Genomic DNA, 208,007 nt, shown 5'->3' with positions numbered 1-208,007 from the left:
GCTGGTCAGCGTCGAGGCCTTCCTTGTCGAGAGCCTCGTTGATGACGAGCTTCGTGTTCTCCCAGATTTCCATCGGGTCGTGCTCGACCCAGCCGGGCTCCGGATAGATCTGTTCGTGTTTTTCGTAAGCTTGCGATACGACGTTCCCGTCATGGTCAAAGACCATGAAACGAGTTCCAGTCGTCCCTTGGTCAATTGAACCAACGTATGTTTCTGACATGTGTATTCACCACACTCCTTGTGGGGGCCGTTCCCCCGTCGGCGGCGAACCGTTCTTTACGACCGGTTCCACCACCACGGGTAAACACTATGGAAGAACGTGATAAATGTTACTCCCGTGCCCAAACTTGACTATAGTTCCCCGCTGCTTCGGGTAGTTTGCGAGAGACTCACATGCATGAACAGAACGTCAGACGCCGGTGTTTCCTCCAGATTCATTGACGGGTGTCATCGTTAGGGGGTAAACTAAAGTCATTATAGTTCAAACGGAAATTGAACGGATGAGTAGCAAACCACATGTCATCGTCATCGGCGGCGGCTCGACCGGGTGCGGCATCGCGCGCGACCTCGCGATGCGCGGCGTCGAGGTCACGCTCGTCGAACAAGGGAATCTCACCCACGGAACGACAGGGCGGATGCACGGCCTCCTCCACAGCGGTGGCCGGTACGCGGTTGCTGACCAGGCCAGCGCGAAGGAGTGTATGATCGAAAACCGGATTCTGCGGGATATCGCCAGCCACTGTGTTGAGGAAACCGGCGGGCTGTTCGTCAAACGCCCGGAGGACTCCGAGGAGTACTTCCAGAAGAAACTGGAGGGCTGCAAGGAGTGCGACATCCCGGTCGAGGTACTGTCGGCCGAGGAGGCCCGCAAAGAGGAGCCCTACCTCGCCAAGGATATCGACAAGGCCATTCGGGTGCCGGATGGCGCGGTCGACCCCTTCCGGCTCTGTGTGGCCAACGCCGCCAGCGCGGAGGAACACGGCGCGCGCATCGAGACACACGCGCCCGTGGTGGATGTCCTCAAAGAGGGCGACGAAGTTGTCGGCGTCGAAGTCGAACACGAATCGGGCCCCGGCAAGCGCGTCCACCGCGAGCCCGGCACCCGCGAGGAGATCCGCGGCGACTACGTCGTCAACGCCACCGGCGCGTGGGCCGGACAGATCGGTGAGATGGCCGGCCTCGAAAAGGAGATCGAGGTTCGCCCCGGCAAAGGCGTCATGACGATCATGAACACCCGCCAGGTCGACACCGTCGTCAACCGCTGTAAGCCGAAGGGTGACGCCGACATCGTCGTCCCCCACGAGACGACCTGCATCCTCGGCACCACAGATGTCGAGGTCGACGACCCCGAGGACTACCCCGAAGAGCAGTGGGAGGTCGACCTGATGATCGACACGCTCAAAGAGCTGGTGCCGATCATCGAGGAGGCCCGCACGATCCGCTCCTTCTGGGGCGTTCGGCCGCTCTACGAGCCGCCGGGAACCGGCACGAGCGATTCGACCGACATCACGCGGGACTTCTTCCTGCTCGATCACTCCGACCGCGACAGTGTCGAGAACTTCACCTCCATCGTCGGCGGGAAGTTCACGACCTACCGGATGATGGGCGAGGATATCTCCGATCACGTCTGCGACAAGCTCGGCGTCGACGCCGAGTGCCGCACCGACGAGGTGCCGCTGCCCGGCAGCGAGGACTTCTCGGTGCTGCGGGACTACATGGACGAGTTCGGCATCCGCTCGCCGATCGGCCGCCGCAGTGCCCAGCGGCTCGGCTCCCGCACCGACGAGGTACTCGACTACGACGGCCCGAACCCGGTCGTCTGTGAGTGCGAGGCCGTCACGCGCGCAGAGGTACAAGATGGAATCGAGGGATCCGGCTCAGATCTCAACGCCGTGCGCCTTCGCACGCGTGCGTCAATGGGTAACTGTCAGGGCGCGTTCTGTTGTCACCGGATGGCCGCCGAGCTCTACGACGAGTACGACGAGGAGACGGCCTACGACGCGTGGGACGAGCTCTACCAGGAACGCTGGAAGGGCGAACGCCACGCGATGTGGGGCCGCCAGCTCTCACAGGCCGCCCTCAAATACTCGCTGCACGGCACCACGATGAACCGCGATAAGGATGCCGCGACGACCGACACCGTCATCAGCGACTTCACCGCCTTCGACACCGGTGTTGGGGCATCACCGAGCGACGGAACGGCGGAGACGGCAGCAACCGACGGCGGCCGGCGGGGAGGCGACTGATGGCAATCCGCGAGGATGTGATCGTCATCGGCGGCGGCCTCGCCGGCTCGATGGCCGCCCTCGAAGCGGCCGACAGCGACGCATCGGTGCGACTCATCACCCACAAAAAGTCCACGCTGCGACACGCCAGCGGCCTGATCGACGTGCTCGGCTATCTCGACGAAGAAGAGCCGGTCGCCGACCCCTTCGCCGCGATCAGCGAACTGCCGGACGATCACCCCTACTCGATCGCCGGCGAGGCGGCGATCCGCGATGGGCTCGCCCGCTTCGACGAGGCGGTCGGCGACACCTATCAGGGCGACCACACCGACACCAACGCGTTGCTGCCGACGTTCGGCGGCGCGATCAAACCGACCGCCCGGTATCCCGACGCGGCCGCGGCCGGCCTCGCCAGCGACAGCCGCGATATGCTGGTCGTCGGCTTCGAGGAGCTTACCGAGTACAACGCCGACATGTTGGCCGATCATCTTGCGGCTGCCGACGTGCCGTTCGCTGTCGACGGCGTCGAGCTCAACTTCCCCGGAACGTACGCCAACGACTCCCGAGTAACCCGGTTCGCCAAGCGGCTTGACAACGACGAGGATGTCGAGTACGAGGGGAAAACGATGGGTGCCCGTGAGGCCCTCGCCGAGTCGGTGAAACCCCACATCGGTGACGCCGAGCGCGTCGGCTTCCCGGCCTTCCTCGGCGACGACCACGCGGCCGACGTGCGGGCCGATCTCGAACGCGAGCTCGGCGTCGATGTCTTCGAGATCCCGATGGGGCCGCCGAGCTTCCCCGGGATGCGGCTGGCCGACCGGCTGAAAGAGGCCGTCGACGACGCCGGGATCCACATCTCGGCGGGCAACCCGGTCATCGACTACGAGGCCGACGGCGACGAGATCGAGGCGGTCATCGTCGACAGCAAGGGCCGAGAGGTGCCGTACCACGCCGAGGAGTTCATTCTCGCCACCGGCGGGCTCGTCGGCAAGGGTATCGACTCCGACCGTGACGGCACCGTCGAGGAGCCGATCTTTGACTGTCATATCCCGCATTCCGACGACCGGTATGACTGGTTCGACGAGGAAGCCTTTGGCAACCAGCCGTTTGCCCACTTTGGCGTCCGGATCGACGAGGGGATGCGCCCGCTGGACGCCGACGGCTCCCCGGAGTTCAGCAATCTCCGGGCGGCTGGCGGCGTCGTCGGCGGGACGGATCCGGTCGCCGAGAAATCCCAAAGCGGGATCTCGCTGACGACCGCCGCGGTTGCGGGGCAACGAGCGCGTGAACGAGCTGCGAAACGAGAGGTGAGTCAATGAGCGACGCACAACAACCCAGTGATTTTGATGCCACGACGGCGGTAGATGAGTTTGAGCCGGTCGATGTGTTCCCGTCCAGCGAGGATATGGATCTCCGGCCGGGAGCCGACAACTGTTACAAATGCACCAGCTGTGACACCTCCTGTCCGGTCGCCGAGGTCAACGAGAATTTCCCCGGACCGAAGTTCCAAGGGCCGGAACAGTGGCGGCTGAAACGCCACGAGGATGTCGACATCGACGACTCGATCCTCTCGTGTTCGAACTGTATGCGGTGTGACGACGCCTGTCCGTCGAGCGTCCCGCTGAGCCAGATGCACAACACCGCCCGCGGGGAGTACGTCGAGGAGCACATGGACAAGCTCTCGATGGAGTATCTCCGCAACCGGATGCTCTCGAACTACCGGACGATGGCTACCATCGGCAGCAAGGTGCCACGCCTGGCCAACTTCGTGATGGGCCTCGGGATCACGAGCGTCCTCGGCGAGAAGATCATGGGCATCCCGAGCGAACGGGACGTGCCGGAGTTCGCCACCGAAACCTTCCGGCAGTGGTGGAAAAAGCGGGGCGGCTCGAAAGTCAGCAATCCGGACAAACAGGTCGCGTACTTCCACGGCTGTTACTCCAACTACAACACCGTCGAGGTCGGCAAGGCGATGGTGCGTGTCTTCGAGGAGTTCGGCTACGAAGTCCTCGTCCCGAAACAGCAGTGTTCCGGCACGCCGATGTTTGCTAACGGGATGCTGAAAGACGCCCGCCGTGAGGCCGAGGTCAACGTTCGTGAGCTCGGCGAGGCCATCGACAACGGCGCGGAGGTCATCGCTTCCTGTACGTCCTGTTCGATGGCACTCCGCCAGGAGTATCCTGAACTGTTCGACATCGAAGGGATCGAAGAACTCTCCGAGCACACGTGGGAAGCTCTTGAGTTCCTGCGTGTCAACGAGGATCTCGGCCAGGCGATCCAGGAAAGCGAGGTCGACCCGCAGGCGTTTGCCTACCACGCGCCGTGTCACGCCCGCAACCAGGGGCTCGACCGGCAGGCGGTCGAACTCTTCCGCGACCTCGATGGCGCGACCATCGAGGACGTTGGCGAGTCCTGTTCAGGGATCTCGGGCACCTACGGCTGGAAGTCCGAGAAGTACGAGACCTCGATGAAGATCGGCGCGGAGATGTTCGATCATATGGAACACGCGGAGGGCGACGTGGGGATGACCGAGTGTCCGACCTGTGCGATGCAGATGAACCACGGGACTGGCTACGAGATCCGCCACCCCCTGGAGCTGCTCGAAGAAGCACTGGTCTAACGACCGCTCATCCATCCGTTCTGTTTTCGTTGTCGTTGCTGGTTTTTTGTCTCCTACCGAGGATAGTGAAATAGTCTTCCCAGAGTTCTATTGCGAACTGCTGTGCGAGATGTAGAGCATTTATCTTGCTATCAGATTTTGGTGGGTGGTGAGGCAACCAGAAGATGAATTCTCAACTTCTCATTAACCGTTCCATCAGTATGGATTTATGATTGTGGATTGAAACAACTAAACATGAAGCACCACACATTCGTCTGCGGAAGTTCAAAAAGCAAGCAACAAGATGCGTACTATATTTACCACAATAATCGCTTTTGGGGTACCCTCGAAGAAGCGGGAATCACCGATACTCAGTTAGATCCGCCAGAATATCGCAGACTTGGACGCGAGTACGGAATTTACCTTACCGAGATCGTCGATCCAAGTAGTTACCGAGTTCCCAAAGATAGCGACATAGAACCTCATCAAGTACGGGAGGGTGTCGAAACTCTGGTAGAGCGTGTTGAGACACATGGAGCAAAACGCATTGCATTTGTTGGTAAAAATGCAGCAACATGGTTCTACCGCCATATGGAAAATAAGGAAATCACCCATTCACAAGCCAGTGGACACAAGAACGATAGGCGCAGGCTGGAGGGATTATCGCTTGATTGGGACTACTTTGGAATTGATTACTACCTGCTAAGCAACACACACCGTCATTGGGACAAGGATGTCTGGATGGACTTTTGGAAAGTATGTGTTGACGACGTTCGTGAGTTTCGGTGAAATTGTATATAGTATAGCCACTGGGTGATTCGTACCTTCTATCTTGCACGTCAACCAGTAAAACCTCGATAATCTGATTGTTGTTTCGCTCAGTTAGCGAAGGCGGTTATTTTCATCGCCACTGACCGCTCGCCGCCACCGACCGAGACAGGTTTTTGCCCGTGGGAACCGTACACATATCATCTCCGGTTTTCGTGCGCAGACGGCGACCCGTCCCTCCGGAGTCATCCTATGACACACAGCACAACAGTTCTCGTGATCGGCGGCGGCGGCACAGGCGTCGGAACCGCACGCGACCTCGCAGCCCGCGGCGTCGACGTGACGCTCGTCGACCGCGGCGGACTCGGCAGCGGCACCTCCGGCCGCTCCCACGGCCTGCTGCACAGCGGCGCGCGCTACGCCGAGGCCGACCCCGAGGGCGCGGCCGAATGTATCGCGGAAAACGAGATCTTGCGGGACATTGCCGGCCACGCGATCGGCGATACGGGCGGGATCTTCGTCCAACTCGCGGACGACGACCCCGACTACTTTGACGCCAAGCTTGCGGGCTGCCGCGAGCACGGCATCGACGCCGAGGTGATCGACGGCGACGAGGCCCGCGAGCGCGTGCCCGAGTTGAGCGACTCGGTTGAGCGGGCGATGGTTGTCCCCGACGGTGTGATCTACCCCTCGCGGCTGGTCGCGGCTAACGCCCAGAGCGCGGCCGACCATGGCGCGCGCGTACTTACGCACGCGCCCGTAGAAGGAATGAGCGTCGCCGACGGCGAGATCGCCACCGTCGAGGTCGGCGGCAAGGCCAACGAGACGATCCAACCCGAGTACGTCGTCAACGCCACGGGCGCGTGGGCCGGCGAGTGCGCCGCCATGGCCGGCGTCGATGTCGAGATGAAACCCACGAAGGGCGTGATGGTCGGCGTCGACTACGAGGGTCTCGGGCCTGTGCTCAACCGCTGTCGGGAGCCCGACGACGGCGACATCGTCATCCCACACAAGACGCAGGTCGTCCTCGGAACCACGAGCGTCGCCGTCGACGACCCCGACGAGTACGACGAAGAGCAGTGGGAAATCGAGAAGATGTTCGAGGAGTGTGCGGCGATGATGCCGACCCTGGAGGGCCGCGAGGCCGCCCGCACCTACTGGGGTGTTCGGCCGCTGTACGCCCCCGACGAGGCCGGTCGCGGGAGCAAGGATTCCGGCAAGGGCAACGAGCGCGGCATCTCGCGTGGCTTTTTCCTGCTCGACCACGCCGAGGAGGGCGTCGACAACTTCGCCAGCGTCGTTGGCGGGAAGCTGACGACCTACCGCATGATGGCCGAAGCGACCGCCGACCACGTCGCCGAGATCCTCGGCGTCGACGCCGAGTCGATCACGGCCGAGGAGCGGCTGCCCGGCGTCGACGACCCCGAGGAACTCGACGGCCTCGTTGCCAAATACAGCGCGCGCCAGCCCGCCGACGAGGATGTCGTCGTCGACCGCTCGGATGCGGCCGCGGCGGACGACTGAACGGCTCCCTCATGCCCACCGATCCCGCTGCCGACAATGATAACGTCGATGCCGCCGAAGCCGACGATGCGGTACGGGATCGGCTGATCGAAGGGTCGACACCGACCGACAGCGACGACTCAACGCCCGACGCGATCCGCGACGCGCCGGCCGGCGTCACCCATCCCGCACACAAGGGTGGTCGCGTCACCGACACCCCCGCGGTCGCCGCGCGGCTGACGATGACCGACGAGACGCTGCTGGTTCGTGAGGCCGACGGCGATCTCGCTGACTTCGAGATCCGGTTCGCCGATATCACCTATCTCAGAGACGGCCAACAGGAGATCAACGGGGAGGCCGTCGAGAGCCTTGTTGTCCGGCATATCGATCCACCCGCCAACGCCGTGACGACGAAGCTGAGCCTCTGGGATGCCGATGCCCACGACCGGCTCACCACGGTTGTCACCGACTACTACCGACAGCACCGGGAGGCTGTTGCCGAGCTGGAGCTGTCGACCCAACAGCTGGAGATCCTTGTCACCGCCTACTCCGCCGGCCGTGAGTTCGATCCCGCGACCGTGCTTCCGAAGACGGCCGACGATATCGCCGAGCTTTTCGAGCCGCTTCGCCGCGCCGATCTGCTTCGAACCGGCGACACCGGCGTCTTCCTCACCGGGCGGGGCCACATGGTTGTCAACGAACGGGTTGACGACAAAACGATGTAACCGCCCTCGGTTGCAGCTGTTGTCCTCAGCCACTACTAGCGGTTGCGTCGCTCGATCGCCCGATCCGAGTGTTCTTATTCTCCGATCGACTCCATCAGGCTATGTTCCGTGATCGGTCGGCCGCGATCGCCGACAACAGGCCGATCACCGGGGCCGGCGCGGCGGTCACCACCGGTTCCGCCGGGCCGCTTCTCCTGATCACAGGGGTCGGCTGCCCGAATCAGCTCCGCTCGTGGGCCGACGGCCGCCTGCGGGATCGCGCCTGTGGGATCATCGCCGACGGGAACCGCCGGGCGATCGGCGTCGCCGCGGCGGATCTCGACGCCGACGGTGAGGAGGAGCTCTACGTTCACAACGCCGACGCCGGCGGCTCCTGTGGGACGACCGATCTCCTGCTCGATCGCATCGACCACAAGGGCCGGCAGGTCTGGTGTGACGCCTTCGCCCACGCTGTCAACGCCGACCGTGGAAATCTCACCGCCGGCCGGTCGGTCGCCGCCCTCGACCGGTTTGGCACCGGTCGCTACGGGATGGTTGTCGCCAGCTCCGCGGCAACGACCCGCTGTTATGAGCTCGGCGACGACGGCGAGATCACCGATATGGCCGACGTGGTTGGGTTGGATATCAGCTGTGAGGCGCGCTCGCTGCTCGCCGCCCCGCTTGTCACCGATCGCATGGATCTGTTCGTCGGCGTCGATGGCGGCCCGAACCGCCTGTTCCGCAACGACGAAGGCCACTTTATCGATGTTGCTGCCGAGCAGGGCGTGGCTGCCCCCGAGGCTGACGCCCGTGGCGCGACACTCGTCGACACCGGCGACGGGAATTTCGCCATCGCGGTCGCCAGTTGGGAGGCTGACAACCATCTTTTCGTGCCGAGCAATGGAGGGTTCACCGACCGCTCGCCGGCGGCGTTCACCGCGCCGACACGAGCCCGCACGCTGCTGGCGGCGGATTTCGACAACGATGGCCGCCAGGAGCTGTTCGTCAACGTCTGTGGCGACTCCAACCGACTTCTCGCACCGATCGTCGACACCGAATCCAGCGGCGAAACAGCTGACCAAACGGCCGCGAACCACCCGGCACCCGACTGGGAGAGTCGGCCGCTCGGTGCGGCCTCGGAGCCGGCGGGACGCGGTACCGGTGCCGTCGTCGCCGACCTCGACGGCGACGGTCGGCTGGAGCTCCTGATTGTTCACGGCGATGGCGACGCCCGGCCGCTCTCGTTGTACGACGCCCCGACCGACAACGACTGGCTCCGCGCCCGACCGATGACCCAGTACGGCGCGCCGGCCCGCGGCGCGGTCGTCACCCTCGATACCGATCACGGCCGCCAGCGACGCGTGATCGACGCCGGCAGCGGCTATCTCTGCCAGTCGGAGCCGATCGCCCACTTCGGCCTCGGTGGGGCGACCGCCCCCGAACAGACCCCTCGCCGGCTCACGGTTCGCTGGCTCGACGGCCGGGAGCGAACGATCGAGGAGCCGGCCACACTAACGACCCACGAGATCGCCCACCCGGCCAGCGAGTAGCGGGTGCGGCGGTCGGTACTGTTCAGAGTAGTGCGATTGGATTGCGAATACCTCGAAAGCCCCCGGCGTCTCGACTCCCGGGACTCTCACGGCTCTCTTCGGTCGCCGTTCGAGCGACCGCGGTCTCCCTGCGGTCGACCGCGCGCTCGCTGCGCTCCTCGTCGTTCACGTTGTTCACTCCTGCGGTGCTTGCATCGTCCGGGCACGCCGAGCCGCCGGCCCCTTTCAGTCCCACCCCGTTGGCAGGCCAAGCAGCCGCAATCGGGCGGGACTGAAAGGGGCGACTCGCTGGCGGAAGGCGGGCGACGCAAGCACTGCAGGGCCGCAGGCCCGAAGCGCGCAGCGAGCCCCCCGACGCCAGCGAGTCGGGGCTTTCGAGATGGTTCCAGTTTCACCGACTTCTCTGAACACGATCCGGTGGTCGCCCCGACGTTTTTTCGTCCGTCCACCACAGTTGTCTGACAGTGATCCGGAACCGCGACCACCTGCCAGCTACCCCCGCTCACGAGGTTGCCCTCGATGCTCTCACCGCCGGGATCGAGGCCGCCGACCCGGCCCGACTGACTCGTGAGGCCGTGTCACTGACTGACGGAACGCTGACTATCGGCGACGACGCGGACGATCTCGCTGACTACGACGAGGTGATCGTCCTCGGCGGCGGGAAGGCCGCGGCCGTCGTCGCCGCGGAGCTGGAGGCGAGCCTCGGCGACGCCGTTGACGGTGGGCTCGTTATCACCGATCTACCGGACGCCTCGCCTGCGGGTATCGATCCCGCGCCCGTCGACACCGACCGCATCGAGGTGCTCGCTGGCGACCACCCGATCCCCAGCGAACGCGGCGTCGAGAGTACCCGTCGGCTGTTGGACGCCGCCGAGGTAGCCGACGAGTCGACGCTGATCCTCGGTGTCATCACCGGCGGCGGCAGCGCGCTCATGGCAGCCCCCGCCGGGGAACTCTCGCTGGCCGACCTCCAGGCGACGACCGACGCGCTGTTGGCGTCAGGTGCGACGATCGATGAGATCAACGCGGTGCGCAAACACTGCTCGGCGATCAAGGGCGGCCGGCTCGCGGCGGCGGCCCAGCCAGCCGCTATCCGTTCGCTCGTCATCAGCGATGTCGTCGGCAACGATCCCGCGACGATCGCCAGCGGCCCCCTCGTTGGCGATCCGACGACCTACGCCGACGCCCGCGAGGTGCTCGACCGCTACGACTGCGACGTGCCGGCGGCGGTCGCCGCTCATCTCGACAGCGGTGCGGCCGGCGAGATCGCTGAGACGCCGACGCCGGGCGACCCGATCTTTGGGTCGGTGACGACGACGATCATCGGCGACGGGCTGACCGCGGTTCGGGCCGCCGCCGACCGGGCGCGCGAGGCTGGCTTCGACCCGCTCGTCCTCTCCTCGCGGGTTCGGGGCGAGGCACGCGAGGCGGCGAAAACACAGGTCGCTATCGCCGAGGAGATCCGGGCCAGCGGACAGCCGCTCGCGCCGCCGGCGGTCGTCGTCTCCGGCGGCGAGACAACTGTCACCGTCGACGGCGACGGAGTTGGCGGCCCGAATCAGGAGTTCGTGTTGTCGGCCGCGGTTGAACTTGCTGCAGCTGCGGCCGCGGTCGACGACAGCAGCGACGCTGGCAACGTGGGTAGCGACACTGTCGTTGCCGCTGTCGACACCGATGGGATCGATGGCCCGACCGACGCTGCCGGCGGGATCGTCGACAGCGAGACGGTCGCCCCGCGGGTTGGACGGCGCGCGCTCGCCGAAAACGACGCGGCCGCGGCCCTCGATGCGGCCGGCGCGCGCATCGAGACCGGGTCGACCGGGACGAACGTCAACGATCTGCGGGTCGTTGTCGTCGACGAGCCGTCGTAACCGGCAACATCCGTCACGACGAGTAGACAGCTTAACGTACCGAGGCCAACCTGTTCCGATATGGTCGATCCGACATCCGATATCGGGGAGGACGTCGACGAGGCTGACGCCCCCGAGTGTGCGGTCTGCGGCGAACGTATCATCGAACTGCCAACCCATCGCGTCGTTGCGACTGTCGAGGACGGACAGATCGAACACACCCACTTTTGTTCCGACGACTGCCGGGCGACGTACCTTGAGTAAGGGGTACGCAACCGACTCGCGGGGAGAGTTTTTACCACCCGCGGCGTAACGCCTTGGTATGATCTCCCTTGAGGACGCAGTCACCGCGCGGCTGGAATCCCACGGCGCGCGCTTTGAGGTACTGATCGATCCCGACGCCGCCCTCGAAATCAAACGCGACGAGTTCGACGGCGAGCTTGAGGACGTGATCGCCGCCGAGGATGTGTTTGAGGACGCCTCCCGCGGTGATCGGCCCGCCGAAACCGATCTGGAGGATGTGTTTGGAACCACTGAGCCACTGGAGATCATCCCGGAGGTGATCAAGCGCGGCGAGATCCAGATCACCGCCGAGCAGCGACGCGAGATGCAGGAACAGAAGCGCAAACAGCTTATCAACCAGATCGCGCGCAACGCGGTCAACCCCCAGATGGATGACGCCCCGCACCCGCCGGAACGGATCGAACGCGCCCTAGAAGAAGCCGGCTTCCGCATCGATCCGATGGAGCCCGTCTCCGAGCAGGTCGATGAAGCCCTCGAAGACCTCCGCCCGGTCATCCCGATCCGGTTTGATGAGGTAACGATCGCGGTACAGCTCCCGGCTGACTACGCCGGCAGCGGCCAGGCTGAGGTGCGGCAGTACGGCGAGTTAGAGCGCGAGGAGTGGCAAAGCGACGGCTCGTGGGTCGGCGTCGTCACCTTCCCCGCCGGCCTCCAGAACGACTTCTACGACATGGTCAACGAGCTCACCAGCGGCAAGGCCGAAACGCGGGTGATCAAAGACGAAGACGACATCAAAACCCGGTGATCCGCCGAGCCATTCTTCATGCTTCCGGCCCATCGTTCGGTATGGACGTGGTTCGCACTGGCCGTTAGTAATCCTCGGTTCGACCGGTCGGTACCCCACCGGCGTGGAGGCCCCAGATGAAAGCTGTCCTCGCCAAGCGCGTCGACAGCGGCACGGCTGATCTGTCTGAGCTCCGTGATCTCGCGGCGGCAGCCGGCTACGAGGTCGTCGGCGAGCTCACCCAGACCAGAAAAGAGGATTCGGCCCACCACTTCGGTGAGGGGAAGGTAACTGAGCTCGCCGAGCTGGTCGTCCGTACCGACGCCGAGACGGTCATCATCGACAACGAGGTTGGCCCCTACCAGATGTTCAATATCGGGCGCATCCTCCCCGAGGAGACCGAGGTGCTCGACCGGTTTACGCTGATCCTCACGATCTTCGGGCAGCGGGCCCAGACCCGGAAAGCCCAACTCCAGGTCGAACTCGCCGAGCTTCGCTACGAGCTGCCGCGGGCGTCGGTAAAAGCGAGCCTTGCCAAACGCGACGAGCGGCCGGGGTTCATGGGGCTCGGCGAGTACGACGAGAGCCGCGAACAGGATATCAAATCCCAGATCGCCTCGATCAAAGACGAGCTGGATTCGATCGCCGAGAAGGAAGCCCAGCGACGCGCCGAGCGTCGTGACTCCGGGTTTGATCTGGTTGCCCTCGCGGGGTACACCAATGCCGGCAAGTCGACGCTGCTCCGCCAGCTGGCGGCCGAGCTCGATGTCGACGAAAACGCCGAGAAACATCCCGATCTCGACGAGGTTGCCGAATCCCAGGATATGTTGTTTACGACGCTTGGGACGACAACCCGGCGGGCCGAACTGGAGCGACGGGAGGTGTTGTTGACCGACACTGTCGGCTTCATCTCGGATCTCCCCCACTGGCTTGTCGAATCCTTCGAGTCGACGCTGGATTCGGTGTATCGGGCGGATCTGGTGTTGCTCGTCGTCGACGCCAGCGAGCCGGTTGCCGAGATGCGCGAGAAGCTTGTCACCTCCCACGATACGCTTCACGAGCGCAACGAGGCACCGATTCTCACCGTCTTCAACAAGACCGACCTGCTCTCGGCGGAGGAACTGGCCGACAAACAGGCCGCGCTATCCGCGCTTGCGCCGAACCCGATCACCGTCTCGGGGAAGACCGGCGAGAACATCGACACGCTCCGGGCGCGCGTCGAAGCCGAACTCCCCGACTGGGAACACGAACGCTTGCTGGTGCCGATGGCCGATGACACGATGAGCTTTGTTTCGTGGCTCTACGATCACGCCCACGTCGAGACCGAATCCTACGAGGGCGACCAGGTGCTGTTGGAGTTCGATGCCCGACCGGCGATCGTCGAGCAGGCCAGATCGAAGGCGGCCGCGCTCACCCCCGTCGAATCGGCCTAACGCCGTTGTGCCGTCCGACAGCCGGTGTCGCAGCGATCGCCCTTACAGCGGGAGAAACGACCGCCCGATCGTGTAGGAGGCGACGATATCGAGCCCAAACAGCACGAAGGTTCCGGCAGCTAGCCGGTGCAACCACGTTCGGTCGAGCCGGTGGGCTGTTTTGCTGAAAAACAGCGCGGTCGCCAGACTCACCGGGATGATCGCCAACATCTCCCCGATCCAGATCGCCGGTGTCGCGCCGTACTGGACGGCCAACCCAATCGTGACCAACTGTGTTTTGTCGCCGAACTCGCCGAAGACCATGAACCAAAACGAGGGCAGAAACCCATGGAGTCGCTCCGGAAGCCGTGATTGGATCGCGGCCAGCCGGCTGCCTTCGGGGGCAACTTTTGGTGTCTCGACGCTGTCGACGGTCGTATACAACAGCCAGCCCCCGAAGATGAAAAACAGCCCCGCGGTGATGGCGTCGAGATACACCGCCGGCAGCGCGCCCTTCAGCGCGTTGCCCAGCAGAATCTCGATGACCGTCCAGCCACCGAAGGCTGTCGACGCGCCGGCAACGACCATGTAGGGGTTGTAGCGTGTCGCCAATCCGGCGATGACGAGCTGTCCCTTTTCGCCGGGCAGCGCGGTGAGCTGCAGCAGAAACGCGGTGCCAACGATGCTGATAAACGACTCCATTCAGTACGCGAAAATTAGCTAAGTCTAATCATTATATTTGTCGTTTCGAACAGTAGCTAACGCATTTGTCACTTCGAACTACTGGTCGTCGCGCCGATACCGCTCAGGGACGTATTCGTCGACCGGATCGGGGACAAACTCGGCGAGCGCCGGTGCGAGCGCGGCGAGCCACCGCCGAAGCAGCCCGTAGCCAATGGCGACGATGATGGCGACGACGACGAGCCAGCGGAACGTCTGGGGTACCACGGCGGCAAGCGGGAGGCCGACCAGCAGCGAGAGCCCCACGTCCTCGGGCGCGCCGTCGTACCGCACCCACCGTTTGGGCGCGCGCCACTCGCCGGCGACGTGGTCGTAGACCGCTCGTTCAGAGGTGTTCTCCCACGGTCGGAGTTCGAGGCCGCCGCCGTAGCGATCCATCCGGCAGTGGGCGGCGGCGGCGACGACAGCAACAGCGAGCCCGATCGCAAGCGGAGACCCAACAACGGCCGCGACGATCACCGCTGGGATCGCCGCTAGCGAATAACCCGTCGGGTAGTGGAGCGTCCGCCGGTGGCCGACGTACAGATCCAGATCCGGCCAGATCCCCCCGCAGAGCCCGCCGATCAGCGCGGCGGTCGCGGACTCGGGGGCCAGCCACAGCAGCGGCGCGCCGATCGCAAGTCCGACCAGCGCGTGGGTTGGCAGCATCATAGGCTTCCGGAGGTGTCGGCGTGGAATAAACACGTCGCTGGCCCCGCGTCGCTGGCTTTATCGCCGTCTCGCCGCTTTGGCTGGACATGACGCCCCCTCAACCGCCTGATCCGCAGATTGCCGACAGCGTCCCCGACGCGCTCGAACGGCTGTTCCGCGATGGCCGCGGCAACGCGGTACTCGCGTGGCTCCTGGTCGCCGTCCTCATCGTCGTGTTCGTCGAGAGCCTCCTGAGTGTCGACTACCGGTGGATCCTGTTTGTCGCTGTCGTCGGTGCTGTCGTCTGTCTTCCGCCGCTTGCCTATCGGGAGTGGCGCGTCATGTTGCCCTGGGAGCTGTTGGTCGTCGCGTTGTTACCGATCCTTGTTCGGGGCCTCGTCGGCGGCACCGTTGGCACGGTTGCGACCTACATCTCGCTGGCCGCGCTCGCGTTGCTCGTTGTCGTCGAACTCCACATGTTCACGTCGCTGACGGTGACCCACTGGTTTGCGATCGCTCTTGTCGTGTTGACGACGCTTGCGGTCGTCGGGGTGTGGACGATCTTCCGGTGGAGTGCCGACCTGTATCTCGGCACCGCCTACCTCGTTGACAACGAGACGCTGATGATCGAGTGGCTCTATGTGACCGTCGCCGGCGTCGTCGCCGGGATCCTGTTCGACGGCTACTTCAGCCGCCGGGATCGCCAGCTGTGGCGCGTGCTTCGGCGGGTGATCGGCCGATGATCTTGCCCCGCCCATCGCCGTCGACCCAGCGGCGACTCACGATTGTGATGCAGCTACTGCTGTTTGCTATCGTTGTATACGGTTTATATGCTGGCCAGCCGAAGGCGATCACCAACGGGGGAATCGGGTTGGCGGTGACGCTGTTGCCCGCGATCGTCCGGCGGAACTACCAGCTGTCGCTCGATCCGTGGCTCGGGCTGTGGATCACGACGGCGGTCTTCCTGCATACGCTGGGGTCGGCTGGGCTCTATGTGCAGTTCTCGTGGTGGGATAGCGTGACCCACGCGCTGTCGGCCTCGCTTGTCGCCGGCGTCGGCTACACGGCCGCGCGCGTGGTCGACCTCCACAGCGACAAGATCCACATCCCCACGCAGTTCGTGTTCGTCTACCTGTTCATCGTGGTGTTGGCCTTCGGGGTGATCTGGGAGCTCTTTGAGTTTGCCCTTGATCTGATCAGTGCCGAAACGGGGCTCACGATGCCGCTGGCCCAACACGGGCTGGATGATACGGTCGTTGACATGTTGTACAACTCGCTGGGCGCGCTGCTGGTCGCGCTGTTCGGCCAGGTGCATCTCACCGGGGTTGCCGAGTCGCTGCGCGACCGGATGTGGTCGCCGGAGACGTAGCTCGGCCAAATAAACTGCTGTACGCTATATTGATTCTTTTCGCTTCGTGACAACACAGATCCCATTGATCCGCGTGTCGGGATACCCCCCGTCGCCGTCCTTTTCGGCGGCCTTACACATATCCCAGACGACGTTCAGGCCGGTCGTCACCCCCTCCAACGCCTCCATCTCACAGCCGGTTTTGCCCGTTGTCTCGACGGCGACGGTCAGCTCGATCCGGTCGTCGTCGACCGAAAACTCGGTGTCGACGTTCGTGATCGGGATCTGGTGGCACATCGGGATCGACTCCCAGGTGTGTTTGACCGCCTGAATCGCGCCGATCCGGGCGGTGGCGAGCACGTCGCCCTTCCCGATGTCGTTGGCTTCGACCGCCTCGATCGTCGATGGCTGGAGGTGGATAGCCCCCTCGGCGACGGCCCGGCGGTCGCTGTCGGGTTTGTCGCCGACATCGACCATCTGGGCTGTCCCCGAGTCGTCGGTGTGGGTTAGCTCGGCGGCCTCGTCGGTCGTCGACTGCGTTGGCTCCTCTGTTGGCTCACTCATCGGTTGTCAACGCCTCCGGGAGCCGGTCGAGTAGATCTGTCGCTACGAGGCTGTCGCCGACGGCGTCGGCCGCCAGATCGCCGGCGTGGCCGGTCACGTAGGCACCGACCGACGCGGCCGCCCGTGGTGCCTCGGTCGCCAGAAGTGCGCCGACCACCCCCGCCAGCACGTCGCCGGTGCCGCCGACGGTCATCCCGGGGTTGCCGGTGCGGTTGATCCGGGTTGTCTCACCGTCGCTGATGATGTCGTGGGTTCCTTTCACCAGCACCGTGTGCCCGAGCTCGGCCGCGAAATCGCTAACCTGGTCGGCCAACTGCTCGCGGTCGTCGGCACTCGGCCCGCCCATCCCGACCAACTCGCCTTGGTGTGGCGTACAGACCAACGTTGCGTCGGTGTCGACATCGGGGACGACGCTCAGGGCGTCGGCGTCGACGACGACTCGACCGTCGTAGGCGTCGAGAAATGCGGCGACCGCCGACCGTGTCGACTCGCTGTCGCCGAGCCCCGGGCCACAGACGACCGCGTCGACACCGGCGGCTCGTGCCAGCAGATCGTCGACCACACTTGGTGTCACTTCCTCGCCGGCGAGGGGGTGGACGATCAGGTTCTCGCTGTACCCCTGTACCTGCGGCGCGACCGACTCGGGGCAGGCGACATTAACGAGATCGGCACCGGCTCGGAGAACGGCCTGGCCGGCCAACGCCGGCGCGCCGGTGTAGGGGCCACCACCGATCACCAACAGCTCGCCGTTGTCGCCCTTGTGGCTCTCGGCGACCCGATCGCGGCCCAGGAGATCGCCCGGGCCAACGAACCGCTCGGCGGCTGCCGGGATCCCGATGTCGGCGACGGTCACCTCGGCATCGAGGGCGTCGAGACCGGGCTTGGTGTCGTGGAATGTGACGACGTGATCGGCCGCGACCGCATTGCCGGCGGCGCGCCCGGTGTCGGCATCGACGCCGGAGGGAACGTCGACGGCGACGACCGGTGTGTCGGCGGCGGTGATCCCCCGTGCTGCTGTCGCCGCCGGCTCTCGGAGCGCGCCGGTAACGCCGGTGCCGAGCATCGCGTCGACGATGCAGTCGACCCCTGAGAGATCGAGGTCGCCGATGGCGGTCGAATCGGTGATCGTTGTCGTTGGTATCTCGGCAGCTTGGAGGGCGGCCCAGTTCTCGCGGGCGATGTCGGTGCCGATGCGATCCGGATGGCCGAGCAGAGCGACTTGGACATCGTAATCGGAGAGAAACCGTGCGGCGACGAAGGCGTCGCCCCCGTTGTTGCCACGACCACAGACGAGGATCACGCGGTCGCCGGGATCGACGTACTGTCGGACGACACGGGCGACGGCGTTGCCGCTTGACTCCATCAACTGCTTGCGTGGGACACCGAGGGCCGCCGCGTTCGCGTCGACGGCCGCCATGCGGTCGGCGGTGAGCATACCCTCGCTCGGTGGTCGAGGGAGTTAATCGTCGGGGTCGGTACTAGGGCGGTGTTCAGATAAGGATTGAAAAGTGAGGCGTCACGCTTTCTGAGTGCCTATGCCAGAATTCGGACGCCTCAGCGGTAGTATCGGCCAAATCGAGTTAGACTTTGTGGAACGAGAAGCGACACCGGCGTTTCTGATGAAACTCAGTATTCAGCTCCATCTGTCTGGACTTTCACTTTCGAATACTGTTCGAGTTCTTGAAATATTCGGTGTCAAACGTGCTCGATCAACTGTGCATAACTGGATTCATAAGGCCGATCTACAGCCCGCCTCTGGAAAGAACCCGGATCACGTTGCGGTTGATGAGACCGTGATCCAGCTCAACGACGAACAGTACTGGCTGTATGCCGCAGTTGATGCTGAAACGAACGAATTACTCCACACAACGCTTGAACCAACCAGAACCACGATGATAGCGCAGACGTTTCTCGCTGAAGTCAGTGAGAAACACGACGTTTCCGAGGCAGTGTTTCTGGTTGATGGAGCCCAGTCGTTGCAAACTGCGTGTCGTCGAAAGGGCTACGATTTCAGATATGAAAAACATGGAAATCGGAATGCCGTCGAACGTGTCTTCAGAGAAATAAAACGACGAACTATCTGTTTCTCGAATTGTTTTAGCAATGCTTCAGCAGAGACAGCCGACGACTGGATCAGATCGCTTAGTTTCGCATGGAACCAGCTTATCTGAACACTATCGGTACTAGATCGCACATTTTTCAGGAGAATCGGTGTAGAAAGCCCTCGACTCTCTCGGCTCCCGGGACTCTCACGGCTCGCTTCGCTCGCCGTTCGAGCGTGTCGCGGTCTCCCTGCGGTCGACCGCGCGCTCGCTGCGCTCCTCGTCGTTCGCGTTGCTCACTCCTGCGGTGCTTACGTCGTCCGGGTTCGCCGGGAGAGCCTCGCCCTTTCATTCCGCCAGGCCGTGGTTTGATCGGCTGGTCGACCCGCTTTCTTGACTGCTCGTTTCTAAAATCGGATTACTGGTCAGCGTCAGAAGAAGGATTCCTGCAGGAAGCCGATGTAGTCCCGCACCGACAGCGCGAGCGTGATCGCAAGCACGATCGGCACCACGTAGCGCAGCGTCGTCAGCCAGACCGCCTCGATCCGGCCGTCGCTGGTTCGGCCCTTGCCGAGCTCTTCGATCGCCTCGCCGGCGTACACCCAGCCGATGAAGATCGACAACAGCAGCCCGCTGAGAATCAGGAGGATGTTGTTGGCAAAGAGATCGTAGGCGTCGAGATAGGTCAGATCGAGAGCGGTCGGAATCCCGACGACGAACAACACCGCCGCCATCCCGAGGGCTGTCGGCACGCGGTCGACATCGAAGGTGTCGGTGACGTAGGAGACGACGACCTCGAAGATGCTGAACGCGCTGGTCAGCGCGGCGACCAACAACATGAGGAAAAAGACGCCGCCGAGGAGCGTCCCGCCGGGCAACTGTTGGAACGCACCCGCGAGGCTGATGAAGATCGAGCCGGCTCCGCCCTCGCCGGGCTCGATCCCCTGGGTAAACAGGAACGGGAAGACGACCAGCCCAGCCAGTAGCGCGATCGCCGTATCGAGGACGACGATGATACCCGCGTCCTGCAGGAGATTGCGATCCTCGCCGATGTAGGAGGCGTAGGTGATCATGATCCCCATCCCCAGCGACAGGGTGTAGAACGCTTGGCCGGCCGCTGCCGGCAGGATCGAGACGGCGTCACCGACGATCGTGCTGAGATCCGGCGCGAGATAGTAGCTGTAGGCGGCTCCCGCGCCGTCGAGTGTCGCGCCGTAGCCCGCCAGCCCGACGAGCAGGACAACGACCGTCGGCACCATCACCGTAGCAGCCTTTTCGAGCCCGTTGCGGATCCCGAGGGCGACGATACCGGCGACCGTCGCCATGAACAGCCCGTGGTAGGCGATAGCGTTGGTTCCGGACGCCGTACTCAGGAAGAACGCCTCGGCGTCAGCCCCATAGCCGCCGGTGAAGCTAGCGACGACATACTGGATCACCCAGCCGCCAACGACGCTGTAGTACGAAAAGATGATGAACGCGGCGATCGCGCCGACCGCGCCGGCGGCCTTCCAGCCGGGGTGGCCGAGTCGCTCGAAGGCCCCGATCGGGTTGCGGTTCGATCGCCGGCCGATAACGAACTCGACGAGCAACACCGGAACGCCGACGCCCACGACCAACAGCAGGTAGACGACGAGAAACGCCGCCCCACCCGACTCACCGGTGAGGAAGGGAAACCGCCAGATGTTGCCCAGTCCGACCGCGCTGCCGGCCGCGGCGAGGATGAAGCCGATGCGTGTCGCCCACGTTGCGCGTTCGTCCATTGTTCGCCCGTTGTGTGAACGCCCAGATAAGAGCGTTTGTTGCCGCCGACAATCGGTTGCGGAACCCTTTTTGCGCCCGTCGCTGTCGGAGATAGCAATGACTGGTGGTCGCCGATGACGATGGACGACCGCATCGAGGAGCTGCGGGCCAAGCGCGAGGAGGCCCGGCAAGGCGGCGGCGAAGACCGCATCGCCAAACAGCACGACAAGGGCAAAAAGACCGCCCGCGAGCGCATCGAATACTTCCTTGATGACGGCAGCTTCCATGAGTTCGACCAGTTCCGCACCCACCGAAACCACACCTTCGGGATGGAGGAACAACAGCTTCTCACCGACGGGGTTGTCACCGGCTACGGCGAGGTCAACGGCCGCACCGTCTTCGTCTTCGCCCACGATTTCACCGTTTTTGGTGGCTCGCTGGGCGAGGTGTTTGCCGAAAAGATCTGTAAGGTGATGGATAAGGCGATGGAGGTCGGCGCGCCGGTCGTCGGGCTCAACGATTCGGCCGGTGCCAGAATCCAGGAGGGCGTCGGCTCGCTTGGCGGGTTCGGTGAGATCTTCCAGCGCAACGTCGACGCCAGCGGTGTCATCCCCCAGATCTCGGGCATCTTCGGGCCGTGTGCCGGCGGCGCGGTCTACTCGCCGGCGATCACGGATTTCGTCTTCATGGTCAAGGAGACCAGCCACATGTTCATTACCGGCCCCGATGTGGTCGAGACGGTCACCGGCGAGGAGGTCAGCTTCGAGGAGCTCGGCGGCGCGGTCACCCACGCCTCAACGTCGGGAGCGGCTCACTTCGCCGAAGGCGGTGAGGAGGAGGCCCTCGACAACATCGCTCGTCTGCTGTCGTACCTCCCGCAGAACAACGTCGAAGATCCACCACGCGTCGACCCCTGGGATGATCCCGACCGCGATACCACGACCGCCGGCGAGATCGTCCCCGACGCACCCAAGAAACCCTACGACGCAACCGAGGTCGTCGCCGACGTTGTCGACGAGGGCTCGTTTTTCGAGGTGCACGAGGACTTTGCGAAAAACCTCGTCGTCGGCTTCGCCCGCCTCGACGGTCGGTCGGTCGGCGTCGTCGCCAACCAGCCGCGGGTCAACGCCGGCACCCTCGATATCGAAGCCAGTGAGAAGGGTGCGCGGTTCGTCCGGTTCTGTGATGCGTTCAACATCCCGATCGTCACCTTCGAGGACGTCCCCGGCTTCATGCCCGGCACTGATCAAGAGCACGGCGGGATTATCCGCCACGGCGCGAAGTTGCTGTATGCCTACGCCGAGGCGACCGTCCCGCTGCTCACCGTCATCACGCGCAAGGCCTACGGCGGCGCGTACTGCGTGATGGCCTCGAAACACATCGGCGGCGACGTGAACTACGCGTGGCCGACCGCCGAGATCGCCGTCATGGGGCCGAAAGGCGCGGTCAACATCCTCTACTCCGAGGAACTCGCCGCGGCCGACGACACCGAGGCTCGCCGCCAAGAGCTGATCGACGAATACCGCGAGGAGTTTGCCAACCCCTACACGGCGGCCGACCGCGGCTTTATCGATGCGGTGATCGAACCCGGCGAGACACGCCAGCGACTGATCGACGACCTGGAGATGCTGCTGTCGAAACGCGAGGACAAGCCCTCGAAAAAACACGGCAACATCCCGATCTAACGCCATGTCGCCGCCAGCCATCGATGCCGAGGCCCTCGACGGACTTGACGATGCTAACGACGCGGAGGCCGCCGCGATCGCTGTCGCCATCGCGGCCCACCTACGAGACCGGGAAGCCGCTGCGGCCGCAGCCGCGGCTGCCGCAGCCGGTGACGAGGAAACGGGCCGGCGATCATGGGGGTTCGCCGGCCGGCTTTCCGGGATCGCGGTTTCGGCCAAGCGGCCGCCGGCATCGACGCCGGCTGATGACTGGACGGCCGCCGATCGCGCCGATCGCTTCTGACGCTGACTGTACCAATCGGTTCTGACACCGACAGGCGTACCGCGGTCGCCGGAGTAGTTCTATCAGATTCGATATCATTACCCCGAGCTATATTACCATCGCCGACATGCATCCGTCAATGACAGCAAACCAGCCTGATATCGATGCCGAGGGGGCCTTTGAGTTTGGCGCGGACACCAACGGATCCAGCGACGCAGCCGTCAGCGGCGATCTTGACGATACGATCGCCGATGTGTACACCGCATCCGAAGACGTTGCCGCCGGCATCGAAGAGATCTCCGATCGTGCACACAAACAGTCGAACAACATGCGGGAGGTCTCCGCGGAGGTCTCGGATCTCAGTGCGGCCGTCGAGGAGATCGCCTCCTCGGCCGAGGAGGTTGCCACCGCCGCCGAGGAAGCCGACGATCGCGCCGAGGAGGGCGAGGCAGCGACCCAGGAGGTCGTCGAGGCGATGACCGAGATCCAGTCGGCGACCGAGGAGGCCGTCGAGGAGATCCGGACGATCCGGGAGGGCGTCGAGGAGATTACCGCACTGGCCGACGTGATCGACGAGATCGCCGACCAGACGAACCTGCTCGCGCTCAACGCCTCGATCGAGGCCGCCCGTGTCGGCGAGGAGGGCGAAGGCTTTGCGGTCGTCGCCGACGAGATCAAATCCCTCGCTCAGGAGTCACGCGAACAAGCCGAGGATATCGATGCCACCGTCCAGCGGGTCACCGAGGACGCCGCCGGTGCGGTCGACACGCTTGAATCCAGCGTCGATGAGGTCGAAACCGGGATGAACCGCGCCAACAAGGCGAAATCCAGTCTCGACGAGATCACCGACGCTGTCGGCGAGGTCTCAGCCGGAGTCGACGAGATCGCCGCCGCGACCGACCAGCAGGCCCAAAGTGCGAGCACCGTCGCCTCGATGGTTGATGAGACCGCGAGCAACGCCGACGAGATCGATAGCTCAACTGAGGAGATCAGTGACCGCATCGAGGAACAGATCGCCATGCTCGATCGACTTCGGTAACGGATCGCTGTCGGCGCGTCGTGGGTTTTTCTGGTCGTTGTGATCCGTGGGAGCGATGCCGCAGGCCACGGTAGGGCGTTCGTTCGTGATCGACCGATAGAATCAGGTGACCCTTCGGTCAATGGGGCCACAAGAATGTTCAGGAAGGTTCTGGTTGCCAACCGCGGTGAGATCGCGGTTCGGGTAATGCGCGCCTGCGAGGAGTTGGGCGTCCGAACCGTGGCTGTCTACAGCGAGGCCGACAAACACGCGGGCCACGTGCGCTACGCCGACGAGGCCTACAACATCGGCCCCGCACGCGCCGCCGACTCCTATCTCGATCAGGAGGCCGTCTTGGAGGCCGCCGCGAAAGCCGGCGCGGACGCGATCCATCCAGGCTACGGGTTTCTGGCCGAAAACGCTGAGTTCGCCCAAAACGTCGTCGACAGCGGGTTCATCTGGGTTGGGCCCGACCCCGACGCGATGGAAGCCCTCGGCGAAAAAACGAACGCCCGTGCGCTCATGCAGGAGGCCGACGTGCCGGTCGTCCCCGGGACGACCGATCCTGTCTCCTCGGTTGATGAGATCACCGCCGTTGCCGACGACTACGGCTATCCCGTCGCCATCAAAGCGGAGGGTGGCGGCGGCGGCCGCGGGCTGAAAGTCGTCCACAGCGAGGACGAGGTCGAAGAGCAGTTCGAAACCGCCCAACGCGAGGGCGAAGCCTACTTCGATAACAGCTCAGTGTACGTCGAAAAATACCTCGAAGCACCGCACCACATCGAAGTCCAGATCCTCGCCGACGAACACGGCAACGTCCGGCATCTCGGCGAGCGTGACTGCTCGCTGCAGCGTCGTCACCAGAAGGTTATCGAGGAAGCTCCGTCGTCGATTCTTGACGACGAACTGCGCGAAGAGATCGGCGAGGCAGCCAAACGCGGCGTCGACGCGGCGGGGTACACCAACGCCGGCACCGTCGAGTTCCTCGTTGAAGACGGCGAGTTCTACTTCATGGAGGTCAACACGCGGATTCAGGTCGAACACACCGTCACCGAGGAGATCACCGGCCTCGATATCGTCAAATGGCAGCTCCGGGTCGCCGCCGGGCAGGAACTCGATTTCACACAGGACGACGTTGAGTTCGACGGTCACGCCATGGAGTTCCGGATCAACGCCGAGAACGCCGCCGCGGATTTCGAGCCGGCGACCGGCACCCTTGAGACGTACGACCCCGCCGGCGGCATCGGCGTCCGCATCGACGACGCCGTCCGGCAGGGCGATGAGATCGGCGGCGACTACGACTCGATGATCGCCAAGCTGATCGTCTCGGCGTCAGATCGGGAAGAATGTCTCACCCGCTCGGAGCGCGCCCTTGCGGAGTTCGAGATCGACGGCTTCCACACGATCATCCCGTTCCACCGGCTCATGCTGACCGACGAGGCCTTCTCGAACAGCGAGCATACGACGAAATACCTCGACGAGGAGTTAGATCACAGCCGGATCGAGGAAGCCGTCTCCCAGTGGGGGCCGAGCGATATCGGCGACGGCGAGAACGAAGACGCGGACGACGACACCGAATCGAGCGAACGCGAGTTCACCGTCGAGGTCAACGGCAAGCGGTTCGAGGTCAACCTCGAAGAACACGACGCGCCCGCGATCGACCTCGGTGCGGTCGACGCCGGCAGCGACGACGGGATGTCGCGGCCACCACAAGCCGAAAGCGACGACGAGAGCGAGGCGGTCAGCGTTGAGGGCGGCGACACCGTCACCGCCGAGATGCAGGGGACGATCCTCTCGGTCGATATCGAGGAAGGCGACGAGATCGCCGCTGGCGACGTGGTCTGTGTACTGGAGGCGATGAAGATGGAAAACGACGTGGTGACCGAACGCGGCGGTACCGTTACCGAGATCATGGTCGAGGAAGGCGACAGCGTCGATATGGGTGACGTGTTGGTCGTCTTGGAATAATCACACCCCGAGACGGCGACTACTCGTCGGTCGCCAGCGGCTCGACGCGGAATATGTAGTCTGCATCGGCAGCATCGAGGTTCGCCGGACGCTCCTCGGCGGCGTGGTCGGCACACAGCTCCGCTCGCGCTTCGACGAGCCCGTGACCGGTTTCTTCCTGGTAGCGTTCGACGACGACAAACGCTGCTGGCTCCTCGCAGTTCCGCCGATAACAGCCCTCGGGCTCGCCCGCCTGTGGTGGTTCGGTCTCGTCGGCGCGTGCTTGGGCGTCTCGTATCTCCCGTTCCTGTTGTCGCTTGGTCTCGTCGTGGGCCTGCTTGTCGCGGCCTTGTTTCGTGTCGGCCATACCTCTCTGAGGTTCGTGACGGGGATAACGCTGTGGCCGAGCCTCGGTTGGCTAGCGGGTGCGTCGCTCGACGAGCAGTAACGCCGCCAAGCCGAGAATGATGAGCGTGTAGGCACCGGCAGCCATGAGCGCGGCGGCCTCGTCGGCGTACTCGCCGGTGCGGAAGATGATCGCTTTCCGAACCATGGCGATGACGCCGGTGTAGATCACCAGCCGGACGATCTGCCGGGTGTCGCTTTCCTCCGTGTAGGCGATGACGGTGTGGTAGACCTCGACGATGATGAACAGCAACAGCGCGGTGTCGATGAAGCCGACGACGACGAGCGGGTCGGTGATGCTGCCGTTGGCCGCGCTCTGGAAGATCTGCAAGCCGAGATCGAAGACGCCGATGGCGAACAACACGACGAGGACGAGCGCGGCAACCACCTCGACGTACCGCAGGAGCGTGCCGCTGTAGGCGAGCACCCGGTCGTCGGGCGACTCGATCCGCGACTGCGGGCCGCCGTCGACCTCGCCCGGTTCCTCGTCCATGTGGTTCCGTGGGGCTCGACACCTATCAGTTCGTGGCTGACACCCGGCAACGGTTTTGGGGCTGGCAGCGAAACCCGACCCATGGCGACGATCAAGGATAGCGTCCACGACCACATCGAGATCACGGGTGTCGCCGAGGCCCTGCTCGATACGCCGACCGTCCAACGGCTGCGCCACATCAGCCAGCTCGGGACGGTGCAACTCGTCTACCCTTCAGCGAACCACACCCGCTTCGAACACAGTCTCGGCGTCTACCATCTCGCCGACCGCGCGCTCGACGAACTGGGGATTGAAGGCCGGCAGGCCGAGCGCATCCGGGCGGCCGCGCTGCTCCACGATGTCGGTCACGGCCCCTTTAGCCACAACATCGAGGAGCTCACCCATCGCAAGACCGGGAAATACCACGACGACGTGGACGAACTCCTCGCGGCGGGCGAGGTCGGCGAGATCCTCCGCGAACACGATCTCGATCCCGGCCATATCGCCGGACTGGTCGCCGGCGACGGCCAGTTCGGCCAGCTGGTCTCCGGCGAACTCGATGTCGACCGGATGGATTACCTCGTGCGGGATGCCCACCACACCGGCGTCCCCTACGGAACGATTGACACCGAGCGACTGCTCCGCGAACTCACGTTCGTTGACGGCGAGTTGGTGCTCGCGGCGGGCAACGTCCAGACCGCCGAGAGCCTGTTGTTGGCGCGCGCATTGATGAATCCGACCGTCTACATGCATCCCGTCGCCCGCATCAGCAAGGCCATGTTGCGCCGCGCCAGCGAGCGGCTGTTGGCGACGACCGATCTCGACGCCGACGAGCTCCGACGGATGGACGACCACGACCTGCTGGTCGCGTTGCGGCAGACCGACGCCACCGCCGCATTCGCCGAGCGGTACGACGATCGCCGGCTGTTCAAACGCGCTGTCTGGGCGGAACTCCAGCACGTCCCCGACGATCTCCTTTCGCTCGATCACGACGAGATCCGGGAGTTGGAGGCGACCGTCGCCGACCGCGCCGACATTGCCGAGGGTGAGGTAATCATCGAAATTCCGGAAAAACCGTCGATGCGGGAGTCCTCGACGCGCGTCGTCGTCAACGGCGAGATCCGGAACCTCGGCGCGCAGTCGCCGCTGGTGAGCGCGCTCCGAACCGCCCAGCGCGGCCAGTGGCGACTCGGCGTCTACACCACGCCGTCGGCCGCCGAACGGGTCGGCCGGCTCGCGGCTGAGGAACTCGGGCTCGAAATCCCCGGCGGGCTTGTCACCGAATCCCGACAGGGACTGCATGCGACGCTCGACGAGTTCGAGTAGCCAGCACAGGCGACGCCGACTAGTAACTATCATACCGGCTCCAGCCCCTACAGTTAGGTGTGACTACATGGGTAGAGACGCCGGCCGACGGTCGGGGTCGTGGGCCTCGCGGGATCGCTCGCGCGTGGGCCGAGGTGCTTGTTCGGCCGCGGCGGTTCTTCACGAACGGTGTCGCCCCCGGCGATCAGGCTCCCGGCCTCGCCTTCGCCGTCGTCGTCGCCGTGATCTACGTGAGCGGCCTGTTGGCCGTCCAGCCCGAGACGATCCTTGATACGTCGGTCGTCCCGATCCTCGGCGACAGCCCCGGGGTGACGATGGTGTTGGTCGTCCTCGTGACGGCCGTCGTCGCCGCCCCGGCCGGGCTGCATCTGACGGCGGCGATCCAGACGGTGTTGTTGATGCTGACAGTGAAAGATCGCGCTGGCGTCAGCGAGACGGTACAGGTCGTCGCCTACGCGACCGCGCCCTGTGCGCTGGCGTGGCTGCCGGTGCCGGCAGTGGCGGCGGTCTGCACGCTGTATGGGGCCGGATTGCTGATCCTCGGGCTCGCGGTTGTCCACGAGACATCGCTCCTGCGGGCGATTGTTGCGGGTCTGATTCCGGCAACCTTGGTTTTCGGTATCGGATTTCGTGGGCTCTGGGTTCTGGCGTCAGTCGTGGGGTAGCTGACAGCCGCGTTTCGACAACCGTTAAAGGGAGGCCCCCTAGTTGCAGCACAAATGGGTACCTGTATCATCTGTGGCACGCCCGTCGACGGCGGCCACGTTTGCGAGAGCCATCAAGAAGATGTCCTTTTCGAGTTCCGTGGCAACAACGCCGCGCAGCTCGTTCCGAACCGCTTCTATGCAGGAACGGTCGACGGCTACGCCGACTTCGGCGTCTTCGTCGATATCGCCTCCGGTGTGACCGGCCTGCTGCACCGCAGCGAACTCGATCGCCGACTCGACAGTCTCGATTGGGAGCCCGGCGACACCGTCTGTGTCAAGGTGACCAACGTCCGGGATAACGGCAACATCGATCTCGCCAAATCGATCCGCCAGTCCGAACGCGAGTTCCGCGGAAAGATCATCCTCGATGGCGACGGCGAAACCCTTCCCGACGCCGATGCGGAGGCACCAGACCCGGAGTCGACACCGGCTGAGTCAACCGCCGACGGCGGCTCAGCCACCTCCACGACGACCGGGGGCGATGACGATGCTCCTATCAGCCCGACGACTGACAGCGAAACACCGTCGACACCTGACACCTCCGAGGAACCGTCGATCGAGGCGACGAACGATCCGACACCAGCCGAAACCGACGGTGATGCAGCAGCCGTGACCGAGGCCGACAGCAACGACGTGGAAGCTGAATCCGTTGCTGACGACGCTGGTGCTGATACAGATACTGCCGACACTGAGTCAGTCACCGACACTGACGCCGAGACGAACGGTACGGCGGCCGTCGCTGTTGCCGAGTCCGACGACGATGCCGCCAGCCCGGATTCCGAATCAGCCGCCGTCGACACCGACACAACTGTCGGGGAACTTACTGACAAGGTCGGCGACTCGGTTCGGCTCGCGGGCGAGATCGTCAGCGTTCGCCAAACCGGCGGGCCGACGATCTTCGAGCTCCGCGATGAGACCGGCGTTGTCGACTGTGCGGCGTTCGTCGAGGCCGGCGTTCGCGCCTACCCCGACATCGAGGTCGGCGATATCGTCCGCCTCGATGGCGAGGTCGAACAGCGGCGTGGCGAGCTCCAGGTCGAAACCGAGGAGCTTGTCGCCCTGGAAGGGTCGGATCGTGAGGCTGTGACCGATCGGCTGGCCGACGCGCTGACCGACCGTGCCCGGCCCGACGAGCTCGATCCGATCGGCGACCACGAGACGGTCACCGAGATGAGCGAGTCGCTGCTGGACGTTGCCGAGGCGATCCGGCGGGCTGTGCTGGAATCGCGGCCGGTCGTGATCCGTCACCCAGCGACCGCCGCGGGCTACGTTGCCGGCGCGGCCATCGAGCGCGCTGTGTTGCCCCTCGTCCGTGAGGAACACGCCCGCTCCGATGCCGAATACCACTACATCGTCCGCCGGCCGCTGGAGAACGCGGTCTACGACATGGACGATGCGACCAACGACGCGACCCAGATGCTGCAGGATCGGGATCGCCACGACGAGAAGCTCCCGCTGTTTTGTTTCGTGGGTGCGGGCTCGACAGCCGATTCCGTCGACGGCCTCGGGCTGCTCGGCGTTTACGGTGCCGAACGGATCGTCCTTGATGCGATCGCGGCCGACCCCGAGGTCGGCGATGTTGCCGAACAGGTCGTCACCGGCGACGCGCCTGATCTCTCGATCGGCGCGCTGGCGGCGACGCTTGCGGCCGCGCTCAACCCCGACGTGAGCGAGGAGATGCAGCACCTTCCCGCCGTAAGCTACTGGGAGGAAACCCCCGAGGCCTACACCGCGGCCGCCGAAGCCGCCGGCTACGACGCCGAGCAGGTGCGACATCTCCGAGAGGCGATCGCCCTTGAGGCGTACTACCAGTCCTACCAGGACAAACGCGAGCTGATCACGGATCTCTTGTTCGACGACGCCGGCGGGCTGGCCGGCCACATCGCCGAACAGTTCCGCGAAAAGCTCGACGATGAGCTCCAAACCGCCCAGGCCAACCTTGATCGCCGTGAGCAGGATGGCGTCGGGGTTGCGGTGCTCGATACCGATCAGTACACCCACCGCTTTGATTTCCCGCCGACAACGCTTCTCCTTGATGAGCTTCACTACGTCGAACGCGACGACGATGCGTTCCTCACGGTCGGCGTCGGGATGGACGAGCTGTATCTCCGGAGCAGCCAGCCGATCGATCTTCGGGCGGTCGCCGATGCGGCCGCCGAGGCTGCCCCCGAGGCCGACGTGACCGCCCGCGGGATCCGAGATGGCCGGATCGAGTTCCTTTCGGGGCGACGCGAGGCCGCACAGGAAGCCGTTATCGACGCGGCTGTCGGCCAGTTTGAGTAGCGGACGCGCCGCCGGCCGGCTGTCGATGGTATGGTGATCGACGCCGGTATTCGCATTGATCAACGCCGGTGTGTCACGGTGTCGCAAACGTATCGTATCCTTGGCAGGTACATGAAATGTTTTATACCGCCGTGAGCATAGTTAGTACCAAGGCACTGGTGTCGTATCACCTGCGGCGACCGAACCTTACCACCATGTTCACCAATACTGAACGCGGTCAGGTCGGGATTGGAACCCTTATTGTGTTCATAGCCATGGTGCTCGTCGCCGCGATCGCCTCCGGTGTGTTGATTACGACCGCCGGACAGCTCCAGTCGCAGGCCTCCCAGACCGGCGAGGAGACGACATCGCAGGTCAGCGATATTCTCCGGATCACGGACGTTATCGGCGTCGCCAACGAGAGCGGCGGGACGACAGAGATCGAAGAGCTTGAAATAAAGATCCGCCTCGCCTCGGGGGCCGATGCTGTTGAGATGAACGAAACCTCCTACACGATCGCCACAATGGGCGACAGCAACGCTGCGACCGTCGTTTCAGGCAACGAGACCACCACCGGGCTGAGCTACAACCAGTCCCAAGGGTTGGAGGATGGCGAAACAACACTCTCCGACCAGGATCAGGTTATTATCGCAAAGCTGGATCTCACAGAGATCGATGAAATAAACACGCTCGCGGCTGACGACAGTGTCTCGATCAGTATCGAGGCTCCGGCCGGCGGCCGAACGGTCACGGAAAAACAGGCTCCCGGCCAGCTGGAGGACGGCAGCTCCTACGTGCTCTCATAATCGCCTCGCCGCGGGCTGTTTTGCTTGTCGATGGTTGTCTGAGATTATCCTGTCGGCTGATTTGGGTTGATAGCGGTCGCTCTGTCACCACTGTGGTCTGATCTCGCTTGTGGGCACCGAGTGTCAAACAGGGATATCTTTTTGCGTCCAGACCATAATATACTATCATGAATAATTCTCAGACCACCCGTCGGGTAACAGGGACTGTCACAACCGAATTAAACCGGTACGGCGCGATGACTCTCCGGTCTGAGGCTAACGAGACGTTTCAGATCGTCGACTGCGCATCCTCGGGGCTCGCAGCCGCACTCGACGAGCTGGGGGTCGGTGAGACGGTGACCGTGACGCTCACCGAAGCCCCCTGCCGCGGCAACGGCTGGCAGGTGATCGATACCGACGCCGAAACCGACACCCGCCTCGTCGCCTGAGCTGATCTCCCGGAGACGGTGTCCGCCACAACCTTCGGAGCACTGAGCGCAGCGGCGGGAACGACACCCCTTTTTCGCGTCGTCGTGAGGGATCTGTATGAACGCCAAGCGGGAGCTTTCTAGCATCGACCTTGCCGCCCTCGTCACCGAGATGGGTCGCTACGAGGGCGCGAAGGTCGACAAGGCGTATCTCTACGGCGACGATCTGCTCCGGCTCAAGATGCGGGATTTCGACCGCGGCCGGGTCGAACTCATGCTCGAAGTCGGCGCGGTCAAACGCGCCCACATGGCCGACCCCGACCACGTTGCTGACGCACCTGGCCGGCCGCCGAACTTCGCCAAGATGCTTCGCAACCGACTCGGCGGCGCGGATTTCGCCGGCGTCACCCAGTACGAGTTCGACCGCATCCTCGTCTTCGAGTTCGAACGCCCCGATGCCAACACCACGCTCGTCGTCGAACTGTTCGGCGAGGGCAACATCGCCGCCCTCGACGAGACCGGCGAAGTCATTCAGAGCCTCCAGACCGTCCGGCTGAAATCCCGCACTATCGCCCCCGGCTCCCAGTACGAGTACCCCGACTCTCGGATCGACCCGCTGTCGGTCGGCTTCGACGCGTTCGTCCGCGAGATGGACGACTCCACCAGCGACGTGGTGCGGACGCTGGCCACCCAGCTCAACCTCGGCGGGCTGTACGCAGAGGAGGTCTGTACCCGCGCCGGCGTCGAGAAAGAAACCCAGATCGAGGACGCCACCGACGAGGAGTACCGCGCCATCTACGACGCCCTCGACGAGCTGGCGAGCCGCGTCGACACCGGCGATTTCGAGCCCCGCATCTATCTCGATGACGACCGCGTTGTTGACGTGACGCCGTTCCCCCTGGCCGAACGCGAGGCCGCAGGGCTCGACGAGGAACACTACGACGATTTTACCACTGCTGTCGACGACTACTTCTACCGGTTTGACCGCTCCGACGACGACAGCGATAGCTCCGAGCCAGACGATGGCAAACCGGATTTCGAGGCCGAGATCGCCAAACAGCAGCGCATCATCGACCAGCAGGAAGGCGCTATCGAAGGCTTCGAGCAACAGGCCGCCGACGAGCGCGCCAAAGCCGAGGCTCTCTACGAGCAGTACGACCGTGTCGACGAGATCCTGACCACGATCCAAGAGGCCCGCGAGGACGGCGTCCCGTGGGACGACATTGATGCGACCCTACAGGAGGCCGCCGACGAGGGGTTGCCAGCGGCCGAGGCTGTCGTCGGGGTCGACGGCTCGGAGGGGACGGTCACGGTCGATATCGGCGACACGCGGGCGACACTCGATGCGACTATCGGCGTCGAGAAAAATGCCGACCAACTGTATCAGGAGGCCAAACGCATCGAGGAAAAGAAGGACGGCGCGAAGGAAGCCATCGAGCAGACCCGCGAGGAGTTAGCGGCTGTCAAAGCTCGCCGCGATGCGTGGGAAGCCGACGACGGCGACAGCGATGGCGAGAGCGACGACGATGACGACAGCGACGCGGACAGCGAGTTCGCCGACACCGACTGGCTCTCGCGGTCGTCGATCCCGATCAAACGCGATGAGGGGTGGTACGAGCGGTTCCGGTGGTTCCATACGACCGACGGCTTTCTCGTCATCGGCGGCCGCAACGCCGATCAGAACGAAGAATTGGTGAAGAAATATATGAGCGGCGGCGACCGCTTCTTCCACGCCCAAGCCCACGGCGGCCCGGTGACGATCCTAAAAGCGACCGGGCCGAGCGAGGCATCCAAGGAGATCGACTTTCCCGAATCAACGCTTCGGCAGGCCGCACAGTTTGCCGTCTCGCACTCGTCGGTCTGGAAGGCCGGCCAACACGCGGGCGACGTGTATATGGTTGAGCCCGATCAGGTGTCGAAAACGCCGGAAAGCGGTGAGTACATCGAGAAAGGGAGTTTCGTGATTCGCGGTGACCGCACCTACTTCAACGATCTCGCTGTCGATCTCGCGGTCGGCATTCAGTGTACCCCACAGACCCGTGTTGTCGGCGGGCCGACCGCCGCGGTCGCCGAGGCCGCCGCGACCCACCTCCAACTCCAGCCCGGCAAGTACGCCCAAAACGATATGGCGAAACGCTGCTACCGCGAGCTCAAGGGTCGTTTTGCTGATGAGAGCTTCGTCCGGTCGGTCGCCAGCGCCGATCTGATCCAGGAGCATCTGCCGGCCGGCGGCAGCGAGATCATCGACTGACCACACTGTCGCCACAACACGCAGCTATAAATCTCGGGAGCCTCTGGATATAGGTGATGCTGAGTGAGGCCCTCCGCGTCCCGTCCCGTGCCGCCGATGCGACAGGGACGCTCCTGGTCGGGACAGTGCTTACCGGGGCGACGGCGATCGCTGCCGTCGGCTGGATCGCGTTGCTGACCGTCGATCCTCGCATCGGGATCGCCGTGACCCCGATCGTCTTCCTGTTGAGCCTGGTGGTGCGGGGGTATCTGGTTGGCGTCGTCGCCGCCGGCATCGACGATCGCCCCGTGGCACCCTCGTTCGTGCGCTGGGGATCACTGCTTCGGGATGGTGTGCGATCGACCGCCGTCTCGGTGGTGTATGCCCTACCGGCAGCGGTGTGTCTCGGTCTTGCTGCCGGAGCCGGTGTGGCGACGGTGCTCGATCCGCCGGGATTTGGGGGGGCTCCGCAGGTGCTCGCGGCGGTCGCCATCCTGATCGGCGGTTTTGGCCTGCTGTGTTATCTGCTCGTCTACCTGTATCTCCGCCCCGCTGCGCGGGCGGTGTTGGCTGCGACCGGATCGGTACAGGCGGCGATCGATCCCCGCCGGATTCTGGCTGTCTCGCTGTCCGGGCCCTATCTCAACGGCTGGCTGATCGCTATGGGGTTGTTGACCGTCGGCCCGCTGTTGGTAACGCCGCTTTTCGTCGTTTCGGGGCTTGCCGGGATATACGATGTGGCGTTGGCTGCCATCGGTGGGTTGCTGACGCTGGCCGTCAGCGTCGTCCTCGTGTTTTGGCTGCGGATGTCGGCTGCCTGGGCAACCGGCCGGGGGGCCGCATCCGCGTTGGCAACCGAGACCGGCTCGGCGGTTTCTGCTGACGACGCGCCGGGCTCACCCGTCACGATCGCGGATCGCCCCACGGAGGCACCGGCGGCGGTACAGGTCGGTCGCGGGGTCGAGACGCCCGGCCCGACACAGCAAACCGACGGCGGTGCCGATCAGTCGATCGATTTCGGGATGCCGGAGCCGTCGCCCGAGTCGAGCGAAGCGTTGTCGGCTGAGTTGACCACGGAGCCGTCAACCGACTCGACCACAGATGCAGAGTCGATGACGGACGCTGCGATCGATGACGCTGCTGACGACGTTGCGTCGACGACGCTGGCCGAGGGCGACGATGCGTCTGATGAGTTCATCTGGGATGTTGTTGAGGAGTAGTGGGCTCAGGAAAACTGGGCGGCGATATCGGCTTCGGTGATGATCCCCACTGTTTCGCCGCCGCGGGTGACCATCACGGCCTTGTAGTGTTCTAGGAGATTGCGGATCTCATCGACGGTGGCATCCTCGCTGACCGTCGGGAACGACTCGCTCATCACCTCGCTGACCGGGTAGTCGCTGACATCCTCGCCGGCCTGGATCACATCGTGTTGGCTGATCGAGCCGACCGGAACGCCGTTCTGTAACACCGGGAGTTGGGAGTAGGCTTCGGACTCCATCGTCTCGACGGCGTCGCCGACGGCGTCGTCGGGGGCGACGCTGATGACGGTCTCGTTCATCAGGTCGGCGGCGCGGACGACCTCGCCTTCGGCCTCGTCTAAGGCGTTGACGATCCGCCGGAGTGTCGAGAGCCGTGGGTCGACATCGCCACCCTCGATGCGGGCGATCAGCGGCTGTGAGACGCCGGCGGCCTCGGCGAGCGCGCTTTGGGTGAGTTCCAAGGCGGTGCGGCGTTCCTTGAGATCCTGTGGCGTCGGCAGCTCCATACAGACCTATTACCCCAGGTTATTGAAAAGCTTTCGTCGGTGACAGAGGTACAGTTCAGAGTAGTGCGATTGGATTGAGAACATCTTGAAAGCCCCGACGCGCTGGAGTCGGGGGGCTCGCTGCGCGCTTCGGGCCTCCGGCCCTGCAGTGCTTGCGTCGCCCGCCTTCCTCCAGCGCGTCGCCCCTTTCAGTCCCGCCCCGGCTGCAGCTGCCTGACCCACTGACGCGGGTGGGACTGAAAGGGGCCGGTGTCTCGGCGAACCCGGACGACGCAAGCACCACAGCGAACGCAGTGAGGAGCGCAGCGAGTCCCGGGAGCCGAGACGCCGGGGGCTTTCAAGATGGTTCCAGTTTCCTCGGCTTATCTGAACACAACCGTGACGATTGACCGAGAATCAGGTTTCGCGCTCCTCGTCGTCGGGCTCCTCGATCACGTCGATCACGGTCAGCGGCACGTCCCGCAGCGCGCCGCCGACCTCGCTTTTGGCGATCCGGGAGGCGTGTTCGACGCTGTCGGCGTTGAACACATCGATCTCAAGCAGCAGGCCGACGAGTGCGGTGTCGGCGGCGATAAACGCCGAGTCGAAGGGCTCGCCGCAGGCCGGACAGCCGGTGACGCCGACCTCGACGTCGACGTACTCCTTGTCGGCCTCGTTCAACCGCTTGCCGGCGGAGCTGACGGCGACGCCGATCGCGTCGTCAACATCTTCAACATCACGAACCAACCAAGCCGCTTCCATCGCAACGAGATAATTACTCATACCCACCTCTTGGGCCCGAGGGTTTCGTGTCTTGTGATTCGTTCCTGCCGTGACAGCAGCGCGGTCGCGGGTCGCCGACTCCGGTCTCTCACACTCGCTTGGATAGGCGCACGAACGCCGTTGGTTTCTCATAAGTTATGCCGATCAGGCCGGTTTGTCACACGGTTTACGCGGGGTGATCGGCGGCTCGTCGATCACACGGCTCCGTTTGCGGTGACAAACCAAAAACGCATGACTGCGTCGACATTAGCGTTTCCCTCGCCTCCAAAAGCTTATATAGGGCTACTCGCCAGGGGTGAGTACGGACATGATCGAAACAGTGTCGCGGTTCACCGCGTTCGCGCTGTATCAGCTCACGGTGCTGCTCGGGATTGTGCTGCTGCCGGTCGCGCTGGCCACCCGGCGTGTCGGCTTCCAGCTCCCGGTCGCATCGCTGCTCGACAGCTTGGAAGCTACCTACGAGTCGATCTGATCTTGCTCGCTCATCGCCGCTAGCTCTCATCCTGCCAGTAGTCGACACCAGCATCCTGCTCGAAGTAGCCCTCTAATGTGCGTTCCTCGCGGCCGCCGGGCGGGGAGCCGACATAGACGCCAAACTTCTCGGAGTCGGGGTAGACGGTTACGTCGGGCTCGACCATCGTCGAGACCGCCAGATATCGGAGCGGGCCCTCGGAGTTGTTGATGACGCGATGGCCGCCGCTGGCGTTGGCCGGGAAGTTGAGATAGTCGCCTTCGCTGATGGCGGCTTTCTCCCCGTCACACCGGACAGTTCCCTCACCGGCGAGCACATAGATGGCCTCCTCGTTGGCCGTGTGGTAGTGGTAGGGCCACGATCGCTTGCCGGCCGGGAGCTCATAGAGGCTACAGCCGAGTTGGTCGCCGCCGGCGGCCTCGCCCAACTGCTTGCGTTTGAACTCCGTCTCGCCGTTGGCGGTCGTCGTCCACTCCATCTCGTCGGCGGTGGCGCGTCGCATACGCCGAGTTGACGGCGGGGCCGGATGGCTTCCGGCGGTTGCGGCGAGGGTTGCCGAATGGTTGCATTTATCCGCGCGCCGACCCAACCGCTTATAATGCGAACTCCGACACGCGATGCTGCAAGTGAGTTGGGTCAGCTCGACGGCGACGACAGCAACGTCTTCGGCCCGGAACTCGGCGAGTTCAGCGGCAACGCCGCCCGCGAGGGGTCGGCTGCTGACGACGCCGGCATGAAAACCGGGACGACGACGGTCGGCCTCAAAACCGAGGACGGCGTCGTCCTCGCCACCGACATGCGAGCGAGCCTGGGCAACATGGTCTCCAGCAAAGATGTCCAAAAGGTCGAGGAGATCCACCCGACGGGCGCGCTCACGATCGCGGGCTCGGTGTCGGCCGCCCAGAACCTTATCAGCTCGCTGCAAGCCGAGGTACGGCTCTACGAGGCCCGCCGCGGCGAGGATATGAGTATGCAGGCACTCTCGACGCTCACCGGCAACTTCCTCCGATCGGGTGCGTTCCTCATCGTCAGCCCGATCCTCGGCGGTGTCGACAGCGAGGGCAGCCACATCTACTCCATCGACGCCCTCGGTGGCACCACCGAAGAAGAATACACCGTCACCGGCTCGGGTAGCCAGTTCGCCCTCGGTGTGCTCGAACAGCACTACGAGGACGACCTCTCGCTGGACGAAGCAGAGACGGTCGCCGCCCGCGCGATCAAGAGCGCGGTCGAGCGCGATCTGGCCTCCGGCAACGGGATCAACGTCGCCGTCGTCACCGAGGACGGCGTCGAGGTCAGCAAGTACAAGGATATCGACCAGCTGCTGTAGGCGACGCCCGCGATCCGTTTTCTGCTGTTCAGTATCGCTCTCGATGCGGTGCCATCGGTTTCGGTTGCATCCGCACACAGCGTAACCGTATTCTTTAGTGATCGCGGTCGCCAGTTTCCGCCAATGGCTGTCTTCGATCGACTGCGACAGGCTGGACAGGGCGTGTTTACGCGAGCTCCGCACCAGCGGATGTCGCGCGCGCTCGCCAAGACGCTCGGCTACCGTGTGCTGATGGTAATCATTACAGTGGTCGTCGCGTTCTCGATCACGGGCAACACGGCGGAAGCCCTCAGCATCGGTCTCGTTGCCAACGTCGTCAAAACTGGGACGTACTACGGCTATGAACGCCTCTGGGATCGGATCTCGTGGGGCGTGAATTCGGGCGAATAGCGGAGACTGTTTACGTATTGAGGGGCGATCCAATGAAAGATATAGAGTCAGACTCTTGTAGAACTGGGGATTGAGTGTACATTGAATTGATGAGAGAGCTTATTGGGATGATCATCTATGTCTCAGGAGCATTTATTATTGCATCTCCAGGCATCGTCTATTTCGAGAAGTACCACAGACCGGGAAGATTGCTCAGAGCACTTGAGGAATTAGAGGCTAATGAGATAGAAACCGATCATTGCGGATTTACAGACTTGAAAGAGGTGATCAATTCGATGGTCGATAAGGAAGATCGACTCACCGAGGACGTTTACAAACTTGATGTACATGCTGGCACTCTCACAACAGGGAAAGGAGCACTATTCAAACTAAGAGTATCCACAGGAGAAGGTGAAACTAGGAAAATCCAAGAGCCACTATTCATTAAGATTAGATACAAAATAGATCGTACTATTCGCCGAGGGAAAACAAAAATTAGAACTGTTGGAATCTGTCTAATGTTGGTTGGATTCACACTTCAGATGTTGCCCGAATTGATGAGTATATTTCCAATAGAAGTATAATGCAATTCTATTTTTACCAATCAAAGAATCAACCGTCGGTCAACGTATCTGATCCTACAGACCAATGATCGCTGGAAAATAGGAACCAGTAGCCTGTTCTGTTTGACGACTATCTCAGTTATACATGAGCGACGACGGCGGCACCGAGACAAGCGGGATCACACTCGCCTTTTCGCTTGCGGCCATCGAGCGACTCGATGATCCGGCAGCGGTCTTCGAGGACGCCCAGGACTGGAGCCGGTGGCTCGGCATCATCGACGACGACACCGACCGGATCGCGCAGATCGTCACCGAACACGATCTCCGACAGGATTTTGAGCCGGAGGGCCGCGACAAGTGGTTCCTGCTCGAAGAGCTCTGTGAGACGAAACAGACGCCACGCCACGTCTACGTCGGCGCGAGCGACGCGGATATGCGGGTGTCCACACTATTTTGTTGGGAGTACGTGCGCGTCGCTGAGGCCGCCGAGCAATCCGGCTGGACGCTCTCGGAGCCCGAATCGAACCGCGGTATCGTCGGCCGGCTGCTGGCCCCTGTTCGCACGCTGCTCGGCTGACGGCGTCGGCGGTCGCTACCACTCCCGGAAATCGCCGTCGATCAGCGTTTCTGATTGCTTGTCGATATACTCCCGCTGCATCCCGTGGATCGCCTCGTCGAAGGCGGCCCCCTCGTCGAGTCGCTGTCGCACCTGCTCGCGTTTCCAGCCCGCCGGCGTCAGCTCGTTGTCGACGCGCCACATCAGCGGCTGGAGGTAGGCATCGACCGCCTCGTCGTCGAGGCCGACCGCGCGCAGGCCCTCGGCGGCGTGATCCAGGAAATCGGTGATCGCGGCGGTGCTGTCGGTCGTCTCGGTGCCGTCGGCGAGAATCCACTCGATGTCGGCCTCAAGGCCGTTGTGCATCGCGGCGTAGAAGTTGTCGCGGGCCGCCTCCCACGGAAGGTCGCCGACCGGGTGTTCGGTGCGGGTGAGCCCTTCCATCGCGCCGGCGAAAGCGACCGTCAGTGCCATCGAATCCCGGACGGTTGGCTGGGCGGGCAGCGGGCGGAACTCGATTCTGGCGTTGGCCGCCGATCGGGAGGGGCCGCCGAACACCGGTCGCACCCACCGCCAGAAGGTGCCGTGTTTGCGGCGCAGCGTGGCGAAGTTGTCGTGGAACCGGTCGCCGCGGTCGACATCCATCGGGACGATCACTTCGTCGTCGACGACGCGGTGGATCGCCGTTTCCAGGCTGTCGATATCCTCGGGGAAGGCCACCTTGTCGGTCTCGGTGGCGGTGTTGAGCACCGACTCGAAGATGGCGATCCGGTTTTCGTGCCAGCCCTCCGCGAGGATCGTCTCGGGGTCGACACCCTCCTCGTAGAGATCCGGCGGGAAGAACGGCGCGTTGACACCGAGGGCGAGCAGCGGGCCGGCGAGTCGGAGCGCGTAGGTGAAACACCGCGGGAGATCCATCGCCTGCTGCATCTGGTAATGTGGCTGAATGGAGGTAATCAGGCTCTCGGGCATCAGCGTCTCGGCGGCGATATCGACGTGGGGGGCCTCAACGCGGAACGTGTCCGCGAGATTCCCGTTGGCCATCGCGTGATACCGGACGGCGTCGGTCATGTTGGTGGCGATCCGGACGCCATCGTCGTCGACGCTGTCGGTCAGATACTCCCGGGCAGTTTCGCCGGTCGGCGGGATCGTCCACAGCCCGTCGCTGACGAGTCGCAGCCCCTCGGGGGCCGTACAGTCGAGGGCGGCCGTGAGCTGGCTGCGAACCTCCGATTCGATGGCGCGGACGCCGTCGGCGTTGAACGGCTGGGGGGTGGCGGTCATCTCGGCGTTATGGAGGCCGAGTTCCTTCTCGAAGCCGATCAGCTCCAAGAGGCGGCGCGGGACGCGGGCCAGTCCGTAGGCTCCGTCGTCGCCAGGGTTCCAGCGGTTCTCGGAGACGGCGTAGAACTCGTATTCGAGGCCGAGGATCGATTGGTGGTTGTCGAAGGTGCCGTCGCTCAGCTCCGACAGCACGAAATCCGCGTCGGTCGCGGCGTCCGTCCGGTACGACTCGGGGTCGACTGCCAGTACGTCGCGGACGGCGGCGGCCAGCGAGGACTCTGTCATCGGGCGGGTGTGTGTTTTCAAGCCTCTTGAAGCCACCTAGCTTGGACAGATATAGGATCGATGGCCGCAGCGTCTCTCTCATCGCTGATCCCGCTGCCCTGCCGGAGCACCCACGTATTAGTGAACAGCACAATATAGCCGCTCCGATAGATCCGCCACTCCCCCTGTTTATTTGGGATCTGCCAGCGGTAATGTGATCTCAATTACTTTTTGCTCTGTGCTATTTTCTTTGAGCTTCAGCATTCCTCGATGGCGATTGACGATTGTTTGCACTTCCCACAACCCGATCTTGTCACCATGTTTCAGCTGATCAGGCTCCTCGCTATTTAACAGGGGTGTGATCTCAATATCCGGAATCGGTTGGCCCGTATCACTGACCTGAATATCTATCTGTTGATCGGCCATGTTTTCGCTTGCAGACACCGTGATGGCTAACCCTTCGTGGGAGTTGTGTCTCACCGCATTATCAATAAGTTCGTGAAACGCCTTCCGTAGCAAGGGGTTCGCATCGATATACACGTTTTCGCTCCTGATCTCCCAATCGATCTCAGGATAGTTGGATCTGTATTTGTCTACCTCTTCTTCCAACATCGTACGGACGTTGATCCTGTCTGTGTTTTCCTCTGCCCCGTTGAGTGATGTGATCTTGTTAACCCAACTCGTTAGCTTGACCAACTCAGCGATGGCGCGTCGCATCTGATCGAAGACCTTTGCTCCGTCGTACTGTCTGTCTATCTGGGAAAATCCACCACTCACGATTTGGAGCTTATTACGGAAATTGTGGCGGATGATCCGATTCAGGAGGTGAAAATGACGAAGCTTCATCTTGTAGTCGTCGATATTACGAACGATCCCGATCACGTACGACTGTCCCTCGACCGTGAGTTCCGAGAGGCACATCTCGATCCACAGGACTTCGCCCGATGGGCGTGTAATCCGCCATTCAAACTGTTGGGAGTGGCCCTCTGCGGCAGCACGGATCCGTTTGATAAATCCGGATCTCGAAAGCGAATCGGTGCTTACCTCAACGAGATCGATTGTGCTGAGCTTCTCCTTCGGATATCCGTACACGTCTTCGGCGTACTCGTTGGCATAGCAGATGTCCCCTGTCTTCGAATCGTGAACCGTGACACCGACCTCTAGACTGCTGTAGAACTGGTCGGCCTCGTCGTTAAATTCAAATGATGAGTTCGTCATCTGAGCCTGCATCCTGGGTTACTTACCCGAGGTCTGTGTAAATAATTAATGATAGCTAACTGACTATATGGGGTGACCACCCCCGGAGTCGCCACCGGCTGCGCGCGTGGCTGCGGGAGCACGGCTCCGACGGTAGCGACGCGCTGCGATCCAGACATTAACGGGCGTGGTATGTACTAAAACGGCTCTTCGTAACGACAGCAACCCGGATCGATCAGGGTAGCCGATTATTGAGGATCTGCCAGCGGTAATGTAAGTTCGATTATTTTTCGTTCCGGGTTGTTTTCCTTGAGTCGGAGGATGCCCTGATGCTGATTGATGATCGTTTGCACTTCCCACAACCCGACGTTTTCGCCGTGTTTCAGTTGATCAGGCTCATCGCCGCCTAACAGCGGGGTGATTTCGATGTCCGGAATCGGCTGGCCTGTATCGATAATCTGAACGTCGATCTGTTGATCCGCGATGTTTTCGCTTGCAGAAACCGTGATGTCCAAGTTCTCGTGTGAGTTGTGTTTCACCGCATTATCAATGAGTTCGTGAAATGCCCGCTGCAGCAATGGGTTCGCGTTTATATAGACACTCTCGCTGTCAAGCGTCCAGTTTATCTCGGGATATCTGTTCTTGTACTTTTCTACCTCCTCTTCCAACATGGTACGGATGTTGATCCTGTCCCTGTTCTTTTCTTCTGCGTCTAGTGAGGTGAGTCTGTTAGCCCAACTGGTCAGATTCACTAACTCGCCGATGGCGCGTCGTATTTGGTCGAAAATTTGGTTATCGTCGTACTGGTCGTCGATTTGAGTGAATCGGCCACTGACGATCTGAAGTTTGTTACGGAAATTGTGGCGGACAATACGATTGAGAAGGTGGAAATGTCGGAGCTTCATCTTGTAGTCATCGATGTCGCGGGTGACTGCGATAACGTACGATTGATCCTCAACGGAGAGTTGCGAGAGGCGCATTTCGATCCACTGTATCTCGCCCGAGGGTCGTTGAATCTGCCATTCGAACTGTTGTGATTGACCCTGGGCCGCAGCCTGTATTCGTTTGATAAATTCCGATTTGGAAGGAGAATCCGAGCTTACATCAATGATATCTATTGTATCGAGCTTGTCTTTCGCGTATCCGTACACATCTTCAGCATAGTCGTTAGCGTAGTATATGTCTCCGTTCTGAGAATTGTGAACCGTCACACCGACCTCTAAGCAACTGTAGAACCGATCGATTTCGTCGTCGAATTCAAACGATGATTTCGTCATCTGAATCCTTGTGTTACCTCAGGAATCTAGCGGTATATGTAAATATTTAATGATAGCTAAATAATACTTCTGATCGCGGAAGATGTCATGCGATGCCACCTGTACCGCACAACATACCCGAAGCTGACTATATACCGGCAAAGAATGAAGGCCACAGCAACAGTACGCTACACCATGTCGAAGCAGATGAACACCGTCGTCTCCGGTGACGAGTCGGAGATCCACGACGAGCCCCATATTCGAGACCGGCGAATCACCGTGAGCCACATCCACGCGCTGGTCGAGGAGCGCGGGCTCGACGCGCAGACGGTTGCGGAGCGGTTCGACCTCACGGCCGCAGCAGTTTATCACGCCCTGGCGTACTATCACGACCATCCCGAAGAGATGCGAGCGGTCGAAGAAGCCCGTCGAGAGCGGCACGACGCCGCAGCGGACGACCCGAGAATCGTTACCGGACCCGAGGATCTGCCGGACTCGTAGGCATGCAGGTGTCGTTGCTGCTCGACGAGAACATCGCGGCGTCGCTGGCTACGAAACTGGACAAGGCAGGCCACGACGTAGAGCGTGTCGTCGAGGTGAGCGAGTTGGGCGAAGGGGTTGACGACACCGCTATTTGTCAGTACGCCGTCGAAGAACACCGGATAATCGTCACCAGCGACGACGAGTTTGTCGAACTGCCACTCGACGCACACGCTGGCGTATTCTACATCCCGGATCAGTCACTGCCGGCCCACGAATGCTACCACATCATCCAGCGCGTGATCGAGGCGTTCCCTAATCGGGAGACAATGGAGACGGTGACGTACATCACAACTGACTGGCTGTGAAACGTGTGTGAGCGGCAAGTCGGTCGCCGCAGCGACGTGCTCCGATCCAGGAACCTGACTCAATCACTGCGACCGACTTTTCATCTCAGGATATGAATACGGAGATATAATGAACTCGGATTTTGAACCTTCCCACGAACCGTACGACTGCGGGGACATTGTCCACATTTACGCCCCAGAATCCGAGTTCGAGCACCGATATGGATGCAAAGTAGTCGAAGTACACGGCGCCTACGAACCAACCATAACGGTCGAAGACCACTCATACACGCTCTACGCGTATGGTATCGAGCGCGAGTTAGATTCGAAGTATCCTCATAATCACCTAATCCCCTCACCACGCGGGTACCCGAACATCAACGACCTGCTTGGTGAAAACCAAATTGACGGAGAAGAGCTCTTGGGGAAGTTCAAGCGACCGGATCTACAACTCATAAACAAGCACCTCACCGCAGTGAACATTGAATCAGACCCCACCTTGGATTGGTTAAACGAAATCAGGCAGAATAACGTGGATCGAATTAATTCCGTATTCGCCGAACTGTACCTACTATACTACCTGCGCGAAGTGTACGGTGCAGAAAAGGTATCGATGAACGCGGCACTTTCTGACGGCGATGACTCGAAGGATTTTGACCTTCGGCTCACTGCTGACGATCAGGATATCTGGATTGAAGTCACGAAACCTGATTATGCGACGAAATTAAAAAACGGGTTCGGGTTCGGAATGGGAACGCGAACGACGAACTCGATTGATAGGAAACTCAAAAACAAATTCGGATCTGCCCGCGACACAGTTGACGACGACGTGGTCTTGGTGCTCGCAGTGTATCAGGAGGAGAGGATGACCCAAGGCTTTGAAATCGGACGGTGGCTTGACGAAGATTACTACGACGTGGGTGATTTCTCAGACGGGTGGATGATGTTTACCTATCTTGGCGATCCGGACTTTGAGTACCACGCATTCACTGAAGACGGTGAGCGTTGCAACGACGTATTCGAGGCGTTGACTGGGATTGAGAACCCTCGATAAGAAAACGAAAACCGCGATTCAACCGATTAGTCTGCCGTCGGCACCGGCTCTTCGAGGTCGATCTCGCCGCTGTCGAGTTCGGCTTCGACCTGGCGGGTCGCCTCGACCATGTTCTCCATTTTGCCGTAGGCGACATCGCGCGGGAGGAGTTTCACGCCGCAGTCGGGGCTGATCGTGAGCCGTTCCGGCGGCACGATCTTCAGGCCCTGTTTGATGTTCTCCTTGATTTCGTCGACTGGCTCAACCTCGGCGGTGTGGACGTCGACGACGCCGAGTGCGAGATCCGGGACGAACTCCGGCTCGCTGAACACGTCGATCTGCTCGTAGTTGCCGTTGCAGAGTTCGAGATCGACCTCATCGACTGGGTAGTCGTTGAGTTCGGGGTAGATCCGCGAGTAGTCGCCGTAACAGACGTGCAGCCCGATCCGCACGTCCTCGTCGATCCCGCTGACGATCCGGTCGAGAGCTTCGCCGACGATGGCGTGATCGTCCGGCGTCGTCGCAAGGGCGGGCTCGTCGATCTGGATGTACTGCGCGCCGGCGTCGACGAGGCGTTCGATCTCGATGTTGACGAGGTCGGCGAGTTCGTAGACGAGTTCCTCCTCGGTATCGTAGGCCTCGTTGAACGCCCAGTTGCCCAAGGTGTAGGGCCCGGTGATCGGCACCTTGACCGGCTTGCTGGCGACGTTGTTCGTAAACTCGAACTCGTCGACGAGCCACGGTTCGTCGTAGGCGACCTCCGCGGAGACGGAGGGTTTGTCGAAGTAGTTGTGGCCCCAGACCTTGACCGGCCCGTTGAACTCGTAGCCGTCGATCCGCTCGGCGAAGTACTCCACCATTTCATTCCTCCTGACTTCGCCGTCGACGACGGTGTCGAGCCCACAGCGTTCGTGTTCGTGGGTGATGACGCGGGCGGCGTCGTCGTGGGCCTCCTTGAGGTTCTCCTCACTGAACTTCGAGTCGGGGTCGTCAACAAGGTCGTCGGCCCGGTTCAGCCACTTCGGCTTGGGGTAGGAGCCGACGACGGTCGTCAGCAGGAAACTGTCGTTCGGATGATCCTCGGGGCGGAACTGCGCGCGGTTGTCGGCGGGGCGGCTCATGCTGTCACCTCCTGGTCGACGTTGCCAGCGGCGGCGGCAATCGCCTCCAGTTTGGCGAGGTGTTTGTTCACCGGCAGGTAGAACGGCTCCGTGTTGGTCGACAGATACAGGCGGTCGAACTCCTGGACCGGAATCTGATCCTCGAACCACTCGACGCGCTCGTTGAGCGTGTCGGCGGACTCGACGAGGGTGTTCTGGCCGTCGGCGATGCCGAGGGCGGCGGCGTCCTTCGTGCCGAACTCGGTGATGTTCGACAGCGTGTCCTCGCGGTCGCCGGCGACGAGATCGAAGCCGAGTGCCTCCACGTCGGCGTCCATCAGGTGCGCGTAGGTCGTCTCATCGAGCGCGCCGAAGTAGGTGTGAACGACCACGTCGGAGTCGGTCTCGCTTGCGACGGTGTCGACGGCGTCGGCGAGCCGTTCGACGAGATCCTCGTTCGGCGGATTCTCGACGAGCGACGGTTCGTGCAGCGTGAGCGTCTTGTGGGCCGGGAAGGCCTCGACTTCGCCCGCGAGGAAGTCGGCGATAGCCCCGAAGAACTCGGCGTCGTCGCCGTAGTGTTCGTCGGTGGCGAGATCGAACAGCGAGTACGGGCCCGGCAGGACAGCCTGCAACGACGCGGCCGGGTCGTCGATGGTCTCGCTGGCGGTCTCCAGTTCCTCGGCCACATCGCCCGAGAAATCGAGGTCGCCGCGAACCTGCGGATCACGATAGAAATTGTTGTTGTCGTAGTAGCGGACGATCCCGTTGGGATCGACGTTCTCGTGGGTCGTCAGCGGGTGGGCGAGCATGTCGTCCCAGCGGAGCTGCCCCTCAGTGATTCGGTCGAGGCCAGCAGCCTGCTGGTCGTCGATTACCTCGCGGCGATACTCGGCGTAGGCGGAGGCGATCTCCTCGCTTTCGGTGCCGGAGATCAGATCGCCTTTCTGGTGGCCTTTGAGGTCGGAGAGCTCCTCTTTGGCTGGATCGGGAAGGGGGAGTAGCCCCGTCGTCGTGGCAACGCGTTCAGTCATCTGTTCAAAGTTGGTGATTCGGCTGCTTAATATTTACTAAGTCAAAATATGTCTGAAAGTAATTTATCGCCTCTCACCGTGTCAGCCGCAGCACCGAGAGCACCTCGAATGGGTACGACTCCTGTGCAACTTCGGCTGTCTCGAAGCCGGCCTCTTCCGCGAGGTCGACGACGATCTCGTAGCCGGTGAGGCTACTGACAAGCAGATAGACCGCGCCATCGGCGGTCAACACCCGTCCCACGTCGTCGAGGAACGGTACGATGAGCCGGCGGCCGTCGGTGCCGCCCGAAAGCGCGTGTTCCATCCAGTCGTCCCACTCATTGTCCGGTTCGGTCGGGAGATAGGGTGGATTGAACAGCACTGCGTCGAACCCGTCAGCGGCGAACGGCGCGACCAGATCGGCGCGGACGGCCTCGACGCCGCGCTCGCGGGCCTGCCGGCAGGCGTGGGGGTTGAGATCGCTGCCGACGACGCGGGCGTCGGTCTCGCTTGCGACCTGTTCGGCGACCCACCCCGAACCCGTGCCGACTTCGAGGACGCGGCCGGGTGCGGTCATATCGCCAATCGCTGCCTTCGCCAGCAGCGCGGAGTCCTCAGCAGGCTGGTAGACGTGGCCGTCGACGCCGCGCTGCTCGGCGAGCGACGGGCGGTCGTTGTCGCTGTCGCTGTTGTCGTCGCTATCGACGTTATCCATCGTCGGATGCATCGAAGCCGTGGTCGACCGCTGTCTGTGCGAGCCCGGCGAACTCGGCTGGTGCGACGTTGCCGGCCCGCCGGCCGAGCAGTTCCTTGTCGGCCGCCTCAACCACGGCGTCGGCGTCGTCCAGCCCGGAGATGTGGGCCGTGTTGCGGATCGCGTTGCGGATCGTTTTCCGCCGCTGGGTAAAGATCGCCTTCACGAATCGGAGGAAGAATTCCTCGTCGGCGACGCTGTACTCGGGATCGCGCGGCGTCAACCGGACGAGCGCGCTCTGGACGGCTGGCTGGGGATCGAAGGCGGTGTTCGGCACCGATTCGACGATCTCGCAGTCGGCGTAGTGTTGGGCACTCACCGACAGCCGGCCGTAGTCGTCCTCGCCGACGGCGGCGACCATCCGCTCGGCGAACTCCTGTTGGAACATCAACACCAGCGGGATACCGAGCGGCAACAGCCGAAACGCGATCTCGCTGGACGCGCTGTACGGGAGATTTGACACGCAGGCGGTCGCAGCCGGGAGATCGACCTCAAGCGCGTCGCCTTCGATGACGGTCAGCCGATCGTTGTCGATGGCGTCGGTGAACTCCTCGCGGAGGTGGGCGGCGAACGTGGGGTCGCGCTCGATAACGGTCACGCGGTCGGCGACCGCGAGCAGCCGGTCGGTGAGGACGCCCGGCCCGCCGCCGATTTCGAGGATGTGACCCCGGTCGGCGTCAGCCGGTAGATAATCCGGAATCCGGTCGACGACGCGGTCGTCGACGAGAAAATGCTGGTCGAAATCCGGGTTGCCGCGGTCGCCGGCCCGACGAATCAGCGCGTCGGGATCGCGGCTCCCGGGCGGTTCGGAGCGAGTCATGCCACAGAGTTTGCTGCGGGCTGCCTAAACGTCCCGTTTTGCTGTCGCCGCGAGCGGTGTATGCGACTGTCGTCGTTGTCGGCGCGTGGCTGTCGTCCTTGTCGTTGGTGCTGGGAACTGCTACGCGTCGTCGTTGCGGACGAAGATCTTGTATTTCAGATCCTCATCGCGGAGCTCTTCCATGATCCGTTCGGCGATCACCTCCCTCGGGTTGTGGAGGCCGCCGACGCGGTCGGAGAGATCCTCGAAGCTCTCGAATGGCTGGCGTTTCCGCTTATCGATGATCTTGTTACGGAGCTTTTTGCCGATCCCGGGCAGCAGATTCAGCTGGTGGAGCCGGAGACTGATCGGCTGGGCGTCGTTGTAGAAATCGACGAACCGCTGTTCGTCGGCGTCGATGATGGCTTCGATGGCGTATTCGAGCTCCGAGACCGCGGAGTTCGAGAGATCGTCGTACTTGATGGTGGTGACCTCCTCGATCACCGAGTCCTCGGCCCCGTCGTCGATGGGGATCCGGTCGACGATGTTCACGTCGGCGTCCTCGGTGAGGGTCAACTCCAACAGCTCGAAGCTCCCGGTTTCGAGGGCGTAGGCCAGCGACGCCTTCTGGTACTGCGGGCGGGTATCGTCGGGCCGGCCGTGGGGGAGGTAATCGACGATCACGGCCTCGCGGCTCGAAGCCTCGGGCTCGCTAGCATCGTCCTCGGTGTTGGACATAGCGATACGTACGCAAACGAGCTATTTAAAAAATCGCCTCCGCGGTGCGGTCGGTGCCTGCGGTGAGTGACTCAGACGTATTTGGCGACAACGTCGAGGATGTCGTCGAGCTCCTCGCCGTCGAGCGAAAACCGCTCGTTGGCGTAGATCGCCCGCAGCTCGGTGCGATCCTCGGGCAGCAGGTCGGCGATCCGGTGGGCGATCTCCTCGGAGACCTTATCCAGCTCACGGAGATCGTCGACGAGTTCGCGGGACTCCTCGGCCTCCAAAACCGCGTGTCGGTTGACGTGTTCGATGGCGCGGGCGAGCTCATACCGCAGGTCGCGCTCCTCGTCATCGGCACGCTCGTCTTCGACCTCGTTGAGGAGCGACTTCGCCTCGGAGATGGTGATATACTCCTCGTCGAGCTTCTCCTTGAAGATCGTCATTCCTCTTGGGCGCGCAGGTGGGCCGGGCGGGCGATGATCGTCTTCTCTTTGCCGCCGTCGGTGATCGACACGGTGTAGGCACTGCCCTGGGTGCCGGTGACCTTCCCGGTGTGGCCGTTAAATCGCGGGTGGAAGCGACCCTCCGGCACGCTCGGATCGAGCGTCAGATGGACGCTTTGGCCGACATCGAACTCTTCGATCGCTCGCTGTGGCGGGGAAGTACCGCTCTCTCGGGGTGGATTTGAGAGTTTGCCGCGTGTCGTGTTGAGGGGCCCGTTTGAACTTGGCATAGTAGTACCGGCGGTTGTCCGCGTCGGGGTATAAATGGTGCGTTCCGTCGCCCCCACGTGAGGATATCACATGGGCGGTCGCAAAACCCCCGGTGTCGACGGGGTCGACAGCCACCCTATCGCCGCAAAAACTCCGAGAGTCGCTTGCGGATCCCGTCTTGCTCGCCGAGCTTGAGATAGTAGGCGTCGCCGTTGTCCTCGTAGTAGCCGTCGATCCGGCGGTCGATCTCGAAGCCGAGATGCTGATAGAACCCCAACGCCGATTCGTTGCTCGTGCGGGCATGACAGGTGATCGTTGTGTGCTCCTCGGCGATCTCGGCGACCAGCCGTTCGCCGTACCCCTGTCCGCGAGCTTCGGGGGCGACAGCCAAAAACAGGATGTAGCCGTCACGCCGCACCGAGCCAAAGGCGACGAGTGTCTCATCCTCGAAATACAGCAGCGTTGCCGCCCGCCGGTAGGCATCGGTGAAGAAGCCGCGTCGCTGTTTGAGAACACCCTCCTGGCGGTGGATGCGCTCTTTGAGTTGCCACGCGCGGTCGACGTGATCTGTCTCACCCGGCCCGTCACGCCGCCGTTCGATATTGACACTCACTACCTGTGGTATGCACTACGAGAGTATTAATTCCACCGTCCCGGCAGTCAGTAGGGGAGTCGGTTCGACAGTCGGTGAGGGGTTGCTCTTCCGGTGGTGTCGAAACGGGTCGTGACGCTGTGCGATGGAGAGGAACCCAACGATGCTGATCGATGCTTGTGAGACCCCCCAGCGTGCCGGGAACCATCCATCTAACGACACGCATCGATGCGCAGTCACGGCGTAGCCCACGCTCTCGACCGGTGGTATTAGGAGGTTCACGTCCATATATACGGTATGCACTACCGCTTTCGTCGCGTGGTTGGAGCCCTGACCGCCCTCCTTGTCGCCGCCCACTTCCTTGTTGGGTCGGCGGCCGCCCACATCGAGTACGTCACGCCCGGCGGCGAGCCACAGGATGTTGTCGCCTTCCTGACCGACGCGCTGACGACGCCGTTCATCGTCGCCGTGTTACTCGGCGGCTTTCTCGCCATCGTCGCCGGCTTGGCCGTCTATCTCTACGTCCGGCCGTTTCCGGCTGACATCGCCGCCTTTCGGGCGATCATGGACGACTACAGGGATCTCCTTCCGTGGCTGTTCCGGCTGAGCATGGGGATGCCGATGATCGGCGCGGGCTTCGGCGGCTACTTCTTCAGCCCGGCTGTCGAGCTGCCGTATCCGACCGCCCTCCGGCTGTTCGGGATCAGCGTCGGCTTTCTCCTGCTGTTCGGGTTGGCGACACGGGTCGTCGCCGTCGGCACCCTGCTGATCTATCTGGCCGTGTTGCCATCGGAGCCAGGGCTGTTGTTGGCCTTCGAGTATATCCCTGGCTTGCTGGCGATCGCCTTACTCGGCGGTGGCCGGCCGAGTGCTGACGCGATGATCGCTCGGATGGCTGACGACGATCGCACCGTCTACTCCGATTTCGATCCCTTCTACCGCCGGGTTGCGGTGCCGTTTGCCGAGCGGATCGAACCCTACACCGCGTTGGTGCCGACGCTGCTGCGGGGTGGGATCGGCGTTGCGTTCATCTACCTTGGGATCAGCCAGAAGCTCCTGCGGCCTGGTGCATCGCTGGCAGTCGTCGAGAAATACAATCTGACGGCCGTCGTCCCCGTCGAGCCGGAACTTTGGGTGATCGGTGCCGGGCTGACCGAAGCCCTCGTCGGCGTGATGTTCATCTTTGGGGCGTTCACGCGGGGGTTCTCGCTTGTCGCCTTCGGGCTGTTCGTGACGACGCTGTTCGGGCTGCCGGACGATCCGGTCGTCGCCCACATCTCGCTGTTCGGGCTGGTCTCCGCGCTGTTGATCACCGGGGCTGGCCCGTACTCGGTTGACGGGTGGCTCAAATCGAAGTTCGGGGCTGCCGCCGATGTCGTTGGCAGCGACGACAGCGAGCAGCGTGAGTCACCGACAGCAGAGGAATCAGTCGGCGGCGACTGAGGCGAGACACGATATCTCGGTTGCGGGAACCGTGGTGTACTCAGTCGCGGCTGGGATGTGTTTTGCTTGGTCGAAGCGGATTACAGCAGCGCGAACAACGCGATCCCACCGAGGATCGACACCACGAACAGGGCTGCGAGGATCCCCCAGAGGATCTTCGCTCCTTTCCGCCCGCCGAGTTCGACCGCGGCGATCCCAAGGATGCCGGTGAGGATCACCGTCCAGATCTCCAGCGCGCTCTGGGATTTTCCTTCGCCTCTGTCAGCCTTGATGTAGAAGTATGCTGGCACGAGAAGGCCGATCGGGAGGGTTAACAATCCGACGAGGATCGCGGCTAGCCATACGAGAGTCGAATACTGATCAGTAAGGGAATCAGTGTCCATACGTCAGCACGCACGTCTCATCGGGAAAAACCCACGCTCTTGTGACTGTTCAGAAATAACCTGGTAATAACTCAGTGGAGGGCAACTTTCACCGTAGTTCTATACACCAGCTGAGGTATCACCGACGTATTTTGCGTCGCTGAACCCGAGCAGCGGCCAAAACAGGAAAGGCAATATCGTCAGCCCAATACCGTACCCCGGCCCTTTTTTGAAGTTTTTGGCGACATCGATGAAGACGACGGCTGCTGCCACGAAATTGATCACAGGGATCACAAACAAGATGATGAACCACGTCGGTTTGTCGGCGATGTCGAGGAGATAAAAGATGTTGAGAAACGGAATAAAGGCTCCCCATCCGGGTTTATCTGCTTTCTCAAACGCCTTCCACATCCCAACTGCGGGGATGAGAAACACGGCGAAAAACAGCAGTAGTCCTACTATGAGTCCGATACCACCGAGTAGTCCTCCACTTTCTTGGAGCGGTACCGCTCCTGTGATGGCTAATGCTAAGCTCATTGGAACTCCATCTCGACTGATCTGTAGGAGTTACTAAAAAAGAGTGATCGTAACAAAAATAGACAGTAAATATCTACTATCTTAGATATAATATTTGGATAAAATGAATTCACCCTCTCTTCATTAATTCTGGTCGCTCCGTTCCCGCGACGATCAGCCCGAAGGCGATCAGTGTCAACACCGCCGTCAGGAGGATCGCCACGGTGTAGCCGTCGGTGGCGGCGATGGTCGCGGTGCCGAGCGGCGGCATCACCAGCGAGCCGACCCCGGCAGCAACGTTGAACACGCCGATGACGGCGGTATCTTTCTCCGGCGGGTAGACCGTCAGCAACACCGGAATGTACAGCGTCGCACAGCCACCCAACCCGAGACCGATGAGGCCGACGCTGCCGATCAACAGCCCCGGCGACGGCGCGGCCAGCAGCGTGAGCCCGGCGGTGGCACAGCCAAGCGAGAGTAAAAACGCCCGCCGCGAGCCCAGCCGATCGCCGAGGTAGCCGCCGCCGATCCGGGAGATGATGCTCACGCCGCCGATCAGCCCGAAGGCGGTCGACGCCGCGGTCTCGCTCAGCCCGCGGGACGCAAAGAGGTCGACGGCGAACGCCGCCAGCAGCTGATACCACGCGAAGGCCAACCCGATGCCGACAAAGAGATACTGGAACTGGCGGGTTCGGGCCAGCCCGCCGACCCAGCCGACCAGATCGCCGATCGTCGTCGACGCTTCCTCGACCCACGGCGGGCGTCGACACAGCAGGCCGGCGGCCAGAAATGTGAGCGTCGTCACCGACATGATCGCCAGAAACCCCTGTCGGACACCGAAGTCGGCGATGGCGATCTGCCAGATCGGCGGCAACACGAACAGCCCCAGCCCGTTGCCGACGAAGATCAGCCCGGTCGCCGCGCCGCGTCGCCGTTCGAACCACCGGGGGACAACCGAGGCGACGACGACGAACTGCGTGCCGAGTGCCAACCCTAACACCGCAAAGACGACGAGCAGGCCAAGATACGAATCAAGGACGTACAGCGCGGGGGCGGTCAGCCCGGTCGCGGCCGCCGCGGCCAGCAGCACCGCCCGCGCGGGCCACCGTACCGACAGCACGCCGACGATTCCCGAGCCGATAAAGAAGGTGAACAACATGACCGAAAACACCGTCGACAGCGCGACCGGCGCGATCCCGAAGGCGTTGCTGAAGGGCTCCCGAAAGATGCCATACGAGAGCGGCGTCCCGAAGGTGAACACCATCGCCACCGCGCCGACGGTAGCGATCAGCCAGCCGTGGCGACTGTCAGGGCCTGCGTCGAGCGACACACAGACGCTATCCATCGCCGAGCAAAAGGGCCCGCGATCGCTGTCGAACGGTAGTTCTTTTGCCGAACCGACCCACCCTCACCCATGACCAGTTTGGGACTGGTGGTCGCCCAATTCAACAGCGCGGTCACCACGGAGATGCGAGCCGCCGCCGAGGATGCGGCCGCCGAGCGTGACGCCGAACTCAGCGATGTACTGGAAGTACCCGGAGCCTACGACGCGCCGCTGGCGGCCGACCGCCTCGCCCGCCGCGAGGGCATCGACGCTGTCGCCGTCATCGGCGCGATCGTCACCGGTGACACCGACCACGATCAGGTGATCGCCGACGCCGCCGCACAGGGACTGACCGACGTGAGCCTCGATCGGGATACGCCGGTGACCTTCGGCGTCAGCGGGCCGGGGATGAGCGGGGCGGAGGCCCGCGAGCGCGCCGACAAGGGAGCGGAAGCGGTAAACGCCGCCGTGGACATGGTCGAGGTACTACCATGAACATGGAGTTCGCAGACCGCGTCCAGCGGGTCGAACCGAGCGCGACGCTGGCGATCAGCAACCTCTCCAGTGAACTCGAAGCCGAGGGGATCGATGTCGTCGATCTCTCGGTCGGCGAGCCTGACTTCCCGACGCCCGACAACATCATCGAGGCCGGCAAGGAAGCGATGGACGCCGGGCACACGGGCTACACGTCCTCGAACGGGATTCTCGAACTCCGGGAGGCTCTCGCCGAGAAACTCACCGGACAGGGGATCGACGCCGACGCCGACGAGATCATCGTCACCCCCGGCGGGAAACAGGGTCTCTATGAGGCGATCAATACGCTGATCGATGACGGCGACGAGGTCGTCCTCCTTGATCCGGCGTGGGTCTCCTACGAGGCGATGGTCAAACTGTCGGGTGGCTCGCTCAACCGCGTTGATCTCTCGCCGTACGGCTTCCAACTCGAACCCGGTCTTGACGACCTCGCCGACGCTGTCTCCGACGAGACCGAACTCCTCGTCGTCAACTCGCCGTCGAACCCAACCGGCGCGGTCTACTCCGACGAAGCCCTCGAAGGCGTCCGCGATCTCGCGGTCGAACACGACTTCGCCGTCATCTCGGATGAGATCTACGAGCGGATCACCTACGGCGTCGAGCCGACCTCGCTGGGCTCCCTTGAGGGGATGGAAGACCGGACAATCACGCTCAACGGCTTCTCGAAGGCGTTTTCGATGACCGGCTGGCGGCTCGGCTACATCCACGCCCCCCAAGACCTCATCGATCAGGCCGGCAAGCTTCACTCCCACTCTGTTTCCTGTGCGGTCAACTTCGTCCAACACGCCGGCCTCGAAGCCCTCTCGGAGCGCACCGACGACTCGGTCGTCGAGATGCGCGAGGCGTTCCGCGAGCGACGCGATATGCTGGCCGACCTCTTCGCCGAGCACGGCGTCGATGTCCCGGTCGGCGACGGCGCGTTCTACATGATGATCCCTGTCGACGATGACGATCAGACGTGGTGTGAGGAGGCGATTCAGGAGGCTCACGTCGCCACGGTTCCGGGCAGTGCTTTCGGCGCGCCCGGCTACGCGCGAATCTCCTACGCTGCCAGCGAAGAGCGACTCCGCGAAGCGGTCGATCGCCTCGTTGAGGGCGGCTTCCTGTAAGCCGGGTTCGTACCACGATCGCCGCACCGGTTGTCGCTTCTTTCTGCTCGCTACGCTTCTCGCCTCGAAAAAATCGAAAAACGGGAGCCGCGTTACTCGTCGCTGAGCTTGCTGTAGGAGCCGACGAGGCTGTCGGTGAGGTCGATTCCCTTGATGGTCGCCTTCTCGTCGAAGACGGTGTCGGTCAGTTCGGCGTCCTCGACGTGAGCGTCGGGGAAGATGAGGGAATCCGTGATTCTCGAATCCTTGACTGTTGCGCCGGACATGACGTGAGTCGACCCGCTCAGGTTGCTGTTTTCGACGGTCGCATCGTCGGCAATCTTCGGCTCGCCGCCGAGCTTCCAGTCGACGGCGTCGAGATAGGCGGCGGCCTCGCCGATGTCGAACCAGACGTCCTCGAAGGTGAAGGCGTGGACGGACTGGCGGTTCTGGAGCCACTGGAGGAACCAGCCGGGCTCGTCGGGGTTCTCGTCGTTGGCGAGGTAGGTGTCGAACTTCGGCAGGACGTTCGCCGGGAACGCGTAGCAGGCGATCGATGCGAGGGTGGTGTTGGGGTTATCGGGCTTCTCTTGGAAGTTGATAACCTCGTCGCCGTCGAGTTCGACGAGGCCGTAGGATTTGGCGCGTTCGAGATCGCCGACGTCGTAGGCCGCCAGCACCGGCGACTGTTTGTCCCCGAAGAAGTCGACGAAGTCCTCGATGTCGAAGCCGACCATGTTGTCGCCGGCGATGATGAGCAGGTCGTCGTCGAGGCCTTCGCGGTCGATGAGCTGGGCGAGCGCGCCGACGACGCCGAACTTCTCGTCCTCGTCGCTGGTGTCCTCAACGGAGAGCTGGGGCTTCTCGTAGCCCTGCTCGTCGACGTAGTTCTCGAAGTCGGCGGCGAACCGCTCGTTGGTGCTGATATACACGTCCTCGACGTCATCGTTGTCGTCGAGTTGGGCGAGCGTTTTGTCGATCACCGTGGTGTCGCCGACCGGCAAGAGCATCTTCGGTCGGTTCCGCGTGATCGGCCACATTCGCGTTGCGTAGCCACCGGCAAGAACAATTGCGTCCATGGACGGACAAGCTACCGCCGGTGACTTATACTCTGTTATTGGGATGGTATGCCGTAACACTCCCAGCCGCTGCCGGCTGTTCGGCTCAGGAACCGAGCCGATCGGCGACCGGTCGGCGATCGTCGCCCGCGGCCGTGATCGATCGCAGCGTCGCGGTCGCCTCGGCGTCGAACCACAGCTGCCGTCGCCACCACGGGCCGTTCCCGGAATCGTTCGACAACTCGGTGACGAGCTTGTTGGCTGCCGCCCCCGATTCGGGCGTACTGAGTGGAACCGCCCGATCGAAGAGTCGGGACTCCTCGCCCCCGCGAACCAACACCTTCGCGTCGAACTCGGCGCGCTTGCGGTGGGCGTTGCTGGCGAACGCCGCCCTGCCGGCCGGCGACAACGACTGACAGGCGTCGCTGTCGAGAACCTCGGCGATCCGAAACTCGCCGATCAGGTACGCGCCCCACTCCGGGGCGACCCAGCCGACGGCGTCGTCGAGATCGACACCTTCGGGTGGCTCGTGTGTTGTCAACGTCGCATAGAAGTACAGCGAATCGCCGGGCTCTAACTCGCTGATCGGGCCGGCCTTGACCCCGTGTTCGTCGCCGTAGGTGAACGAGTCACAGCAGGGATAGCCCGCGAACTCGGGATCGAGATGCACCGCTCTATCGCGGCTGTCGGCCGGCAGTTCAAATGGCAGGGTCGGGAGTTCGGCCAGCAGGTCGTCGTAGGTTGGAACGCTGGCTGCCGGATCGATCGCTTCGCGTTCGGGAATTGGGAGATAGACAAAGCTGCCATCGGGGTAGATCGGCCCGCGTACGCCCGGAATGTTCGTGTTGGCGGCGACGTTGATGGCGAGCGCGCGGGCCACGCCACTCACTCGCTGGTCGGCGGCGTATCCGCGTCCTGCGCCGCCTCCGGCGTCGTTGGTGGCGCGTCCGGCGGCGACAGCGTCCGCTGGAACTCATCGAAGATCTCGACCTCGTTGTCGATCTCGTGGTGGATCTCCCGCTCGGACTGTCGGTGAGTAAGCCGGCCGTCATCAATCGACTCGGCGGTCTCTTCCCAGCCGGGTTTGATCTTGACGCTTTTGGCCGGGGTGCCGACGACGATGTGGTGGGCCGGCACATCGCCCTGCACCATCGCGCGCGCACCGACCACCGCGTTCTCGCCGACCCGACAGCCCGCCCGCACCATCGCGTCGTATGTCACGCGGGCGTCGTCGTCGACGATCGTGTGGTAGTTGTCAACGTGTGTTTGATCGACCAGATCGTGATCGTGGCTGTAGATGTGGACGCCATCGGAGATCGAGACGCGGTCGCCGACGGTCAGCTTCCCGCGGTCGTCGAGGTGGACATCGTCGTGGACGACGACGTTGTCGCCGACCGAGATGTTGTGGCCGTAGGTGAACGTGATCCCCTTGAAAAATCGGCAGTTGTCGCCACACTCATCGAAAAGGTGGTTTGCGAGCATCTGCCGAAACTGCAGTGCGAAGGCGACGTTGTCGGCCATCGGCGTCGCGTCGAACTGTCGCCAGAGCCACTGAAGATGCTTTGATTCCTCGAAGCGATCCTCGTCTTTTTCGGCATAGTATTCCGATTCCAGCGTTGTGTTACACGGATCATACCCCTGCAACCGAACGCGGGTCGCCGGCGACACGTCCTCGCCGGCCTGCCAGGCCTCGTAGGCTTCTCGGTCGCCGAAAAGATCGACAAGCACGTCGGTCACAACCTCGCAGGTATCCTCCGGCCCCGAGAGCCGTTCATCCACCGACTCGATGAAGCGATCGACCCCGTCGGCTGCCGCGGCCGGCAGGGACACGTGTCGCTTGGTCATTGGCGTGAGTTGCCTACGAGCAAATAAATGGATTCGGTTGTGTGGGTGTTACCGGCCGTCGTCAGAGCCACCCAGATTGGTTAGGCAGCAAATAGGTTTTGTATCTTGCGACACAATACCAATCAATGCTCGTTCGGGAGCTGATGACGACCGATCTCGTGACCGCCCCGATCGAGACTGACATGCAGCGGGTCGCCAAGCGCATGCTGAACGCCCGCGTTGGGAGTATCATCATCACGAGCGACGGCACCCCAACTGGGATCGTCACCGAGTCCGACGCGTTGCGGGTCGGCTACGCCGCCGACAAACCTTTCTCTGCGGTGCCGGTGCAGGCGGCGATGAGCCACCCGCTGGTGACGATCGAGCCGACGGCGACGGTTCGGGCCGCCACCAACCGGATGGTCGACGAGGAGATCAAGAAGCTGCCGGTCGTTTCGGAGCTGGAGCTTCACGGTATCCTCACGATGACCGACATCATCCGCGCTCACAGCGACCTGCTCAAGGAAGCCCGGACGATCGAACAGGGACGCGGCCTGCATGATCCCGACGACTGGCAGCCCTCCGAGGAGTAATCCCGGGTGCGAAACAGGATGGCTAACTGTCCTGATCGCTATCGAGTAGCCATGCACTCACAATCGACCGCCACACAAGGTTCCGTTCCTGGAGGCCATCGATGACGCCGCTCGTTCCGGTGGTAGCCGTCACGGTCGTCGCCCATGCGGTGCTCGCCGTCGCCGTGGTCGTTCACGCTCGCCGCACCAACCGCGACCCCGGCTACTGGCTGCCGGCAACGCTGCTGTTCGGTCTCATCGGCGTCGCGGGCTACCTGTGGAGCCGGTAACACGGTCGGCGTTGCACTCGTCTCCTCACGCGGCAGTCACCCCTTGTCTTCCGTTCGAAATCGCATGCAGTCCCGCCGACACACCATCCCACAACCACTTTCACTCCGCCGTCAGACACCCGATGAGTAGTCGTAACGGTATTACCCTCGGCCCTGTCTTGGTTGGGTATGGTCGAAAACGTACTCTGGCCGGCGTATTTCGATGCCGACCTGACGCGATCCGAGGGCCGGCGGGTCGCGGCCGATCTCGCCGTCGCCCAGCCCGATGTCGACGAGATCGCCACCGCCGTCCAGCAGATCGGCTACGACGCCGTGATCGAACGCGACAAGACGTATCCCCGAGCCTTCGAGCCACGCGGCCGCGTGCTCGTGACGGGCGCGGAGGATACGAAAAACGATCTCGTCCAAGCCGTCGGGGCGTATCTCGGCGTCCTCCGGGAGTAAGATGCAGCGGATCGGCACCGTCGACAAAACCGCTCAAGGGCTCGGGATCGTTGCCCTCGATACCGACGAGACACCCGACATCGGCCGCATGGTCATCGACGAGTCGCTGTCGACGGTCGGCCGGATCGTCGACATCTTTGGCCCGGTTGCCAGCCCGTATGCGGCGATCACACCGACCGACGGGGCGTCGCTGACGGATCTGGTTGGGACGACGCTGTACGCCGAGTAGCACTACCCGACCAATTCTTCCGGTGGGATCGCACCGTGGCGATGCAGTTCCGTATCGAACGTGACCAGTGTTCCGTCGATGTGTTCCGCGCTGGCGAGCATGAGCGCGTCCATCGCGGTTACGTAGGTTTCCTGTTGAATGTCGTCAGCCTGCTGGAGAAGAATCGAACTGTGTGAGACTGGCTCCGCGTATGCTCGGACGGTCTGTTCGATCTGTTCGATCTCCGATCGGTTATACTGGTATTTCGTCGCCAAGACGTTCCGAATCTCCATGAGACTGTAGATCGAGGAGTAGAACTCACGGTCAGTGTTCAGAAGCGCGCGGGCACCGTCGGATCGATCCGTATCGTCGGTAACGATCGCAATAAAAACATTCGAATCGAGGAAGACCGTCATATCTCTTCACGTGATTCACGAACCGCAGCCACCGGATCGACATCGACCTCCGTGTCAACAGCCAGCGCGGCGAGTGCGTCACCGAACGGCACGTTAGTATCGACGGTCTCTTCGATCTCCTCCGACCGCCACTCCATGCCTGTCATACGTAGTCCGAGAACCTGGAGTCTGTTAATTTCTCCGGCCGCTGACAACGGCCGTCGCCAAACACAACGGCCAAACCCCCCACCGTCCAAAGGCGACCATGTTCCCCCGGGAGTATCGCGGCGTCGCCGTCGCCGTCGTGTTGTTCCTTCTCGTCCAACTCGGCGCGCTCGCGTTGGTGCAGACGTTTTTCGATCAGGGCTATCAAGCCGTCGACGATCCCAGCGACCCGACCAACAGCCTGCTCTATATCGGTGCGGTGTTAGTCGCCACGGTGTTCTTCCTGGCGGCGTTCAAATACGATCTCGACTGGGTCGTTCGCGTCGTCATCGTCGCCACCAGCGGGATGCTCTCGTGGTACGTCTTTAGCGCGGTTGCGCCCTCCGGCGTCGCCGCAGTTCTCGGTGCCGGCATCTCCGTTGGGCTGTGGGTCTACCCCGAGTGGTACGTCGTCGACACCGCTGGCGTCCTGATGGGTGCGGGTGCGGCCGGACTGTTCGGGATCACCTTCGGCTTGCTGCCGGCGATCGTTCTGCTGTCGGTGTTGGCGGTCTACGACGCGATCAGCGTCTACAAGACCGAACACATGCTGGATCTCGCTGACGGCGTCATGGATCTCCGGATTCCGGTCATTCTGGTGATCCCGCTGTCGTGGTCGTACTCGCTGTTGGAGGATGTTGGCAGCGACGCGGACAGCGATAACGACGACGTTGGCGACGAAGCTGGCGAGAATGATGCCAACGAGGCTGACGAGGCAGACGACGCAACCACCGATCCAAGCGACGACATCGCCCCCGGCGACGACGAGCGTGAAGCCTTCTTTATCGGCCTCGGCGACGCCGTGATCCCGGGTGTGATGGTCGCCAGCGCGGCCTTCTTCTCGTCGGCCCCGCAGTACGCTGTGCCGCTCATCGAACTCAACACGCCCGCGTTGTTCTCGCTGGTCGGCACGCTCGCCGGTCTGCTCGTCCTCATGTCCATGGTTATGAAGGGCAAACCGCATGCCGGATTGCCCTTGCTCAACGGTGGTGCGATCGGTGGCTACTTGCTCGGCGCGCTGTGGGTCGGGATTCCGCTTGCTGAAGCGGTCGGGATCACGGGCTTACTCTAAGCCGCGGTAGCCTGATCAGTCGTCGACGCCTTCCCGTACTTTGACGGCCATCCCGCTCTCGAAATCCGCCATCGCGTCCGCCGAGAGTTCAGCGCGGCCGACCGCCAGCAGGTCGCCGCGTTCGTGGACAACAAGCACCTCGTCGCCGGGTCGGATCTCCGGGTCGACCTCGCTGACGAACTTAGCAAAGGCGTTCTTGCCCTCCCGAACAAACGGCTCTGAGTCGTCGCCGACGACAACGCGGCAGCGCGGGTGACCGAACGCAGCAGCCAGCCGCCGGCCGCCGGCGATGCCAAGGGTGAATCGCCCGTCGACGCCGTAGGAGACCAATCGGTCACCGTCGGCGACAAGCTGCCGTGGGCGACCGCTACTGGAGCGGCGGATCTCGATGGCCTCGCCGGGCGGGAACAGTGCTTCGCCCGCGCCCGCCCCGAACTGGTAGTCGGCGATCGTCCGCAGCTCGTCGAGCCCGCGGTCGTGATTGCTGGCGTCATCGTCGTTCGCGCCGTCGCTCGGGGTCGTCGCCCCCCGACCGGCTCCCTCATCGCTCATACAGTGATGTCTCGCCGGTCGTACAAAAGCAGGGTGTGTCCGTGGTGATGATATCGACGATCGCTACGATACCAGTCGGCTTCGAACCCACGCCAGCAGCGCGAACAGGACAAGCCCGATAGCGACGCCGGCGAGCGTGCTCTGGAGCAGCGTCCGCCCGAGCGCGAGGCCGATCGCCAGCCCGAACGTAAACGGCAGGGCAAGCCCCTCGATCTGTTTGCTCGTGGCCATCTTACAGGAGAAACTGCTCTTTGTTGTCGGCGAGATCGGTGAACTCATCTGTCGCGTCGATCAGCTCCTCGGCCGTCGAGGAGGCGAAGGCCATTACCTCGACTCGGACGCCCTCGTGGCGGAGATGCGAACAGAGCCGCGAGAAATCGCCGTCGCCGGTACACAGCACGACCGTGTCGACGTGGTCGGCCAGCGTGACCGCATCGAGGCTCATCCCGACATCCCAGTCGGCCTTCTTGCTGCCATCACCAAATGTTTTGATCGCCTTGATCTTGGTCTCGAAGCCGATGTCGACGAGGGCGTCGAAGAAATCCTCCTCGTTTGGCGCGTCCGCCCGGATCACGTAAGCGATCGCTCGGGTCAGCTCCCGGCCGGCGACCGCCTCGGTCAACAACCCTTCGTAGTCGATGTTGCGTGAGTAGTCGCTGTGGGCCGTATGATAGAGGTTCTGGGAATCCGCCAGCACGGCCACCCGCTGATCGGGGTGAATATCGGTCATACCGATCCACGACCGGCCGGCGTGTTGAGCCTGTCGCACCCGCCCTGGAACCGATGCTATCGGCTCCGATCGTTGGTGCGGGTCACCGGTTGAATTTCACGTTTGGATCCGTGATCGATTTGCTGATAAACGGGTGGTCGACCGTTTTCTCGACCGTTCCGTCCTTTGCGTGCACCTCCAGATGCTTGAAATTAAACTGCTCTTGGGCCTGTTTGCCGTACTCGTAGGCCTGTTGAACCGCGCTTGCGGAGCCGAAGATGTAGCGTTCGCCCTCAGGGACGACGACCCACTTTTTCAGCAGCGGGCTGTAGGTCACCCGCAGCGTGCTAAACAGGTCGTTCCAGTAGATGTCGCCGACGCTTGACTCCGAATCCCACCGCAGCGTACAGGGGTGGCGGTCGGCCTCAAGCCGATCTGAGGCGGCCGCCATCGCCTCCATGCGCCGGTCGTGTACGGAAAACACCGCCGCTTTCTCGGGGTTGTGCCGAAACTCACGACAGACGTACCCCTGTTCGATCTCGATGACCTCAATTGGCTGCTTGCAGGGCGGGGGTGATGCCCCACCGACCGGCGATGCGATCGAGCGGCCGTTCGACACGATACCGATAGCTCCCGTGGAACGCATAAATAAGTTAGCAAGACAGGATCGATCTTGCCGTTATCATCCAAATCAGCCGAAAAATGTTGAATAGTTGAATAGTCACCCGACAGCCACAGATCGACGACAGCGGTCTCAGAGCCGCGAGCGAACCCGATCGATCGCCGGCAACGAGACCCCGAGCACGTCGGCGACGGCGTCGGCCGCGCTCAACAGCCAGTCGGCGCGCTCGATCCGTGAATCGAGATCGCCGGGGCCGAGTCGGTACCGTTCGACGAGCGTTTCGATCGTTGCTCCTTCGCTCCACTCGGCAAGGATGCGGGCGGTTTTGACCGCCTCAAGCCACCGCTCGAACTCCTCGGCTTCGCTCATCGCGGTGGTAAACTCGTCGGCGTGCCGGCGGGCGTACTCGTAGATCGCCGCTCGCTCCTCGTTGCCGAGGTAGGTATCGTGCATATCCGGCGTATCACAGATGATCTCCAAGGCGGTGAGCGCGGTCGGCTCGGTCATCTCCGCGGCCCGCCGCAGCCCCTCGACAATCTGCACCCCGGTTTCGGGGGTGATATACTGCGTGGAGACGGTCGCGCCGATCTCCGTCGCCGCCAGCACGCTACTGTCCTCGTCGGTGCCATCAGCCGCGTTGCGGACGACCAGCCCCATCTCGATCAGCTCCTCGATGACGGCGGCGACGATGCCAGCGAGGTCGTCGACGGGTGTCTGGTGGGCGTAAAACGTCGCCGCCAACAGATCCAGGATCCCGGATTCGGTCTCGGCGAAGCCGGAGGCGATGATCGACAGCACGTGGGTTCGCAGCGCGGCTTCGCTTGCCAGCTTCGATTCGACGGCCTCGGGGTCGGCATCGAGATACCGCTCGGCTAACGCCTCGGGGTCGTCGGTGTCGACGAGGATCGCCTCGCCGTAGGGGTCGAGATGCGGCCGGCCCGCCCGCCCACACATCTGGTGGATCTCAAGGACGGGCAGCCACTCGGTTCCCGAGCCGGTGTAGCGTTGCTGGTCGCGGACGACAACCCGGCGGGCAGGGACGTTGACGCCGGCGGCCAGCGTCGGCGTCGCACAGATGGCGTCCAGCGTCCGCTCCCGAAACGCCGATTCGACGAGCGCACGGTGGCCGCTTCGGAGCCCGGCGTGGTGGAAGGCGACGCCATCGCGCACGCAGTCGGCGAGTCGTTCCCCGGTGACGGTACCGTCGAGGGTTTCGATCTCGCTTGCGACGGCCTCGCGGTCGGCCTGCGTGGCGTCGCCGGTGCTGTTGTCTTCCTCGCCGCGCAGTCGCTCGGCGAGCGATTCGGCCTCCCGCCGGGAGCGAACGAATGCCAGCGACTGGCCGCCGTCGGCGAGGGCATCGTCGACGAGCCGGGCTGTGGTTTCGGTATCGAGATCTGCCTCGGGTGGCAGTTCCGTGGCGTCGATCCCGAGCGGGTCAGACGTATCGTCGTCGTACGTGACCGCGTCGGCGTCGGCAACGCCGGTGCGGAGATCGACGGGTCGCCAGTCGGATTCGACGAGCTCCGCGCCGAGCCAGTCGGCGATCTCGTCGGCGTTGGCGACGGTCGCCGACAGCGCGACCAGCTGGACACCTGGTGTGAGCCGCCGGAGGTGCGCCAGCGTCACCTCCAGTGTCGGCCCACGATCCGCCTGGCCGAGCAGGTGTACCTCGTCGACGACGACACAGCCGATGTCGTCGACCCAGGAGGCACCGTTGCGGATCGCCGAATCAACCTTCTCGCTGGTGGCGACGACGATATCGTGGTCGGCGAGTTCGGCCGCCGGCGAGTCGTAATCGCCGGTCGCAATGCCGACATCGACACCCGGCAGCTCGCTGAACGTGGCATGTTTTTCGGTGGCGAGCGCGCGCAGCGGGACGATGTAGAGACCCGGCCCGTCGGCGGTCAGCATGGCAAGCTGGGCGATCAGGGTCTTGCCACTGGCGGTCGGGATCGCCGCCATGACGTTCTCGCCGTCACAGATCCCGGCGGCGACCGTCTCGGCTTGCGGTGGGTACAGCTCCTCGATCCCCTGACGCTGGAAGTGGGCGACGTGTGGCGTCGCAAGCGGCAACGCATCAACCTGCATCTACCGAACGCTGCGGCCTACTTGCCTAAAAGCCTATGCGGCCCAGCCGGCTCAGGCGCGGCTGATCTGCTCGGTGACGACACGGACGCCGACATCGACACCAGTCTGTCTCCGGATCTCTTCGCGGAGCGCGGCGGCTGGCGGTGGGTTCTCGCCGTAGACGCGTACCGTCACGGTGTCGGGCTGTTGGGTCAAGAGATTTGGCTCGTAGCTAAACTCCACATCGAGCAGGTTCTCGCTGGCGTCGTCGGCGATCGTCTCAACGGTGGCCTCGAACTGGGCGTTTTCGCGGGCTGCCAGCGAACTGGTCGCCAGAAACGACGTGAGAACCAGGATCGACACCCCGAAGATCAGGAGTCGCCGCCCGGTCAGCCGCCGGGCTTCCTTGGCGTCATACCAGTGGGTCGGCTTGTATCGCCGCACCCAGACGGTCACCACGCCGGCAACGTTGATCGAGAGGAGATTGACCGCCACCAGTACGCCCGCGCCGACCGCAAGCGTCGGGTCGACGTAGGCGATCCCGAGACCGACCGCCGCCGCCGGCGGCATCAACGCGACGGCGATCATGACGCCGACCAACGCCTCGTCGGCCCCGGAGGTCAGCGACAGCGCGCCGGCGATCCCCGCACCCAGCGCGATCGCCAACGAGAGCAAGCCGGGATGGGCGCGCTCGGCGACCTGCTGGATGAGAAGCAGTTCGAGATCCGGCGCGAGGACGGCCCGGTAGCCGGCCGCGAACAGCGTCGCGCTGACGACCGCGACCGCGAGGCCGATCGCCTGCGAGCGCATCCCCTCCCAGAACAGGGCGTCGTCGCTGGTGACCGTGCCGACACAGGAAGCCATCGCGGGCCCGATCAGCGGCGCGATCACCATCGAGCCGACCACGACCGCCGCGCTGTCCTGCAGGAGCCCGGCGGTGGCGACGATCGCGCTGATCAACGTCAACGCGATGTAGTTGGTGGTGCTCCGCGAGAGGTTTCGCGCCTTCGTCTGGAGCTCCTCTCTGGAGATGCGTTCGTCCTCGGCGACGCCGTTGAGCTCCTCGTCGTCCTCGTCGTCGGCCTGCTGTTGTTCGAAGCGATCGGAGACGATGGTCTCGACATCGGAGACGATCATGTAGCCGTCGCGCTCGACGCCGACATCCCGGAGCTCATCGAGGATACCCTCGACGCTGTCGACATCGGTCGGGATGTAGACGATGTCGCTGTAATCGCTCCGGGAGGTCTCGCTTGTCATCGCGTAATCGATCTCCTCGTCGTCTAAGAGATCGATGACGAGCTGGCGTTTGCCCTCCGGGACAAGCGTTTGGATCAAGCGCATGGTGGCTGGTGGGTGGTGGGTGGTAGGACGGATCGACTCGGTGCGAACACTACCGCCTGTTTTGGAGCCGAGAGTAAAACAGTCGTGGGTGTTGGTGTCGACGCCGCCTGCGGCCAGGCTGGCTCCACGTTGCTCGCGGCGCGGTCGTTTGGGAACGTTCTTACAACTGTAGTGCCGTCACTCGGGCATGTCACAATCCGCCTACGCCATCGGCCACCAACAGCCCGACACCGATACGATCATCTCGGCGATCGCCCTCGCTCGCCTGAAACAAGCCACAGGCAGCGATGTCGTTGCCGCCCGCGCCGGCGAACTCAACCCCGAAACCGAATTTGTGCTTGAGCGGTGGGACGTTGCGTCGCCGACACTGCTGGAAGACGCAACCGACGCAGAACTCTTGCTCGTCGACCACAACGAGTACAGTCAAACCGTCACGGGCGCACGCGAGGCGACGATCAGTCAGGTCATCGACCACCACCGCATCGGCGATGTGACGACCGGCGATCCGATCTCCTTCCGTGCCGAACCGGTCGGCTCGACGGCGACGATCCTCACCAGGCTCTACGATGAGGCCGGCGTCGACATCGACGCGGAGACCGCCGGACTGCTGCTCAGTGGCCTCCTCAGCGACACCGTCGTGCTCCGATCGCCGACGACGACCGACACTGACCGCGAGGTCGCCGAGCGACTGGCCGAGATCGCCGGCGTCGACTACGAGGACTACGGCAAGGAACTGTTGGCCCAAAAGAGCAAGCTCGGCGAGAAAAGCCCCCGCGAGATGGTGCTCGGGGATTTCAAGGAGTACGACATCGGCGACGACGTGTTGGGGATCGGTCAGATCGAGACCGTCGAACCCGAGACCGTCCTTGAGCAGCGCGATGCGGTCATTGAGGCGATGGACGAGGTTGTCGCCGAGCGCGGCTACGCCGTGTTGCTCGTGCTCGTGACCGACCTCCTCGAAGAGGAGTCGACGGCGTTTATCGCCGGCGACCACACCGAGGCTGTCGGCGACGCCCTCGGTGCGACGTTCACCGACCGGGAGGCGTTCCTGCCGGGCGTGATGTCCCGGAAAAAACAGGTCGTCCCGCCGGTCGAAGACGCCCTAAAATAGTCAGGTTTCGACGGGTCTACCAGCACACTAATCCGCTGTCGTCCCCGAACTAGGTTCATCTGTCCGCCCAACCGTCTGGGAGCTGTCCCGCGAGATCAATGATCCCACTCTATCACGACTTTACTGACGCAACCGTACTCGTCTTCGGCGGCGGGAGCGTCGGCGCGCGAAAGGCCGAACGGTTCGCCGCCGAGGCCGACGTGGTCGTCGTCAGCCCAACCTTCGACGACCGCTTTGAGAAGCCGGAATTCCCGACCGTCGAGCGGGTTCGGGCCGCGCCAACGCCGGCGACTGTCGACGACTGGCTCGACCGCGTCGCCCCGGCGTTAGTCGTCGCCGCCACCGATGACAGCGACCTCAACGCCACTGTCGCCGAGGCGGCCGCCGACCGCGACGTGCTCGTCAACCGCACCGATCGCGCCGGCGATCGGTCGGTCGGCAGCGTCGTCGTTCCCGCAACGATCGAGGACGACCCGGTCTCGGTCGCCATCTCGACCGGCGGGCAGAGCCCCGCACTCGCTCGGTATCTCCGAGAACAGGTCGAACGCGAGATCAGCAATGCAGGCAAAATGGCCGAGCTGACGGGTCGTCTTCGGGCCGAATTGAAGGAGACGGAGCCCCCCGAAACCCGGCGGGCGATGCTCCGTGCGGTTGTCCGCTCGCCCGCGGTTTGGAAGGCTTTACATACGGGAATCGCCAACGCTGAAAAAGAGGCAGCACGCGTAATGCAGGATCACCGCACAGGGGAGGATACATGACACCCAACGGCGTCATCACCGGCGTCCGCGTCGCCCACGATACGGCGACTGTCGACGAGATCGAAGCCGCCAGCGCGGACGATGTCCCGGCCCGGATCGCCGACCTGCTGGCGACACCGGGCGTCCGGGAGGCGTTTGCGGTTCAGACGTGCAACCGCGCGGAGGCCTACGTCGTCACCGACCGCGCCGAACAGGGCCGGGCGGCTCTCGCGGAGATCGCCGAGCCGGTTCGCTCCGGGGCGGTCGTCACGATGGCCCACGAGGAGAGTTTGCGCCATCTGATGCGGCTGGCCGCCGGACTCGAATCGCTCGTTCTCGGTGAGGATCAGATCATCGGGCAGCTAAAGGACGCTGTCGAGACCGCCCGCCGCGCCGAGGGGCTCGGGCCGATGTTAGAGGACGCGCTGATGAAGGCCGTCCACGTCGGCGAGCGCGCCCGCACCGAGACCGCGATCAACGAGGGCGTCGTCTCGCTTGGTTCGGCAGCCGTGACGCTCGCCGAACGAGAGACCGATCTCGACGGCGCGACCGCCCTCGTCATCGGTGCCGGCGAGATGGGGACGATCGCCGCCGAATCGATCGCCGACACCCCGATCGACCGGCTGTTGATCGCCAACCGAACGATCCCACACGCGACCCACATCGCCGACACCGTGTCGGTCGATGCCAGCGCGATCGGGCTGTCGGCAGCCGGGGCCGCCGCTGACCGAGCGGATGTGGTGATCGCCGCCACCGGAAGCCCGGATCACGTCCTCGCGGCCGACGAGCTTTCGCGTGCCGGCGAGACACTCTGTATCGATCTCGCCCAGCCGCGGGATATCGAGCCCGCCGCCGACGCCGAGCCCGGGGTCACGATCCACGATATCGACGCTCTGGAGGCGATCACCGCCGAGACCCACGCCCGCCGCGAGGATGCCGCCGCCGAGGTTGAGGCGATGATCGACGAGGAGTTCGATCGCCTGCTCGCGCTGTTCAAACGCAAGCGCGCCGACGAGGCGATCAGCACGATGTATGAGAGTGCCGAACGCGTCAAGGATCGGGAGGTCGGCACCGCGATGGCGAAGCTCGACGCCAACGCCGAGCTGACCGACACCCACCGCGAGGTCATCGAGTCGCTGGCGGATTCGCTGGTCAGCCAGCTTTTGGCCGCGCCGACGAAGAGTCTGCGTGAGGCCGCCGCCGAGGACGACTGGACGACGATCCAAACGGCGATGCAGCTGTTCAATCCGGAGTTCGATGGCCCGATCCCGACCGACGAGATCGACGACCCGGTCGATGACGAATCGGCCGACGCCGACACCGATGTCGACTCCGCCGCTGGCGAGAGCGACGACACGCCAGCCGGCCCGCCGGAGTCGCCCGCGGGGCTGCCTGACGGCGTCGACCCCGAGGAGATCCCCCCACACGTCCTCGAACAGCTCTCGGATAACTGACTGTCCGCTGGCATGCAGGCGAACTACGTGTTTCGGGTGACGATCCAGCTTGACCCACCAGCGGCCCGCGTCGATCCCGATCGCTTCGAGACGGTCTGTCGACTCCCAGCGGCGACGCCGGGAACCGACGGCTGGCTGTTTTTCCAGCACAATCTTTGGCGCGGCGACGTTGCCGACGCTGAACACATGCGAGCACTCCTGACGGACAAACTCGGCGTGGACGTTGTCGAGGTCAGCTTCAGCGAACTCGAAACCGACGCGGCCTACCGGGCGGCACTCGAAAACGAAATCGAGACCGATCTCTTACGGTTCAACGCCGACTCGGTCGAGGAGGTGCTCCACCAACATCTCGGCAGTTCGATCCACGTCCGGGAAAGCGAGGCGATTAGGGGCGACTAACGAGCGGGACTGAGGCGATTAGGGGCGACGAGTGATCGAGTTATCTGTCGCGTGAAACGCGCCGGAGCAGCCCCATTGACTGAGGCTTCGGCGCACGATAGCCTCGCCGTCCGAGCCCCCGGTCTATGCTGAGCTGTCGGCCAGTGCGTCCACCAGCACGCGGTTGTAATCGGGGATGTCGGCGACGACGCGGCCCCAGACGATGTTGCCGTCGCGGAACGCCGGCTCATCGACCCAGTTCGCCCCGGCGTTGATGAGGTCGTCTTTGATACCCTGCGACCCTGTCGCATCGGATCCCTCGACGATGCCGGCGGAGATCCCGACCAGTCCGGCGTGACAGATCAGCCCGATGATCTTGTCGGCCTCGTGGGCATCTCGGACAAGATCCAGAACCGACTCGTCGCGGCGGATCTTGTCGGGTGTCCAGCCGCCGGGCACCAACACCGCATCAACGGCTGCCGGGTCGACATCCGCGGCAGGAACCTCGGTTTCGGCGGTGAGCCCGCCGCTTTTGCCCGTATACTCCACGCCGGCCTCCACCCCGACGACATCGATCTGTGCGCCTTCCTCCTTCATGCGCATGTAGACGGCCCAAAATTCGAGATCCTCGAACCCCGGCCCGACCAACATGGCGATTCGTGTGTCCTCAAGTTTCATGGTAGCTCACCGGTGGGCGTCCGAGCCAGACGTGTCGAACGCACGACAGCCGTGTTCGCCTCGTCCGGCCGATACCCAACCGTACCTCGATATCGCCCTATTTCGGGATAATCTTTTGTCCCGGTTTGATTTCGGTCGCGTTCAGATAATCCAGAGAAACCGAAACCATCTCGAAAGCCCCGACTCGCTGGCGTCGGGGGGCTCGCTGCGCGCTTCGTCGCTCACTGCGTTCGCTCCTGCAGTGCTTGCGTCGCCCGCCGTCCGCCAGCGAATCGCCCCTTTCAGTCCCGCCCGACTGCGGCTGTTTGACTCGCCAACGCGGGTGGGACTGAAAGGGGCCGGCGGCTCGCCGAACCCGGACGACGCAAGCACCACAGCGAACGTAGTGAGCGAGGAGCGCAGCGAGTCCCGGGAGTCGAGCCGCCGGGGGCTTTCGAGGTGCTCTCAATCCAATCGCACTAATTTGAACAGCACCCTGAGTCCGGGCACAACACAAATATAGCTGCCCGCCGTAGCCTTGGGTCGATGGTTACCGACGAGTACGATTTCTGGCTATTCGATCTCGACGGCACGGTCATCGACGCGGAGTGGGGGTATATCCGCGATATCTTCGACCGTGTCGGCCAGCGACTCGACCGTCGGTTCACCGATCGGGAAGCCGAGATCCTCTGGCACGGCCTCGGCGGCCCGCGCAACACAACCCTCACCGAGTGGGGGATCGATCCCGATCCGTTCTGGGCTGCCTTCCGCGAGATCGAGGAACCCCAGGCGCGCGCGGAAGCGACCTATCTCCACGACGACGCCGCGGCGTTGCTCCGGACGGTCGACGACCGATCGACGCCGGTTGGCCTCGTCACCCACTGCCAGGAGTTTCTGACCGAGCCAGTCCTCCACCAGCTTGATATCGCCGACTGGTTCGACGTGGTCGTCTGCTGTACCGATGAGCTCGGCTGGAAACCGGATCCCGAGCCGGTGCGGCAGGCGATGGCGGGGTTGGGCGTCGATGACGATCACCACGGCGCGCTCGTCGGCGACGCGGCTGTGGATATCGGGGCCGCCTGGAACGCCGGCCTCGATGGGGTGCATGTCGAACGCCACGGCCACGACACCCGGGGGCGGTGTGTCCTCGGCGACTATCGCGTCAAAACACTCGACTCCTTGCTGGCCGCGCCGGCGACCGATGGCGGTGTTGCCGAATCGCCTGACGGTGTTGCCGAGGCGGCTGACGATGCGATCGATCGCGGCGACGACGCGACCGACCCGTAACGACCCCGCGCTCAGAGCCCGGTTGGGTGGCTGTGATAGCTTGTCGTGAGTCCCCACTCCTCGGCGAGTGCTTGGAGTCGCTGGACGCCGCCGGTCTCGGTCGCGTAGTGGCCCGCCAGGATGACGTTGACGCCGGCCTCCCGCGCGCGGTGGTAGACCTGCTGTTTGCCCTCGCCGGTGATGAGTGTGTCCGCGCCGACCTCGCGGGCCTCATCCAGCCAGTCCGTCCCGCTACCGGTGACGATGGCGACCTGCTCGATATTCTCGGGCCCGAAATCCAGAGCCTGCACGTCGTCAGTTTCGAGTTCGGCTTCGAGCGTCGTTGTCAACTCGTCTCGCGTCAGCGATGCCGGTGCCATTCCTTGCTGGCCGACGGTCACCGGCCCCATCGAGCCGAACGGTTCGGTGTCGGTGAGGCCGAGGTGATCGGCGAGGACGGCCGCGTTGCCGAGTTCTTGCTGGCCGTCAAGCGGGAGATGTGAGACGTAGAGTGCGATGTCGGTGTCGACCAGCGCGGCGATCCGGTCGTACTGGCGGTCGGTGACGCGTTCGATCCCGCCCCACGAGAGCCCGTGGTGGACGACGAGGGCGTCCCCACCGGCGTCGGCCGCATCGGTGATCGTCGCCTCGGCGGCGTCGACGGCGAAGGCCGCGTGGTCGATCGTGGCTTCCGGGGGGCCGACCTGTAGCCCGTTCGCGCTGGCGTCGACATCGCTGTAGGCGTCGGTGTCAAGACGGTCATCGAGTCGACTGACGAACTCGGCGAGTTCCATACCGGCCTCTCGGCGTGGGTCGGCTTGTAAGCGACGAAAGAAGAAACCGCGTTAGTCGAGGGCGACAGCGTTGACCTGGCCGACCTGGCCGGGCCGGGAGGTGACGCGGGCTTGGCCTTCGCTGGTCTCGATGATCGCGCCCTTCGTGATGATGTTTCGGCGGGCGTAGTTGACGTTCGCCGGGTTTTCGACAACATCCTCGATCTCGACCTCGGTCGTCTCGCCGCCGTCGGCGAGCTGGGCGACGTTCGTCGAGAGCGCGCGGAGCTTGTCCTCGGTGCCGCGCGAGTCGATGACCTGGAGTCGGGTGTCGCCGACGGTGGTCTCGGCGGGTTCGCGTCCGAGTTCGTGTCGCTTCTTCTTGCTGGCGTGTTTGAGCCGGCCGCCGGTGCGTTTCCGCGCCGAGCGTCCCTGATCTTTCATACCCACCAGAACCACCAGCAGCTACTTGAATCGCTCGGAACGCCCCGGAAGTCGCAACTGTTAGGTTGCCCTCGTTGTCTCCCTCATCTATGAGCCTGAAGGTCGCCGTCGCCGTTCCCTTCCGCCAGCAGGGCACCGACCGGCTGGGCGAGGGGGCCTTCGTCGTCGCGCTCTCGCTCGACAGAGAGTGGTTTTCGCCGGATCAGGCCAAGCGACTGGTCGATGTGGCGGTCGGCCGCGGCCTCCTGGAGAAAGCCGATGGCGACCTCGTGGCGACCTTCGATCTCGATGCGGTCGATATTCCATCGAACTACACGCCTGACACCGATATCCTCCGCGAACAGTCGACCTTCGAGCAGCTGTTAGATCGGATGACCGACGCTGGGATGGAAAAACAGGAGGCCGTCGCCGCCGCCAACGAAACGCAGCGACGACTCGGGATCACCCTGGAGGCGGCGGCCGTGCTTGTCGCCACCCGCGAGGGTGTCGCGGTCGACGCCGCGGCTGGCGCGGTACGGGCGGAGCTGGGTGGCGACGCCGAGTGACGGCCCCACTGGCCGCGAGGTAGTCGGTAGTGCGCCACGAGTGACACAATTTATTTACAGCGATTTGCCCTTTAGTGGCTATGACCGCGTTTGAATCCAGCGAGCAACCATCCCGGGCACTCGCGCGGCTCTCGGCGGCCGTGATCGGCGTCGATGACGGCCACATCACCTACGCGAACGCGGCCACAGAGCCGTTTCTCGCCGAGTCGGCCCAAGCGGGCCAAGGTGTCGCTATCGACGAGGCGATCGCCGACGCGAGGGCGTGGAACCTCACCGAGCGAATCGAGGCGGCCATCGACGAGGCCGCCGACCAGCGGTTTACGGCCCACAGCGAGGCAATCGACGCGCCGGTCGAGATCCGCATCTGTCCCGAGGGCGATGGTGTATCGTTGTTGGTGACGACCGAGGGTGAGACGACAGAATCGGAGGCCGACGAAACGGCGACAGCGACACGCGAACGCGTTGTCGACAGACAGGAGACCGCGTTTCGCCGACTCCAGGAGATCACCGCCAGCGACGACGAGTTCGAAACGAAGGTCGAAGCCCTGCTATCGTTCGGAGCCGAGCATATGGGCGTCGAGCAGGGGTATTTCGCCCGACTGACCGACGAGACACAGGAGATCGTCGTCAGCGCGGGTGAAAACGAACAGCTCCAAGCGGGGTCGACGGCTCCGGCCGCCGAATCCTACTGTCGACACACCGTCGCCGCCGACGAGCCGGTCGCCGTCACAGAGGCCAGCGAGGAGGGCTGGGACGACGACCCGGCCTACCAGCGGTTCGGGTTGGCCTGCTATCTCGGGGCGACGATCAGCGTCGACGGCGAGCCATACGGCACCATCTGTTTTGCCGACCGCGACCCACGAGAGACGGCGTTTACCGACAGTCACGAGACGTTTGTCGAACTGCTGGCCGGCTGGATGAGCGACGAACTCGAACAGCGCGAGCGGGAACGCCAGTACCGCCGGCTGACCGAACGGATCACCAGCGGCTACTACGCCCTCGATACCGACTGGACGATCACCTACTGGAACGATGCGATGGCCGAGCGACAGGGCGTCCCCGCCGAATCGGTCGTCGGCGAGAACCTCTGGGAGCAGTATCCCGAGATCGAAGACACTGTCATGGCCGAGACGCTGCGCAAGGCCATGGCGTCGGGGGAGCCGAGAACCTGCGAGTTCTATTACGAGGCCGGCGACTACTGGACCGAACTGCAGGTGTTTCCCGACGAGAACGGGCTGTCAGTGCTGTCGACTGATATCACCGACCGGAAGGCCGAACAGCAGAGCCTCCGCAGCCGGTACGATCTCGCTATCGACGGCGCGAACATCGGGACGTGGGACTGGGATATCGAAACCGACGAGCTACAGTTCAACGAGCAGTGGGCGACGATGCTCGGCTACGAGCAAGACGATCTCGCCTTCGAGTTCGACACATGGGAGGAACTCCTCCATCCCGACGACCGCGAGGCCACCCTCGACGCGTTGTCGACCCACGTTGCCGGCGACACCGAGACCTACGAACAGGAGTTTCGCCTCCAGACCGAAGACGGCGGCTGGCAGTGGGTGCAAGCACTCGGCCGCGTCGTCGACCGCGACGCTGACGGCGAAGCGACGCGGGCTGCCGGTATCCACATCGATATCAACGACCGCAAGCGGGCCGAAACGCGGCTCGAAGCCCAGGAGGCGATCCTCCGGCAGTTGACCGAGACGACCGACGACGTGTTCTGGCTGTTCGACGCCGAGTTCAGCGAGATCCAGTTCGTCAACAGTGCCTACGAGGACGTGTGGGGTCGCTCTATCGCCGACTTGGAGGCCGACTCGATGGATTTCGCGGCGGGCATCCACCCCGACGACCGTGGAATCGCCATGGACGCCATCGAACGCCTCCAACAGGGCGAGTCGACCGAAGCCGAGTACCGGGTCAACGCCGAGGAGGATTTCGGCCGCTGGGTGTCGGTCAAAGGCGAGCCGATCTACAACGACGGCGAGATCGTCCGGGTGGCCGGCATCGCCCGCGACATCACCGAACGGAAGGCCCGCGAGCAGGAGCTCCGGCGGAGCGAACGCCGGTTCGAAGCCGTCGTCAACGACCCACAGCTCCTCATGGCCGTTCTCGACACCGACGGCGTGATCCAGCAGGTCAACGAGAAAGCGGTCGAACTCGCGGGTGCCGACCGGGCGACACTGGAGGGTGCCCCGTTCCCCGAAACGCCGTGGTGGGACTACGACGCCGACCTCCAAGCCGATCTTCGGGGGTGGATCGACCGCGCGGTCGACGGCGAGTACGTCCACTACGAGGCTGACCACCCGGTCGGCGACGACGAATGGATCACCGCCGAGGGCTCGTTGCGCCCGGTGACTGACGGCGACGGCGAGGTTGTCGCCCTCGTCGTCTCGGCGACCGACGTGACCGCGCGCAAGCGGCGCGAAGAACAGCTCGAAATCATCAGCGAGACGACCAAGGATCTCATCACGGCGACCTCGCCCGCGGCGGTCGCCGAGCGCGTCGTCGACATCGCCGGCGCGGTGCTCGACGATCCGGTGCAGGTGATGTGGGAGTACGACGCCGAGGCCGACCGGCTGGTACCGTGGAGAGCCTCGGAGGCGGCCGACCAGCTTACGGCCGGCGACGAACTCGCCGGGATCGAGCCCGGATCGGCCGAGATGGCGGCGTTCCGCGATGGATCGCCACGGATCGTCGACGACTACGCGGCTGTCGAGGAGCCCTCTCACCCGGAGACATCGCTGTCGTCGATGCTGTTGTACCCCATCGACAGCGACGGGCTGTTGGTCGTTGCGGCCGAGGAGTCGGGCGCGTTCGGCGCGACCGACCGCAATCTGCTGTCGATGCTGGCGAGTCACGCCGCCGCAGCCTTCCAGCGGGCCGAACGCGAACAGGCACTGGAAACGTACAAAAACAAACTGGAGGAGTCAAACGAGAACCTCCAGGAGTTCGCCTACATCGCCTCCCATGACCTCAAGGAGCCGCTGCGGAGCGTCACGAGCTATCTCGACCTGTTGGAGTCCGAATATCGCGACGATCTCGATGACGACGCCCAGTTCTACATCGACCGCGCGGCGAGCAACGCCTCGCGGATGTCGTCGATGATCGACGCGCTGTTGCAGTACTCGCGGGTCGAAACCCGCGGTGAGGACTTCGAGGCCGTCGACGCCGACAGCGTGTTTGGCGAAACGCTGGAGGGACTGGCGGTGCTCAGAGACGAAACCGACGCCGAGATCGACGCTGAGTCGTTGCCAACGGTGACCGCCGACCGCAACCAACTCGGCCAACTGTTCCAGAACCTCGTCAAAAACGCGATCCAACACGGTGGCGACCCGCCGAAAATCGGGGTGTCAGTGACCGACACCGGCAACGCGTGGGAGTTCGCGGTCGCCGACAACGGGCCGGGGATCGCCGAGCAGCACCACGACCGCATTTTCGAGATCTTCCAACAGGCGACGACCGATCAGGAGGGTGGTGAGGGCGGAATCGGGCTGGCGATCTGCGAGCGGATCGCCTCTCGGCACGGCGGCGAGATTTGGGTCGAATCTGACACGACGGGGTCAACATTCAAGTTCACTATTCCCAAAGAACAGAGAGAGACTGCGGACTGATCGAGGACACACAGATGGAAACTACGCACGCCGAACCGGTCGAGATCCTGCTGGTCGAGGACGACCAAGATGACATCTTTCTGACAAAGAAAGCTTTCGAACAGCAGAACGTACTGAACAACCTCCATGTCGTCCGCGACGGCGTGGACGCGATGACGTTCCTCAGACAGGAGGACGAACACGCCGACGCGCCGCGACCGGACATCATCCTGCTGGATCTGAACCTCCCGACGATGGACGGCGACGAGGTCTTGGAAGCCATAGAGGGCGAACCCGACCTCAGAACGATCCCGGTGGTCGTGCTCACGAGCTCGGAGGCCGAAGAAGACATCGTCCGCAGCTACGAACTCAACGCCAACGCCTACCTGACGAAACCCGTCGATTTCGAGGGGTTCATGGGCGTCGTCGACAGCATCGACCAGTTTTGGATCAACTTCGTCAAAGTACCCGAAAAATGACATCCTCACAACTGACTACCGAGGGCTTAGCCGAGGTCACGGTGCTCGTCGTCGAGGACAGCGACGACGATGCCCTGTTCCTCCGAAAGAACCTCGAACAGGGCATCGAGTACGCCTTCGTCAACGACATCGAGATCGAGCGGGAGTCGTCGCTGTCGGCCGCCATCGACGCCTGCAACCAGCGGACGTTCGACGCCGTGTTCCTCGATCTCGGCCTGCCGGACTCGAACGGCATCGAGACGCTACGCCGGTTTAGTGACGCGGAGTTCGACGTGCCGATCATCGTCCAGACGGGACTCCGAGACAGGGAGACCGCACTCGAAGCGATCCGACAGGGTGCCCAAGAGTACCTCGTCAAGGGCGAAAGCGGCCCCGAAACCATCGTGAAATCGATGCGCCACGCCATCGAGCGGAGCAAGAACGAACGCCAACTTCGCCGACACCGCGATCAGATGGAATTCTTCAACAGCATCCTTCGCCACGACATGCTCAACGGCATGCAGATCATTCGTGGCAACGTCTACGGCCTCGCCGACGAACTCGACGGCGAGCCCGGCGAGAAGGCCGAGACGATCCTCGAATGGAGCGACAACATCGTCGATCTCACCGAGAAGATCAGGGATATTCTGGACACGCTGACCAGCGAGGATACGACCGAACTCCAGCGGTTCGTCGTCGACGACGTGATGGCCGATCTCGTCGCAGAGATCGAAGGCATCCGCGAGGGCGTGACCGTCACCGTCGACTGCGACGACGACGCGGCCGTCCAGGCGAACGAACTGTTCGTCGACGTGTTGCGGAACTTGCTGATCAACGCGGTCAAACACACCGAACCCGAGCCCGTCGATATCGAGGTGACGGCCGAACGCGACGGTGACACCGTCGAGATCGTCGTCGCCGACGACGGCCCCGGCGTCGATGACGCACGGAAAGAACGGATCTTCGAGCGCGGCGAAACGAGCGGGAGTGCGGGCGGCTCGGGGTTCGGCCTCTACTTCGTGGATTCGATCGTCGAGACCTACGGCGGCAGCGTCACTGTCGAGGACAACGAGCCGCAGGGCGCGCAGTTCATCCTCACGCTGCCGAACGCCCGCGCCGAAAGCGTGTTGCCGGCGGGCGATTAGCTGGCTGCATCGGTGTTTTTTGCAGCTGGTAGATCAACTATTCTGCGGCGTCGCCAGCGACCACTTCAGTATCCGAATCAGCGACAGCAGCCGCCAAATCCGTCTTCGTGAGGATGCCAACCGCGTCGCCGTCGCTGTCGGTCACTGGGAGGTGGCTGTACTCCTGCATTCGGCTGGCTGCGGCTGTCAGCGTCGTCTCCGGCGAGACGGTTTTGACGGGCGTCGTCATGTACTCGTCGACAGTCACTTCGCTGGCGGTCTCGTCGGCCGCCAGCACGTCCAGTGCGTCCGTTGAGGTGAAGATCCCGGCCGGCTGACAGCCCTCGCCGACGATCACGAGCGATTTGATATTCGCTTCTTGCATGGCGCGAGCGGCCTCATCGACCGGCGTCTCGGCAGCCAGCGTGAGCATCGGCGTTGTCATCACGTCGGTGACGGATTGCTCGGTCATGGTGAATACTACGGCCCGATCAGTATAGTGTTTCGTACAGCGGCGACGCTGACGAGACGGCTCCCGCCGATGTCAACGCGAGTGGGCGGTCGTTGCCAAACACAAACCGATTTGCGTCTGGGGCCGCGGGATCAAATATGGTACAGGAGCGACTCACCGACGGCAAACGGATCGCCCAGCTGCTGGCGAGTGAACTCACGGGCGATCAGGCCGCACTCGCCCGTGTCGTCGTCGCCGACGCCGACCCGGATGTCGAGCCGACCGCCGACGGCGCGTTCGCCTATCGGGTGGTTCACGCCGCCGACAGCGACGCCCTCACCACCGACGACCGCGGTCGACCGACGCTTGCTGCCGACTCGGGGGCCGATGGCGACGCCGAGATAACCGAGATCGCGGCCGTCTCCGTCTATCCCGAATGTGCCCGCGTTACGTTTTCTGTCGCGCCGGATCGTGCTGCCGAGGCCGCCGCCGACACGGTGATCGGGGTTCAGTCGACAGACGCAGCCGACCCCGCCAACCCCGCCGACCCCGCCGACACCAAAGTGGTGATTACGGATGGTGTCGAGGCAAAACGCGTCCTGTCGGTCTTTGAGGCCGTCGTCGACGAGCTACCGTGACCGGCGAGTGAGCGTCGACGGCTGTGCGCGTTTTGCCCCCAACCGCAGCACATACAAGATCGATGCGTCGAATCGGTACCCCAGTGGCTTGCCCACGAGTGTGAGTTATGACACGATACATTCGAACCGCCGAGGACGGTCGTATCACCGAGATCAGTGAGGAACAACCCGATGGCGACGACTGGATCGAGATCAGCGAGCTGGCGTATCTCAGCGACGCCGCACCCGACGGCCACGAGGCGATCCGGTACTACAAGCCGGAGGCCGTCGAGCCTGACGATGGCTGGGGGATCGAATCCGAAACGCTCGGGAAGGAATTCGTCGAGGCGTAGCGGCGGTGCTGTCTGTTTCGGTAGCGCGTATTCATGCGGCGAAACCGCCCGGAAGTGGATTATGGTTCCCTCGGCGTCTGCCGATGGTGGGCCGCCCCTCGGGCGTGCAGGACGACACCCGAACAAATACTGAACGGTGTATATAACTCCCGTTGTCGACGACACAAATTGCCACCGGTGGCGGTGGGTTGACACAACGACTGTCGACGCCGGGGTCGGTACTACAGCTCTCAGAAGGCGGTGAGACAGCCTGCGAGGTCGGTCGCAAGCCGATCGCGCTCGATGTAGGCATCCGCACGCGGATCCTTCTGTGGGCCGCCCTCAAACAACACCTGAATGGTGTGAAGGCCGGCAGCCTCGGCCCCGGAGATATCCTCGTCGGGTGTATCGCCGATAAAGACCGTTTCCTCGGGAGCAGTTCCAAGAGCCGTCAACAGCGCGTCGAAGGCGGCGGCGTCGGGTTTGCCGGCGGCGAGCTCGCCGGTCACCAGCGTCGTATCGAACAGCGGCTCCCACCCGAGATACTCGATCTTCGACCGCTGGGCACGAACCGGGCCGTTTGTCAGGAGGCCAACGCGATAGTCGGCACGCAGCTCTTCGAGGAGCTGTTCGGCATCCGGGATCGGCACAAGGGAGGTGGTGACAGCCTCGCGGTAGGCGGCGGCCAGCTGGGCGGGGTCGGTGTCGGTGGTGTCGCCGGCGAGCAATTCGGCAAATATCGGGGTACGGCTCTCGGTTGTGAGATGATTGCGGTGGGCTTGGATATATTCGCTGCGGGAGATCGGTGGCGCGTCAGCTTGTTCAACAGCCTCCGCCAGGAGGGTTTCCCGGTCACGGTTGGGAACGGCAAGCGTGTAATCGAGGTCGAAGGCGACCCCGCGTATCGACATAGATGACAGTTCAGGCTCCAAGGGTATGAGGCTAGCGACACCGCGGGCACCACGGTTCTTTTCACGATCGGCACCTCCGGTAGGGGTATGACACTCGATCCGATCCACGTCGATGCCATCGCTCGGCTTGCGGGATCGGTCGCCGACTCGGTTGACGACAGCGATCACGACGATTTCGCCGAGACCGTCTGGGCGGAGTGGCTCGATCCGCTGACCGACGGCCGCGGTCGAACCGTGGTCGAACCGCTCGGCGAGCAAGGCCGCGCCCGCGTCGATATCGACGACATCGCGCTGGCGGAGCGACCGTTTCCGACCGTCCACGGCATCGACTCGGGGACGATCAACCCAACCTCATTTAAAAATGGGCTCGTGCTTGATCTCGCCCACGCCGCGATGGGTGTCGCCCCATCGGATCTCTCGATCCACCGCGCCAGAACCATCGTCGCAACGGTACACACGAACGACCGAACCGCGCCGCTTGAGTCCGACTGGGTCTCCATCGACGAGGGTCACAGCCAGCGGCGTGTGATCCGCGCCCCGCAGGTCAACCGCTATGCGGAGGCCGTCGTCCACGCGCTGTCGCTGTATCTCGCTGAGGGCCACCACGCCAGAAAACACGCCCACACCGTCGAGGATCTGCTGTTGCTTGACGGCCCGCTGTACCCCAAGGAGATCCTGACGTGGCGGGATCGCAACCCCGAACTCGACGCGCTGACCTACGAGGCTCGCCCGAAGAACGTCCTCGAAAACTACGTTCGGCTTGTCGAACGCTTCGTTGAGGAGGGGACGCCGATCGCCGGCTTCGTGAAAAACCCCTCGGCCCGTGTCATTACCGGCGCGCTCGCCGACAAACCGACCGATTTCGATCCGCCGTGGCCCGACGACACCGCCTTCTTCACCCGATTGCTCGAACAGCACACAGACGACGGTGGGTCGGCGGTCGACGCCGCGCCCGGCGAGAATCGTCGCACCGATGAGCTCACAGTCACCTCGTGGTTCATCTCCCGCGGCGGGCCGGACGGCGCGATGGCCGCCGACGGCGACGCCCTCGGTGTCGACCGCAAGCTCGATCCCGACTGCTATGAGGTCACCTTCTTTGCCATCTACGATCCACGGAACGATCTCTGTTATAAGGTCGAAGCCCCCTACGCGATCACCCGCGATCCGGAGACACGCCGGCAGCTCCGGACGCAGATTCTCTCGGAGGTGGCCGCCGAGCGCGGGCCGCCCCAGGCCGTCGCCAAGGCCGACGAACTCGCCAAGATCAGCACCGCCGAGAAGGCTGCCCTCCGCCGAAAGTTTGAGGGACAACTCCACAGCGAACAGATGGAGACCTACGACGACGAGCGGTGGACGGAGGGTTAAGCGGTCGGCTCGGCGGATTCGACCTCGACATCGACGCTCTCGCTGTCGACGCCGATGCGGACGAACTGCGTGACGACGTGTTCCTTGGCCGCTTCGATGGCCTGCTCTTTGGTCTCGAAGCCGCGCGGCATCGGCGACTCGAAGGCGATGCGTATCTCCTCGCCGTCGATCTCGATCGGCGAGCCGCCGCTTTCGACCGCATAGAATGAATCACAGACCCAGACGTAGGGGGCGTCGGCGTTTGGGGTGCCCTTGTAGCTCGGTGGCTCCTCGCCGCGCTCGAAGACCGTGCCCGTGAGATCCGTCCCGCCGCCGTGACCACAGACGAGTAACATACAGCCTGCTACGGGCTCAACTGTAAAAAGCAGGCTGTCGTTATTACTTTTCTCTCTGAAACAACAGCATGTGTCCGTGGTAGTCGGTTGACAGCGATACCGTTCGGCACAACGGCTGATTTAGTAGCGGTAGCAGCGATAGCAGTGGATCAGCACTCCTCAAACCCTCGCTTTGCCTGTTTATACCGACCTGAGATATCCTGTCCCGTACTAAATTCGAATGTATCCTTCGTATGCAACCACGATAAGAGCGTGAGTTTTGTGATAACGGCTTCGCTAAGCCCGTCATCTGCCGACAATTCGGTAATCTCATCGGAGACGATCGTTTCGCCGCCGCCGTCTGTGAGATCAGACACTGTTGTGATACCTTCTGATTCGAGCATAGCAGCTGTTTTGGAATCAAACCCATGTAGGTCGGATAGCTGCGTCGTGGGTAACTCCCTGTCAGTTGTAACATCGACTGTTACCGGGGTCGAAAGCAGTTCCATGTCGCTTTCTTCGACTGTGTTGTTGGCTTCTTCGAACCGGTCGCGGGCTTGACGAAACCGGATCCGTGACAGCGTTTTTTCATCGGTTACGTAGGCTCTGATCGCTTCCTGAAAGCTTTCTTCGCCGGTGTGCAACGCCTCGTTGAGTGTCGTCTGAGATTCTAACTCTCGCTTGAGTTTATTTCGGTTCTCTCTGAGTGTTGTAACGGTCGTTTCTATCTCTGCCTCTCGATCTGGATCATCAACCTTGTCCGCGGCGGCTCGATAATATCTGAGTGCCTCTGAGAGATCGTCTATCGCATCGTCTAAGGCTATTTTATCACCTACAGTTGACATATCGACAGTGAGCGGTTCAGCCTGCGTTATCAATTGTTCCGGATTACGTTCGCTGCCTACGGGTTGTCCTGTATCTGCTGTCGTATTTGTATCACCATTTGTAGGGAGGGGATCTAAATTATAGTACAGTGGCGATAGTCCATCTAGCCGTATCGGAATAATTGAACTCCTATGAAGCAATCCAATTGGAATAAAAATAAGCGGAAGGAATAATGAGATTACCAGCCCAAGGCCAAGGGTCGTAAGGATACCACTAAAACGCATAGCTACTGATGTTCCACCACCAAATATCAGGGAAGATATGGTTGAAAATATTGCAAATATAGCAAAAATCCACCCAGATAACGAAAAAAATGTCTTATTATTCAGTCTTGGCAACATGTATCGAGACATTATTTCTGATACGGTATATATTTCGGTGTTCTTTCGCACACGTCTGTTCAACCGGAGAGTATCAAAAATTTGACTCTATGTGGCTCCGTAATTCCTGAGTCGTCTCCTCGGGTCGCTCATGCAGTACCCAGTGTGTCGCCGACGGAAACGTCACCAACCGCCCGTCATCGCAGTAGTCTAGACTCTCCTCGGCCATCGCCGACTCCAGAAATTCGTCCTGCTGTCCCCACATGATAAGCGTCGGGGCCGACACCTGCTGGCGCGGCGGCCGCGGGCGATACCGCCCCATCGCCCGATACCAGTTGATCATCGCCGTCACCGCCCCCGGCTGTGTCCACGCCGTGCGGTATCGCTGGATATCTGTCGCCGAGAACGTCCCGGAGCGACTGCTCTCGGTCAGTCCGCGCTGCAGTGCCCGACAGTTGTTGGCCGTCGAGATCGCCTCCGGCAGCATCGGCAGCTGAAACGCAAACATGTACCAGCTTTTCCGCAGTTGTGAGAGGCTGCGCCGAAGTGTCGCTTCCATCACCGTCGGGTGCGGAACGTTGACCGCGGTCAACGACTCGATCCGATCAGGGTGAGCCAGCGCGAGCCACCACGCGACGGCCGCGCCCCAGTCGTGGCCCGCGACCGCCGCCGTCTCCCGGTCGGCGGCGTCGATGAGGCTGACCACGTCAGCAGCGAGTTCCTCGATGTGGTAGCTGTCGACGCCTTCCGGCTTGTCGCTGCGGTTGTAGCCGCGCTGGTCGGGAACGATGACGCGGTAGCCGGCCGCTGCCAGCGGCTCGATCTGGCGGTGCCAGCCGTACCAGAACTCCGGAAACCCGTGGAGCAAAATCACGAGCGGCCCATCCTCGGGGCCGGCCTGTCGTGTGTGGAGGCTGATCCCGTTGGTCTCGACGACGATCGACTCGCCCGGCAGGTCGTCGGCCGATTCGTTCGGTCGACCCTCAACCGATTTGTCCGGTCGACCGTCAACCGACTCGTTTGGTCGATCGTCGGCTGTGGCGGTTGGTGCGTCCGGCGAGACAGAATCGTTCATACGATACCAACGGGCTGGAGTGCGTAATAGCTGCTGCCGGCGTGTGGTCGGCGACCGGTCTTACTCCGACGACGGCGTCAACAGCTCCTCGGCGTCGAACTTCTGTTTCTCATAGAAGCCTCGACCCTTCAACCGCGGGATGGTGTGGGTGTGGAGCGTCTCGGCGTCGAGATCGTACAACAGCGGAAAGACGTTTGTCCGGCGGTTGGCGACCGTGAACTCCTCGGTTGCAAACTCGATCAACGCCTCATCGAATCCGGCTCGCGGGTAGACGATGTAGCCAAAGAGATTCTGGAAGGAACCATCGGTCGGCGGCGAGGCCGACCCGACAAGCGTCCGGAAGGATTCGGTCGTCGTCTTCAGCGTCTCGGTGTCGAGTTCCAGATCGTCGTTGATCGTGATAAACACCTTCGTCCGGCCGATCGTCGGATCCTCGTCTTCCTTATACCACACCGGATCGAACGGGTTTGCCTCCTCGGGCGGCAGTGGGTCGTACTCGTGATCCAACACCTGTGTTTCGACGTGATCACGATACTCGTTGCTGTCCATGTGACGTACTCTGCGGGTCGTTGTATATGTTATTCGGTATCCGAGTGTGGATCACCTGACCGCCCTCTCGCCTCCCGCGGTTCAGATCACCTCCTCAGGCAGCCGCCCGCATCGACCAGACGGCCAACAGACCGAGAATCACCGCGGGGATCAGCGGCAACACCAGAAACGTCGCAAAGAAGGACAGACCGGCGGCCGCAGGCACGGCTGGTCGGAGATAGATCACGCCCGGGATCACCAGAAAACAGCCGACGACGCCGGCGACGAGCAGCCACCCCTGTCGTCCGAACCCGTCGTCGTCGGCCTCGGTTTGCGTTTCTCCCGCAGCACTGTCGGCAGCGACGCTTGCGGCGGCATCGTCGCTGTCGACGCCGCCGGGCTCGTGGACGTAGCCATCGTCGCCCGCGCTCTCACCCTCGTCGCGCTCGGAACTCACTGTGGGCTGTTCCCGCTGGCGTGGCAAAGCCCTCACGGTTCACGCGGTTCGGGCGGACGCTGACACCGCAGTCGAGCAGTTTTAAGCCGTCCGGCGGCTACGAGAGGCCATGAGCAAGCAGCAACCCCGCGAGCAGGCGGGGAAAGATCCGGAGCTGCGGAGCAACGAAGTCACCGAGGGCGTCGATCAGGCACCCTCACGCGCGATGTTCCGCGCGATGGGGTACGACGACGAGGATCTCGATTCGCCGATGGTCGGGGTCGCCAACTGCGCCGCCGACATCACGCCCTGTAACGTCCATCTCGACGACGTGGCCGAGTCGGCCTACGCGGGCGTCGACGCCGCCGGTGGGATGCCGATCGAGTTCAACACGATCACCATCTCCGATGCCATCTCGATGGGTACCGAGGGGATGAAGGCCTCGCTCATCAGCCGGGAGGTCATCGCCGACAGCGTCGAACTCGTCTCCTTCGGCGAGCGGATGGACGGCCTCGTGACGATCGGCGGCTGCGACAAGAACATGCCGGGGATGATGATGGCGATGATCCGCACCGACCTGCCGTCTGTCTTCGTCTACGGCGGCTCGATCATGCCCGGCGAGCACGACGGCCGAGAGATCACGATCCAAAACGTCTTCGAGGGCGTCGGCGCGGTCGCCCACGGCGACATGAGCGAGGACGAACTCGACGAGATGGAACGCCACGCCTGCCCAGGCGCGGGCTCCTGTGGTGGGATGTTCACCGCCAACACGATGGCCTCGATCTCGGAGACGCTCGGCCTCGCGCCGCTCGGCTCGGCCGCGGCCCCCGCCGAACACGACGAGCGGTATGAGATCGCCGAGCGATCCGGCGAGATCGCCCTCGACGTGATCGCAAACGACCGCCGTCCCTCCGACATCCTCTCGAAGAAATCCTTCGAGAACGCCATCGCCATGCAGGTCGCCACCGGCGGCTCGACCAACGCCGTCCTCCACCTGCTCGCGCTCGCGGCCGAAGCCGGGGTTGATCTCGACATCGAGGAGTTCGACGAGATCTCCCGCCGCACCCCGAAGATCGCCAACCTCCAGCCCGGCGGCACCCGCGTGATGAACGACCTCTTCGAGATCGGCGGCGTCCCGGTCGTCCTCCGCCGCCTGCTTGAGGCCGACCTCCTCCACGGCGATGCGATGACCGTCACCGGCCGCACCATCGCCGAGGAGATCGCCCACCTCGAAGACGAGGGGCGCATCCCCGACGACGACACCATCGAGGCCGACTACCTCTACCCCGTCGACGACCCCTATCAGGCGGAGGGCGCGATCAAGATCCTGACGGGCAACCTCGCGCCGGATGGCGGCGTGCTCAAGGTGACCGGCGACGACAAGTTCCACCACGAGGGCCCCGCTCGCGTCTTCGAAAACGAGGAGGACGCGATGGCCTACGTTCAAGAGGGCCACATCGAATCGGGCGACGTGCTCGTCATCCGCAACGAAGGACCGAGTGGCGGCCCCGGCATGCGAGAGATGCTCGGCGTCACCGCCGCCGTCGTCGGCGCGGGCCACGAGGACGACGTGGCCCTGCTGACCGACGGCCGGTTCTCGGGAGCGACCCGCGGCCCGATGATCGGCCACGTCGCGCCCGAAGCCGCCGATGGCGGCCCCATCGGGCTGCTCGAAGACGGCGACACCGTTACGGTCGACATCCCCGAACGCGAGCTGTCAGTCGATCTCTCTGACGACGAACTCGACGCTCGCCGCGAGGAGTGGGAGCCACGGGAGCCGAACTACACCAGCGGCGTCTTGGCAAAATACGCCCGCGACTTCGGGTCGGCCGCCGAGGGTGCGATCACGAATCCCGGACTGCTGGACGACTGAGAGCCGATCAGGTGTTTTCGCTGCCGAACTGCTCGCGGGCGGTTTCGGCGTCCATCGTCCGTCCGTCGTCGATATCGACCTCGGCTTGTAGCAGCGCGATCAACTCGTCGCGATCGAAGGTGGGATTCTCCGCAGCGTCCCGCAGCGTGTAGCGAATGAATTCGCTGCGGCTGTTGAAGCCGCGTCCCTGCCACGTCTCGTCTATCGTATCGAGAAACGACTGTGTCGTCTTGAAGTTCACCGTGACGACCTCGTCGTCCTCATCAGTAGCTGCTTCGGACATACGTGAGTAATACGTGCGTCTTACCAAAATCGTTTGGGCGGGGCGTTCCCCGGGCTGTACGCGTCAAACTACCACTCAGCGAACGAATCGCGCTTCTGACTCAATTCGTAGTAGTCGCGCTGCATCGATCCGATGGCCGTCGTCAACGACTCGCCGTCAGCAAGCTCCTCGCGGACACGCGCTTTCTTCCACTGACTTGGTGTCGTTTCCTGATCCCAGCGCGCCCGGATCGGCGCGATCCGGTCGGTCGCGTCGCCCTCGCTCAACCCCTGCTCGCGGAGGCCGCGCTCGGCGAGGTCGAACACCTCCTCGTAGATGGCGTCGTGGTCGGTCGTCGCCTCGCCGTCAGCAGTCACCCAATGCAACTCGGCGTCGAGGCCGTTGTCGACGGCGTTGTAGAAGCTTTCGCGGGCGTCGGCCCATGGCAGTTCCGTCAGCGGGTGATCGGCGGCGACGATTCCCCGCAGCAGGCCGACGACCAGCCAGTGGAGCGCGAGGATGTCGTCGACGGTTGGCTGGGTCGGCAGCGGGCGGTACTCGATACGGAGCGCGCCCGCCGTTGTGAGATCGGGTTCGTCCTCACCGCTGGCGTCGCCGCCGACGATCCCCCGCACCCACCGCCAGTAGGTGCCGTACTTGTGGCGGAACTCCCAGTAGGGATCGCCCTCGTCGTCGCCGTTGGCCTCCCATTCCTGGAGAAACGGCCCGCACGTCCAGTCGTCGACAACGCGGTCGATGATGTCGGTTGCCGCGTCGATATCCGCGGGACAGCCGGCCTTTGGGTAGCCGGCACTGTTGACAGTGGCCTCGAAGACCGGTACCCGGAGCTCGTGTGGCGTCGCTTCGACCAGTCGCTCGGGATCGTTGATCACGCCGTCGGCATCGAGATCGTAGAGATCCCCCGGCAGGAACGGCGAGTTCGTCGCCAACGCCAACACCGGCCCGAGCGTCCGGATAGCAGCGTTGAAATACGTCGGAAACGCCGACGCCTCAGTGATCTGGAGATGTGGCTGGATCGAGGTCGTCAGCGACTCGACGAGGATCGTCGGAAACGATGCGTCCGTGCCGGGGACGGCCAGCGGGATCGAGCCATCGGCGTGGTCGACGAGCGCGTTGTCGATGGCGTGGTATCGCGGCTTCGGCTGCATGTTGTCGGCGACGATGATCCCCTCGGCCTCGGTGATCGCGCCGAGATACGCCTGACTCCCTTCGTTCGGTGGGATCGTCCACATCCCGTCGGTGATGATTCGACAGTCGGCGTCGACGGCGGCCGCCTCGGCTCGGAGGTCATCGACGGCTGTTTGCAGTTCGGTGGCCTGTGCGGCGACGCCCTCAGGATCGAAGGGGTGTGGCGTGCTGTTGAGTTCGACGTTGTGTCGGCCGATCTCGCGGGTGCGACCCGGAGCCCCAAACAGCGTGTCGGGCAGCGTTGTCAGTCGCCCCGCACCATCGACGGCGTAACACTCCACCTCAAGGCCGACCGCAAACCCCGCGCCGTCGAAGTCGCCATCGCGGATCGCCGTCCGGAGCGCGGCCGCCTGCTCGGCCACCCGACGGTCGAACGTCTCGCGGGTGTCGGCGGCGAGTGCGCGTCGAACCGTCGCCCGGTCGTCCATACTCGGTGGTTCGTGGCTCCCCTGTTAGGTGTTTGGTCGCCGCTCCGCGCACGTCGTTGTCGTGCTGTCGTACACTGCTGCCAACAGCAGGATCGCGATCACCGCGTCGAGGCCGTGTTCGAGTAGGTGGTGGCTGCCGGCCGACAGCAGCCAGCGAACAGTCAGCAGGCCGACGACTGACCGGGAGAGCAACGCCGCCAGGGTCGCGCTCACGAGCAGATGTCGGCGGCTCCGGCGACGGTACGTGACCACCAGACTCAGCCCAAACAGCACGGTCGTCACCCCCGCGGCGGCGAGCAACAGCCACGACAGCGGCCCCTCGCTGCCAGCGATATGCAACGGCGGTACCGACGACACCGACGACCCCGACGAAGGCGGCACACCCACCGGTATCCAGCCCATTAGCGGATCGTACCCTCGCCGCGTTCAAATCGGTTGTGGCTGGATCATGAAACTCCGATGCGTGCTCACCCGCCCTGTTCTCACTCAGTGGGAAGCGATCTGGTATACTTGTAGTCGTGTCAAATAGGGTGTTGTGAGGCGAACACAGCCATGACAACCACGCGGGAGCAGATCAAAACCCACGTCACCGAGCACCCCGGCGTCCACTTCAACGAGATCGGCCGGGCCCTCGATATCGCAACCGGACAGACGCAGTATCACCTTCGCCGGCTGATACACGATGACGTGATCGACTCTCGGTCGCTTGTGGGACGCACCCATTACTACCCCGCCGGCTTCGAACCCTGGGAGCAACGTGCCCTCGCACTGCTGCGCCGGGAGACCGCCCGCGAGATCCTGTTGACACTGCTGGAAACCGGCACGCAATCCGCCCCGGCACTCACCGACGAGATCGGCATCGCTCGCAGCACGCTCTCGTGGCATCTCTCGAATCTGGCCGACGCCGACCTGATCAACACCGAGACCGTCGACGGCGAGGTTCGAGTCACCCCGCGCCGCCCGGAGCGACTTGCCGACCTTGCTCGGACGGTGTCGCCGTCGCTCCCGAATCGGTTTGTCGATCGGTTCGAACGGTTTGTCGACGACGCCCTGGTCGGCTGACTACTCGTGGGTAAAAAGGAACGCCCGATCGTCGTCGCTGACGGAGACACAGAGATCCATCACCTCATCCAGCGAGAGGCTGCTTTCGGCGTCTTTTGAGGCGATGAGGTAATCGAAGGGTTCCTCACAGACGGGACAGGCGATGGCGGTCGTGTTCTGGTAGGTGGCGATCATCTCGTTGTCCCGCCGCGGCGTGAGGTAGTTGACGAGTTCGGTCAGCGGTTCGTCGGACGGATCGTCTGGATCGGCGGGCTCACTGTCCATGCCAGTATTAGTCACGGCCGCGAAAATAAAGACTCCGCTCACCCCGACGAATCGGGGGTCATCAGCGCGACTCGTCGCCCGTCGCTGCCACCGCCTCGCACAGCGTTGTCACCGCGTCGGCCGCGTCGTCGCCGAAGACGTAGGTGATCGGCTCGACCCCGAAGGCCCCCTCGTGATAGAGCACCTCTGGGGTCGGCTCGGTTGTCGCCAACAGATCGGTGAGTCGCTGGTATCGATCCTCGTAGCCGGCCTCAAACTCGGCTGTCGCCAGCCCGTAGTCGGTGAGGGCGTCCAACAGCGCGTCACTTGTTTTGAGGTTGAGCGCGCCTCGTCGCTCGGGGGCGACTGCGCCCATCGCCAACACAGCCGTAGCAACGTGTTCGGACGCGCCAAACTCCGGGTCGGCTGGGACGTTCGCCTGCCCACCCATAGCGTGGATCCGGCCCGGCACGGCCGCCACGTCGGTCACGCCCTCGGCGTCGGGCATCGCCATGGCGATGTTGGTGCCGACATTTGGGATGTGGTCGACGACCGCGCCCGTGTTGGCAAACGTTCGTACGGCTCCCCGGACGTTCCGTAACACCTCGCGTTCGGTCTCGACGCGGGGATCCTGGCCGCGCACACAGAGGTCACAGCCCATCCCCTGGAGGGCTGGCATCTCCTCTTCGTGAACCGCACAGATCGGGCCACGATCCTCGAAGGACTCAATGAGTTCGAGCAGCTCGGCGAGGGCCTCGTACTCGTCGACGCTGCCGTCGGCGAACCCGCTGGCGATATACTCGATGGTCGCCTGCATCTCGGCGTTGTCGGCGAACCGCGGGTCGCCGGACTGCTCGCCGCTGAGATACTTGCTGACGGCGGCCTGCGAGAGGCCGAGCATGTCGGCGATCGTCTGCTGGGAACAGCCCTCGGCGGCGAGCTCCTTCGCTAACATCGCGCGGGCGGTCGGCAGGAACCGCTCGACGACGATCTCGCCCGGCAGCTGTAGCGTCACGGCGGCCCCACCCGCCGATCGGCGTCATCTCTGCGTGTCATAGCTAACCATCCAGGCAACAGCGTATGTAGCTTTGGCGGTCACCGACGGGCCTGCCGCCGGCGACAAGTCATCGGCTATTTATATCTCGGGCCCAGCTATTTTGATAACCAACGCGCTGTTCCCCGTGCGTCGGTGCGTTCGCTTCGGCTGTCTCCCCCTGCGGTGCGGACGGTTGCCGCTGGTTCGACACGGCCGGGCGTCGCCCGCGCCACCGGCGGAACGGCTCTTGTTTGGACTACCTATGGAAATCGAAATCGCAACCGTTGGCGGCTACGAAGAGGTTGGACGACAGATGACGGCCGTTCGGATGGACGACGAGATCGTCGTCTTCGATATGGGCCTCAACCTCTCGCAGGTACTGATTCACGACAACGTCCAGACCGAGACGATGCACAGTCTGGATCTGATCGATATGGGCGCGATCCCCGACGACCGGATCATGAGCGAGCTTGACGGCGAGGTCACGGCCATCGTCCCGACCCACGGCCACCTCGACCACATCGGTGCGATCCCGAAGCTCGCCCACCGCTACGACGCGCCGGTCGTCGCCACGCCGTTTACCATCGAACTCGTCCGCGACCAGATCGCCGACGAGGACAAGTTCGATGTCGACATCGACCTCCAGGTGATGAACTCCGGCGAGCAGATGCGGATCAGCGACCGGGTGCAGATGGAGTTCGTCAACGTCACCCACTCGACGATCGACGCGATCAACCCGGTACTCCACACCCCGGAGGGCGCGATCGTTTACGGGCTGGACAAACGCCTCGATCACGACCCCGTTCTCGGCGACCCCATCGACATGAAACGGTTCCGCGAGATCGGCCGTGAGGACGACGGCGTCCTCTGTTATATCGAGGACTGTACGAACGCCAACCAGAAGGGCCGCACGCCCTCGGAGTCGGTCGCCCGAAAGGAGCTCCACGACACGATGCTGAGCCTCGAAGATTACGACGGCGGGATGGTGGCGACGACGTTTGCGAGCCATATTGCCCGCGTGTCGAGCCTGCTTGAGTTCGCCCAAGAGATCGGCCGCAAGCCGATCCTGCTGGGTCGCTCGATGGAGAAATACACCGGCACGGCGACCAACCTTGATGTCGACCTGCCCGACGAGATCGAGATGTACGGTCATCGGCGCGCCATCGACCAAAGTCTCGAACGGATCATGGAGGACGGCAAAGAGAACTTCCTGCCGATCGTGACGGGCCACCAGGGCGAGCCGCGCGCGCTGCTCACCCGGATGGGCCGCGGCGAGACCAACTATGACTTCAACAACGGCGACAAGGTGATCTTCTCGGCGGGGATCATCCCCGAGCCGACAAACGAGGGTAACCGCTACCAATCCGAACGCCTCCTGAAAATGCAGGGCGCGCGCATCTACGACGATATCCACGTGTCGGGCCACCTGAGCCAGGAGGGCCACTACCAGATGCTTGAGGCACTCCAGCCACAGCAGCTGATCCCGGCCCACCAGGATCTCAAAGGGCTGTCGGGCTACGTCAACACGGCCAACGCCTTCGGCTACGAGGTCGGCCGCGACATGCATCTCAGCCGGAACGGCAACATCATTCAGCTAACCGAGTAACGCCGCCGGTTCTCTACCCTTCGCTGCTGTTACTCCGATCGTTCCTCACCGTCGACAGCGATCGCATCGTCAGCGTCGCCATCCGCATCGGCGACAGCGGCTTCGTGTTCATCGCTGACGATCGGGAGCTCGATCACGACACTCGCGCCGTCGCCGTCGATCCGCCGATCGAGCGTCCCGCCGTAGCCTTCGATAACCCAGCGGACGAGCCACAGCCCGAGCCCGCTGCCGTGTTCCAGCTGTGAGATCTCGGAGTCGCCGGTGACGATCGCCCACTCCTCGGCCGGCACGCCGGCCCCGTTGTCGCTGACGGTGATCGAGGCGGTCTCTCCGTCGGCGGCCACGCTGATCTCCACCGTCGGGGGTGTTGAGGGGTTGTGTTCGATCCCGTTTTCGATCAGCTCGCCGACGGCGGTCGCAAGATGGTCGCCCGCTCCCACTATGACTGGTGTTGACGCCGACAGCGTGACCGTCGCCTCGGGATGGTCGGTCTGGTAGCTCCTGACTGTTGGCTTCAGGAGCTCACCCAGCTCGATCGCGGTGCGATCGAGTGACCGCTGGCCCCCAACATCCTCGATCGTTTTTGCGGTCTCGCTGAGTTCGATCAGCTCGCTCGTGTTTGCGACGATCCGCTCGGCGAAATCGCGGTGTCGATCACCCTCAAGCTCGGCCGCGAGGATCTCGGCGAAGCCGGAGATCACGTTGAGATCGTTTCGGAGGTTGTGTCGCAGGAGGCGGTGGAGCACCTGCAGCTGGAGCTCCCGCTGTTTGAGCGTCGTGATGTCGGTGTACAGCTCGAAGCGGCGGCGATCCTCGTTGAGCTCGTAGGGCACCTGCCGGAAGAGGAAGTATCGGATCCCGTTTTCGGTTCGTAGCTTGAGCTCCCGGTCACCCTCCTGGCGTTGCCCTGGCGTGTCGGTGTCGACGATCCGGTCGGCGTCGATCGCCAGCGGCCGTGGCTCCTCGCTGTCCGGGATCGACCCCTCGACCGTTGGCTCGCCGAACAGCCGCTGGAACGCGCCGTTGACGGTCTCGACTCTCGGCTCCCGGGTTCCGATATCGATCTCGTTGATCGGATCGGTGAGATTATCGAACAGGTAGCTGAACCGCTCGCGCTCGGCGGCGGCAGTCCGCTTGGCCGACAGCAGCTCAGAGCGGTCGTGGATCGAGATGATGACCTCGCCGGCCCCGCCGGCCTGGGTGAGCCGGGCGGCCTCGATCGTTACCGGGAGCGACTCGCCGTCGGTTGGCATCAACGTTGTGTCGATGGTGATCGTTTCGTCGTCGCCGAGCTCCCGGAATGCGTCGGTGACACGCTGTTGATCCTCGGCGGCAACGAACTCGATGGCGGCCTCGCCGAGCAGGCCCGCGCGGCTCCTGCCGAGCCGGTCGGCCAGCGGCTCGGTCAGCAGCTTAAACCGGCCGTCGGCGTCGATGACACACAGCATCTCCCGGACGGTTTCGACGATCGACTCGTAGCGACGCAGGCTCTGTTCGCGGGCGGTACGGGCGAAGGCGGCCTCGGCGTTGGTCGTCACCAGCTGGATCAGCTGCCGCGTCTGCTGGGAACACTCCTCGGGATCCGGGACGCCGACGACGAGAACGGCCGTCTCACCGATCGGCACCGCAGACAGCGTTGCCGCCTCGCCAACGTCGGTGCCCTCGCCGACCGGCTCACAGACGATGGCCTCGCCGGTCGCAAACGCCTCCCCGACCAGCCCCTCGCCGGGCGCGATCGGCTCGCGCGGCCCGACCTCGGCGGTCACCGTCTCGGATGTGGCCGCCGGCACCAGTCGGTCGGTCTCCTCGTCGTACCACCGAACCATCGCTCGATCGAAGCCGAGTGCCTCGGTCACCGTTTCGACGACCGTTTCGGCGACCGCCGTCGGCGTCTCGGCGACCATCAGCTCCCGGGTTCTGGTTAGCAGCTCGTTGAGCGTCGCCTCGCGTTCGACCTGGTCGCTGATATCCCGGATCGTCCCGACGCTGCCGCGGAACTCCTCCTCGAAGGGTAACAGCGCGATATGATCCTGACACGGTATCTCCCGCCCGTCGGCGGTCTCGACGGTGAGATCGATCTGGGTCTCGCCGTCGCCGTTGCCGGTTCGTTCCTCGTGGAACGCTGCGGTGACAGCCTCGCGGGCGGTCTCGATGGTCGATTCGCTTTTGAACAGCCCGATGTGGGAGCCGATCAGCCCCTCGCGGTCGTAGCCGGTAAGCTCGGCGAGCCCGTCATTGACATAGGTGAACTGTTCGTCCTCGTTGAGCGCGTAGACGCCATCGGAGACGGTATCGAGGATCTGCTCGTAGCGTTCGAGCTCGTCGCGCCGCTGTTTGCGCTCGCTTACATCTCGGAAATACACCGACAGCCCCTCCTCGTCGGGGTAGGCGGTGACCTCGAACCACGCATCCAGCGGCGCGAAGGGGGCCTCGAAGGAGACCGACTCCTGGCTGTCGACGGCGTGGGTGTATCGCTCCTCGAAGATGGTGTCTTTGGCCGCCGGGAAGGCGTCCCAGATGATCTCGCCGACAACCTCCTCGGCGTCGATCCCGAGCAGCGATTCCGCCCGATCGTTGACGTAGACGAACCGCCAGTCGTCATCGAGCGCGAAGAAGGCGTCGTCGACCCGGCTGAACACCGCTCTGAGCTCGTTTTGTGTCGCCCGAAGCTCCTCTTTTTGCAGGTGGTGTTGGAGCTCGTAGGTCACCAGCTGGGCCATAAACTCCACGAGCAGCTGATCCTCGTCGGTCAGCGACGGGCCGTCGGTGTCGGTGCCGTGGAAACACAGCGTTCCGTAGGTCGCGCCGTCGATCCGGATCGGGGTGCCGATATACTGGACGCTGCCGTAGGTTTCGGCGGCCGCCAGCTCGGTGAGCTCCGGCGCGTCGGTGTGGACGTTGTCGATCCGGTAGGTCGATCCCTGATCAAGTGTTCGGTCGCAGTAGGTCTCAGACAGCGGGAACGATGCCCCGGCCGGCACCGAGCCGAGCAGCTCGTCGTCGCTGTCGATGATCTCGACACGGTAGCTGTCGTCGCTCACCGAGGCGACGATGCCGGCATCCATCCCGAGGTACGCCTGGCCGACATCGAGCATGGCCGTGACGCGCTCCTCGAAGGTGCCGCTGGTCTCGGTCAGCGTTCGGTGGAGTGCGGCAAACGGGCCGAGGTCGCCCGCCGCCGTCGTGATGGCTGTCTCGTCGGTCGCCGCTGTTGTGTCGTCGGTCGCTGTTGCCGTGTCAGCGGCTGCTGCCGTGGGTGCTGTGTCGCGTTCTGCGTCGGCTGTGCCGACCGCCCGGAGTCGATCCAGCAGGGCGACCGTGTCGGCCGCGCTGTCGTCGTGGCGGAGATGCGCGTCGGCGACGCCCTGCTCTCGGGCCGCCGACAGCGCGCTCGCCGACTCACAGTAGGCCACACAGGGCACCCCTCTGTCGGCGGCCGCCTGCTTGCAGCCGGCGGTGATCTCCTCGGGCATCGAGGGATCATACGGGATAAGGATGCAGTCGACGGCGGTCGACGCCGCGGCCGCACCCAGTTCCGCTGGATCGGAGCCGGCAACGACCGTGAGATCGACGGTCGACTCCGCGCGGAGTCGGTCGAACACGTCGCCGTCGCTGTCGCCCGGATACCCGAGTACCGCGAGCCTCCCCGCTGTCTTGCCCGTTGTATCCTGCCCGGTCATGTCGCTTCCATCTATATACGGGTGTCCTGTAGTTAAAACCCTCTCCGACTCTCAGGGCTGAGAGCCAGCGATCGGTCGCCGCTATCGCCACAGGGGTTTTGCGACTCCCACCCTCACCGTCGGTATGCACCCGCCGCTCTGTATCGTCGGCCCCAGCGATGCCGGCAAGACGACGCTGATCGAATCGCTGGTCGCCGAACTCGCCGATTCCGGGCGGGTCGGGACGATCAAATCCATCCACCACGACATCGAGATCGACACGCCCGGCAAGGACACCCACCGCCACCGCACCGCCGGAGCCGACACGGTCGTTGGGCTGACGCCCTCCCTTCGCTTCGAGATCACCCCCGGTGGAAAGGACGCCGCCGACAGCGAGGTCGCCCTGTTGAAATCGACCGTCGACGACCTCCGGGCGGCCGGCTACGACTACGTGCTCATCGAGGGGTATCACAACGCGCCGTACCCGAAACTCGTTGTCGGCGATCGGCCGGCCGCTCCGCCGATCATCGCTCGGGGCCCGCCGGCGGCCTTCGATGTCTCGTCCCTTGCGACCGCGATGATCGAGGGAACGCTTGTCGATGCCGACTCGGCGTGACCGCGGCGACGACCGGAACGCCCAAACCACACAGCCGCCAACTGGGGCGCATGTACGAGGCGGTCGCGGCCTATCCTGCGGGTGACAGCACCGTCAGCCGGCAGGCGCGGACGGCCACCGACTACGGCTACGACGGGCTTGTCGTCCGCACCCGCGAAGCCGAGTTCGACGTCGACGCGATCAGCGACCGCTACGGGATCGATGTCGTCCGCGGGATCGAGGTTGACGCCGCCGATCCCGAATCCGCGGCGGGGGCGGTCGGCAACCACCGCTCGGAGTGTTCCGTCCTGCTGGTTCGTGGCGGCACCGACGCGCTGAACAGATACGCCGTCGAGACCGACCGTGTCGACGTGTTGACCCGTCCGATGGCCGGTGACGGCGATTTTAACCATGTTCTTGCCCGCGCCGCAGCAACCCACAGCGTCCACGTTGAGTTCGATTTCGGGCCGGTGTTGCGGGCGAGCGGTGGCCCACGCGTCCAAGCCCTCCAGGGGCTTCGCAAGCTTCGTGAGCTCGTCGAGCAGTATGACGCCCCCTTCGTCGTCAGCGTGAACGCCGACTCCCACCGCCAGCTTCGCGCCCCACGCGAGCTGCGGGCGGTCGGCGAACAGATCGGCTTTACGGCCGACCAGATCACGGCCGGCCTCGAAGCGTGGGGTGAGATCGCCGCCCGCAACCGCGAGCGCGCCGACGACCGCTTCATCGAACCCGGCGTTCGTCGTGGCCGCTATGAGCCCTGAGTTACCATGAAACACCTTCCAAAACATATCCGTCCGCGATGGCGGTATCTCGCCGTTGAGATCGAGGCCGCCCCCGACGCCGACATCGACCGCGGCGCGTTCCAGCGCGCGCTGTGGTATGCCGCCGGCAACCTCCTCGGCGATGTTGGGAGTGCCGATGCCGACCTGACAGTGTTTGGCTTCGAGTACGCTGATGGTATCGGTGAGGCGATCGTCCGCGCTCGCCGCGAGGAGACGGCCGCCGCCCGCGCCGCGCTTGCCTGTATCGACAGCGTCGACCACCAGCCGATCGGGCTCGTCGTTCGCGGGATTTCGGGGACGGTGCGTGCCTGTGAAGAAAGCTATTTACGCGGCCGGAGCCCAGATTCGACAGAGGATTCCGTCGCGTTTGCGGACGACCAACGGCCGGCGATTTGCCGTGACGATGTCGCCGAGATCTCGCTGCCTGAGGGGTTCGTGGCGGCGACGGAACTCGATTTCCACTAGTATGCAGGGACAACAACAGCAGGCCTACGACCGTGGCACCACGATCTTCTCGCCGGACGGCCGGCTCTACCAAGTCGAATACGCCCGCGAAGCCGTCAAACGCGGCTCGGCATCGATCGGCGTCCGAACCCCGGAAGGCGTCGTGTTGCTCGCCGACAAACAGAGCCACTCGCCGCTCTTGGAGCCCTCCAGCGTCGAAAAACTCCACAAGGCTGACGACCACGTTGGGATGGCCTCGGCGGGCCACGTTGCCGACGCCCGCCAGCTGATCGATTTCGCCCGCCGGCAGGCGCAGGTCAACCGCCTCCGGTTCGGCGAGGTGATGGGCGTCGAGACGCTCACAAAGACGGTCACCGACTACATCCAGCGATACACGCAGGTCGGCGGGGCCCGTCCCTTTGGCGTCGCCCTCGTCGTCGGCGGGATCGAAAACGGCGAGCCGCGCCTTTTCGAGACCGACCCCTCGGGAACGCCCTACGAGTGGGAGGCCCTCGCCATCGGCGAGAGCCGCGACGACATTCAGGACTACTTTGAGGAGCACTACGAGCCGGATCTCTCGCTTGATGAGGGGATCGAACTCGCGCTTCGCGCGCTGGCGTCGGTCACCGAGGACGGGCTTGAGGCTGCTGGCCTCGGGTTGGCAACGATCGATGCCGACACCGAGCAGTACCACCAGTATTCCCTCGACGAACTCGACGATGTCCTCGCCGAACACGGCCTGCTGGCTGACGACGAGGAGTAGTCGATCGCAGTCTGGCCGCTCGTTTTCCCCGGTTCTCGTTCTCCCTGGTTCTCGTTGTCGACGCCGTATTCCATCTGAATCCTGCCAAACCATCCGACAGCGAGCAGTAGGCGGCGATTACTAATGAGCCCGGTTGCGGAACTCGGGGGTATGGACTTCGAGTGGCTCTATCCTGTTGCCTGCCCGACCTGTGCCGTCTGTCCCAAGGAGATCGCCGACTACGATCGGCTGGGATACCCGATCTGTCCCCGCTGTGGGACGACGATCCGGACGGCCGTCGCAGACGCCGGCGAGCGCGTCGTCGCATCGCAAACCGAGTGAGGCAAGTGCCGTCCCACCGTCCGGCCGGTATGGACTACGAGCGGACAACCGACACCGACGAGCTCACCGAGTGGGAGCGCGCCGATGGCCACGCGACGATCCGGCTCCGCGAGCGCGCCGACGGCCAGTTTGCGGTTCGATACGACCAGCTTCATCAGGCCGACGACGGACGAGCCTACGCCTACGAGACCGTCGAGAGCCGCGCGGCCGCTGAGGAGTTGGTCACCGACTGGCAGGATGACGCCCCGGCCTGACTCCCGAATCGTTTTCGGCGTCGCTGTCGTCGCTGGGGATATGACTCGATTCGACGCCAGCGAGGCCACCGCCCGCCGGGAGCTGTTCGCGGCGACCGTTGACGCCCACCGCGAGCGCGGCAGCGAGTTCTGTACGCTCGAACCCGACGAAACACCACCCGACAGCGACGACGAACTGGTGCCGTGGATCCAGTTCGGCGGCGAAACTGTCGCGCTTGACTGTACCGACACCGAACTCGACCGCCTGAAAGAGTTACTCGGCGAGTATCCCGACTTCCGGATCGACGAGCTCGAACGCCCCGAAGAGGCAGACGGAACGCACGTCCGGATTACAACACACTCAGACGCCGATCGGCTGGCGGTCTTTTTCGATGTCGTCTTTCAGCAGGCGTTCGGTTATCCCGACGACTACCGAGCCTGGGCCGTCACGATCTAACCCCTCCTACTCCTCGGTGGAGTCGATCCCGAGGGCGGCGTTGAGCCCGCAGAAACAGGTCGTCGCGTTGAATCCCAGTCCAACCGCGCCGATGGCGGCGAGCAGCCCGCTCGTCCGCTTGCCGGCGGTGAGCGCGCGGACAGCAACGATCGATAACAGTACGGCTCCAAGCCCACGAAGCAGGCGGTCGGTTCCGCCAACGTTTGTATCGAGTTCCATACAGCCGACACGGGTTCGCTGTACTTGTATCGCCCGTTGACTCAGCCGATGATTGTAGTGACCCAATGCTGGCCGGCGGTGGGTGCCGCACCAAAATAAAGAGTTTTCGCCCTCGGGTGTTCACTCATGGCAATGACCACCTACGAGTACGACGTTGCCATCGTCGGGGCCGGCACCTCCGGCTGCTATGCGGCGGCGACGCTCGCCAACGCGGGCCTTGATGCCGTCATCATCGAGCGAAAGGACGCCGAGGAGGCTGGCCATATCGCCTGTGGCGACGCGCTGAAAGGTGCCGACAAGTTCCCGAGTGCGATCCCGAAATCCAAGATCGAACCCGCATTCACGAACACGGGCGTCGATCACGGCCGCTTCGAGATCCCGAGCCACGACACCGTCTTGGAGATCCCGGTGCCGGGCGAACTCGCCGTCATCGACCGCCTCAAATACGGCAAGCTACTGATCGAAGGAGCCGAGGAGGCCGGCGCGGAGCTCCACTACGACACCGTCGTCAACGACGTGACACAGACCGATGACGGCCAGGTGACCGGCGTTGTTGGCAAACATCAGGGCGACCCCGTCGAGTACGACGCCGAGGTCGTCATCGACGGCGCGGGCGCACTGTCGCTGCTCCAGGACAAAGCCGACTTCGAGGACGCAACCTTCGACACCAACGTTCGGTACTCGCAGTTCTGTTCGGCCTATCGGGAGATCGTCGAGGTCGACGAGGAAGTCGAGTGGGACGACGCCCTCGTCTTCAAACCGACCCAACGCGCCGCTGGCTACCTCTGGTATTTCCCGCGTACGTCGACGGAGATCAATGCCGGACTGGGCTTCCAGATGAACGAGGAGCCGATGCAGATGATCGACGATCTCAAAGGCGATTTGCGGGATCGTGAGGAGTTCGAAAACGCCGAAGTCACCGACAAACTCGGCGCGGCCCTCCCGACACGGCGTACCTACGATTCGGCGGTCGCCCCCGGCTACATGGCCGTCGGCGACGCCGCGGCCCACGTCAATCCGACGACCGGCGGTGGGATCGCGGGCGCGGCCTACGCCGGCCAGTACGCCGCCGAGCAGGCGATCGACGCCATCGAGGCGGGCGACGTGAGCGAGGAAGCCCTCTGGCACTACAACGAGCGCGTGATGGAACACTTCGGCGCGCGGTACGCCGGTCTCGACGTGTACAACATCCTCTCGACGGCCGTCGATGTCGACGACCTGATGGGGTTGCTCGCCGCCCTGCCGGGCGAGAAGCTGGCGGAAGCTCTCTACGACGGCAAAACGTCGATGGGGCCGCTGCTGGCGGCCCAGACGGCGATCAAAAGCTTCGGCTACTGGCGGCAGATCCTCGATTTCTACAAGGTCAAACAGGTCGCCGAACAGGTGATCGATCACTACAAGCGGTATCCGACCAGCCCTGACGGGTTGGAAGGGTGGCAACGCCAGCGCGACGAACTGATGGAGACGGTCTACGAGGTTACCGGCGCGGAGCCGAAATACTGAGTCGCCGCTGTTACTCGTTTTTGTCGTCGGTGATGTCGCTGGCAGTATCGTCGTCAACGTCGCTGTCGGCATCGTCGTCAACGTCGCTATCGACGTGTTCGGTGTCGTTTTCGCGCTCGACGGTGAGCGTCCCGTCATCGTCGACCGCGAGTTCGTTGAGCGCGCAGTTACCCTGTTCTTGCTCCATGATCGTCGCCACGATGTCGAGGTCTTTGATCCACCCGAGCAGCAGATACAGCGGCCCGCCGTGGGTAACCACGACAACAGTTTCGTCGGTGCCGATATCGGCAACGAGATCGGTTGCGGCATCGAGCACGCGCTCGCGCTGGTCGAGCAGGCTCTCGCCGCGCTCGGGGGTCGCTTGGGCGGCGGCGTAGCCGACCTCGGTGAGCGTGAACTCGGGGTGACCGAGAAATAGTTCGCCGTAGCTGAGGCCTTGCAGCACCCCGAAATCTCGCTCCCGCCAGCGGCGGTCAGTCGTCGGCTCGCAGTCGACAGCGCGAGCGAGCGGTCGGGCGGTCTCCAGCGTCCGCCGGAGATCGGAACTCACGACCCGGTCGACCGCGTAGCTGTCTGCGACCGCGTCGGCAAGCGCGGCGGCTTGTCGGTGGCCCCGGTCGGTGAGGCCGACCGCTGCCCACCCCTGTACCCGCTGTTGGCGGTTCCACATCGTTTCGCCGTGCCGCACCACTACCAGCGTTCCCATACCGACCCCTCTCGCGGATGAGTCGTAACGTTTGCCCACCCGCGTCGCCAACGACCGCTATGGCCGAACCAGTCGATATCACGGTTTACAGCCGCGAAAACTGCCATCTCTGTGGGGTCGCCCTCCAGCGAATCGAGTCGGTCAGCGAGGAGACGGGGATCAGCGTCGACATCGAGGAGATCCAGATCGACGACGACCCTGAGTTAGAGGCGGAGTACGGCGAGCGCGTGCCGGTCGTCTACATCGACGACGAACTCGAATTCACCTACACTGTCGACACCGATGAGTTGGCGGCGATTCTCAAGGCGGTTGACGAATAAGCTGGAACGATAGCAAACACATATCGAAATAACAGGTCAGATACCTTACGATCTAATTTATGTGGATGCTGTCGGAACGGATAGGTAGTTGATGTTTCGTCCGATTCGGGTGCTACATGTCGATGATCGCCCGGAGTACGGTGAGGTCGTCACCGCTTATCTCGCGGAACACGACGAGCCGTTTACGGTCGTCACCGAGGCCGATCCGGTTGCGGCACTGCAAACGCTTGCCGACGAGGAGTTCGACTGTCTCCTCGCCGACTACGAGATGCCCAAGATGGATGGCCTCGAACTCCTTGCGGCGGTACAACGCCGCCACCCCGATCTGCCGGTCATCCTGTTGACCGCCCAGGGGAACGAATCGGTCGCCAGCGAGGCGATCGCCGCCGGCGTCACCGACTACATCCCGAAAGCCGATCTCACCGACAGCCCCGCCGTCTTGGCTAAACGGGTCACCAACGCGGTCGAACGACAGGCCTACAGCCGCCAGTTTGAGACGCTCGTCGAGACGCTGCCAGGGGTCGTCTACCGAACCCGGGAGACCTCCGAGTGGGACACCGATTTTATCGGTGGCAACTGCGAGTCGCTGATCGGCTACCCGGCCGACGCCATCGTCGCTGGCGAGGTCACCTGGGGGTCAGATATCATCCACCCTGACGATCGTGCGTATGTTCGGGACGCAGTCGACTCACAGCTCGAAACCGGTGATACCTTCGAGCTGACCTACCGGATTCTGACCGCCGACGGCGACGAGAAGTGGGTCAACGAGCACGGCCAGCGGGTCGCCATCGAGGACGGCGAGGGGATCTTTGAGGGATTTATCACCGACGTGACCGCTCTCAAGGAGAGCGAACGCCAACTGGCGCGGTACAGCGATACGCTTGAAGGGCTCCAGCGAACGACCCGGCGGCTGCTAGAGGCAACGACACCGGAATCGGCGGCCGACATCGTCATCGACGGCCTCGAATCCGCCTTTGATTTTGATACTGCTGGGATCTGGCTGGCGACCGACGACCAGCTCGAACCGGTTGCCCAGACCGAACGCGGCCAAACGCTGATCGATGAGCCGCCGATCTACTCGCCGGCCAAGGAGTCGCTGTCGTGGACAGCCTTCGAGGAGGGAACGACCAGACGGATCGATTCGATGGCCGACCACTCCGACCGCGCCAATGCGGAGACGCCGATCAGCAGCGAGCTGATCGTCCCGCTTGGGGAGTACGCCCTGTTGAACATCGGTTCGACGGAGCCGGCGGCGTTCAGCGACGCCGACGCCGAGCGCGTCCAGCTGTGGGCCGACACCGTCACCGAGGCCTTTGGGCGGATCGACCAACTCCAGCGGCTCAAAGCCCGCGAGGACGAACTGACCCGCCAGCGGGATCGCCTCGATCAGTTTGCCAGCGTTGTCTCCCATGACATCCGCAATCCGATCAACGTTGCCAGCGGGCGACTGAAGCTCGCCGCCGAGGAGTGTGACAGCGAGCAGCTGGAGATCATCGATCGCGCGTTGACACGGATGGAGGAGCTGATCGACGACGCGCTCGTGTTGGCCCGACAGGGCCAAACGGTCGGTGAGACTGAAGCTGTCGCCCTTGCTGATCTCGTCGCCCAGTGTTGGGGGACGGTCGCAACCGCCGACGCCACGATCGACTGTCGATCCGACGCCATCATTCGGGCCGACCGCAGCCGGCTGGCCGATGTCTTCGAAAACCTGTTCCGCAACAGCGTTGAGCACGGCGACAGCGATGTTTCGATCACCGTCGGGACGACCGAGTCAGGGTTTTATATCGCCGACGATGGCCCCGGGATCCCAGCCGACGACCGCGAGCGGATCTTCGAAACCGGCTACTCGACGGAGACCGACGGCACGGGATTCGGGTTGGCGATCGTCCGCGAGATCGTCGAAGCCCACGGCTGGGAGATCGGCGTCGTCGACAGCGAGGGCGGCGGCGCGCGCTTCGAGATCACCGGCGTCGATTTTGTCGACCGCTAGTTCCCCGTCCACCGCAGCAACGCGAGGGTTCCCTCAAAGAGCACGACCATCGTGAGCGCGACGATGATCGGGGCCATCCCGGTCGGATCGGGGCTGAAGAGAAACGCGATCCCGAGGAACGATCCCCAGAAGATCAGACGCTTGGCCTCCAACCACTGCCGGGTGACGAGGTTCATCATGATCGCCAACATGATGAAAAGCGGGATCTGGAAGATGATCGCCATCCAGCCCATGAGCACCAAGATCAGATTGAACGTCTCTTGGAGACCAAAGGCGACGGCGGCGGCCTCGGCGGTGTAGGTCGTAAAGTACGCAAAGACAAACGGGAGGACGGCAAAGTGGGCGAACAGCACCCCGAATGTGCCCAACACGAGGCTGGTCGGCACCGCCGCGAGGTAGTAGCGTCGCTCTGTGGGATACAGCCCTGGGCGCATGAACCGGTAGGTCTGGTAGACAAACATCGGGAGGCCGATCACGAGGCCGGCAAGCCCGGCGACCTTGAGCTTCGTGAGGATAAACTCAAGCGGCCCGTACAGTCGGGGGCGGTTGGCCACCGGTTCGGGGATATGTACCGACCAGAGATAGTTGACGAGATCGCCGGCAAACGGGTAGGTGACCGCCAGCGCGATCCCGGCGATGAGGAAGACAACCCCAAGCCTGCGCATCATCTCCTCGATGTGGTCGGCCAGCGGCATCTCCTCATCGGTGGCCGGCCCCTCGCCGGCGAGGCCCTCCTCGACGCTGTCGCCGGCTGGGGCTGCTGGCTGATCGGCCGCGACCGAGCTACCGGTACCGCCGTCGGCTGTCACATCTGGTGGTGTCGCCGTATCGGCAGCTGACGGTTCACCACCTGCTGTTGGTGGCTCATCGCGGTCGGCTGGGTTGTCGCCCCCGTCTGGCGGCTTGGCCATACGAGTAACAAACGCTTCCCTGTGGGTATATGCCTTTTCGGATTCGGCTGGGGGGTCGTCGGTTGTCATCCAACCAGCAGCCCCGATCGGGTGCGCGCTGAGAGACAACGTTGATACCGCTGAGCCGATTCCGTACTCGTATGGCAAGCGCGCTCGACGACGACACCCAGCGCGCCCTCGGCGAAGCGACCGCGACCGGGCGGGCGATGTTGCGGTCGGCACAGAAGGATCTCCAGAAGGTCTTTATCGTATTTCTGATCGGCTTTCTGGGCACCTTCTACGCCCTCCGGCTCTACATCTGGGATTTCTTGCGTTCGGTCACCGAATCCCGGATGCGGGCGGAGGTCGGCGAGAGCTTCGAGATCATCGCCCAAACGCCGTTTGACGTGATCCTGTTGCAGGCGAAGATCGGCCTTGTTGTCGGCCTCATCGTCGCGCTCCCAGTGTTTCTGTATTTCTCTCGTGACGCGCTCAAGCGGCGCGGCTTCTGGCGGTCGTTACCCGCCGCCCGCTGGAAACTCGCCACGATCGTCGGCTTTTCGGCCGCGCTGTTTGTCGGCGGCGCGGCCTACGGCTATGCCGTGTTCTTCCCCGTGATGTTCAGCTTCCTCGCGGAGTTCGGCTTCGAGGCCGGCTTCGCGCCGCGGTATTCGATCGTCCTGTGGACGCAGTTTATCGTGCTGTTGACGTTGTCGTTCGGCCTCGCGGCGCAGATGCCGCTGGCAATCACCGGCCTCTCGTACACCGAGATCGTCCAGTATGAGACGTTCCGCGACAAGTGGCGACACGCCGTCGTCGGCATCTTCGTCTTCGGGGCTGTCTTCTCGCCGCCCGATCCGTTCACCCAGATCATGTGGGCGATCCCGCTGGTCATCCTCTACGGGCTGAGCCTCTATCTGGCGAAGGTGATCGTCACGACCAAACGCGGCAGCGACCAGATCGATCTCCGGGCGACACTTCGGAGCCACTGGAACGTCCTCGCCGGGCTCGCGGTCGTCGGCGCGATCCTGCCGTACGCGTTCTACAGCTACGGCGGCCGCAGCGCGGTCAACGCCGTGTTATCGTATCCGCTGATCGACAGCCGGTACCGGGTTCTCCCGCTTGGAGAGGGTCTCGGCGTCGATCCCCAGACGGCGATGGCGATCTACGGTGGCGTCGTTTCGGTGCTGCTTGCGGTCGGCGGCCTTGCGTACCTGATCTACTCCGGGCTTGAGGTCGATCCCGACGGCAAATTCGGCGATCCGACCGCGATCGATCTGGCGACGCTGGATGCCGCCGGGATCGAGGCCGCCCCGCCCGAAGCGTTTATCGAACTCACTGAGGAGGAGGCGATGGGGTATGCCAGCGCGGCCATCGACGACGGCGACGAGGCCAAAGCCCAGGCGATCCTCGATCGGTTCGACGAAACGGCGGAAGCCCGACAGGCAGCACAGGACGCCGACAACGCTGACGGCGGCGATGATGCGGGCGACGACGGCGAACCCGGTCTCGGCGACCGTGCCAGCCGCGCCGGCGATTCCTTCCTCAGCGAACTCACCGACGGCGAGCAGGATGCCGACGACATCGGCGGCTACTACAAGGATATCGCCTTTGTCGCCGGCAGCTTACGATCAAAATCCTTCCGGCTGGTGGCGACATTCATGGTCGTGTTGGCAGGAACGTTCACCTGGTTCTACATCGGCGGGCTTGGGGCGGTTCGTGAAAACTTTTTGAGTCGATTGCCGCCGGAGCTTGTCGGCGAAAACGCCTTAGAGATCATCACGCTCCACCCAGTTGAGGCCCTGCTGTTCATGGTAAAGTTCTCGGTGCTCGCCGGGGTTGTCGCCGTGGTGCCGATGGTCGCCTACTACGCCTGGCCCGCCCTGCGGGAACTCGGTGCGGTGCGCGGCCGCCAATCGGTGATCTTCCTGTGGGTTGGCTCGTTGACCGCCGGCCTGCTCGGCGGCTTTGTTCTCGGCTACTTCTATATCGCCCCGGCGATCATCTCGTATCTCGTTGCCGACGCCCGGGCCTACAACATGCTGCTCACCTACCGGATCAACGACTTCTTCTGGTTGATTATCTTCACGACCGTCGGGATCGGGCTGTTGGCCGACGTGCCGATCGTGATGCTCCTACTCAATCGGGCCGGGATCCCGTATCAGGCGATGCGAACGCGCTGGCGGGAGGTCACCGTCGGCATGCTCACCGTCGGCGCGCTCATGACGCCGGCTGATATCGTGACGATGTTCCTTGTGACGGTGCCGCTGATGGCGGCCTACGGCGTTGGCCTGCTCGTGTTGTTCCTGGTGACGGGTGGCGGCCGGCGGAACCTCGCGCCGCCGGCTGATATCGTCAGCTAGCGGCTAGTGTTGTCGTTGTCACTATCGACCGCCGACCAGTGTGTTACCACCGCTATCGACCGCCCAGCGGTAGCCCGCAACCCCGACACCGAGTAGAAGGGTTCAAATATATTCTCTCAGTATTCGCTGACGATGACCAAGATAAGCGTAGAGGTGCCCGAGGAACTCCTTGCGGATCTCGACGCCCACGTCGGCGAGGACGGGAAGTTCGTCAACCGCAGCGAAGCCGTGCGGGCGTCGATCAGAAAAACGCTGGATCAGCTCGATGAGATCGACCAACGACAGGGGCGGATCGACGATGAGTAGCTACGCCATCCCCGGAGACAGCGATCGGCAGGCGATCGGCCAGGTCGTCCTGCTCGGGCTATTTGTCACCGCTCTGGTGACCGCCCAACTGACCGCAAGCAAACTGCTGGAGCTGCCGCTGCCGGTCGAGCTGCCGGTCGTTGCGGCCTCGATCACGCTTCCGGGGGCGGCACTCGCCTACGCGCTGACGTTTTTTGCCTCCGACTGCTACTCGGAGCTCTACGGCCGGCGACCGGCCCAGCTCATGGTCAACGTCGGCTTCGCGCTCAACTTCGTCGTGTTGCTGTTGGTGTTTTCGACGCTCCGCGCGCCGGGCGCAAACCCGGAGTTCGCGACGACGTTTGAGGCCGCCCTCGCCCCCAGCGTCAACATCGTCCTGGGGAGTCTCGTGGCGTATCTCGTCAGCCAAAACTGGGATGTGTTCGTCTTCCACACAATCCGCGATCTCACCGGCCGCAGCCAGCTTTGGCTCCGAAACATCGCCTCGACGGCAAGCAGTCAGGCCATCGATACGGTGATCTTCGTCGGGATCGCCTTCTATCTCTCGCCGACGCTGCTCGGGATCGGGCCGGCGTTGCCGACGAACGCGCTTATCGGGCTCATCGTCGGCCAATACCTGCTGAAACTGCTGATCGCCCTGCTCGATACGCCGGTCGTCTATCTCGTCGTTCGGCTGGTCGGCCGCGCCAGCTCGAAACCCGACCCCGGCGCGTTCGGCAACTGACCGGCGACGACGCCGCTGGCCCGGAGCTCGCTTCGCGCTACCCCTGTTCCGGGGGCCGCGTTTTCCGCTCCTGTTCAGGGTGTTTGATGAAGACGGTCGTGTGATCCGGCACGTCGTCGGTCACCCACGCGTTAGCCTCGATGCTGACGTGGTCGCCGATGGTGATCGGACCGAGTAGCTTACTCCCCGCGCCGAGAACAACGTTGTCGCCGATCGTCGGATGGCGTTTGTACCCCTTTTTGAGGGCGTGTTCGTCGTTTTCGTCCTCCTCGAAGTGGAGCGCGCCAAGCGTGACTTCCTGGTAGATGCGGGCCCAGTCGCCGACCTCGGCGGTTTCGCCGATGACGACGCCGCTGCCGTGATCGATAAAGAAGTATTCGCCGAGCTCCGCGCCGGGATGGATGTCGATCCCGCTGACGGATTTGGCGGCCTCCGAGAGCTCGCGGGCGTAGACGCCCTCGCCTTCCTCGTAGATCGCATGCGCAACACGGTGTACCATCGTCGCATGAAAGCCCGGATACGCCCGGATGATCTCGACGTAGCTCTGGGCGGCCGGATCACCCTTGTAGGCGGCTTCAACATCGCGTTTGAGCAGCTCCCGGATCGCCGGCAGCTGATCGAGGACGTTGGTGACGACCGTCGCCAAACACTGGTTTGCGTACGGTTGGATCCCATGACAGAACTGTTGGCCTAACCGATCGAGCGTCGCTTTGACCGCCTCGGCGTCGCCAACGAGATCGGAGCCGTTCCAACAGCCCGGAAACAGCAGCCGCCGGAGGATGCCGATCTCCTCGATCGTTGCCTCCCGCTCGGGAAACGCCGACCGCTGGCCGGTTCGGAACCGCTCGTCGTCGGCCGAGTAGGCGTCGACCAACGCCTCGTGGGCGGTTCCGGTGTAGGTGTACTCCATTATCGGATACCTGGCTCTCCGAGACCTTTAGTGCCTCGCGTTGGTGTGCCGATCGAACACAAGGGGGTCGGCGGTTCCGACAGCTGTCGCCTCCCTCTCGGGCTACCGGTTGAACTTCACGCCGGATTTCGTCAGCGAGTGGCGGAGGAACCGGTGTTCGACGACCTTTTCGACCTCGCCGTCGCGTGAACAGACCTCAAGCTCCCGAAAGTCGTACTCCTGTTGGATCTGCTTGCCTTCCTTGTAGGCCTGTTTTGCGCTCGGTGCCGAGGCGAAGGCAAACCGGCCGTTCGCCGGGACGACGAGCCACGACGACAGGAAGTCGCTGTATTCGACCCGCAGCGATTCGAAATGCTCGTTCCAGTAGATGTCGCCGACGCTGTCGGCGGTATCCCAGCGCAGCGTACAGGGATGATACTCCCTTGTCAACCGTTTTGAGGCTGTCCGCATCGCCATCATCCGCCGGTCGTGGCGTGAAAACACCGTTGCCTCGCGTGGATCACGGCGGTACTCCCGGACAAGGTACCCCTCGTCGCCGGCGATGACCTCCAGCGGCTGGTTCGATGGCGGAAGCTCGACCGTCCCGATCGCATCCGTGGTCGGCCCTGTGTCATCGATCTCCTCGGGCTGGCTGCTGGGGGCTGTCGGCCCTGACGGCCCTGTTGGGCCACCGATCCCTCCGGGTTGGCTCCCGCCGACCGGCGACGCCCGATCGGTCGTCACGCCGGTGTCGGCCGGACGACCGCCGTCGGCTGGCTGGGCGTTCGGATCCGGCACGTCGGCGATCGCGGCGGCGAGATCACGGATGGTTCTGAACCGATCCTGTTTGTCGGGGGCCATCGCCCGGGCGATCACCTGATCGAGTTCGGTCGGCAGCTCGGGGCGGTGTTCACTCGGCGGCGTCGGGCCGTCGACGACCGCCTGAGAGACCTCGATCTGGCTGCCCTCGTGTGGTGGCTCGCCGACCGCCAGGGTGTAGATGATCGCACCGACCTGGTAGATGTCGGTCATCGAGTCGGGTTCGCCGAACCGATCGGGGTGGAACTGCTCGGGCGCGCTGAAGGCGACCGAGACGCCGCTGTCGTCGCTTCCTTCCAAGGGTCGTGTTGAGGTGCCCCAGTCGCCGATCTTGGCGACATCCCATGTCCCCGGATCTGTCGTCCGGAACAACACGTTCTCGGGTTTGAGATCGAGATGTGAGATCCCCTCGTAGTGGGCGAGCTCGACGCCGCGGGCGATACAGTTGATGATCCACCGAAGCTCGGGGATGTCGTAGGGATCAGTCCGAGCCGAAAGCCGGTCGCCGAGTGAGCCGCCGTCCATATACTCCATGGCGATCCACGGCAGCTCGTCGCCGGTGTCGATCACGCCGACAAGATGTTCGTACTCGGTGTACAGCTGTTTTTCCCGCTCGCGGGTGTCGAGCTTGCGCCACGTCTGGGCCTCCCGAATAAACTCCTTGGCGGTCGCCGCCGGCAGCGTTCGCTCCGCGTGGGTTGGCTCCTTGACCGCGACGACCCGCGGTGCGGCCTGTGTCGTCACCTCAGCCTTGTAGACCGAGGCGTGGCCGCCGCCCCCGAGCCGGTCGACGATCTGTAGCTCATCGTAGGTCAACGACCGGCGCGGTGGACTCGCCACGGACGAGACATCCGGGCGGCGCGACGGTGGCATACCGGATTGTTGGGACTGGATTCGTATAGAGGTTAGCCCCGCCTTACCGGCTCGATCGAGCGTAGATGCTACCGATCCGATCGGGCGTAGATGTTCTCAACCCGATCGCTTACCACCGCAAGCTCCGACTGCCACTCCTCGTCGAGGCTCTCGGTGCGGTGCAGCCCGCCGGCCTTGCTTTCGAGGCGTTGCTCGATCCGATCGACCTGTGAACACACCGCCTCATACTCCGAGCTCTCCAGTGGGTGTTCCTGGAGAAACGTCCGAAGCTCGTTGATGACGCCGCGGGTCTCCGCAACCGAGTCGTCGCTGGCGGCCCGCAGCGTGTTCGCCAGCGTTCTGGCGTGGGCGGCCGGTCGGACACCAGCCGATCGGGCCTGACCGTCTTGTCGGCCGCCCCCACCCTCAACTGTCGCCCGCAGCGTGAGGCTGAGCCCGATCGTCAGCCGGCAGTCGTCGGTGATCGCGGCGGCGTCGCCGGCGGTCAGCTTGTGGGTGCGGAGGTTGGTGCTGAGCGTTACCGGGTTTGTGCTCCCGTGGTTGCGGACGCTGATCCCGCGGGAGATCGGTGACAGCGCGACCGGTGGGCGGCCGTTGGTCTTCCGGGAGACGGTTGCATCCCGGACGCCAAGATCGATCTGTTCGTCGGCGGTTTCGGCGACGATCGCCTTGCTGCCGTCGCCACGCCGGTAGATCCCGACTCGGGAGTCGATCGGCACACGCGTCGTCTCCCCATCCGCGGCCGTCGGCTCGGAGAGCAGATACCGGTTCATCAGCCATCCCACGCGTCCAGACTCGGATCGGTGTTTTCGATGGCGGCCGTCAGATGGGCCTGAGAGATCGGGACGACCGAGTCGGCATCTCTGGCCTCTTTCAGCGCGTTGCGTGCGGCTGTCGAGGCGATGATCTCCAGGTCGCTGGCGACGTAGCCGTCGGTTGCTTGCTTGATCTCCTCCCAATCGATCTCGTCGGTGACGACCGGTCGATCCCGGAGGTGCACCCGGAGGATCGCCGCCCGCGCCGTCGCGTCCGGCGGTGGTACCTCGATCCGCTCGTCGAACCGCCGCCAGGCCGCGCCATCGATCTCGTCGGGCAGATTTGTCGCGCTGACGACGACCACGTCCTCACCCTTTGTCGCCGACATCTCGGTGAGAAACTGCGTGATCATCTGGCTTTCGCTCATCGTCTTGTTGGTCGACCCGCTGCGCTCGGCGGCGATGGCATCGATCTCATCGAGAAAGAGCAGACAGGGCTGATTGTTGCGGGCGACCTCGAACAGATCGGCCATGTTGTCGGCGGCCTCACCGACCAGCGAGCTGGTGATATCGGAGGCCTGGGCGATGACGACGTTGTACCCCAACTCGCCGGCCAGTGCCTCCGTGATGTACGTTTTGCCGGTGCCTGGCGGCCCGTGGAGGAGGACGCCGTTGACGACGCCGAGATCGTACTCCTCGTAGAGCTCGGGTCGTTGCAGGGGGTCGATGACCTGATCCTTCAGCGTCTCCTTCAGATCGGTCATCCCGCCAACGTCGCTGAAATCCATCGCGGGCGGCTCCTCAAGAAACGTTTCCGGATCGGTGCCGGTGTCGTCGCCCTCGCCGGCCCGCCCGGGTGTGTCGCCATCACCGGTGGCTGTCGTGGTCGTTGTCGACCCACCGGAGCCGCCGCTCTCGTCGACAAGCGGCTCGTCACTTTCGAGCCGTTCGGCCGCCGTCGCTAGGTTGGCGGCCAGCTCCTTGCGCTCGGTGGCGAGTCGTGGGTTGGTTTCGAGCTCGGCGAGATCCTCAAGCACGCCGACACACTGCCGGTAGTAACGGGCAGCCGCCGACGGCTGGCCCTCCTCGCGGGCGGCCTCGGCGTGGCTCCGGTAGCGTTCGTACTCGGATTCGAGATGTCGCTTCTGTGCACTCCGCTTCAGCGACATGGGTTAGAGGCTTGGCTCGCTGTCCTCGATGTCGACATCGAAGTCGTCGGGTTCGACCTCGACGGTGTCGTCGATATCGACCTGTTCGTGGTTGATGTCGCCGGCGGCCATCTCCTCCATGAGTTCTATCTCCTCGTCGGCACCGGTCTCCAGATCCTGATCGAGGATCTCCACGTCGAGGGCCTCCTGTACCTGCTTCATATCCTCGATCTCAAGGCCGAACTCCGCCATCTGATCCATTACCTCTCGTTGGAGTTCCTGGGCGTTGAGCTCGTCGTCGAACAGCTGATCGAGCTCGTAGGACTCGCCGTCGCCGTTATGCATCGCCAACACCTCGCGCATCCCCTCGATGGAGATGACGGTGCCGAGCTTGATGCTGTTGGTCTTGTGTTTTTTCTTTTTCACCTCGTATTTCTTCTTCTCGAATTTGGCCTTCTGGGCGTACTGCTGGCGGCGAAACTCGTCGGCCTCCGCGCCCTTCTGGAGCAGCTTCTGGTATCGTTCGGCGTGTTTATCCATCTCAGATTCGATCTGTCTGAGGCTCTGTTCGAGCTTTGTCTTATCCTTCCGGAGCTCAGTTCGGCTGTAGACGCTCTCATCGAGCAGCGTCGCCGTGTCGGCCGTGCCGAACCGATCCTGTACCCACGATCGAATATCCATTATCATCCCATATGGATTCGAGGTATAATGGTTTTTGCCATGCTGTGACATCCTCCGCGCCGTGAACGGCGCGGCTTCCCACGCATGAGGAATCCGAGCTGGCAGGTTTCAGTCCGAATAGGCCGTGAGCTTCATCTGCGAGGATTGCTCGCTCGGCGCACGGTGGACTGTGGCGGTGTCACGGCCGCTCCCGTCCTGTGGCGTGTCATCGCCTGCCGGTTTCCAAGGCAGGCTCTCACCCCACGGGTTGACGCGACTGGCGATGTTCGCCGCCGCGTTGATATCTGCTTGGAACTTCGATACGTGGCAGTCGTCGTGTGGACACGCAAACTCCGCTTGCTCATCGCGGCGGCCGAGGCGGTTGCAGGCGTGGCACGTCTGCGACGTATAGGCCGCGTTGACGTACTCGACGCGAATCTCCGCTTCTGTCGCCTTGTCCTCGATCCGGCCCTGTAGCCGGGCGAACGCCCAACTGTGCAAACGCCGGTTCATCCACTTGCCGTAGTCCAGCGATTCGCGGATGTACGACAAGTCTTCCAACACAATCACGGGATCATCGAACTGCTGGGCGTACTCGACAGCTTTGCGGGACGCCTTCTCGACGATATCTGTGAGCGCGTTCTGGTAGTGGTCGAACCGTTCGTCGATCCGCCACTCAGCGGCGTCACGCTCTTGCAGGCGTTTGAGCGTGGTGTGCATTTCTTTTCGAAGGTGTCGTGCCCGACTGCCATAGACAAGCATCGGCTTCCGTGGTACGTCGCGTTTCAGGGCACAGCCCGTAATCAACGCGCTCTCACCTACGTCAAAGCCGATGTACGTCGGATCGTCGGCGTCGGTCAGTTCTTCCACCGGGTACTCAACGGTAACGTGTAACTCCCACGACGTGCGGTGTCGCTGTAACTGAAGCTCACCCGCTTCGGCATCGTTGTTCAGGAGATCGAACCAAAGCGATTCGTGTTCGGGGTTGATTCGCAACGGAATCCAGAAATTTGTCCCGCGACCGGGTTGTGGAACCTGCCACACGAAACCGTAGTCACGCTCGTCGGAATAGTCGAACGTCGCCGCCCGATTAACGAGTCGAAGCGGATGCTCGTCGTCCATCTCCTTGGCATTGTACGTGTCTCGGAGTTTCGGGACATAGCTCTTGAGCGCGTCTTTGGCTTGGTATGGCAGGTCGTAGGGTGTCACAATGTCGTTGACCGCAGACATTGTATCCGCCCGGTTGTCGAAGGCGTCGTGTAGTGCGTCACGGTAAGTGTCCAAGAGTCGCTGTAGGCGTTGCTCTTTGCCCGTAGTGGGTGTAGCGAGCGTGGCCTGTAGCGTTTTCGTCACCGTTTCGGACACACACTTAGTTATATATTAAACAAAGTTAATTGTATTGGTGAAATAGGGGGTTGTATGCCGAACATCAATTTCGAGGTAGAGGAGGATCAGTATGAGCGATTGAAAGAGACGAAGAAGCGACACGGGCTAACGTGGAAAGGGATGATGCTGCACGCCCACCGGGAGTTGGATTCCGACGAGAGTGACGATTAGCGGCTCTATAGTAGCATGTTGCATTCCCGCCCGGCCTGAAGGCTGAGATTCCCTACTTGTTTAGATGGCGAGACAGGAATCCCACTGTGCTCGCTGTGGGCAACAGTGAATCTATTAATGATGAAACCGTATGTCTATGAGACTGGCGACCATCTCATGACCATCTTACCCACCCGCCTGTCGGTTCGATCCCGTTTGTTGCCGTCGATAGCGGTCGACTCTTCGTCGTCGACAGCGGTCGACCCTTCGCCGTCGACACCGCTGGCGGAGCCGAGAGAAGCCACCCTCCACCCGTCGCTGCCGGTCGCCGATCCGGCAGCCTCGATACCAACCCTGTTTGCATGACCGACTGTCAAGACTGGCTCACCGAGCTCACCCACGCCGCCGATCGCATCCTCAAGGAGGATCTCGCCGCGCTCCAGCGGCTCTCGGAGCTCGAACGACTCGACCGGTATGAGGCGATCAAACGCGACGAGGAGGAGCTTCGCTGGGAGTTCACCAAGGAGTGCAACGGCTTTCTCACAAGCAGCGAAGAGGATCGACTGCGCGGCGAACTCCGGCTCGCCCGGCTGCTGTTGGCGGCGAGCTTCCACGCTGAGGGCGAGGTGCCCGAATCGATCGCCGGCGAGTTTATCGAGCCGGAGCTTGAGGCGGTTGTCGACTTTGATCGCTTCAAGCGGTTCGATACCCTCGATGAATCTCAGCTCGAAGCGCGCATCCAGCGGCTCGACGGCGAGGTCACCGAGCTGCTGGAGACGTACGCCGACTCCACGGTCGCCAACATCGACACGCTGCTGGAAAACCCCGATGTCCAACAGGACGTGATCGACCGCCTGCTCGACCGCTACGAGCAACGCCGCGAGCGCGTCCGCCAGGCTGTCTTTCTCTACGCCGAAACCCATGGGCTCGACACGCTGGGCGGCGATCTCGCGCTCGATGATCTGGACAGCGACCCTGACGGCCCCGGCGGCGACCACCCAACCGCTGCGTCCGGTGGCGGTCGATCGGCCGCTCTCGCTGTCGACACCAAACAATCCGCCGACGCCGCAACGGCGGCTCAGACCGCCGATGGCGACGCTGTCACCGCGGCGACAGCCCGGCTCTTCGAGCTGGACTACGTCGGTCGGTTCGAGACCTCCCTCCAGGAGGCCAACACGATCGAGCTCCCTGACGAACAGGTGTCGGTTCCCGACGGCTACTGGGAGGGCCGCTGTAGCCGTCGGGACGAACGCGATCACATGGCCGACCTCCTCGATATGGACAGCGACGATGTATCAGCCCACCCGATCAACCCAACAGCCCGGTATACGCTCACCGACTCGAAATTCCTCGGGCTCGCCACCGAGACACGGATGGTGATCGAGGCGACAGTCGCCTCTCACCTCCGGCGGTACGCCCGCGATGGCCTTGATGCCACGCCGGCCGATGTCGACGACCTCGTCGCCATCGTCGACGACGCCGTTGGGTCGGCGGCGGCCGACAGCGCGGCCCCGTACCTGCTCGGGATCGCCTCACCGACCGGCTGGACGGATCGCGTCGTCGGCCACGTTCGGGATGCCGACCGGGGTCGCACACACTACGGCCACAACGTCAGCGTTTGTCTGATCGATCTCCAGCACGGCGAGCTCATCTACGACGAGACAGATTCACTCGTCACCGAAAACGCCGATCTCTTCGAGCGCGCCGTGGAGGCCGAGGCTGTCGCCGACTGCGTCGAGACAATCCGAAGTCGGTATCTGGAGGGGATCGGTCGGGAAACGCTTCTCATTACCGCCGCCGTCGATGAAACCGGCTACGATCGCCATATCGTTCGCCAGGCGTTCAGCCGGCTTGCGGCCGACGATGCCGGCGAGGTGTTTCGGATCGACGACGATGTCGCCTTCGAGTTCCGGTGACCGTCTCCTGACAGCCGCCGCTGGCTGATCAGGTGTCGGTGCTGTCGGTGCCGCTGTCGGTGTTGTCGCTGTCGCTTTTGTTGGTGCTGCCGTTCTCCTCGTCGCTGTCGCTGCTCTCGCTGTCACCATCATCGTCGACACTGCTGTCGCCATTGTCATCCTCGTCGTTGTCGTCGTCACTGTCGTCGCGCTCGTCGTCGACACTGCTGTCGCCACCATCGCCGTCACCATCGCGTTCGTTCGCCGCCTCACCGAGCGCAGGAAGAGTTATCCGGATCGTTGTGCCGTCGGCGGTGTCGAAATCCAGCTCGCCGTTGAGCGCGTCAACGCCCCATTTGAGCTGCCAGAGGCCGAGCCCGCGGCCGTGTTGCAGATCGGTTTCGGTGCCGGCCGCAAGCGAGTCGAGCTCGGCGGGCGGGATCCCCGGTCCGTCGTCGCTGATGACGATCCGACAGCCCGCTGCCGTTGTGGTGACCGCGACTGTCACCGTTGACTCGGCGTATCTGACGGCGTTTTCAAGCGGGCTCGAAAGTGTGGTTCGGAGTGTTTCGGCGTCCGTTCGCAACGAAACAGACTCGGTGAGCTCGGTATCGACGCTCACCTCGGTGGTGTCGAGCTCGTCGAGCACCTCGGTGATGACGGCGGTCACGTCGACCGTTGTCGGCTCGGGATCACGCGCCATCAGCCGATCGATGCGCCGCGCGCGGGTGCCGAGGGTTGCCAACCGATCGGCCGCCGCTAACACCGTCTCGGCGTGGTCACCGTCGGTTTGGTCGGCCAGCCGCTCGGTGTGACCTTTGATCACATCGAGGCGATTCCGGAAATTGTGCCGGAGAAGTCGGTTGAACACCGCCAGCCGTTGCTCACGGCGTTTCCGCTCGGTGATATCCCTGGCGTTGATCAACACCGCGGGCTCGCCGTCGTGGCTGATCTTCGATACGGTTGTTTCGACCCGCCGTCGCTGGCCGGCCTTGGTTTCGACATCAAGCTCGTACTGATCACTGGCTGTGACCCCCTCAAGTACGCGTCGAGCTTGCTCGTCTGCGCCCGCAAGATCCTCGTCGGCGATGACGGTGGCGTACGGGGTGCCGACCAGCTCCTCGCGGCTGTAGCCGGTGATCTCGGCCAAGCGGTCGTTGACGAAGACGTACTCGTCGCCTTGGACGACGCCGATGCCGTCCTTGCTCTGTTCGACCAGCGTCGAGTACCGCTCGCGTTCGGCCTCTAGCTCATCGATAAACCGCCGGAGATCGCCGCGCATGTCGGCCATCGCCGCCCCGATCCGCCCGGGGATCGCCGCCTCGAAGGCATCGTCGTCGAACGCCTGCCGGGAGAGCGCGTCGGCCTGGCTGGCGATCGTCTCGATGTAGGCTTTCGTGTTGCGGAACGCCGTCCGGAGATCGCCGATCTCATCCTCGCGGCCGTCATCCTCGATGTCGACGGCCAACTCGCCGTCGGCGATCGCGTCGGCCTGCCGCGCCAGCCGCTGGATCGAGCGGAGCGGCCCGCGTTGGATCACGGCCCCGATCAGGAGAAACCCAAGCAGCATGATCCCCACAAGCGCGGTGAGGTCGGTGCGGACGGACTCGCTGACCGCAAGCGCGTTTCCTCGTGGAGCTTCCTTGACGACAACCCAGTCGACATCCTCGCCGGGGACGCTGTGGTACCCTTTGACGCTGGTGTCAGTCAACACCGAGCCGTTGAGCTCGGCGGCAGGTGGGCGTTCGAGGATCCGGCTTCCGATCGTCGTGTTTGCGCGGTTGCCCTTGTAGGGGCTGATGACGTTTGTTTGGTTTTCGTCGAACAGGACAAAGGCGGTGAACCCACCCAACACTTGTGTCTCGGTGCCCTCAATCACACTGGTGAACGATTCGGCTCGCACATCGGTTCGGTACTCGCCGACGAGGACGTGGTCGCCGTCGGGTGTCGGCGACGCGATAGCGACGAGTGCCTCATCCTCGTCGGTGTACACCCACGAGAGGATCACGTCATCGGTCCCGTTGAAATTGAAGCCGACAGTTGGCTTCCAGTTGACATCGCTTACCGACAGCGACTGATCGACGTAGGAGGGCTCTGTGCTGGCGACGATCCGTTCGTCGGTGCCTTCGGAAAACGTTGCGGGACTGCGTTCGACCAGCGACAGCGTCGCCACCTCGGTTGACAACGCCCCGCGTTCGCGCCGGAGGACGGCAGCTGTCTCCGCGGGTGCGTCGGGATCGAGCCCGCGGTGGCTTGAGAGGGCACGGATCGTCTGTTGGTTTCCGTCGACCCACTGGGCGAGGGCGTTGGCCTCCAGCTCCGCGTTTGTCTCCATCGAGCGCAGCTGATCGTCTCTGACACTGTCGGCAACATCGATGACAGTCGTCGCACTGATCGCGGTGATCAACAGACCGATGAGCATCGCCCCGCCGAGCAGCTTCAACGCGTACCGCGAGCGGATCGGTTCTGGGAGCAGCGATTCGAGGGCCATGAGGGATTACAGGCTGCATCCGACAGTCTGTCCGATACAGGTTTGTTCGTTTGATTATTATCCACCGATGTTAACGGTTTGTCTCCGGACTAGCAGCCAGTAGTCGACAATTGATTCACGCCTTCTGGTCTCACAAACGCCTGGCTCTGTCCGAATTGTTTGTGGTGGATGTCTTCCCCTGTAGCTCTCCAAGAGGATGCGTACTGTCTTCAAAATATTGTGTTGTTGTTTCAATTGATTCCGGCCGACATCACTCGTCCTTTGGCGACAGAGTCAGCGATAACCTTGTACAGCGCGCCAAAAATACCGGCGAATATCATCAGAAGCCCGACGACCGCGATTGCTCCACCAAGCAGTATCGTCCCGATATTCGGATCCTGTCTTATCCCGGTTCGGACACCGGTGGCAGCTATCCCACTACCAACACTTGAGATCGCGCTCCCGACGATTACGACGCCGAGATAGTATGCCATGATCTTGAACCCATACCGGATCCCATCCTGAACGGTAACGGTCTGCATATTCCAACTCACAGATACTTTTCGTATAATTGTTGTGGTAGAAACTATGCTTGACGCTCCTCGTCACTGACTGTCGACTGATATGTAGTGATTGTCTTCCGAGTATCAGAGGCTATTTTGCCGGCACAGGTCGCACCTACAACCACAAATCCTCGGATGTTGTACTGAATTACACTGTTACATATCTTTCGTCAAAAACAAATTATAACACGCGTAACCTTTGTAACGTACTGTAGAGTTATCGATGATCGGTATTGATCCACTTACTGCAACGATTCTCGGTACCGTAACCCTCGTTGGTCTCTTATTGGCCGTCGCCGGCTACAACTTAGCGGATACCATTCTAAACGTGATCGGCTGGATCGGTGGCGGGGCCGCTGGCGGTGCAATCGGCTGGATCGGTCTCCCACGTCTGATCTCAAATGGTGGTTTCGAGACCTCACAGATTCTGGCAATAACTGCTGTACTCACAGCTGTTGGCGCGCTTTTGGGTGCCGGGCTCATCCGTATGGCCACCCGATACGCTGCTGGGATCGCCGGGTTTACCGCCGGCGTTGCGGCGGTTTTCTTTACGCTTCTCGGCCGTGAAATAGAAGCGACACCACGTGAGGTGGCGTCGACCGGGATCGAATCTTCGCCGCTTGCCGCCCTTGATCTGTTTCGGTTTGCTGCACTGCCACAGGAAGAACTGATCCGAATTCTCGGGATCGCGGCTGTTGTCGGGATCGTTGCCGGTATCGTTGCGATGCGGAACTACGACGTGTTGATGAGCATCTGTTTGACCGGACTTGGGGCCGCACTGTTAGCCAACACTGCCCCGATTTGGATGCAGGTCATTCAGGGTAACACCGTGTCGTTCGCTGCCGACGGCGGCTTTTCCGTTCCGGTTGCGGTTCTCGCATTCAGTGTCGGACTCTCTGTCCAATATCTGCGCCAACGAGAGTCCTCATCGTAGCCTCAGTACGCGTGATTTTAACGGTTTCTCCACTCAGCGTGTAGGGATAGTACCATGCGCCGTCCGGGAATTGAACCCGGGCTAGAGCCTTGGGAAGGCTCTGTCCTACCACTGGACCAACGGCGCACGGAAAACTGGTGTGCGCCTGGAAAAATAAACCCGCTGGTTCGATCCGGTTGCGCTATTTTGTTGCCTCGTATCCGGCCGATGACTGATCGTATCGCTGACGGATCGCCGCCTCGGTCGTAACCTGGTACGTTTCCTGATCGTGCCACCAGTACAGTGCGGTGAGCTGTGCGGCTACCTCCTCCGTGATCGTCCCTTCCTCCCGAAGCTCTTCGACCGGATTGATCGTTTCGATCTCACCATCGTCTGCTGACGTTGTCTGTGCATCCTGTAGATCAGCCACCGTCTCGATGCCGGCCTCTGTGAGCGCGTCGATCGTCTCCTCGGAGAGATCGATCACCGTCGAAACTGCTCCTGGGCTGATATCCTTTTCGCGGTCGACAGCCACCTGCACCGCTTCACTGAGCAGCTCGTGGTCACTTCCTGTGAGCTCGTCCAGCGCGCGCTGATACTGATCGCGGGCCTGTCGGTACCGAAGCTTGGCAACAGTGTACTCGCCGTTCACATGGGCTGCAACTGCTGTCTGGAAACTTGTCTCGCCGAGCTGTAACGCCTCCGTGAGGTCGCCACGCCGGCTCTGGATCTGACTGAGTGTTTCCCGATCGGAGTTAGTCTGTGCGATCGTCTCTTTCAGCTCGTCTTTGGTGTCTTCGTCGTCGATCTCGTCGGCTGCTGTCCTGTAGAGATCGAGAGCTTCATCATACAGTGAGATGGCTGTCGCCAAATCCCCCTCTTCTCGGGCCGCAGTCGCATCGACAACGAGTTCATCGGCATCGTCTCGGAGCACATCCGGGTCGACATCATCTGTGGCGTCTGCCGTATCAGTTGCTTCGATTACCTCATCTTGGACATCGGGTGATTCCGACGGTGTCTCCTCCTCAAAGCTATCCCGCTGCTGTCGATCGCTATCTGAACTGCTGAGCCATTTGTAGGCTCCTCCGATGCCCGCGAGCACAGCGACACCGGCTCCGCCGGCGGCAACCATCCCGAGGCCATCATCGGGGTTTGACGGTGGCGGGCCGTCGTCATCGTTTACTGGCGGGCTATCGTCCCCATCATCTGCTGGTGGGCTGTCGTCCCCATCGTCTGTTGGCGGACTGTCATCGTCACCTGATGGTGGTGCTTCGGTATCGATTTCGATCGTCTGATCAGCATACGCCCAATCGGGTGGATGGCCCAGTGTCCCGAGTCTTGTCCGTGATCCCTCGCTTGATGATGTGGTACCGGAGTTAATCGCACGGAGAGTGGATCCACTACCGAAATACATCGTTCCGTCGGCAACGGTCGGAGTGGAGGTCATCTCGGAATTGATATCCCAATCGACGGAGCCGGTGTCCACATCGAGCGCGTAGGTGGCGTTTCGGTTCCCGAAAAAGACGTTTGATTGAACAACGGTCGGTGTCCCAGTGCCATCTTGGAGATCGTTCTCCCATCGGCTTCCGCCGAGTTCCGCGTTCAGCGCGTACACTGTTCCGGTGAGATCACCGACGAAGACGGTGTCTCTGACGAACGAGCCCGCCGACGCCACGGTTGGCGTCGAGAGGTCACCAAACTCGGATTCGAACGTCCACTGCTCTTCACCGCCAGATGCGCTGACAGCGTACAGCACATCGTCTTCACTACTGGCATAGACTGTTTCGTTTGCCACCGTCGGTGATCGCTGGATACTGCCACCGGTCTCGAACGTCCACTGTTCCTCACCCGAGTCGGCGTTGATCGCATACAACGTGCCGTCATCGCTGCCGACGAAGACGCTTCCGTTGACAACGACCGGAGATGATTCGACGGCTCCGCCGGTCTCGTACGTCCACGCTTCCTGTCCCGATGAGGCACTTACAGCATATACTGTTCCGTCGTTACTCCCAACGAAGATTGTTCCATCGACGACTGTTGGCGATGAGTTGACAGCTCCGCCAGTGCTGAAGGCCCACTCTTCCTCACCGGATTCGGCGTTGATCGCATAGAGGGTGTTGTCCTGGCTCCCGACAAAGACAATACCACTCACCACGGTCGGTGACGACTGGACGCTGCCACCGGTCGAAAACGCCCACCGTTCGAACGCGTTGGAGGCGTTCAGGGAGTATATGTTACCGTCGTCGCTGCCGAAGTAGACGAAGGAGTCGACGATCGTGGGTGAGGAGGTGATCGTTCCCCCAGTGTTGAACGACCACTGTTCGTTGCCTGCTTCTTCCTGTGCTGTCACATTGGTGCTGCTGGCTGTCACGCCACCGAGAACACCGGCTGCGACCGCAGTTGTATGTAGCACCCGTCGCCGTGTTGGTTTCCCGCGTAATTCATCAACGGCATTTATTTTCTCGTTGTTCATTATTGGATGACATACTGATAGTGGTAAAAAAGATTCTGGGTATGTTTTCAACAATTTTCAGCAGCACCCTTACTATTCATCAGATATCTAAGATTTACGCCTCTTGAGTCAGCTGAATCTCCCTCGAAACACCGTCTTCCTCATTACTTAAAAATTCACCTAAATCCAGACTTTCTGTATTTTCTTGGATATATCCTTCCTCATTTGCTTTCCAAACTAATGTTATATTCTGAATATTTCCTTCATACGGGACATTTTCGTATCGGTATTGGCCATCCTGTCCTGTTTGTTGTTCTTCCGTTAATTTTTCACCACTCCCGTATTCAATGGAAACATTAGCAAATGAAACAGGATTTCCGTTCCGATCTACAACAGTACCATTCAAAAAGCGAAATACTTGTTCTTGGTTTCCGCTATCACTTTCAGATCCACTAGTACTTGTGTCTCCCTCAGTCTCTTGACTCCCACTTTCGGAGCCGCTATTTTGTGTATCACTGTTTTGACTGCTACTTCCACCGACTGGCAACCAGTCTGGAATGATTGATCCAGAAGACTCGTTTCCACTTGAATCCGGACTGCTCTCTTCTTTGGGGAAATCAATGCTTGCATTCGGCGGTTCTACATCTTCATATGATTCACCATCGTATGATATATCATATGTCCCTTCTCCGCTCTCTAATTCTAAGCTATACTCCCCATTATTATCTGTTGTGGCAGTATACTCCGATGTTTCATTCTGATTAGCCGGATTGATATTTCCATCCGGATTTGTTATTGTAACGCTTGCATTGGAAATTGGTTCCCCATTTTCATCAACAACTTCTCCACTGATTTCAGGTGGTGATCCTAAAATACCCAATTGAGTTGCACCAAAGTATCCACCAATCAGCACGATCAAAACGATCGCCCCAATAAACAGATACTTCCCAACCTGCGGCGACAGAAGCGTTCGCTTCAGCTTCTCACCGGTCGACGCAGAGCCACCGAGCTGTGAGCGTCCTCCACCGCTTGAACCGGGGGCCTCAAGCCCTGAGACTTTTCGCTGGATCTCACCGCTCGACAGCCCAAAGTCTCGCTTGAGCGTTCGGACTGACTCCGTAATTGAGCTGATCTCTTCGTCGACAAGCTCCCGTTTGAGCGACTGCTTCGCCTCCTTCCACCGTCCTGTCGTCTGGCCGAGTGGCTCGATACCCTGATGCCGACCGGTGGCGATGACGATATCGAACTCCGAGAGTGCGTCGGTGTTTGTGGAGTCCGCGATCGCTACCGAGTGTTCATCGGCAAACTCCTGTAACAGCCCGACGGCCTCGTTCGCGCTGGAGACACCGACAGCTGCAACCTCCCGATCACCGGCCAACTCCTCTAGAATCCGGATATCTTTATCCGTGCCGGGTACCGTCGCGCGCCGCTGGTTCGTCAGCGCGTTGAATACCGCCATCGAGTCATCTGACTCGTCAAGTGTGTGGTTCCACTCATCGATCTGCGTGCGAACGGCGTTGACAAAGTCGGTGAGCGGTTCGGCGGTGTTCCGATCGGTGTACTCGCCGTAGAACTGTTCGGCCCGCGAGTTCGGTGTTTCCTTCGCGCGGAAGTAGCCGGTCACCTGCCGCTCGGTTGGTTTGATAGCAACTCGCAAGCTTGCGAGGGCCATCTGTTTGATTCGCTGGTTCGTCCCCGTTGCATCACCTGTTGGGGAGTATTCGTTTCCTTGTGCGTCGTAAACTGTGAGTGTTGACATGATTGATCACCCCATCTTGTCGAGCAGTTCGTTGAATCCCATCGTCTGTACGTTCCCGTTTACATCCCGCATCGGCACCCGCTCGCCGTTTCGCTCGGTCGTCTGATAGTACACCGGATGGATCTCCGACCCAGCAGTGTCCTGTACCAGTGTCCGAACCGTCTGATCGTTCTGGACAAGCGTCTCGTTGACGTAGTCTTTGAAATCGTCGAAGTACATCACCGGATCAAGGCCCATCTCGTCTTCGAACTCCTCGGCTAGCACGTCACATTTTGTTGCCACGAGCAGCACTTTGGTGCTGTCAGTCGCATCTAGGATGTCGAAATAGGACTCGATACCCAGCGATTCATCGCCCTCGTATCGCTCCATATCGAGAATCAACACCAGGGTGTTAGCTTCCCGCACCCGCTGGGCGAGCCGCCGGAGGATCGAGTCGTCGATCTCCTCGGGTGCGCTCGCCAACGCATTCGGCAACTGATCGAGATACTCACCGGCGTAGTCGAGGCTCCCGATACGGATGTTTTTCGGGAAAACGCTTCCTTTGACGTAATTAAACTCCAGATTTTTCACATCGTCGACGGCAGTTGCACCGAGCTCCCAGCCCGCGTCCTCGGATGCGGCATCAACCTCGCTGACCAGCTCCATGAGATCCGCACTCGGTGTCATCGGTGTGTCTGCGTCCCGGGCGGCTGCATCGTCGAGTGCTTCGAGATACTTACCGACCAAGAAGAGCGATTTCCCCGAGCCAACCGGGCCGAGAATAAAGAAGTCTTCAGCCGAGTCGTACTCGAAGAAGCTCCGCAACGTGACGATGAATATCACCGAGAGGACGACATTTCCAATGAGTCCGCCGGAGTTGAACTCTACCGACGGGTTGTCTGGAACAACAATATCTACCGTTCCTTCCCCGAAAACAGGATTGATGACCTGTGGGAAGCTGACGTGATACTCGATCAACCCGACGATGGTGATTGCCGAGAGGATGAAAAACAGCAGGCTGGCTGCACGCCGGAACTCGAGTGCGTCAGCGGTCTGAATTTCGAAGAGGTTTCGTCCGCCGCCGGCGATTCCGCCAAGTACGACACCACCCACAACGAGGGGGATATTAGCAACAAAATCGATATTCGGGAGGAATAGCCCCTGAGATTGCAGCGCGATCAGTGCCGAGATCGTTCCAAACCCGAGTAACAACCCTTGAATCCGCTTTTTCGGATCAAGGATCAACAGCAAGAGTAGGCCAGCGTACACCCCAAACAGAAACGCTGACAGCTGTTCGACGCTGACGATTCCGAGGGCTCCTGGTGTCTGGATGAGCTGTTTGAAGATGTCTGACCGTTGCCACGCCTCTCCGAGTGAGCTAAACAGCGGTGCGGCGACGGCGATCACGACGACGAAGTAGCCGACGAGCCGCAGTTTTTCGCTGTTGTCCCTAATTAGGTCTCCGAAACTCATCGTTCCGTATCCGTCTCAACCTGATCATCTGTTTCGGCTGTATCACTGAACCGCACCGTTTCGAGGTAGTCGTTCAGAAGATCCTCCCTGATCTCGGCCTCATCTCGCAGGAAGAACCTGACATCGTTTTGATTCTCCATGTTGAGCACATCTGTCCGCCTGACATACCACCCTTCGTCAAGCTTGTGGTTGTGGTGGACAAGGATGTCCGTATCCTCCGCTCCCTCACGGGCTTTGTAACCGGTGTGGTAGCCGTCGGCCTCAACCTCCGCACGGAGATTATCAAGGAAGATCCCGCCGATGAACATTCCGAGACCGACATCCCAGTTTCCGCCGGCCTCAACCGGGAACGAGGCGTAGTTTTCACCGCCGGCCCCGAGGTTGTAGGCTCCCTTGAATTCGCCTTCGAGGTCGGCAACGTCGCCGATCGAATCGATCGCCTGGCTCATCACACCGACAACGAGGTTCATCTCGTTGTACCGCGCTCGATCGTCGCTGATCCGACGTTTTCTGAGCCCGGTGTACTGTGGATCCTGTGCTTTCCGCGCTAACTCTTCGAGCGAGCCACGGAGTCGCTGTCGTTCCGTCTGATCGTCGAAGAGCTTACTCTGACCGATATCGGTATCCTCCCGTATCTGGAGGATGTTTTGGGGCTGAATCGTTTTGATGTAGTCGTAGGATTCGTCCTGTGTGGCGACATCGGTATCCCGGCTTTCCTCGTACTCTGTCTGGTGGTCTCGATACTCCTCTTCGGCGGTGAGCAGCTTTTCGCGTGGCTTGTTCAGCTCCTCGAACAGGTCAGCGGTTCCGTCGTACCGTTCGACGGATTTCTCTGCCGCTTCCAGATCAGATTCAAGCTCGTCGTGGCGTGCCTGAATCTCCTCTGTCTCTAAGACCTCCTCTTCGATGCATTCCTCGATGATCATGGTGAGATCACCGAAGCTCGCACTATCCTCAAGCTGTCGTTGGAGCTCGTCCATCGCCGAGGAGTGCTCCTCCTCAAGAACCGATCGTGCCTCACTGAGAAGCGACTGCCGTCGGTGATCGATTTCGTCTTCGACGGTTCTAACCAGCTCTCGTCCATCGAACTCAGCGTCGATAGAGATCGAATCACCGGTTCTTGAGACGGTAAACACCTCCTTGTCTTCGAGTTGATTCGTCTTCATCCGGTAGTTTCGCTGTGCTTCCTCGCGTTCTTCCTCTGAGGAAGTTTCCCATGGCGCCAACGATTCGAGGGTTCCCTCCTCCTCGTTCATCTTGATAAACGCGCTTCGAACGGCCTGCAGATCCTTCAGCGAGGAGTTGATACGCCGTTTTATGTCGCTGCTACTGATCCCCAGTGACTCGAACTCATCGGAGAGTTCATTCAGCGCGCTCCGCACCTCCGCATCGTTGAGCGATTCAACAAGCTCCTCGGAATCGGCGTTTTCGACCTCTCTGGCGTACTCGTCGAGTGCCACCTCCAGATCATCGGTGATCGACTCAACCGGGATCGATTGACATTCGGTGTACTCCTCGTAGATCGGTCGCGCAGCATGATCCCAGTTGTCGACCTGTCGGTCGATCTCATCCTGCTGTTTCCGACGCTGCTCTTCCAACTCCGCGGCAGTCTCTTCGAGGTCAGCTGTAAGCCGCTCTTTTCGCTCTTGGGCGTCCTCAAGCTTTGCTTCGAGCTGATTGAGTCTGACCCCTGGGCTGACCGTGTCGGTTTCTAACGCGAGCAGGTAGCTGATCGTGTTCTGTACCTGCGTATCATCGATCCCTCGAAGTCGGTAGAGCAGATCCTTTCGCTGTGCCAGCCGTTTCAGCGCGTTCTTTGCGACATCACCGAGCTGTTTGTCGGTGCTGTCGACGAACTGATCGGCTTCGCCGCCGACATCTGTTGTCCCGGCTCGGATCGATCCACCGATCACCTCGATCTGTTCGGTGATATCTTCGGATTCCGACTCGGCCTGTGAGATGATGTCCTTGTAAATCGAGACCGATTCGTACTCCAGTTCGGTGAAGAGGTCGAACTCAAGCAGCGATTTGATCTCTTCGAGCCGCGTTTCAAGATCGGAGCGATCTGCGTCATGAAGCTCACCTTCCGGCCCCTCGGGACTCCACTCTCTGGAGAGGAACCGATCGACCCCTGCATAGATATCCGCCTCCGCCTCGGAGGCGTCTTGTTTGGCCGTCAGGATTTCACTCATCACCGATTTTGCGTCCTGTATCTCATCGACGTTGTAGCGAACGACCTGTGGCACGCCGATGATAAATGGCGCGTAGGAGGGAAGATCGGCGAACGGATCCTCCATATCCATCATGTTGTAGTAGGTTGCGATGAGATAGACCATCGCACGGTCAAACTCGATCAGTGCGTCCGATGACTGGAGGATGTTTGCCTTCTTCCCTCCGAACCCGGTCGGATCAATCGGTACCAGTATCTTATCCTTGAAGATATCCTCGCCTTGGAGGCTCAGATACTCCATCTCCGAGAGGGCGGCGTGTGCGTTTGCGGTTTCGGCATCTCCCTCATCGTCGTTCGGTAGAATGCCAAACAGCGTCATCTCGGCCGTTCGGTTCGTCTGTTTAAGATCGCGGACGAGATCGATAAAGATGCCTGAACCTGATCCGCCTCCCAGTCCGGCGATCACCGCTACCTTCCCTCGCCGCGGGAGGTCGATCGAGGTGCGAACGTCGTCGTCTTCGGCATACGCCTTGTAGTACAACCCCTTGCCAAGCCCGCGCTTCCGAACGACGCCGGTGGCAAAATCAAGGTTCTCGTTGATGAACTCCGGTTTGAGCCACCAGTTGTCCTCGCTCATCCCCTTTCCTGATGCGATCCGTGGCACCGCCGATTCGCCGATCAGGTCGTTTTGATCGTGGAGCTGAATGTTCCGGGTCAGCGGGAGATACTCGATGGTGATCTCACCGGGACGGCCGCGTCCATCACTCTCCTCTCTGAGCCGATCTTTCGTCTCTTGGATCTCTTCTTCGAGCTCATGGATTCGCTCGAAATCACGGTTTTCCTCTTCCTCGGCGGTATCGATTATTGTTACTGTCAACGAACGTGGATCAGGCCGCGGCTGCAACACCGCTTCCTGCACCCACGTTGCACCCAATAACTCGTAGGTAACGGCTTTCCCTGCCCCGCCTACGGCAAATATTCTGTCTGGGAGGTTCATCCTTCGAACGATAAGTTATTACAGTATCCAATAAAATTCCCGATTGACAAAATACAGTCAAATAATTGATTAGTGAAATAATGTATTGATATCTCTATAGGATCTCTGATGCTACGTCCCAACTGTACTCCGGGTATATTCGTTATACTGTAATCAATTGCCCCGCTTTTGTTCCTGGGAGAAGGTTATTAGTTCATCCAGACCACATGTGTGTTATGTCCGCTACCACGCCCGTCCTCTCTGAATCCGCCCCGCTTGACCTCCGGTTTTCGGCGTCCGAACTCGAAACCGTCCGCGAGACGCTCGTCTCGTTTATCGAGGACACCGTCGATGATGCTGACGCCGATGGCGCGACGCTCGGCCTCTCGGGCGGCATCGACTCGACGACAACCGCCTATCTCGCCGTCGAGGCCCTCGGTACCGACGGCCTCCATGGGCTCGTCATGCCCAGCGAGGTCAACAACCCGGACAACATGAGCGATGCCGAGCGCGTCGCCGAGGAGTTAGGCATCGAGTACGATATCATCGAGATCCAGCCGATCGCCGAGCAGATCTTCGAGGCCGTTCCCAGCGCGACCGAGGATCGAATGGCGATGGGTAATGTCTACGTTCGCACGCGCGCCGTGCTCAACTACTTTGTCGCCAACGCCGAAGATCGGGTCGTTCTCGGCACCGGCAACCGCGCGGAGGCGATGACCGGCTACTTCACGAAGTACGGCGATCAGGCCGTCGACTGTAACCCTATCGGCGGGCTCTACAAACAGCAGGTGCGACAGCTCGCTGACTCCGTGGGTGTCCCCGCCGATCTCGTCGCCCAGACGCCGACCGCCGGGATGTGGGACGGCCAAACCGATGAGGATGAGCTCGGGCTCGATTACGATACCGTAGACGCAATCCTCGCACTCCACGTCGATGGCCCGCTGTCGACGGCGGCGACGCTGCGCACGCTCGACGGCGTCGACCACGACCAGATCCGGCGTGTCGAATCCCTTGTTGCGGACAGCGAGCACAAGCGTTCGATGCCGCCGGCACCCGATCCGCTCGGTGAGTGATCGGCTCCGTCGGTCGCACCGCACTCACGACGCTGGGGTAAACATCCCAACACGCTGGTAGATCACGACGACGAAAGCGGTAAACCATCCCCTTGCTAATCGGCGGGCAATGAAGGAGTACAAGATGCGCCGCGGGGAGCATCTCGACGACCGCATCCCCGATCTGAAAGACACAGTTGAATCGTATTTCGGCACCGTCACCGGCACCGAAGAACACAACGGCCACGAGCTGTACGTCGTTGACGACCCCGACAACGCCGTTTTCAAACGCATCCTCGCTGGGGCCGCCGAATACAGCGGTAAAAAGGACAAGATCGCCGTTCACTTTGAGGAACGGCCCGCCGAGGAGGTCATCGCCGACGGCGACGCCGCCGCGGCCGAGGAAGCTGTCTCGCTGAAAAACGAGTTCCTGCTTGAGGCGACCGGCCGGGACGCCAAATCCCGACGGGAGTCACTCAAGCGGGAAGTCGAAGACGACGCCCCGGATTACTGAACACACCGACGGCCGACAGCTGCGGCGTGGTGCTGTTGGCGATCCATTTGTGCCCCACTGTGCGGCTTGTATCCAGATCGATCGCTGCCTCGGGGTTCCCGCGGCGAGTAAAAACGTCCTAATTAAGTGCGGTCGCTCCCCGAAGTCGGGTGATGGCCGTCTACGTGGGTGTCGACCTCGGGGCGACGAACATCCGGGCCGTTGTCGCCGATAGCTCGGCGACGATTCTGGGGAGTGCCACGGCCGAAACACCGCGCGGGCCGACCGGGATCGCGGTCACCGAAGCCATTCTCGATGCGATCCGCGCGGCCTGCGGGCAGGCCGGCGTAACTCCAGGGACAGTTACCGCCTGCGGCATCGGCTCGATCGGGCCGCTGGATCTCGCCGCGGGCGCGGTCGAAAACCCGGCGAACCTCCCGGATCGGATCGACCGCATCCCGCTTACCGGGCCGATCTCGAAGCTGTTGGCAACCGAGGATGTGTATCTGCACAACGATACCATCGCGGGCGTCATCGGCGAGCGGTTCCACAGCGAGCGCAACCCCGACGATATGGTCTATCTCACTATCTCCTCGGGGATCGGCGCGGGCGTCTGTGTCGACGGCCACGTCATCAGTGGCTGGGACGGCAACGCCGGCGAGGTCGGCCATATGACACTCGACCCACACGGGTTCATGACCTGTGGCTGCGGCCACGACGGCCACTGGGAGGCCTATTGCTCGGGCAACAACATCCCCCGCTACGCCGAACGCCTCCACGCCGAGGATCCGATCGACACCGAACTCGCCTTCGACGATCCGGAGTTCTCGGCGGCCTCGATCTTCGATCTCGCCGGCGACGACGAGTTCGCCGACCACGTTATCGACCAGCTCGGCCACTGGAACGCGATGGGCGTCGCCAACATCATCCACGCCTATGCGCCACTCGTGATCAATGTCGGCGGCGCGGTCGCGCTCAACAACCCTAACCTCGTTTTGGATCCGATCCGCGACCGCCTCGATGAGATGGTGATGACGAACATCCCCGAGGTCAATCTCACCGAACTCGGCGACGACGTGGTCGTGAAGGGCGCGGTCGCCAGCGCGCTCACCGGCGGGACGGGCGATCGTTCGAAGCTCTGAGCGACAGATCGGTCATCGATCTGAGCCCCACATTGCTCACGATTATTCATCGCTGTCCCGACTGCTGGAACCGCAACTTACCCATACGTTGAGCCCATAGAGGGTGGTATGACCGACGAGAGCCTCAAATCCCGCGTTGAAACCTGGATGGTCAAACAGATGCCGATCATCCAGATGCACGGCGGGACAAGCATGGTCAGGGAGGCTGACCCCGAGACCGGCCAGGTCGTCGTCGAACTCGGCGGCACCTGCTCGGGCTGTGGGATCTCAAACGTCACCGCCCAAAACATCAAGCGCGATATGTATATGGAGTTCGAGGAGATCGAGGATGTGCAGGTCAAGGTGCCCTCGACCGGCGACACCGGCGCGGACACGGTCGAAGGCGGCCGCGGCGGCGACGTGCAGTACTCCAACGAGTCGGCCGGCCACTTCTGAGCCGCCCACGAGACAGCACCACGCCACAGACAGCTACGACAGCGACGTTTCCAACGCGGTCGCAACGGCTCTCGCTTTCTCAGCCAGTTCCTCGGTAATCTCCCCTTCGTCGACAGCCTCGTCGAGTTCGTCGTCGTCGACGCGCTCGACGGTGCCGTCAGGATATTTCAGCACGTCGACATGGAGATCGATGTAGCGAACGCCGTCCGGAAAACATTCCAGTGGCGTACAGACGTTGACGTAGGTGCCGATGAGCTCCTCGTTGCGGTCGCGGTAGACGGTTGGATACCACCACCGCCCTTCCTGGAACGTTGTTGTCGCGGTGTCGCCGTCGGAGCGCGGCACGTCCAACCCATCGTAGCGACCACCGCCGGAAAGTTCGCGGACGAGGGTGATCGAGTCGGCGTCCCGTTCGGTGACTGTGCCCGACCCAAGACTAAACAGCCGCCCGTCGGGTTTGCCGTGGTTGATCTCGATGTTGTCGCCGACGGTTGGTCCGAAGTTGTCGGCAACGACAGCGAAGGGAAAGTCGGCGTCAGCGTCGCCGAGTTCGTCGGTCGAACAGAGCGATTCGACGAGGTCGACCGCCGCGCTCGCCCCGTCGCTGCCGGCTTTGATACGGTGGTGGCCGGCCATCGTGTCGGTCACCTCGCGGCGAATCCCATCGAGGGCAAACCGTGATTCGCGGCCGAACCAACACCACGCGCCGGCTCGCTGGCTGAACACCTCCCGTGGAGTCTCATTCTTGTTGGCTTCGCCAGCAGCATCGCCACCAGTGTCGCCAGCCAATTCCTCGGCGACTGTTTCGGCCTGTTCGGTCGCCGTCTCCAACGCTGCTCGCAGCTCGTCCATCGATGCCTCGGTGGCGGCGTGGTGCCACTGAATCCGCCAGCCGTCAGGAGCATCAATGTCCATCAGATCGGCCATCCCGAGGAGTTCGCGGGCGGCGGCGTCGTCATGGCTGTCGACGGTCGCCGAGCCCTCCTCAGGCAGCAGCGTCACGAGGTCGGTCGAGACACGGATCCCGCCATCCAGTCGGCGGCGATCACCCGCCCACGGCGGCGTCGACTCCCGTACCTGTACCCGCACCGTGTCGCCGGTGTCGATGTGGCTCTCGACCGCAGCAAAGGGGAGATACCCCTCGGTCGACCCAAGATCGACGATCGCCCCTCGGCCCGTGGTGTCGGTGACCTGGCCGTCGACGACCGCGCCGACGGGGGCCGGATCGCTCCACCAGCAGGTGTCGATACCGATCACGGCGAGGCGGCTCGTCACCGTCTCAACCGCCGCGGGCGCGCCGGCGACGCCGACGCCCTGTCGGTCGGCTGTTGTCTCGATGGCGACATCGTGGCCCCCGTCCTCAAGGTCGGCGTCGAACCGGCGTTCGATCGGGGCTGAGGCGTCGACGACCCTCCAGCCAGTATCGAGGGCCAGCTTCGTCAGCGCGGTCGTGTAGATCCCGCGAATCCGGACGCGGTGGTCGTCCGTGGTCGGCTCACTCATCGCTGCCTCCGGACGTGTGCATACTGGGTTGTAGGTAGCGACGCTGTTTGAAATGTTGTTGGTTCGGCTGTCGCCGCTGGCGTTTCATGCGATGGGATAGTGGCCAAGTTATTATGTCCCGGCGCGGCGAACACTGAGGTATGTACGACACAATCCTCGTCCCAACTGATGGCAGCGAGCCGGCCGGCGCGGCCGTCGATCACGCCATCGATCTCGCGGCGGACTGCGGGGCGACCCTGCACGCGCTGTCGGTCGTCGACAGCTCGGCGTACGCCTCACTCGATGTAAGCTCTCAGCAGGTACTCGACAGTCTGGAAACCCGGGCCGCGGAAGCCACCGACACTATCGCCGAGCGCGCCGCCGACGCCGGCGTTGAGACCGTCACCGAGGTCTCGGTCGGCTCCCCACACGAGCAGATCACCGACTACGCCGACGCCGTCGACGCGGATCTCATCGTCATGGGAACCCACGGTCGAACCGGGCTCGACCGCGTCCTGTTAGGGAGTGTGACCGAACGCGTCGTCCGCGCCGCACCCTGTCCGGTGTTGACCGTGCGGGCCGCGGAGTCCTGAGCATGCGGGTACCCCCTGTCAGTCGACCGGTGATCGGCGATGCGTGACTGGCTTTCCCACCGCGCGGCGGCAACCCCCGATGATCTCGCGGTGATCGACGCCGACAGCGACACCCGATGGTCGTACAGCGGTCTCGACGCCGCTGTCGACGAGACCGCCGGTCGACTGGCCAACCTTGGTGTCGACGCCGGCGACCAGGTCGGCACCCTGCTGCCGCGAACGTTTCTGGGCGTCTGTCTTCTTCATGCTGCCCAGCGGCTCGGCGTCACGCTTGTTCCGCTGAACCACCGATTGACAGCCGAGGAACTTGGTGCACAGATCGACCAGCTGGATCTCACGCTCGTCGTCTGTGATATCGACACCGAGCCGGCTGCCGTCGAGGCTGTCGACGCGGTGCCGATCGCCTCGGTCGATGAGCCACAGTGGGCGGCCGTCAAATCGTTCAAGAATGTCGAGCCGGCGTCGATCGATCCTGTTGGGTGGGAACGCGAGGAGCCACAGCTGATCGTCTTTACCTCCGGCTCGACCGGTCGACCGAAGCCGGTCGTGTTGACGATGGGGAACCTGCTTTCGAGTGCGATCGCCTCGGCGTTCCGGCTCGGCGTCGACCCCGCCGATCGCTGGCTGCTGACGCTATCGCTGTATCATGTCGGCGGGATCGCCCCGATCTTTCGGTCGACGCTGTACGGGACGGCCGTGGTGCTGCGTTCCGACTTCGATCCCGGGCAGGCCGCCGACGATCTCGATCGCTACGACGTGACGGTGGTGTCGCTGGTGCCGACGATGCTCAAAGGGATGTTGGATCGACGCGGGACGCTGTCGGATTCGCTGCGGGTCGTCCTCCTTGGCGGCGCGCCGGCCGACGACGCGCTGATACAGCGCTGTGAGAACTACTCGGTGCCGGTACATCCGACCTACGGGATGACCGAAACCGCCTCCCAGGTGGCGACCGCCCGGCCAGCCGACGCCTTCGACCGACCGGGAACCGTTGGCCGCCCGCTGCTGTGGACAGAGGTAACGGTGCTCGGTGACGACGACGAGCCGGTTGCGGCCGGCGAGTCCGGCGAACTCGTCGTTAGCGGGCCGACGGTAACCCCCGGCTACTACGGCGACGACCGCGAGGCGTTCTGCCGGTACGGCCTCCGAACCGGCGATGTCGGCTACCAAGCCGAGGACGGCTCGCTGTTTGTCGTCAACCGGATCGACGACCGGATCACCAGCGGCGGGGAGACGATCGATCCGGGCGAGATCGTCGCTGTGATCACCGACCACGAGTCGATCGAGGCAGCCGCGGTCGTGGGGGTGCCCGACGACGAGTGGGGTGAACGCGTCACCGCGCTCGTCGTGCCCGCTGTCGACGATCTGACCGTCGAGGCGGTCGACAGCCACTGCCGGGAGCATCTCGCGGGGTTCAAATGCCCGAAAACGATCGTCTTTGCCGACGAGATTCCCCGAACCGCTTCCGGCTCGATCGATCGCCCGGCCGTCCGCGAGGCCGTGACCGCAGCCAAGGAGAGCGGTTCGACCGAGCCACCGATCGAAACAGTCGACGACGATCCATCCGAGTCGGAACAGCCGACTGAGCCGGCGGCTGCTGACGCTGTCGACGACGATGCGCCCGAGAGTGGAGCACTGGTCGCCGATCGACGGCCACCGTCGCCGGCGTCGCCGGCCGAGGAACCGGAATCGACCACGCCGCCAACCGACACCGAGCCCATCCCCGACGCCGAATCTGACGCCGCGAGCGACGATGCTGTGGTCGATGCCGATGACGATACTGCATCCGATGTCGACGACGATGCCGACCACAGCGACAGCGGGTGACCACCGGCGGAAACCGAAACCCACACCCTGGGTCGTCGACACCGGTTGGGTATGCAGGGTTCACAGGAGGTCGTCGTGCTTCGGTACGGCCACCGGCCCGGACGGGACGACCGGATGACGACCCACGTCGGCCTCACGGCTCGCGCCCTTGGCGCGGATCGCGTGGTTCTTCCCGACAACGCCACGCAGGCCGCCGAGACGGTCGCCGACATCACCGACCGATTCGGCGGCCCCTTCGAGATCGAGCAAACCGACAGCCAGGCGGCGGTCGTCCGCAACTGGGATGGCCCGGTCGCCCATCTCACGATGTACGGGCTGCCGATCCAGGATGTCGAGGGTGAGATCCGGGTGGCTGTCGACACCGACCCGCTGCTTGTCGTCGTTGGCGGCGAGAAGGTGCCCTTCGAACTGTACGAACACGCCGACTGGAACGTCGGGGTGACCAATCAGCCCCACTCGGAGGTCGCCGGGCTGGCGGTGTTTTTGGATCGGTTCTTCGAGGGTCGGGAGCTGAGCCAGGAGTGGAGCGACGCCGACCGAACGGTGGTTCCGAAAGCGACCGGTAAAAAAGTCGTTTCATCCGACGACTCCGGCGACGATGGCGCGTAAGTTGGGTTTGATCGGGTGATCACACTGTTCTACCTAGAAGATCACGCCCGATCAACCGTGTAGTCGCTGGGCTTCGACACGTACCGATAATCGACCAGCTCCTTTTTCGCTGCTTCCGCGTCGTTGGTGAGATGTGATTTGAGGAATGACGCCAGCTTGTGAGCCTCCGAATCCTCGTCGGCCGTGTCGAGGACGGCGTCGACCTTCTCCTCTAGCTTCGAATGATCGATGTTGGTCAAACTCGCCGCTGCGATCGTCCGGAGATACTCGTCGTCGTCGTTTAATGCATCCAGCAGGGAGTCGACCGCGATATCGGTCTCGCTTTCCAGTTGGCCCAACAGCCACGCCGCGTTCCGCTTTTCGGCGTTTCGCGGTGCCTCCGAGACGATCGTCGCAAACTCCTCGGAGACCTCCGTCGAGATCTCCTCATCGATCTTTTCGATCGTCCGCTGTCGAACCGAGTGGCCGTCTTCGAAATCGGACTCTCTGAACGTCGTCATGACACCCTCGGCGGCCTCCTGCCGTAGCGTCTCGTTGTCATCGGCATCCAGTTTGTCGACGACAACGTCAATCGTATCTTGGGCCCCGAACTTGCCGATCTCGCTGATCACGTGTTCCTTGAGCGTCTCGTCGGAGCTACGGGAGGCGGTCAACAACGCCTCGTAAGCCCCGCTGGATCCGATCTTGACCAATGCCTCGACGGCGGCCTCTTTGACCCGTGTGACCTGTTTGCTTTTTGTTGTGCCCTCGTATTTCTCGTTGTCAAGTCGGAGATGCTCTTGGATCGGCGTGACAAACCGTTCGTCGCCAACGGCCCCACCCTCCTCGATCGCCCGGCGGAGCACGCGCATGTTCTCCTCGCGGATGATCGTGGTTCGGAGCTTTTCGATCGTGTTTCTGCTTCGAGCCCGTCCGAAGCCAGCGACCGCAAGAAATCGGAGCGGGGCTCGGGGTTTGGCGTGCCATTTGGTGAGGATCAGTGGGTATGGGGTGCCGGTCGGCGTCGATTGTGGGTCGGTCTCCAACCGTGTGATGATGGTGTCGATCGTCGATTCGTTGATCGCAAGGAGGACGTTGAGGACGGCCGCCCGAACGTCATCGCTGGGATCGTTCAACACCGATTCGACGAGTGCTTGCTGGAGTTGTGGGGTTACCTCCTCTTTGAACCCCTCGATCGACTCAGAAAGGACGCCAGCGGCCCCAAACCGAACGCTTTCGTCGTTGTGATTCCGGATATATCTGATCAGCGTGCCGTACTCTCCCCGGTTGGATAGCGCGTAGAGCTGATCCGTGTTCCGTGGGGAGGGGCGGCCAGCCATTGTTTGACGGTATCGCTCACTATGATAAAAATATAATGTTTTTTGATGTTCTGAGTGGGAGGATCACCCCCGACGTTTCGCCAGTCGGAGCTTTTAACCGAGTTCATCGCCGAGGATTCGCCAATGGCTTTTGAGGAGTTACTGAACGATCCAGTTATCCAAAAATACCTCCACGAACTGGTCGGCCCGGAAGGGATGCCGGTCGCCGCCGCGCCGCCGGAGGGTGAGGTGACCGACGAGGAGCTCGCCGAGGAACTCGATCTCGAACTCAACGATGTGCGCCGCGCCCTCTTCATTCTCTACGAGAACGATCTCGCCTCCTACCGCCGTGTCCGCGACGAGGATTCGGGCTGGCTCACCTACCTGTGGACGTTCCACTACGACAACATCCCCGAAAATCTCGAAGAGGAGATGGAACGCCTGCTGGAGGCGATCGAGGAACGCGAGGAGTACGAGCGCACCCACGAGTTCTACCTTTGTGAGGTCTGTTCGATCCGCTTTGAGTTCGGCGAGGCGATGGATCAGGGGTTCCAGTGTCCGGAGTGTGCCTCCCCGCTTGAATCGATGGACAACGACGCCCTTGTCGAGGCGATGGAGGAACGCGGCGCGGCCCTCCGTGAGGAACTGAACGTCGACATCCACGCGGACGCCGACTAAATGGTTGTCTTAGCCACCAAATGCTACGTCGAGGGCGACGCCCGCCAGCGAGCCCTGAAAAGTCTCGGCTCGCTGCTCGACAACACTGTCGGCGACCTCCGTGTCGACAGCGAGATCGGCGTCCGCAGCGACCAGTTCGTCACGGTGACGATCACCGGCGACGACGCGACCGCCGCTCGCAACGCTCTCCGGGCGGAGTGGGGTGAGATCACCGACCACTTCGAGGACGGCGAGACCTACACCGGCACGCTCGAATCGTGGGATGACGACGGGATCACCCTCGACGCCGGCGAGGAGATCCGAATCCCAGCCAGCGAACTCGGCCTCGGCCAGGGAACCCCGACCCAGATCCGCGAGCGGTTCGGGCTCGTCCAACATCTCCCGATGCAGTTCGTCTATGGCGACCCCTCGCGTCTCACCGACGCCGAACGCGACCGGCTCTACGAGTGGCCGCGCGGCCCCGGCCGCGTCAACGTCAACAGCGCGACCCGCGGCGAGGTGCGGGCGACGGTCAACCGCGCCGGCCACGCCCAGGATATCGTTACCGTCGAACGACTCGGCCTGCTCGAACAGTCGATCATCTGCGGTGAGGGCACCGATCCGCCCGGCCTGCTGGCGGCGATCGGTGACTACCTCCCGGCGGAGCTTCGGGCTGTGATCGGCGACGACTAACATGAATCGACGCCTCGGCCTTGCCGTCCTCGCGGTGCTCACCCTCACGGTGACGGCCGGCTGTCTCGATTACGTCACCGGTGGCGGCGAGATCAGCGACGACGTACTCGACGCCGAGCCGGCCGCGGCCTACGACTGGGAGACCGATCGCAACGTCAGCCTGACGCTGGATACCGGCTCGGAGCTCCAAGCCGTCTACAACGTCTCGGCCGACCAGCGACTCCGGCTGTATCAGCCGACCAGCATCGGCCAAGAAGGGCCACTCGACATCTCGGCTGTCCGATTCCGCTACGAGAACGGTACCGTCATCTCCGGGACGGAGCTCCGGGCCCGCGGCGAGATCGACCAGACGCCGGATGAGGTGTACGTCACCACCCCCGCTGACGGTCGCCTCGCGTTTACTGCCGGGGCGACCCCTCGACGGCTGACGCTGCCGGTCTACATCGAGGGCTCCTATGAGGTTCTCCTCCCGGAGGGGAGCCGGATGGACTTCTTCCTCTTCAGCAACACGGTTCCAGCGGGGGCGACGACCGAACGGGTCGACAACCGGGTTCGTGTGACCTGGGAGAACGTGGAGTCGAGTTCGATCCTGGTGCAGTACTACAAGCAGAACGATCTCACGATCTTCGGGGCCATCATCGGGATTCTCTCGGCGATCGCTGTCGGCGGGCTCTACTACTACCGCCGGCAGATCGATCGCCTGCACGAGACACGCGTCGAGATGGGGCTTGACGACGAGGACAACGAATGAATGTCGCCATCGTCACGGTCGGCGACGAGCTGCTGGCCGGCGAAACTGTCGACACGAACAGCGCGTGGCTCGCAGCCCAGCTGACCGACCGCGGCTGTACCGTCACCCGGATGACGACCGTCCCCGATCAGATCGAGGTGATCGCCGCCGTCGTCAACGAGTATCGGGCTGCCACCGACGCGGTCGTTGTCACCGGCGGGCTGGGGCCGACCCACGACGACCGCACGATGGCGGCTGTCGCCGCGGCGGTCGGCCGCGAGCTCGAACACCATCCCGCAGCGGAAGCATGGCTCACCAGCGAGGGCGGCTACAGTGCCGATGATCTCGACGCTGGCACCACCGATCTGCCGGCCGGCGCGCGAATGTTACCCAACGAGGTCGGTGTCGCGCCCGGCGCGGTTATCGAATCGATCTACGTGTTTCCGGGGGTTCCCGCGGAGATGAAAGCGATGTTTGAGCATGTCGCCGCCGAATTTAGTGGCGAGCCGATCTACACCGAGATGGTCGTTGCCGACGAACCCGAAAGCGCGCTGCTTGATCGGCTTGAAACAGTTCAAGAGCGGTTCGCTGTCGATGTCGGCAGCTATCCGGGTGAGTACGTTCGCGTGAAGTTCCGCGGCGGTGATTCTGACGCTGTCGTCGCGGCCGCCGACTGGTTCGCCGAGCAGGTCACGGTTGCCGATATCGACAATGGCGATGATGTCGACGCTGTCGACGACGGCGATATCGCCGACAGCAACGATGTTGACGACGGCGACACCTCGTAACGCGGCTGTCTATGACCGAAACAGGTGGGCCAGCCAGCCGAGGGTCAACAGCAGACTCGCAACCAACACAACGGCGGCCGTCTCAAAGATCGGCAGCGGCGCGGTCAGTGGGATCATTATCTCGCGGTAGCATGCCGACCCTGTTAAGTGTTTGAGATCTGGCTGCCGGTACTGTTCAGCTTAGTGCGATTGGATTGCGAACACCTCGAAAGCCCCCGGCGTCTCGACTCCCGGGACTCGCTGTGCTCCTCGTCGTTCGCGTTGCTCACTCCTGCGGTGCTTGCGTCGTCCGGGTTCGGCGAGACGCCGGCCCCTTTCAATCCCACCCGGGTCGACAGGTCAATCAGCTGCAGTCGGGCGGGACTGAAAGGGGCGACTCGCTGGCGGAAGGCGGGCGACGCAAGCACTGCAGGGCCGCAGGCCCGAAGCGCGCAGCGAGCCCCCCGACACCAGCGAGTCGGGGCTTTCGAGATGGTTCGAGTTTCTTCAGCTTATCTGAACACGACCCCGGCCGCGACCGATCTGGCTGGCGCGGTTACTATCGATCCGGCAGCCGGGTGTACAACAGCGTCCCGAGCGCGGTCAGTCCGGCGAGCAGGAAAAATGCCTCGTCGAAGAGGTCGTTGTCGGCCATCACGCCGACGACAGTTGAGCCCGTTGCCGCAAGCATGAAGCTCGTCGTCCGAAGGACGCCCCACGCCGCTCCCGTCACGGACTCGGGGAGGATAGCGATGATGTAGGCGTTCGAGACCGCAGGAACGCCCAGTCGAATCCCAAGCAGCAGCGATGCCGCGGCGACTCCGATCACGCTGTCAAGCATCGGGATCGCAACGAGCACCGGGATCGTCGCCGCGGAGACCGCGACCAACACCGGTCGGTCGCCGACGGCGTCGGCGAGCCCCCCGGCGGCGACCTGGGCGACCGCGCCGCCGACAAAGACCAGCGAGAACATCGCCGCCGCCGTCGATTGGGCGAAGTCACTGACCGAAGTGAGGTAGGTCACGTAAAACGCCGAGACACCCTGAAACACGAACGTCATCAGCGTCAGCGCGGTCAACGCGACCGCGACTTGCCGGGTGCGGATCGCCGCGAGCACGTCTCCGACCGGGAGTTTTGTACTCGTCCCGTCGTCTGGAGTCGCCCCGTCGCCGTTGTCGAACGACGGCACCGTCGCCCAGATCACCACGCCGAGCGCGACGAGTGGGACAGCTAATCCGCCGACGAGCAGTCGCCAACTGATCTCGCCGACAAGCGAGCCAGCCGCCAGCGGTAACACAGCCGAGCCGACCGAGCCCGCCGCCAGCGTCGCGCCGATGGCCGCCCCGTCGTGGTCGGGAAACGCCCGCGAGAGGGCGGTGCCACGCGCCGGGCCGTAGAGGCCGGTCGCCAGTCCGAACCCCGCACAGCCGACAATGAACGCGGCGAACGCCGGGGCCGCGCCGATGACGACGACGCTGGTCGCCGTGAGAACAGCACTGCCGGCGAGCAGTTTCCGCTCGCCGATGCGGTCGACAAGCAGGCCCGCGGGCGTCTGCATCAGGCCGTAGGTTGCCCAGATGATCGTGATCGCCACGCCGGCTCCGACATCGCTGACGGCGAAGGTATTTTTCACCTGCGGGAGGACGGCCGGCACGAGAAACCGGCCGCCGAGGACGAACACCCAGCCCGACGCGATCGCCAGCAGCGTCCACCCGCGCCCGTCGCCACGGAGCCCCCGAAGTGCCATACCCGGAGTCGACGACGGGAAGGGGAGTGTGTTCCGATCCGCTGGCGGGCTGCCGCCACCGGCGACACCGCAGACAGGGGGCTTTTCACGACGCCACACCACCAGTTAGTATGCGACTCGGCGTCCTCGTTAACCCGATCGCCGGCATGGGTGGTCGGGTCGGCCTCAAGGGAACCGACGGCAAGGTCGCCGAAGCCCGACAGCGCGGCGCGGAGCCCCGTGCGCCGGAGCGCGCCCGCCGGATGCTCACGCGGTTGGCCGAGCGCGACGCCGAAATCGATCTCCTCACAGCGGGCGAGCCGATGGGAGCCGCCGAGGTACGAGAGGTTGGCTTCGAGCCGAAAATCGCCTTCGAGCCCGGCACAAACACAGCCGACACGACCGCAGCCGACACCGCGGCCGCCGTCGACGCATTCCTCGAAGCTGGCGTCGATCTCGTTGTCTTCGTCGGCGGCGACGGCACCGCGGCCGACGTTGCCGACGCGCTGGCCGATACCGACGTGCCGCTGCTTGGTGTGCCCGCGGGCGTCAAAGTCTATTCGTCGGTGTTTGCGGTCTCGCCGGAGGCCGCCGCCGACATCGTCGTCGAGTTCGATCGCACCGAACAGCGGGAGGTCATGGATATCGACGAGGACGACTACCGGGCCGGCGAGGTCAGCCCGGAGCTCCGGGCGATCGCGTCGGTGCCGGTCGCCGACGGCCTCCAGTCGGCCAAACAGCGCGGCGGCGGCACCGTTGAGACCCTCGCCGAGGGGATCGCCGGCGATGTCGATCCCGAAACGACCTACATCCTCGGGCCGGGGTCGACGCTCGGAGCGATCAAATCGGCTCTCGGCTTCGTGGGCTCACCACTCGGTGTTGACGTGTGGCGTGATGGGCAGGTGCTCGCAACCGACGCAAGCGAAGCCGAGATTCTGGATGCGTTAGGCGAGACCAACACGATCATCGTCTCCCCGATCGGCGGCCAAGGGTTCATCTTTGGCCGCGGCAACCCCCAGCTTTCGCCGGCCGTGATCCGAAATGCGAGCGTCGAGGTCGTCGCCTCGCGGTCGAAGCTTGACGACCTCCGTGTCCTGCGTGTCGATACTGACGACCCAGAGCTTGACGCCGAGCTCCGTGGCTGGCGGCAGGTGCGGGTCGGTCGGTTCGAAACACGCATGCTCCGCGTTGTGTAGCGTGTGGTGTGTGCTGTCTGTAATCGCGTGTAGGTGCAATTCATGTGAGACAACCACATATTAATATCTACTGTAGTCACGATATCAGTTCAACATTTGTTGTTCGATACCCCGTGTATGCATACAATTAAGATGACCTGTCCCCGAGAAAGGGTATGGAAACACGGAAGGTACAGCGGCTGGGGCCGTCGACGCTGGCGATGACGCTGCCGGCGGAGTGGACCAAAGAGCATTACGTCGAAAAGGGTGATGAGGTCTCGATCCGGATGGGCGGAAAGGGGACGCTAACGGTGTTGCCGGAGTCGGCCAGCACCGGCGAAAGCGAGGCGGTGATCCACGCCGACAACCTCGATGCGGGCTCTGTCGAGCGAGCGATCATCGCCCAATACGTGCTCGGTCGGCGGGTGATCCACGTCCAGATGGAGTCCGACGCCCTTGATTCCGAACACATCAACGCGGTGTATCAGGCCGAAACACAGCTGATGGGTCTCGGCGTGATCGAGGAGACGCCGGAGCGCATCGCCATCCGGTGTTCGGCCGACCCGGAGGATTTCACGCTCGATAACCTCTTAGAGCGGCTCGAAAACACCGGGAGCACGATGCGTTCGGAGGCGATCAAGGCGTTGGCCCACGGCAACAGCGATCTCGCCGAGCGCGCGCTCAACCGCGAGCGACAGGCCAACAAGATCTTTGTCCTGCTGCTTCGGCTCATCTTCACCGCCTACCAGAACCCCAACCTCTGTCGGGCTGTCGGGCTGGACTCCAGTTTCCCGCTGATCGGCTACCGATCGGTGGCGAAAAATCTCGAACTCACCGCCGACAACGCCGAGGATATCGCCGAGATCGTCGCCTCAGCCGACGAGATGCCGGATGTCGACAGCTCGACGATCCGCCGGATCCGGGAGTTCACCGACCAGATCGACGAGCTGACCGAGATGGCTGTTCGCGCCGTCGTCGAACGCGATTACGATCTCACGATCCGGTGTCGACACCTCTTCGGAGAGATCTCCGACCGCGAACAGGAGATCCTCGATGATCTGGAGGAGCTCCCAAACAAGGATCTGTTACAGATCCGTGAGGTGCTCGTCAGCCTCCAGCATACCGCCGAGTACGCGATGCGCAACGCCGAGATCGCGGCCAACCTCGCGCTCAACGAGGAGTCCGATCACGTCGAGATCAAGTAGAGGTCTCCCCACGATCGATTCACGCTGTGTGCGTTCGAATGAACTAAGCATACAGGTGTCGAAGCCGCCGGTATGGCTACCCACGGTATGACAACCGACAAGGGAGTTGGTATTGCGATCGCCTGTGGCACGGTGGCGGTGCTCGGAGCCGGGGTTATGTTCGCCGGCGGCACACAGCTCATCAAAGCCTGGGGGTTCGCGGCGGCGGTCGTCGCCGCCGGGCTCTCGGTGGCTGCACTCCAACTGTACGACGCCTGATATCGAGCTCTTCCCCCGCCGATTTGATTGCCACCTTCGCTTGCCGACGTAATCATTAAGCCGTTCAGCCCCCTAGTGATCGTAGATGACAGAGTACACCGAGGAGGAACAACGCATCGTCGCCTATCTCCGCGACAGCGTCGCACGCGGTGAGCGATACTTCCGGGCGAAGACCATCGCCGAGGCGATCGGCCTCTCCTCGAAGCAGGTTGGTGTCCGCCTGCCGCAGCTCGCCGAGAAATCCGACGATGTCGACATCGAAAAATGGAGCCGCGCCCGCTCGACGACGTGGCGTGTCACCCCCGAGTAGGTGCCGACGGCCGCTTCCGCGTCATTTTTTACACTCCCCGTCCTGCGCTCTGTAATGACCGTCCGTGTCTCACGGACCTTCGAGTTCGACGTTCCCGGCGAGCAGATCTGGACGTTTATCGCCGACCCGGCCAAACGCGCCAGCGCGATCAGCGTTGTCGACAGCTACGAGATCCACGACGAGAACCGTGCGACGTGGCAGGTGAAGCTGCCGATCCCGCTGCTCAACTCGACGGTTGCCGTCGAAACCGAAGATCTGATTCGAGAGCCCCCAACCCGCGTCAAATTCGAGGGTCGCTCACGCGCCCTCCGGGTGACCGGCGAGCATACGATCACCGAAACCGACGGCGGCTGTCAGCTCCGCAATGAGTTTGTCGTCGACGGACAGCTCCCCGGCGTCGAGCGGTTTTTCAAACGCAACCTCGATGCCGAACTCGACAATCTTGAGGCCGCGCTTCGGGCGGAGATCAGCTGACGATGGAGGTCGCCGCGATCCAACTCGGGATCGAGTCGGGAGCTGTCGAGACAAATCTCGATCAGGCCCGCGAGGCGGTCGTCGATGCCGCCGCCGAGGGTGCCGACCTCGCCGTCCTCCCCGAACAGTTTCTCGTCGGCTTCTTTGCGTTTGATGACTATTCGACCCAGGTCGCCGGCCTTGACGACCCGCTGTTCGACCGCCTTGCCGAGATGGCCGCCGACAACGACATCGCTTTCGTCGCCGGCAGCGTCGTTGAGGATCTCGCCGCCAGTGCGGCGGCCGGCTACGACGTACCGGCCGCTGATGGCTACGCCAACACCTCGGTGTTTTTCGATCGAAACGGACAGCGGCGTGGCGTCTACCGGAAACACCACCTGTTTGGGTACGACTCCGCCGAATCTGAGCTGTTGGTGGCTGGCGACTCACTCTCTGTCGTCGAGTTCGGCGGGCTGACGATCGGCACGACGACCTGTTACGATCTCCGGTTTCCGTCGCTGTACCGCCGGCTGCTCGACCGTGGTGTCGACTGTCTTGTCGTCCCGAGCGCGTGGCCCTATCCCCGGATCGAACACTGGGAAACGCTGGGTCGGGCCCGCGCGATCGAGAACCTCTCGTATCTGATCGCGGTCAACGGAACCGGCTCGTTCCCCGCGGCCGACGCACAGCTGTGTGGCCGCTCGGCGATATACGATCCGTGGGGGACAGCCCGGGCTACCGCCGGCGACGCGTCGACGACGATCACGGCGACCATCGAGCCGGCGGCTGTCGATGAGGTTCGGTCGTCGTTTCCCGCACTCGACGATCGCCGGTAACCGCCGCTCGGTCGCGGCGCGGACGGTGGGTTTATACGCCGCAACGATATACAATGTGATGCCGACGTACTGACGCTTTTCTCGTCAACTGTCGGCAGATACACCGCTCGTCGCCACGCCCGCGCCACGCGGCAGGATCCATCTCGGGGATCGGGGCGTCCTCGACCGGATCATCCGCCGCGCTCCTCGCCTCGTCTTGCTCCGATCTCTCACCGAACCACGCTGTGAGCCTTGTGTCTTCTACCGGTGAGAAACACAGTTGTCAACTACCCCACTGAATAGTTCAGTTATATCGAACAATATCAGCAAACAACCTAATTTACTCCATGCTTATCACGATATCTTTGCGCACCGTGCAGTATTTATACATCGCACCGCTTTGATTTAGGTAATGTTAAGATCGGAGGTGACAGCGGACGGCGGCTGAGGCGGGACGCCGGGCTGTGAGCCGACAGTGTGCTCACCCCGGACAAATCGTGGTCGGTCACCCACACGCTGCTGTGGCTCTCGATCTGTTGGCCACTCCCCCACCGGGTGACGGATGTGCGACCACAACCCCAACGTACTGACGACCACCACACTCCACTCGCCTCTCACATCCGGGCGGCCACTCCTTTTCAATCCGATGCTCGTTGTCGACAGCGACGTCTTTGGGGTGTCAGTACTGTCGGACGCCCGGCACACGGGATGCTTTTAGGCTCCAAGCCAAAAGGGCGGACATGAAATCGACACGGAAGGGGCTCCGGAACGGCGACCTCTACAAGGACAACTACGAGCGGATCGCCTGCAGCGAGTGCGAAGAGACGCTCAAACGACAAAACAAGCCCGACGAGGTCTACGCGCTTCGAACCTGTCCGAACTGCGGGAAACAGTGGAAGGAACTCCCCTAAGTTAGCGGAACCGGAACGTTTCGAGGTTTTTTGGGGCAAATGTCCGGATATCAAACTCGTGGTAGAGTGCCGATGAGAGGTCTTGAACCGAGCGTTCGTCGCCGTGGACACAGAGGATCTTTTCGGGCCGTGGGTTCATCGTCCGCACGAAGTCCATCAACCCCTTGCGGTCGGCGTGGCCGGAGAAGCCATCGACGGTTTCGACAGCCATGTTCAGCGTGAGCGTGTCGCCGCGACCGCCGTTGTAATCGCTGTTGATCGGGATCTCATCCCAGCCGTTCTGGATGCGGTTGCCGAGCGTTCCCTGGGCCTGGTAGCCGACGAAGACAAGCCGGGAGTCCGGGTCGGTGCCGAGATGCCGGAGCCACGACATGATCGGGCCGCCGGTGATCATCCCCGAGGTCGAAAGGATGATCGCCTGCTCGTCGTCGGCGACCTCCTGGCGTTCCTCCTCGCCGGCGTCGATGTGGTTGAACTGGTCGGCGAGGAACGGGTTTTTGTCCTCGTGGAAGATGCGATCCTGGAGGTCATCGCGGAGATACTCCGGATAGGTGGTGTGGATCGCTGTCGCCTCCCAGATCATCCCATCGAGGTGGATCGGCATCTCCGGGATTTTGCCGGTTCGCATCGCTTCCTCTAAGACGAGCATGATCTCCTGTGATCGGCCGACGGCGAACGCCGGAATGAGGACTTTCCCGCCGTCGTCGTAGGTCTCGTTGATGACCTCAAGCAGCTTCTCCTCGGAGTCGGCCTGATCGGTCTGGTAGTCGTTGCGGCCGCCGTAGGTCGACTCCAGAACCAGGGTTTCGACCCGCGGGAAGTCGTTGACCGCGCCGTTGAACAGCCGTGTATCGGTGTAGTGGATATCGCCGGAGAAGGCGACATTGTAGAGGCCGTCGCCGATATGGAAGTGTGTGACCGCCGAGCCGAGGATGTGGCCTGCGTTGTGGAAGGTGACCTTGATGTCGGGGGCGATGTCGGTCACGTCGCCGTACTCCAGGGGGATCGCGTGTTTGATCGCCTCTCTGACCTGGTCTGATTCGTACGGCGGCGTCCGACCCTCCTTGGTCGCTACATCGAGATAATCGAGCTGGAGGAGCCCCATCAGATCCCGTGTCGGCTCCGTACAGTAGATCGGCCCATCGTAGCCGTATTTGAACAGCAGCGGGATGAGCGCGGAGTGATCGAGGTGGGCGTGGGTGAGCACGACCGCGTCGATCGAGTTTGCGCCCGCACCGAGTGCTTCCGGCACCTGTAGGTAGGGCACCTCGCCTTCCGCACCGGGTTTGTCGCCGCAGTCGATGAGAACGCGGGTTTCGGCGGTTTGGAGCAGAAACGCCGCGCGGCCGACCTCCCGACAGCAGCCCAATGTCGAGATACGAACCCACTGCTCGCGGCCGATCTCCTCGCGGTGGATCTGTCGGCCGACGCGTTCGAGCACGTCGCGTCGCTCCTCGCGTTCGTGTTTGAGGAAGTTTCGGACGTTTGAGACCGTCGAGGATTCGATCGGCGGCGTCCGAACGACCTCCGGCGTCCAGCCGACCTCCTGGGTAATCTCCCGGAGCGTCGAGCCGTGTCGGCCGATCACCATCCCGGGTTTTTGTGCTTCGATGACGACTTCACCGGTATCCTCGTGGAAATCGAGATCGGTGACACCGGCGTCGTCGGGGATCACCGACCGGATCTTCGAGTCCGCTTTCTGTGGATCCGAGAGTGCTTCCGGATCCGGGCGGACGGTGATCCGCTTGCGGAGCTTGCTGGCCAGCGACCGAATGAGGTCGCCGTCCTCCGCGAACTGCTTGGGGTGTGGGGTGTAGATCACCAGCTCCGGCCCCTCGTATTTCACATCCGAGACAGTGATGTCGGGTGGAACTTCTTCGTCGATCTCCGCTTGTAGGTCGTCAAGTTGCTTATCTACTGAGCTCATACGTCAACAAAACCTGCGCTGATCGCCGCCTCGCCGGTTGCCACCCCGCCGGACTGCACCCACGTGTTGTCGGGACGCCGTGGGTAGTGTCGGTCGAGATGGAACATACTGAATACGCGCTGATAGCTGCGCATGCGGGAACAGGCAGCGAAAACCCGCTTAGTTCGCTTTATACGATCCTCGTTATAAAACCCCTTCGCAACCGGGTCGTTTCCCGATCGTACTTTCTCTGACTCACCCACAAATCCAAGCCGGCTCGTCGCCTCGCTTCGGGTATGCATCTCACGCCGGATCGTGTGGCCGCCGAACACGAGTGGGTTCGCCGCCGTGCCGATGTCATCGTCCCGCTGATCAACGACACCCGCAGCCGCCTCGGGCGGGCCTTCGAAACCGATGTCGACGCGGTGAGCGAGGCCGGCTACCACGACGAAGTCGACCGTGTTTTCGCTGACGGTGACCGGGCGGTCAACATCGCCGGCTACGTGGGCCTCCTGCGGGAACTCGATGTCGACGGCGACTATCCGGGCTTTGTCGTCGACGAGGTGTTGGGTCGTCGGCTCGCGGCGACGATCGCGGGCGGCCAGCCGCTGGCGATGCTCGCCGAGGCGACGTTCCACTTCGCGGATATCTACACCCACGGCGATGACGAGGAGACAGCCGGTGCCGACGACCTTGACGCCGCGTTGGCGGCGGGCTTTCAGACGCGGCTGCCGGGGTGGAACTGGCGGGAGAGTGAGAGTCCGTTTGGGGTGCCGATCGACGCCGACGATCCAGCCATGCGGTGACCTACTCAGAGAGCCGCTCGTTGACCAGTCCGTTGACCTGATGAAGCAGCGTGAGGAGGTCGCTGTCGGCGGTCACGCGGTACCGTTCAGGCGAGGCGTTTTCGACGGGGGTGAGAACGCCGAGGGCGAGCAACAGATCGAGATGGGTGTACACGGATTGGCGGCTGACACCGGCTTCCCGAGCGAGCTCGGATTTCGTAAACTCCGAGCCGGGGAGGGCATCCAGTAACGCATCGAGCATGTAGCCGACACTTTCGTTTTGGATGAGGATTCGCCACCCGCTTGGATACTCGTCTCGCAGTTCGGCAAGCGAGGTGGGTTCGTCCGTATCGGGTGTTTGTTGGCGTGACATAGGCGGGGATGTTGTCTCAGACGCTGAGTGTACTCGTTGTTTGTTGGCCGTGATGTTAAACGCATTGGACACTCATGTCTGTCTTGTTTGAATATCTCTACGTGCCAATAGAAAATAGGAGTTGCTGATGACGGACGCTGCGGCAACCTTCGTCTGGAAACTCGCCCGTCGTCACTCCTGGGGATCGCCGATCCCGGCAGCCGAACTCGTACGATTGGTTGCCGGGACAGGGGATCATGACGAACTGCGAACGACACTTGAAACTGAGGTGCTTGATCTCTCATTCGTCGTGCAGTCTTCGGATGGCATCTATATTCCGAACGGCCAAGACGCTCATCGGGACGCGGCCGGGTGGCTGCGGGAGCGGACGGAGCTTGACGAGTTCGTGATCGCAGCGACGCTGTCTCGACTGCCGGATGACTGGCCGGATGAGGAGTAAGGGGATTAGTCGGCGTCGACTGCCTCGCCGCGCGGGATCGTCACGTCGCTGAGACCGGATTCGATCTGCTCGCGTTGATCCTCGAACTCCCCCGGCAGGATTAGTTTCTCGCCGAGTTCGTCGAGGGGTTCATCGCTGGTGTAGCCCGGCCCGCTGGTGGCGAGTTCGAACAGGATCCCGTTTGGCTCTCGGAAGTACACCGATCGGAACCAGTGGCGGTTGATCTGCTGAGTCGGACGAACGCCCTGAGCGGAGACGGCCTTCCGCATCGCCATCTGATCCTCGTCGCTTGGTGTCTGGAAGGCGACGTGGTGGACGGTGCCGTGACCCTGCCGCGCGCCCTCAATAGTTGGTAACACGTCGACGTATTTGCCGACGGTGCCGGTTGCCTCGAATCGCGTGCGCTCGTCGCCTGGCGTATCGCCCGGTGATTCCTCGGTGCCGGCTTCTTCGAGACCCATCGTTCGAAGCACCTCCTCGGTGCGTTGGGGATCGGCCAGCCACAGCGTCACCGAGTGAAAGCCGCGGATCGCGGCGTCTTCGGGAACGAACTCGGTCCACGGAACTGTCGGGTCGTCCTCTGGGATCTCGACTTCGACGAGTTCGACAGGCAAGCCGTCGGGATCGTAGAACGGGAGGACGGTCTCGCCGAACCGCTCGACTCGATCCTCGTAATCGACGCCGTAGTCGTCGAAGCGATCCTCCCAGAACTCGAGGCTGCCCTCGGGGACGCGGAAGGCGGTGCGGGAGACCTGTCCGGAGCCGACCTTCCCCTGTCGGAGGTTCTCCCACGGGAAGAACGTCATACTGGTGCCGGGGGTGCCCTCGGCGTCAGCGAAAAAGAAATGGTAGGTGCTGGGGTCGTCTTGGTTGATCGACCGCTTGACGAGCCGGAGGCCGAGCGTTTCGACCCAGAAATCCATGTTCTGTTGGGGGTCGCCAGCGATGCAGGTGACGTGGTGAATGCCGGGGGTTGGTGGTGCGTCGCTCATTGCTATGTGTACGTACTGGAGGTACTTGACTTCGCGCTGACACGGGGGTTACCGGTTTGAACGTCGTCCGAACGTTTATCCAATATTCCGGCCTAATAGCTGGTATGAGCACTGGCCGAGAAATTCGGCTGATCGAAGAGGATGACGGGTGGTGGTCGGCTATCGATGAGGAGGCTGGAGTAGCAAGTCAGGGGCCAACCCGACAGGAAGCCCTCGAAAACCTCGACGAGGCAACGGAGCTGACTGCTGAAGCCCGAAACGATGATACAGCAGCCCCGGAACCGGATGCACCATGGTTTGATTCGTGAGCAATGGTCTCACGGGATTTTTCCGGTGAAGATATCGTCAGCGTGTTGCGCAAATTCGACTACAGACGTGATCGAACACGCGGCGATCATGTGATTTTGAAATACACGCACCCAGAAACCGGCGAAACCCGAACCGTCACTGTTCCGCTGCACGACCGCGTTCGTATCGGGACGCTACAGAACATCGCCGATCAGTGCGGGGCTGACGACTTCCGTGCGTGGTGTGAGTGGATCGATACCCATCGCTGACGGGCCGTCGTGTGGCCACAGTGCGCCGGATTCGCTTGTAGCCGGCAAAAACTCTACTGACGTAGGCTCGTACTGTCTGGTATGAACTTCACCGTCATCCAAGGCGATATCGCGGCCCAACAGGCCGACGCCTTAGTCAACGCGGCGGGAACGAGCCTCAAAATGGGCAGCGGCGTTGCCGGCGCGCTCCGCCGCGGTGCGGGCGGCGACATCAACGCGGAAGCGATGGCGAACGGCCCGGTCGATCTCGGCGCGGTTGCCGTCACCGACGCCTATGACCTCGACGCCGAGTACGTGATCCATGCAGCGGCGATGCCGCACTACGGAGATGGGCAGGCGACCGAAGCGAGTATTCGGGATGCGACGCGGAACACGTTGGAGCAAGCTGATGAATTGGGGTGTGAGTCGATTGTGTTTCCGATTCTCGGCACCGGCGTCGCCGGCTTCGAGTTCGAGCGCGGCGCGGAACTGATCTGCTCGGTGATCGCTGACTACGAGTCGTCGTCTCTGACTGATGTGCGTGTGATCGCCTACTCGGATTCGGAGTACGAGTCGTTGCAGTCGGTCGCTGATGCGGTTCGGGACTAGACAGTTCTGGTAGTATCGGTGTCGAGTGTGACAACACGTAGAAAGCCCTCAACGCGCTCGGCTCCCGGGACTCGCTGCGCTCCTCGTCGTTCGCGCTGCTCACTCCTGCGGTGCTTGCGTCGTCCGGGTTCGCCGAGCGCGTTTCGCCCTTTCAGTCCGCCAGGGCGGCGGCTGCCGGGCCTGTCGGATGACTGCGGCTGCTAGATATGTCGGATGACTGCGGTTGCCGAGCGAATCGACTCAGCGATTGAAAGAATGAAAATTGCAGTGTCGCCGTGAGGCGAGGACTGTAGTTAGTTGCGAACGACGTTCGTCGCGCGCGGGCCTTTCGGGGACTGTTCGATATCGAAGTCGATCTCCTCGCCTTCTGTGAGATCCTCGCCGCCGACATCCTCCATGTGGAAGAAAACGTCGTCGTCAGCATCGTCCGTGTCGATAAATCCGTAGCCGCCAGTGTCGTTGAAGAAATCAACTTTGCCGTGTGCCATTGCAATCAAACGTACAGGTCACCGGGGGATAACCCTTGCGAGAGTCGTGGTACCACGACCGTTGCGGGGGTGTCGGCGGTTGCCAGCGCGGCTGTCGGCGGCCTCCAACGCCAACACACCGAGTTTATTTGTCCCGGTTGCGGAGTGCCGGCAATGAGTAGCGAGCAAGATCTCGGAATCACTGAGAGCAAACAGCACAACACGGGCGAGTGGTACGCCGAGGTCGTCAAGAAGGCCGGCCTCGCAAACTACGGCCCCGACGGGATGAGCGGATTCATCGTGACGCGCCCACGCGGGTACGCCCTCTGGGAGGCGATTCAGGGCGAACTCGACGCGGCGTTCAAATCGACCGGCGTCCAGAACGCCTACTTCCCGCTGTTCATTCCCGAGAGCTATCTCGAACGGGAGAAAGACATCGTCGAAGGCTTCGACCCCGAAGTCGCGTGGGTCACCCACGGCGGCCACGACGAACTCGACGAACGCCTCGCCGTCCGCCCGACCAGCGAGTCGATCATCGCCCCCTACATGGCCCAGTGGGTGCGCAGCCACCGCGATCTCCCGCTGCGAGTCAATCAGTGGTGTTCGGTCGTCCGGTGGGAAGCCACCGAGACAAAACCGTTCTTCAGAACGAAGGAATTCCTCTGGCAGGAGGGCCACACGGCCCACGAGACCCACGACGAGGCGTGGGACGAAACGATGACTCGCCTCGATCAGTACGCTGAGCTCTACGAGGATCTGCTTGCGATTCCCGTCCTGAAGGGCCAAAAGCCGGATCACGACAAGTTCCCGGGTGCGCACAAAACCACAACCGTCGAAGCCCTGATGCCGGACGGAAAATCGGTGCAGGCCGGCACCAGCCACCACCTCGGCACCTCCTTCGCCGAAGCGTTCGATATCACGTTCTCCGACGAGGACGAGGAAACCCAGCCCGCCCACACGACCTCGTGGGGGCTCTCGTGGCGCGCACTCGGCGCGCTGATCATGACGCACTCCGACGATCAGGGCCTCGTCCTCCCGCCGACAATCGCACCCGAGCAGGTCGTTGTCGTTCCGATCTGGCAGGAAGACACCAAAGACGACGTGCTCGACTACGCCGACGACGTTGCCGACGACCTCGCCGACAGCGGCGTTCGCGTCGAACTCGACGACCGCGACGAGCGCAATCCTGGGTTCAAGTTCAACGAGTGGGAGCTGAAGGGCGTCCCCGTCCGCATCGAGATCGGCCCGCATGAAGTCGAAGACGACGAGGTCACGATCATCCACCGCCCCGACGGCGAGTCGACGACGGCCGACCGCGACGATATCGGCGACACGATCCAAGAGCACTTCGACGAGGTTTATGCCAAGCTGTACGCCACGGCTGAGGAGAACTTGGAAGACAGCGTCCGCGAGGCCGACTCCCGCGAGGAGATACTCGGGACGCTCGGCCAACACGGCGGCTACGTCAAAGCACCGTGGTGTGGCGACGAGGAGTGTGAGGAGCCGATCAAGGAGCCGCTGGCCGCCGAGATCGTGATGTGCCCCTTCGACGACGAGGAGACTGTTGGGGATGAAGAAACGTGTGCAATCTGTGGCGACGACGCCACCCAGACCGCCTACTTCGCCAAGAACTACTAACTGACCGGCGCGGCAGCGGATGATCTCTTCTCGCCCATCGCCTCGTTGACGATCGGGACGCTTTTTCTCTGACCGTAGCGACTCTCTCGGATCGAATCTCACATGATTGTTTGATCTGATTTGGGAGGATCGTTTCAACTTACTAACTATCAATTATTAATACCTCCTAATATGGGAATTAGGAACCCTTATTTTCGCATCAGCAGGCATTTATTCGGGCGATTGCTCGGTTCGTGTATGGCCAAGTATCACAGTGAGTCGCATGCGCAGGCGGACGATGCGCATGGTGAACCCGTCGGGCTCGCCGACCCGACCGATGAGAAATCCAACTGCGGCGTCGGTGCGGTCGTCGATCTCGACGGCGGTGCCTCACACGATGTCGTCGCCGACGGCATCGAACTACTCAGCAATCTCGAACACCGCGGAACGACCGGTGCCGAGGAAGCCACCGGCGACGGAGCCGGCATCATGATCCAACGCCCCGACACGTTCTTCGAGGCCGTTGTCGGCGACCTCCCGGAGACCTATGCTGTCGGCTCGATCTTCATGCCACAGGACGACGACGTTCGAGAGCAGCTCGTCGACATCTTCGAATCCACGCTCGCCGACCACGACCTCGAGGTCTTCCACTGGCGGGATGTCCCGACGGACAACAGCGATCTCGGCCAAACCGCACTCGATTCTGAACCCGATGTGTGGCAGGTCTTCGTGACCCCGGCCGAGTCGATGGCTGACGACGCTTTTGATCGCGGACTGTTCCTTGCGCGCCGCGAGCTCGAAGCGGCCGCCGAGGAGATCGATGGTGCGGGCCGGTTCTACGTCTGTTCGCTCCACCGCAAAACGCTGGTCTACAAGGGGCTGCTCAAGGGTGAACAGCTCGCCGGCTACTACCCGGATCTCACAGACGAGCGGCTGCAGACAACGCTGACGCTCGTCCACGCCCGGTTCTCGACGAACACGCTCGGCGCGTGGCATCTCGCCCATCCGTACCGGCGGATCATCCACAACGGCGAGATCAACACGATCCGCGGCAACATCAACTGGATGCGCGCCCGCGAAAACCAGCTCGCCCACGAGGATTTCGGCGAGGATATCGAGACGCTCAAGCCGGTCACCGAGGCCGGCCAATCCGACACCGCCAGCGTCGACAACGCCATCGAGCTGTTGATGCACTCCGACCGTGACCTGCCGCATATCCTCCGGATGCTGATCCCGGAGGCCCACGAGAACGACGACTCGATGGATCCTGACCGGCAGGACTTCTACGATTACCACGCCAGCCTCGTCGAGCCGTGGGACGGCCCCGCACTCGTCGCCGCGACCGACGGCGACAAGATCGCCGCCGTCCTCGACCGCAACGGGCTGCGGCCCTGTCGGTACGACATCACCGAGGACAACACGCTGATCGCCGCCAGCGAGGTTGGCGCGATCGAGACCGACCCGAGTGAGATCCGCGAACGCGGCCGCCTCCAGCCCGGCCAGATCTTCGTTGCCGACCCCGAGAAGGGCGAAGTCACGCCCGACGCCGAGGTCTTCGACGAGCTCACCGACGACAAGTACGGCGAGTGGGTCGACGAACACCAACAGGAACTCGACGACATCGCCGGTGACAGCCTCGAACCACACGGCGATGTCGACTCCCTGCGCGCTCACCAGGCTGCCTTCGGCTACACGCAAGATCAACTCACACACCTGCTGGAGCCGATGGCCAACCAGGGGATGGATCCCGTCGGCTCGATGGGCGACGACACCCCGCTGTCGGTGCTCGGGGAGTTCAACCGCCCGCTGTTCACGTATTTCAAACAGCTGTTCGCCCAGGTGTCGAACCCGCCGATCGACTACATCCGCGAGGAGCTGGTGACGAGTCTTCAGTCCCGACTCGGCAAGCAGCGAAACCTGATGACCGAGTCGCCGGAACACGCCCACCAGCTTGTCCTTGAATCGCCGGTGCTCTCCGACGAGCAGACGGCGAGTATCAAGGATCTCGACCGCGACGAGGACGGCTTCGAGACCACGACGCTGGATATGACGTACGACCCGGAAACGGAACTCGAAGCCGCCATCGAACGACTTCGGGATGACGCCCGGGCGGCCATCGACGACGGCGCGGATATCATCGTCCTCTCTGATCGCGGCACCAACGAAGAGCGGATTCCGATCCCGAGCCTGCTGGCAACGGGTGGCGTCCACCACGATCTTGTCCGCCACGGGCTGCGGACTGATGTCGGGCTTGTCGTCGAATCCGGCGACCCCCGTGAGGTTCACCATCTCGCCACGCTGGTCGGCTACGGCGCGGGCGCGGTCAACCCGTATCTCGCCTACCAGACGATCTCCGATCTGTGTGCCGGCCCTGACGGCGCCGACGAGGAGGAGGCCATCGAGGGCTACATCCACGCACTCGAACACGGGCTGCTGAAGATCATGGCGAAGATGGGGATCTCGACGGTCGAATCCTACCAGGGTGCCCAGATCTTCGAGGCCGTCGGGCTCAGCTCCGATCTCATCGCCGAATACTTCGAGGGCACCGAGATCCGGACGGAGGGCATCGGCCTCGACGTGATCGAAGACGACGTACGGACGCGACACGCTGTCGGCTTCGGGAGCGACCCCGAACTGGAAACCCAAGGCGAGTACGAACACCGCTCGTCGGGGATCTACCACCAGTGGAACCCCGAGACGGTCGGTACGCTCCAGCAGGCCGTCCGGAGCGGCGACTACGATCGGTATCTTGAGTTCGCTGAGCTCATCAACGATCAAAACGAGAACCTTCAGACGCTTCGCGGGCTGCTCGAATTTGATGCCGACCGCGAGCCCGTCGACATCGAGGAGGTACAGCCGATCCACGAGATCGTCGAGAACTTCTCGACGGCCGCGATGAGCCTGGGCAGCCTCTCGCCAGAAGCCCACGAAACGAACTCCATCGCCATGAACCGCCTTGGCGGGAAATCCAACACCGGCGAGGGCGGCGAACCGCCGGAACGGTTCGACACCGAAAAGGAGTGTAACGTCAAGCAGGTCGCCTCCGGCCGCTTTGGCGTTACCTCGCACTACCTGACCTCCGCTGAGGAGATTCAGATCAAGATGGCCCAGGGCTCAAAACCCGGCGAAGGCGGCCACCTGCCTGGCAAGAAGGTTAACGAGATGATCGCCCACGTCCGGTACGCAACACCGGGTGTCGGCCTCATCTCGCCGCCGCCGCTGCACGATATCTACTCCATCGAGGATCTCAAACAGCTGATCCACGATCTCAAGGCGGCCAACCCTGACGCCGACATCAACGTCAAACTCGTCTCCGAAGCCGGCATCGGCACCATCGCGGCAGGCGTCGCCAAGGCCAACGCTGATGTGGTTCATGTCTCCGGCGATTCCGGTGGTACCGGCGCGTCACCGAAAACGTCGATCAAAAACGCCGGCCTGCCGTGGGAGCTCGGCGTCGCCGAGGCCAACCAGATGCTGTGTGCCACGGGGCTGCGCGACCGGATCAAGATCACCGCCGACGGCGGGATGAAGACCGGCCGCGACGTGGCGATCGCCGCGCTGCTCGGCGCGGAGGAGTACACCTTCGGCACCGCCTCGCTCGTCACGGCGGGCTGTGTGATGGCCCGGCAGTGTCACGCCAACACCTGTCCGGTCGGCGTCGCAACGCAGGACGAAAACCTCCGCGAGCGGTTCCCCGGCGAGCCACAGCACGTCATCAACTACATGACGTTCATGGCCCAGGAGCTCCGGGAGATCATGGCCGAGCTTGGCTTTACCTCCATCGAGGAGATGGTGGGCCGACCGGAACTGCTCAGCCAACGGGAGACCGACCACGAGAAGGCCAAGCATCTCGATCTCTCGACGGTCATCGCGCCGACCGCCGGCGACCAGCGGCGGAAGACCCGCGAGCAGCAACACGCCGACATCGACGACCAACTCGACTGGGAGCTGATCGACGAGGCCGAACCCGCGCTTGAATCCGGCCAGCCCGTCACCCTCGACAAGGAGATCTCCAACGTCGACCGCGCGGTCGGCGCGACGCTCTCCCATGAGATCTCGACGGAGTACGGCGGTGCGGGGCTGGCCGACGATACGATCACCATCGACTTCGATGGGATCGCCGGCCAGAGCTTCGGGGCGTTCCTCGCCGACGGCGTAACGATGCAGCTCACCGGTGCGGCCAACGACTACCTCGGTAAGGGGCTTTCGGGCGGGAAACTCATCGTCGAGACCCCACCGACAGCGGCCTACGACGCCGACGAGAACATCCTCATCGGCAACGTCGCCCTCTACGGGGCGACCCAAGGTGAGGCCTACATCAACGGCGTCGCCGGCGAGCGGTTCGGCGTTCGCAACTCCGGTGTGAAAGCCGTCGTCGAAGGCGTCGGCGACCACGGCTGTGAGTACATGACCGGCGGCGTTGTCGCCGTGCTGGGTGAGACTGGGCGCAACTTCGCTGCCGGGATGTCCGGCGGCGTCGCCTACGTCTACGACCCTGACGGCGAGTTCGAGTCCAAGCTCAACACGGAGATGGTCACGCTCTCCGAGGAGCTGACCCAGAAGGACGAGCGCATGTTGACCCGGATGGTCGAGAACCACGCCGAGTACACCGACAGCGAGCGTGCCGCCGAGCTACTCGATGACTGGGCCGCCGAGGTTAGTAATTTCGTCCGGATCTTCCCGGAGGCCTACCGCAACTCTATCGAGAACAAAGGTGCCGACGACGTGCGCGAGGAGCTCCCGGAGACGCCGGCCGCCGCAGCCGAGGCCGGGCCTGACACCGGGGCTGTCTCAAGCGACGACTAAGCTGTCTCCTCTGATACTGTTTTGACAGCTGCCGGGAGCGATAGTCTGTCAAGCTCCCACAGATGACTGTTGCAGTCGCAGTCTGAGGCTCCGAATGCAGCGACCGGCTCACACCCGGCATCAGCGAACGCCGTTGCCAGCGCGCACTCGATGTCCTCGTTGGGATACGTTTTGACGCCCGCAAGCCGGGTTGCTGTCGCACCGAGCAGATAATCGATATGCCAGTGGCGGGTGTCGTGGTCGCCGCTGGCGACCCGGCGGTGGCGATCGACCCGCGAGAGCCCGCCGGGGCCGAACGCGCTGCCGACGTAGGCGTAGCCGCCGGCTGTAAATTCGCGGTCGCCGAGCGCGCCAACCTCGATCGTGGTCGGGGCTTCGACAGCGACGACCAACACGTAGCTGCCGGGGTCGGCCATCAGTCGTCTCCGGTTGCCGGCGGCTGTGGTGCCGAATCTGTCGCATCGCCGTCAGTGCGGTCGCTCAACAGCCGAATCCGCTCCGGGATCGGTGGATGGCTGTAGTGGAACCTCGCATACCACGGGTGCGGGAACGGGTTGGCGAGGTTTTCGCCGGCCAGCCGGCCCAAGGCATCGATCATCGGCTGGGAGCCCATCACCTCGGCGGCGTAGGCATCGGCCTCCCGCTCGTGGGCCAGCGAGAGCGCGTTCGAAAGCGGCGCGGTAAACTGCAGTAGCGGGGTGACAATGAGAGCGGCCAGCAACAGGCCGGCGTACGTTGCCGACGCCGGAACCCCGAAGGCCGTATACAGCGGCTCGAAATCGACCAGCCAGCCGAGGGCGGCGACGACGACAGCCATCTGAACCGCGCCCGCGGCGAACTGTTTCCAGATGTGGGCCTCCTTCCAGTGGGCCAACTCGTGGGCGAGAACGCTCTGTAGCTCGGCCTGTTCCATCTTCTCGACAAGCGTGTCGAACAGCACAACACGCTTTGTTCGGCCAAAGCCGATGAAGTAAGCGTTGAGCTGTGTGGATCGCCGGCTGGCGTCCATGGTGTAGATATCCGATGTCGCAAACCCGGCGCGTTCGAAGACATCTTCGATGGCCTTGCGTAGCTCGCCGTCGGCAACCGGTTCGAAATCGTTGAACAGCGGCGCGATCACCCGCGGATAGAGGATCTGCATTACCAACGAGACAACGACGAACAGTCCCCACGCCGCCGCGGGCCACAGCGTCGGAAGCCGTTCGATCGCGGCCAGCACCGCGCCGCCCAGGATCGCCACGAACCCGACAGATAAGGCGAGTTGCACCAGCGTATCGCGGACGAACAGGGTTGGTGTTTGGTTGTTGAATCCGAAAACCTCCTCGACTCCAAACGTCGAAACGAGACGAAACGGGATCGACGCCAGTTGGGCGGCGACCGCCAGGCCGACAAAGAACACGACGCCTTGCAGGACGACCGAGAGGCCGGTCGCCGCCAACAGGTCGACAACCCACGAGAGGCCGCCGCCATAGATGACGAGTACCACCGCGGCGAGCCCGATCCAAGACTCCAGTTCACCGATCGCCGTGGTGAGCCGGTGGTAGTCCTGGAGCTCGTCGCTGTCGTCGATGCCGAGCGTCGATCCGAGCCACTCGCGGTGTTTGGCCACTAGCTGGTCGGCATACTGGACGTTCCGGATCGCCAGGAACGAAAAGACCGCCCGCGTCGTGACCAACAGCGCGAACACCCCGACTGTGATCGCTGACAGTTGCATTATCGGTGCCAACGCGGTCGATCGGCTAAACGGTGACGCGCTGTGGTCGGACTGCCGTCACGATTGGCGACTGTCGCCGATCGCTCGTTGGTGCTCGTCAGTCTTCGCTCACGTCGGTCGGCGGCTCCTCGGGTCGCTCGGCGGTCATCTCGGCGACCTCGCTTTCCAGCCACTCGCGGAACCATTTGACGCGTTTGAGTCGCTTGTGGCCGATGCTTTCGGCGGTATCGGATTCGACGCGGTCGAGGTGATCCTTCCCGCGTTCGAGCACGCGGTCGACCATCCGGGCGGCGTCCATATGGGTACGTGATTCATACCCCATCCGCAACAGCATGAGTGCGGTGCCGTTGGCCCCAACCTTATCGAGCACGTCGGCCTCCATCAGACAGCGGGATTCCAGCGACACCTCCGAGAGCGGCCCCTGAAAGGAGTGGTTGGCGACCGCCTGACAGACCGCGTCGATAAACGACGCCGGGTACTCCCCGCGGCTTTCGAGATACTCGCGGGCGACGTTCGCCCCCTCCTCGGCGTGTCGATCCTGGGGCGCGTCGAGCTTTGCGACATCGTGAAACAACGCGGCGACAACGACGATATCGGTGTCGGCCCCCTCCGCTTCGGCGATCGTTTCGGCGAGTTCGGCGACGTTGAGAATGTGGTTAAATCGGTACTCCGCGCTGTGCCACGGATACCACCGCATGCGCCCGCCGTCATCCTCGGTTTCGACGCTGGCGGCCAGATAATCGTAGACAAACTGCTCCATCTCCGCGCGGGCGTCGTCGCTGACCGGCGACTCCTTGATCTCAACACCCATGGAGCCACCCCCGGTCACAATGTGGTAACTGATTCATTGTAGGGAGAAACGGCCGTTTGACTCTTAGGCGTTACGACACTCCGACCGCAGAGTGACAGATTTTGGTGTTTCGCGTGTCGACGCTGCCGATCAGCCACCCACAGCGGCTCTCAGATCTGAGAATCAAAGCAGTGAACTTAGGGGATGGGGGAGTCTGCGGCCAGTATGGAACGCAGACAGTATCTTGCGGCGGCTGCGGCTGGTGGTGCGATCGGCGTGGGGGGTGTCGGTGGCTACGTGCTGTTGAGCGATGATGTCGGCTTTGGGCCGCCGGGGGTTCCGACAGCACCCTACCCGCCGTATCCGACCGCCGATGGCTCGGGTGAGATCGAGCCGATCTCGCTTTCGGGATCGGGGCAAGCGACGACCGATTCCTTCGAGTTGGTGCGTGATGGGCCGACGATCATCGACACTGACGCCGGCGATGCGGCCTCAGACGAGCGGTTTCTGGTGACGCTGGTGTCGACAGCGAGCGACGAGGAGTACCGCGTGATCGAGGTGCTCGGTCCGTTTACCGGGCGCAATCTGATCAACCCACCGCCGGGGGAGTACCAGCTTGCGGTTCAGGAGGCGAGTGCCGACTGGACGGCGACAGTGTACGATGTGCCGGCCTACGACACCGACGAGATCGATCTGGAACTGGAGCCACCGATTGTGTTCAACGATGGGCTCGATGCGGTGATCGGGCCGATCGATTTCGGCAGCCAACAGGCCATCGAATTTAGTCTCTCCGTCGGCGACGAGGATATCGACTACTCGCTATCGCTTGTTGATAGCAACGGCGAGGTCGTCGAACCGCTGATCCAGAGTCTTGTCGGCCGAACTGATCCACAACAACGGGATGTCGGCGGGATCGGCTATCTCGCAGTCGATGGCAACACGACGTGGACACTCCGTGCGGAACCCGTCGATGACGGTGATACCTAGGCTGTTGCGATGGCGATAAGATTCGAGGCTGTCAGCACGGCCCCGAGCAGCGCGACAAAGCCCGGCGGTCCGTAGTAGCCGAGCCAATCGCCGCGCTTCTTGGACTGGAGGTTGATGCCGACGGCGACGAGGAAAACGATGATCTTGAGGCCGAACAGGCCGCGGATCCCGAACTCCGCAAGCAGCACCGCGACGAGCGGGTTGCCCTCCCCGAGCCCATCGACAAAGTAGACCGCGATGATCGTCGACAACGAGTCGCCGATCCCGTAGGTTGCGACCGCGATCGCCCACAGCACCCACAGCCCGAGCTGTTGTGGCATCGATCGCTGGGTTTCTGCTGGGTCGTCGGATTCGCTCTCACCGGTCGCAAACGATCGTGCCGCCAGCCGCTTGCCGCGTGCTGACACCAGCGCGGTCGGAATCCCTGTTTCTGTTCGTGGGACATGCGCCGTGTGTGCTGCGGTCTCGACGCGCTCGATGAAATCTGTGTCGCCGCCCGTGGTGATCACGACGAGCGGTTTCTCCGGATACCGCTGGCGTAGCTCCTCGTAGATCGTTGCCGGCTCCGGGGTCGCTACTGAGCAATCAACGACCAGACAATCAACCGCGTGTACCTCCAGCGGGCTCACATCGCGGCCGACGACGGTGAGATCGGCCTCGGGGAGCCCGGTTTGTAGCTCGGATTCGATCGGCGTTTCGTTGGGCTCCCAGAGACCGATACTGAGTGGGCGTTCTGTAGCGGCATCGCTGGGAGACGCTGTGTCGCTGTCGTCAGTCATCTATGAGCCCACCACAGCAGCGATGATGAGCGATCTGTCGTCCGTCGTGACGCCGCCATCCACGGTGTGTCACTAGTGGGCGACGCAAATAGTCCTGCGGGTCACCGTCTCGATTGCCCATTCCAAGCGGTGCCCGATATCGACGAAACTAGGATCGATCATCCTACTGTTGGCCTGGTGGCCCTCCACCCGGTGGCCCTCCACCCGGTGGCCCTCCGCCTGGTTGGTTATTGTTGTTCCCTCCGCTTGATGGGCGCGGATCGTTTCCGTTGATCGTCCCGGTGCCGTCAACCTCGCCATCAGCGAAGACACCGCCCTCGACTGTTCCGTTGACGGTCACATCACCGCTTGCATCGACCTTGCCTTTGACCACCGCGTTGTTTCCGACATCGACATCACCCTCCGGATCCGTGATGACGTTCCCGAAGACAGTTGCCTTGTTTTTGAGCGTGACATCGCCGCCAGCGGTCACATTGCCGCCGATGTTTGTGTTGAGGATCTCACTCACATCGCCGCCGGCATCTACCGCGCCACAGACGGTCGTTTGCTTGATTGTCACATCGCCGTCGCTGCCGGCTTCGACCGCGCCACCGATCGTCGATTGCGTCTCGATGGTGACATCACCGCCGGCGGTGAGCCCGCCGCCAAACGTCGCCTTCTTGATACTCATGTCGCCGCCAGCGATGGCCCCACCGCCGATCACAGAGTTTGTCTCGACGGTAAGATCGCCGCCAGCGTCAAGTCCGTTGCCAACGGTCGCCTTCTTGACAGACATGTCACCGCCAGCAGTGACCGAGCCGCTGATCTCGGTGTTGTTGCTGAGCGTGACATCGCCGCCAGCGGTCACGTTGCCGTCAACACGGCTGTTTTTGAGCTCGATGTCGCCGCCGACGGTGATATCGCCGGCGATATCCTCGTTGGTGATGTCGCCGCTGACGGTGCTGCCATCTCGTGGGGAGCCACCCACATCGACGGAGATGTTGAGCGACACCGGGCAGCCTTCCGGTAGTCCGGCGGCGAGATCGGCAACGACATCGACCGTTCGTGTCGTCTCAATCTGTTCGGTATCGGTGCTGACGGTGATCGTTAGTGTCACCTCCTGGGTGGTGCTTTGGGCTGCCGAGACCGTTCCGCTGATCGTTCGCGTTTCAGCTGGCTGTAGCGTGACACCGGAGAGCGATTCCACTGAGAGAAGACTGTTGTCGGTGGTAACTGAGATCTCGGTCAGGTCGGCGTCCGGAAACCGATTCTGCAGCTCCAGGATATCGACGGTTGCCGGCGAGCTGCTGATCTCGATCGGACTGAAAATCTCAATGCCGAGTAGTGCGTTGTCGTCGTTGACCGAGAGATCGAACGGCCGTTGGCCCCGCACCTGATCGAACGCGCCCGTCGAGCTGATACCTAGGAGGCCGCCACCGCCGATGAGTGCTAACGCTGCTCGGCGGCTGAGCCCGCCGCCGCCACGACGTGGTGCCATCAGCTCCCCACCCCCGTTGCGGTGAACTGGAGCGTGTCGAGCCGTTCGAGGTCGTCGTCGCCGTCGGTCGTGTCGACGACGATCACAACCTCGATGACGTGGCCGTCAGCCAGCGTGACGCCACCGGCCGAAAACAGGTTCTCCCCGCGGGCGACCGTTGTTCCGCCGGTGTCGACAACGCGGTAGGGGAATCGTAGCTGGTCGGTCTCAAGTACCGCACCGTCGGCGAACAGTGTCGCTGTGAGGCTGACCGAGCCGGTTGGGTTGCCGCTCTCGGCTGGGCCGACGTTGGCGATGATGAACGCAGCCTCGCCGTTCGGATAGCCGTTGTCGAGGCGGCCGATCGTCGAGGTCGCGTTTTGGTTCACGTCACGCGCTCGAACCCCACGGAAGAAACCGTCGCTGGTGCCGCGGACGACCTCCGAGGCGACAATCTGTCCGCTCCAGGATGCCGAGCCGGTTCCGTTGACCGCGTTGCCGGGGTTGTTCGGCTCTGTGACGACCTGTACGCGTGTGGTGACGGTTTCGCCACCGTCGTCACCGCCGTCATCGACCCCATCGTCACCGCCGTCACCGCCAGTTCCGTCGTCGGTTTCGTCCTGTGGCTGCTCGTCGGTTTCGCCCTCGGTACCGTCGTTGGTACCGTCGTCGGTCTGTTCGCCTCCATCGTTCGTCCCATCGTCGGTACCGTCATCGCCGTTGGTGCCATCCTCGCCGGTGCCCGCACCACCGTCAGCACCGTCGCCGCTGCTGCCGTCGCCGCCATCGACCTGCTGTGGTGACTCGAAGCTTACCGCCTGATCCGTTCCTGCGACCTGAATCCAGTTATCCCCGAGACTCCCCTGTGAGCCCGTGCTAAACGCGCCGCTGGCGACGAAGCCGCTGGCCCCGAAGGCCAGCGTCCCGATGTAGATGAGTGCCCGGCGGCGGTTCATACGTGACATGACTGTGTGATTTCTCTTCGATGTTCGTTCGGGGCGATACTACGATGGCTGTAGGTTTGAGCCTACTGGACAGACACGGCCCGGATCGTGATCTGGTAGGGCTCTCCTTCCGCTGGCTCGACGTAGCCGCCATCTTCGGTCGTGTCAATTTGGAGATCAAGCGAGATGGATTCGCCGGTAGTTAGCTCGACAGATTCTTCGACCAAATCGGTTGGGCTGGAACCTGGTTGGTCATATAGGGCGCGTTCGTCAGCCAGCGTGAAAGAGACGCCCTCCATCCCGCTAGGGAGAAGAATACTCACGAGCACTGTCTGATCGTTGTTATTTGTGATCGAAAATGCATCATTAAACCGAGTTGTTGAATCCTCGTTAAGCGAGGCGTCACCGCCCGTTTCGCTATCGTTGATCTCGAAGAAAATTACCTCGTTGCCACCGGCTCCGCCGGGTTCTTCCCCTGCGATCGTGTCGTTGGTTGCGTTGAGCCCAAGGAGTGCCCCGCCGTCACCGGTGACGCTGACCTCGAAGGATCGGTTTGCTTCAACCGAGTCGAACGCACCGCTGCCGCTGATGATGCCCGCGCCTGCGGCGACTGTTCCGAGCCCGATAATCGTATTTCGTCGTGTGAGTTGCATAGTGTGTTAGTTTCCGTTTGCTGCGGTGTGTTTCTGTGTGAAGCCCCGATACGCAAAGATCCAGTGTAAAACTGGATTCCCGGCTTAGTTGCTCTGGCTAACCGAGATTTCGAGGACGGCGTCAGTTGGGAACGAACTTGCATCGTTCTCTGTGAGATCGATTACGATATCGACATCAACCTGTGTACCGCCGGAGACGCCAGTCCCGTTGTTTACCGTGGTGGTGACCCAGCTGATACTGTCGCCGTTTCCGTCTACCAACGAAACAGTCACGTCGTAGGGGCCGTTGCTTCCTTGGGGAGTGATTGATAACGCGTCATCGTAGGTCGTGGTCGAGTTCACATTGAGGCCATCAAAGTCCAGTGCAACGGTATCGTCCCCAGGATCGCTTAGACTGTCGTGTTTGTCCATCCTGTCAACAACGAAATTGACGTTCGCGCTGCTGTCATCTGTCGATTCGATTGAGATCGACCGGTCTGCTTCCACAGATGTGAACGCGCCCGTGCCGCCGATTACGCCCGCGCCTGCCGCGACCGCGCCGAGTCCGATGAGTGTGTTGCGTCGTGTTAGTCTCATGGTGTACTTACCAGTAGGTGACCCTTACACTTTGTATCACGCTGCCTGATCGGCTGGCTGGCCGTGCCTGAATATCGGCTGGCACCCCCTGACTCCGGCTCAGGCGGTGCCTGAAGTCACCGCTGTCATGCGATTCTCAAAAATTGGCTATTCGCGTCGTGTGTCAGCAATCAGCGTGAGATACTCGCTGTCACTGAGTTCGTCGTTGAGGAACTCCCGGGCCCACGCGGCCTCGATCCAGAACCGCTCCTCGCTGAGCCCGCGATCCTCGACGCGCACCCGAAGCTCGCGCTCGACGGTCGGCTCACTGTTGAGCAGCGTCGCAAACGCACCGGCGGCGATCTGGATGTTGGTGTCGCTGTCGCCGGTCGTCTGTACTGTCAGCCGAATCGCGTCCTGGGTCGTTGTCGTCGACCGGACGGTCAGGCCGCGTTCGTCGAGATTGTTGACCAACTGCTGGGTCGTCTCGTCGCGTTCGCCTGCGGTGTCGTCGCTCGTGGGCTCTTCGTCAACGTCGCCTTCGTCGAAGCCGGTTCCCGGCTCGCCGGTGAGACAGCCGGCCAGACCGACCGTCAGCACCGCCGCCGTCGCCCCAAACTGCCGCCGGGTCGGTGTCATACCACCTTCTGGCTCCGTGACAGCCTAAGGACTCCGGTTGTGCGGGCGGGCAGTCGCCAGCGTGATGGTTGAACGCGATCGATCGATCAGAGCTCTGCGGCGGCCTCCAGTGTGATCGTGATCGCGCGTTCGACGTTGTTTCGCGCCTTCGGTGGCAGCTCCTCGTCGCCATCGGCTCCCTTCTGGGTGCCCTCGACGAGATTACCATCGACCGTACAGATCGCCCCGGCCCCCATCCCCTTTCGGCGGGCCAGCGAGAAGACCGCGGCGGCCTCCATCTCGACGGCCAGCAGATTTGCGGCCTCCCAGTCGTCAACGTAGTCCTCGGTTTCTGCATAAAAGGCGTCGTCGGAGACGATCGGGCCGATATGCACGTCCTCATCATTGGCCTCGGCAGCGTCAACAAGCGCGCTGAGAACCGCGTAGTCCGGTGCGGCGGGGTAGACAGCCGACTCGTAGCGTTTGGTTGTCCCTTCCTCCTTGGCTGCCGCGGTCGCCACGATCATATCACCGATCTCGATATCGGACTGTAGCGCGCCGGTCGTCCCACAGCGGATGACGGTCTCGACGCCGACCGCGTTGAGTTCCTCGATGGCGATGGCGGCGGAGGGACAGCCGATCCCCGTCGAGCAGATCGTCAGCGGTGTGTCCTTGTATTCGGCGTTGACAAGCTTGTACTCGCGGTTCTGTGCGAGGTGTTCGACGTTTGTACACTGGTCGGCGATGCGATCGACGCGGCCGGGGTCGCCGGGGATGAGTGCGATCTCATGACAGTCGCCCGGTTCGACCGACAGATGCGGCTGTGTCGCCATACCGACGGTTGCCCAGCGGGGGGCAAAGCTTTGTTGTGTAGCCCCCAAACGGGTCGGTATGTACAGCGCGCGCGAGCAGGTCGAAAATCAGCCGTGGCTCGATCAGATTGCGTCGGCGGCCGAGGAGCTCGATATCGACAAGGAAGCGCGCACCACCGCCGGCGACCTCTTTCTCACTCATATCCCCGACGACGATCGATCGAAGCCGGCGGTCGCCGCCGCCAGCCTGTATGCCGGCGCGCTTATCGCCGGCGAGGAACGCTCCCAGCAGGCCGTCGCCGACGCGATGGGTGTCTCCCGGCTCAGCGTCCACTCGCGGTGGAAATCGCTGCTGGAGTCCGCTGGGTTTCAGGCGCCGAGCTGGTAGCTCCCTCGCTACTCGGGCTGTCGACCGCTTGCTGCCGGTGTCAGATTTCCGTGGCGGTCGATCTCGCCGTTCAAAATCCGCGTTGAGGAGATGCGCTCGCCGTCCTCGGCCATCACGTGGTCGACAACCTCGATTTCGAGCGCGTCGAGGCCGTCGTCGACGCGCAACTCGTTGATCCGCTCGGCTCCTTCAACCGTTTCCGGTGAGACGACGATGGTGTCGAACGTCGGTTCGGTGGCGATCCCGGTTGGCTCACTGAGCGTCCGAATCTCGAACTCGCGGTCGTGGGCGGCCGCCAGCGGTTCGAGTTCGCTTTCGAGGGCTGCCTTCCGTTTCTCGTAGTCCCGAACCGGCCGATCGACCGCTCTCGTCTTCGGAGCCAGCGCGTCCGAGGTGAGCCCAACGGTCACATCGCCCAGCGAGAACGCCCGCTCGAACAAGGCGTGATGCCCGTCGTGAACGGGGTCGAATGTTCCACCCAGTGCCACGTTCATACCCTCGCTGGGGCGTGTAGGCTTAAACGTCTGCTCTCTCGTCGGGATCGCTGTCGCCGTCGCTGCTATCGGTGTCGACATCGACGGCGTCATCGTCGTCGGCTTCATCGCTGTCTGTGGCGTCATCGCCTTCACCGTCTGGGCCGTCGATCGTGATCGTCACCGGCCCATCGTCGGTCTCGGCTTCCGAGGTGTCGGATTCCAGCGTGAAGACGGTGTTAAGCTCGTGTTGTACCTCGCCCACCACGCCGCGGACGAGGCTGCTGGGGGCGATCGCCTCGTACTCGTAGGGGTTGTTGCCCGCGCCGTCGCTGTCGCGTTTCGCGCGTTCGACCGCGTCATCCTCGTGGAGATCGGCCAGTGCCTCCCGGACGGTGCTCGGATATAACCCCGTTCCTTCGGCGATCTCGTCGCTCGTACTGTGTGGGTGTTGGCGGAGATAGACGTAGATCCGCGCCCGGGTTTCGGTATCCAACAGCCACGCCAGCAGGTCGACGATCCCCTCGTCGAACTCCGCGACTGCTCGGTCGGCTTCGGCTTCAAGTCGCTGTTTGGTCTTCTGGAGCTCAGCCCGCGGCCCCCCGTCGTCATCGATCTCTGTGCCCATCTCTTCGGTGTTCGCGTCGTCGACGGCATCCTCGCCCGTCTCGGTTTCGTCGCTCATGGCTACAATATGTTGGTTGTGAACCAACAAAAACGTTTGTGTCGGATCCAAACGGACGGATTAGATGAGCAGGGAGTCACACAGCGCGTCCATCCCCTTCTCGTCAATCAGCTGTCGCTGTCGCTGGCTGCCGCTGTCGCGCTCGAAGACCGATCTGAGGCCGTCGACGCCGAGGCGGTCGCACTCGCGGTCGACAAACGCGGCGAGATCGATAGTTCCCTCGCCGTCGCGGCTGATAAACGTCGCCTCGTGGCCGTGTCGGATCGCCTGCCACTTGTTTTCATCGAGCAGCTCCCGGCGGAGTTGCGGTTGTGCTTCGCCGTCCTCGTAGCGAGCTGCCAGATCCGCGACGAGCGCGTGGACGTACTCGACGAACGCGAGGACGATCTCGGGATCGGACTGGGCGTCCGGCGTGCGCACCTCGACCGTCCCGAGCCCGGTGTGGGGTCGCACGTCGAACCAGAGCTCGCCGCGGTCGTTGATCGCGCCGTGATCGACCATCCGCTGTTCGAACCGGTCGTAGGCCTCGAAATCTGCAAACTGTGTCGGGATACCAGTGTTGGGAAGGTTCTCGAATATCTTCGCTCGCGCCGAGGCCAACCCCGTGTCGAACCCGTTCCAGTACGGCGAATTGGCCGACAGGGCGAGCAGCGGCGGGAGATACCACCGGAGTTCGTTGGCGATCCAGACTGCCTTATCAGCGTCGTCGACGCCGATGTGAACGTGTAGGCCCGAAGTCGTGTTGCGGTGTTGTGGGTACTGGATCCGGTCGAGTTGCGCCTGATAGCGCGGCTTTGTCGCGTGATCGAGCTCTTGCCACTTGGCGGCCGGATGTAGCCCGGCAGCGGCGATCTGAAAGCCGTGGGCTTCGGCGTGCTCGGTGAGGGCCTCCCGGATCGCCAGCAGCGTCGATTCGGCCTCGCCTGGCTCCTCGATGATCGGCGTCTGCGTTTCGATGGTACACTGGAAGAGCTCGTGATCGAGTCGATCCTGTAGGATCGCCGGCGGCTCGCTGTCGTAGATCAGCTCCTGAATCCCTGAGACGGGTCGGCCCGCGTCGTTGACGATAAAGAACTCCTCTTCGATGCCGATCGTTCCGGATCGGTTGAATACGTCGCCCGAGCCTGTCTCCATTAGGCCGCCGTAGGAAACGGATTCGTAAATACCTCCTGAACCCGGCGGGATGGGCGAGTGGCTGTGATCGCACGGTCGACCCCGCTCGACACCAGCTTGCGGAACCATCGGTCGACCACCCAACCTGTGGGACTACGGGTCGACCACCCAGCTTAGGGGACTATCGATCGACCCGCCGGTCTGATTTGAGCCGCCCGCGAAGCCGGTTGGCCGCGGTTTCGACACCGACGATCAACACGAGCACCACGACGATAACGGCCATCACGCGGGTGTAGTTGCGCGCCCGAAATGCCATGATCAGCGGGAAGCCGAGCCCGCCCGCGCCGACGATCCCGAGCACGGAGCTCTTCCGGGCGTTGATCTCCAGATAGAACAGCGTCCACGCGATGTAGGCGGTCGTCACCTGCGGCAGCCGGGCGGCGGCGGTCGTCGCGGTCGCGCCCGCGCCGGTCGAGGCGACGGCTTCGACCGGCCGCTCGTCGATCTCCTCCATCTCGTCGGCGAACAGCCGCCCCAGATCACCGACCGTTCCGACGGCGATCGCCAACGCGCCGGCGACCGGGCCGAGGCCGGCAAGGATGACGAACAACAGCGCGTACACCATACTCGGGACGGCTCGCACCCCGCCGAGCAGGAGGCGAACCGAGGTATGCACCGGCCGCGGCGTCACGTTGCTCGCTGCGAGCGTCCCCAACAGGAGCGCGGCCGGCAGGCCGACTGCGGTGCCGACGGCGGCGATAGCGAGCGTCTCGGCCGCCGCCGACACCAACAGCCCTGCATCACCCTGGAGCTGGGCCCACAACGCCCGGGGCGCGACCATCTCCTCGATCAGCACCGACCACAGGTTCTCGCGGTGGGCGTAGAGATACGCGAGATCGAAGCCGAGCCAGCGGGCGGTGACGCCGACGCCGACCGCGAGGGCGATGACGGCGGCGATTCGGATGGCAAACCGGCGTCGCCACCGGTGCTGGTGGCGACGGAACTCGCGGTCGACGCTGGGGGACTCCGTATCGCCCTGCTCGTGGCTACCCATCGGCGTACACCTCCTCGATATCCCCGCTGTCGACATCGGCTGCCGGCCGATCGAGCACCAACCCTCCGTGTTCCATACCGAGATAGTGATCGGCGACGCTCGTCGCCAACCCCGGCTGGTGGAGGCTCACGAGGCCGATCAGGTCGTGTTCGCGGACGGCCCGCGACAACACCGCCAACACCGATCGCCCGGTTTCGGGATCCAGCGACGCGACGGGTTCGTCGGCCAACAGCACGTCGGGTCGCTGGTGGAGCGCGCGGGCGATGCCGACGCGCTGCTGTTGGCCGCCCGAGAGGGCTTCGACCGGGCGATCGGCGTAGCCTGCCAGCCCCACGTCGTGGAGGCGTTCGACCGCGACGCGCTTCTCACTCGCCGAGTGCCAGCCGACCAGCTCGCGCCAGGCGGGTTCGCGGTCGAGCGCGCCGTCAAGGACGTTTTCGAGGGCTGATTTGCCGTCGACGAGCGCGCCCGACTGAAAGACGAGGGCGGCGTCGGTCGCCGCAAGCGACGCGTCGTCGACGCTGATCGTTCCCGCATCTGGCGACTCCAATCGGTCGAGACACCGCAACAACGTTGTTTTGCCCGCGCCGGAGCGGCCGATGAGAACAGTTAGCTCGCCACGTGCCAGCCGCGTTGAGAGCCCGTCGACTGCGAGTTCGTCCCCGTAGCGTCGGGTCAGGCTCTCGATTTCGAGCATGGTGTGGGAGCTGGGTGCCAACCGTGTGAGGCGTGGTTAGGCACCGCTTTCGTTGGTGTTGGTCGATCCGTTCATGGTCGACTCGTTGGTCTCCGATCCGTTCATGGTCGACTCGTTGGTCTCCGATCCGTTCATGGTCGACTCGTTGGTCTCCGATCCGTTCATCGTTGTCTCGTTTGTCGTCGACCCGTTCATCGTCGTCTCGTTGGTCGCCGACTCGTTCGTGGTCGACTCGTTGGTTTCCGAGTCCGATTCGGATTCTGGTTCGAGCGTGTCGATCTCGACGCCCATCTCCTCGGCGACGCCGCGAACGGGGTCGTAGGTGCCCTCGGCGATCTCGCCGAAGCGGTCGATCCGGTGGTCTTCGAGCGCCGACTCCGGCGTGTTGATGAGTCGCTCGATCAGGGCCTGCTGGATCGCATCAGGGGTGTCGGGTTTGGCGACGAGCGGGTCGAACGGGATCGGGTTGCTTTCGGCGACTTTGACGATGTTGTCGTCGTCTGGATGCTGGAAATCACCGTAGGCCGCCGCGTCGACGTGGCCGTTCTCCAAGGCCGCCAGCGAGGCAGGGTGGGTGCCAGCCCACTGGATTTCGAAATCGTCGGGCTGTGCGTTCACGGTGCCGGCGTCGAGGCCGGCCTGTGCGAGCATATACCGCGGGAAGAGCCCGCCGCTTGACGACAGCGGGTCGACCATCGAAATCGTCGACCCCGCGATATCTTCGAGGCTCTCGATATCCGAATCCGCGTGGGTAGCGATGTAGGAATGGTAGCTCTCCGCGCCGTGTGACCAGTTGATCACCAGCGGGTTGACGCCGTCCTCGCGGGCCAACACCGAGATGATCGGCGAGAGGTTCGCCATCTCGGTGTGGCCGTTGACGACGCTCTCGACGGTCGCGCTGTAGCTCGTCGTTTGGACGCCCTCGACAGTATCGACGCCGTCGAAGCCGTCGGCGAGCCACTCGAAAACGGGCGCGTACTGTTCGTTGAGCTGTTCGGCATCTTGGAACGGCGGCAGCCCGAACTCGATGGTGCCGTCGCCGGCCCACTCGCCGACCGTTTCGGGGGTGTCGTTGCTCCCGCTGTCGCCAGTGCAGCCCGCAACTGCGACCGCGCCTGTGCTCCCAACTGCTCCGAGGAACGTCCGTCTGTCCATATCCGGCGTACCGATTACTCAGGGATAACACCCTCGAATCAGCACGTGGCTCTCGATAAGGCGACGACTATCGTTTGCGGGCGACGACGCCGAGGTGGTCGTCATGGGAAGCGAGCCGCTGGCGGTCGATGATCTCGTAGGCCTCGGTCAATTCGTCACAAACTGAATCAAAGACGGTCTCGGGGTCGGCGGTCACATCCTCGCTGCGGGCCTTGATCGCCAGCAGTAGCTGGCCGTCGTCGGTGAGGAAGCGGGCGTTGTCGACGGCGACGCGCGCCTGCCCGCGGGTGGCGACATCCTGGACGAGCACGTCGAGGTCGCTCTCGACGATGTGGCTGTAGGTATCGGGCTTGCGGGCATCTTTCAGCAGCGGAAAGAGGTTGTTGCGAGCCTCGGCCACGTCAAGGAGGTCGCCCATCGGGCGCGGCGCGAACTCGACGGCGTAGGTCGGCCCCGCGAAGTCGGCGACGTGGCTGACGGTCGTCCCGCTGGCCGCACCGAGATAGAGAACACCCTCACCGCCGACAAGGTCGATCTCCATCCCGGCTTCGAGCATCGCACCGAGCTTCGACCGGCCGGCGTCCCAACACCGCCACTCGCCGTCGGTCGGTTCGCCGTAAACCGGCTGGCCGCGCGTCGCCAGCCGCTGTCGACCGTCGAACTCACGTCGCTGGATGCCGTCTGGGAGGTTGGTCATTGTTCTTCCTCCGTGTCGCCGTCGACGTTGCCTCCACCGTCGCCATCGTCCGCTCGCGCGCGGATCGTCGCCATCCGGTCGTCGAGTTCGTCGTGGATCCCCGGCCGGAAGTCGCCGCTGTAGTGGTCGATGCGGGCGGCGATCGTCAGCTTGCCGGCCAGCGCGCGGGCCGCCGAGCCGCGATCTTCCGGGCGAGTGCCGTTGACGTAGGGGTGGGTGTAGATGATCCCGTGTTTCGGCGAGGAGCCGCGGCCGGCCAGATGAGCGAACAGCGCGTCCTCCGCGCCGAGTACCTGGACGGTGCCGCTGGGTTTCTTCGCCAGCGAGTCGAGGCCGCCGGCCAGCGAGATGAGCCGCGCCGCGAGCACAGGGCCGGCCATCTCCGCGAGGTTGGGTGCGACCTCCGGGGCCAAGCGTTCGATGAACCCCCGTAGCTCGTCGGCCTCGGTTGCGAGGTTGTCGATACGGGTCGCTAGCGCGACGACCCGCTCTTGGACTGGGTCGTCCGGTTCGCAGGTAGCGATTTCGCGCGCACCGTCGATGCCGCTGGCAACGTCGTCGAACTGGGTGTTCGCCCACTCGGTGCAGCGTTCGGCGAGTTCGTTGGCCGTTCGGGTGGCGTCGTCCATCGCGCGGACGGCATGGAGGAGTTGCTGGTCGTCGGCTCCTTCGCGTTCGGCGACAGCCTCGCGGGCGGCGTCGATGGTGGCTGTTCTGAGTTGGGCGTAGTAATCATCGGTGTCGGCGGCGACGCCCGCTTCGACGGCTTGCGCAGGCCAATCCGCTGGAGCGTCGGCGGAGCCCCGCCTGATAGCGTCGGCCGCGCCGGCGAGATCACCGCTGTCAACTGATTCAAACCACCCTGAATCAGCGGCGTTGGGAGTCATATCTCATACGAACGCAGGGATTCGTATATTTAGCCCGGTATTGCGGCGGGAGAGCCACAACGCAGCTAGCCGCGCGGATCTACTGTCGGTCGCAGTGACATTCGTGGGTGGCTTGCGCGAAGTGCTGGACATATTCGTGGAGCTCGACTGCCAGTTCGAACAGGGCTGTCGCCTGCTGTGCAGCCGCGACTGTCGTGCGATAGTACGCGGCCGCCCGGTTGTTGCGATAGAGTTGTTTCAGCCGACGTGCTGTCGAATCAGTGATTACGTTGAGATCGGCGGCCCGATCATACGCACGAGTATGGCCCTCACGGAAGTCATCAATCGTGTCGTTTGAGCCTGTCAGCGCGTAGAACTCAAGCGTTCGCTCGATGGCTGCAAACGACATCTCGATGACGCTCGTATGATAGCCATCGTGTTCACGAAGGAGCCGACAGGCGTCAAGCAGGCGGCATGCCTTTCGGAGTTGGAGTACGGCAGGACTGTGGCTATCCGGATCGAGTCCATCTTCGTACTCGGGACGACCGAACTGCCCGTCAAATGCGTCTTCCGTCCGTGCGAGGGCTTCCGTGAGCCGCGTCGGTTCATCAGCCACTGTTCAACACCTCCTGTTTCAATGATGTGAGTTCCTCGTTCTCGACGAGCGTGATGGCGTCAGTAAAGATGTCTCTGAGACGGTCGGCTTGCGACCGGGCTGAGTCGGGTGTTTCAACGAGAATCTGGAACTCGTATCGGTCGCCATCGAACTGCTGTTGTCCAAGTTCTTTCGCAATCTCGTTCGCCGTGTGTTGGACGCCGCGCTCCGTCGCAAGCATCCACAGGTCGATGTCGCTTTGTCGGTCGGCGTCCCCGTGAGCGACGCTGCCGAACAGGAGCATACCGGCGGTCGATTCGATTTCGGCCTGCAGTTGCTTGATTGCCGTCCGGACGGGCTGCTGAAACTCCGGTTGTGGGATTCGGAGGATCGGATCATCAGGAATCGATACTCTGGTACGGTTGATACTGATGAGTCGGCGATTTCCCTCGGGCGTCGCTACAATGAGCCCGTTCGGTTCCAAGACATCGACAGCCCGCTTGACTGACTGTGCGGCGTTGTCGGTGAGTCGCCCGAGTTCACGAACCGTGAACTGCTTGTATGGATTATCGACGAGCACCCTGAGCACGTCTGTCGTGGCACCATGTCGGAAGAGGTCGGGTTCTGGGGGTGGAATCGGTAATCCAATCGTCGCTTGATCAGATCGATCACCACTCTGCATTTGTCTCGCCATACATTACATGTAACGTTTAACGAGACAATAACTGTTGTGGACTACTGGATCCCTCTTTTGCTCGAACAAAGTTGTTCCTCGCGCCGGATGAGTGCCCTTTTTCGGGCCGCTCTCGAAGGGCCGCCATGCCCCGAGTCCCGTTTCACTATATCGATCTGCGGACGTTTTGTTATGCGACCGAGGATGAAAAGCGGGTCGAGGACGCCCTGCGGCACTTTCTGGCCGAAGAGTTCGAGATCGATCGCGTCACGAACACGGGCCACCACGGCGACCGGATCGTCGTCCTCTCGGCGCGCGTCGAGAGTGCCGACGGGATGCGGGTCGTCCTCGATCGGTTGGCCGAACTCGACGCCATCGACCGTGTGCTTGAGGAACTCGACGACCGCGTCGACGACAACTGCTCGTTTTTCCTCCGGCTCGACAAACAGGCCGCGTTCAACGGCCTCGTTCGGTTGGGCGAGGGGATCACCCTGCGCGCGAAAGTTGAAGCCTATCCAGCCAAACACGAGAAAGCAGTGGCGAACGCCCGCGAAGCGATCGAGCTGGCTGGCGGCGACGCTGATGAGTAACGACGACGCCGCGTAGTTATTCTTCCCGCCACTTGATCGAACAGCCGCGGGAGGGTCGATCCGGATGCTCGATCTCCTCGCCGGCGAGAATCGACTCGATGGCCTCCTCGACGTAGAACTCGGTCGGCTCCGAGTCGGGATCGAGCGCATCATCCAGCCGACCGTGATACGCCAACACCCACTCGTCGTCGACGCGGCGGAAGAGGAAGGGGTCGGGCGTACAGACCGCGCCGTACTCACGGGCGACGTTCTGGGTTTCGTCGTAGAGGTAGGCATCATAATCGATCGTCTCGTCGGCGACGAGTTCGACCATGTTCTCATAGGAGTCATCGGGGTACTCCGTGTTCGCGTTGGGGTTGATGCCGACGACTGCGGCGTCGTCGAACGCGTCGCTGAGTTCGTTGAGGTGGTCGAATTTCGCTTGGGCGTACGGACAGTGGTTACAGGTGAAGACGATGAGGAGGGCGTCGTTGTCGGCGAAATCGGCTGGGCTGTAGTGTTCGCCGTCGGTGCCACGAAGCTCGAAATCGGGGGCGGTGTCGCCACGATCTAGTTCGGAGTCAGACTCCTTGAGCGTCATATCGGCAACTGAGGGTGCCACGAGCAAATCCGTTTCGGCACTGGCGTCAGGTCGTGGCTCCGCAGCCGTTATGCTCATAAGTTATATTCTATGTAGAAAGTATTATCACAGAGAATCGACTACCGACAACTACCGATGAGTGCCACTATCGCTGCGAGCACACAGGAATCGTCTGATCGCTGGGAGCCCGTCCGCGAGTTGCCGCCGAGCGCGAAGCTCGTCGCCAAGGAGCTGGATCGCCACGAGCAACTCACCCAGACCGAGCTTGCCGAGGCGACACTGCTCTCGACGCGAACGGTTCGGCAGGCTGTGAGCCGACTGGAGGATGTCGATGCTGTCGACTCCCGCGTGTCCTTCCGGGATGCCAGAAAGCAGCTCTACACGCTGACGCTGTAGTCGCCGCCTCAGTCGTGAGCGTAGTAGACAACCGATCGGTCGGGAGCGTGGGCGTCGACACGAACGAAGCCGATCCGTTCGAACTGGATCATCTCGTCGACCGCGGTGTCGACAAAGGCCGGTTCGGCTTCGCCCGTCACGTCGCCGTCAGGCGTTCGCATCGTGACCGAGACGGTATCGTCGGCCGGTACCCAGTGGATCACGTCGACGCCCCCTTCCCGGACAGCGTCGATATCGTCGCCGGTGACGACGAACTCGCCGTTGTCGTACCGGACGCAACCGTAACCTTTCAGCCAGATTCGCTCGCCGTCGCTCGGTAGGTCGTCCGGTTCGATGAGTACCGCGTCGTCGACGGGGATCTCCCGGCGGCCGCGATCCTCGTGGTTCGGATGTAGCGGCGGGCTGCCGGCAGTGGGTTTCTCGTCGCCGACAACTGGCACCTGTTGGCCGTCGCGGACGCAGAAGTAGCGGTTGGCATCCTCGTCGACGAGATCGCGGTTGTTGGCGTAGATCGACGACATGGCGAGATCGACATCCGAGGTCGACATGCCGAGGCCGATCATCGATTCGACGACCGCCTCCCCGCGGATGCCGCGGCGACGGATCGATTGGAGGGTGGGCGCGCGTGGATCGTCCCAACCGTCAAGCTCGCCGGCGTCGATGAGTTCCTTGATTGTTGAGGTCGAGATGTCGATATCGTAGGCATCGATCTGGACGTGGCCCCAGTGGAGCACTTCGGGGTACTCCCAGTCGAAGTAGTCGTAGACGAACTGCTGCCGCTTGGCGGAGTCCTGGAGGTCGATGCCGCGGATGATATGGGTGATGCCGGTCAGGTGGTCGTCGATGCCGGACTGGAAATCGAGCATCGGCCAGCAGCGGTACTCGTCGGCCTCCTCGCGTGGATGCGGCGTGTCGATCATGCGGAAGGCGACCCAGTCACGCAGCGCGGGATTTTTGTGTTCGATATCGGTTTTCACGCGGAGCACCATCTCGCCCGCGCTGTACTCGCCGTCAACCATGGCTTCGAACTCCTCGGCGACGGTGTCAACGTCTTTGTCGCGGTTCGGCGAGGGCGTCCCTTCGCGTTTGAGCTCCGAGAACTCCTCGGCCGGCAGATCGCAGGTGTAGGCCCCACCCATCTCGATCAGCTCGCGGGCGTACTCGTAGTAGGTCTCGACGCGGTCGGAGGCCCGCAGCACCTCGTCGGGCTCGAACCCGAGATAGGCGATATCGTCGAGGATCGCGTCGTAGGCGGAGAGATCCGGTCGCTTGGTCTCGGGGTCGGTGTCGTCGAATCTGACGACGAACTCGCCGTCGTAGCGGTCGCAGTAGGTGCCGATGACCGCGGGCATGCGGGCGTGGCCGAGATGCCACGGGCCGTTGGGGTTCGGCGCGGCGCGCAAGCGGATCGGCTCGTAGTCGTCGACGTTCGGCAGGTCGGGCAGCGTGTGCTCGTCGCCCTCGTCGTCGGCGTCGAGTTCGTCGACAAGATCGGGATCGAGTTCGGCGAGCCGTTCGCGGCGGGCCTCGCGGTCGAGTTGGCCGATCTTGCCGACGACCTGGCCGACGACGCCCGGGATCTCGTCGCCGTGGGGCCGGAAATCGGGATTCTCGCCCATGAGCGGACCCATGATCGCGCCCACGTCGGGATCGCTGTCGTGTTTGAGTGCGTTGAACAGGGCGTGTTTCTCGGCTTCCTGTTTCACGCGCTCGCGGAGTTCGTCATCCATTGAGCGTTGGTTTCGCGTGACTCGTCAAAAGCGGCGTGGATCGAACGGCGGGCTGTGGCGATCCGCGAACAGCTACCACGCATCCAATACAGCTAATACACAAAACGACAAAGAAATACATATGCCAATCGACATCGAGACGTTCGAATCAGCACCCGATGACCGCCTCCAGCACGACGGCGAGACCAACGCTGACCGTGTCATGGAATTTCTCGCTGTCCATCCCGACAAAGCGTTCACGCAAAGTGAGATTCGCGAGGCGACTGGAGTCAAAACCGGGAGTATCAGTGTCGTGCTCTCGCGGCTCGAAGATCGTGGGCTCGTTCGACACCGGGGCACCTACTGGGCACTGGGTGAGGCCGACGATGTGGCGGCCTACACCAGCTTCGCCCAGAGTACGCAAACCGCGAACGACCGTTTCGGGCCCGAGAAGATGGACGAGTGGTTGGAACACGCTGTCGAGGAGGATCTTGGATGAGCTACCGGCGTGGCGATGTTGTCTGGGGCCCAGATCCATTCAAGTCAGTCGAAAACCCTCGACCGTGGCTCATCCTGAACAACGACCGCCACCCGTTTTGCGACGAGGAGTATATGACGGTCACGTTGACGACGACAGCACACGATGCGGGTATTTCAATCGACGACGCCGACTGGGTTGAGGGCGGAATGCCGCGACAGAGCTACGCCTCACCGTGGACAGTGGCCTCGCCGAAACACGCCGCACTCGTCCGCCGACAGGGCCGACTCACCGAATCGTTCGTCCAGCGCGTTGTTGCCGCGGTAGAGACATATCTCGAACCGCCGACTGAAGGCTGACAGCAGCTATCTCTGCGTCGAAATTCCGACTGGTCGCTGCGATGACGAATCCGGAGTTCGGAACGCTTGAAACCCTCACGAGCAAAGCCTAGCTGTGAGTCGCCGACGCCTCTTTGGCTCGCTGTGTGGGCTCGTCTTCTTCCTCAACCTCGCCAGGATCATCTTCGCGCCGCTGCTGGACGTGTTCATCGCCGAGTTTGGCATCGGCGAGGCGACCGCCGGCCTCATCGTCACGCTCGCGTGGGTCGGCAGCGCGTCACTCCGACTGCCGGCGGGCTGGCTGCTCACCAAAGTCCCACGCCACTACCTCGTCATCGTCTCGGGGACGATCCTCGCGCTGTCGGCCGCCGCTGCCGGCGCGGCGGTGACCGTCCGCCAACTGATGATCGGTGCGTTCTTCATGGGCACCGCATCCGGCGTCTACTTCGTCGCGGCGAACCCGTTGTTGAGCGAGCTGTTTCCGGATCGCGTCGGCCGCGTGATGGGGATCCACGGCGCGGCCAACCAGGTGGCGGCTGTCGCGGCCGCGCCGCTGGTCGCCGTCTCGCTGTGGGTCGACTGGCGGCTCTCGCTGTGGGCGATCGCCGTCGGCACCGCCGTCGTCACCGTCGCCACCGTGGTTGTCGCCCGGCGGACAGAGATGCCCGCGGCGGGGGCGGCCGACCGGTCGCTGCTGGCCGGCGCGCGCTCGGAGTGGCGGATCATCCTCGCCGCCCTCGCCTTAGCCGGCGTCGCCGTCTTCGTCTGGCAGGGCGTGTTCAACTTTTACGAGCTCTACATGCAGTCTCGCGGGCTCTCGCCGAACGAGGCCTCGACGATGCTGACGATCGTCTTCGCCGCGGGCGTCCCCGCCTTCTTCGTCGCCGGCGAGTTGGCCGACGACCTCCCGTCGGTGCCGCTGTTGCTCGGCATCGTCGCCTCCTTCGCCGGCTGTCTGCTGTTGGTCGTCGCCTTCGACGGGCTCGTCGCCTTAGCGATCAGCTCCGCGCTGATCGGCTTTGTCATCCACGCGCTGTTCCCGGCGACCGACGCCTACATTCTGACCGCGCTGCCGGACTCGGCTCGCGGGAGCGCGTACGCCGTTTTCAGCTCCGTCTGGATGCTGTCCCAATCGGGTGGCTCCTCGGTTGTCGGTGAGTTGATTGAAGTCGGATTCGCCTACGAGACAGTGTTCACCGCCGCGGCACTCGTGCTTGTTGCGACGGTCGTTGTACTCGGCGGACTCGAACGCGCCGGCCGGTTGCCGGCGTAGATGTCAACTGAGCAAGGTTCCTTCTCTGTGTTTCCACCGAGTAAATCCACTAGAGATTTGTACCCTGTCGTTCAATCCAGTTGCAACACCGCCGTTCGCAGTGAGCAACTTCGATAGCATGACTGATCTCTCATCGAGTACCCCGTCCGAGAACATCCATATTCTCCATGTCGACGACGAACCAGATTTCGCCCGGATGGTGACCGACAACCTCACGGCGGAAACCGACCGCTTTACCGTCGAGTGGACGACCGACCCCGACGAGGTTGCGGCTATCGTCGCCGACAGCGGCGTCGACTGTGTCATCAGCGACTACATGATGCCGGAGATGACGGGGTTGGAGGTGCTTGAGGAGGCCCGGGCTGTCGATCCGGATATCCCGTTCATTCTGTTTACCGATACCGGCAGTGAATCCATCGCCAGCGAGGCGATCTCCGCCGGCGTCTCCGATTATGTGATCAAACAGCGGATCAAAGAACAGTACACGCTGTTGGCCAACAAGATCACCACTCATGTCGACCGGCGACGTGCCGAGGCCGTCGCCGCCCGCACCGAACAGCAACTCCACGAACTCGCCGAGAACACCAACGATGTTCTGTGGATCTTCTCGGCTGACTGGTCGGAACTGGAGTATATCAACTCCCGGTATGAGACGATGTTCGGGCAGTCGGTCGAAAACCTGTCTGAGAATCCCGAATCGTTCCTTCAGGCGACCCATCCCGACGATGTTGACGACCTCACGCAAGCGATGGAACGGTGTTCTGCGGGGTACACCCAGGATATTGAGTACCGGATTGAGTCGGGCGACGACTGGAAGTGGGTCGAATCCCACGCCGAACCGATCGTTGAGGACGACACCGTGGTTCGGATCGCCGGCTTCACACACGATATCACCGAGCGCAAGCAACGGGAGCTTGAACTCGGCGCGAAAAACGAGCGGCTCGAACGCTTCGCCTCGATCGTCTCCCATGACCTCCGAAACCCGCTGAGTGTCGCCGACGGCTATCTTGAGATGGCGCGCAACGAGGCCGACAGCGACCACCTCGAAACGGTCGCCAACGCGCTCGACCGGATGGAGACGCTGATCAGCGAGATCCTCGTCCTTGCCCGAGAAGGCCAGGAGGTGACCGACATGAACTCGGTCGTCCTCGACAACATCATCCAGTCGAGTTGGAGCAACATCGACCACGGGGCCGCCACACTGCAAGCGGAGACGAACGTCCGCATCGAAGCCGACAAGATCCGGTTGGGTCAGGTGTTTGAAAATCTGTTCCGAAATGCTATCGAGCACGGCGGCGACGATGTGACGATCACTGTTGGTATCCTCGACGACAACGCGGGGTTCTACGTCGAAAACGACGGCGAGCCGATCCCCGAGGACAAACAAGAACAGATCTTCGAAACCGGATTCACGACGAATAAACAGGGCACCGGCTTCGGGCTGGCGATCATCGAGCGGATCGTCGAAGCCCATGGCTGGGAGATCCGCGCGACCGATGGCACCGATGGTGGCGCGCGCTTCGAGATCACCGGCGTTGCGCTCACGTCACAGGATCAGACACTCGAATAGAATTAGCAGGGATAACTGAAACCGCGCGAGGGGATTACTGGAACGCTTCGCCGACGACCGGATCGTCAGCGTCGTCGACCTCGCTGCGGTTGAAGTTGCGTTCGATCTCCTCGTAGTGGCGTTTCGTCTCCTCGGTGACGCTGGGCTGAACCTCGTCGAGGGCGTGCTCGAAGTGTTCCATCGTCACCCGGACGTTGCCGACGGATTCGCCAACCTCTTCGCGGCTGACGCTGCCGATGAACTCCCGGCTGGCGGCCATCGAGGCCTCACGGCAGACGGCTTCGATATCCGCGCCGACGTAGCCATCGGTTTTGCGAGCCAGCTGGTCGAGATCGACATCGTCGGCCAGCGGCTTTTCGGCCGTGTGGACGGCGAAGATCTTCCGGCGGGCATCCTCGTCGGGCACCGGTACGTGGACGTGGCGATCCAGTCGACCGGGCCGCAGCAGCGCGGAGTCGATCAGGTCGGGGCGGTTCGAGGTGGCGATGACGACCACATCTTCCAGCGATTCCAGCCCATCGAGTTCGGTCAGCAGCTGGCTGACCATGCGCTCGCCGACGCCGGAGTCACCGGAGTTTTGGCCGCGTTCGGAGGCGATCGAGTCGATCTCATCGAAGAACACCACGGTTGGGGCGTTCTCCCGAGCCTTGCTGAAGACCTCGCGGACGCCTTTCTCCGACTCGCCGACGAACTTGTTGAGCAGTTCGGGGCCTTTGATCGAGATGAAGTTCGATTCGGCCTCGTTGGCGACGGCCTTGGCGAGCAGCGTTTTCCCGGTGCCTGGCGGGCCGTACAGCATGACGCCTTTTGCGGCGGCCATATCGAGCTCCTCGAAGACCTCGGGGTACTCAAGCGGCCACTGGATCGTCTCCCGGAGCCGCTCTTTGGTGTCTTCGAGGCCACCAACGTCCTCCCAGGTCACGTCGGGGACTTCGACGAAGACCTCACGGAGCGCGCTCGGCTCGATACCCTTGAGCGCGGCCTTCAGATCGGATTCCAACACCTCGATTGATTCGAGGATATCGGCATCGATCTCGTCGCTTTCGAGATCGAGCCGCGGGCGGATCCGCCGGAGTGCGTTCATCGCAGCCTCCTTGGCGAGGCTTTCGAGGTCGGCCCCGACGAAGCCGTGGGTGTTCTCGGCGTACACGTCGAGATCGATCTTCTCGTCGAGCGGCATGGTGCGGGTGTGCACCTGAAGGATCTCCTTGCGGCCCTCTCGATCCGGGACGCCGATCTCGATCTCCCGATCGAAGCGACCACCGCGGCGCAGGGCGGGGTCGATGGCGTCGACACGGTTGGTCGCGCCGATGACGACGACCTCACCGCGGTCTTCGAGCCCATCCATCAGGCTCAGGAGTTGGGCCACGACGCGGCGTTCCACGTCGCCGCCAGCCTCCTCGCGTTTTGGCGCGATGGAGTCAAGCTCGTCCATGAAGATGATCGCGGGGGCCTCCTCGGAGGCCTCCTCGAAGACTTCACGGAGCTGCTCTTCGCTTTCGCCGTAGTATTTCGACATGATCTCCGGCCCGGAGACCGTGTGGAACGAGGCGTCGATCTCGTTGGCGACGGCCTTGGCGATCAGGGTCTTGCCGGTGCCCGGCGGCCCGTGCAGCAGGACGCCCTTCGGCGGGTCGATGCCGAGGCGTTTGAACAGCTCGGGGTGTCGCATCGGCAACTCGATCATCTCTCGAACCTGTTCGAGTTCCTCGTCGAGCCCGCCGATGTCCTCGTAGGCGACGTTTGGTGCCTCCGCCGATCCCTCGGCGGCTGCCGGCGGCGCGTCGGCGATCTGCTCGGCTGGCTGTTCGGCGATCTCGACGGCCGTGTCATCGGTGATGACGACGGTGCCCGACGGCGTCGTCGAGGCGATCTTCAGCGGGACGGCCTGCGATTGGCCGCCCATGAAGCCAAAGCCCAGCGGAAGCCGGACGCTTTGGCCCTGGGTAACCGGCTGGCCGCCGAGCTCACGGCGGATCAGCGAGTCGATGTTGCCCCGGATGCCGAGCCGTTGGGGCAAGGCGATCGTGATCCGGTCGGCCGGCTGGATGTCAGCCTTCTCGACGGCGACGGTGTCGTCGATGCCGATGCCGGCCTCGCTGCGGAGGCGACCATCGATCCGGACGACACCGGTGCCGTCATCCTCGGGGTAGCCCGGCCATACCCGGGCGATCGCGGTGCCGTCATCGCTTTCAAGACGGATGAAATCCCCGCCCGAAAGGTCGAGTTCGTCGGCTGCCACACGGTCGATCGCGGCCAGTCGGCGGCCGGCGTCCTTCTGTTTGATTGGTTTGACTGTTAGTTTCATTTGTCCACCTGCACGGTGAGCACACCGTTGTTTACCGTTACGTCCGCGTCGGAGCCGGGAAGGTCGAGTTCGGTCTCGGAGACCTGCCCGTCGTTGTCGATTACGAGGATCAGGGTGTCGCCGATCGTGTCGTACTGCACGCTGTCGTCATCGACAGGGAGGTCGGCGGCGAGTACCCACTCGGTCTCGTAGTCGTACTCTCGGAGCAACCGATCGTCACGGTCTGCTAACTGGGTATTATTCATCACTCTATTACATGAATAGATGCGCTTCTATATAAACCTTTGCCTGCTAATCGCAAGACAGCAGTATGCGGTAGACTACCGGTAGTGTTGCGGTTCACACGCTGTATGGTGGTGGGCTATTCACACGCTGTACGGTGGTGGGTGGGAGCTGGTAGGAGGTGGGAAGTGGTGGAAGGTGAGAGGTGGTGGCCTGCGCCCAAAATGTGAGATAGCTCAGTCGAGGTCGTCGAGGCCGGGTTCGGTGTGGCTGTGTTCCTCGGCCGGGAACGAGCCGGATTCGACAGCGTCTCTGTACTCCTCGATCGCGTCCGTCATCGCTGCCCGCACGTCCCCGAACTGCTCGGCGAACGGCGGGGCGTCCTCGCTGAGCCCGAGTACGTCGCTGATGACCAACACCTGTCCGTCGCAGTCGCCGCCGGCACCGATCCCGATGGTCGGAATATCGAGATCGTCGGTCACCTGGGCCGCGAGGTTGGCCGGAACGTGTTCCAAGACAAGCGCGAACGCGCCGGCCTCCTCGTGTGCGCGGGCGAGCGACAGAATCTCCTCGGCGGCCGCCTCGGTCGTCCCCTGGCGGGTGTAGCCGCCGAGTTGGTTGACATGTTGGGGTGTTAGTCCGAGGTGTGCCATCACGGGGATGCCGAGCTGGGTGAGCCGTTCGGTCAGCTCGACGGTGTGGGGGCCGCTTTCGAGTTTGACCGCGTCCGCGCCGGCCTCCTTCAGCATGCGGCCGGCGTTGCGGACGGTTTCGCTCTCGTCGACACCAACTGAAAGGAAGGGCATGTCGGCGACGACAAGGGCGTCGTCGCTCCCGCGGGCGACGGCGGCCGTGCGGCTTTCGACCTCCTCGACGGTGACCGGCAGCGTCGAATCGTAGCCCAACGCCTCGGTGCCCATGCTGTCGCCGACCAGCAGGATGTCGATCCCGCAGTCGTCGATCAGCCGGGCGGTCTGGGCGTCGTAGGCCGTCAGCATCGTGATCGGATCGGCCTGTTCCCGCAGGCCGCGCGTCGTGGTCATATCTCAGTGTCGTCGCTCCGTCGGTAAATCGGCTGTGTCCCACAACGACGTAGTATTCAGATAGGTAATCGATGGAGATGAATAGGTGTAGAAAGCCCTCGGCTCTCTCGACTCCCACGGCTCGCTGCGCTCCTCGTCGTTCGCGGTGCTCACTCCTGCAGTGCTTGCGTCGTCCGGGTTCGCCGAGTGGGCGGCCGGCGTTGCCGGCCGCCGAAAACGTGGCGGCGACGCCGCCACGCCCGCCTCGCCCTTTCAGTCTATCAGAAGACGTCGTCTTCTGGTTGCCCGAAAATCTTCGATTTTCGCAGGCCGCCAGGAGTTCGGTTGGTCGTCTGGTCGACTCCCTTGTCTGGCCCTCTTGTCATCGCTCATAGCGGCGGCTACCACTCAACGTAGGTGATGTACTCCTCGCCCTCGTATACGAGCAGCCACATCCCGTAGAAATCGTCGACATCGATCCCCTCGTGGCTCCGAATCCGATCGAGAATCGACTGGAAGGCGTCGCTGTCCTCGTAGTAACCGCCCTCGATGGCTTCTTCGACGACCTCGCGCTCGGGGTTCGAGAGCCCCGAAAGCGTGAACAGGTACTGCTCGCGTACCTGGTCGGCGAAGGCCTCGACCGTCGGGGCGACCTCGGTCGCCGTATATCGGTACTCGGCTTCCGGTGCCGTGCGTGAGTCGACGGCGACGCGGTAGCGGTCGCCCTCGTAGACCAATATATCGTACTGTCGCTCGGGGACGAACACCGAGTCGTCGCCGACTTCGGCCGCACTCCCGTAGCTGACGCCGACATCGTAGCCGTCGCTCGTTGGCGGGTCCTCCGAGAGAATCCTGTCGAGCCGGCGGCGATCCGTCTCGGGGAGCTCCTCGTAGGCGATGGTACCGAGTTCGGCTGTCGTATCCTCCGGGTTCAGATCGAGAAGCACCTCGTAAACCGTTACTTCGCTGCTGCTCAGTCGCGTCTCGTTCAGCTCGTAGAAACTGTTATTGAGCCGAACCGTGCTGGTGCGGTCGAACAGTTCGTACCGGCCCCGGCGGGTGGTCGAGCCGTTGTCGACGGCTGCGGCGGTGACGGTGTACTCCTCGGCGCTGGAATCGGGGTGGAGCGACACCCGATCGGCGATATCGTCGGCTGTCGCTGCGTCCATCGTGAGGATGACCTCCGGATGGGCGCAGCCGGCAAGCGGAAGCGAGAGAAACGCAGCACCGGTAGCAAGAGCCTGACGACGGCGCATACCGCATGGAGGGTGAGCGGCCCCAAAACGTCCAGGGTCGTTCACATCGGCGTTGCCGCCGGCCGAACGGCGGCCGCGCCGGACCGAACCGTCACCTCTTAGCCGGCCGCACCGAACCTCCGGGTGTGGCCGATCCCGTAGCCAAAACCAACCCCGACGGCGTCGATTTCGGCTGGGTGATGCAGGTCACCTTCGTCGTGACGATCCTCGTCGGCGCGCCGCTGGTCGCGCTGCTGTCGACGACCGTCGAGCTCTCGACATGGGGAGCGCGCGCCAACTTTGCGATCCGGGTCGGCGCGCCGATCTGGCTGACGACAAACATCGCCGCCTATCTCTACGCGAAGTACAAACGCGAGGCGTCAGACGGCGGCGAGCAGCCCGAACAACCGGAGTCGACAGCGACTGACGACGAGTAATCTTAGACGTATTCGAAGGCGACACCGGCGCGGTCGGCGGTCTCCTTATCCCGCGGCGAATCGCCGACGAAGAGCGCGTTTTCGGGGTCGACACCGAGGGCCTCAAGCGTCGCCAACAACGGCTCGGGATCGGGTTTGTGTGTCGCTACCGAGTCGCGGCCGACGACCGCGTCAACGTCGTCAGCGAGACCGTGGGTTTCCAGCGCGATCTGGCAGGCGGCCTCACAGTTGAGCGAGCAGACGCCGACCGGCACGGTTTGCTCGGTGAGTTCGTCAGCCAGTCCACAGCGGCGGGAGCGGCGCGCACCCTCCCGTTCGTGGCGGCTGATCGCTGCTTCAACGTCGTCGGCGATCCCATGCTCCGCGGCGGCTTCCAGCAGCGACCACAGCCCCGCGCCAGTGGCGTCGATCCCGCTGTCCTCGTAGACCTGAATCACGTCGGTGGCGACGGCGTCCCAGTTGACAGCGAGCGTCACCAGCGTCCCATCGAGATCGTAGACGACGCCGGCGTACTCGTCGGTCACGCGTCGGCCTCCCAGAGCGGATAGAGCTGATCGGTGGGGGCCGTGGTGATCCGCTCGCCGTCCAGCACCAACGCGCCGTCGTTGCTGTCGTCGCCATCCTCGTTGCTCGACTCCCGCACCTCGCCGATGACTGCCGCGTCGATCCCAGCCCCAGCGAGCGCATCGAGGGCTGTATCAACGGCTGCCGGCGGCACCGTCGCCAGCAACGCCCCCGAGCCGAAGATCCGGAGCGGATCGACACCCATCGCCTCACAGATCGCGGCTGTCTCGGGCCGGATCGGGATCGACTCGCTGTCGACAACGAGGTCGACACCGGAGGCTGCTGCCAACTCGACACAGCCGGTGACGACCCCGCCCTCAGTGGGATCGTGCATCGCGGTCGCCGCCGATCGCAGGTGCGTTGCCTCCGGATGAATGCTGATCTCCTCGAAAAAGTCGGTCGCGCGGTCGAGCGTCGCCTGATCGACGCCGGCCTCGCGGGCATCGTCGGCGAAATCGGTGGCGAGGATGCCGGTACCCTCGATGGCCGCACCCTTCGTGAGCAGGAGTTTGTCACCTGGCTGCGCACCGCCGGTCGGGACGTGGTGATCGGTTCGACCGAAAGCCGTCAGGCTCAGGAGTGGCCGCTCAAGCGCGGGCACGTACTCGGTGTGGCCGCCGACGATGGTGACGCCGAGAGCGTCGGCCGCGGCGTCCAGTTGCTCGGTCAGCGTCGCCAGCGTCTCGTCGTTTTCCTCGGGGAGAAAGATGACGTTCGTCAGGAACTCCGGGTCAGCACCCGAGGCTGCCACATCGTTGCAGGCGACGTAGACGCCGAGCGTCCCGGCGCGGTCGGCTGCCAGCGAGATCGGATCGCTACTCACGACGAGGGTTTCGCCGTCGCCGAGGTCGATGGCGGCGGCGTCCTCGCCGTAGGCCGCGCCGGTCAGCAGATCCGCGCTCGACGCGCCTGTGCGGTCGAGGACGCGCCCGAGCGTATCGGGGTCGAGCTTGCCGATCATCGTGCGGTGGTGGGACGCGGCGGCATCGGCGGACTACTCATCAACGAGGTCGATGTCGAACTCCTCTTCGAGCGCGCGGACGACCGAGCCGCCGACGCCGGCCCGGGTGGCGCGGCCGTCCTCGATGGCTTCGAGATCAGCTTCGTCCACGTCGAGTTCGGCGGCGAGGTCGGCGATGCTGTGGCCGGCGTCCTCTCTGGCTTCGGTGACACGCTCCCCGTAGTCGGCGACGAGATACGGAAGGCGGTCGCCCTCGTAGTTGGTGCCCTCCTTTTCCCAGTGCGTCGAGTCGCCTTTGGCGGCGTCGTACACCTCGGCTTGTCGCTGTGCGGCGCGTTTCTTGCGATCCTCCGGGCCGTCGCTGCTCCCGCCGCTGGAGCCGCTTGAGCCGCTGGAACTGCCCCCGGAGCTTCCGCTCTCGTCGCTCGTCGTTTTCCGGTTGTCGTCGTGGGGCGCGCAGTCCGGACAGACTAACAGCACCGCGCCTTCGACGTTGGCCTTGCTGAGGCGGTTGCTGGCGGTGCCACACAGCTCGCAGCTGTCGCCGTCACCACCGCCACCGCTGTCGCCGGTCGAATATTTCGCCATGTTTCCCGGTTGGGCCGTCGATGGTTTAACTCTTCACGCGCGTCCTGTTGGTCGTCGGTGGGTACGTCGGGAGAATGATGCGTGGGTGCTGTCGTAGAGACAACACCACATCGTGGCGGCTGAACCGCCTGCGATGCGTGGGAAGAGATTTGAACTCTCGGACCTCTACAGGACAGCGCCCTCAACGCTGCGCCGTTGGCCTAGCTTGGCTACCCACGCTCGCGGGTGTTTTGTACGCTTTCGCGCAGTCGGTTGTTTACCGGGGTTGAATAAAAGCCCTTTCTTTTCGGGGGCAGCCCCGCCGGCGTGACCCCGGTGCCGACACTCGATTTGTCCAGGGTGGCGACAGACAAACAAACGGTTTTGATCGTCGCTCCCAAACGCGGGGGTATGCAACTGCAGGCCCGCGACAACGTGCCGTTGCTGACCGCCGTGTTCTCTGTCCTCGCTCTCGGGGCAGTCTTCGCCGCTGTCGGTGGCGTGATCCCCACCCAACTCATCCCCCGGATCGATGGGCTGATCGCGGTGATCCCGGAGCTCAACGTCGCTATCAGCCTCACCGCGATCGGGACGATCATCGCCGGCTGGCGGGCGATCCGCCGCAACGCGGTCGACAGCCACCGCAACTACATGTTGGCCTCGTTTGGGCTCTTTGTCGCCTTCCTCGTCTTCTATCTCTATCGGGTCAGCCTGGAGGGCCCGACCGCCTTCCCGGGGCCGGCAACGATCGAGCAGTTCGTCTACTTCCCGATCCTCGGGGTTCACATCCTGCTGGCGATCATCTGTGTCCCGCTGTTGATCTACGTGATCCTGTTGGCTGTGACCCGGCCGATCGAGGATATCTACACCAGTCGCCACCGGAGTGTCGGCCAGATCGCGGCCGTCCTCTGGCTGATCTCGTTTAGTCTCGGGATTGTCGTCTACGCGATGCTGTACGTGGTGTACTGATTTTCGTTCCACCTACCGACTGCCCACCTACCGACTGACATCGGCTGTCCTGCTCAGGGTGATCGGCGCGAGCAGCCGCCCGAGGAGTGCTCTGAGGAACCCCCGGATCGGCCCGTTGCCGTCGGCGACAAGCGGGGCCACCGACTGATCGCGCGTCCGCCCGTAGCGAAGCTGCTGAACCCCATCGACGAGCAGCCAGCCGCCGACAAGCGCGCCGCCGACAACCCACGAAACGCCAATTCCGCTTCGAGCGAGCAACGCGACGCCGACCAGTATCGCCCCGCCAAGCAACACGTGATCGGCGTAGTCGCCGACCACCCGCTGGATCGCGTCGCCGAGAGCCCGAAGCGCGAGAAAGCCGGCTGCCGTCCCAGCAGCCATCGCCATCGATTCGCCGAGCGCGAGGAGTGCCGCGCCGACGACGCCGGCACGAAACAGCTCGCTCACGACGGTCGTGCGATCGGGGAGGGCGGTCATCACCGATCGATATCACGGCAGCCACAAAAACTGTCGGTCGATACCCGCGTTGCTCAGTCGTCGGCCGCGAACGCTTCCGGCCCGCCGATGACCGGGCGATTGACCTCCCGGTCGGTCGTTTCGCCATCGATATCGTAGGGGTATTCGCCGGTCACACAGCCCAAACAGAGGTCGAGCTGCTGGCTGTCGAGGCTTTCCGCAATGGCATCGATCGAGAGATAGGCGAGGCTGTCGGCGTTGATCTCCTCGCGAATCTCCTCGACGGATTTGTCGGCGGCGATCAGCTCCTCGCGGGTCGCCATGTTGATCCCCATATAACAGGGGGCGACGATCGGCGGGGAGCCGACGCGCATGTGAACTTCCTCCGCGCCGGCATCCTTCAGCAGGTCGACCAGCTGATTCGAGGTCGTCCCGCGAACGATCGAGTCGTCGATGATGGTGACAGTTTTGCCCTCGATGGTGGATTTGATCGGGTTGAGCTTCAGGCGGACGGCGCGCTCGCGCTCGTCTTGGGTTGGCATGATAAACGTCCGGCCGACATAGCGGTTTTTCATCAGCCCCTCGGCGAAGCGGACGCCGGTGTCGTCCTCGGCGCGGGCCTCGCCATCGGCGGTCGTCTCGCTGGCGGCGTCAGCGTAGCCGGAGGCGAAGGCGCGCCCGGAGTCCGGCACCGGGAGGACGACATCGCTCTCGATGCCGCTTTCCTCCCAGAGCTTCCGGCCGAGTTCTCGCCGAACCTCATAGACGAGACTGCCATCGATTTTCGAGTCGGGCCGAGCAAAATAGACGTGTTCGAAAAAGCAGTGGGCCGTGGTGTCGTTGTCGACGAGCTGATAGGAGTCATACCCCGTGCCGTCGCTGTCGAGTACGACGAGTTCGCCCGGCCGCACATCCCGGATCAGCTCCCCACCGAGGGTGTCGATGACGGTCGATTCCGACGCCAAGACGTAGCCGTCATCGAGGCGGCCGATACAGAGCGGGCGGTTGCCCTGTGGGTCGCGGACGCCAAGCACCGACTCGTCGTGCATGATCGTCAGCGAGTACGAGCCATGCAGGCGTTCCATCGTGTGCTTGACCGCCTGGATCAGATCCTCATCGAGGAGGTTGCGCGCGATGTCGTGGGCGATGACCTCGGTGTCGCCGTCGGAGGTGAATGCGTGGCCGAGATTGGCGAGTTCGTCGCGGATCTCGTCGGCGTTGACGAGGTTGCCGTTGTGCGAGAGGCCGAGCGAGCCGGATTTAAATGAGACGGAGAACGGCTGGGCACAGCAGGCGTTGATGCTGCCCTCGGTCGGGTAGCGGACGTGGCCGATGCCGGTCGTGCCGTTCAGGGAGTTGAGGTCGCTCTCGTCGAAGGCGTCGCCGACGAGGCCCATCTCGACGTGGCTGTGCTGCTGGAAGCCGTCGTGGGTGACGATGCCGGCGGACTCCTGGCCGCGGTGTTGGAGCGCGTACAGCGAGTAATACAGCGGTCGTGCGACGGGTCGATCCTCCAGTGCGATCCCGACGACGCCGCATTTCTCGGTGAGCTCGTCGAGAGACTGGGATGTCGAATCCCGGCCGGATTCCATACCAGTGTTACTGTCGTGGTTCTCTAAAAAGCCTCGTGTTTGTGTCGTCTCGACGCTGTCTCCGACCCCATCTATACACGAACGTGAATACCTGCCGGCCTGTCGGCCGATTCTATCGACTCACTCGCCGCGCTCGGCGACAAGCGAGACGTAGCTGATTCGACCGTCATCGATAGCGTTGTCGGCGATCGAAAGCTGTGTCACCTCGGAGACGTTCCACGACCGCGCGGCCGAGGTCGTCTCCATTGTCTCGGAGTCGATTGAGAAAGTCATCGCATACATCATATAATCAACCATTAAACAGAAATAATTAATTGACGTGAAGTTATATTAACAATTAGGAGAGGTCAAGGAGACAATTCTGTTATTATATTCCACAAATAAATATGAAGGAAAAGGATTCAGCGCAATCATCTGATACATTCGTAGAACGTTTCGCCATTCTGTTATCTAATAATATACCTAAACAGATTGGTACTATAGATGATGAATTACAAAATACTATAGATGATGGATCCGAGAACCTATTAGTAAAGTTTCGATCATTCAGTAATAATACAGGGAGATTGCTGAGAATAATCTTAGTACCTTTGTTCATAGCTTTTATATTAGCAATAGTAATTGTATTCCTCGAAGACTTATCAAAAATTGATACAACAAGTCAACTATTTCTACCAGTATTAGTTATTATTGGACTATTTTTCTTGGGTTCTATGTTGGTTTGGGGGATAACTAGTTTATATTTTATTTTTTCTATAGGGTCTCTCATATGGTATGTTATCCAGAAAGTAGGAGATGCACTATCAATAGACTCTCAATATAATGATGACAGATATGAATTTTGGCTATTCAGAGTAAATAATGAATATAGTTTTAACTATAAGCAAATTAGGAAAAAACACGTCGTCCTCTGGTACTATTCGGGAGTCTATCTTGTAGTCGGTGGATTGTTTTTGATTTTTGGCAAATTGTTGCCAATATCAGCTGATATAGTGTTTAAATTTTTAGAAAATTCGCCAAATGTCGAGTCATTTGTTGGTTTAACTGATGGAGTAAGACAATTTTTAGATACTATGGTAGATGTAGCCAATGAATTTACTCCTGTAAATGTTGAAGCGTTGTTAAATTTGCAGGATTTAGGAGTATTATTTTACATAATAGGCATTTTGTTGTTTTTATCTTCATTTCGACACTTAAGAAAAATCAACTATGATGCCACCAGATCACTACTCAAATGGAATAATATAAACAAATTCAGGTTCCGAAATCAAATACTTTTGATGATAGACCTGGTTATGGTAGTGAATTACGAGTATTTTGAAAATAAAATAAACCCAAGGATTCATAAATTAGTCATCGAGATTATCAATTCGGCGATCATAATATTTGTTTTCACCCTTCTGAGTATATTTTACCTATATTTCATAATATAGAGGTTGAATATTGTGTGATTGGAAAAATATGGGCCGCATCCTCGCCTACGTCTGTGATTCCCGTGTCTCAACATTCGACCAAGAACGACAAAAAATATATCCTTCATCCGGTGAATCAGCGATCCCACTCCTTACTGAATTGTATGGCCAGAGAAATCGAAAAACCGTGGCCGCTTAGTTGTCGCCGGATTTCGACTGCCAGGCGTAGTCGCGTCGTTTGGCTGATTTGCCGAAGCCACACGAGGAGCAGACCTTCTTTTTGCTGTGGTAGGACTTCTCGCCGCAGCGGCGGCATTTGACGTGTGTCGTGGTGTTCTTCTTGCCTTGAGTCGGGGTTCCTGCACCGGTCATAGATTGATCGAAACGACGTTGTCGCCGCGTATAATGGTTGTGTCTTCGACCGCCTCGACGGCGATCTCGTCGACGCCGCCCTCGTCGATGTCGTCGTCGAGGCCGGCCGGTGGATCCAGCACGACGTTCATATGTTGGTCGTAACCAGCCAGCGTGCCGGTGAACGCCGTCCCGTCTTTCAGCCTGACGGTTACGGCATCCTCCAGTGACGCCTCAAGCACATCGAGGGGTCGTCCACTCATACCCGAACAGGGTTGTGTTTTGGTCTTAAACGTACCGGAACACGGCGTGGTTTTGGCTGTGGTGCCGCGGCTCGATTCCTGTCGCTGCTGCCCGGTCGCCGCCGAGGAAGCAATGGGGCTTTGCCGCCGCCCGGCCAACAACGCGTATGGAGGCGTCTGTTGTCGGCGATCTGTTGCCGCGGGATCGACGCCGCGAGCAACCCGCGCTGGTCGTCCCGGCCAGCGACCGCGAGATGAGCTATCACGATCTGTTCACGAACGCGTACAAATCCGGCAACGTCCTGCGGTTTCTCGGCGTTCGGGCGTCGGCAACCGTCGCCATCGAGGCGACGCCGGCTCCCGAACCGTTTCTCGCGTTTCTCGGCGCGGCCCAACTCGGCGCGCAGACGACGTTCGATCCGACGGCCGACGCGCGGGTGCGGCTGGTCGCTGTCGAACACGAGGCCGACTACGACACTGCGGGCGCGACGAAGCTGGCCGTCTACGGCGGCGCGCCCGAATCGCCGGCAACGACCCACTGGGAGCAGGAAGTCTGGAGCGAAAACCCCGGTTTTCCCGAAACTCCGGTCGATCCCGATTCGACCGTGTTGCTCGCCGACAGCGAGGGCTACAGCCACCGCGAGTTGCTTGCCGCAGCCAACGATGTCGTCGACGCGCTCGGGCTCGATGGCGACTCGCGGCTGGCGATCCGGGTGTCGCTGTCGACGCCCGCCGCCATCGTCGGCCTCGTCGCCGCGCTGGCCGCGGAGGCGACGGCGATCCTGGTCGGACCGTCAGAGATGGCTGTCGAGGCCGATGCCGCACTCGTCGCTGCGGGCGCGACCGCGCGGGAATCGGTGACAGTTGCGGCCGATTCGGTGGGGTTGTAAGCGTCGGTCGCGGTCGATTCGTCGCCCTGTGACGCGGGTAGTTCGTGTAGCGGGAGCCTCACTCCTCGTCGCCGTCGTCGGCTGAATCGACGCGCCGGGTTACGTCGACGTGGTAGTGTTCGAGGATATCCCGGCCGAGCAGCAGCGGGAACTCCATATGGCTCCGGTCTTCGACGCTCGCGGTGACCGTGTGTTGGGTGCCGCCAACGCCGACAACGATATCGACGACCGGGCGGGATTTCCCCTGTTTGAGGCTGCCCGACCGAACCGTGATGATATCCTTGATCGGGCCGGAACCGATCTCGGTTGCGAGGTGGGTATCGATGCTCGTCCGCGTCGCGCCGGTGTCGGATTTCGCTAAGACCTTTTGGGAGCCGCGCGTCCCGCTGACGACGACCTCCTCGATGTAGCCGATGACCGCGGGCTCGGTCGGGGGTGTTGATCGTTGTTTCGGCAGACAGGCCGGCCTGGAGTCATCGAGCGTCTCGGCGAGTTCAGCAACCCGATCGGGGTCGACGCTGCCGCCGCCACGCTCGATAGCGAGTTTGGCGATGAAGGGTGCCGGGCTCCGCCCGGTCGCTTTGAACAGCCCGCGGAAGCCCGCGGTCGGGTTGATTTCGAGAACCTCCCACTCGCCGTCGGCGTCGATAAGGTCGACACCGGCGTAGTCGAGGCCGACCACGTCGACCGCCCGGCGGGCGATATCGACTGCCTGTTGTGGGAGACTGTCGGTCGCGTCTTCGACATCGCCACCCAGCGAGACGTTTGTCCGCCACTCGCCGTCCGGGGCGTAGCGGTGCATCGAGCCGATGTGGTTTCCGTCGACGATGTAGACGCGGGTGTCGCGTGGGCGGCCGTCGCGTTCGACATACTGCTGGAGAAACGCCTGCCGGTCGCCGACGCGGGGGTTGACCGGCTCGGCGAGATCGACGACCCACGCACCGCCGCCGTGAGTGCCGATTGTGGTTTTGTACACCGCCTGCTCGCCGAACCGCTCGCGGCCGCTGTTGAGCCGATCGCTCGACAGCGCGAGAAGGGCGTCCGGCACCGGTACCCCCGCGTCGGCGAGGGCCGTCGCGGTGGCGAACTTGTGCATCGCTGTCGTCACCGACTCCGGCGGGTTCAACATCGGATACAGCCGATCGAAGAGGCGTGCGAGCCCGATGTCGTCGGCCGGATGCGTGCTCGTCGACAACAGCAGTCGGTTGGCGATCACGTCGACCGCGGGTTCGACCGTGAGCTCGCCGTCGGTGATCGAGACCGCGGTGTTCTCACGGCGGAGCCACTCGGCATCGTAGCCAAGTGCCTCGACAGCGTTCAGGATCGCCTTGGTTTCCTTGCTGCTGTGGAGTCCCAGTACGCCAACGGTGGGGGAAGCGGGGGAGTCAGCTGGCATACCGCAGTTTTCGGTGCGGATCTATTAGTTACTGTGGGCGGCTGGTGTCTCGGCGGCGGTAGATGTATAGCCGCTCGTCGCCCAGATCGTGCAATGTCGGACGCTGAGCCGTTCACGTTCAACGGCGGACGGGTCGAGCCAGGGGACACCCAGCACCTCCGGTATACGATCACCGAAACATATCTCGGCGATCCCGTCCGGATGCCGGTCACGATCATCAACGGCGTCGAGCCGGGGCCGACGGTCTTCCTCTCGGCGGCCGGCCACGGCGACGAGCTCAACGGCGTTGAGGTGGTTCGGGAGGTCTCCGACGAGTGGGATCACGACGATCTCTGTGGGACGCTGGTCTGTCTGCCGGTGTTGAACGTGCCGGGATTCATCGCCCAACAGCGGTATCTCCCGATCTATGACCGCGATCTGAACCGATCGTTTCCCGGCGATCCCGACAGCACGAGTGCCAAGCGGATGGCCGACAGCATCTTCCGGAACTTCATCGAACCCTGCGATCTCGGGATCGATTTTCATACGTCGACGCGGGGCCGGACGAACATGCTTCATGTGCGGGCGGACATGGAGGCGTCCGCTGTCGCCCGCGTCGCCAACGCGTTCGCGTCGAACGTGATCATCGCGGGCGAGGGGCCCTCGGGGACGCTGCGCCGGGAGGCGACCGACGCGGGCGTGCCGACGATCACCGTCGAGATGGGCGAGGCCCACCGGTTTCAACGCGAGTTCATCGACCGCGCGCTGGCGGGGACGAAAAGCGTCCTCGCGGAGTTCGGCGTGAAACCGACCGCGACCGTTGGGTGGCCCGGCTGGCGAACCGTCGTTGACGGCACTGCCGACAAAACGTGGATTCGGGCCGACGCGGGCGGGATCGTCGAAATGCACGCCAACCGCGGCGACGTGGTGGGCGACGGCGAGCGGATCGCCACGATCTCGAACCCATTCAAAACTGACGCGACCGCGATCGAAGCCCCGTTTGCCGGCCTGCTCGTCGGCAGCTTAGAGAATCCGGTGGTCTATCCCGGTAATCCGCTCTGTCATCTCGTCGAGCTGAGCGAGCGAACCCGGCGGGTGATCGAATCCCACCGCGGGTGAGCTGGGAGGGCGGTCGGCAGCAACGCGGCGGAACCGCTGGCGGGCGTCGCCGCAGTCGGTGGGATAGGAGCGTTTTTATTGTTCGGTCGGATTAGTCCCGCTGTCGGACGGCACGGGCCGCCTGACAGCGCGCGGGTTGCCGAGCTAGGCCAAAGGCGCAGCGCTTAGGACGCTGTCCCATAGGGGTCCGCCGGTTCAAATCCGGTCCCGCGCATGAGCGAACGCAGTGAGCGAAGAGCAGGAGCGGATTTGAAGCAGGGAACGGAGCGACGCGGAGTGACCGTGGTTCAAATCCGGTCTCGCGCGGTATTGCATATGACCAGACAGAACGATCTCGACACCGTATATTCGCTGCTCGATGATTTAGAATCGACAGTCGGAGGCATGCGCAAGCTTGGCGACTGTGACGGTCGAATGAACTGGCCTGATCGCGGTATCTACTTCTTTTTCCATCCGGACGAAACTCGATCCGAAACTGACCAGCCACGATTGACACGCATCGGTACTCACGCAGTCTCCGAAGGTAGTAGCACGTCGCTGTGGAACCGGCTACGAACCCATCGAGGCGCACAGCGTGGGAGCTATGAGGGTGGTGGTAACCACCGAGGATCCGTTTTCAGGAAACGAGTCGGGGAAGCGATCATCGAGAGAGACAATTTGGAAGAGGAGTATCCTGAATGGGGTGTCGGATCAAGTGCCGCCCGAGAGTTGCGAATGGAAGAACTGGATCTGGAGCGACGGGTAAGCGAATACATCCGCGAATTGCCGTTTCTCTGGGTTGATGTCGATGATGAACCGAGTTCAGAGAGCGACCGTGCCTATATTGAGCGAAACATGATTGCCCTCGTGAGCAACGTTGATACAGAAGCAATCGACCCACGGCGAGAGGATTGGTTAGGCCACGATAGTCCAGTCACGGAAATCAAGCAGTCCGGACTGTGGAATATCAACCACGTTGATGAAGACTATCAGCCCGAGTTCTTGGAAACGTTCGAGAGCTACATCGATAGAATGCCGGGATTCGCTTAGATCCGGTCGTTGTACCAAGCTAACGTCTCCCCATACCGGAGTCCGTCAGTCGGTATTTCTGTCTGTACGGGCGTCTCCTCAAGCAATGGGAGTAGCTCGTCGTAGTAGTCGCGCCCAGCATGGAATACCAGTGTGTTACCCGATGTGAGCAGTTCCGCTTGGCGTAGCTGGCTGAACACGGTTTGTGACCACTTACGTTTCCTATCAACGGAAGCACCACTCAGCGTTTCGTCGTACGGCTCAATAAGTGATCCATCAGGGTCAAGCAGGTGATATTTCGCCGAAATAATGTACCACCTATCGTGATTCGATTCAACGTACTTGCGTGCTTTTCTGAAGAACGCAGACTCCTCGTAGAGGTCGGCAGGCTTCATTGCGCGGTCGCGCTTGCTCTTAGTACAGCTCACGAGCCCGATGTCCATGTCTGGTAGAATCCTCGAAAGGTAGATAGAAAACGTTGTGTGCTCGTCAGAGATGTCTCGCTCCTCAGCGTAATTTTAGTTCTTTTGTGCCGCTACTCTCCATGCCTGCGCAGCCTGCACCTGATCTTCGAGTTCGCCGGAGGCGTCGGCATCGTAGCCTTCGAGATGGAGACAAAAACGATGCTCGAAGCGACCCATGGATAACCCTGAGCCACACTGCTGAAGTGGCCCAAGCGATCACCCCCGGATATGGACGAAGTCCTCGACATCGTCGACGTAGCCGCCGACTTCGGATTCGGCGGCGTGATCGTCGCGCTGTTGACCCTCCTCGGTATCGTCGCCGTGATCGCCGGCTTCGGCCTCTGGCTGCTGACCGATGCAGGCCTGTTGGTGCTGCCGGCCCTGCTGATCGTCGGCGGTGGCGTGCTCACGGTCGCGCCGGGGATCGTCCTCGTCGCCGCCGAACTGGTCGGCTGAGGTCGTCGGCTGCGGTGATCGGCTGCGGTAGTCGACTGGGATATCGGCTGCGGTGGTCGCTGGCGACGCGATGTGACCGGCTTACTCCTCGTCGCGTACGCTGGGGTGCTGCTGTGGCTCGCTGGGATGCGGCGCGGCGAACCACTCCTGCATGGCCGCCACCGACTCGGCTTCGCGCCCCTCGCGTTCGTCGTCGTCGATCTCCTCACAGCCCGGCGGGAGTTCCCGCCCGCGGTCGGTGAAGTAGCCCTCCGGCGTCACCCAGTCGTGGTAGAAATCGACATCCGAATCCTCGATCAGCGTCACGCCGACGGTCGCACCGTGGCCGGCGACGATGATCGCCTGATGCGGCTGGGCGGCCAGCCGACCGGCGGCGTAGAGCCCCGCCACGCCCGTCCGGCCGCGGTCGTCGGTGTCGACGAAGGCCTTCCCGCGGTCGAGGATCTCGACGCCGTCGATATCTGTGAGAAAATCGACCGTGTTCTTCGTCGCGGCGACGACGTTGCTCGCGGCGAGCGTGCGGCCCTCGGCGGTTTCAGCAACGAAGCCGCCGTCGGACTCCCGGAGATCGACGACGCGGCCCTCCCGGCGGTCGCAGCCGGCGCGGTCGGCCTGCTCGCCCATGAGTTCTAGCAGGCGGTGGCTGTTGACGCCGGCCGGGAACCCGGGGTAGTTCTCCAGATGGGCGTTCCGCCGGAGGATCGGATCGCCGTCGTTGACGAGCAGGGTGTCCAGTTCGGCACGGGCGGTGAAGATCCCGGCCGACAGGCCCGCGGGGCCACCGCCGACGATCACCACGTCGCAGTCGAAGTCGGTCGTCATGTTGGCCGAAGATTTCGTGACCGCGGTGTTATACTCCTCGCTCTTCAGTGCCGGCTGAGTCACGAACGAACAGCCACACCGCTCGCTCTCGGGCGGTGGCCTCGAAGTCCGGCACGAACCCATTCTCGGGCATCCGCTTCTTGGATCCCGATACGAACCGTGGCAGCGTCGGCTACTGGTGAGACAAATCGGCGGTCAGCGGCGTGGTACGTGCGGTCGGCGAAAAGACGTAGAGTGGGAAGTGTGTGACTTCCCGACCTGTTCCGGGCAGGTGTGTTCGACAGTCGCCGTCGTTGACACGGGGCGACAACACTTCCTTTCGATCTGTAATATAAATAAGCAGTGATCTGCATATCAAACTGAATAATAATGCGTCCCCGACATAGTTGGCTCTCTCATCGTCGGCCAGGA

At 62.7% G+C, this 208,007-nt stretch carries 224 protein-coding genes, 3 tRNA genes and 1 pseudogene; 114 read left to right on the top strand and 114 right to left on the bottom strand.

All coding sequences use genetic code 11. From position 1 onward, the window contains the following. Positions 1-220: FGGY family carbohydrate kinase (locus EWF95_RS11970; protein WP_246055708.1), on the bottom strand; the 220-nt coding region annotated here is incomplete at its 3' end. Between the two features lie 280 nt (positions 221-500). Here EWF95_RS11970 and glpA point away from each other — a divergent pair. The 7 genes from glpA (at position 501) to EWF95_RS11935 (ending at position 9,349) form a co-directional block, all read left to right on the top strand. Then, positions 501-2,246 carry an anaerobic glycerol-3-phosphate dehydrogenase subunit GlpA gene (gene glpA, locus EWF95_RS11965; protein WP_142444307.1) on the top strand — a complete coding sequence of 582 codons (1,746 nt, stop codon included), beginning with the start codon at positions 501-503 and terminating at the stop codon, positions 2,244-2,246. Then, on the top strand, positions 2,246-3,544 hold the full coding sequence (gene glpB, locus EWF95_RS11960) for a glycerol-3-phosphate dehydrogenase subunit GlpB (protein WP_142444306.1): 1,299 nt from the start codon (positions 2,246-2,248) through the stop codon (positions 3,542-3,544). The genes glpA and glpB overlap by 1 nt, the downstream gene beginning before the upstream one ends. Beyond that, complete coding sequence (locus tag EWF95_RS11955; protein WP_142444305.1) at positions 3,541-4,845, top strand: anaerobic glycerol-3-phosphate dehydrogenase subunit C; 1,305 nt, start codon at positions 3,541-3,543, stop codon at positions 4,843-4,845. Before glpB ends, EWF95_RS11955 begins: the two co-directional genes overlap by 4 nt. 234 nt (positions 4,846-5,079) lie before the next feature. Further along, a complete protein-coding gene (locus tag EWF95_RS11950) occupies positions 5,080-5,613 on the top strand; it encodes a uracil-DNA glycosylase family protein (RefSeq protein WP_142444304.1) in 534 nt (177 codons plus the stop codon). A 231-nt stretch (positions 5,614-5,844) separates the two neighbouring features. Then, positions 5,845-7,116, top strand: a complete 1,272-nt coding sequence (locus EWF95_RS11945; RefSeq protein ID WP_142444303.1) for an FAD-dependent oxidoreductase — start codon at positions 5,845-5,847, stop codon at positions 7,114-7,116. An 11-nt stretch (positions 7,117-7,127) separates the two neighbouring features. Further along, positions 7,128-7,820 carry a CheF family chemotaxis protein gene (locus tag EWF95_RS11940; RefSeq protein WP_142444302.1) on the top strand — a complete coding sequence of 231 codons (693 nt, stop codon included), beginning with the start codon at positions 7,128-7,130 and terminating at the stop codon, positions 7,818-7,820. A 101-nt stretch (positions 7,821-7,921) separates the two neighbouring features. Continuing rightward, positions 7,922-9,349, top strand: coding sequence for a CRTAC1 family protein (locus tag EWF95_RS11935; RefSeq protein WP_142444301.1), 1,428 nt, complete (start codon positions 7,922-7,924; stop codon positions 9,347-9,349). Between the two features lie 22 nt (positions 9,350-9,371). Here the strand turns inward: EWF95_RS11935 and EWF95_RS13645 are convergent, their stop codons facing one another. Continuing rightward, positions 9,372-9,518, bottom strand: coding sequence for a hypothetical protein (locus tag EWF95_RS13645; RefSeq protein ID WP_185911783.1), 147 nt, complete (start codon positions 9,516-9,518; stop codon positions 9,372-9,374). A gap of 295 nt (positions 9,519-9,813) precedes the next feature. Between EWF95_RS13645 and EWF95_RS11930 the strand changes: the two genes are divergently transcribed. The 4 genes from EWF95_RS11930 (at position 9,814) to hflX (ending at position 13,659) form a co-directional block, all read left to right on the top strand. Continuing rightward, positions 9,814-11,220 (top strand): glycerate kinase type-2 family protein, encoded by a 1,407-nt coding sequence (locus EWF95_RS11930; RefSeq protein ID WP_142444300.1) that lies wholly within the window; start codon positions 9,814-9,816, stop codon positions 11,218-11,220. Positions 11,221-11,280: 60 nt separating this feature from the next. Further along, positions 11,281-11,463, top strand: coding sequence for a DUF7576 family protein (locus tag EWF95_RS11925; RefSeq protein ID WP_142444299.1), 183 nt, complete (start codon positions 11,281-11,283; stop codon positions 11,461-11,463). Positions 11,464-11,521: 58 nt separating this feature from the next. Then, positions 11,522-12,247 (top strand): ribosome assembly factor SBDS, encoded by a 726-nt coding sequence (locus tag EWF95_RS11920; RefSeq protein WP_142444298.1) that lies wholly within the window; start codon positions 11,522-11,524, stop codon positions 12,245-12,247. 116 nt (positions 12,248-12,363) lie between these two features. Beyond that, positions 12,364-13,659 (top strand): GTPase HflX, encoded by a 1,296-nt coding sequence (hflX, locus tag EWF95_RS11915; protein ID WP_142444297.1) that lies wholly within the window; start codon positions 12,364-12,366, stop codon positions 13,657-13,659. Between the two features lie 42 nt (positions 13,660-13,701). Here the strand turns inward: hflX and EWF95_RS11910 are convergent, their stop codons facing one another. After that, on the bottom strand, positions 13,702-14,340 hold the full coding sequence (locus tag EWF95_RS11910; RefSeq protein ID WP_142444296.1) for a TMEM165/GDT1 family protein: 639 nt from the start codon (positions 14,338-14,340) through the stop codon (positions 13,702-13,704). Positions 14,341-14,418: 78 nt separating this feature from the next. Continuing rightward, positions 14,419-15,030 carry a metal-dependent hydrolase gene (locus EWF95_RS11905; RefSeq protein WP_142444295.1) on the bottom strand — a complete coding sequence of 204 codons (612 nt, stop codon included), beginning with the start codon at positions 15,028-15,030 and terminating at the stop codon, positions 14,419-14,421. A gap of 86 nt (positions 15,031-15,116) precedes the next feature. On the opposite strand from EWF95_RS11905, the gene EWF95_RS11900 reads away from it, so the two are divergent. Both EWF95_RS11900 and EWF95_RS11895 read left to right on the top strand, forming a co-directional pair. Next, complete coding sequence (locus EWF95_RS11900) at positions 15,117-15,752, top strand: hypothetical protein (RefSeq protein ID WP_142444294.1); 636 nt, start codon at positions 15,117-15,119, stop codon at positions 15,750-15,752. Then, positions 15,749-16,378: a hypothetical protein gene (locus EWF95_RS11895; protein ID WP_142444293.1), complete on the top strand. Its 630-nt coding sequence runs from the start codon at positions 15,749-15,751 to the stop codon at positions 16,376-16,378. The genes EWF95_RS11900 and EWF95_RS11895 overlap by 4 nt, the downstream gene beginning before the upstream one ends. A gap of 24 nt (positions 16,379-16,402) precedes the next feature. Here the strand turns inward: EWF95_RS11895 and moaC are convergent, their stop codons facing one another. Next, positions 16,403-16,921: a cyclic pyranopterin monophosphate synthase MoaC gene (gene moaC, locus EWF95_RS11890; RefSeq protein WP_142444292.1), complete on the bottom strand. Its 519-nt coding sequence runs from the start codon at positions 16,919-16,921 to the stop codon at positions 16,403-16,405. Then, the gene (locus EWF95_RS11885; RefSeq protein ID WP_142444291.1) at positions 16,914-18,356 is read right to left on the bottom strand and encodes an NAD(P)H-hydrate dehydratase; all 1,443 of its coding nucleotides are present in this window, start codon (positions 18,354-18,356) and stop codon (positions 16,914-16,916) included. The genes moaC and EWF95_RS11885 overlap by 8 nt, the downstream gene beginning before the upstream one ends. 100 nt (positions 18,357-18,456) lie before the next feature. On the opposite strand from EWF95_RS11885, the gene EWF95_RS11880 reads away from it, so the two are divergent. Further along, a complete protein-coding gene (locus tag EWF95_RS11880; protein WP_142444290.1) occupies positions 18,457-19,092 on the top strand; it encodes an IS6 family transposase in 636 nt (211 codons plus the stop codon). A gap of 302 nt (positions 19,093-19,394) precedes the next feature. Here EWF95_RS11880 and EWF95_RS11875 read toward each other — a convergent pair whose 3' ends face one another. Beyond that, the gene (locus EWF95_RS11875) at positions 19,395-20,723 is read right to left on the bottom strand and encodes a sodium-dependent transporter (RefSeq protein ID WP_142444289.1); all 1,329 of its coding nucleotides are present in this window, start codon (positions 20,721-20,723) and stop codon (positions 19,395-19,397) included. A 120-nt stretch (positions 20,724-20,843) separates the two neighbouring features. On the opposite strand from EWF95_RS11875, the gene EWF95_RS11870 reads away from it, so the two are divergent. The 4 genes from EWF95_RS11870 to EWF95_RS11855 all read left to right on the top strand — a co-directional run bounded on the left by EWF95_RS11870 (position 20,844) and on the right by EWF95_RS11855 (position 25,636). Then, a complete protein-coding gene (locus EWF95_RS11870; protein WP_142444324.1) occupies positions 20,844-22,388 on the top strand; it encodes an acyl-CoA carboxylase subunit beta in 1,545 nt (514 codons plus the stop codon). A 4-nt stretch (positions 22,389-22,392) separates the two neighbouring features. After that, on the top strand, positions 22,393-22,671 hold the full coding sequence (locus EWF95_RS11865; RefSeq protein ID WP_142444288.1) for an acc operon protein: 279 nt from the start codon (positions 22,393-22,395) through the stop codon (positions 22,669-22,671). 118 nt (positions 22,672-22,789) lie between these two features. Then, on the top strand, positions 22,790-23,689 hold the full coding sequence (locus EWF95_RS11860; RefSeq protein WP_185911782.1) for a methyl-accepting chemotaxis protein: 900 nt from the start codon (positions 22,790-22,792) through the stop codon (positions 23,687-23,689). A gap of 135 nt (positions 23,690-23,824) precedes the next feature. Continuing rightward, positions 23,825-25,636, top strand: a complete 1,812-nt coding sequence (locus EWF95_RS11855) for an acetyl-CoA carboxylase biotin carboxylase subunit (RefSeq protein WP_142444286.1) — start codon at positions 23,825-23,827, stop codon at positions 25,634-25,636. A 19-nt stretch (positions 25,637-25,655) separates the two neighbouring features. Here EWF95_RS11855 and EWF95_RS11850 read toward each other — a convergent pair whose 3' ends face one another. Further along, positions 25,656-25,982, bottom strand: a complete 327-nt coding sequence (locus EWF95_RS11850; RefSeq protein WP_142444285.1) for a hypothetical protein — start codon at positions 25,980-25,982, stop codon at positions 25,656-25,658. A gap of 51 nt (positions 25,983-26,033) precedes the next feature. Further along, complete coding sequence (locus EWF95_RS11845; protein ID WP_142444284.1) at positions 26,034-26,513, bottom strand: phosphate-starvation-inducible PsiE family protein; 480 nt, start codon at positions 26,511-26,513, stop codon at positions 26,034-26,036. A gap of 81 nt (positions 26,514-26,594) precedes the next feature. Here EWF95_RS11845 and EWF95_RS11840 point away from each other — a divergent pair, with 81 nt between their 5' ends. The 7 genes from EWF95_RS11840 to EWF95_RS11810 all read left to right on the top strand — a co-directional run bounded on the left by EWF95_RS11840 (position 26,595) and on the right by EWF95_RS11810 (position 35,450). Further along, a complete protein-coding gene (locus tag EWF95_RS11840; protein ID WP_142444283.1) occupies positions 26,595-27,818 on the top strand; it encodes an HD domain-containing protein in 1,224 nt (407 codons plus the stop codon). A gap of 59 nt (positions 27,819-27,877) precedes the next feature. Further along, positions 27,878-28,483 carry a YIP1 family protein gene (locus EWF95_RS11835; protein WP_142444282.1) on the top strand — a complete coding sequence of 202 codons (606 nt, stop codon included), beginning with the start codon at positions 27,878-27,880 and terminating at the stop codon, positions 28,481-28,483. A gap of 54 nt (positions 28,484-28,537) precedes the next feature. Next, a complete protein-coding gene (locus EWF95_RS11830; protein WP_142444281.1) occupies positions 28,538-30,808 on the top strand; it encodes an OB-fold nucleic acid binding domain-containing protein in 2,271 nt (756 codons plus the stop codon). A gap of 194 nt (positions 30,809-31,002) precedes the next feature. Further along, positions 31,003-31,593, top strand: coding sequence for an archaellin/type IV pilin N-terminal domain-containing protein (locus EWF95_RS11825; RefSeq protein ID WP_142444280.1), 591 nt, complete (start codon positions 31,003-31,005; stop codon positions 31,591-31,593). A 236-nt stretch (positions 31,594-31,829) separates the two neighbouring features. Then, positions 31,830-32,021, top strand: a complete 192-nt coding sequence (locus EWF95_RS11820; RefSeq protein ID WP_142444279.1) for a hypothetical protein — start codon at positions 31,830-31,832, stop codon at positions 32,019-32,021. 97 nt (positions 32,022-32,118) lie between these two features. Then, the gene (gene rqcH / locus EWF95_RS11815) at positions 32,119-34,251 is read left to right on the top strand and encodes a ribosome rescue protein RqcH (protein WP_142444278.1); all 2,133 of its coding nucleotides are present in this window, start codon (positions 32,119-32,121) and stop codon (positions 34,249-34,251) included. A gap of 56 nt (positions 34,252-34,307) precedes the next feature. Then, the gene (locus EWF95_RS11810; RefSeq protein ID WP_142444277.1) at positions 34,308-35,450 is read left to right on the top strand and encodes a DUF4013 domain-containing protein; all 1,143 of its coding nucleotides are present in this window, start codon (positions 34,308-34,310) and stop codon (positions 35,448-35,450) included. 5 nt (positions 35,451-35,455) lie between these two features. Here EWF95_RS11810 and EWF95_RS11805 read toward each other — a convergent pair whose 3' ends face one another. Both EWF95_RS11805 and EWF95_RS11800 read right to left on the bottom strand, forming a co-directional pair. Next, positions 35,456-35,995, bottom strand: coding sequence for a CBS domain-containing protein (locus EWF95_RS11805; protein ID WP_142444276.1), 540 nt, complete (start codon positions 35,993-35,995; stop codon positions 35,456-35,458). Between the two features lie 396 nt (positions 35,996-36,391). Further along, positions 36,392-36,757: a DUF555 domain-containing protein gene (locus tag EWF95_RS11800; protein ID WP_142444275.1), complete on the bottom strand. Its 366-nt coding sequence runs from the start codon at positions 36,755-36,757 to the stop codon at positions 36,392-36,394. 307 nt (positions 36,758-37,064) lie between these two features. Here EWF95_RS11800 and EWF95_RS13640 point away from each other — a divergent pair, with 307 nt between their 5' ends. Then, positions 37,065-37,229, top strand: a complete 165-nt coding sequence (locus EWF95_RS13640) for a hypothetical protein (protein ID WP_185911781.1) — start codon at positions 37,065-37,067, stop codon at positions 37,227-37,229. 19 nt (positions 37,230-37,248) lie between these two features. Here the strand turns inward: EWF95_RS13640 and EWF95_RS11795 are convergent, their stop codons facing one another. After that, positions 37,249-37,731, bottom strand: a complete 483-nt coding sequence (locus EWF95_RS11795) for a cupin domain-containing protein (protein WP_142444274.1) — start codon at positions 37,729-37,731, stop codon at positions 37,249-37,251. A gap of 96 nt (positions 37,732-37,827) precedes the next feature. Between EWF95_RS11795 and psmB the strand changes: the two genes are divergently transcribed. From psmB to EWF95_RS11775, 4 genes are all read left to right on the top strand, one after another. Further along, entirely contained in the window at positions 37,828-38,559 is a 732-nt protein-coding gene (gene psmB / locus EWF95_RS11790; RefSeq protein WP_142444273.1) for an archaeal proteasome endopeptidase complex subunit beta, read from the top strand. A gap of 123 nt (positions 38,560-38,682) precedes the next feature. Continuing rightward, positions 38,683-38,949: a DUF2061 domain-containing protein gene (locus EWF95_RS11785; RefSeq protein WP_142444272.1), complete on the top strand. Its 267-nt coding sequence runs from the start codon at positions 38,683-38,685 to the stop codon at positions 38,947-38,949. An 89-nt stretch (positions 38,950-39,038) separates the two neighbouring features. After that, complete coding sequence (locus EWF95_RS11780) at positions 39,039-39,512, top strand: hypothetical protein (RefSeq protein ID WP_142444271.1); 474 nt, start codon at positions 39,039-39,041, stop codon at positions 39,510-39,512. A 124-nt stretch (positions 39,513-39,636) separates the two neighbouring features. Beyond that, positions 39,637-40,068 carry a DUF7124 domain-containing protein gene (locus EWF95_RS11775; protein WP_142444270.1) on the top strand — a complete coding sequence of 144 codons (432 nt, stop codon included), beginning with the start codon at positions 39,637-39,639 and terminating at the stop codon, positions 40,066-40,068. Between the two features lie 15 nt (positions 40,069-40,083). Here the strand turns inward: EWF95_RS11775 and EWF95_RS11770 are convergent, their stop codons facing one another. From EWF95_RS11770 to EWF95_RS11760, 3 genes are all read right to left on the bottom strand, one after another. Further along, positions 40,084-41,616: a hypothetical protein gene (locus EWF95_RS11770; protein ID WP_142444269.1), complete on the bottom strand. Its 1,533-nt coding sequence runs from the start codon at positions 41,614-41,616 to the stop codon at positions 40,084-40,086. A 168-nt stretch (positions 41,617-41,784) separates the two neighbouring features. Further along, positions 41,785-42,825 carry a sensor histidine kinase gene (locus EWF95_RS11765; RefSeq protein ID WP_142444268.1) on the bottom strand — a complete coding sequence of 347 codons (1,041 nt, stop codon included), beginning with the start codon at positions 42,823-42,825 and terminating at the stop codon, positions 41,785-41,787. 215 nt (positions 42,826-43,040) lie between these two features. Then, positions 43,041-44,069, bottom strand: a complete 1,029-nt coding sequence (locus EWF95_RS11760) for a PAS domain-containing sensor histidine kinase (RefSeq protein WP_142444267.1) — start codon at positions 44,067-44,069, stop codon at positions 43,041-43,043. A gap of 174 nt (positions 44,070-44,243) precedes the next feature. On the opposite strand from EWF95_RS11760, the gene EWF95_RS11755 reads away from it, so the two are divergent. The 3 genes from EWF95_RS11755 to EWF95_RS11745 all read left to right on the top strand — a co-directional run bounded on the left by EWF95_RS11755 (position 44,244) and on the right by EWF95_RS11745 (position 45,929). Then, positions 44,244-44,549 carry a DUF433 domain-containing protein gene (locus EWF95_RS11755; protein ID WP_142444266.1) on the top strand — a complete coding sequence of 102 codons (306 nt, stop codon included), beginning with the start codon at positions 44,244-44,246 and terminating at the stop codon, positions 44,547-44,549. Between the two features lie 2 nt (positions 44,550-44,551). Next, positions 44,552-44,896: a DUF5615 family PIN-like protein gene (locus EWF95_RS11750; RefSeq protein ID WP_142444265.1), complete on the top strand. Its 345-nt coding sequence runs from the start codon at positions 44,552-44,554 to the stop codon at positions 44,894-44,896. A gap of 109 nt (positions 44,897-45,005) precedes the next feature. After that, complete coding sequence (locus EWF95_RS11745) at positions 45,006-45,929, top strand: hypothetical protein (RefSeq protein ID WP_142444264.1); 924 nt, start codon at positions 45,006-45,008, stop codon at positions 45,927-45,929. A 26-nt stretch (positions 45,930-45,955) separates the two neighbouring features. On the opposite strand, the gene EWF95_RS11740 is transcribed toward EWF95_RS11745, so the two are convergent. The 8 genes from EWF95_RS11740 to EWF95_RS11705 all read right to left on the bottom strand — a co-directional run bounded on the left by EWF95_RS11740 (position 45,956) and on the right by EWF95_RS11705 (position 51,623). After that, positions 45,956-47,029, bottom strand: coding sequence for a methionine synthase (locus tag EWF95_RS11740; RefSeq protein WP_142444263.1), 1,074 nt, complete (start codon positions 47,027-47,029; stop codon positions 45,956-45,958). Beyond that, positions 47,026-48,042, bottom strand: a complete 1,017-nt coding sequence (locus tag EWF95_RS11735; RefSeq protein WP_142444262.1) for a 5-methyltetrahydropteroyltriglutamate--homocysteine methyltransferase — start codon at positions 48,040-48,042, stop codon at positions 47,026-47,028. Before EWF95_RS11735 ends, EWF95_RS11740 begins: the two co-directional genes overlap by 4 nt. A 73-nt stretch (positions 48,043-48,115) precedes the next feature. Then, positions 48,116-48,736 (bottom strand): HemK2/MTQ2 family protein methyltransferase, encoded by a 621-nt coding sequence (locus EWF95_RS11730; protein WP_142444261.1) that lies wholly within the window; start codon positions 48,734-48,736, stop codon positions 48,116-48,118. Next, a complete protein-coding gene (locus EWF95_RS11725) occupies positions 48,729-49,595 on the bottom strand; it encodes a 16S ribosomal RNA methyltransferase A (protein ID WP_142444260.1) in 867 nt (288 codons plus the stop codon). Before EWF95_RS11725 ends, EWF95_RS11730 begins: the two co-directional genes overlap by 8 nt. A 120-nt stretch (positions 49,596-49,715) precedes the next feature. Beyond that, positions 49,716-50,312, bottom strand: a complete 597-nt coding sequence (locus EWF95_RS11720) for a DUF655 domain-containing protein (RefSeq protein WP_142444259.1) — start codon at positions 50,310-50,312, stop codon at positions 49,716-49,718. A gap of 71 nt (positions 50,313-50,383) precedes the next feature. Further along, entirely contained in the window at positions 50,384-50,740 is a 357-nt protein-coding gene (locus EWF95_RS11715) for an RNA polymerase Rpb4 family protein (RefSeq protein WP_142444258.1), read from the bottom strand. After that, positions 50,737-51,030, bottom strand: coding sequence for a 50S ribosomal protein L21e (locus EWF95_RS11710; protein WP_142444257.1), 294 nt, complete (start codon positions 51,028-51,030; stop codon positions 50,737-50,739). Before EWF95_RS11710 ends, EWF95_RS11715 begins: the two co-directional genes overlap by 4 nt. Before the next feature lie 116 nt (positions 51,031-51,146). Beyond that, on the bottom strand, positions 51,147-51,623 hold the full coding sequence (locus EWF95_RS11705) for a GNAT family N-acetyltransferase (protein ID WP_142444256.1): 477 nt from the start codon (positions 51,621-51,623) through the stop codon (positions 51,147-51,149). Between the two features lie 276 nt (positions 51,624-51,899). Here EWF95_RS11705 and EWF95_RS11700 point away from each other — a divergent pair, with 276 nt between their 5' ends. Next, positions 51,900-53,045: a DoxX family protein gene (locus tag EWF95_RS11700; RefSeq protein WP_142444255.1), complete on the top strand. Its 1,146-nt coding sequence runs from the start codon at positions 51,900-51,902 to the stop codon at positions 53,043-53,045. 80 nt (positions 53,046-53,125) lie between these two features. On the opposite strand, the gene EWF95_RS11695 is transcribed toward EWF95_RS11700, so the two are convergent. The 3 genes from EWF95_RS11695 to EWF95_RS11685 form a co-directional block, all read right to left on the bottom strand. Continuing rightward, on the bottom strand, positions 53,126-53,428 hold the full coding sequence (locus EWF95_RS11695) for a hypothetical protein (protein WP_142444254.1): 303 nt from the start codon (positions 53,426-53,428) through the stop codon (positions 53,126-53,128). A 99-nt stretch (positions 53,429-53,527) separates the two neighbouring features. Then, positions 53,528-53,944 (bottom strand): DUF5684 domain-containing protein, encoded by a 417-nt coding sequence (locus tag EWF95_RS11690; protein WP_142444253.1) that lies wholly within the window; start codon positions 53,942-53,944, stop codon positions 53,528-53,530. 109 nt (positions 53,945-54,053) lie between these two features. Continuing rightward, a complete protein-coding gene (locus tag EWF95_RS11685) occupies positions 54,054-55,187 on the bottom strand; it encodes an MFS transporter (RefSeq protein ID WP_142444323.1) in 1,134 nt (377 codons plus the stop codon). Positions 55,188-55,337: 150 nt separating this feature from the next. Here EWF95_RS11685 and ribH point away from each other — a divergent pair, with 150 nt between their 5' ends. Together ribH and EWF95_RS11675 are read left to right on the top strand one after the other, a co-directional pair. Next, the gene (gene ribH / locus EWF95_RS11680; RefSeq protein WP_142444252.1) at positions 55,338-55,742 is read left to right on the top strand and encodes a 6,7-dimethyl-8-ribityllumazine synthase; all 405 of its coding nucleotides are present in this window, start codon (positions 55,338-55,340) and stop codon (positions 55,740-55,742) included. After that, entirely contained in the window at positions 55,739-56,890 is a 1,152-nt protein-coding gene (locus EWF95_RS11675; RefSeq protein WP_142444251.1) for a pyridoxal phosphate-dependent aminotransferase, read from the top strand. The genes ribH and EWF95_RS11675 overlap by 4 nt, the downstream gene beginning before the upstream one ends. Positions 56,891-56,982: 92 nt before the next feature. Here the strand turns inward: EWF95_RS11675 and EWF95_RS11670 are convergent, their stop codons facing one another. The 3 genes from EWF95_RS11670 to EWF95_RS11660 form a co-directional block, all read right to left on the bottom strand. Continuing rightward, a complete protein-coding gene (locus EWF95_RS11670) occupies positions 56,983-57,948 on the bottom strand; it encodes a sugar phosphate nucleotidyltransferase (protein ID WP_142444250.1) in 966 nt (321 codons plus the stop codon). Positions 57,949-58,033: 85 nt separating this feature from the next. Further along, the gene (locus EWF95_RS11665; RefSeq protein WP_142444249.1) at positions 58,034-58,807 is read right to left on the bottom strand and encodes an Nmad3 family putative nucleotide modification protein; all 774 of its coding nucleotides are present in this window, start codon (positions 58,805-58,807) and stop codon (positions 58,034-58,036) included. Between the two features lie 5 nt (positions 58,808-58,812). Continuing rightward, the gene (locus EWF95_RS11660) at positions 58,813-59,772 is read right to left on the bottom strand and encodes an acyltransferase (protein WP_142444248.1); all 960 of its coding nucleotides are present in this window, start codon (positions 59,770-59,772) and stop codon (positions 58,813-58,815) included. A gap of 125 nt (positions 59,773-59,897) precedes the next feature. Here EWF95_RS11660 and EWF95_RS11655 point away from each other — a divergent pair, with 125 nt between their 5' ends. The 4 genes from EWF95_RS11655 to EWF95_RS11645 all read left to right on the top strand — a co-directional run bounded on the left by EWF95_RS11655 (position 59,898) and on the right by EWF95_RS11645 (position 61,286). Next, a complete protein-coding gene (locus EWF95_RS11655; RefSeq protein WP_142444247.1) occupies positions 59,898-60,344 on the top strand; it encodes a CBS domain-containing protein in 447 nt (148 codons plus the stop codon). Positions 60,345-60,445: 101 nt separating this feature from the next. Next, on the top strand, positions 60,446-60,613 hold the full coding sequence (locus tag EWF95_RS13635) for a hypothetical protein (protein WP_185911780.1): 168 nt from the start codon (positions 60,446-60,448) through the stop codon (positions 60,611-60,613). 168 nt (positions 60,614-60,781) lie between these two features. Beyond that, positions 60,782-61,057, top strand: coding sequence for a signal recognition particle subunit SRP19 (srp19, locus tag EWF95_RS11650; RefSeq protein ID WP_142444246.1), 276 nt, complete (start codon positions 60,782-60,784; stop codon positions 61,055-61,057). Between the two features lies 1 nt (position 61,058). After that, positions 61,059-61,286 (top strand): H/ACA ribonucleoprotein complex subunit GAR1, encoded by a 228-nt coding sequence (locus tag EWF95_RS11645; RefSeq protein ID WP_142444245.1) that lies wholly within the window; start codon positions 61,059-61,061, stop codon positions 61,284-61,286. Between the two features lie 2 nt (positions 61,287-61,288). Here EWF95_RS11645 and EWF95_RS11640 read toward each other — a convergent pair whose 3' ends face one another. Both EWF95_RS11640 and EWF95_RS13630 read right to left on the bottom strand, forming a co-directional pair. Continuing rightward, a complete protein-coding gene (locus tag EWF95_RS11640; protein WP_142444244.1) occupies positions 61,289-61,681 on the bottom strand; it encodes a type II toxin-antitoxin system VapC family toxin in 393 nt (130 codons plus the stop codon). Next, on the bottom strand, positions 61,678-61,827 hold the full coding sequence (locus tag EWF95_RS13630) for a hypothetical protein (protein ID WP_185911779.1): 150 nt from the start codon (positions 61,825-61,827) through the stop codon (positions 61,678-61,680). Before EWF95_RS13630 ends, EWF95_RS11640 begins: the two co-directional genes overlap by 4 nt. A 98-nt stretch (positions 61,828-61,925) precedes the next feature. Here EWF95_RS13630 and EWF95_RS11635 point away from each other — a divergent pair, with 98 nt between their 5' ends. Next, positions 61,926-62,936, top strand: a complete 1,011-nt coding sequence (locus EWF95_RS11635) for a presenilin family intramembrane aspartyl protease PSH (RefSeq protein ID WP_142444243.1) — start codon at positions 61,926-61,928, stop codon at positions 62,934-62,936. A gap of 15 nt (positions 62,937-62,951) precedes the next feature. Here the strand turns inward: EWF95_RS11635 and EWF95_RS11630 are convergent, their stop codons facing one another. The 6 genes from EWF95_RS11630 to EWF95_RS11610 all read right to left on the bottom strand — a co-directional run bounded on the left by EWF95_RS11630 (position 62,952) and on the right by EWF95_RS11610 (position 68,230). Beyond that, on the bottom strand, positions 62,952-63,488 hold the full coding sequence (locus EWF95_RS11630) for a PUA domain-containing protein (protein ID WP_142444242.1): 537 nt from the start codon (positions 63,486-63,488) through the stop codon (positions 62,952-62,954). A gap of 63 nt (positions 63,489-63,551) precedes the next feature. Next, the gene (locus EWF95_RS13625; RefSeq protein WP_185911778.1) at positions 63,552-63,719 is read right to left on the bottom strand and encodes a hypothetical protein; all 168 of its coding nucleotides are present in this window, start codon (positions 63,717-63,719) and stop codon (positions 63,552-63,554) included. A gap of 1 nt (position 63,720) precedes the next feature. Then, a complete protein-coding gene (locus tag EWF95_RS11625; protein ID WP_142444241.1) occupies positions 63,721-64,218 on the bottom strand; it encodes a LabA-like NYN domain-containing protein in 498 nt (165 codons plus the stop codon). Positions 64,219-64,300: 82 nt separating this feature from the next. Continuing rightward, positions 64,301-64,816: a hypothetical protein gene (locus EWF95_RS11620; protein WP_142444240.1), complete on the bottom strand. Its 516-nt coding sequence runs from the start codon at positions 64,814-64,816 to the stop codon at positions 64,301-64,303. A 135-nt stretch (positions 64,817-64,951) separates the two neighbouring features. Then, the gene (locus EWF95_RS11615; RefSeq protein WP_142444239.1) at positions 64,952-66,910 is read right to left on the bottom strand and encodes a DEAD/DEAH box helicase; all 1,959 of its coding nucleotides are present in this window, start codon (positions 66,908-66,910) and stop codon (positions 64,952-64,954) included. A gap of 51 nt (positions 66,911-66,961) precedes the next feature. Continuing rightward, positions 66,962-68,230 (bottom strand): TIGR00341 family protein, encoded by a 1,269-nt coding sequence (locus EWF95_RS11610; protein ID WP_142444238.1) that lies wholly within the window; start codon positions 68,228-68,230, stop codon positions 66,962-66,964. A 187-nt stretch (positions 68,231-68,417) separates the two neighbouring features. On the opposite strand from EWF95_RS11610, the gene EWF95_RS11605 reads away from it, so the two are divergent. The 4 genes from EWF95_RS11605 (at position 68,418) to lwrS (ending at position 71,931) form a co-directional block, all read left to right on the top strand. Next, positions 68,418-69,341, top strand: a complete 924-nt coding sequence (locus EWF95_RS11605; protein ID WP_142444237.1) for a manganese-dependent inorganic pyrophosphatase — start codon at positions 68,418-68,420, stop codon at positions 69,339-69,341. 98 nt (positions 69,342-69,439) lie between these two features. Then, a complete protein-coding gene (locus EWF95_RS11600) occupies positions 69,440-70,099 on the top strand; it encodes a precorrin-2 dehydrogenase/sirohydrochlorin ferrochelatase family protein (protein ID WP_142444236.1) in 660 nt (219 codons plus the stop codon). Continuing rightward, positions 70,096-71,532: a glutamyl-tRNA reductase gene (gene hemA, locus EWF95_RS11595; protein WP_142444235.1), complete on the top strand. Its 1,437-nt coding sequence runs from the start codon at positions 70,096-70,098 to the stop codon at positions 71,530-71,532. Before EWF95_RS11600 ends, hemA begins: the two co-directional genes overlap by 4 nt. 12 nt (positions 71,533-71,544) lie before the next feature. Continuing rightward, entirely contained in the window at positions 71,545-71,931 is a 387-nt protein-coding gene (gene lwrS, locus EWF95_RS11590; protein WP_142444234.1) for an LWR-salt protein, read from the top strand. A 123-nt stretch (positions 71,932-72,054) separates the two neighbouring features. Here the strand turns inward: lwrS and EWF95_RS11585 are convergent, their stop codons facing one another. Continuing rightward, positions 72,055-72,588, bottom strand: coding sequence for a type 1 glutamine amidotransferase domain-containing protein (locus tag EWF95_RS11585; RefSeq protein ID WP_142444233.1), 534 nt, complete (start codon positions 72,586-72,588; stop codon positions 72,055-72,057). 525 nt (positions 72,589-73,113) lie between these two features. Here EWF95_RS11585 and EWF95_RS11575 point away from each other — a divergent pair. Next, positions 73,114-73,854 (top strand): HAD family hydrolase, encoded by a 741-nt coding sequence (locus EWF95_RS11575; RefSeq protein WP_142444231.1) that lies wholly within the window; start codon positions 73,114-73,116, stop codon positions 73,852-73,854. Between the two features lie 11 nt (positions 73,855-73,865). Here the strand turns inward: EWF95_RS11575 and EWF95_RS11570 are convergent, their stop codons facing one another. Continuing rightward, complete coding sequence (locus EWF95_RS11570) at positions 73,866-74,627, bottom strand: Nif3-like dinuclear metal center hexameric protein (protein WP_142444230.1); 762 nt, start codon at positions 74,625-74,627, stop codon at positions 73,866-73,868. 51 nt (positions 74,628-74,678) lie between these two features. Continuing rightward, positions 74,679-75,050 carry a 30S ribosomal protein S8e gene (locus EWF95_RS11565; RefSeq protein ID WP_142444229.1) on the bottom strand — a complete coding sequence of 124 codons (372 nt, stop codon included), beginning with the start codon at positions 75,048-75,050 and terminating at the stop codon, positions 74,679-74,681. Positions 75,051-75,139: 89 nt separating this feature from the next. Here EWF95_RS11565 and EWF95_RS11560 point away from each other — a divergent pair, with 89 nt between their 5' ends. The 4 genes from EWF95_RS11560 to EWF95_RS11545 all read left to right on the top strand — a co-directional run bounded on the left by EWF95_RS11560 (position 75,140) and on the right by EWF95_RS11545 (position 80,791). Beyond that, a complete protein-coding gene (locus EWF95_RS11560) occupies positions 75,140-75,595 on the top strand; it encodes a DUF2240 family protein (RefSeq protein WP_142444228.1) in 456 nt (151 codons plus the stop codon). A gap of 80 nt (positions 75,596-75,675) precedes the next feature. Beyond that, positions 75,676-79,209, top strand: coding sequence for a PAS domain S-box protein (locus EWF95_RS11555; RefSeq protein WP_142444227.1), 3,534 nt, complete (start codon positions 75,676-75,678; stop codon positions 79,207-79,209). 14 nt (positions 79,210-79,223) lie between these two features. Beyond that, entirely contained in the window at positions 79,224-79,667 is a 444-nt protein-coding gene (locus tag EWF95_RS11550; protein ID WP_142444226.1) for a response regulator, read from the top strand. Further along, positions 79,664-80,791, top strand: a complete 1,128-nt coding sequence (locus EWF95_RS11545) for a hybrid sensor histidine kinase/response regulator (RefSeq protein ID WP_142444225.1) — start codon at positions 79,664-79,666, stop codon at positions 80,789-80,791. Before EWF95_RS11550 ends, EWF95_RS11545 begins: the two co-directional genes overlap by 4 nt. Positions 80,792-80,828: 37 nt before the next feature. On the opposite strand, the gene EWF95_RS11540 is transcribed toward EWF95_RS11545, so the two are convergent. Then, on the bottom strand, positions 80,829-81,242 hold the full coding sequence (locus tag EWF95_RS11540) for a CBS domain-containing protein (RefSeq protein ID WP_142444224.1): 414 nt from the start codon (positions 81,240-81,242) through the stop codon (positions 80,829-80,831). A gap of 137 nt (positions 81,243-81,379) precedes the next feature. Between EWF95_RS11540 and EWF95_RS11535 the strand changes: the two genes are divergently transcribed. Next, a complete protein-coding gene (locus tag EWF95_RS11535) occupies positions 81,380-81,859 on the top strand; it encodes a hypothetical protein (RefSeq protein WP_142444223.1) in 480 nt (159 codons plus the stop codon). 107 nt (positions 81,860-81,966) lie between these two features. Beyond that, on the top strand, positions 81,967-82,191 hold the full coding sequence (locus EWF95_RS11530) for a hypothetical protein (RefSeq protein ID WP_142444222.1): 225 nt from the start codon (positions 81,967-81,969) through the stop codon (positions 82,189-82,191). Between the two features lie 230 nt (positions 82,192-82,421). Here EWF95_RS11530 and EWF95_RS11525 read toward each other — a convergent pair whose 3' ends face one another. Beyond that, complete coding sequence (locus EWF95_RS11525; RefSeq protein ID WP_142444221.1) at positions 82,422-83,081, bottom strand: HAD family hydrolase; 660 nt, start codon at positions 83,079-83,081, stop codon at positions 82,422-82,424. An 87-nt stretch (positions 83,082-83,168) separates the two neighbouring features. Between EWF95_RS11525 and EWF95_RS11520 the strand changes: the two genes are divergently transcribed. After that, the gene (locus EWF95_RS11520; RefSeq protein ID WP_142444220.1) at positions 83,169-84,446 is read left to right on the top strand and encodes a DNA double-strand break repair nuclease NurA; all 1,278 of its coding nucleotides are present in this window, start codon (positions 83,169-83,171) and stop codon (positions 84,444-84,446) included. On the opposite strand, the gene EWF95_RS11515 is transcribed toward EWF95_RS11520, so the two are convergent. The 5 genes from EWF95_RS11515 to EWF95_RS11495 all read right to left on the bottom strand — a co-directional run bounded on the left by EWF95_RS11515 (position 84,443) and on the right by EWF95_RS11495 (position 88,025). Further along, the gene (locus tag EWF95_RS11515; protein WP_142444219.1) at positions 84,443-84,781 is read right to left on the bottom strand and encodes a DUF7113 family protein; all 339 of its coding nucleotides are present in this window, start codon (positions 84,779-84,781) and stop codon (positions 84,443-84,445) included. The two genes, EWF95_RS11520 and EWF95_RS11515, sit on opposite strands and share 4 nt — an antisense overlap. Positions 84,782-84,930: 149 nt before the next feature. Beyond that, on the bottom strand, positions 84,931-86,037 hold the full coding sequence (locus tag EWF95_RS11510) for a hypothetical protein (protein ID WP_142444218.1): 1,107 nt from the start codon (positions 86,035-86,037) through the stop codon (positions 84,931-84,933). Positions 86,038-86,059: 22 nt separating this feature from the next. After that, a complete protein-coding gene (locus EWF95_RS11505; protein ID WP_142444217.1) occupies positions 86,060-87,040 on the bottom strand; it encodes an alpha/beta fold hydrolase in 981 nt (326 codons plus the stop codon). Between the two features lie 60 nt (positions 87,041-87,100). After that, entirely contained in the window at positions 87,101-87,589 is a 489-nt protein-coding gene (locus tag EWF95_RS11500) for a hypothetical protein (protein ID WP_142444216.1), read from the bottom strand. 94 nt (positions 87,590-87,683) lie between these two features. Beyond that, entirely contained in the window at positions 87,684-88,025 is a 342-nt protein-coding gene (locus EWF95_RS11495) for a hypothetical protein (protein ID WP_142444215.1), read from the bottom strand. A 109-nt stretch (positions 88,026-88,134) separates the two neighbouring features. Between EWF95_RS11495 and ilvD the strand changes: the two genes are divergently transcribed. Beyond that, positions 88,135-89,877, top strand: a complete 1,743-nt coding sequence (ilvD, locus tag EWF95_RS11490) for a dihydroxy-acid dehydratase (protein WP_142444214.1) — start codon at positions 88,135-88,137, stop codon at positions 89,875-89,877. A gap of 7 nt (positions 89,878-89,884) precedes the next feature. Here the strand turns inward: ilvD and EWF95_RS11485 are convergent, their stop codons facing one another. The 3 genes from EWF95_RS11485 to EWF95_RS11475 all read right to left on the bottom strand — a co-directional run bounded on the left by EWF95_RS11485 (position 89,885) and on the right by EWF95_RS11475 (position 92,178). Continuing rightward, on the bottom strand, positions 89,885-90,160 hold the full coding sequence (locus EWF95_RS11485) for a ribbon-helix-helix domain-containing protein (protein ID WP_142444213.1): 276 nt from the start codon (positions 90,158-90,160) through the stop codon (positions 89,885-89,887). Positions 90,161-90,228: 68 nt separating this feature from the next. After that, positions 90,229-91,776 (bottom strand): hypothetical protein, encoded by a 1,548-nt coding sequence (locus EWF95_RS11480; RefSeq protein WP_142444212.1) that lies wholly within the window; start codon positions 91,774-91,776, stop codon positions 90,229-90,231. A gap of 24 nt (positions 91,777-91,800) precedes the next feature. Then, positions 91,801-92,178: a DUF7471 family protein gene (locus EWF95_RS11475; protein WP_221886655.1), complete on the bottom strand. Its 378-nt coding sequence runs from the start codon at positions 92,176-92,178 to the stop codon at positions 91,801-91,803. A gap of 150 nt (positions 92,179-92,328) precedes the next feature. Between EWF95_RS11475 and EWF95_RS11470 the strand changes: the two genes are divergently transcribed. Beyond that, a complete protein-coding gene (locus tag EWF95_RS11470) occupies positions 92,329-92,838 on the top strand; it encodes a winged helix-turn-helix transcriptional regulator (protein WP_142444211.1) in 510 nt (169 codons plus the stop codon). Here EWF95_RS11470 and EWF95_RS11465 read toward each other — a convergent pair whose 3' ends face one another. Continuing rightward, complete coding sequence (locus tag EWF95_RS11465) at positions 92,839-93,102, bottom strand: DUF7385 family protein (RefSeq protein WP_142444210.1); 264 nt, start codon at positions 93,100-93,102, stop codon at positions 92,839-92,841. Positions 93,103-93,163: 61 nt separating this feature from the next. Next, positions 93,164-94,096 carry a thiamine-phosphate synthase family protein gene (locus EWF95_RS11460; RefSeq protein ID WP_185911777.1) on the bottom strand — a complete coding sequence of 311 codons (933 nt, stop codon included), beginning with the start codon at positions 94,094-94,096 and terminating at the stop codon, positions 93,164-93,166. 283 nt (positions 94,097-94,379) lie between these two features. Here EWF95_RS11460 and EWF95_RS11455 point away from each other — a divergent pair, with 283 nt between their 5' ends. Further along, positions 94,380-95,723, top strand: coding sequence for an RNase J family beta-CASP ribonuclease (locus EWF95_RS11455; RefSeq protein ID WP_142444209.1), 1,344 nt, complete (start codon positions 94,380-94,382; stop codon positions 95,721-95,723). 29 nt (positions 95,724-95,752) lie between these two features. Here the strand turns inward: EWF95_RS11455 and EWF95_RS11450 are convergent, their stop codons facing one another. Beyond that, on the bottom strand, positions 95,753-99,403 hold the full coding sequence (locus EWF95_RS11450) for a PAS domain S-box protein (RefSeq protein ID WP_142444208.1): 3,651 nt from the start codon (positions 99,401-99,403) through the stop codon (positions 95,753-95,755). A 124-nt stretch (positions 99,404-99,527) separates the two neighbouring features. Between EWF95_RS11450 and mobB the strand changes: the two genes are divergently transcribed. The 7 genes from mobB (at position 99,528) to EWF95_RS11415 (ending at position 102,977) form a co-directional block, all read left to right on the top strand. Next, positions 99,528-99,998, top strand: coding sequence for a molybdopterin-guanine dinucleotide biosynthesis protein B (gene mobB / locus EWF95_RS11445; protein ID WP_142444207.1), 471 nt, complete (start codon positions 99,528-99,530; stop codon positions 99,996-99,998). Between the two features lie 50 nt (positions 99,999-100,048). Continuing rightward, entirely contained in the window at positions 100,049-100,738 is a 690-nt protein-coding gene (locus EWF95_RS11440; RefSeq protein ID WP_142444206.1) for an RNase P subunit p30 family protein, read from the top strand. A gap of 6 nt (positions 100,739-100,744) precedes the next feature. Next, positions 100,745-101,224: an Rpp14/Pop5 family protein gene (locus tag EWF95_RS11435; protein ID WP_142444205.1), complete on the top strand. Its 480-nt coding sequence runs from the start codon at positions 100,745-100,747 to the stop codon at positions 101,222-101,224. A 1-nt stretch (position 101,225) separates the two neighbouring features. Further along, on the top strand, positions 101,226-101,966 hold the full coding sequence (psmA, locus tag EWF95_RS11430) for an archaeal proteasome endopeptidase complex subunit alpha (protein ID WP_142444204.1): 741 nt from the start codon (positions 101,226-101,228) through the stop codon (positions 101,964-101,966). A 123-nt stretch (positions 101,967-102,089) separates the two neighbouring features. After that, entirely contained in the window at positions 102,090-102,287 is a 198-nt protein-coding gene (locus EWF95_RS11425) for a hypothetical protein (RefSeq protein ID WP_142444203.1), read from the top strand. A 29-nt stretch (positions 102,288-102,316) separates the two neighbouring features. After that, positions 102,317-102,541 (top strand): DUF7543 family protein, encoded by a 225-nt coding sequence (locus EWF95_RS11420; protein WP_142444202.1) that lies wholly within the window; start codon positions 102,317-102,319, stop codon positions 102,539-102,541. A gap of 40 nt (positions 102,542-102,581) precedes the next feature. Continuing rightward, positions 102,582-102,977 carry a hypothetical protein gene (locus EWF95_RS11415; protein ID WP_142444201.1) on the top strand — a complete coding sequence of 132 codons (396 nt, stop codon included), beginning with the start codon at positions 102,582-102,584 and terminating at the stop codon, positions 102,975-102,977. Positions 102,978-102,983: 6 nt separating this feature from the next. On the opposite strand, the gene EWF95_RS11410 is transcribed toward EWF95_RS11415, so the two are convergent. After that, positions 102,984-103,196 (bottom strand): YgaP family membrane protein, encoded by a 213-nt coding sequence (locus EWF95_RS11410; RefSeq protein WP_142444200.1) that lies wholly within the window; start codon positions 103,194-103,196, stop codon positions 102,984-102,986. Between the two features lie 132 nt (positions 103,197-103,328). On the opposite strand from EWF95_RS11410, the gene EWF95_RS11405 reads away from it, so the two are divergent. Further along, positions 103,329-104,699 carry a geranylgeranyl reductase family protein gene (locus tag EWF95_RS11405; protein WP_142444199.1) on the top strand — a complete coding sequence of 457 codons (1,371 nt, stop codon included), beginning with the start codon at positions 103,329-103,331 and terminating at the stop codon, positions 104,697-104,699. 10 nt (positions 104,700-104,709) lie between these two features. Here the strand turns inward: EWF95_RS11405 and EWF95_RS11400 are convergent, their stop codons facing one another. After that, a complete protein-coding gene (locus EWF95_RS11400; protein WP_142444198.1) occupies positions 104,710-105,405 on the bottom strand; it encodes a histidine phosphatase family protein in 696 nt (231 codons plus the stop codon). A gap of 59 nt (positions 105,406-105,464) precedes the next feature. Between EWF95_RS11400 and EWF95_RS11395 the strand changes: the two genes are divergently transcribed. After that, entirely contained in the window at positions 105,465-105,725 is a 261-nt protein-coding gene (locus tag EWF95_RS11395) for a glutaredoxin family protein (protein ID WP_142444197.1), read from the top strand. A gap of 91 nt (positions 105,726-105,816) precedes the next feature. Then, complete coding sequence (locus EWF95_RS11390) at positions 105,817-107,715, top strand: hybrid sensor histidine kinase/response regulator (protein ID WP_142444196.1); 1,899 nt, start codon at positions 105,817-105,819, stop codon at positions 107,713-107,715. Here EWF95_RS11390 and tatC (EWF95_RS11385) read toward each other — a convergent pair. Next, a complete protein-coding gene (gene tatC, locus EWF95_RS11385; RefSeq protein WP_394348587.1) occupies positions 107,712-108,734 on the bottom strand; it encodes a twin-arginine translocase subunit TatC in 1,023 nt (340 codons plus the stop codon). The two genes, EWF95_RS11390 and tatC (EWF95_RS11385), sit on opposite strands and share 4 nt — an antisense overlap. Positions 108,735-108,766: 32 nt before the next feature. On the opposite strand from tatC (EWF95_RS11385), the gene tatC (EWF95_RS11380) reads away from it, so the two are divergent. From tatC (EWF95_RS11380) to EWF95_RS11370, 3 genes are all read left to right on the top strand, one after another. Continuing rightward, positions 108,767-110,968, top strand: coding sequence for a twin-arginine translocase subunit TatC (gene tatC, locus EWF95_RS11380; RefSeq protein ID WP_142444194.1), 2,202 nt, complete (start codon positions 108,767-108,769; stop codon positions 110,966-110,968). A gap of 132 nt (positions 110,969-111,100) precedes the next feature. Next, positions 111,101-111,274: a ribbon-helix-helix domain-containing protein gene (locus EWF95_RS11375; protein ID WP_142444193.1), complete on the top strand. Its 174-nt coding sequence runs from the start codon at positions 111,101-111,103 to the stop codon at positions 111,272-111,274. Further along, positions 111,267-111,998, top strand: a complete 732-nt coding sequence (locus EWF95_RS11370) for a queuosine precursor transporter (protein ID WP_142444192.1) — start codon at positions 111,267-111,269, stop codon at positions 111,996-111,998. The genes EWF95_RS11375 and EWF95_RS11370 overlap by 8 nt, the downstream gene beginning before the upstream one ends. Before the next feature lie 37 nt (positions 111,999-112,035). Here the strand turns inward: EWF95_RS11370 and epsC are convergent, their stop codons facing one another. The 6 genes from epsC to EWF95_RS11340 form a co-directional block, all read right to left on the bottom strand. Further along, positions 112,036-112,908 (bottom strand): serine O-acetyltransferase EpsC, encoded by an 873-nt coding sequence (gene epsC / locus EWF95_RS11365; protein ID WP_142444191.1) that lies wholly within the window; start codon positions 112,906-112,908, stop codon positions 112,036-112,038. A 102-nt stretch (positions 112,909-113,010) separates the two neighbouring features. Further along, on the bottom strand, positions 113,011-114,579 hold the full coding sequence (locus tag EWF95_RS11360; RefSeq protein WP_142444190.1) for a serine/threonine-protein kinase: 1,569 nt from the start codon (positions 114,577-114,579) through the stop codon (positions 113,011-113,013). A 68-nt stretch (positions 114,580-114,647) separates the two neighbouring features. Continuing rightward, positions 114,648-115,352 carry a hypothetical protein gene (locus EWF95_RS11355; protein ID WP_142444189.1) on the bottom strand — a complete coding sequence of 235 codons (705 nt, stop codon included), beginning with the start codon at positions 115,350-115,352 and terminating at the stop codon, positions 114,648-114,650. Beyond that, positions 115,352-116,503, bottom strand: coding sequence for an ATP-binding protein (locus EWF95_RS11350; protein ID WP_142444188.1), 1,152 nt, complete (start codon positions 116,501-116,503; stop codon positions 115,352-115,354). The genes EWF95_RS11355 and EWF95_RS11350 overlap by 1 nt, the downstream gene beginning before the upstream one ends. Positions 116,504-116,506: 3 nt before the next feature. Next, positions 116,507-117,163 (bottom strand): hypothetical protein, encoded by a 657-nt coding sequence (locus EWF95_RS13705; protein WP_221886654.1) that lies wholly within the window; start codon positions 117,161-117,163, stop codon positions 116,507-116,509. A 108-nt stretch (positions 117,164-117,271) separates the two neighbouring features. Next, positions 117,272-118,507 carry an RNA-guided endonuclease TnpB family protein gene (locus EWF95_RS11340; RefSeq protein ID WP_142444187.1) on the bottom strand — a complete coding sequence of 412 codons (1,236 nt, stop codon included), beginning with the start codon at positions 118,505-118,507 and terminating at the stop codon, positions 117,272-117,274. 54 nt (positions 118,508-118,561) lie between these two features. Between EWF95_RS11340 and EWF95_RS13620 the strand changes: the two genes are divergently transcribed. The 3 genes from EWF95_RS13620 (at position 118,562) to EWF95_RS11330 (ending at position 120,594) form a co-directional block, all read left to right on the top strand. Continuing rightward, positions 118,562-118,699, top strand: a complete 138-nt coding sequence (locus EWF95_RS13620; protein ID WP_185911776.1) for a hypothetical protein — start codon at positions 118,562-118,564, stop codon at positions 118,697-118,699. Between the two features lie 156 nt (positions 118,700-118,855). Then, positions 118,856-119,044 carry a hypothetical protein gene (locus EWF95_RS11335; protein ID WP_142444186.1) on the top strand — a complete coding sequence of 63 codons (189 nt, stop codon included), beginning with the start codon at positions 118,856-118,858 and terminating at the stop codon, positions 119,042-119,044. After that, positions 119,041-120,594, top strand: coding sequence for a hypothetical protein (locus tag EWF95_RS11330; RefSeq protein WP_142444185.1), 1,554 nt, complete (start codon positions 119,041-119,043; stop codon positions 120,592-120,594). Before EWF95_RS11335 ends, EWF95_RS11330 begins: the two co-directional genes overlap by 4 nt. A gap of 28 nt (positions 120,595-120,622) precedes the next feature. On the opposite strand, the gene EWF95_RS11325 is transcribed toward EWF95_RS11330, so the two are convergent. After that, positions 120,623-123,064: a sensor histidine kinase gene (locus tag EWF95_RS11325; protein WP_142444184.1), complete on the bottom strand. Its 2,442-nt coding sequence runs from the start codon at positions 123,062-123,064 to the stop codon at positions 120,623-120,625. Between the two features lie 230 nt (positions 123,065-123,294). Further along, positions 123,295-123,585, bottom strand: coding sequence for a hypothetical protein (locus EWF95_RS11320; protein WP_142444183.1), 291 nt, complete (start codon positions 123,583-123,585; stop codon positions 123,295-123,297). Between the two features lie 508 nt (positions 123,586-124,093). Here EWF95_RS11320 and EWF95_RS11315 point away from each other — a divergent pair. Beyond that, positions 124,094-124,540, top strand: a complete 447-nt coding sequence (locus tag EWF95_RS11315) for a hypothetical protein (RefSeq protein WP_142444182.1) — start codon at positions 124,094-124,096, stop codon at positions 124,538-124,540. Positions 124,541-124,595: 55 nt separating this feature from the next. Here the strand turns inward: EWF95_RS11315 and EWF95_RS11310 are convergent. The 5 genes from EWF95_RS11310 to EWF95_RS11290 all read right to left on the bottom strand — a co-directional run bounded on the left by EWF95_RS11310 (position 124,596) and on the right by EWF95_RS11290 (position 133,229). After that, positions 124,596-124,666, bottom strand: a tRNA-Gly gene (locus tag EWF95_RS11310). Between the two features lie 55 nt (positions 124,667-124,721). Beyond that, entirely contained in the window at positions 124,722-126,992 is a 2,271-nt protein-coding gene (locus EWF95_RS11305) for a beta-alanine-activating enzyme beta-propeller domain-containing protein (RefSeq protein ID WP_142444181.1), read from the bottom strand. Positions 126,993-127,086: 94 nt separating this feature from the next. Next, entirely contained in the window at positions 127,087-128,730 is a 1,644-nt protein-coding gene (locus tag EWF95_RS11300) for a carboxypeptidase-like regulatory domain-containing protein (RefSeq protein ID WP_142444180.1), read from the bottom strand. A 6-nt stretch (positions 128,731-128,736) separates the two neighbouring features. Continuing rightward, positions 128,737-130,182, bottom strand: a complete 1,446-nt coding sequence (locus EWF95_RS11295; protein WP_142444179.1) for a hypothetical protein — start codon at positions 130,180-130,182, stop codon at positions 128,737-128,739. Continuing rightward, positions 130,179-133,229 carry a tubulin-like doman-containing protein gene (locus tag EWF95_RS11290; RefSeq protein WP_246055704.1) on the bottom strand — a complete coding sequence of 1,017 codons (3,051 nt, stop codon included), beginning with the start codon at positions 133,227-133,229 and terminating at the stop codon, positions 130,179-130,181. Before EWF95_RS11290 ends, EWF95_RS11295 begins: the two co-directional genes overlap by 4 nt. Positions 133,230-133,564: 335 nt before the next feature. On the opposite strand from EWF95_RS11290, the gene EWF95_RS11285 reads away from it, so the two are divergent. From EWF95_RS11285 to EWF95_RS11270, 4 genes are all read left to right on the top strand, one after another. Continuing rightward, positions 133,565-134,401, top strand: a complete 837-nt coding sequence (locus tag EWF95_RS11285; protein WP_142444177.1) for an NAD+ synthase — start codon at positions 133,565-133,567, stop codon at positions 134,399-134,401. Between the two features lie 109 nt (positions 134,402-134,510). After that, complete coding sequence (locus tag EWF95_RS11280; RefSeq protein ID WP_142444176.1) at positions 134,511-134,894, top strand: DUF5611 family protein; 384 nt, start codon at positions 134,511-134,513, stop codon at positions 134,892-134,894. A 152-nt stretch (positions 134,895-135,046) separates the two neighbouring features. Further along, the gene (locus tag EWF95_RS11275; RefSeq protein WP_142444175.1) at positions 135,047-136,015 is read left to right on the top strand and encodes an ROK family protein; all 969 of its coding nucleotides are present in this window, start codon (positions 135,047-135,049) and stop codon (positions 136,013-136,015) included. A gap of 108 nt (positions 136,016-136,123) precedes the next feature. Next, positions 136,124-136,450 carry a NifU family protein gene (locus EWF95_RS11270; protein ID WP_142444174.1) on the top strand — a complete coding sequence of 109 codons (327 nt, stop codon included), beginning with the start codon at positions 136,124-136,126 and terminating at the stop codon, positions 136,448-136,450. Positions 136,451-136,483: 33 nt separating this feature from the next. Here the strand turns inward: EWF95_RS11270 and EWF95_RS11265 are convergent, their stop codons facing one another. Beyond that, complete coding sequence (locus EWF95_RS11265) at positions 136,484-137,953, bottom strand: DUF402 domain-containing protein (RefSeq protein WP_142444173.1); 1,470 nt, start codon at positions 137,951-137,953, stop codon at positions 136,484-136,486. A 140-nt stretch (positions 137,954-138,093) separates the two neighbouring features. On the opposite strand from EWF95_RS11265, the gene EWF95_RS11260 reads away from it, so the two are divergent. From EWF95_RS11260 to EWF95_RS11250, 3 genes are read left to right on the top strand one after another with little or no spacing between them, the layout of a single operon-like run. Next, positions 138,094-138,525 carry a universal stress protein gene (locus tag EWF95_RS11260; RefSeq protein WP_142444172.1) on the top strand — a complete coding sequence of 144 codons (432 nt, stop codon included), beginning with the start codon at positions 138,094-138,096 and terminating at the stop codon, positions 138,523-138,525. A gap of 39 nt (positions 138,526-138,564) precedes the next feature. Beyond that, entirely contained in the window at positions 138,565-140,349 is a 1,785-nt protein-coding gene (gene menE, locus EWF95_RS11255; RefSeq protein ID WP_142444171.1) for an o-succinylbenzoate--CoA ligase, read from the top strand. Positions 140,350-140,400: 51 nt separating this feature from the next. Further along, on the top strand, positions 140,401-140,958 hold the full coding sequence (locus EWF95_RS11250) for a tRNA (cytidine(56)-2'-O)-methyltransferase (RefSeq protein ID WP_142444170.1): 558 nt from the start codon (positions 140,401-140,403) through the stop codon (positions 140,956-140,958). Between the two features lie 41 nt (positions 140,959-140,999). Here EWF95_RS11250 and EWF95_RS11245 read toward each other — a convergent pair whose 3' ends face one another. Further along, the gene (locus EWF95_RS11245; protein ID WP_142444169.1) at positions 141,000-142,277 is read right to left on the bottom strand and encodes a HEAT repeat domain-containing protein; all 1,278 of its coding nucleotides are present in this window, start codon (positions 142,275-142,277) and stop codon (positions 141,000-141,002) included. 123 nt (positions 142,278-142,400) lie between these two features. On the opposite strand from EWF95_RS11245, the gene EWF95_RS11240 reads away from it, so the two are divergent. From EWF95_RS11240 to EWF95_RS11225, 4 genes are read left to right on the top strand one after another with little or no spacing between them, the layout of a single operon-like run. Continuing rightward, a complete protein-coding gene (locus EWF95_RS11240) occupies positions 142,401-142,934 on the top strand; it encodes a transcription factor (protein WP_142444168.1) in 534 nt (177 codons plus the stop codon). Then, positions 142,935-143,606: a DUF2110 family protein gene (locus EWF95_RS11235; RefSeq protein ID WP_142444167.1), complete on the top strand. Its 672-nt coding sequence runs from the start codon at positions 142,935-142,937 to the stop codon at positions 143,604-143,606. It begins immediately after the preceding gene. Between the two features lies 1 nt (position 143,607). Beyond that, entirely contained in the window at positions 143,608-144,357 is a 750-nt protein-coding gene (locus tag EWF95_RS11230; protein ID WP_142444166.1) for a DUF5803 family protein, read from the top strand. Further along, a complete protein-coding gene (locus tag EWF95_RS11225) occupies positions 144,354-145,124 on the top strand; it encodes a competence/damage-inducible protein A (protein ID WP_142444165.1) in 771 nt (256 codons plus the stop codon). The genes EWF95_RS11230 and EWF95_RS11225 overlap by 4 nt, the downstream gene beginning before the upstream one ends. Before the next feature lie 538 nt (positions 145,125-145,662). On the opposite strand, the gene EWF95_RS11215 is transcribed toward EWF95_RS11225, so the two are convergent. Then, positions 145,663-146,850: an MFS transporter gene (locus EWF95_RS11215; protein ID WP_142444164.1), complete on the bottom strand. Its 1,188-nt coding sequence runs from the start codon at positions 146,848-146,850 to the stop codon at positions 145,663-145,665. A 110-nt stretch (positions 146,851-146,960) separates the two neighbouring features. Between EWF95_RS11215 and EWF95_RS11210 the strand changes: the two genes are divergently transcribed. The 7 genes from EWF95_RS11210 to EWF95_RS13615 all read left to right on the top strand — a co-directional run bounded on the left by EWF95_RS11210 (position 146,961) and on the right by EWF95_RS13615 (position 151,956). Next, entirely contained in the window at positions 146,961-148,025 is a 1,065-nt protein-coding gene (locus EWF95_RS11210; protein ID WP_142444163.1) for an ATP-NAD kinase family protein, read from the top strand. Positions 148,026-148,180: 155 nt separating this feature from the next. Then, positions 148,181-149,209, top strand: coding sequence for a PhoU domain-containing protein (locus EWF95_RS11205; protein WP_142444162.1), 1,029 nt, complete (start codon positions 148,181-148,183; stop codon positions 149,207-149,209). A gap of 72 nt (positions 149,210-149,281) precedes the next feature. Next, positions 149,282-149,467, top strand: a complete 186-nt coding sequence (locus EWF95_RS11200; RefSeq protein ID WP_142444161.1) for a DUF7525 family protein — start codon at positions 149,282-149,284, stop codon at positions 149,465-149,467. 85 nt (positions 149,468-149,552) lie between these two features. Continuing rightward, positions 149,553-149,777 carry a DUF7123 family protein gene (locus EWF95_RS11195; RefSeq protein WP_142444160.1) on the top strand — a complete coding sequence of 75 codons (225 nt, stop codon included), beginning with the start codon at positions 149,553-149,555 and terminating at the stop codon, positions 149,775-149,777. Positions 149,778-149,831: 54 nt separating this feature from the next. Beyond that, positions 149,832-150,251: a CoxG family protein gene (locus EWF95_RS11190; RefSeq protein WP_142444159.1), complete on the top strand. Its 420-nt coding sequence runs from the start codon at positions 149,832-149,834 to the stop codon at positions 150,249-150,251. Between the two features lie 2 nt (positions 150,252-150,253). Next, positions 150,254-151,066, top strand: a complete 813-nt coding sequence (locus tag EWF95_RS11185; RefSeq protein ID WP_142444158.1) for a carbon-nitrogen family hydrolase — start codon at positions 150,254-150,256, stop codon at positions 151,064-151,066. Between the two features lie 719 nt (positions 151,067-151,785). After that, the gene (locus EWF95_RS13615) at positions 151,786-151,956 is read left to right on the top strand and encodes an HVO_0758 family zinc finger protein (RefSeq protein WP_185911775.1); all 171 of its coding nucleotides are present in this window, start codon (positions 151,786-151,788) and stop codon (positions 151,954-151,956) included. 1 nt (position 151,957) lies between these two features. Here the strand turns inward: EWF95_RS13615 and EWF95_RS11180 are convergent, their stop codons facing one another. Continuing rightward, the gene (locus EWF95_RS11180) at positions 151,958-153,883 is read right to left on the bottom strand and encodes a beta-CASP ribonuclease aCPSF1 (protein ID WP_142444157.1); all 1,926 of its coding nucleotides are present in this window, start codon (positions 153,881-153,883) and stop codon (positions 151,958-151,960) included. 275 nt (positions 153,884-154,158) lie between these two features. Between EWF95_RS11180 and EWF95_RS11175 the strand changes: the two genes are divergently transcribed. After that, the gene (locus EWF95_RS11175) at positions 154,159-154,668 is read left to right on the top strand and encodes a hypothetical protein (protein ID WP_142444156.1); all 510 of its coding nucleotides are present in this window, start codon (positions 154,159-154,161) and stop codon (positions 154,666-154,668) included. Between the two features lies 1 nt (position 154,669). Here the strand turns inward: EWF95_RS11175 and EWF95_RS11170 are convergent, their stop codons facing one another. Further along, positions 154,670-155,020, bottom strand: coding sequence for a helix-turn-helix domain-containing protein (locus EWF95_RS11170; protein ID WP_142444155.1), 351 nt, complete (start codon positions 155,018-155,020; stop codon positions 154,670-154,672). A gap of 127 nt (positions 155,021-155,147) precedes the next feature. On the opposite strand from EWF95_RS11170, the gene EWF95_RS11165 reads away from it, so the two are divergent. Then, positions 155,148-155,459 (top strand): hypothetical protein, encoded by a 312-nt coding sequence (locus tag EWF95_RS11165; protein ID WP_142444154.1) that lies wholly within the window; start codon positions 155,148-155,150, stop codon positions 155,457-155,459. A gap of 5 nt (positions 155,460-155,464) precedes the next feature. On the opposite strand, the gene EWF95_RS11160 is transcribed toward EWF95_RS11165, so the two are convergent. Further along, positions 155,465-156,451 (bottom strand): ring-cleaving dioxygenase, encoded by a 987-nt coding sequence (locus tag EWF95_RS11160; protein ID WP_142444153.1) that lies wholly within the window; start codon positions 156,449-156,451, stop codon positions 155,465-155,467. Positions 156,452-156,555: 104 nt separating this feature from the next. On the opposite strand from EWF95_RS11160, the gene EWF95_RS11155 reads away from it, so the two are divergent. The 3 genes from EWF95_RS11155 to EWF95_RS11145 all read left to right on the top strand — a co-directional run bounded on the left by EWF95_RS11155 (position 156,556) and on the right by EWF95_RS11145 (position 157,596). After that, positions 156,556-156,759 (top strand): type II toxin-antitoxin system HicB family antitoxin, encoded by a 204-nt coding sequence (locus EWF95_RS11155; RefSeq protein ID WP_142444152.1) that lies wholly within the window; start codon positions 156,556-156,558, stop codon positions 156,757-156,759. Positions 156,760-156,762: 3 nt separating this feature from the next. Continuing rightward, positions 156,763-157,008 (top strand): type II toxin-antitoxin system HicA family toxin, encoded by a 246-nt coding sequence (locus EWF95_RS11150; protein ID WP_142444151.1) that lies wholly within the window; start codon positions 156,763-156,765, stop codon positions 157,006-157,008. An 81-nt stretch (positions 157,009-157,089) separates the two neighbouring features. Continuing rightward, the gene (locus EWF95_RS11145; protein WP_142444150.1) at positions 157,090-157,596 is read left to right on the top strand and encodes a macro domain-containing protein; all 507 of its coding nucleotides are present in this window, start codon (positions 157,090-157,092) and stop codon (positions 157,594-157,596) included. Between the two features lie 293 nt (positions 157,597-157,889). Here the strand turns inward: EWF95_RS11145 and EWF95_RS11140 are convergent, their stop codons facing one another. Next, entirely contained in the window at positions 157,890-158,084 is a 195-nt protein-coding gene (locus EWF95_RS11140) for a cold-shock protein (protein ID WP_021038510.1), read from the bottom strand. 153 nt (positions 158,085-158,237) lie between these two features. Here EWF95_RS11140 and proS point away from each other — a divergent pair, with 153 nt between their 5' ends. Then, a complete protein-coding gene (gene proS, locus EWF95_RS11135; protein ID WP_142444149.1) occupies positions 158,238-159,701 on the top strand; it encodes a proline--tRNA ligase in 1,464 nt (487 codons plus the stop codon). 237 nt (positions 159,702-159,938) lie between these two features. Next, on the top strand, positions 159,939-164,486 hold the full coding sequence (gltB, locus tag EWF95_RS11130; RefSeq protein ID WP_142444148.1) for a glutamate synthase large subunit: 4,548 nt from the start codon (positions 159,939-159,941) through the stop codon (positions 164,484-164,486). On the opposite strand, the gene EWF95_RS11125 is transcribed toward gltB, so the two are convergent. From EWF95_RS11125 to EWF95_RS11115, 3 genes are all read right to left on the bottom strand, one after another. Next, positions 164,483-164,902, bottom strand: coding sequence for a GIY-YIG nuclease family protein (locus tag EWF95_RS11125; RefSeq protein WP_142444147.1), 420 nt, complete (start codon positions 164,900-164,902; stop codon positions 164,483-164,485). The two genes, gltB and EWF95_RS11125, sit on opposite strands and share 4 nt — an antisense overlap. Continuing rightward, positions 164,902-166,200, bottom strand: coding sequence for a M48 family metallopeptidase (locus tag EWF95_RS11120; RefSeq protein ID WP_142444146.1), 1,299 nt, complete (start codon positions 166,198-166,200; stop codon positions 164,902-164,904). The genes EWF95_RS11125 and EWF95_RS11120 overlap by 1 nt, the downstream gene beginning before the upstream one ends. A gap of 97 nt (positions 166,201-166,297) precedes the next feature. Beyond that, positions 166,298-167,011: an HD domain-containing protein gene (locus EWF95_RS11115; RefSeq protein ID WP_142444145.1), complete on the bottom strand. Its 714-nt coding sequence runs from the start codon at positions 167,009-167,011 to the stop codon at positions 166,298-166,300. Between the two features lie 204 nt (positions 167,012-167,215). On the opposite strand from EWF95_RS11115, the gene EWF95_RS11110 reads away from it, so the two are divergent. Then, entirely contained in the window at positions 167,216-167,977 is a 762-nt protein-coding gene (locus EWF95_RS11110; protein WP_142444144.1) for a hypothetical protein, read from the top strand. On the opposite strand, the gene EWF95_RS11105 is transcribed toward EWF95_RS11110, so the two are convergent. The 7 genes from EWF95_RS11105 to EWF95_RS11075 all read right to left on the bottom strand — a co-directional run bounded on the left by EWF95_RS11105 (position 167,974) and on the right by EWF95_RS11075 (position 173,815). Beyond that, positions 167,974-168,756 carry a hypothetical protein gene (locus EWF95_RS11105; RefSeq protein WP_142444143.1) on the bottom strand — a complete coding sequence of 261 codons (783 nt, stop codon included), beginning with the start codon at positions 168,754-168,756 and terminating at the stop codon, positions 167,974-167,976. The genes EWF95_RS11110 and EWF95_RS11105 overlap by 4 nt on opposite strands. Positions 168,757-168,919: 163 nt before the next feature. Then, entirely contained in the window at positions 168,920-170,233 is a 1,314-nt protein-coding gene (locus tag EWF95_RS11100; RefSeq protein ID WP_142444142.1) for a hypothetical protein, read from the bottom strand. Further along, positions 170,233-171,168, bottom strand: coding sequence for a hypothetical protein (locus tag EWF95_RS11095; RefSeq protein ID WP_142444141.1), 936 nt, complete (start codon positions 171,166-171,168; stop codon positions 170,233-170,235). The genes EWF95_RS11100 and EWF95_RS11095 overlap by 1 nt, the downstream gene beginning before the upstream one ends. 71 nt (positions 171,169-171,239) lie before the next feature. Further along, complete coding sequence (locus tag EWF95_RS11090; protein WP_142444140.1) at positions 171,240-171,809, bottom strand: hypothetical protein; 570 nt, start codon at positions 171,807-171,809, stop codon at positions 171,240-171,242. An 84-nt stretch (positions 171,810-171,893) separates the two neighbouring features. After that, a complete protein-coding gene (locus tag EWF95_RS11085; RefSeq protein WP_142444139.1) occupies positions 171,894-172,385 on the bottom strand; it encodes a hypothetical protein in 492 nt (163 codons plus the stop codon). A 147-nt stretch (positions 172,386-172,532) separates the two neighbouring features. Beyond that, positions 172,533-173,003 (bottom strand): hypothetical protein, encoded by a 471-nt coding sequence (locus EWF95_RS11080; protein ID WP_142444138.1) that lies wholly within the window; start codon positions 173,001-173,003, stop codon positions 172,533-172,535. Between the two features lie 86 nt (positions 173,004-173,089). Then, complete coding sequence (locus EWF95_RS11075) at positions 173,090-173,815, bottom strand: nucleoside phosphorylase (RefSeq protein ID WP_142444137.1); 726 nt, start codon at positions 173,813-173,815, stop codon at positions 173,090-173,092. A 58-nt stretch (positions 173,816-173,873) separates the two neighbouring features. Between EWF95_RS11075 and EWF95_RS11070 the strand changes: the two genes are divergently transcribed. Then, positions 173,874-174,182 (top strand): transcription initiation factor IIB family protein, encoded by a 309-nt coding sequence (locus tag EWF95_RS11070; RefSeq protein ID WP_142444136.1) that lies wholly within the window; start codon positions 173,874-173,876, stop codon positions 174,180-174,182. Positions 174,183-174,190: 8 nt separating this feature from the next. Here the strand turns inward: EWF95_RS11070 and EWF95_RS11065 are convergent, their stop codons facing one another. From EWF95_RS11065 to EWF95_RS11020, 10 genes and pseudogenes are all read right to left on the bottom strand, one after another. Then, the gene (locus EWF95_RS11065) at positions 174,191-174,676 is read right to left on the bottom strand and encodes a phosphopantetheine adenylyltransferase (protein WP_142444135.1); all 486 of its coding nucleotides are present in this window, start codon (positions 174,674-174,676) and stop codon (positions 174,191-174,193) included. 22 nt (positions 174,677-174,698) lie between these two features. Beyond that, positions 174,699-175,340: a helix-turn-helix domain-containing protein gene (locus EWF95_RS11060; RefSeq protein ID WP_394348586.1), complete on the bottom strand. Its 642-nt coding sequence runs from the start codon at positions 175,338-175,340 to the stop codon at positions 174,699-174,701. A gap of 60 nt (positions 175,341-175,400) precedes the next feature. Continuing rightward, positions 175,401-176,474: a glutamate--cysteine ligase gene (locus tag EWF95_RS11055; protein WP_142444134.1), complete on the bottom strand. Its 1,074-nt coding sequence runs from the start codon at positions 176,472-176,474 to the stop codon at positions 175,401-175,403. A 160-nt stretch (positions 176,475-176,634) separates the two neighbouring features. Beyond that, positions 176,635-177,507: a phosphonate ABC transporter, permease protein PhnE gene (gene phnE / locus EWF95_RS11050; RefSeq protein ID WP_142444133.1), complete on the bottom strand. Its 873-nt coding sequence runs from the start codon at positions 177,505-177,507 to the stop codon at positions 176,635-176,637. Then, on the bottom strand, positions 177,500-178,204 hold the full coding sequence (locus tag EWF95_RS11045; protein WP_142444132.1) for a phosphonate ABC transporter ATP-binding protein: 705 nt from the start codon (positions 178,202-178,204) through the stop codon (positions 177,500-177,502). The genes phnE and EWF95_RS11045 overlap by 8 nt, the downstream gene beginning before the upstream one ends. 246 nt (positions 178,205-178,450) lie before the next feature. Next, positions 178,451-179,359 (bottom strand): annotated as a pseudogene (locus EWF95_RS11040) (phosphate/phosphite/phosphonate ABC transporter substrate-binding protein); the annotation flags it as partial. Between the two features lie 67 nt (positions 179,360-179,426). Beyond that, positions 179,427-180,056, bottom strand: coding sequence for a fibrillarin-like rRNA/tRNA 2'-O-methyltransferase (locus EWF95_RS11035; protein ID WP_142444130.1), 630 nt, complete (start codon positions 180,054-180,056; stop codon positions 179,427-179,429). After that, complete coding sequence (locus EWF95_RS11030; protein ID WP_142444129.1) at positions 180,053-180,943, bottom strand: NOP5/NOP56 family protein; 891 nt, start codon at positions 180,941-180,943, stop codon at positions 180,053-180,055. Before EWF95_RS11030 ends, EWF95_RS11035 begins: the two co-directional genes overlap by 4 nt. A 79-nt stretch (positions 180,944-181,022) precedes the next feature. Then, positions 181,023-181,538, bottom strand: coding sequence for a DNA-binding protein (locus EWF95_RS11025; protein WP_142444128.1), 516 nt, complete (start codon positions 181,536-181,538; stop codon positions 181,023-181,025). Then, the gene (locus tag EWF95_RS11020) at positions 181,531-182,211 is read right to left on the bottom strand and encodes a nucleotidyltransferase domain-containing protein (protein ID WP_246055702.1); all 681 of its coding nucleotides are present in this window, start codon (positions 182,209-182,211) and stop codon (positions 181,531-181,533) included. The genes EWF95_RS11025 and EWF95_RS11020 overlap by 8 nt, the downstream gene beginning before the upstream one ends. A gap of 125 nt (positions 182,212-182,336) precedes the next feature. Between EWF95_RS11020 and EWF95_RS11015 the strand changes: the two genes are divergently transcribed. Further along, positions 182,337-182,780, top strand: coding sequence for an RNA-binding protein (locus EWF95_RS11015; protein ID WP_142444127.1), 444 nt, complete (start codon positions 182,337-182,339; stop codon positions 182,778-182,780). Between the two features lie 16 nt (positions 182,781-182,796). On the opposite strand, the gene EWF95_RS11010 is transcribed toward EWF95_RS11015, so the two are convergent. Next, positions 182,797-183,360, bottom strand: coding sequence for a thioredoxin family protein (locus EWF95_RS11010; protein WP_142444126.1), 564 nt, complete (start codon positions 183,358-183,360; stop codon positions 182,797-182,799). A 135-nt stretch (positions 183,361-183,495) separates the two neighbouring features. Here EWF95_RS11010 and EWF95_RS11005 point away from each other — a divergent pair, with 135 nt between their 5' ends. After that, the gene (locus EWF95_RS11005) at positions 183,496-183,756 is read left to right on the top strand and encodes a MarR family transcriptional regulator (RefSeq protein WP_142444125.1); all 261 of its coding nucleotides are present in this window, start codon (positions 183,496-183,498) and stop codon (positions 183,754-183,756) included. An 8-nt stretch (positions 183,757-183,764) separates the two neighbouring features. On the opposite strand, the gene EWF95_RS11000 is transcribed toward EWF95_RS11005, so the two are convergent. Continuing rightward, complete coding sequence (locus EWF95_RS11000) at positions 183,765-185,486, bottom strand: glutamate--tRNA ligase (RefSeq protein WP_142444124.1); 1,722 nt, start codon at positions 185,484-185,486, stop codon at positions 183,765-183,767. A gap of 121 nt (positions 185,487-185,607) precedes the next feature. On the opposite strand from EWF95_RS11000, the gene EWF95_RS10995 reads away from it, so the two are divergent. The 4 genes from EWF95_RS10995 to EWF95_RS10980 all read left to right on the top strand — a co-directional run bounded on the left by EWF95_RS10995 (position 185,608) and on the right by EWF95_RS10980 (position 189,124). Further along, positions 185,608-185,964, top strand: a complete 357-nt coding sequence (locus EWF95_RS10995) for a MarR family transcriptional regulator (protein ID WP_142444123.1) — start codon at positions 185,608-185,610, stop codon at positions 185,962-185,964. Next, entirely contained in the window at positions 185,961-186,302 is a 342-nt protein-coding gene (locus tag EWF95_RS10990; RefSeq protein ID WP_142444122.1) for a type II toxin-antitoxin system PemK/MazF family toxin, read from the top strand. Before EWF95_RS10995 ends, EWF95_RS10990 begins: the two co-directional genes overlap by 4 nt. A 94-nt stretch (positions 186,303-186,396) precedes the next feature. Continuing rightward, a complete protein-coding gene (locus tag EWF95_RS10985) occupies positions 186,397-187,554 on the top strand; it encodes an MFS transporter (RefSeq protein ID WP_142444121.1) in 1,158 nt (385 codons plus the stop codon). A gap of 100 nt (positions 187,555-187,654) precedes the next feature. Continuing rightward, on the top strand, positions 187,655-189,124 hold the full coding sequence (locus EWF95_RS10980) for a hybrid sensor histidine kinase/response regulator (RefSeq protein WP_142444120.1): 1,470 nt from the start codon (positions 187,655-187,657) through the stop codon (positions 189,122-189,124). 34 nt (positions 189,125-189,158) lie between these two features. On the opposite strand, the gene EWF95_RS10975 is transcribed toward EWF95_RS10980, so the two are convergent. The 4 genes from EWF95_RS10975 to EWF95_RS10960 all read right to left on the bottom strand — a co-directional run bounded on the left by EWF95_RS10975 (position 189,159) and on the right by EWF95_RS10960 (position 193,932). Continuing rightward, a complete protein-coding gene (locus EWF95_RS10975) occupies positions 189,159-191,432 on the bottom strand; it encodes a CDC48 family AAA ATPase (RefSeq protein ID WP_142444119.1) in 2,274 nt (757 codons plus the stop codon). After that, positions 191,429-191,677 (bottom strand): DUF7127 family protein, encoded by a 249-nt coding sequence (locus tag EWF95_RS10970; RefSeq protein ID WP_142444118.1) that lies wholly within the window; start codon positions 191,675-191,677, stop codon positions 191,429-191,431. The genes EWF95_RS10975 and EWF95_RS10970 overlap by 4 nt, the downstream gene beginning before the upstream one ends. A gap of 213 nt (positions 191,678-191,890) precedes the next feature. Further along, on the bottom strand, positions 191,891-192,697 hold the full coding sequence (gene panB, locus EWF95_RS10965) for a 3-methyl-2-oxobutanoate hydroxymethyltransferase (protein WP_142444117.1): 807 nt from the start codon (positions 192,695-192,697) through the stop codon (positions 191,891-191,893). A 380-nt stretch (positions 192,698-193,077) separates the two neighbouring features. Further along, positions 193,078-193,932, bottom strand: coding sequence for a hypothetical protein (locus EWF95_RS10960; protein ID WP_142444116.1), 855 nt, complete (start codon positions 193,930-193,932; stop codon positions 193,078-193,080). A 179-nt stretch (positions 193,933-194,111) separates the two neighbouring features. Here EWF95_RS10960 and EWF95_RS13780 point away from each other — a divergent pair, with 179 nt between their 5' ends. Beyond that, positions 194,112-194,348: a DUF5822 domain-containing protein gene (locus EWF95_RS13780; protein WP_142444317.1), complete on the top strand. Its 237-nt coding sequence runs from the start codon at positions 194,112-194,114 to the stop codon at positions 194,346-194,348. A 2-nt stretch (positions 194,349-194,350) separates the two neighbouring features. Here the strand turns inward: EWF95_RS13780 and EWF95_RS10950 are convergent, their stop codons facing one another. From EWF95_RS10950 to EWF95_RS10935, 4 genes are all read right to left on the bottom strand, one after another. Continuing rightward, positions 194,351-194,872 (bottom strand): HAD family hydrolase, encoded by a 522-nt coding sequence (locus tag EWF95_RS10950; protein WP_142444115.1) that lies wholly within the window; start codon positions 194,870-194,872, stop codon positions 194,351-194,353. Beyond that, the gene (locus EWF95_RS10945; RefSeq protein ID WP_142444114.1) at positions 194,869-195,873 is read right to left on the bottom strand and encodes an AIR synthase family protein; all 1,005 of its coding nucleotides are present in this window, start codon (positions 195,871-195,873) and stop codon (positions 194,869-194,871) included. Before EWF95_RS10945 ends, EWF95_RS10950 begins: the two co-directional genes overlap by 4 nt. Before the next feature lie 33 nt (positions 195,874-195,906). Continuing rightward, entirely contained in the window at positions 195,907-196,461 is a 555-nt protein-coding gene (locus tag EWF95_RS10940) for a helix-turn-helix domain-containing protein (protein WP_142444113.1), read from the bottom strand. A 134-nt stretch (positions 196,462-196,595) separates the two neighbouring features. Beyond that, a tRNA-Leu gene (locus EWF95_RS10935) sits at positions 196,596-196,680 on the bottom strand. 171 nt (positions 196,681-196,851) lie between these two features. Between EWF95_RS10935 and EWF95_RS10930 the strand changes: the two genes are divergently transcribed. Next, positions 196,852-197,409: a DUF420 domain-containing protein gene (locus tag EWF95_RS10930; RefSeq protein ID WP_142444112.1), complete on the top strand. Its 558-nt coding sequence runs from the start codon at positions 196,852-196,854 to the stop codon at positions 197,407-197,409. Between the two features lie 27 nt (positions 197,410-197,436). Here the strand turns inward: EWF95_RS10930 and EWF95_RS10925 are convergent, their stop codons facing one another. The 3 genes from EWF95_RS10925 to EWF95_RS13610 all read right to left on the bottom strand — a co-directional run bounded on the left by EWF95_RS10925 (position 197,437) and on the right by EWF95_RS13610 (position 199,730). After that, positions 197,437-197,886 (bottom strand): hypothetical protein, encoded by a 450-nt coding sequence (locus EWF95_RS10925; RefSeq protein WP_142444111.1) that lies wholly within the window; start codon positions 197,884-197,886, stop codon positions 197,437-197,439. Positions 197,887-197,939: 53 nt separating this feature from the next. Then, positions 197,940-199,457 (bottom strand): amidophosphoribosyltransferase, encoded by a 1,518-nt coding sequence (gene purF, locus EWF95_RS10920; protein ID WP_142444110.1) that lies wholly within the window; start codon positions 199,455-199,457, stop codon positions 197,940-197,942. A gap of 120 nt (positions 199,458-199,577) precedes the next feature. Further along, positions 199,578-199,730: a hypothetical protein gene (locus tag EWF95_RS13610; protein WP_185911773.1), complete on the bottom strand. Its 153-nt coding sequence runs from the start codon at positions 199,728-199,730 to the stop codon at positions 199,578-199,580. Between the two features lie 113 nt (positions 199,731-199,843). On the opposite strand from EWF95_RS13610, the gene EWF95_RS10915 reads away from it, so the two are divergent. After that, complete coding sequence (locus tag EWF95_RS10915; protein WP_142444109.1) at positions 199,844-200,890, top strand: hypothetical protein; 1,047 nt, start codon at positions 199,844-199,846, stop codon at positions 200,888-200,890. 174 nt (positions 200,891-201,064) lie between these two features. Here the strand turns inward: EWF95_RS10915 and EWF95_RS10910 are convergent, their stop codons facing one another. Next, positions 201,065-201,241 (bottom strand): 50S ribosomal protein L37e, encoded by a 177-nt coding sequence (locus EWF95_RS10910; RefSeq protein ID WP_142444108.1) that lies wholly within the window; start codon positions 201,239-201,241, stop codon positions 201,065-201,067. Beyond that, positions 201,238-201,483 (bottom strand): LSM domain-containing protein, encoded by a 246-nt coding sequence (locus EWF95_RS10905; protein WP_142444107.1) that lies wholly within the window; start codon positions 201,481-201,483, stop codon positions 201,238-201,240. Before EWF95_RS10905 ends, EWF95_RS10910 begins: the two co-directional genes overlap by 4 nt. A gap of 146 nt (positions 201,484-201,629) precedes the next feature. Here EWF95_RS10905 and EWF95_RS10900 point away from each other — a divergent pair, with 146 nt between their 5' ends. Continuing rightward, complete coding sequence (locus tag EWF95_RS10900) at positions 201,630-202,352, top strand: AMP-binding protein (protein ID WP_142444106.1); 723 nt, start codon at positions 201,630-201,632, stop codon at positions 202,350-202,352. 58 nt (positions 202,353-202,410) lie between these two features. On the opposite strand, the gene EWF95_RS10895 is transcribed toward EWF95_RS10900, so the two are convergent. Further along, entirely contained in the window at positions 202,411-203,748 is a 1,338-nt protein-coding gene (locus EWF95_RS10895; protein WP_142444105.1) for a putative ATP-dependent zinc protease, read from the bottom strand. Positions 203,749-203,841: 93 nt separating this feature from the next. On the opposite strand from EWF95_RS10895, the gene EWF95_RS10890 reads away from it, so the two are divergent. From EWF95_RS10890 to EWF95_RS10880, 3 genes are all read left to right on the top strand, one after another. After that, entirely contained in the window at positions 203,842-204,846 is a 1,005-nt protein-coding gene (locus EWF95_RS10890; protein WP_142444104.1) for a succinylglutamate desuccinylase/aspartoacylase family protein, read from the top strand. Positions 204,847-204,975: 129 nt separating this feature from the next. Continuing rightward, positions 204,976-205,060: transfer RNA gene (locus EWF95_RS10885), tRNA-Leu, on the top strand. Between the two features lie 101 nt (positions 205,061-205,161). Continuing rightward, complete coding sequence (locus EWF95_RS10880) at positions 205,162-205,875, top strand: hypothetical protein (protein WP_142444103.1); 714 nt, start codon at positions 205,162-205,164, stop codon at positions 205,873-205,875. Here EWF95_RS10880 and EWF95_RS10875 read toward each other — a convergent pair. Then, a complete protein-coding gene (locus EWF95_RS10875; RefSeq protein WP_142444102.1) occupies positions 205,872-206,297 on the bottom strand; it encodes a DUF6884 domain-containing protein in 426 nt (141 codons plus the stop codon). The genes EWF95_RS10880 and EWF95_RS10875 overlap by 4 nt on opposite strands. A 249-nt stretch (positions 206,298-206,546) precedes the next feature. Here EWF95_RS10875 and EWF95_RS10870 point away from each other — a divergent pair, with 249 nt between their 5' ends. Then, positions 206,547-206,774 (top strand): hypothetical protein, encoded by a 228-nt coding sequence (locus EWF95_RS10870; RefSeq protein WP_142444101.1) that lies wholly within the window; start codon positions 206,547-206,549, stop codon positions 206,772-206,774. Between the two features lie 81 nt (positions 206,775-206,855). Here the strand turns inward: EWF95_RS10870 and EWF95_RS10865 are convergent, their stop codons facing one another. After that, positions 206,856-207,596, bottom strand: coding sequence for an NAD(P)/FAD-dependent oxidoreductase (locus EWF95_RS10865; RefSeq protein WP_142444316.1), 741 nt, complete (start codon positions 207,594-207,596; stop codon positions 206,856-206,858). Between the last annotated feature and the right edge of the window lie 411 nt (positions 207,597-208,007).

Origin of the sequence: Halonotius roseus (assembly GCF_006861655.1) — an archaeon.
In the GTDB taxonomy this organism is placed as follows: domain Archaea; phylum Halobacteriota; class Halobacteria; order Halobacteriales; family Haloferacaceae; genus Halonotius; species Halonotius roseus.
This window is presented reverse-complemented; position numbering and strand designations above follow the sequence as displayed.

What these genes read in the sequence shown, in the direction of transcription:
- EWF95_RS11305 (WP_142444181.1), bottom strand. Translation starts at nt 126,992, where the DNA reads ATGAACAACGAGAAAATAAATGCCGTTGATGAATTACGCGGGAAACCA.
- EWF95_RS11015 (WP_142444127.1), top strand. Translation starts at nt 182,337, where the DNA reads ATGCCCCGAGTCCCGTTTCACTATATCGATCTGCGGACGTTTTGTTAT.
- EWF95_RS11895 (WP_142444293.1), top strand. Translation starts at nt 15,749, where the DNA reads ATGATCTTGCCCCGCCCATCGCCGTCGACCCAGCGGCGACTCACGATT.
- EWF95_RS11360 (WP_142444190.1), bottom strand. Translation starts at nt 114,579, where the DNA reads ATGCCACCGTCGCGCCGCCCGGATGTCTCGTCCGTGGCGAGTCCACCG.
- EWF95_RS11575 (WP_142444231.1), top strand. Translation starts at nt 73,114, where the DNA reads ATGGTTACCGACGAGTACGATTTCTGGCTATTCGATCTCGACGGCACG.
- EWF95_RS11515 (WP_142444219.1), bottom strand. Translation starts at nt 84,781, where the DNA reads ATGTTACTCGTCTGTGGTCACGGCGGCGGGACGGATCTCACGGGCACG.
- EWF95_RS11585 (WP_142444233.1), bottom strand. Translation starts at nt 72,588, where the DNA reads ATGAAACTTGAGGACACACGAATCGCCATGTTGGTCGGGCCGGGGTTC.
- EWF95_RS11610 (WP_142444238.1), bottom strand. Translation starts at nt 68,230, where the DNA reads ATGCGCTTGATCCAAACGCTTGTCCCGGAGGGCAAACGCCAGCTCGTC.
- EWF95_RS11845 (WP_142444284.1), bottom strand. Translation starts at nt 26,513, where the DNA reads ATGGACGAGGAACCGGGCGAGGTCGACGGCGGCCCGCAGTCGCGGATC.
- EWF95_RS11300 (WP_142444180.1), bottom strand. Translation starts at nt 128,730, where the DNA reads ATGTCAACACTCACAGTTTACGACGCACAAGGAAACGAATACTCCCCA.
- EWF95_RS11760 (WP_142444267.1), bottom strand. Translation starts at nt 44,069, where the DNA reads ATGACGAAATCATCGTTTGAATTCGACGACGAAATCGATCGGTTCTAC.
- EWF95_RS11600 (WP_142444236.1), top strand. Translation starts at nt 69,440, where the DNA reads ATGATCCCACTCTATCACGACTTTACTGACGCAACCGTACTCGTCTTC.
- EWF95_RS11670 (WP_142444250.1), bottom strand. Translation starts at nt 57,948, where the DNA reads ATGGACGCAATTGTTCTTGCCGGTGGCTACGCAACGCGAATGTGGCCG.
- EWF95_RS11355 (WP_142444189.1), bottom strand. Translation starts at nt 115,352, where the DNA reads ATGAACCGGTATCTGCTCTCCGAGCCGACGGCCGCGGATGGGGAGACG.
- EWF95_RS11805 (WP_142444276.1), bottom strand. Translation starts at nt 35,995, where the DNA reads ATGGAGCTGCCGACGCCACAGGATCTCAAGGAACGCCGCACCGCCTTG.
- ribH (WP_142444252.1), top strand. Translation starts at nt 55,338, where the DNA reads ATGACCAGTTTGGGACTGGTGGTCGCCCAATTCAACAGCGCGGTCACC.
- EWF95_RS11555 (WP_142444227.1), top strand. Translation starts at nt 75,676, where the DNA reads ATGACCGCGTTTGAATCCAGCGAGCAACCATCCCGGGCACTCGCGCGG.
- EWF95_RS11440 (WP_142444206.1), top strand. Translation starts at nt 100,049, where the DNA reads ATGTACGAGGCGGTCGCGGCCTATCCTGCGGGTGACAGCACCGTCAGC.
- EWF95_RS11390 (WP_142444196.1), top strand. Translation starts at nt 105,817, where the DNA reads ATGTTTCGTCCGATTCGGGTGCTACATGTCGATGATCGCCCGGAGTAC.
- EWF95_RS11240 (WP_142444168.1), top strand. Translation starts at nt 142,401, where the DNA reads ATGGCTTTTGAGGAGTTACTGAACGATCCAGTTATCCAAAAATACCTC.
- EWF95_RS11260 (WP_142444172.1), top strand. Translation starts at nt 138,094, where the DNA reads ATGTACGACACAATCCTCGTCCCAACTGATGGCAGCGAGCCGGCCGGC.
- EWF95_RS10905 (WP_142444107.1), bottom strand. Translation starts at nt 201,483, where the DNA reads ATGAGTGGACGACCCCTCGATGTGCTTGAGGCGTCACTGGAGGATGCC.
- EWF95_RS11775 (WP_142444270.1), top strand. Translation starts at nt 39,637, where the DNA reads ATGAGCGACGACGGCGGCACCGAGACAAGCGGGATCACACTCGCCTTT.
- EWF95_RS11470 (WP_142444211.1), top strand. Translation starts at nt 92,329, where the DNA reads ATGACAACCACGCGGGAGCAGATCAAAACCCACGTCACCGAGCACCCC.
- EWF95_RS11170 (WP_142444155.1), bottom strand. Translation starts at nt 155,020, where the DNA reads ATGTCACGCCAACAAACACCCGATACGGACGAACCCACCTCGCTTGCC.
- EWF95_RS11765 (WP_142444268.1), bottom strand. Translation starts at nt 42,825, where the DNA reads ATGCAGGCTCAGATGACGAACTCATCATTTGAATTTAACGACGAGGCC.
- EWF95_RS11500 (WP_142444216.1), bottom strand. Translation starts at nt 87,589, where the DNA reads ATGGACAGCAACGAGTATCGTGATCACGTCGAAACACAGGTGTTGGAT.
- purF (WP_142444110.1), bottom strand. Translation starts at nt 199,457, where the DNA reads ATGGAATCCGGCCGGGATTCGACATCCCAGTCTCTCGACGAGCTCACC.
- EWF95_RS11120 (WP_142444146.1), bottom strand. Translation starts at nt 166,200, where the DNA reads ATGCAACTGTCAGCGATCACAGTCGGGGTGTTCGCGCTGTTGGTCACG.
- proS (WP_142444149.1), top strand. Translation starts at nt 158,238, where the DNA reads ATGAGTAGCGAGCAAGATCTCGGAATCACTGAGAGCAAACAGCACAAC.
- EWF95_RS11435 (WP_142444205.1), top strand. Translation starts at nt 100,745, where the DNA reads ATGAAACACCTTCCAAAACATATCCGTCCGCGATGGCGGTATCTCGCC.
- EWF95_RS11475 (WP_221886655.1), bottom strand. Translation starts at nt 92,178, where the DNA reads ATGGGCTGGATACCGGTGGGTGTGCCGCCTTCGTCGGGGTCGTCGGTG.
- epsC (WP_142444191.1), bottom strand. Translation starts at nt 112,908, where the DNA reads ATGGAGTACACCTACACCGGAACCGCCCACGAGGCGTTGGTCGACGCC.
- EWF95_RS11100 (WP_142444142.1), bottom strand. Translation starts at nt 170,233, where the DNA reads ATGGCACCACGTCGTGGCGGCGGCGGGCTCAGCCGCCGAGCAGCGTTA.
- EWF95_RS10875 (WP_142444102.1), bottom strand. Translation starts at nt 206,297, where the DNA reads ATGGACATCGGGCTCGTGAGCTGTACTAAGAGCAAGCGCGACCGCGCA.
- EWF95_RS11725 (WP_142444260.1), bottom strand. Translation starts at nt 49,595, where the DNA reads ATGACTCGCTCCGAACCGCCCGGGAGCCGCGATCCCGACGCGCTGATT.
- EWF95_RS11535 (WP_142444223.1), top strand. Translation starts at nt 81,380, where the DNA reads ATGGTACAGGAGCGACTCACCGACGGCAAACGGATCGCCCAGCTGCTG.
- EWF95_RS11625 (WP_142444241.1), bottom strand. Translation starts at nt 64,218, where the DNA reads ATGACCGATATTCACCCCGATCAGCGGGTGGCCGTGCTGGCGGATTCC.
- EWF95_RS11405 (WP_142444199.1), top strand. Translation starts at nt 103,329, where the DNA reads ATGACCACCTACGAGTACGACGTTGCCATCGTCGGGGCCGGCACCTCC.
- EWF95_RS10910 (WP_142444108.1), bottom strand. Translation starts at nt 201,241, where the DNA reads ATGACCGGTGCAGGAACCCCGACTCAAGGCAAGAAGAACACCACGACA.
- EWF95_RS11350 (WP_142444188.1), bottom strand. Translation starts at nt 116,503, where the DNA reads ATGTCGCTGAAGCGGAGTGCACAGAAGCGACATCTCGAATCCGAGTAC.
- EWF95_RS13640 (WP_185911781.1), top strand. Translation starts at nt 37,065, where the DNA reads ATGATCGAAACAGTGTCGCGGTTCACCGCGTTCGCGCTGTATCAGCTC.
- EWF95_RS11950 (WP_142444304.1), top strand. Translation starts at nt 5,080, where the DNA reads ATGAAGCACCACACATTCGTCTGCGGAAGTTCAAAAAGCAAGCAACAA.
- EWF95_RS11165 (WP_142444154.1), top strand. Translation starts at nt 155,148, where the DNA reads ATGACGGACGCTGCGGCAACCTTCGTCTGGAAACTCGCCCGTCGTCAC.
- EWF95_RS11250 (WP_142444170.1), top strand. Translation starts at nt 140,401, where the DNA reads ATGCAGGGTTCACAGGAGGTCGTCGTGCTTCGGTACGGCCACCGGCCC.
- EWF95_RS13625 (WP_185911778.1), bottom strand. Translation starts at nt 63,719, where the DNA reads ATGGCCACGAGCAAACAGATCGAGGGGCTTGCCCTGCCGTTTACGTTC.
- EWF95_RS11940 (WP_142444302.1), top strand. Translation starts at nt 7,128, where the DNA reads ATGCCCACCGATCCCGCTGCCGACAATGATAACGTCGATGCCGCCGAA.
- EWF95_RS11880 (WP_142444290.1), top strand. Translation starts at nt 18,457, where the DNA reads ATGCCAGAATTCGGACGCCTCAGCGGTAGTATCGGCCAAATCGAGTTA.
- EWF95_RS11065 (WP_142444135.1), bottom strand. Translation starts at nt 174,676, where the DNA reads ATGAACGTGGCACTGGGTGGAACATTCGACCCCGTTCACGACGGGCAT.
- EWF95_RS11855 (WP_142444286.1), top strand. Translation starts at nt 23,825, where the DNA reads ATGTTCAGGAAGGTTCTGGTTGCCAACCGCGGTGAGATCGCGGTTCGG.
- EWF95_RS11785 (WP_142444272.1), top strand. Translation starts at nt 38,683, where the DNA reads ATGGCTGTCTTCGATCGACTGCGACAGGCTGGACAGGGCGTGTTTACG.
- EWF95_RS10915 (WP_142444109.1), top strand. Translation starts at nt 199,844, where the DNA reads ATGAAGGAAAAGGATTCAGCGCAATCATCTGATACATTCGTAGAACGT.
- EWF95_RS11485 (WP_142444213.1), bottom strand. Translation starts at nt 90,160, where the DNA reads ATGTCCGAAGCAGCTACTGATGAGGACGACGAGGTCGTCACGGTGAAC.
- EWF95_RS11425 (WP_142444203.1), top strand. Translation starts at nt 102,090, where the DNA reads ATGAGCCCGGTTGCGGAACTCGGGGGTATGGACTTCGAGTGGCTCTAT.
- ilvD (WP_142444214.1), top strand. Translation starts at nt 88,135, where the DNA reads ATGAGCAAGCAGCAACCCCGCGAGCAGGCGGGGAAAGATCCGGAGCTG.
- EWF95_RS10940 (WP_142444113.1), bottom strand. Translation starts at nt 196,461, where the DNA reads ATGGCGAAATATTCGACCGGCGACAGCGGTGGCGGTGGTGACGGCGAC.
- EWF95_RS11745 (WP_142444264.1), top strand. Translation starts at nt 45,006, where the DNA reads ATGAACTCGGATTTTGAACCTTCCCACGAACCGTACGACTGCGGGGAC.
- EWF95_RS11465 (WP_142444210.1), bottom strand. Translation starts at nt 93,102, where the DNA reads ATGGACAGTGAGCCCGCCGATCCAGACGATCCGTCCGACGAACCGCTG.
- EWF95_RS10990 (WP_142444122.1), top strand. Translation starts at nt 185,961, where the DNA reads ATGAGCTACCGGCGTGGCGATGTTGTCTGGGGCCCAGATCCATTCAAG.
- EWF95_RS11750 (WP_142444265.1), top strand. Translation starts at nt 44,552, where the DNA reads ATGCAGGTGTCGTTGCTGCTCGACGAGAACATCGCGGCGTCGCTGGCT.
- EWF95_RS11330 (WP_142444185.1), top strand. Translation starts at nt 119,041, where the DNA reads ATGACCGACTGTCAAGACTGGCTCACCGAGCTCACCCACGCCGCCGAT.
- EWF95_RS11770 (WP_142444269.1), bottom strand. Translation starts at nt 41,616, where the DNA reads ATGACAGAGTCCTCGCTGGCCGCCGCCGTCCGCGACGTACTGGCAGTC.
- EWF95_RS11605 (WP_142444237.1), top strand. Translation starts at nt 68,418, where the DNA reads ATGTCACAATCCGCCTACGCCATCGGCCACCAACAGCCCGACACCGAT.
- EWF95_RS10970 (WP_142444118.1), bottom strand. Translation starts at nt 191,677, where the DNA reads ATGAATAATACCCAGTTAGCAGACCGTGACGATCGGTTGCTCCGAGAG.
- EWF95_RS11045 (WP_142444132.1), bottom strand. Translation starts at nt 178,204, where the DNA reads ATGCTCGAAATCGAGAGCCTGACCCGACGCTACGGGGACGAACTCGCA.
- EWF95_RS11740 (WP_142444263.1), bottom strand. Translation starts at nt 47,029, where the DNA reads ATGAGCCGCCCCGCCGACAACCGCGCGCAGTTCCGCCCCGAGGATCAT.
- EWF95_RS11780 (WP_142444271.1), top strand. Translation starts at nt 39,039, where the DNA reads ATGAGAGAGCTTATTGGGATGATCATCTATGTCTCAGGAGCATTTATT.
- EWF95_RS10895 (WP_142444105.1), bottom strand. Translation starts at nt 203,748, where the DNA reads ATGCCAGCTGACTCCCCCGCTTCCCCCACCGTTGGCGTACTGGGACTC.
- EWF95_RS11830 (WP_142444281.1), top strand. Translation starts at nt 28,538, where the DNA reads ATGGGTACCTGTATCATCTGTGGCACGCCCGTCGACGGCGGCCACGTT.
- EWF95_RS11755 (WP_142444266.1), top strand. Translation starts at nt 44,244, where the DNA reads ATGTCGAAGCAGATGAACACCGTCGTCTCCGGTGACGAGTCGGAGATC.
- EWF95_RS11190 (WP_142444159.1), top strand. Translation starts at nt 149,832, where the DNA reads ATGACCGTCCGTGTCTCACGGACCTTCGAGTTCGACGTTCCCGGCGAG.
- EWF95_RS11900 (WP_142444294.1), top strand. Translation starts at nt 15,117, where the DNA reads ATGACGCCCCCTCAACCGCCTGATCCGCAGATTGCCGACAGCGTCCCC.
- EWF95_RS11920 (WP_142444298.1), top strand. Translation starts at nt 11,522, where the DNA reads ATGATCTCCCTTGAGGACGCAGTCACCGCGCGGCTGGAATCCCACGGC.
- EWF95_RS11955 (WP_142444305.1), top strand. Translation starts at nt 3,541, where the DNA reads ATGAGCGACGCACAACAACCCAGTGATTTTGATGCCACGACGGCGGTA.
- EWF95_RS11935 (WP_142444301.1), top strand. Translation starts at nt 7,922, where the DNA reads ATGTTCCGTGATCGGTCGGCCGCGATCGCCGACAACAGGCCGATCACC.
- EWF95_RS11180 (WP_142444157.1), bottom strand. Translation starts at nt 153,883, where the DNA reads ATGAGCTCAGTAGATAAGCAACTTGACGACCTACAAGCGGAGATCGAC.
- EWF95_RS11410 (WP_142444200.1), bottom strand. Translation starts at nt 103,196, where the DNA reads ATGGAACTCGATACAAACGTTGGCGGAACCGACCGCCTGCTTCGTGGG.
- srp19 (WP_142444246.1), top strand. Translation starts at nt 60,782, where the DNA reads ATGGTCGAAAACGTACTCTGGCCGGCGTATTTCGATGCCGACCTGACG.
- EWF95_RS10870 (WP_142444101.1), top strand. Translation starts at nt 206,547, where the DNA reads ATGGACGAAGTCCTCGACATCGTCGACGTAGCCGCCGACTTCGGATTC.
- EWF95_RS11655 (WP_142444247.1), top strand. Translation starts at nt 59,898, where the DNA reads ATGCTCGTTCGGGAGCTGATGACGACCGATCTCGTGACCGCCCCGATC.
- EWF95_RS10925 (WP_142444111.1), bottom strand. Translation starts at nt 197,886, where the DNA reads ATGACCGCCCTCCCCGATCGCACGACCGTCGTGAGCGAGCTGTTTCGT.
- EWF95_RS11540 (WP_142444224.1), bottom strand. Translation starts at nt 81,242, where the DNA reads ATGACCGAGCAATCCGTCACCGACGTGATGACAACGCCGATGCTCACG.
- EWF95_RS11810 (WP_142444277.1), top strand. Translation starts at nt 34,308, where the DNA reads ATGCTGAGTGAGGCCCTCCGCGTCCCGTCCCGTGCCGCCGATGCGACA.
- EWF95_RS11175 (WP_142444156.1), top strand. Translation starts at nt 154,159, where the DNA reads ATGCATCTCACGCCGGATCGTGTGGCCGCCGAACACGAGTGGGTTCGC.
- EWF95_RS11145 (WP_142444150.1), top strand. Translation starts at nt 157,090, where the DNA reads ATGAACTTCACCGTCATCCAAGGCGATATCGCGGCCCAACAGGCCGAC.
- EWF95_RS11565 (WP_142444229.1), bottom strand. Translation starts at nt 75,050, where the DNA reads ATGAAAGATCAGGGACGCTCGGCGCGGAAACGCACCGGCGGCCGGCTC.
- EWF95_RS11560 (WP_142444228.1), top strand. Translation starts at nt 75,140, where the DNA reads ATGAGCCTGAAGGTCGCCGTCGCCGTTCCCTTCCGCCAGCAGGGCACC.
- EWF95_RS11245 (WP_142444169.1), bottom strand. Translation starts at nt 142,277, where the DNA reads ATGGCTGGCCGCCCCTCCCCACGGAACACGGATCAGCTCTACGCGCTA.
- EWF95_RS10995 (WP_142444123.1), top strand. Translation starts at nt 185,608, where the DNA reads ATGCCAATCGACATCGAGACGTTCGAATCAGCACCCGATGACCGCCTC.
- EWF95_RS11840 (WP_142444283.1), top strand. Translation starts at nt 26,595, where the DNA reads ATGGCGACGATCAAGGATAGCGTCCACGACCACATCGAGATCACGGGT.
- EWF95_RS11660 (WP_142444248.1), bottom strand. Translation starts at nt 59,772, where the DNA reads ATGACCAAGCGACACGTGTCCCTGCCGGCCGCGGCAGCCGACGGGGTC.
- phnE (WP_142444133.1), bottom strand. Translation starts at nt 177,507, where the DNA reads ATGGGTAGCCACGAGCAGGGCGATACGGAGTCCCCCAGCGTCGACCGC.
- EWF95_RS13780 (WP_142444317.1), top strand. Translation starts at nt 194,112, where the DNA reads ATGCAGGTCACCTTCGTCGTGACGATCCTCGTCGGCGCGCCGCTGGTC.
- EWF95_RS11885 (WP_142444291.1), bottom strand. Translation starts at nt 18,356, where the DNA reads ATGCTCACCGCCGACCGCATGGCGGCCGTCGACGCGAACGCGGCGGCC.
- EWF95_RS11000 (WP_142444124.1), bottom strand. Translation starts at nt 185,486, where the DNA reads ATGGATGACGAACTCCGCGAGCGCGTGAAACAGGAAGCCGAGAAACAC.
- EWF95_RS13615 (WP_185911775.1), top strand. Translation starts at nt 151,786, where the DNA reads ATGAAATCGACACGGAAGGGGCTCCGGAACGGCGACCTCTACAAGGAC.
- EWF95_RS11870 (WP_142444324.1), top strand. Translation starts at nt 20,844, where the DNA reads ATGGACGACCGCATCGAGGAGCTGCGGGCCAAGCGCGAGGAGGCCCGG.
- EWF95_RS11875 (WP_142444289.1), bottom strand. Translation starts at nt 20,723, where the DNA reads ATGGACGAACGCGCAACGTGGGCGACACGCATCGGCTTCATCCTCGCC.
- EWF95_RS11690 (WP_142444253.1), bottom strand. Translation starts at nt 53,944, where the DNA reads ATGAGCTTAGCATTAGCCATCACAGGAGCGGTACCGCTCCAAGAAAGT.
- EWF95_RS10975 (WP_142444119.1), bottom strand. Translation starts at nt 191,432, where the DNA reads ATGAAACTAACAGTCAAACCAATCAAACAGAAGGACGCCGGCCGCCGA.
- EWF95_RS10960 (WP_142444116.1), bottom strand. Translation starts at nt 193,932, where the DNA reads ATGCGCCGTCGTCAGGCTCTTGCTACCGGTGCTGCGTTTCTCTCGCTT.
- EWF95_RS11210 (WP_142444163.1), top strand. Translation starts at nt 146,961, where the DNA reads ATGCGACTCGGCGTCCTCGTTAACCCGATCGCCGGCATGGGTGGTCGG.
- EWF95_RS10900 (WP_142444106.1), top strand. Translation starts at nt 201,630, where the DNA reads ATGGAGGCGTCTGTTGTCGGCGATCTGTTGCCGCGGGATCGACGCCGC.
- EWF95_RS11205 (WP_142444162.1), top strand. Translation starts at nt 148,181, where the DNA reads ATGGAAACACGGAAGGTACAGCGGCTGGGGCCGTCGACGCTGGCGATG.
- EWF95_RS11645 (WP_142444245.1), top strand. Translation starts at nt 61,059, where the DNA reads ATGCAGCGGATCGGCACCGTCGACAAAACCGCTCAAGGGCTCGGGATC.
- EWF95_RS11280 (WP_142444176.1), top strand. Translation starts at nt 134,511, where the DNA reads ATGAAGGAGTACAAGATGCGCCGCGGGGAGCATCTCGACGACCGCATC.
- EWF95_RS11285 (WP_142444177.1), top strand. Translation starts at nt 133,565, where the DNA reads ATGTCCGCTACCACGCCCGTCCTCTCTGAATCCGCCCCGCTTGACCTC.
- EWF95_RS11070 (WP_142444136.1), top strand. Translation starts at nt 173,874, where the DNA reads ATGTACAGCGCGCGCGAGCAGGTCGAAAATCAGCCGTGGCTCGATCAG.
- EWF95_RS11115 (WP_142444145.1), bottom strand. Translation starts at nt 167,011, where the DNA reads ATGGGTGTTGAGATCAAGGAGTCGCCGGTCAGCGACGACGCCCGCGCG.
- EWF95_RS11295 (WP_142444179.1), bottom strand. Translation starts at nt 130,182, where the DNA reads ATGAGTTTCGGAGACCTAATTAGGGACAACAGCGAAAAACTGCGGCTC.
- EWF95_RS11685 (WP_142444323.1), bottom strand. Translation starts at nt 55,187, where the DNA reads ATGGTGTTCACCTTCGGGACGCCGCTCTCGTATGGCATCTTTCGGGAG.
- EWF95_RS11700 (WP_142444255.1), top strand. Translation starts at nt 51,900, where the DNA reads ATGCACTACCGCTTTCGTCGCGTGGTTGGAGCCCTGACCGCCCTCCTT.
- glpB (WP_142444306.1), top strand. Translation starts at nt 2,246, where the DNA reads ATGGCAATCCGCGAGGATGTGATCGTCATCGGCGGCGGCCTCGCCGGC.
- EWF95_RS11155 (WP_142444152.1), top strand. Translation starts at nt 156,556, where the DNA reads ATGAGCACTGGCCGAGAAATTCGGCTGATCGAAGAGGATGACGGGTGG.
- EWF95_RS11615 (WP_142444239.1), bottom strand. Translation starts at nt 66,910, where the DNA reads ATGCAGGTTGATGCGTTGCCGCTTGCGACGCCACACGTCGCCCACTTC.
- EWF95_RS11215 (WP_142444164.1), bottom strand. Translation starts at nt 146,850, where the DNA reads ATGGCACTTCGGGGGCTCCGTGGCGACGGGCGCGGGTGGACGCTGCTG.
- EWF95_RS11865 (WP_142444288.1), top strand. Translation starts at nt 22,393, where the DNA reads ATGTCGCCGCCAGCCATCGATGCCGAGGCCCTCGACGGACTTGACGAT.
- EWF95_RS11395 (WP_142444197.1), top strand. Translation starts at nt 105,465, where the DNA reads ATGGCCGAACCAGTCGATATCACGGTTTACAGCCGCGAAAACTGCCAT.
- EWF95_RS10890 (WP_142444104.1), top strand. Translation starts at nt 203,842, where the DNA reads ATGTCGGACGCTGAGCCGTTCACGTTCAACGGCGGACGGGTCGAGCCA.
- psmA (WP_142444204.1), top strand. Translation starts at nt 101,226, where the DNA reads ATGCAGGGACAACAACAGCAGGCCTACGACCGTGGCACCACGATCTTC.
- EWF95_RS11550 (WP_142444226.1), top strand. Translation starts at nt 79,224, where the DNA reads ATGGAAACTACGCACGCCGAACCGGTCGAGATCCTGCTGGTCGAGGAC.
- EWF95_RS11925 (WP_142444299.1), top strand. Translation starts at nt 11,281, where the DNA reads ATGGTCGATCCGACATCCGATATCGGGGAGGACGTCGACGAGGCTGAC.
- lwrS (WP_142444234.1), top strand. Translation starts at nt 71,545, where the DNA reads ATGCAGGCGAACTACGTGTTTCGGGTGACGATCCAGCTTGACCCACCA.
- EWF95_RS11905 (WP_142444295.1), bottom strand. Translation starts at nt 15,030, where the DNA reads ATGATGCTGCCAACCCACGCGCTGGTCGGACTTGCGATCGGCGCGCCG.
- EWF95_RS11860 (WP_185911782.1), top strand. Translation starts at nt 22,790, where the DNA reads ATGACAGCAAACCAGCCTGATATCGATGCCGAGGGGGCCTTTGAGTTT.
- EWF95_RS11910 (WP_142444296.1), bottom strand. Translation starts at nt 14,340, where the DNA reads ATGGAGTCGTTTATCAGCATCGTTGGCACCGCGTTTCTGCTGCAGCTC.
- EWF95_RS11090 (WP_142444140.1), bottom strand. Translation starts at nt 171,809, where the DNA reads ATGCAACTCACACGACGAAATACGATTATCGGGCTCGGAACAGTCGCC.
- EWF95_RS11035 (WP_142444130.1), bottom strand. Translation starts at nt 180,056, where the DNA reads ATGACCAACCTCCCAGACGGCATCCAGCGACGTGAGTTCGACGGTCGA.
- EWF95_RS11795 (WP_142444274.1), bottom strand. Translation starts at nt 37,731, where the DNA reads ATGCGACGCGCCACCGCCGACGAGATGGAGTGGACGACGACCGCCAAC.
- EWF95_RS11230 (WP_142444166.1), top strand. Translation starts at nt 143,608, where the DNA reads ATGAATCGACGCCTCGGCCTTGCCGTCCTCGCGGTGCTCACCCTCACG.
- glpA (WP_142444307.1), top strand. Translation starts at nt 501, where the DNA reads ATGAGTAGCAAACCACATGTCATCGTCATCGGCGGCGGCTCGACCGGG.
- EWF95_RS11735 (WP_142444262.1), bottom strand. Translation starts at nt 48,042, where the DNA reads ATGACTGAACGCGTTGCCACGACGACGGGGCTACTCCCCCTTCCCGAT.
- EWF95_RS11110 (WP_142444144.1), top strand. Translation starts at nt 167,216, where the DNA reads ATGGAACGCAGACAGTATCTTGCGGCGGCTGCGGCTGGTGGTGCGATC.
- EWF95_RS11420 (WP_142444202.1), top strand. Translation starts at nt 102,317, where the DNA reads ATGGACTACGAGCGGACAACCGACACCGACGAGCTCACCGAGTGGGAG.
- EWF95_RS13635 (WP_185911780.1), top strand. Translation starts at nt 60,446, where the DNA reads ATGACGCCGCTCGTTCCGGTGGTAGCCGTCACGGTCGTCGCCCATGCG.
- panB (WP_142444117.1), bottom strand. Translation starts at nt 192,697, where the DNA reads ATGACCACGACGCGCGGCCTGCGGGAACAGGCCGATCCGATCACGATG.
- EWF95_RS11640 (WP_142444244.1), bottom strand. Translation starts at nt 61,681, where the DNA reads ATGACGGTCTTCCTCGATTCGAATGTTTTTATTGCGATCGTTACCGAC.
- moaC (WP_142444292.1), bottom strand. Translation starts at nt 16,921, where the DNA reads ATGAGTGAGCCAACAGAGGAGCCAACGCAGTCGACGACCGACGAGGCC.
- EWF95_RS11675 (WP_142444251.1), top strand. Translation starts at nt 55,739, where the DNA reads ATGAACATGGAGTTCGCAGACCGCGTCCAGCGGGTCGAACCGAGCGCG.
- EWF95_RS10930 (WP_142444112.1), top strand. Translation starts at nt 196,852, where the DNA reads ATGCAACTGCAGGCCCGCGACAACGTGCCGTTGCTGACCGCCGTGTTC.
- EWF95_RS11505 (WP_142444217.1), bottom strand. Translation starts at nt 87,040, where the DNA reads ATGAACGATTCTGTCTCGCCGGACGCACCAACCGCCACAGCCGACGAT.
- tatC (WP_142444194.1), top strand. Translation starts at nt 108,767, where the DNA reads ATGGCAAGCGCGCTCGACGACGACACCCAGCGCGCCCTCGGCGAAGCG.
- psmB (WP_142444273.1), top strand. Translation starts at nt 37,828, where the DNA reads ATGCGAACTCCGACACGCGATGCTGCAAGTGAGTTGGGTCAGCTCGAC.
- EWF95_RS11315 (WP_142444182.1), top strand. Translation starts at nt 124,094, where the DNA reads ATGGCCACCCGATACGCTGCTGGGATCGCCGGGTTTACCGCCGGCGTT.
- EWF95_RS11195 (WP_142444160.1), top strand. Translation starts at nt 149,553, where the DNA reads ATGACAGAGTACACCGAGGAGGAACAACGCATCGTCGCCTATCTCCGC.
- EWF95_RS11105 (WP_142444143.1), bottom strand. Translation starts at nt 168,756, where the DNA reads ATGACTGACGACAGCGACACAGCGTCTCCCAGCGATGCCGCTACAGAA.
- mobB (WP_142444207.1), top strand. Translation starts at nt 99,528, where the DNA reads ATGCACCCGCCGCTCTGTATCGTCGGCCCCAGCGATGCCGGCAAGACG.
- EWF95_RS13630 (WP_185911779.1), bottom strand. Translation starts at nt 61,827, where the DNA reads ATGACAGGCATGGAGTGGCGGTCGGAGGAGATCGAAGAGACCGTCGAT.
- EWF95_RS11275 (WP_142444175.1), top strand. Translation starts at nt 135,047, where the DNA reads ATGGCCGTCTACGTGGGTGTCGACCTCGGGGCGACGAACATCCGGGCC.
- gltB (WP_142444148.1), top strand. Translation starts at nt 159,939, where the DNA reads ATGGCCAAGTATCACAGTGAGTCGCATGCGCAGGCGGACGATGCGCAT.
- EWF95_RS11335 (WP_142444186.1), top strand. Translation starts at nt 118,856, where the DNA reads ATGACCATCTTACCCACCCGCCTGTCGGTTCGATCCCGTTTGTTGCCG.
- EWF95_RS11800 (WP_142444275.1), bottom strand. Translation starts at nt 36,757, where the DNA reads ATGAGTAATTATCTCGTTGCGATGGAAGCGGCTTGGTTGGTTCGTGAT.
- EWF95_RS11710 (WP_142444257.1), bottom strand. Translation starts at nt 51,030, where the DNA reads ATGCCAAGTTCAAACGGGCCCCTCAACACGACACGCGGCAAACTCTCA.
- EWF95_RS11080 (WP_142444138.1), bottom strand. Translation starts at nt 173,003, where the DNA reads ATGACACCGACCCGGCGGCAGTTTGGGGCGACGGCGGCGGTGCTGACG.
- EWF95_RS11325 (WP_142444184.1), bottom strand. Translation starts at nt 123,064, where the DNA reads ATGGCCCTCGAATCGCTGCTCCCAGAACCGATCCGCTCGCGGTACGCG.
- menE (WP_142444171.1), top strand. Translation starts at nt 138,565, where the DNA reads ATGCGTGACTGGCTTTCCCACCGCGCGGCGGCAACCCCCGATGATCTC.
- EWF95_RS10945 (WP_142444114.1), bottom strand. Translation starts at nt 195,873, where the DNA reads ATGATCGGCAAGCTCGACCCCGATACGCTCGGGCGCGTCCTCGACCGC.
- EWF95_RS11545 (WP_142444225.1), top strand. Translation starts at nt 79,664, where the DNA reads ATGACATCCTCACAACTGACTACCGAGGGCTTAGCCGAGGTCACGGTG.
- EWF95_RS11200 (WP_142444161.1), top strand. Translation starts at nt 149,282, where the DNA reads ATGGCTACCCACGGTATGACAACCGACAAGGGAGTTGGTATTGCGATC.
- hemA (WP_142444235.1), top strand. Translation starts at nt 70,096, where the DNA reads ATGACACCCAACGGCGTCATCACCGGCGTCCGCGTCGCCCACGATACG.
- EWF95_RS11530 (WP_142444222.1), top strand. Translation starts at nt 81,967, where the DNA reads ATGACACGATACATTCGAACCGCCGAGGACGGTCGTATCACCGAGATC.
- EWF95_RS10880 (WP_142444103.1), top strand. Translation starts at nt 205,162, where the DNA reads ATGACCAGACAGAACGATCTCGACACCGTATATTCGCTGCTCGATGAT.
- EWF95_RS11720 (WP_142444259.1), bottom strand. Translation starts at nt 50,312, where the DNA reads ATGTCCAACACCGAGGACGATGCTAGCGAGCCCGAGGCTTCGAGCCGC.
- EWF95_RS13620 (WP_185911776.1), top strand. Translation starts at nt 118,562, where the DNA reads ATGCCGAACATCAATTTCGAGGTAGAGGAGGATCAGTATGAGCGATTG.
- EWF95_RS11095 (WP_142444141.1), bottom strand. Translation starts at nt 171,168, where the DNA reads ATGAACCGCCGCCGGGCACTCATCTACATCGGGACGCTGGCCTTCGGG.
- rqcH (WP_142444278.1), top strand. Translation starts at nt 32,119, where the DNA reads ATGAACGCCAAGCGGGAGCTTTCTAGCATCGACCTTGCCGCCCTCGTC.
- EWF95_RS11020 (WP_246055702.1), bottom strand. Translation starts at nt 182,211, where the DNA reads ATGGCGAGACAAATGCAGAGTGGTGATCGATCTGATCAAGCGACGATT.
- EWF95_RS11630 (WP_142444242.1), bottom strand. Translation starts at nt 63,488, where the DNA reads ATGAGCGATGAGGGAGCCGGTCGGGGGGCGACGACCCCGAGCGACGGC.
- EWF95_RS11415 (WP_142444201.1), top strand. Translation starts at nt 102,582, where the DNA reads ATGACTCGATTCGACGCCAGCGAGGCCACCGCCCGCCGGGAGCTGTTC.
- EWF95_RS11570 (WP_142444230.1), bottom strand. Translation starts at nt 74,627, where the DNA reads ATGGAACTCGCCGAGTTCGTCAGTCGACTCGATGACCGTCTTGACACC.
- EWF95_RS11060 (WP_394348586.1), bottom strand. Translation starts at nt 175,340, where the DNA reads ATGAGCGACGAAACCGAGACGGGCGAGGATGCCGTCGACGACGCGAAC.
- EWF95_RS11320 (WP_142444183.1), bottom strand. Translation starts at nt 123,585, where the DNA reads ATGCAGACCGTTACCGTTCAGGATGGGATCCGGTATGGGTTCAAGATC.
- EWF95_RS11400 (WP_142444198.1), bottom strand. Translation starts at nt 105,405, where the DNA reads ATGGGAACGCTGGTAGTGGTGCGGCACGGCGAAACGATGTGGAACCGC.
- EWF95_RS11270 (WP_142444174.1), top strand. Translation starts at nt 136,124, where the DNA reads ATGACCGACGAGAGCCTCAAATCCCGCGTTGAAACCTGGATGGTCAAA.
- EWF95_RS10865 (WP_142444316.1), bottom strand. Translation starts at nt 207,596, where the DNA reads ATGACGACCGACTTCGACTGCGACGTGGTGATCGTCGGCGGTGGCCCC.
- EWF95_RS11030 (WP_142444129.1), bottom strand. Translation starts at nt 180,943, where the DNA reads ATGACTCCCAACGCCGCTGATTCAGGGTGGTTTGAATCAGTTGACAGC.
- EWF95_RS11085 (WP_142444139.1), bottom strand. Translation starts at nt 172,385, where the DNA reads ATGAGACTAACACGACGCAACACACTCATCGGACTCGGCGCGGTCGCG.
- EWF95_RS11945 (WP_142444303.1), top strand. Translation starts at nt 5,845, where the DNA reads ATGACACACAGCACAACAGTTCTCGTGATCGGCGGCGGCGGCACAGGC.
- EWF95_RS11185 (WP_142444158.1), top strand. Translation starts at nt 150,254, where the DNA reads ATGGAGGTCGCCGCGATCCAACTCGGGATCGAGTCGGGAGCTGTCGAG.
- EWF95_RS13705 (WP_221886654.1), bottom strand. Translation starts at nt 117,163, where the DNA reads ATGGATATTCGATCGTGGGTACAGGATCGGTTCGGCACGGCCGACACG.
- EWF95_RS11225 (WP_142444165.1), top strand. Translation starts at nt 144,354, where the DNA reads ATGAATGTCGCCATCGTCACGGTCGGCGACGAGCTGCTGGCCGGCGAA.
- EWF95_RS11265 (WP_142444173.1), bottom strand. Translation starts at nt 137,953, where the DNA reads ATGAGTGAGCCGACCACGGACGACCACCGCGTCCGGATTCGCGGGATC.
- EWF95_RS11055 (WP_142444134.1), bottom strand. Translation starts at nt 176,474, where the DNA reads ATGGAGACAGGCTCGGGCGACGTATTCAACCGATCCGGAACGATCGGC.
- EWF95_RS11715 (WP_142444258.1), bottom strand. Translation starts at nt 50,740, where the DNA reads ATGACGATCTTCAAGGAGAAGCTCGACGAGGAGTATATCACCATCTCC.
- EWF95_RS11140 (WP_021038510.1), bottom strand. Translation starts at nt 158,084, where the DNA reads ATGGCACACGGCAAAGTTGATTTCTTCAACGACACTGGCGGCTACGGA.
- EWF95_RS11370 (WP_142444192.1), top strand. Translation starts at nt 111,267, where the DNA reads ATGAGTAGCTACGCCATCCCCGGAGACAGCGATCGGCAGGCGATCGGC.
- EWF95_RS11450 (WP_142444208.1), bottom strand. Translation starts at nt 99,403, where the DNA reads ATGACCGGGCAGGATACAACGGGCAAGACAGCGGGGAGGCTCGCGGTA.
- EWF95_RS11010 (WP_142444126.1), bottom strand. Translation starts at nt 183,360, where the DNA reads ATGACGCTCAAGGAGTCTGACTCCGAACTAGATCGTGGCGACACCGCC.
- EWF95_RS11730 (WP_142444261.1), bottom strand. Translation starts at nt 48,736, where the DNA reads ATGGATAACGTCGATAGCGACGACAACAGCGACAGCGACAACGACCGC.
- EWF95_RS11455 (WP_142444209.1), top strand. Translation starts at nt 94,380, where the DNA reads ATGGAAATCGAAATCGCAACCGTTGGCGGCTACGAAGAGGTTGGACGA.
- EWF95_RS11695 (WP_142444254.1), bottom strand. Translation starts at nt 53,428, where the DNA reads ATGGACACTGATTCCCTTACTGATCAGTATTCGACTCTCGTATGGCTA.
- EWF95_RS11375 (WP_142444193.1), top strand. Translation starts at nt 111,101, where the DNA reads ATGACCAAGATAAGCGTAGAGGTGCCCGAGGAACTCCTTGCGGATCTC.
- EWF95_RS11825 (WP_142444280.1), top strand. Translation starts at nt 31,003, where the DNA reads ATGTTCACCAATACTGAACGCGGTCAGGTCGGGATTGGAACCCTTATT.
- hflX (WP_142444297.1), top strand. Translation starts at nt 12,364, where the DNA reads ATGAAAGCTGTCCTCGCCAAGCGCGTCGACAGCGGCACGGCTGATCTG.
- EWF95_RS11525 (WP_142444221.1), bottom strand. Translation starts at nt 83,081, where the DNA reads ATGTCGATACGCGGGGTCGCCTTCGACCTCGATTACACGCTTGCCGTT.
- EWF95_RS11005 (WP_142444125.1), top strand. Translation starts at nt 183,496, where the DNA reads ATGAGTGCCACTATCGCTGCGAGCACACAGGAATCGTCTGATCGCTGG.
- EWF95_RS11520 (WP_142444220.1), top strand. Translation starts at nt 83,169, where the DNA reads ATGACACTCGATCCGATCCACGTCGATGCCATCGCTCGGCTTGCGGGA.
- EWF95_RS11820 (WP_142444279.1), top strand. Translation starts at nt 31,830, where the DNA reads ATGACTCTCCGGTCTGAGGCTAACGAGACGTTTCAGATCGTCGACTGC.
- EWF95_RS11160 (WP_142444153.1), bottom strand. Translation starts at nt 156,451, where the DNA reads ATGAGCGACGCACCACCAACCCCCGGCATTCACCACGTCACCTGCATC.
- EWF95_RS11075 (WP_142444137.1), bottom strand. Translation starts at nt 173,815, where the DNA reads ATGGCGACACAGCCGCATCTGTCGGTCGAACCGGGCGACTGTCATGAG.
- EWF95_RS13610 (WP_185911773.1), bottom strand. Translation starts at nt 199,730, where the DNA reads ATGACTTTCTCAATCGACTCCGAGACAATGGAGACGACCTCGGCCGCG.
- EWF95_RS11635 (WP_142444243.1), top strand. Translation starts at nt 61,926, where the DNA reads ATGTTCCCCCGGGAGTATCGCGGCGTCGCCGTCGCCGTCGTGTTGTTC.
- EWF95_RS11150 (WP_142444151.1), top strand. Translation starts at nt 156,763, where the DNA reads ATGGTCTCACGGGATTTTTCCGGTGAAGATATCGTCAGCGTGTTGCGC.
- EWF95_RS11125 (WP_142444147.1), bottom strand. Translation starts at nt 164,902, where the DNA reads ATGGCCGACCCCGGCAGCTACGTGTTGGTCGTCGCTGTCGAAGCCCCG.
- EWF95_RS11850 (WP_142444285.1), bottom strand. Translation starts at nt 25,982, where the DNA reads ATGGCCGACACGAAACAAGGCCGCGACAAGCAGGCCCACGACGAGACC.
- EWF95_RS11235 (WP_142444167.1), top strand. Translation starts at nt 142,935, where the DNA reads ATGGTTGTCTTAGCCACCAAATGCTACGTCGAGGGCGACGCCCGCCAG.
- EWF95_RS11480 (WP_142444212.1), bottom strand. Translation starts at nt 91,776, where the DNA reads ATGGACGACCGGGCGACGGTTCGACGCGCACTCGCCGCCGACACCCGC.